The 230,686-nt window shown below is 64.4% G+C and carries 193 protein-coding genes, 1 tRNA gene and 3 pseudogenes (2 of these 197 running past the window's edge); 106 read left to right on the top strand and 91 right to left on the bottom strand.

All coding sequences use genetic code 11. From position 1 onward, the window contains the following. The 9 genes from GGD61_RS16320 to GGD61_RS16360 form a co-directional block, all read left to right on the top strand. Positions 1-550 carry the 3' end of a DUF3369 domain-containing protein gene (locus GGD61_RS16320; RefSeq protein WP_183230909.1) on the top strand. The gene continues 1,196 nt to the left of window position 1, outside the view, so only the last 550 of its 1,746 coding nucleotides appear in the window; its start codon lies off the left edge, out of view; its stop codon occupies positions 548-550. 10 nt (positions 551-560) lie between these two features. Then, positions 561-1,298: a response regulator gene (locus tag GGD61_RS16325; protein WP_018316843.1), complete on the top strand. Its 738-nt coding sequence runs from the start codon at positions 561-563 to the stop codon at positions 1,296-1,298. Positions 1,299-1,731: 433 nt separating this feature from the next. Beyond that, entirely contained in the window at positions 1,732-2,343 is a 612-nt protein-coding gene (locus GGD61_RS16330) for a sigma-70 family RNA polymerase sigma factor (RefSeq protein ID WP_018316842.1), read from the top strand. A 487-nt stretch (positions 2,344-2,830) separates the two neighbouring features. After that, entirely contained in the window at positions 2,831-3,529 is a 699-nt protein-coding gene (locus GGD61_RS16335; protein ID WP_092251655.1) for a cytochrome c biogenesis CcdA family protein, read from the top strand. A gap of 31 nt (positions 3,530-3,560) precedes the next feature. After that, positions 3,561-4,124, top strand: coding sequence for a thioredoxin family protein (locus tag GGD61_RS16340; protein WP_092251654.1), 564 nt, complete (start codon positions 3,561-3,563; stop codon positions 4,122-4,124). Positions 4,125-4,233: 109 nt separating this feature from the next. Next, a complete protein-coding gene (locus GGD61_RS16345; RefSeq protein ID WP_092251653.1) occupies positions 4,234-5,211 on the top strand; it encodes a hypothetical protein in 978 nt (325 codons plus the stop codon). Between the two features lie 90 nt (positions 5,212-5,301). After that, positions 5,302-6,276, top strand: coding sequence for a hypothetical protein (locus GGD61_RS16350; protein WP_177236860.1), 975 nt, complete (start codon positions 5,302-5,304; stop codon positions 6,274-6,276). A gap of 359 nt (positions 6,277-6,635) precedes the next feature. Further along, entirely contained in the window at positions 6,636-7,229 is a 594-nt protein-coding gene (locus tag GGD61_RS16355; protein WP_092251651.1) for a L,D-transpeptidase, read from the top strand. 87 nt (positions 7,230-7,316) lie between these two features. Continuing rightward, positions 7,317-8,354, top strand: coding sequence for an amino acid ABC transporter substrate-binding protein (locus GGD61_RS16360; RefSeq protein WP_092251959.1), 1,038 nt, complete (start codon positions 7,317-7,319; stop codon positions 8,352-8,354). Between the two features lie 207 nt (positions 8,355-8,561). Here the strand turns inward: GGD61_RS16360 and GGD61_RS16365 are convergent, their stop codons facing one another. Further along, complete coding sequence (locus tag GGD61_RS16365) at positions 8,562-9,701, bottom strand: acyl-CoA dehydrogenase family protein (RefSeq protein ID WP_183230910.1); 1,140 nt, start codon at positions 9,699-9,701, stop codon at positions 8,562-8,564. Positions 9,702-9,848: 147 nt separating this feature from the next. Then, positions 9,849-11,063, bottom strand: coding sequence for an acyl-CoA dehydrogenase family protein (locus tag GGD61_RS16370; protein ID WP_092251649.1), 1,215 nt, complete (start codon positions 11,061-11,063; stop codon positions 9,849-9,851). 137 nt (positions 11,064-11,200) lie between these two features. Between GGD61_RS16370 and GGD61_RS16375 the strand changes: the two genes are divergently transcribed. Both GGD61_RS16375 and GGD61_RS16380 read left to right on the top strand, forming a co-directional pair. Next, positions 11,201-11,746 (top strand): carboxymuconolactone decarboxylase family protein, encoded by a 546-nt coding sequence (locus GGD61_RS16375; protein WP_092251958.1) that lies wholly within the window; start codon positions 11,201-11,203, stop codon positions 11,744-11,746. A 109-nt stretch (positions 11,747-11,855) separates the two neighbouring features. Further along, the gene (locus GGD61_RS16380; protein WP_092251648.1) at positions 11,856-12,350 is read left to right on the top strand and encodes a VOC family protein; all 495 of its coding nucleotides are present in this window, start codon (positions 11,856-11,858) and stop codon (positions 12,348-12,350) included. Between the two features lie 91 nt (positions 12,351-12,441). Here the strand turns inward: GGD61_RS16380 and GGD61_RS16385 are convergent, their stop codons facing one another. Both GGD61_RS16385 and GGD61_RS16390 read right to left on the bottom strand, forming a co-directional pair. Then, the gene (locus GGD61_RS16385) at positions 12,442-13,677 is read right to left on the bottom strand and encodes an MFS transporter (RefSeq protein ID WP_183230911.1); all 1,236 of its coding nucleotides are present in this window, start codon (positions 13,675-13,677) and stop codon (positions 12,442-12,444) included. Positions 13,678-13,841: 164 nt separating this feature from the next. Continuing rightward, complete coding sequence (locus tag GGD61_RS16390; protein WP_183230912.1) at positions 13,842-15,089, bottom strand: MFS transporter; 1,248 nt, start codon at positions 15,087-15,089, stop codon at positions 13,842-13,844. 195 nt (positions 15,090-15,284) lie between these two features. Here GGD61_RS16390 and GGD61_RS16395 point away from each other — a divergent pair, with 195 nt between their 5' ends. Next, a complete protein-coding gene (locus tag GGD61_RS16395) occupies positions 15,285-17,351 on the top strand; it encodes a prolyl oligopeptidase family protein (RefSeq protein WP_183230913.1) in 2,067 nt (688 codons plus the stop codon). Positions 17,352-17,535: 184 nt separating this feature from the next. Here the strand turns inward: GGD61_RS16395 and GGD61_RS16400 are convergent, their stop codons facing one another. Further along, positions 17,536-18,210 carry a DUF938 domain-containing protein gene (locus tag GGD61_RS16400; RefSeq protein ID WP_183230914.1) on the bottom strand — a complete coding sequence of 225 codons (675 nt, stop codon included), beginning with the start codon at positions 18,208-18,210 and terminating at the stop codon, positions 17,536-17,538. Positions 18,211-18,477: 267 nt separating this feature from the next. Here GGD61_RS16400 and soxX point away from each other — a divergent pair, with 267 nt between their 5' ends. The 7 genes from soxX to GGD61_RS16435 are packed head-to-tail and all read left to right on the top strand — an operon-like array spanning position 18,478 to position 23,070. Then, positions 18,478-18,804, top strand: a complete 327-nt coding sequence (soxX, locus tag GGD61_RS16405; protein WP_177236886.1) for a sulfur oxidation c-type cytochrome SoxX — start codon at positions 18,478-18,480, stop codon at positions 18,802-18,804. A gap of 24 nt (positions 18,805-18,828) precedes the next feature. After that, complete coding sequence (soxY, locus tag GGD61_RS16410; RefSeq protein WP_183230915.1) at positions 18,829-19,320, top strand: thiosulfate oxidation carrier protein SoxY; 492 nt, start codon at positions 18,829-18,831, stop codon at positions 19,318-19,320. A gap of 13 nt (positions 19,321-19,333) precedes the next feature. Then, positions 19,334-19,645, top strand: coding sequence for a thiosulfate oxidation carrier complex protein SoxZ (soxZ, locus tag GGD61_RS16415; RefSeq protein WP_018316825.1), 312 nt, complete (start codon positions 19,334-19,336; stop codon positions 19,643-19,645). Next, positions 19,645-20,508: a sulfur oxidation c-type cytochrome SoxA gene (soxA, locus tag GGD61_RS16420; RefSeq protein WP_177236858.1), complete on the top strand. Its 864-nt coding sequence runs from the start codon at positions 19,645-19,647 to the stop codon at positions 20,506-20,508. The genes soxZ and soxA overlap by 1 nt, the downstream gene beginning before the upstream one ends. Next, on the top strand, positions 20,505-20,810 hold the full coding sequence (locus GGD61_RS16425) for a hypothetical protein (RefSeq protein WP_018316823.1): 306 nt from the start codon (positions 20,505-20,507) through the stop codon (positions 20,808-20,810). The genes soxA and GGD61_RS16425 overlap by 4 nt, the downstream gene beginning before the upstream one ends. 53 nt (positions 20,811-20,863) lie before the next feature. Further along, positions 20,864-22,615: a thiosulfohydrolase SoxB gene (gene soxB / locus GGD61_RS16430; RefSeq protein ID WP_092251642.1), complete on the top strand. Its 1,752-nt coding sequence runs from the start codon at positions 20,864-20,866 to the stop codon at positions 22,613-22,615. Further along, positions 22,612-23,070, top strand: coding sequence for a hypothetical protein (locus tag GGD61_RS16435; protein WP_092251641.1), 459 nt, complete (start codon positions 22,612-22,614; stop codon positions 23,068-23,070). Before soxB ends, GGD61_RS16435 begins: the two co-directional genes overlap by 4 nt. A gap of 198 nt (positions 23,071-23,268) precedes the next feature. Here GGD61_RS16435 and GGD61_RS16440 read toward each other — a convergent pair whose 3' ends face one another. Next, on the bottom strand, positions 23,269-25,518 hold the full coding sequence (locus GGD61_RS16440) for an ABC transporter substrate-binding protein (RefSeq protein WP_177236857.1): 2,250 nt from the start codon (positions 25,516-25,518) through the stop codon (positions 23,269-23,271). Positions 25,519-25,735: 217 nt separating this feature from the next. On the opposite strand from GGD61_RS16440, the pseudogene GGD61_RS16445 reads away from it, so the two are divergent. From GGD61_RS16445 to GGD61_RS16465, 5 genes and pseudogenes are all read left to right on the top strand, one after another. After that, positions 25,736-26,190: pseudogene (locus GGD61_RS16445) on the top strand (hypothetical protein); the annotation flags it as partial. 319 nt (positions 26,191-26,509) lie between these two features. After that, positions 26,510-27,547, top strand: a complete 1,038-nt coding sequence (locus GGD61_RS16450; protein ID WP_183230916.1) for an MBL fold metallo-hydrolase — start codon at positions 26,510-26,512, stop codon at positions 27,545-27,547. Between the two features lie 79 nt (positions 27,548-27,626). Then, a complete protein-coding gene (locus GGD61_RS16455) occupies positions 27,627-27,794 on the top strand; it encodes a hypothetical protein (protein ID WP_018316817.1) in 168 nt (55 codons plus the stop codon). A 294-nt stretch (positions 27,795-28,088) separates the two neighbouring features. Continuing rightward, positions 28,089-29,297, top strand: a complete 1,209-nt coding sequence (locus tag GGD61_RS16460) for an MFS transporter (RefSeq protein WP_092251639.1) — start codon at positions 28,089-28,091, stop codon at positions 29,295-29,297. 203 nt (positions 29,298-29,500) lie between these two features. Then, on the top strand, positions 29,501-31,219 hold the full coding sequence (locus tag GGD61_RS16465; protein ID WP_092251638.1) for an amidohydrolase family protein: 1,719 nt from the start codon (positions 29,501-29,503) through the stop codon (positions 31,217-31,219). A gap of 208 nt (positions 31,220-31,427) precedes the next feature. On the opposite strand, the gene GGD61_RS16470 is transcribed toward GGD61_RS16465, so the two are convergent. Continuing rightward, on the bottom strand, positions 31,428-32,762 hold the full coding sequence (locus tag GGD61_RS16470) for an MFS transporter (protein ID WP_092251637.1): 1,335 nt from the start codon (positions 32,760-32,762) through the stop codon (positions 31,428-31,430). Positions 32,763-32,908: 146 nt separating this feature from the next. Between GGD61_RS16470 and GGD61_RS16475 the strand changes: the two genes are divergently transcribed. The 4 genes from GGD61_RS16475 to GGD61_RS16490 are packed head-to-tail and all read left to right on the top strand — an operon-like array spanning position 32,909 to position 37,507. Then, positions 32,909-33,562 carry an ABC transporter ATP-binding protein gene (locus tag GGD61_RS16475; RefSeq protein WP_092251952.1) on the top strand — a complete coding sequence of 218 codons (654 nt, stop codon included), beginning with the start codon at positions 32,909-32,911 and terminating at the stop codon, positions 33,560-33,562. Continuing rightward, positions 33,559-36,021: an FtsX-like permease family protein gene (locus GGD61_RS16480; protein ID WP_183230917.1), complete on the top strand. Its 2,463-nt coding sequence runs from the start codon at positions 33,559-33,561 to the stop codon at positions 36,019-36,021. The genes GGD61_RS16475 and GGD61_RS16480 overlap by 4 nt, the downstream gene beginning before the upstream one ends. Next, complete coding sequence (locus GGD61_RS16485; RefSeq protein ID WP_092251635.1) at positions 36,011-37,093, top strand: lipocalin-like domain-containing protein; 1,083 nt, start codon at positions 36,011-36,013, stop codon at positions 37,091-37,093. The genes GGD61_RS16480 and GGD61_RS16485 overlap by 11 nt, the downstream gene beginning before the upstream one ends. A 27-nt stretch (positions 37,094-37,120) precedes the next feature. Next, a complete protein-coding gene (locus GGD61_RS16490) occupies positions 37,121-37,507 on the top strand; it encodes an MAPEG family protein (RefSeq protein WP_092251634.1) in 387 nt (128 codons plus the stop codon). Between the two features lie 247 nt (positions 37,508-37,754). Here the strand turns inward: GGD61_RS16490 and GGD61_RS16495 are convergent, their stop codons facing one another. The 3 genes from GGD61_RS16495 to GGD61_RS16505 form a co-directional block, all read right to left on the bottom strand. Next, a complete protein-coding gene (locus GGD61_RS16495; RefSeq protein ID WP_092251633.1) occupies positions 37,755-38,948 on the bottom strand; it encodes an ABC transporter substrate-binding protein in 1,194 nt (397 codons plus the stop codon). Between the two features lie 335 nt (positions 38,949-39,283). Beyond that, positions 39,284-42,454, bottom strand: a complete 3,171-nt coding sequence (locus GGD61_RS16500; protein WP_183230918.1) for an efflux RND transporter permease subunit — start codon at positions 42,452-42,454, stop codon at positions 39,284-39,286. Beyond that, positions 42,451-43,656: an efflux RND transporter periplasmic adaptor subunit gene (locus GGD61_RS16505; protein WP_177236856.1), complete on the bottom strand. Its 1,206-nt coding sequence runs from the start codon at positions 43,654-43,656 to the stop codon at positions 42,451-42,453. Before GGD61_RS16505 ends, GGD61_RS16500 begins: the two co-directional genes overlap by 4 nt. Before the next feature lie 584 nt (positions 43,657-44,240). Here GGD61_RS16505 and GGD61_RS16510 point away from each other — a divergent pair. The 7 genes from GGD61_RS16510 to GGD61_RS16540 all read left to right on the top strand — a co-directional run bounded on the left by GGD61_RS16510 (position 44,241) and on the right by GGD61_RS16540 (position 52,751). After that, the gene (locus GGD61_RS16510; RefSeq protein ID WP_092251631.1) at positions 44,241-45,395 is read left to right on the top strand and encodes an iron-containing alcohol dehydrogenase; all 1,155 of its coding nucleotides are present in this window, start codon (positions 44,241-44,243) and stop codon (positions 45,393-45,395) included. An 18-nt stretch (positions 45,396-45,413) separates the two neighbouring features. Further along, positions 45,414-46,964: an AMP-binding protein gene (locus tag GGD61_RS16515; RefSeq protein ID WP_092251630.1), complete on the top strand. Its 1,551-nt coding sequence runs from the start codon at positions 45,414-45,416 to the stop codon at positions 46,962-46,964. A 226-nt stretch (positions 46,965-47,190) separates the two neighbouring features. After that, entirely contained in the window at positions 47,191-48,789 is a 1,599-nt protein-coding gene (locus GGD61_RS16520) for an ABC transporter substrate-binding protein (protein WP_092251629.1), read from the top strand. A gap of 106 nt (positions 48,790-48,895) precedes the next feature. Beyond that, a complete protein-coding gene (locus tag GGD61_RS16525) occupies positions 48,896-49,843 on the top strand; it encodes an ABC transporter permease (RefSeq protein WP_018316803.1) in 948 nt (315 codons plus the stop codon). Between the two features lie 9 nt (positions 49,844-49,852). Next, positions 49,853-50,746, top strand: coding sequence for an ABC transporter permease (locus GGD61_RS16530; protein ID WP_092251628.1), 894 nt, complete (start codon positions 49,853-49,855; stop codon positions 50,744-50,746). Further along, entirely contained in the window at positions 50,746-51,753 is a 1,008-nt protein-coding gene (locus GGD61_RS16535) for an ABC transporter ATP-binding protein (protein WP_092251627.1), read from the top strand. Before GGD61_RS16530 ends, GGD61_RS16535 begins: the two co-directional genes overlap by 1 nt. After that, positions 51,750-52,751 (top strand): ABC transporter ATP-binding protein, encoded by a 1,002-nt coding sequence (locus tag GGD61_RS16540; protein WP_092251626.1) that lies wholly within the window; start codon positions 51,750-51,752, stop codon positions 52,749-52,751. The genes GGD61_RS16535 and GGD61_RS16540 overlap by 4 nt, the downstream gene beginning before the upstream one ends. Here the strand turns inward: GGD61_RS16540 and GGD61_RS16545 are convergent. The 8 genes from GGD61_RS16545 to GGD61_RS16580 form a co-directional block, all read right to left on the bottom strand. Beyond that, the gene (locus GGD61_RS16545) at positions 52,708-53,520 is read right to left on the bottom strand and encodes a hypothetical protein (protein WP_183230919.1); all 813 of its coding nucleotides are present in this window, start codon (positions 53,518-53,520) and stop codon (positions 52,708-52,710) included. The two genes, GGD61_RS16540 and GGD61_RS16545, sit on opposite strands and share 44 nt — an antisense overlap. A gap of 244 nt (positions 53,521-53,764) precedes the next feature. After that, positions 53,765-55,741, bottom strand: a complete 1,977-nt coding sequence (locus GGD61_RS16550) for an acetyl-CoA carboxylase biotin carboxylase subunit (RefSeq protein WP_092251625.1) — start codon at positions 55,739-55,741, stop codon at positions 53,765-53,767. Further along, the gene (locus tag GGD61_RS16555; RefSeq protein WP_092251624.1) at positions 55,738-57,354 is read right to left on the bottom strand and encodes an acyl-CoA carboxylase subunit beta; all 1,617 of its coding nucleotides are present in this window, start codon (positions 57,352-57,354) and stop codon (positions 55,738-55,740) included. The genes GGD61_RS16550 and GGD61_RS16555 overlap by 4 nt, the downstream gene beginning before the upstream one ends. Positions 57,355-57,467: 113 nt before the next feature. After that, positions 57,468-58,334, bottom strand: a complete 867-nt coding sequence (locus GGD61_RS16560; RefSeq protein WP_092251623.1) for a 3-keto-5-aminohexanoate cleavage protein — start codon at positions 58,332-58,334, stop codon at positions 57,468-57,470. A gap of 200 nt (positions 58,335-58,534) precedes the next feature. Further along, the gene (locus GGD61_RS16565; RefSeq protein ID WP_092251622.1) at positions 58,535-59,335 is read right to left on the bottom strand and encodes an AraC family transcriptional regulator; all 801 of its coding nucleotides are present in this window, start codon (positions 59,333-59,335) and stop codon (positions 58,535-58,537) included. A gap of 235 nt (positions 59,336-59,570) precedes the next feature. Further along, positions 59,571-60,227 carry a glutathione S-transferase family protein gene (locus tag GGD61_RS16570; protein ID WP_092251621.1) on the bottom strand — a complete coding sequence of 219 codons (657 nt, stop codon included), beginning with the start codon at positions 60,225-60,227 and terminating at the stop codon, positions 59,571-59,573. Further along, entirely contained in the window at positions 60,227-61,390 is a 1,164-nt protein-coding gene (locus GGD61_RS16575) for an acyl-CoA dehydrogenase family protein (RefSeq protein WP_092251620.1), read from the bottom strand. Before GGD61_RS16575 ends, GGD61_RS16570 begins: the two co-directional genes overlap by 1 nt. Before the next feature lie 122 nt (positions 61,391-61,512). Next, positions 61,513-62,649 (bottom strand): acyl-CoA dehydrogenase family protein, encoded by a 1,137-nt coding sequence (locus GGD61_RS16580; RefSeq protein WP_092251619.1) that lies wholly within the window; start codon positions 62,647-62,649, stop codon positions 61,513-61,515. Positions 62,650-62,913: 264 nt separating this feature from the next. Between GGD61_RS16580 and GGD61_RS16585 the strand changes: the two genes are divergently transcribed. Together GGD61_RS16585 and GGD61_RS16590 are read left to right on the top strand one after the other, a co-directional pair. Continuing rightward, positions 62,914-64,464, top strand: coding sequence for a long-chain fatty acid--CoA ligase (locus tag GGD61_RS16585; RefSeq protein ID WP_092251618.1), 1,551 nt, complete (start codon positions 62,914-62,916; stop codon positions 64,462-64,464). 77 nt (positions 64,465-64,541) lie between these two features. Further along, complete coding sequence (locus tag GGD61_RS16590; RefSeq protein WP_092251617.1) at positions 64,542-65,765, top strand: ABC transporter substrate-binding protein; 1,224 nt, start codon at positions 64,542-64,544, stop codon at positions 65,763-65,765. On the opposite strand, the gene GGD61_RS16595 is transcribed toward GGD61_RS16590, so the two are convergent. After that, positions 65,762-67,252: a glycosyltransferase family 2 protein gene (locus GGD61_RS16595; protein WP_183230920.1), complete on the bottom strand. Its 1,491-nt coding sequence runs from the start codon at positions 67,250-67,252 to the stop codon at positions 65,762-65,764. The genes GGD61_RS16590 and GGD61_RS16595 overlap by 4 nt on opposite strands. 48 nt (positions 67,253-67,300) lie before the next feature. Next, positions 67,301-68,071, bottom strand: a complete 771-nt coding sequence (locus GGD61_RS16600) for a helix-turn-helix transcriptional regulator (protein ID WP_092251615.1) — start codon at positions 68,069-68,071, stop codon at positions 67,301-67,303. A gap of 186 nt (positions 68,072-68,257) precedes the next feature. Here GGD61_RS16600 and GGD61_RS16605 point away from each other — a divergent pair, with 186 nt between their 5' ends. The 3 genes from GGD61_RS16605 to GGD61_RS16615 all read left to right on the top strand — a co-directional run bounded on the left by GGD61_RS16605 (position 68,258) and on the right by GGD61_RS16615 (position 72,361). Continuing rightward, complete coding sequence (locus GGD61_RS16605; protein ID WP_183230921.1) at positions 68,258-70,519, top strand: marine proteobacterial sortase target protein; 2,262 nt, start codon at positions 68,258-68,260, stop codon at positions 70,517-70,519. 116 nt (positions 70,520-70,635) lie between these two features. Beyond that, positions 70,636-71,205 carry a class GN sortase gene (locus GGD61_RS16610; protein WP_092251613.1) on the top strand — a complete coding sequence of 190 codons (570 nt, stop codon included), beginning with the start codon at positions 70,636-70,638 and terminating at the stop codon, positions 71,203-71,205. A 163-nt stretch (positions 71,206-71,368) separates the two neighbouring features. Beyond that, complete coding sequence (locus GGD61_RS16615; protein ID WP_092251612.1) at positions 71,369-72,361, top strand: glycosyltransferase; 993 nt, start codon at positions 71,369-71,371, stop codon at positions 72,359-72,361. Between the two features lie 11 nt (positions 72,362-72,372). Here the strand turns inward: GGD61_RS16615 and GGD61_RS40505 are convergent, their stop codons facing one another. Next, complete coding sequence (locus GGD61_RS40505; RefSeq protein ID WP_246785943.1) at positions 72,373-72,777, bottom strand: DUF7024 domain-containing protein; 405 nt, start codon at positions 72,775-72,777, stop codon at positions 72,373-72,375. 15 nt (positions 72,778-72,792) lie between these two features. After that, on the bottom strand, positions 72,793-74,019 hold the full coding sequence (locus GGD61_RS16620; protein ID WP_246785944.1) for a glycosyltransferase: 1,227 nt from the start codon (positions 74,017-74,019) through the stop codon (positions 72,793-72,795). 200 nt (positions 74,020-74,219) lie between these two features. Here GGD61_RS16620 and GGD61_RS16625 point away from each other — a divergent pair. Beyond that, positions 74,220-76,438, top strand: a pseudogene (locus GGD61_RS16625) (acetate--CoA ligase family protein). A gap of 144 nt (positions 76,439-76,582) precedes the next feature. Then, complete coding sequence (locus tag GGD61_RS16630) at positions 76,583-77,413, top strand: MlaD family protein (RefSeq protein WP_092251609.1); 831 nt, start codon at positions 76,583-76,585, stop codon at positions 77,411-77,413. A gap of 40 nt (positions 77,414-77,453) precedes the next feature. Here GGD61_RS16630 and GGD61_RS16635 read toward each other — a convergent pair whose 3' ends face one another. The 9 genes from GGD61_RS16635 to urtA all read right to left on the bottom strand — a co-directional run bounded on the left by GGD61_RS16635 (position 77,454) and on the right by urtA (position 88,758). Next, complete coding sequence (locus GGD61_RS16635) at positions 77,454-80,414, bottom strand: autotransporter domain-containing protein (protein ID WP_092251608.1); 2,961 nt, start codon at positions 80,412-80,414, stop codon at positions 77,454-77,456. Between the two features lie 354 nt (positions 80,415-80,768). Next, the gene (locus tag GGD61_RS16640) at positions 80,769-81,809 is read right to left on the bottom strand and encodes an aliphatic amidase (protein ID WP_092251607.1); all 1,041 of its coding nucleotides are present in this window, start codon (positions 81,807-81,809) and stop codon (positions 80,769-80,771) included. Between the two features lie 36 nt (positions 81,810-81,845). Then, on the bottom strand, positions 81,846-82,223 hold the full coding sequence (locus tag GGD61_RS16645) for a zinc ribbon domain-containing protein (protein ID WP_092251606.1): 378 nt from the start codon (positions 82,221-82,223) through the stop codon (positions 81,846-81,848). Between the two features lie 114 nt (positions 82,224-82,337). Beyond that, positions 82,338-83,567, bottom strand: a complete 1,230-nt coding sequence (gene fmdA / locus GGD61_RS16650) for a formamidase (protein WP_092251605.1) — start codon at positions 83,565-83,567, stop codon at positions 82,338-82,340. 27 nt (positions 83,568-83,594) lie between these two features. Then, a complete protein-coding gene (gene urtE / locus GGD61_RS16655) occupies positions 83,595-84,284 on the bottom strand; it encodes an urea ABC transporter ATP-binding subunit UrtE (RefSeq protein ID WP_092251604.1) in 690 nt (229 codons plus the stop codon). A gap of 228 nt (positions 84,285-84,512) precedes the next feature. Beyond that, positions 84,513-85,268 (bottom strand): urea ABC transporter ATP-binding protein UrtD, encoded by a 756-nt coding sequence (urtD, locus tag GGD61_RS16660; RefSeq protein WP_091964397.1) that lies wholly within the window; start codon positions 85,266-85,268, stop codon positions 84,513-84,515. A 10-nt stretch (positions 85,269-85,278) separates the two neighbouring features. Beyond that, positions 85,279-86,421: an urea ABC transporter permease subunit UrtC gene (urtC, locus tag GGD61_RS16665; protein ID WP_038949523.1), complete on the bottom strand. Its 1,143-nt coding sequence runs from the start codon at positions 86,419-86,421 to the stop codon at positions 85,279-85,281. Between the two features lie 17 nt (positions 86,422-86,438). Further along, positions 86,439-87,365 (bottom strand): urea ABC transporter permease subunit UrtB, encoded by a 927-nt coding sequence (gene urtB, locus GGD61_RS16670; RefSeq protein WP_018316774.1) that lies wholly within the window; start codon positions 87,363-87,365, stop codon positions 86,439-86,441. Between the two features lie 133 nt (positions 87,366-87,498). After that, positions 87,499-88,758 (bottom strand): urea ABC transporter substrate-binding protein, encoded by a 1,260-nt coding sequence (gene urtA / locus GGD61_RS16675; RefSeq protein ID WP_026201734.1) that lies wholly within the window; start codon positions 88,756-88,758, stop codon positions 87,499-87,501. Positions 88,759-88,928: 170 nt separating this feature from the next. Here urtA and GGD61_RS16680 point away from each other — a divergent pair, with 170 nt between their 5' ends. Both GGD61_RS16680 and GGD61_RS16685 read left to right on the top strand, forming a co-directional pair. Next, positions 88,929-92,300 (top strand): ATP-binding protein, encoded by a 3,372-nt coding sequence (locus GGD61_RS16680; RefSeq protein WP_183230922.1) that lies wholly within the window; start codon positions 88,929-88,931, stop codon positions 92,298-92,300. Then, complete coding sequence (locus tag GGD61_RS16685) at positions 92,284-93,210, top strand: response regulator (RefSeq protein ID WP_177236855.1); 927 nt, start codon at positions 92,284-92,286, stop codon at positions 93,208-93,210. Before GGD61_RS16680 ends, GGD61_RS16685 begins: the two co-directional genes overlap by 17 nt. A 213-nt stretch (positions 93,211-93,423) precedes the next feature. On the opposite strand, the gene GGD61_RS16690 is transcribed toward GGD61_RS16685, so the two are convergent. Beyond that, complete coding sequence (locus GGD61_RS16690; RefSeq protein WP_092251602.1) at positions 93,424-94,926, bottom strand: NAD(P)/FAD-dependent oxidoreductase; 1,503 nt, start codon at positions 94,924-94,926, stop codon at positions 93,424-93,426. A 124-nt stretch (positions 94,927-95,050) separates the two neighbouring features. After that, a pseudogene (locus GGD61_RS16695) lies at positions 95,051-95,798 on the bottom strand (S1 family peptidase). 101 nt (positions 95,799-95,899) lie between these two features. Between GGD61_RS16695 and GGD61_RS16700 the strand changes: the two are divergent. Next, positions 95,900-96,535, top strand: a complete 636-nt coding sequence (locus tag GGD61_RS16700) for an HAD-IA family hydrolase (protein ID WP_177236853.1) — start codon at positions 95,900-95,902, stop codon at positions 96,533-96,535. Between the two features lie 113 nt (positions 96,536-96,648). On the opposite strand, the gene mtnA is transcribed toward GGD61_RS16700, so the two are convergent. From mtnA to GGD61_RS16715, 3 genes are all read right to left on the bottom strand, one after another. Beyond that, on the bottom strand, positions 96,649-97,755 hold the full coding sequence (gene mtnA, locus GGD61_RS16705; protein ID WP_092251600.1) for an S-methyl-5-thioribose-1-phosphate isomerase: 1,107 nt from the start codon (positions 97,753-97,755) through the stop codon (positions 96,649-96,651). A 15-nt stretch (positions 97,756-97,770) separates the two neighbouring features. Next, positions 97,771-98,646, bottom strand: coding sequence for an S-methyl-5'-thioadenosine phosphorylase (locus GGD61_RS16710; protein ID WP_092251599.1), 876 nt, complete (start codon positions 98,644-98,646; stop codon positions 97,771-97,773). Between the two features lie 283 nt (positions 98,647-98,929). After that, entirely contained in the window at positions 98,930-99,202 is a 273-nt protein-coding gene (locus GGD61_RS16715) for a phosphopantetheine-binding protein (protein WP_092251598.1), read from the bottom strand. Between the two features lie 357 nt (positions 99,203-99,559). Between GGD61_RS16715 and GGD61_RS16720 the strand changes: the two genes are divergently transcribed. From GGD61_RS16720 to GGD61_RS16750, 7 genes are all read left to right on the top strand, one after another. Continuing rightward, positions 99,560-100,777 (top strand): acyl-CoA dehydrogenase family protein, encoded by a 1,218-nt coding sequence (locus GGD61_RS16720; protein ID WP_092251597.1) that lies wholly within the window; start codon positions 99,560-99,562, stop codon positions 100,775-100,777. Between the two features lie 39 nt (positions 100,778-100,816). After that, complete coding sequence (locus tag GGD61_RS16725) at positions 100,817-101,797, top strand: amino acid--[acyl-carrier-protein] ligase (RefSeq protein WP_092251596.1); 981 nt, start codon at positions 100,817-100,819, stop codon at positions 101,795-101,797. A gap of 117 nt (positions 101,798-101,914) precedes the next feature. Continuing rightward, on the top strand, positions 101,915-102,790 hold the full coding sequence (locus GGD61_RS16730) for a hypothetical protein (protein WP_018316762.1): 876 nt from the start codon (positions 101,915-101,917) through the stop codon (positions 102,788-102,790). A 352-nt stretch (positions 102,791-103,142) separates the two neighbouring features. Continuing rightward, positions 103,143-106,010, top strand: coding sequence for a PAS-domain containing protein (locus tag GGD61_RS16735; RefSeq protein WP_183230923.1), 2,868 nt, complete (start codon positions 103,143-103,145; stop codon positions 106,008-106,010). Positions 106,011-106,218: 208 nt separating this feature from the next. Beyond that, on the top strand, positions 106,219-107,196 hold the full coding sequence (locus GGD61_RS16740) for a tripartite tricarboxylate transporter substrate binding protein (RefSeq protein ID WP_018316760.1): 978 nt from the start codon (positions 106,219-106,221) through the stop codon (positions 107,194-107,196). A 147-nt stretch (positions 107,197-107,343) separates the two neighbouring features. Then, positions 107,344-107,829, top strand: coding sequence for a tripartite tricarboxylate transporter TctB family protein (locus GGD61_RS16745; protein WP_092251594.1), 486 nt, complete (start codon positions 107,344-107,346; stop codon positions 107,827-107,829). Positions 107,830-107,833: 4 nt separating this feature from the next. Next, positions 107,834-109,342 carry a tripartite tricarboxylate transporter permease gene (locus GGD61_RS16750; RefSeq protein ID WP_092251593.1) on the top strand — a complete coding sequence of 503 codons (1,509 nt, stop codon included), beginning with the start codon at positions 107,834-107,836 and terminating at the stop codon, positions 109,340-109,342. Positions 109,343-109,477: 135 nt separating this feature from the next. On the opposite strand, the gene GGD61_RS16755 is transcribed toward GGD61_RS16750, so the two are convergent. Continuing rightward, positions 109,478-111,172, bottom strand: a complete 1,695-nt coding sequence (locus tag GGD61_RS16755; RefSeq protein ID WP_092251592.1) for a bifunctional diguanylate cyclase/phosphodiesterase — start codon at positions 111,170-111,172, stop codon at positions 109,478-109,480. Positions 111,173-111,395: 223 nt separating this feature from the next. Here GGD61_RS16755 and GGD61_RS16760 point away from each other — a divergent pair, with 223 nt between their 5' ends. Next, positions 111,396-111,656 (top strand): hypothetical protein, encoded by a 261-nt coding sequence (locus GGD61_RS16760; protein WP_018316756.1) that lies wholly within the window; start codon positions 111,396-111,398, stop codon positions 111,654-111,656. A 6-nt stretch (positions 111,657-111,662) separates the two neighbouring features. On the opposite strand, the gene GGD61_RS16765 is transcribed toward GGD61_RS16760, so the two are convergent. The 3 genes from GGD61_RS16765 to mtgA all read right to left on the bottom strand — a co-directional run bounded on the left by GGD61_RS16765 (position 111,663) and on the right by mtgA (position 113,479). Continuing rightward, complete coding sequence (locus tag GGD61_RS16765) at positions 111,663-112,310, bottom strand: hypothetical protein (RefSeq protein ID WP_177236852.1); 648 nt, start codon at positions 112,308-112,310, stop codon at positions 111,663-111,665. A gap of 143 nt (positions 112,311-112,453) precedes the next feature. Beyond that, entirely contained in the window at positions 112,454-112,636 is a 183-nt protein-coding gene (gene rpmF, locus GGD61_RS16770) for a 50S ribosomal protein L32 (protein WP_007598106.1), read from the bottom strand. Between the two features lie 168 nt (positions 112,637-112,804). Continuing rightward, positions 112,805-113,479 (bottom strand): monofunctional biosynthetic peptidoglycan transglycosylase, encoded by a 675-nt coding sequence (gene mtgA / locus GGD61_RS16775; protein WP_092251590.1) that lies wholly within the window; start codon positions 113,477-113,479, stop codon positions 112,805-112,807. Between the two features lie 160 nt (positions 113,480-113,639). Here mtgA and GGD61_RS16780 point away from each other — a divergent pair, with 160 nt between their 5' ends. Together GGD61_RS16780 and GGD61_RS16785 are read left to right on the top strand one after the other, a co-directional pair. Continuing rightward, positions 113,640-114,563: a polyprenyl synthetase family protein gene (locus GGD61_RS16780; protein WP_092251589.1), complete on the top strand. Its 924-nt coding sequence runs from the start codon at positions 113,640-113,642 to the stop codon at positions 114,561-114,563. Positions 114,564-114,572: 9 nt separating this feature from the next. Further along, the gene (locus tag GGD61_RS16785; RefSeq protein ID WP_092251588.1) at positions 114,573-115,265 is read left to right on the top strand and encodes a DUF1345 domain-containing protein; all 693 of its coding nucleotides are present in this window, start codon (positions 114,573-114,575) and stop codon (positions 115,263-115,265) included. Between the two features lie 44 nt (positions 115,266-115,309). Here the strand turns inward: GGD61_RS16785 and GGD61_RS16790 are convergent, their stop codons facing one another. Together GGD61_RS16790 and GGD61_RS16795 are read right to left on the bottom strand one after the other, a co-directional pair. After that, on the bottom strand, positions 115,310-117,124 hold the full coding sequence (locus GGD61_RS16790; RefSeq protein ID WP_092251587.1) for a caspase family protein: 1,815 nt from the start codon (positions 117,122-117,124) through the stop codon (positions 115,310-115,312). A 183-nt stretch (positions 117,125-117,307) separates the two neighbouring features. Next, the gene (locus tag GGD61_RS16795) at positions 117,308-117,736 is read right to left on the bottom strand and encodes a GFA family protein (protein WP_183230924.1); all 429 of its coding nucleotides are present in this window, start codon (positions 117,734-117,736) and stop codon (positions 117,308-117,310) included. 95 nt (positions 117,737-117,831) lie between these two features. Between GGD61_RS16795 and GGD61_RS16800 the strand changes: the two genes are divergently transcribed. The 3 genes from GGD61_RS16800 to GGD61_RS16810 all read left to right on the top strand — a co-directional run bounded on the left by GGD61_RS16800 (position 117,832) and on the right by GGD61_RS16810 (position 120,884). Beyond that, the gene (locus GGD61_RS16800) at positions 117,832-118,206 is read left to right on the top strand and encodes a nuclear transport factor 2 family protein (RefSeq protein ID WP_018316749.1); all 375 of its coding nucleotides are present in this window, start codon (positions 117,832-117,834) and stop codon (positions 118,204-118,206) included. A gap of 164 nt (positions 118,207-118,370) precedes the next feature. Further along, complete coding sequence (gene bla, locus GGD61_RS16805; protein WP_092251585.1) at positions 118,371-119,228, top strand: class A beta-lactamase; 858 nt, start codon at positions 118,371-118,373, stop codon at positions 119,226-119,228. Between the two features lie 48 nt (positions 119,229-119,276). Then, entirely contained in the window at positions 119,277-120,884 is a 1,608-nt protein-coding gene (locus GGD61_RS16810; RefSeq protein ID WP_018316747.1) for a Na+/H+ antiporter, read from the top strand. Between the two features lie 138 nt (positions 120,885-121,022). Here the strand turns inward: GGD61_RS16810 and GGD61_RS16815 are convergent, their stop codons facing one another. From GGD61_RS16815 to GGD61_RS16825, 3 genes are all read right to left on the bottom strand, one after another. Beyond that, complete coding sequence (locus GGD61_RS16815) at positions 121,023-121,838, bottom strand: N-acetylmuramoyl-L-alanine amidase (protein ID WP_183230925.1); 816 nt, start codon at positions 121,836-121,838, stop codon at positions 121,023-121,025. Positions 121,839-121,841: 3 nt separating this feature from the next. Then, the gene (locus GGD61_RS16820) at positions 121,842-123,179 is read right to left on the bottom strand and encodes a Rieske 2Fe-2S domain-containing protein (protein ID WP_092251584.1); all 1,338 of its coding nucleotides are present in this window, start codon (positions 123,177-123,179) and stop codon (positions 121,842-121,844) included. Positions 123,180-123,351: 172 nt separating this feature from the next. Then, positions 123,352-124,248, bottom strand: a complete 897-nt coding sequence (locus tag GGD61_RS16825) for a TauD/TfdA family dioxygenase (protein WP_092251583.1) — start codon at positions 124,246-124,248, stop codon at positions 123,352-123,354. A 194-nt stretch (positions 124,249-124,442) separates the two neighbouring features. Here GGD61_RS16825 and GGD61_RS16830 point away from each other — a divergent pair, with 194 nt between their 5' ends. After that, complete coding sequence (locus tag GGD61_RS16830) at positions 124,443-124,772, top strand: hypothetical protein (protein WP_244550564.1); 330 nt, start codon at positions 124,443-124,445, stop codon at positions 124,770-124,772. Beyond that, complete coding sequence (locus tag GGD61_RS16835; protein ID WP_018316742.1) at positions 124,765-125,187, top strand: type II toxin-antitoxin system VapC family toxin; 423 nt, start codon at positions 124,765-124,767, stop codon at positions 125,185-125,187. The genes GGD61_RS16830 and GGD61_RS16835 overlap by 8 nt, the downstream gene beginning before the upstream one ends. A gap of 9 nt (positions 125,188-125,196) precedes the next feature. Here GGD61_RS16835 and ispG read toward each other — a convergent pair whose 3' ends face one another. The 3 genes from ispG to GGD61_RS16850 are packed head-to-tail and all read right to left on the bottom strand — an operon-like array spanning position 125,197 to position 127,976. Then, positions 125,197-126,480 carry a flavodoxin-dependent (E)-4-hydroxy-3-methylbut-2-enyl-diphosphate synthase gene (gene ispG / locus GGD61_RS16840; RefSeq protein ID WP_092251581.1) on the bottom strand — a complete coding sequence of 428 codons (1,284 nt, stop codon included), beginning with the start codon at positions 126,478-126,480 and terminating at the stop codon, positions 125,197-125,199. A gap of 12 nt (positions 126,481-126,492) precedes the next feature. After that, positions 126,493-127,446, bottom strand: coding sequence for a DMT family transporter (locus GGD61_RS16845; protein WP_092251580.1), 954 nt, complete (start codon positions 127,444-127,446; stop codon positions 126,493-126,495). A gap of 35 nt (positions 127,447-127,481) precedes the next feature. Continuing rightward, complete coding sequence (locus tag GGD61_RS16850; protein ID WP_092251579.1) at positions 127,482-127,976, bottom strand: Fur family transcriptional regulator; 495 nt, start codon at positions 127,974-127,976, stop codon at positions 127,482-127,484. 155 nt (positions 127,977-128,131) lie between these two features. Here GGD61_RS16850 and GGD61_RS16855 point away from each other — a divergent pair, with 155 nt between their 5' ends. From GGD61_RS16855 to GGD61_RS16865, 3 genes are read left to right on the top strand one after another with little or no spacing between them, the layout of a single operon-like run. Then, positions 128,132-128,614 (top strand): MarR family winged helix-turn-helix transcriptional regulator, encoded by a 483-nt coding sequence (locus GGD61_RS16855; protein ID WP_092251942.1) that lies wholly within the window; start codon positions 128,132-128,134, stop codon positions 128,612-128,614. Further along, positions 128,607-129,770 (top strand): HlyD family secretion protein, encoded by a 1,164-nt coding sequence (locus tag GGD61_RS16860; protein ID WP_092251578.1) that lies wholly within the window; start codon positions 128,607-128,609, stop codon positions 129,768-129,770. The genes GGD61_RS16855 and GGD61_RS16860 overlap by 8 nt, the downstream gene beginning before the upstream one ends. Positions 129,771-129,787: 17 nt before the next feature. Beyond that, positions 129,788-131,344 carry an MDR family MFS transporter gene (locus tag GGD61_RS16865; RefSeq protein WP_092251577.1) on the top strand — a complete coding sequence of 519 codons (1,557 nt, stop codon included), beginning with the start codon at positions 129,788-129,790 and terminating at the stop codon, positions 131,342-131,344. A 214-nt stretch (positions 131,345-131,558) separates the two neighbouring features. Here GGD61_RS16865 and GGD61_RS16870 read toward each other — a convergent pair whose 3' ends face one another. The 6 genes from GGD61_RS16870 to pcaF all read right to left on the bottom strand — a co-directional run bounded on the left by GGD61_RS16870 (position 131,559) and on the right by pcaF (position 138,352). Continuing rightward, the gene (locus GGD61_RS16870) at positions 131,559-132,650 is read right to left on the bottom strand and encodes a phosphotransferase (RefSeq protein ID WP_092251576.1); all 1,092 of its coding nucleotides are present in this window, start codon (positions 132,648-132,650) and stop codon (positions 131,559-131,561) included. A gap of 48 nt (positions 132,651-132,698) precedes the next feature. Beyond that, positions 132,699-134,387, bottom strand: coding sequence for a methyl-accepting chemotaxis protein (locus tag GGD61_RS16875; protein WP_092251575.1), 1,689 nt, complete (start codon positions 134,385-134,387; stop codon positions 132,699-132,701). 257 nt (positions 134,388-134,644) lie between these two features. Beyond that, positions 134,645-135,247, bottom strand: coding sequence for a protocatechuate 3,4-dioxygenase subunit alpha (gene pcaG, locus GGD61_RS16880; RefSeq protein WP_183230926.1), 603 nt, complete (start codon positions 135,245-135,247; stop codon positions 134,645-134,647). Then, positions 135,248-135,949, bottom strand: a complete 702-nt coding sequence (pcaH, locus tag GGD61_RS16885; protein WP_026201729.1) for a protocatechuate 3,4-dioxygenase subunit beta — start codon at positions 135,947-135,949, stop codon at positions 135,248-135,250. It lies immediately after the preceding gene. Between the two features lie 93 nt (positions 135,950-136,042). Then, complete coding sequence (locus tag GGD61_RS16890) at positions 136,043-136,936, bottom strand: dioxygenase (protein WP_092251572.1); 894 nt, start codon at positions 136,934-136,936, stop codon at positions 136,043-136,045. A gap of 207 nt (positions 136,937-137,143) precedes the next feature. After that, a complete protein-coding gene (gene pcaF / locus GGD61_RS16895; RefSeq protein WP_092251571.1) occupies positions 137,144-138,352 on the bottom strand; it encodes a 3-oxoadipyl-CoA thiolase in 1,209 nt (402 codons plus the stop codon). Between the two features lie 216 nt (positions 138,353-138,568). On the opposite strand from pcaF, the gene mutS reads away from it, so the two are divergent. Continuing rightward, a complete protein-coding gene (gene mutS, locus GGD61_RS16900; RefSeq protein ID WP_092251570.1) occupies positions 138,569-141,307 on the top strand; it encodes a DNA mismatch repair protein MutS in 2,739 nt (912 codons plus the stop codon). A gap of 157 nt (positions 141,308-141,464) precedes the next feature. Here the strand turns inward: mutS and GGD61_RS16905 are convergent, their stop codons facing one another. The 6 genes from GGD61_RS16905 to GGD61_RS16930 form a co-directional block, all read right to left on the bottom strand. Then, positions 141,465-143,141, bottom strand: a complete 1,677-nt coding sequence (locus GGD61_RS16905; RefSeq protein WP_092251569.1) for a PAS domain-containing methyl-accepting chemotaxis protein — start codon at positions 143,139-143,141, stop codon at positions 141,465-141,467. A 379-nt stretch (positions 143,142-143,520) separates the two neighbouring features. Next, complete coding sequence (locus GGD61_RS16910) at positions 143,521-144,330, bottom strand: hypothetical protein (protein ID WP_092251568.1); 810 nt, start codon at positions 144,328-144,330, stop codon at positions 143,521-143,523. Positions 144,331-144,507: 177 nt separating this feature from the next. Then, positions 144,508-145,017 (bottom strand): OsmC family protein, encoded by a 510-nt coding sequence (locus GGD61_RS16915; protein WP_028139616.1) that lies wholly within the window; start codon positions 145,015-145,017, stop codon positions 144,508-144,510. A 54-nt stretch (positions 145,018-145,071) separates the two neighbouring features. Continuing rightward, a complete protein-coding gene (locus GGD61_RS16920) occupies positions 145,072-145,857 on the bottom strand; it encodes an ABC transporter ATP-binding protein (RefSeq protein ID WP_018319533.1) in 786 nt (261 codons plus the stop codon). Positions 145,858-145,861: 4 nt separating this feature from the next. Further along, positions 145,862-146,707 carry an ABC transporter permease gene (locus tag GGD61_RS16925; RefSeq protein WP_183230936.1) on the bottom strand — a complete coding sequence of 282 codons (846 nt, stop codon included), beginning with the start codon at positions 146,705-146,707 and terminating at the stop codon, positions 145,862-145,864. A 208-nt stretch (positions 146,708-146,915) separates the two neighbouring features. Then, on the bottom strand, positions 146,916-147,887 hold the full coding sequence (locus GGD61_RS16930) for an aliphatic sulfonate ABC transporter substrate-binding protein (RefSeq protein WP_177236850.1): 972 nt from the start codon (positions 147,885-147,887) through the stop codon (positions 146,916-146,918). A 188-nt stretch (positions 147,888-148,075) separates the two neighbouring features. Here GGD61_RS16930 and GGD61_RS16935 point away from each other — a divergent pair, with 188 nt between their 5' ends. Further along, a complete protein-coding gene (locus GGD61_RS16935) occupies positions 148,076-150,865 on the top strand; it encodes a [protein-PII] uridylyltransferase (protein ID WP_018319530.1) in 2,790 nt (929 codons plus the stop codon). A 146-nt stretch (positions 150,866-151,011) separates the two neighbouring features. Here GGD61_RS16935 and GGD61_RS16940 read toward each other — a convergent pair whose 3' ends face one another. Next, positions 151,012-151,542, bottom strand: a complete 531-nt coding sequence (locus tag GGD61_RS16940; RefSeq protein WP_092251938.1) for a methylated-DNA--[protein]-cysteine S-methyltransferase — start codon at positions 151,540-151,542, stop codon at positions 151,012-151,014. A 39-nt stretch (positions 151,543-151,581) separates the two neighbouring features. Between GGD61_RS16940 and GGD61_RS16945 the strand changes: the two genes are divergently transcribed. The 3 genes from GGD61_RS16945 (at position 151,582) to GGD61_RS16955 (ending at position 154,806) form a co-directional block, all read left to right on the top strand. Then, a complete protein-coding gene (locus GGD61_RS16945; RefSeq protein ID WP_018319526.1) occupies positions 151,582-151,995 on the top strand; it encodes a DUF1304 domain-containing protein in 414 nt (137 codons plus the stop codon). 155 nt (positions 151,996-152,150) lie between these two features. Next, positions 152,151-153,392 carry an ABC transporter substrate-binding protein gene (locus tag GGD61_RS16950; protein WP_038970676.1) on the top strand — a complete coding sequence of 414 codons (1,242 nt, stop codon included), beginning with the start codon at positions 152,151-152,153 and terminating at the stop codon, positions 153,390-153,392. Between the two features lie 187 nt (positions 153,393-153,579). After that, on the top strand, positions 153,580-154,806 hold the full coding sequence (locus GGD61_RS16955) for an ABC transporter substrate-binding protein (protein WP_092251566.1): 1,227 nt from the start codon (positions 153,580-153,582) through the stop codon (positions 154,804-154,806). A 135-nt stretch (positions 154,807-154,941) separates the two neighbouring features. Here GGD61_RS16955 and GGD61_RS16960 read toward each other — a convergent pair whose 3' ends face one another. Next, positions 154,942-155,367, bottom strand: coding sequence for a DUF1330 domain-containing protein (locus GGD61_RS16960; RefSeq protein WP_092251565.1), 426 nt, complete (start codon positions 155,365-155,367; stop codon positions 154,942-154,944). Between the two features lie 167 nt (positions 155,368-155,534). Here GGD61_RS16960 and GGD61_RS16965 point away from each other — a divergent pair, with 167 nt between their 5' ends. Continuing rightward, positions 155,535-157,748 carry a transglycosylase domain-containing protein gene (locus GGD61_RS16965; protein WP_092251564.1) on the top strand — a complete coding sequence of 738 codons (2,214 nt, stop codon included), beginning with the start codon at positions 155,535-155,537 and terminating at the stop codon, positions 157,746-157,748. A gap of 352 nt (positions 157,749-158,100) precedes the next feature. Here the strand turns inward: GGD61_RS16965 and GGD61_RS16970 are convergent, their stop codons facing one another. The 4 genes from GGD61_RS16970 to GGD61_RS16985 all read right to left on the bottom strand — a co-directional run bounded on the left by GGD61_RS16970 (position 158,101) and on the right by GGD61_RS16985 (position 162,342). After that, positions 158,101-158,940 (bottom strand): M48 family metallopeptidase, encoded by an 840-nt coding sequence (locus GGD61_RS16970; protein ID WP_092251563.1) that lies wholly within the window; start codon positions 158,938-158,940, stop codon positions 158,101-158,103. Positions 158,941-159,157: 217 nt separating this feature from the next. After that, positions 159,158-160,486 carry a polyhydroxyalkanoate depolymerase gene (locus GGD61_RS16975; protein ID WP_092251562.1) on the bottom strand — a complete coding sequence of 443 codons (1,329 nt, stop codon included), beginning with the start codon at positions 160,484-160,486 and terminating at the stop codon, positions 159,158-159,160. A 121-nt stretch (positions 160,487-160,607) separates the two neighbouring features. Beyond that, positions 160,608-161,426: an ABC transporter permease gene (locus GGD61_RS16980; RefSeq protein WP_092251561.1), complete on the bottom strand. Its 819-nt coding sequence runs from the start codon at positions 161,424-161,426 to the stop codon at positions 160,608-160,610. Positions 161,427-161,538: 112 nt separating this feature from the next. Then, positions 161,539-162,342, bottom strand: coding sequence for an ABC transporter ATP-binding protein (locus GGD61_RS16985; RefSeq protein WP_092251560.1), 804 nt, complete (start codon positions 162,340-162,342; stop codon positions 161,539-161,541). 104 nt (positions 162,343-162,446) lie between these two features. Here GGD61_RS16985 and GGD61_RS16990 point away from each other — a divergent pair, with 104 nt between their 5' ends. Continuing rightward, positions 162,447-163,769, top strand: a complete 1,323-nt coding sequence (locus GGD61_RS16990) for an ActS/PrrB/RegB family redox-sensitive histidine kinase (RefSeq protein WP_092251936.1) — start codon at positions 162,447-162,449, stop codon at positions 163,767-163,769. A gap of 103 nt (positions 163,770-163,872) precedes the next feature. Beyond that, the gene (locus tag GGD61_RS16995) at positions 163,873-164,427 is read left to right on the top strand and encodes an ActR/PrrA/RegA family redox response regulator transcription factor (protein ID WP_008141807.1); all 555 of its coding nucleotides are present in this window, start codon (positions 163,873-163,875) and stop codon (positions 164,425-164,427) included. A 221-nt stretch (positions 164,428-164,648) separates the two neighbouring features. On the opposite strand, the gene GGD61_RS17000 is transcribed toward GGD61_RS16995, so the two are convergent. Further along, positions 164,649-165,140, bottom strand: coding sequence for an MmcB family DNA repair protein (locus GGD61_RS17000; protein WP_092251559.1), 492 nt, complete (start codon positions 165,138-165,140; stop codon positions 164,649-164,651). Positions 165,141-165,313: 173 nt separating this feature from the next. On the opposite strand from GGD61_RS17000, the gene GGD61_RS17005 reads away from it, so the two are divergent. Continuing rightward, complete coding sequence (locus GGD61_RS17005) at positions 165,314-167,014, top strand: alpha-amylase family protein (protein WP_092251558.1); 1,701 nt, start codon at positions 165,314-165,316, stop codon at positions 167,012-167,014. A 179-nt stretch (positions 167,015-167,193) separates the two neighbouring features. Here the strand turns inward: GGD61_RS17005 and GGD61_RS17010 are convergent, their stop codons facing one another. Continuing rightward, complete coding sequence (locus GGD61_RS17010; protein ID WP_092251557.1) at positions 167,194-168,792, bottom strand: alpha-amylase family glycosyl hydrolase; 1,599 nt, start codon at positions 168,790-168,792, stop codon at positions 167,194-167,196. A 162-nt stretch (positions 168,793-168,954) separates the two neighbouring features. Between GGD61_RS17010 and GGD61_RS17015 the strand changes: the two genes are divergently transcribed. Beyond that, positions 168,955-169,635 (top strand): MBL fold metallo-hydrolase, encoded by a 681-nt coding sequence (locus GGD61_RS17015; protein WP_018319513.1) that lies wholly within the window; start codon positions 168,955-168,957, stop codon positions 169,633-169,635. 3 nt (positions 169,636-169,638) lie between these two features. Here GGD61_RS17015 and GGD61_RS17020 read toward each other — a convergent pair whose 3' ends face one another. Continuing rightward, positions 169,639-170,007: a helix-turn-helix domain-containing protein gene (locus GGD61_RS17020; protein ID WP_092251556.1), complete on the bottom strand. Its 369-nt coding sequence runs from the start codon at positions 170,005-170,007 to the stop codon at positions 169,639-169,641. Between the two features lie 137 nt (positions 170,008-170,144). On the opposite strand from GGD61_RS17020, the gene GGD61_RS17025 reads away from it, so the two are divergent. Then, positions 170,145-170,447 (top strand): hypothetical protein, encoded by a 303-nt coding sequence (locus GGD61_RS17025; RefSeq protein ID WP_244550563.1) that lies wholly within the window; start codon positions 170,145-170,147, stop codon positions 170,445-170,447. 1 nt (position 170,448) lies between these two features. On the opposite strand, the gene GGD61_RS17030 is transcribed toward GGD61_RS17025, so the two are convergent. Beyond that, positions 170,449-171,642 (bottom strand): PHB depolymerase family esterase, encoded by a 1,194-nt coding sequence (locus tag GGD61_RS17030; protein ID WP_092251934.1) that lies wholly within the window; start codon positions 171,640-171,642, stop codon positions 170,449-170,451. Between the two features lie 146 nt (positions 171,643-171,788). Further along, positions 171,789-173,195, bottom strand: a complete 1,407-nt coding sequence (locus GGD61_RS17035) for an MFS transporter (RefSeq protein ID WP_092251554.1) — start codon at positions 173,193-173,195, stop codon at positions 171,789-171,791. 361 nt (positions 173,196-173,556) lie between these two features. Here GGD61_RS17035 and GGD61_RS17040 point away from each other — a divergent pair, with 361 nt between their 5' ends. Together GGD61_RS17040 and GGD61_RS17045 are read left to right on the top strand one after the other, a co-directional pair. Then, a complete protein-coding gene (locus GGD61_RS17040) occupies positions 173,557-174,792 on the top strand; it encodes an LLM class flavin-dependent oxidoreductase (RefSeq protein WP_092251553.1) in 1,236 nt (411 codons plus the stop codon). Positions 174,793-174,940: 148 nt separating this feature from the next. After that, a complete protein-coding gene (locus GGD61_RS17045) occupies positions 174,941-176,317 on the top strand; it encodes a cytochrome P450 (protein ID WP_092251552.1) in 1,377 nt (458 codons plus the stop codon). Positions 176,318-176,587: 270 nt separating this feature from the next. On the opposite strand, the gene GGD61_RS17050 is transcribed toward GGD61_RS17045, so the two are convergent. Continuing rightward, the gene (locus GGD61_RS17050; RefSeq protein WP_018319506.1) at positions 176,588-177,427 is read right to left on the bottom strand and encodes an SDR family NAD(P)-dependent oxidoreductase; all 840 of its coding nucleotides are present in this window, start codon (positions 177,425-177,427) and stop codon (positions 176,588-176,590) included. A 179-nt stretch (positions 177,428-177,606) separates the two neighbouring features. Between GGD61_RS17050 and GGD61_RS17055 the strand changes: the two genes are divergently transcribed. From GGD61_RS17055 to GGD61_RS17115, 13 genes are all read left to right on the top strand, one after another. Further along, a complete protein-coding gene (locus tag GGD61_RS17055) occupies positions 177,607-178,572 on the top strand; it encodes a sensor histidine kinase (protein WP_092251551.1) in 966 nt (321 codons plus the stop codon). 222 nt (positions 178,573-178,794) lie between these two features. Next, positions 178,795-180,531, top strand: coding sequence for a bifunctional diguanylate cyclase/phosphodiesterase (locus GGD61_RS17060; protein ID WP_177236885.1), 1,737 nt, complete (start codon positions 178,795-178,797; stop codon positions 180,529-180,531). A gap of 260 nt (positions 180,532-180,791) precedes the next feature. Next, complete coding sequence (locus tag GGD61_RS17065; RefSeq protein ID WP_092251549.1) at positions 180,792-182,234, top strand: sigma-54-dependent Fis family transcriptional regulator; 1,443 nt, start codon at positions 180,792-180,794, stop codon at positions 182,232-182,234. A gap of 199 nt (positions 182,235-182,433) precedes the next feature. Next, positions 182,434-183,744, top strand: a complete 1,311-nt coding sequence (locus GGD61_RS17070; RefSeq protein ID WP_177236849.1) for an MFS transporter — start codon at positions 182,434-182,436, stop codon at positions 183,742-183,744. A 122-nt stretch (positions 183,745-183,866) separates the two neighbouring features. Next, a complete protein-coding gene (locus tag GGD61_RS17075; RefSeq protein ID WP_183230927.1) occupies positions 183,867-185,894 on the top strand; it encodes an acyl CoA:acetate/3-ketoacid CoA transferase in 2,028 nt (675 codons plus the stop codon). A gap of 106 nt (positions 185,895-186,000) precedes the next feature. Next, complete coding sequence (locus GGD61_RS17080) at positions 186,001-187,185, top strand: substrate-binding domain-containing protein (RefSeq protein ID WP_177236848.1); 1,185 nt, start codon at positions 186,001-186,003, stop codon at positions 187,183-187,185. Positions 187,186-187,350: 165 nt separating this feature from the next. Next, on the top strand, positions 187,351-188,127 hold the full coding sequence (locus GGD61_RS17085) for an ABC transporter ATP-binding protein (protein ID WP_092251546.1): 777 nt from the start codon (positions 187,351-187,353) through the stop codon (positions 188,125-188,127). Further along, on the top strand, positions 188,124-188,846 hold the full coding sequence (locus GGD61_RS17090; protein ID WP_092251545.1) for an ABC transporter ATP-binding protein: 723 nt from the start codon (positions 188,124-188,126) through the stop codon (positions 188,844-188,846). The genes GGD61_RS17085 and GGD61_RS17090 overlap by 4 nt, the downstream gene beginning before the upstream one ends. After that, positions 188,843-189,853 (top strand): branched-chain amino acid ABC transporter permease, encoded by a 1,011-nt coding sequence (locus GGD61_RS17095; RefSeq protein WP_018319497.1) that lies wholly within the window; start codon positions 188,843-188,845, stop codon positions 189,851-189,853. Before GGD61_RS17090 ends, GGD61_RS17095 begins: the two co-directional genes overlap by 4 nt. Further along, entirely contained in the window at positions 189,850-190,935 is a 1,086-nt protein-coding gene (locus tag GGD61_RS17100) for a branched-chain amino acid ABC transporter permease (RefSeq protein WP_177236847.1), read from the top strand. The genes GGD61_RS17095 and GGD61_RS17100 overlap by 4 nt, the downstream gene beginning before the upstream one ends. A gap of 174 nt (positions 190,936-191,109) precedes the next feature. Further along, positions 191,110-194,232, top strand: a complete 3,123-nt coding sequence (locus GGD61_RS17105; RefSeq protein WP_177236846.1) for an EAL domain-containing protein — start codon at positions 191,110-191,112, stop codon at positions 194,230-194,232. A 113-nt stretch (positions 194,233-194,345) separates the two neighbouring features. Further along, complete coding sequence (locus GGD61_RS17110; protein WP_244550574.1) at positions 194,346-195,335, top strand: diguanylate cyclase; 990 nt, start codon at positions 194,346-194,348, stop codon at positions 195,333-195,335. Between the two features lie 60 nt (positions 195,336-195,395). Further along, a tRNA-Arg gene (locus GGD61_RS17115) sits at positions 195,396-195,472 on the top strand. Here GGD61_RS17115 and GGD61_RS17120 read toward each other — a convergent pair. From GGD61_RS17120 to GGD61_RS17135, 4 genes are all read right to left on the bottom strand, one after another. Further along, positions 195,443-195,625, bottom strand: coding sequence for a hypothetical protein (locus GGD61_RS17120; RefSeq protein ID WP_092251542.1), 183 nt, complete (start codon positions 195,623-195,625; stop codon positions 195,443-195,445). The two genes, GGD61_RS17115 and GGD61_RS17120, sit on opposite strands and share 30 nt — an antisense overlap. Next, positions 195,622-198,099, bottom strand: coding sequence for a hypothetical protein (locus GGD61_RS17125; RefSeq protein ID WP_244550562.1), 2,478 nt, complete (start codon positions 198,097-198,099; stop codon positions 195,622-195,624). The genes GGD61_RS17120 and GGD61_RS17125 overlap by 4 nt, the downstream gene beginning before the upstream one ends. A 488-nt stretch (positions 198,100-198,587) precedes the next feature. Further along, positions 198,588-198,797, bottom strand: a complete 210-nt coding sequence (locus GGD61_RS17130) for a hypothetical protein (RefSeq protein ID WP_038949391.1) — start codon at positions 198,795-198,797, stop codon at positions 198,588-198,590. Between the two features lie 94 nt (positions 198,798-198,891). Beyond that, positions 198,892-199,335, bottom strand: coding sequence for a TspO/MBR family protein (locus GGD61_RS17135; protein ID WP_092251540.1), 444 nt, complete (start codon positions 199,333-199,335; stop codon positions 198,892-198,894). A 43-nt stretch (positions 199,336-199,378) separates the two neighbouring features. Between GGD61_RS17135 and dinB the strand changes: the two genes are divergently transcribed. Together dinB and GGD61_RS17145 are read left to right on the top strand one after the other, a co-directional pair. Beyond that, positions 199,379-200,479, top strand: a complete 1,101-nt coding sequence (gene dinB, locus GGD61_RS17140) for a DNA polymerase IV (RefSeq protein ID WP_092251539.1) — start codon at positions 199,379-199,381, stop codon at positions 200,477-200,479. A 104-nt stretch (positions 200,480-200,583) separates the two neighbouring features. After that, complete coding sequence (locus GGD61_RS17145) at positions 200,584-201,996, top strand: sensor histidine kinase (protein WP_092251538.1); 1,413 nt, start codon at positions 200,584-200,586, stop codon at positions 201,994-201,996. 99 nt (positions 201,997-202,095) lie between these two features. Here GGD61_RS17145 and GGD61_RS17150 read toward each other — a convergent pair whose 3' ends face one another. Both GGD61_RS17150 and GGD61_RS17155 read right to left on the bottom strand, forming a co-directional pair. After that, positions 202,096-202,389: a hypothetical protein gene (locus GGD61_RS17150; RefSeq protein ID WP_018319488.1), complete on the bottom strand. Its 294-nt coding sequence runs from the start codon at positions 202,387-202,389 to the stop codon at positions 202,096-202,098. Positions 202,390-202,589: 200 nt separating this feature from the next. Then, positions 202,590-203,276 (bottom strand): DNA-3-methyladenine glycosylase I, encoded by a 687-nt coding sequence (locus GGD61_RS17155; RefSeq protein WP_183230928.1) that lies wholly within the window; start codon positions 203,274-203,276, stop codon positions 202,590-202,592. 202 nt (positions 203,277-203,478) lie between these two features. Between GGD61_RS17155 and GGD61_RS17160 the strand changes: the two genes are divergently transcribed. Further along, positions 203,479-204,306, top strand: coding sequence for a metallophosphoesterase (locus GGD61_RS17160; RefSeq protein WP_092251536.1), 828 nt, complete (start codon positions 203,479-203,481; stop codon positions 204,304-204,306). Here GGD61_RS17160 and GGD61_RS17165 read toward each other — a convergent pair. The 5 genes from GGD61_RS17165 to GGD61_RS17185 form a co-directional block, all read right to left on the bottom strand. Continuing rightward, positions 204,245-204,730 (bottom strand): Crp/Fnr family transcriptional regulator, encoded by a 486-nt coding sequence (locus tag GGD61_RS17165; RefSeq protein WP_018319486.1) that lies wholly within the window; start codon positions 204,728-204,730, stop codon positions 204,245-204,247. The two genes, GGD61_RS17160 and GGD61_RS17165, sit on opposite strands and share 62 nt — an antisense overlap. Positions 204,731-204,809: 79 nt before the next feature. Continuing rightward, the gene (locus GGD61_RS17170; protein ID WP_018319485.1) at positions 204,810-205,346 is read right to left on the bottom strand and encodes a GNAT family N-acetyltransferase; all 537 of its coding nucleotides are present in this window, start codon (positions 205,344-205,346) and stop codon (positions 204,810-204,812) included. 122 nt (positions 205,347-205,468) lie between these two features. Continuing rightward, the gene (locus GGD61_RS17175; RefSeq protein WP_092251535.1) at positions 205,469-206,209 is read right to left on the bottom strand and encodes a di-trans,poly-cis-decaprenylcistransferase; all 741 of its coding nucleotides are present in this window, start codon (positions 206,207-206,209) and stop codon (positions 205,469-205,471) included. Positions 206,210-206,238: 29 nt separating this feature from the next. Beyond that, entirely contained in the window at positions 206,239-206,613 is a 375-nt protein-coding gene (locus tag GGD61_RS17180; RefSeq protein WP_026202187.1) for a transcriptional regulator, read from the bottom strand. Continuing rightward, complete coding sequence (locus GGD61_RS17185) at positions 206,600-207,217, bottom strand: hypothetical protein (RefSeq protein ID WP_092251534.1); 618 nt, start codon at positions 207,215-207,217, stop codon at positions 206,600-206,602. The genes GGD61_RS17180 and GGD61_RS17185 overlap by 14 nt, the downstream gene beginning before the upstream one ends. Before the next feature lie 194 nt (positions 207,218-207,411). On the opposite strand from GGD61_RS17185, the gene GGD61_RS17190 reads away from it, so the two are divergent. After that, a complete protein-coding gene (locus GGD61_RS17190; protein ID WP_092251533.1) occupies positions 207,412-208,659 on the top strand; it encodes a S1C family serine protease in 1,248 nt (415 codons plus the stop codon). Between the two features lie 12 nt (positions 208,660-208,671). On the opposite strand, the gene GGD61_RS17195 is transcribed toward GGD61_RS17190, so the two are convergent. Together GGD61_RS17195 and GGD61_RS17200 are read right to left on the bottom strand one after the other, a co-directional pair. Continuing rightward, a complete protein-coding gene (locus tag GGD61_RS17195; RefSeq protein WP_018319480.1) occupies positions 208,672-208,950 on the bottom strand; it encodes a DUF3551 domain-containing protein in 279 nt (92 codons plus the stop codon). A gap of 149 nt (positions 208,951-209,099) precedes the next feature. Further along, complete coding sequence (locus tag GGD61_RS17200) at positions 209,100-210,074, bottom strand: tripartite tricarboxylate transporter substrate binding protein (protein ID WP_018319479.1); 975 nt, start codon at positions 210,072-210,074, stop codon at positions 209,100-209,102. Positions 210,075-210,199: 125 nt separating this feature from the next. Here GGD61_RS17200 and GGD61_RS17205 point away from each other — a divergent pair, with 125 nt between their 5' ends. After that, positions 210,200-210,610, top strand: a complete 411-nt coding sequence (locus GGD61_RS17205) for a VOC family protein (RefSeq protein ID WP_092251532.1) — start codon at positions 210,200-210,202, stop codon at positions 210,608-210,610. A 131-nt stretch (positions 210,611-210,741) separates the two neighbouring features. After that, positions 210,742-212,322, top strand: coding sequence for an AMP-binding protein (locus tag GGD61_RS17210; RefSeq protein ID WP_092251928.1), 1,581 nt, complete (start codon positions 210,742-210,744; stop codon positions 212,320-212,322). A gap of 134 nt (positions 212,323-212,456) precedes the next feature. Here the strand turns inward: GGD61_RS17210 and GGD61_RS17215 are convergent, their stop codons facing one another. The 3 genes from GGD61_RS17215 to GGD61_RS17225 form a co-directional block, all read right to left on the bottom strand. After that, complete coding sequence (locus GGD61_RS17215) at positions 212,457-213,551, bottom strand: HD-GYP domain-containing protein (protein ID WP_092251531.1); 1,095 nt, start codon at positions 213,549-213,551, stop codon at positions 212,457-212,459. 464 nt (positions 213,552-214,015) lie between these two features. After that, a complete protein-coding gene (locus GGD61_RS17220) occupies positions 214,016-216,310 on the bottom strand; it encodes a molybdopterin cofactor-binding domain-containing protein (RefSeq protein ID WP_183230929.1) in 2,295 nt (764 codons plus the stop codon). Next, positions 216,307-216,798: a (2Fe-2S)-binding protein gene (locus GGD61_RS17225; protein ID WP_018319474.1), complete on the bottom strand. Its 492-nt coding sequence runs from the start codon at positions 216,796-216,798 to the stop codon at positions 216,307-216,309. The genes GGD61_RS17220 and GGD61_RS17225 overlap by 4 nt, the downstream gene beginning before the upstream one ends. Positions 216,799-217,162: 364 nt before the next feature. On the opposite strand from GGD61_RS17225, the gene GGD61_RS17230 reads away from it, so the two are divergent. From GGD61_RS17230 to GGD61_RS17245, 4 genes are all read left to right on the top strand, one after another. Then, on the top strand, positions 217,163-217,927 hold the full coding sequence (locus GGD61_RS17230) for an alpha/beta fold hydrolase (RefSeq protein WP_092251529.1): 765 nt from the start codon (positions 217,163-217,165) through the stop codon (positions 217,925-217,927). A gap of 23 nt (positions 217,928-217,950) precedes the next feature. Further along, positions 217,951-218,289 (top strand): hypothetical protein, encoded by a 339-nt coding sequence (locus GGD61_RS17235; protein ID WP_179732796.1) that lies wholly within the window; start codon positions 217,951-217,953, stop codon positions 218,287-218,289. A gap of 166 nt (positions 218,290-218,455) precedes the next feature. Then, complete coding sequence (locus tag GGD61_RS17240) at positions 218,456-219,127, top strand: dienelactone hydrolase family protein (protein WP_092251528.1); 672 nt, start codon at positions 218,456-218,458, stop codon at positions 219,125-219,127. Positions 219,128-219,250: 123 nt separating this feature from the next. Then, complete coding sequence (locus tag GGD61_RS17245; protein WP_092251527.1) at positions 219,251-219,733, top strand: hypothetical protein; 483 nt, start codon at positions 219,251-219,253, stop codon at positions 219,731-219,733. A 1-nt stretch (position 219,734) separates the two neighbouring features. Here GGD61_RS17245 and GGD61_RS17250 read toward each other — a convergent pair whose 3' ends face one another. From GGD61_RS17250 to GGD61_RS17260, 3 genes are all read right to left on the bottom strand, one after another. Continuing rightward, positions 219,735-220,478: a polysaccharide biosynthesis/export family protein gene (locus tag GGD61_RS17250; protein WP_018319469.1), complete on the bottom strand. Its 744-nt coding sequence runs from the start codon at positions 220,476-220,478 to the stop codon at positions 219,735-219,737. Between the two features lie 266 nt (positions 220,479-220,744). Next, positions 220,745-221,401 carry a peptide-methionine (S)-S-oxide reductase MsrA gene (msrA, locus tag GGD61_RS17255; RefSeq protein ID WP_091962113.1) on the bottom strand — a complete coding sequence of 219 codons (657 nt, stop codon included), beginning with the start codon at positions 221,399-221,401 and terminating at the stop codon, positions 220,745-220,747. Positions 221,402-221,576: 175 nt separating this feature from the next. Further along, positions 221,577-221,894, bottom strand: a complete 318-nt coding sequence (locus tag GGD61_RS17260) for a hypothetical protein (RefSeq protein ID WP_018319467.1) — start codon at positions 221,892-221,894, stop codon at positions 221,577-221,579. 378 nt (positions 221,895-222,272) lie between these two features. Here GGD61_RS17260 and rpsT point away from each other — a divergent pair, with 378 nt between their 5' ends. The 7 genes from rpsT to GGD61_RS17295 all read left to right on the top strand — a co-directional run. After that, positions 222,273-222,539, top strand: a complete 267-nt coding sequence (gene rpsT / locus GGD61_RS17265) for a 30S ribosomal protein S20 (RefSeq protein ID WP_018319466.1) — start codon at positions 222,273-222,275, stop codon at positions 222,537-222,539. Between the two features lie 1,241 nt (positions 222,540-223,780). After that, entirely contained in the window at positions 223,781-225,190 is a 1,410-nt protein-coding gene (dnaA, locus tag GGD61_RS17270; protein ID WP_026202184.1) for a chromosomal replication initiator protein DnaA, read from the top strand. 259 nt (positions 225,191-225,449) lie between these two features. Next, complete coding sequence (dnaN, locus tag GGD61_RS17275; protein WP_018319464.1) at positions 225,450-226,568, top strand: DNA polymerase III subunit beta; 1,119 nt, start codon at positions 225,450-225,452, stop codon at positions 226,566-226,568. Positions 226,569-226,778: 210 nt separating this feature from the next. Further along, positions 226,779-227,144, top strand: coding sequence for an endonuclease domain-containing protein (locus GGD61_RS17280; protein ID WP_018319463.1), 366 nt, complete (start codon positions 226,779-226,781; stop codon positions 227,142-227,144). Between the two features lie 89 nt (positions 227,145-227,233). Further along, positions 227,234-228,370: a DNA replication/repair protein RecF gene (recF, locus tag GGD61_RS17285; RefSeq protein WP_018319462.1), complete on the top strand. Its 1,137-nt coding sequence runs from the start codon at positions 227,234-227,236 to the stop codon at positions 228,368-228,370. A gap of 119 nt (positions 228,371-228,489) precedes the next feature. Next, on the top strand, positions 228,490-229,233 hold the full coding sequence (locus GGD61_RS17290; RefSeq protein ID WP_092251526.1) for a hypothetical protein: 744 nt from the start codon (positions 228,490-228,492) through the stop codon (positions 229,231-229,233). 157 nt (positions 229,234-229,390) lie between these two features. Beyond that, positions 229,391-230,686 carry the 5' portion of a hypothetical protein gene (locus GGD61_RS17295; protein ID WP_092251525.1) on the top strand. It continues 861 nt past the right edge of the window, so only the first 1,296 of its 2,157 coding nucleotides appear in the window; it begins with the start codon at positions 229,391-229,393; its stop codon lies beyond the right edge, outside the window.

Below are 230,686 nucleotides of genomic sequence, written 5' to 3' on the forward strand. Positions count from 1 at the left end.
CGACGCCACCAAGCGCCTGACCACGATGGTCGACCATCTGATCTCGGATGCGATGGCTGACGCCTTCGACATCACCATCCGCCGCGAGCCGGTCGACGTCGCCGCCCTGGTCAAGGAGGTCGCCGAGGCCAACCAGCCGCTCGCCGTCAACAAGCAGCAGGCGATCAGCGTCGCCGCGCCGGCCAACATCGTCACCATGTGCGACACCGACCGCGTCCGCGAAGCCATCGACAATCTCATCAGCAACGCCATCAAATACTCGCCAATCGGCGGCAGGATCGACGTGGTCGTCAGCCACGAGGGCAGCGACACCGTCGTCCGCGTCAGCGACGAGGGCGCCGGCCTGTCGCCGGAAGATCTCGGCCGCCTGTTCGGCCGGTTCCAGCGGCTGTCGGCCAAGCCGACCGCAGGCGAGAGCTCGACGGGGCTTGGGCTCTCCATCGTCAAGCGTATTGTCGACATGCATGGCGGCGAGGTGACCGCCGACAGCGAAGGGCCCGGCAAAGGCTCGACCTTCACCATCACCCTCCCCGCGACCGAAATGCCGTGATCTCAAGACCATGACCCAAAGCCAGCACATCATGATCGTCGACGATGAAGCCCCGGCCCGGGAGATGGTCGGCGATTATCTCAAGATGCACGGCTTCACCGTGACGCTGTGCGACGGCGGCAAGTCCTTGCGCGCCGCGATCCAGGGCAGCATGCCTGATCTCGTCGTGCTCGACCTCAACATGCCCGAGGAAGACGGTCTCTCGATCATCCGCGACCTCAAGAGCCGCATCAACGTGCCCGTCATCATGCTGACGGCAACCGCGAGCCCGATCGACCGCGTGGTGGGGCTCGAGCTCGGCGCCGACGATTACGTAGCCAAGCCCTGCGAGCTGCGCGAGCTGATGGCGCGCATCCGCTCGGTGCTGCGGCGGAGCGGGCCGGCCAAGGCCGCCGCGCCTGATGCGGCGGCGGCGAAATCCGACAAGGAGCAGCTGGTACGGTTCGGGACAAAGTGGCTCGACCTCGAAGCCCAGGCCTTGCGCGACGACGAGGGCAACGAGCATCCGCTGACCGCCTCCGAGTTCGGATTGCTGAAAGTGTTCGCGGCCAATCCGAAGCGCGTGCTATCGCGCGAGCGCCTGCTGGAATTGGCCAACGCGCGCGACGCCGAAGCCTTCGACCGCGCCGTTGATCTCCGCATCATGCGCATCCGCCGCAAGATCGAGCCCGATCCGGCAAAACCCGCCGTGATCCGCACCATCCGCGGCGGCGGCTATCTGTTCTCGCCGGCGGGCGAGAAGGCGTAAGTCGCGCGGGCGGCAGCCGCGGTGCCGTAGGGTGGGCAAAGCGAAGCGTGCCCACGCGTCTGTCGCCATATCGGAAAGATCGTGGGCACGGCGCGCAAACGCGCGCCTTTGCCCACCCTACGAGATCACCGTCCCGGCTGCCTGTGCCGGCCCCGGGACGACGGCAGTGGGTCTGGCGCGACCGAACGCAAGTCACCGAGATTCGTTCCGTGGCGCCTCCGTCCGGCTCAAAACCCTACCCCCGTATTTTCCGTACATTGAAATTCCACGCTTTTTCGTCCCGAATGTTTCGTCATCCCTTCTCCGACGAAACAATTTGGCGGCGCACGAAACCATTTTCCGCTTTTCGTGCAGACGTCCCGAAACGTTGGCTCATTAACACTTTGGTCCAAGGAAACGCCGCTCGGTCGCGGCGCTACGGGGAGCCAAGTCAATGCGGAACGTCATCGCCATCAACGCCCAGGCCAGCCAGAGCATCATCGCCGCTCAGGCGACTTCGGACGACATGCTTCTCGAAAGCATTGCCGACGGCAACCGGACGTCGATGCACATCCTTTATTGCCGGCACAGCGTGCGGGTGTACCGCTTCATCCTGCGCATCGTGCGTGACGCCACCGCGGCGGAAGACCTCGTCAGCCAGGTGTTCCTGGACGTGTGGCGGACCGCCGGCCAATTCCAAGGCCGCTCGCAGGTTTCGACCTGGCTGCTCTCGATCGCCCGCTTCAAGGCGCTGACCGCGATGCGCCAGCGCCGCTTCGAGGACATCGACCAGGAAGACGTGCGCCAGATCCCCGACGATTCCGACACGCCGGAGACCTCGCTCGACCGCAGCGACACCAGCGCCATCCTGCGCGCCTGCGTGCAGAAGCTGTCGCCCGCGCATCGCGAGATCATCACCCTCGTCTACTACCACGAGAAGTCGGTGGAGGAGGTCGGGCAGATCATCGGCATCCCCCAGAGCACCGTGAAGACGCGGATGTTCTACGCCCGCAAGCAGCTGGCCGAATTGCTTAAGGGCTGCGGCGTCGAGCGCTTCGCCGCCTAAGCTAAATGAATTCAAAGGGATAGGGCCGCCGATCTGGCCCCTCTCCCGGGACACGGAAGTGTTACCGCCGACGAAACAATTGAAACAAAGCACAACATCAGGCGGAAAAATTTCCCTCCTATAAAGCTCACATACGGTTTTGCTTAAACCTCCCAAGGACCTCTACGACCCGGACGGGATGCCCCCCTCCGGGTCGTTTTGTGTTTGGGCTTGAAGTGGCAGCCGCGGGCTCCGGCCTCTCCCGCCTGCGGGAGAGGCCGACGCGCCCCGGGCGATGCGAAGCGTCCCGCGCGCGGCGGGTGAGGGTTCTTTCCTCTGGGGGGATGTCCCGTCGCGGAGAGACCCCCACCCCAGCCCTCCCCCGCAAGCGGGAGAGGGAGCGCATCGGCCGTGCGATTGGCAGCTCCCCGTCACGAAGCCGTGACGCTCCGTAACGACCGCTCCATGCCGCCCGAACCATCCTCGTGACCTCCTTCACGAGTGCCCCATGCTCGAACTTGTCTTCGCCGTCCTTGCCGGCATCCTCACCATCGCCGCGCCCTGCACGCTGCCGATGCTGCCGATCCTGCTTGGCGCCTCGATCGGGCGCGCGGGGCACTTACGTCCCCTCATGATCGCGCTCGGCTTCGTCGTTTCCTTCTCGGCGGTCGCGCTGCTGCTCGGCGCGCTGACGCGGCTGTTCGATTTCGATCCCAATGTGCTGCGCGAGGCCGCGTCGGTCCTGCTGATCGGTTTCGGCCTGTTGATGCTGTGGCCGGCGCCGTTCGAATGGCTGTCGAGCCGGCTCAATGGCTGGCTCGATCTCGGCAACACCGGCGCTACCCAGCGCGAGGGTGCGCTCGGCGGGCTCATCCTCGGCACCACACTGGGCCTGGTGTGGACGCCCTGTGCCGGCCCGGTGCTCGGCTCGATCCTGACGCTGGTTGCGACCTCCAAGAACCTCAGCTGGGCCGGCACGCTGCTGATCGCCTATGCGATCGGCGCCGCGATCCCGATGCTTGGGATCGCCTATGGCGGGCAGGCCGCGACCACGCGGGTGCGCAGCCTGGCGCGGATCTCGCCGCGGCTGCAGCAGGGCTTTGGCATCGTCGTGATCGGCTTCGCGGTCGCCGCCTATTTCCAATACGACACGCTGATCGTGGCGTGGCTCACCGGCTTCTATCCCACCGGCCAGATCGGCCTGTGATCATCCCTCATCTTCACCGGAGGACGCTTCCATGACTTTCAAGCTGCTCGCCGTCTCGGCCGCCCTGATCGGCTTCACCGTTACCGGCGCTGTCATCCCCGGCATCTGCGAGGAGGCCGCGCGCGCCGCGCCAATCGTCACCGCCGCCGCAGGCCAGCAGACCGCGCCCGACTTCGCCGGCATCAACAATTGGTTCAACTCGAAACCACTGAGCATGGCCGACCTCCGCGGCAAGGTCGTGCTGGTCGACTTCTGGACCTATGGCTGCGTCAACTGCGTCAACACGCTGCCGCACGTCACCGAACTCTACGCCAAATACAGGGACAAGGGCCTGGTCGTGGTCGGCGTGCACACGCCGGAATTCCCGTTCGAGCGCTCGGCCTCGAACGTGCAGGCCGCGCTGAAGCGCCACGGCATCACCTATCCGGTGGCGCAGGATAACGATTCGAAGACCTGGAACGCCTACCGCAACCAATATTGGCCGGCGCAATACATCATCGACCAGCACGGCAAGATCGTGTTCCAGCACGCCGGCGAAGGCCGCTACGACGAGATCGACCGCACCGTGGCGAAGCTGCTCAACGCCAGCAGCTGAGCACGACGGCCAATCCTGAGGTTGCGGCAGGGACCAGACACTCTTCTTGCTTGACTCCCCCGGGCCGTTCGCGGAGCTTCCGCCGCGACGGGGGAGTTTGACGCACGCAATGACCGACGTAACGACCGGAAGCGAAGTTCGTCTCCGCAAGAATACATCTTCCGAAGGTCGCCTTGTTGGGGCTGGCTTGGCGGCCTTCGTATTGTTTATTTCTGTTTGCAACCTCGCGACCTGGAACGGATACGCAGAAATCGTTGCAGCGTTGGTCGGCCTGGTGATCGGCGTTGCGACGCTCTACGAAGCAGCCTTCGGCGCCGATGAGCTTTGGACCATCGCCCTAGACATGATCGTCGTCGAAAAGACGCGACCATTCGGCCAGCCTAACACCCGATTCATCCGGAGAGAGGAGATATCTGGAATTCGGATCAATCGCGACAAGGCCGACCCAACGTGCTTCCGCCTCGCTTTGCAGCTGACGTCAGGTGAGCGCCTGATCTCGCCGCAGCTTCCGGAGGTCACGCACGTCCGTGAGACCACAGCGCGGATCGCCGAACAGCTAAGCTTCGTCGATATCGACCCTCCGGTGAACCCGCTTGACGCCACCAATTTGGAGATGCGGATCGGCGAACCTGTCCGAAAGGCCGCCGGCACGGAGCGGCGAATCGTCGCCCTGATCATCGCGGGCCTCTGCGCCATTCGCTATGCGTACAGATTCTGGAACGGCGCGCCTCTCACGACTGCCGAAATCATATTCGGGGTGGCCGTCGCCGTCATTGCCCTCCTCTCTTTTCGATATGCGCACACGTCCGCCGGCGCATTCTGGATTGTCGACCACGGCGAACTGCGCGTCGAACGGCTGACACGTGACGGCAAGCCAATTGTTGATACGATCACAGGCAGCGACGTTGCTACGATTGGGCTGGCGCCCGACAGCAGGGCCGAGGGGGAGCTCTACGTCGTCAGGATCGACCTTTTGAGTGGGCAGAAGTTCCTCAGCCAGAGCATCGGAACGAAGGAAGAGACGCAGGCGGTGAGCGACGAGATTGCCCGACGGCTGGGGATCGCTCCTGAAGGGGTGTGCCGCTGAGTCACATGACCGGCGCGAGTCTCGCCCTTGTTGCTTGACTCCACGGACCCGTCCGTGGAGTTTCCAACGCGACGGAATCAGCCGCCCGCGATGGACGATACAACGACCGCTCCCGACATCCGCCTTCGTGAAGGCTCTTCGATCGCGCAGCGGCTGGTGATGTCCGCTTTTGCGGCGGCCGTTGCGCTGTGCTTCACGCCCGGCCTGTTCACGCGCGACACGCTGGAGATCATCATCTCGGTGGTCGCGCTGCTGGTGGGAGCCGGGTTCGTCGTCGGCATCATGATGGCGCCGGCAGTGGTGTGGATCATCACGCCTGGCGAGATCCTGATCGGGCGGCAAAGTCCGTTCGGCAAGCTGCGCACGCGGATCGTCGCGAAAGACGACATCACGGCGTTGCAGGTTCCCGGCAGCAAGCGGGTGAAGGCCCGCTTTCAGCTCGTCTTCACGCTGAGTTCGGGAGAGCGCCTGACGTCCCCGCCGATCTCCGACGTCACCCATGTTCGCGATACCGTGGCCCGGATCGCGACGCAGTTCGAGGTTCCCAATGTCGAGGAGCCCGTCAACCCGCTCGATGCCAGCAATCCCGAGATGCATCTCGGCGAGCCGCTCGAGGCATTTTCCGCGCGGGACATCCGCATCGTGTCCCTGATCGCCGTCGCATTGTCCGCCCTGCCCTATGCCTACAAGCTGTGGCGCGGGTGGCCGCCCACCCATGTCGATATCCTGCTGCTTCCGCTTGGCGTGATCGCGGCGTTCGCCGTGCATCGCTATGCCAACCTCGTCACCGGCGCGTTCTGGATCATTCGCGAGGACGACATCCGCGTCGAACGCCTGTGGGGCGACGGCACGCCGCGCGCCGACCAGATCGAGGGGCGCGACGTGAAGACGATCACCGTCGAGCGCCGCGGCCGGTCCGAGGACGAGCACTGCATCGTCACGATCCGGTTGCACTCGGGGCGAAGGTTTCGCAGCCCCCGCATCGGCTCGCGGGTGGAGGCGCGCGCGGTGGGGACGGAGATCGTGCGGCGGCTCGGGATCGCGGCGGAGAGCAACAAGATCTGACATCGATGCCTGTTGGCTCAGGTGATCTAGCTGCGGGCTCGCTGCAACCTCTCCCGCTTGCGGGGGAGGTCGGCGCGTAGCGCCGGGTGGGGGCTCTCTCCTCTGGGGGAGTCTCCCTAGAGGAGACACCCTCTCCCCAACCCTCCCCCGCAAGCGGGGGAGGGAGCGCACCCCCGCCCAGCCGCAGCATCCTAGGCTTTTCGCGCCATCCCCTGTTTGTGGCATTGCCGGGCGGGCGTCAAAAAACCAAAGCATTCTCGTGACATATCAGGGTGGCGCGCCATCAACTTGCCATGAACATGCCCCTCAGGTTTGATGGTTCCGAATGATTTGCGCCGTGGCAGTGGGGAGAGCTTGAAATGACGGATTTTCGTCGCCTGACCGGGATGTTCGTGGCCGCGATCGGCCTGATCCTGTCCGCACCGCCGGCCATCGCGCAACAGCCCGACCGCGGCGACGAGCCGGGTCTGGTCGCCGACGACGGCTACCAGCTCGAGCCGGAATGGCAAAAGCAGGTCGTCTACTTCCGCACCACCGAAGCACCGGGCACCATCATCGTCTCGACCGCCGAACGGCACCTCTATCTGGTGCAGCCGGGCGGGCGTGCGATCCGCTACGGCATCGGCGTCGGCCGCGACGGCTTCCAGTGGCAAGGCCTCGTGACCATCACCAACAAGAAGGAATGGCCGGACTGGACGCCGCCGCCGGAAATGATCCAGCGCCAGCCCTATCTCCCGCGCTTCATGGCCGGCGGCCCCGGCAATCCTCTCGGGGCCCGCGCCATGTATCTCGGCACCACGGTCTATCGCATCCACGGCACCAACCGCCCCGACACGATCGGCACCAAGGTGTCCTCGGGCTGTTTCCGTCTCGTCAACAACGACGTCGCCGATCTCTATGAGCGCGTCCCCGTCGGCACCAAAGTGGTGATCCGGCAGAAGCCCGAGCTCTGAGGTTTTTGATCCGGGCATGGTCCTCCGGACCATGCTCGTCGCCTTCCCTCCTGATTCCTTTTCCCGATTTTTCGAGAGAGCAACATGATGCGCACTTTTCGAGGCGGCCTGCTGATCGGGCTCGCGGTCGCCGTGCTGGTCGCCGTTCTGGCCATCATCTATGAATTCTACGACACCCGTACGCTGAAGCGCACCGTGCGCCGCGGCGAGGTGCTGTGCGGCGTCAACAAGGGCCTGCCGGGCTTCTCGTACTCCGAGGACAACAAGAACTGGACCGGCTTCGACGTCGATTTCTGCCGCGCCGTGGCCGCGGCGATCTTCAACGACCCGGGCAAGGCGAAGTTCATCCCGCTCGATGCCGGCGAGCGCTTCAAGGAATTGCAGAGCCGGAAGGTGGACATCCTCTCGCGCAACTCGACCTGGAGCATGGCGCGCGAGCTCGACTACGACCTCTATTTCCCCGCGGTTGCCTATTACGACGGCGCGGGCTTCATGCTGCCGCGTTCGCGCAACAAGGAGACCTCGCTGGACCTGACCGGCAGCAAGGTCTGCGTCCAGGCCGGCACCACGACGGCACTCAACGTCACCGATTACTTCCGTGCCAACAACATGAAGTATGACGAGGTGAAGTTCGACAAGCTCGACGAGGTCGTGAAGGCCTACGACACCGGCAAGTGCGACACCCTCTCCGCCGACGTTTCCCAGCTCTACGCGCTGCGGATCAACCTGGCGAAGCCCGGCGACCACATGATCCTGCCGGACATGATCTCCAAGGAGCCGCTCGCCCCCGTGGTGCGCCAGCGCGACGACGACTGGATGATGATCGTGAAGTGGACGCTCTATGCGATGATCAACGCCGAAGAGCTCGGCGTCACCTCGGAGAACATCGACGAGGCCCTGAAGTCGAAGAAGCCGGAAGTGATGCGCCTCGTCGGCACCGAAGGCAATTACGGCGAGCAGCTCGGCCTCACCAAGGACTGGGCCGTCCGCATCATCCGCCACGTCGGCAATTACGGCGAGATGTACGAGCGCAACATCGGCGAGAAGTCGAAGCTGAAGATCCCGCGCGGCATGAACCAGCTGTGGAACGCGGGTGGCGTGCAGTACGCGCCGCCGATGAGGTAAGGAAGAGGCAGCTCTCTCCGCTGTCGTCCCGGCGAACGCCGGGACCCGTACCGCGCTGATCTATCGATAAGCACAGGTAACAGTACCGCGGAAAGACTCTTTAAACTCCGAGCCTTCGTCAAAGTACTTCCTGGGGTTATGGGTCCCGGCGTTCGCCGGGACGACAGCGAGGGGTGAGGCGCGCGCTCGCGTCTCACGTCTATCGCCTCAATACCCCCGCGCCCGCGCCAGCTGCTCGGTGTGGTAATTGGCGTCGCCGAACAATTCCTCGCACACCCGCGCGCGCTTCATGAAGAAGCCGATGTCGAACTGGTCGGTCATGCCCATGCCGCCATGCATCTGCACGCCTTCCTGCACTGCGCGGGTGGCGGTGGTGCCGGCGCGCGCCTTTGCCACGGCGACGGCTGAGGCGGCCTTCGCGACATCGCCGTCCAGCGCCTGCAGTGCCTTCATGGTGGCGGCGCGGGTGATCTCGATGTCGACATAGAGCTCGGCGGCGCGATGCTGCAGCGCCTGGAATTCGCCGATCAGCTTGCCGAACTGCTTTCTGTTTTTGAGGTACTCGACAGTGCGGTTGAAGACTTCTTCGCTGAGGCCGACCATTTCGGCGGCGACCGCGCCACGGCCGATGTCGAGCACGCCGTCGAGCAGCGCGGCGCCCTGATCGATCTCGCCGAGCACGCTGTCGGCATTGACCTCCACATTGGTGAGCTCGATCCGCGCCGCGTTGTGCGAATCGACCATGATCGTGCGCTCGATCGCGACGCCCTTGGCCTTGGGGTTGACCAGGAACAGCGTCAGGCCGTCGCGCTCGCCGGCGGAACCGGCAGTGCGCGCTGCCATGATAAGCAAATCAGCAACATGGCCATCGACGACCAGCGCCTTGGCGCCGGAGAGCTTGAAGCCGTTGCCGGCGCGCACGGCCTGCAGACTGGTCTGCAGCGGGCGATGCTTGGGGCCTTCGTCGATCGCCAGTGTCGCAAGCAGCGAGCCGCTCGCGATCTTCGGCAGATATTCCGACTTCTGCGCAGCATTGCCGCCGCGGTTCAGCGCCGAGGCCGCGACCACTGAGGTGGCGAGAAACGGCGACGGCATCAAGGTGCGGCCGATCTCCTCCATCACGACACCGGCCTCGACATAGCCGAGCCCGCTGCCGCCGAACTCTTCCGGCACCAAAAGGCCGGCGAAGCCCATTTCGGCGAAGGAATGCCAAAACTCCTTGGAGAAGCCGGTGGGGTCTTTGCTGTCGCGCAAATGGCGCAGGTGCGACACCGGCGCCTTGTCGCTGATCAGCCCGCGCGCGCTATCGCGGAGCATTGATTGTTCTTCGGTGAGGACGAGGGCCATGGTGTGTTTCCGATTCGAAATCTATTTGGTTCGTCATTCCGGGATGACCCGAAGGGCCAGGCCCGGAATCCATAACCACGATCGAGAGTATGGATTCCGGGCTCGCGCCGCGCGCGCCCGGAATGACGGGTGGTGAGAACTTGCGCCCTACGCCCCCGGCAAATCCAGGATGCGCTTGGCGACGATGCCGAGCATCACCTCGGTGGTGCCGCCCTCGATCGAGTTGGCCTTGGTGCGCAGCCAGGCGCGCGGGCGGGCGCCCTGCTTGGACCGCTCGCTCTCCCATTCCAGTGCATCGACGCCGCCGGCCGACATCAGGATCTCGTAGCGGCGCTTGTTGAGCTCGGTGCCGTAATATTTCATCGCGGAGGAGAACGCCGGATGCGCCTGTCCCGCCTTGGCGAGATCGACCGCGCGCTCGGCGCAGGCCGCAAGCGCGGCTTCATCGACGTCGAAGCTGGCGATCTTGCCGCGCAGCATGGAATCATCGAGCCGCCCCTGCGCATCGGTACCTACGGAATCGGCCGCGATCTGGCCGAGCGGACGGCCGACGCCGCGCTCGCCCATGCCGGAGATCATCGCGCGCTCGTGCTGCAGCAGATATTTCGCGACGTCCCAGCCGCGGTTGACGGTGCCGACCACATGCGATTTCGGCACGCGGACGCCATCGAAGAAGGTCTCGCAGAACGGCGAATAGCCGGAGATCAAGAGGATCGGCTTGGTCGTCACGCCCTTCGAGGTCATGTCGAACAGGATGAAGCTGATGCCGTCATGTTTCTTCGCGGCGGGATCGGTGCGGACGAGGCAGAAGATCCAATCGGCGTAATTGGCGTAGGAGGTCCAGATCTTCGATCCCGTGATGACGAAATCGTCGCCGTCGCTCTCGGCGCGGGTCTGCAGTGAAGCAAGATCGGAGCCGGCGTTCGGCTCGGAATAGCCCTGACACCAGCGGATCTCGCCGGCGGCGATCTTGGGCAGATGCTCCTTCTTCTGGGCCTCATTGCCGTATTTGAGCAGCGCCGGCCCGAGCATCCAGATGCCGAAGCTCGACAGCGGCGGGCGCGCGCCGATCCGCGCCATCTCGGCGCGCAGCACCTTGTGCTCGGCAGCGCTGAGGCCACCACCGCCATATTCCCTAGGCCAATCCGGCACGGTCCAGCCCTTGTCGCGCATGCGCTCGAACCAGATGCGCTGCGGCTCGGACGAGAACTTTGCGTTACGTCCGCCCCAGAACACGTCGGCATCCGACGTTGCGGGCCTGCGCATCTCCGGCGGGCAATTGGCTTCCAGCCAGGCGCGCGTCTCGTTGCGGAATGATTCGAGATCGGCGGTCTCAGATTCGCTGGTTTTGAAGTCAGTCATTGGTCGTTTCCATCAATCAATCGACTTGTTGGGCGCGACTCTGGGCCAAGCTCCCGCGGAATTCAACCACTTCCGCGAGCCCGCATTCCGCTATAGTCGCGACCAAGACGGTGCTTGAAAACAAAGAGGAAACGACGATGCGCCTGAAACTTCTTTCGCCTGGCGAAATGAACGAGAGCCAGCGGCAGACCTACGACGAGTCGATCGCCGGCAAGCGCGGCAAGCCGCCGGCGCCGATGATGGCCTGGCTCAACAGCCCCGACATGGCCCGTCACGCCACGCGGCTCGGCGAGGTGCTGCGTTACGATACCATCTTCCCGGCAAAGCTCTCGGAGATCGCGATCCTGGTGACGGCGCGGCACTGGACCGCGCATTACGAATGGTACGCGCATAAGCGGCTGGCACTGGCGGGCGGCATGAAGCCTGAGATCATCAACGCGATCCGCGATCGCCGCACGCCCGAGTTCGACGATCCCAAGGGCAAAATGATCTACGACGTGGCGAAATCGTTGCACGAGGGCCACGGCGTCGAGAAGGGTCTGTATGATGAGGCGGTGAAGCTTCTCGGTGAGCGCGGCGTGGTCGAGGTGATCGGACTGTGCGGCTACTACACGCTGGTGTCGATGACGCTGAACACGTTCGAGTTCGAGCTACCCGAGGGTGAGGTGCCGGAACTGGCTTAGTTTCTGCTTCCGATGCGCAATTGCGCATCAGGAAACGCTGGGTTTCGGGATCGGCCGTAGCACAGCCCCGGAGCCCGCCCTATGTGCATGCTTTCAACGGAGCATTCCCATGTCGCAAAGCCCAGCCGTCGCCGCCGGCACCAGGATCGGCCACGTTCACCTCAAGGTCGCCGATCTCGATCGCGCGCTCGGCTTCTATTGCGGCGTGCTCGGCTTCGAGCTGATGCAGCGGATGGGCTCGGGCGCCGCCTTCATCTCGGCCGGCGGCTATCATCACCACATCGGGCTCAACACCTGGGAAAGCAAGGGCGGCTCGCCGCCGCCGCCGGGTACCACCGGGCTCTATCACACCGCGATCCTCTATCCGACGCGCGCAGCTCTCGCCGATGCGCTGCACCGCGTGCGCTCGGCCGGCATTGCGCTGGATGGCGCCAGCGACCACGGCGTCAGCGAGGCGCTGTATTTGCGCGATCCCGACGAGAATGGCGTCGAGCTGTACTGGGACAAGCCGAGGGAACAATGGCCGTTCGAGCCGGATGGCAAGCTCGCGATGTTCACCAAACGGCTGGATGTGGAGGGACTGCTGAGGGACCGGCAAGGATAGTCTCGTAGGGTGGGCAAAGCGAAGCGTGCCCACGAAACCCTGCTGACTCATCGAAAAATCGTGGGCACGGCGCTTTGCGCCTTTGCCCACCCTACGGGAGCTTCGTCCGCGGCGTCCCGCGCACCATGATCAGTGCGGCGGCCGCCACTTCCAGCGCGATGCAGAGATAGAACGGCAACGCGTATCCGCCGGACCAATCGCGCAAGGCCCCGACGACACCGGGGCCGAAAGCATACGTCACCTGGTTGATCGCGGTGTTGAGGCTGATCAGAACGCCGAACGAGGCCGAATCGAACTCCCGCTGCACGATCAGCGACGGCAGCGTGATGAGGTTGCCGACGGAGAAGCCGAACACCGCACAAGCCGCGATCAGCACGTAGTCGTTGTGCAGGTTGATGACGACCAGAAGCGCCGCGGCCTGGCTGAGGAACGACAGCGCGGAGGCCAGCCGCTGGTTGAGACGATCGATCACCAGCGAGAACAGCACGCGGCCGATCACCGCCATCGCAGTCAGCACCGCGACGGCGACCGCCGCGCGCTCGCGGCCGATCACGGGATCGAGGAACGAGATCAGATGCACGATGAAGCCGACTTGGGCGAACAGTACCAGCGCAAACGCAATCGTCACCGTGAGGAAGCCGACGTCGCGCAGCGCCCATGCGCGAATCTGCGTCGATGATTGCGGCTTCGCCTTCGCCGCCGCGTGCCAGCCATGGTGATCGGGCGGCCGGCCGACGAGAACAAGGATTACCGGCAGCAGCAGCACCAGCATGGCGCCGGCGGCAGCGTACATCGCGCTGGCGAAGCCGACATGGCCGATCAACGTCACCAGCAGCGGCACGCCGACGATGCCGCCGAAGCTGGCGCCATTGAGCGCCAGGCTGATCGCCATGCCGCGCTTGTGGTCGAACCACAGGCTGATCGTGTTGGTGATCATGGCGAGACTGGTGCCGGCCCAGCCGAAGGCGAGCACGGCGTTGGCGAGATAAAGCTGCCAGGGCTCGCGCACCGCGCCGATCGCGACCGCGGCTGCCGCCATCGCCAGCGTGCCGGCGATCAGGCAGAGGCGCGGGCCGTATCTCCTCACGGCTTCGCCGACGAACACGACGAGCAGCGCGCCGAACAGATAGAAGAACGTTGTGCCTGACGAGATCAGCGTGGTCGGCCAGCCCCGCGCGCGCTGCAGCTCGGCGACATAGACGCTCTGGCCGTAGAAGCCGAGCCCCCAGCCGAAGGTCGCGAGCAGGAAGCAGACCGCGACGATGCGCCAGCCTTCGTAGCGAAGGGAGGATTCGTCCAGCGCTGGGGTCTGAGGATTGTCGAGCATCGCCGCTTACTCCGTCATGCCCGGGCATCCACGTTGTTCGATCCGAGCACCTAAGACGTGGATGGCCGGGACAAGCCCGGCCACGACGACATCTAAATGGCCCTTACCTTAAAATCACTTCGACCTGGATCGAAGTATCAAGGTTGCTGACAGCCTCCTGCCAGTCAGATCGCATCCGGGAACTCGCCCATCGCCGCCTCCAGCCGCGCCTTGCGGCGGCGGGCCCAGGAGACCAGCGAGAGCACGGCAAGGCCCAGCACCACCGGCGGGAACACCACCAGGTTCACCGCCGACCAGCCGTAGCTGGCGAGCAATTGCCCGGAGGAGAACGAGCCGATCGCCATCATGCCGAACACCAGGAAATCGTTGAAGGCCTGCACCTTGTTGCGCTCCTGCGGGCGGTGCGTCTCCAGCACCAGGGCGGAGGCGCCGATGAAGGAGAAATTCCAGCCGACGCCGAGCACGATCAGCGTGGCCCAGAAATGCATCGCGGTGAGACCGGAGAGGCCGATGCCGGCAGCGCCGGCTTCCAGCAGCAGGCCGGCGGCCACGACTTTCGGTGCGCCGAAGCGGGCGATCAGCGTGCCCGTGAAGAAGCTCGGCCCGTACATCGCGACGATGTGCCATTGAATGCCGAAATTGGAATCGGACACGGACAGGCCGCACATCTTCATGGCGAGCGGCGCCGAGGTCATGACGAGGTTCATCATGGGATAGGAGATGATGCCGCACAGCGCCGCGGCGATGAAGCGCGGCTGGCTCACGATGGTGAGCAGCGGCCGGCCACCATGCAGATCGGCCGGTGCGGGCTTGGGCATATCGACGCCGGCGACGATGCCCATCGCGATCAGCGCCACGGCGGCCTGCACCAGGAAGCTGAAGGCGAACAGATAAGGCTGCCAGACGTCCATGGTCCATTGCACGAGCTGCGGACCGAGCACACCGGCGAACACGCCGCCCGCCATCACCCAGGACACAGCTTTCGGCCGGTAGGCCGCGCTGGCGCCGTCAGCGGCCGCGAAGCGATAGGATTGCGCCACGGAGCCGTAGAGGCCGCCGAGGAAGGTCGCGATGCAGAACAGCGCGAACGAGCCGTGCAGGATCGCGAACGAGCCGAGCACGCCGGTGAGCGTGCCGAGAGCGGTGCCGATGACGAAGGCCGCGCGGCGGCCGAAGCGGTGCGAGATCGCGCCGGTCGGCAGCGTTCCGGCGGCGAGTCCGACCACATACATCGAGATCGGCACCGTCGCGAACGACATGTCGGGCGCGAGCGTGGAGCCGACGATCGCGCCGGTAGCGAAGATCACCGCCGAATTGGCACCGGTCAGCGCCTGGGCTGCAGCCAGGCGCACCACATTGGCGCGCACGCGGGCGTCGTCGGCGATTGCATGGGCAGAAGTCACGTCAAGCATCGGCTTTTTCTGCCCGAACGGGCTCAAGGGCTTGTTGATTCCCGGCACTATGGAGGGACGCGAGTGGCCGGACAACCGGCGCAAACGGGCGCTGGCCATGCCTCTGACGCAATCGGTGCGATCATAGCGGGCCGCGCACTTGACGGCTTGCGCTCGATCAAATCCTATCCGCCGCTATTTTTCGGAGTTTCGTTCATGACCGTCGACGACAGGCCCACGCTCAGCGCTCCCGACGACGATCCCTGGCTCTGGCTTGAGGAGATCGAGGGCACGCAAGCGCTCGATTTCGTCGAGCGGCAGAATGAGCTGACGCTCGCGGCGTTCGGCGGCAAAGCCTTCGGGCATGACCGCGACATCCTCGCAGCGATCTATGATCGCCCCGACAACATTCCCTATGTCAGCCGGCGCGGCAGCGACCTGCACAATCTCTGGAAGGACGCTGCCAACCCGCGCGGCCTGTGGCGGCGGACCACGCTGACGGAGTTTCGCAAGAGCAATCCTGCGTGGGAGACCATGCTGGATATTGACCAGCTCGCAGCGCGCGAAGGCGAGGATTGGCTGCTGAGCGGGATCGCCACGACGCCGGGAAGCTCGCGCGCCATTTTGAGCCTGTCGCGCGGTGGCAGCGACGCCGTGACCTTGCGGGAATTCGACCTCGTTGCGAAGAGCTTCGTGGCGGACGGCTTTATACTGCCGGAAGCCAAGGGCGGCGCGGACTGGCTCGATGCCGATACGCTGCTGCTGTCGAGTGCCCATGGCGAGGGTATGGTGACCGACTCCGGATACTCGCGGACAGTTCGCCTGTGGCGGCGCGGCCAGCCGGTCGATCAGGCCGAGATGATCGCCGAGACCACCGCCGATCACATGATGATCTATGGCGGCGCCGACGACACCGGACCTGAGCCGCGGGTCTGGATCGTCGAGCAGATCGACTTCTTCAATCACGCGGTCTGGCTGCGCGATGCCGCCGGTCGCATGACCAAGCTCGATCTGCCGACCGGCATCTGGCTGCAGGCCCATGGCGACTGGTTCGCGATGAAGCTGCGCAAGGACTGGACGGCCGGCGGGCGGACCTACGCCACCGACACCGTGCTCGGCATCTCACTGTCGGCGTTCCTGAACGGCAGCCGCGATTTTGCGGTGCTGTTCGAGCCGGCGCCGCGGCGCGCTTTGCAAGGCCTGTTCTGGGCGGCGGGCAAGCTCGTGCTGTCGATCCTCGACGAGCTGCGTCCGCGCTTTGAGATCTGCACGCCATCCGCCACCGGCTGGAGCCGCGAGACGCTTGCCGGCCTGCCGCAAATCGGCGTCGTCGACGTCTGGCCGCTCGATCGTCATCCCAGCGAGAGCAACGGCGATCTGCTCGCCAATGTGCAGGATCCACTCACCCCGCCGTCACTGCTGTTGATCGAGCGCGACGTCGCCAGCCCGATCGTCCTGAAGCAGGCGCCGAAGACGTTCACCGCCGACGGGCTCGTGGTGACGCAGCACGAGGCGGTCTCTGTTGACGGCGAGCGCATTCCCTATGTCCAGACCGGGCCGGCAGGCGAGACCGGCGACGCGCCGGTCTATATGAGCGCCTATGGCGGCTTCGCCCATTCGGTGAAGCCGTACTACAATTCCTCGCTCGGCAAGCTGTGGCTGGAGCGCGGCGGCACCATTGTGCAGGCGAACTTGCGCGGCGGCGGCGAGTTCGGCACGCGCTGGCACGACGCCGGCCGCCTCGCCGGCAAGAAACTCTCGCACGACGATTTCGCCGCGGTTGCGGCCGATCTCGTCCGCCGCTGCGTGACGCAGCCGAAGCGCATTGCGGCACAGGGCGGCTCGAACGGCGGCATCCTCATCACCAACATGCTGGTGCGCTACCCCGAGCACTTCGGCGCGCTGTTCTGCACCATCCCGCTGATCGACATGCGCCGCTACACGAAACTGCTCGCGGGCGCGAGCTGGATCGCGGAATACGGCGACCCCGACAAGTCCGAGGAATGGGAGTGGCTGAAGACCTACTCGGCCTATCACAACGTGAAAACCGGCCAGACCTATCCGCCGATCCTGATCGCCACCACAAGGCGCGATGACCGCGTTCATCCCGGCCACGCCCGCAAGATGACGGCCAAGCTGCAGGCCATGGGCTATGAGGCCTGGTTCTACGAGCCGGAAGCCGGCGGCCACGGCTACGGCAAGGACAACAGGGAACGCGCCGGCTTCGAGGTGCTCGGCTTCCGGTTCTTGAAGGAGAAGATCGGGTGGAGGGAAGAAGGGTGATGGGACTCGTTTGGTCGGTGCAGACCAAGGCCGGCTCTTACCTCTCCCGCTTGCGGGAGAGGTCGACGCGCTCGAAGAGCGTGGCGGGTGAGGGTTTTCTCCTCTGGGGGATGTCCCGTTGCGGAGACACCCTCTCCCCAACCCTCCCCCGCAGGCGGGGGAGGGAGCACACCTTCCGAGTCGCTTACCGCTCGAACACCAGCGTCAGATTGTTCGCGGGCATGTCGATCGTATCGACGAGGCGAAGGCCCGCGCCGCGCGCGAGGAGCTCGACATCGCTGATGTCGCGCACGCCCCATTCGGGATTGCCTTCACGCAAGGAGGTGTCGAACACCGCATTGCTGAGCGCGGTGTGCTTGCCGTCGCGCTTGAACGGGCCATAGAGAAACAGCTTGCCGCCGTCGGGGCGCAAGTAGCGGCCGGCGCCGGCGAACAGGCCCTCGGCCACGGCCCAGGGCGCGATGTGAATGACATTGGCGCAGAACACCGCCGCAAGGCTCGTCGGCGCCTGTCCGCTTTTCATCTCCTCGCACCAGTCGGGATCGGTGAGATCGATCCGCAGGGGGCTGCGGATGTTCGCGAGGCCTGTATGGACGCGCCAGGCCTCGATGCTCTTGAGGTGGCGCTGGTTGAGGTCGCTCGGCCACCAGATCAGGCCGGGCGTGTGGCGGGCGAAATAGACCACGTGCTGGCCGGTTCCGCTGCCGAGCTCGACCACGTTGCCGGTCAGGCCGGTGAGGTGCTTTTCCAGCGCCGCCCAGATCGGCACATGGTTGCGATGGAACGCCGGTGCATCGAGCCGTCCATCGGGCTCGACCCGTCCGCCATCCCTGCCAAATTCGACGACATATTCAGCCAAGTCAGTCCCCAATGAATGCGAAACAGAAAAGACGGCCCGTAAGGGCCAAACGCCCTAGAATAATTTGCTAGCGCCAACCAGTTAGGATGAACAAACCATCTCATCGGTTGCAATGCGCGGGATATTAACTCCATTTTGCCGCGTGCATAGTCTTGATTGTCAGGCGATGCCCTTTGTGCTTTGGAACGCTTACATTTCCGCAAACGAGATCATCGACATAACGCCTGGGACGATGCCTTGACCGCCTTTCCTTGCAAGCTTGCCGTCCTGGTGGCGCTGGTGCTCTCCACCGGCGCGGCTGTGGCTCCGGCGCGGGCACAATCCGCTGTCGCCGACGGCCAGAAGCTCGCCTTCGATCGCGGCAAGGGCAATTGCCTGACCTGCCACGTCATCAAAGGCGGCGACCTGCCGGGAACAATCGGGCCGGAACTGAAGGACCTCAAGGCCAAATACCCTGATCGCAACGAGCTCACCGCGATCATCTTCGACGAGACCAAGCGCAATCCGCAGACCATGATGCCGCCGTTCGGCCGGAACCGGATTTTGACCGAACAGGAGATCAGCGCGATCGTTGATTTCCTGCAGACGCTGTAACGGCCGGCTGCCAGGAGATTTGAGATGACCACGACCACCGGCCCGCTTGCGACAAGGCGCCTGATCCTTCAGGGCGCTGCCTCTGTCGCCCTGCTCGGCCTTGGCAATCTGCCGTTCGGGGCCACGCCCGCGCGCGCCGCGGCCAACGACAAATATCCGGAAGAGGCCTTCAGGCAGAAGAACGAGGCCGACGCGATCAAGGCGCTCTATGGCAAAACCGCCGAGCCCTCCGACAAGGTCAAGCTGGATGCGCCCGAGATCGCCGAGAACGGCGGCGTCGTGCCGGTCTCGGTGACGACGACGCTCGACAAGGTGAGTTCGATCTCGTTCCTCGTGACCGAGAACCCGTACGCGCTCGCAGCGTCCTACAAGGTCGCCGACGGCACCGTTCCGGGCGTCGCCAACCGGCTGAAAATGGCCAAGACCACCAAACTGGTCGCCATCGTCGAGGCTGACGGCAAGCTCTACAGCGCGACCAAGGAAGTGAAGGTCACCGTCGGCGGCTGCGGCGGCTAGGAGGATCGGTCCGATGGCATCAAGCATTCGCGTGCGCGCAACATCCAACGGCGACATCACTGAGGTGCAGGCGCTGATCCAGCACCCCATGGATACCGGCCTGGTCAAGGATCCCAAGGGGGAGCTGATCCCCGCGCACTACATCCAGCAGCTGAAATTCGAATGTAACGGCAAGGACGTCTTCGTCGCCGATTGGGGCACTGCGGTCTCCAAGGACCCCTATGTGAAGTTCAGCTTCAAGGGCGCCAAGAAGGGCGACGACCTCAAGATCTCCTGGACCGACAACAAGGGTGCGTCGGATACGACCACCGCGAAGATCGCGTGATGAAGACCCGGTCTGCATTGCTGCTTGGCTCGCTCAGCGCCGCACTCGTTGCGTTCGCCCTCACCTCTCCGCGCGTCGTCGCGGCCGACAAGGTCGATCCCGTTGCCGACGCCAAGGCGTTCCAGAACTTCTTCTTCCAGAAGTTTCCCGACGTAAAGCACGAGGACTTCGTCAACGGTCCGTATTCCATGAACGCGGACATGAAGCGGCAGTGGCAGGAGAAGGAAGAATTCCCGCCTTACGAGTTCGCGCTCGACGCCGGCAAGGAGATGTTCGCCACCCCGTTCAAGAACGGCAAGACCTATGCCGATTGCTTCCCCAATGGGGGCGTCGGCATCCGCCAGAACTATCCCTACTTCGACGAGAAGGAAGGCAAGGTCGTCACGCTGGAGCTCGCGCTCAACCGCTGCCGCGAGGCCAATGGCGAGGCGCCCTACTCCTACGTCAAGGACGAGATGGCCTCGCTCACCGCCTACATGGCCTTCACCTCGCGCGGCAAGCCGATGGACATCAAGATTCCCGACGATCCCCGTGCGCTCGCGGCATTCGAGAACGGCAAGCGCTACTTCTATACGCGGCGCGGCCAGATGAATTTCTCCTGCGCCAGCTGCCATGTGCAGAGCCCGGGCGAGCGCATCCGCGCCGAGGTCCTGGCGCCGGCGCTCGGCATTTTGAACGCGATGCCGATCTACCGCTCCGAATGGAGCGGCATGGGCACCACCAGCCGCCGCTTCGTCACCTGCAACAGCCAGACCCGCGCGGTTCCGCTGGAGCCGCAATCGGACGAATATCGCGACGTCGAATATTTCCTGTCCTATGTCGCCAACGGCCTGCCGATATCAGGACCGGGAGCGCGGCCATGAAGCGGTCACTTCCCCTCGCCATGCTGCTGGCGTTCGGCCTCGCGACCGCGGCGCGCGCGGCAAATGAAGCGGACTACAAGGCGGCCTATGCCACCGCGGAAGCCGCATCGAAGGAGGCTGCCGGCTTGCGCAACCAGTGGACCGTGACCGTCTCGACCCTGGCCGCGGCCAAGAAAGCGGCGGATGGCGGCGATTTCGACCGCGCCACCGCCGCGGCCAGGGAGGCCGAGGCGCTGGCAAAGGCGTCGATCTTCCAGGCGGCGTCCGAAAAAGAAGCCTGGAAGGCGATGGAAATCCGCTAGACTGGCCTGAACTGAAACAGTCTTGCGACATTGAGGGCGCGGAGAATTTTGGTATGGCGATCCGCCGCCGCGATTTCCTGAAGAGCGCAGGCCTTGCCGCTGCATCGCTCAGTCTGCCGCGGCTTGCGCGGGGCACTGAGTCCGCGAGCATTTACGACCTTGAGCGCTTCGGCAACGCGCGCATCCTGCACATCACCGACACGCATGCGCAGCTCAACCCGGTTTATTTCCGCGAGCCCAGCATCAATATCGGCGTCGGCGAGATGGCCGGGCGGCCACCGCATCTGGTCGGCCGCGCCTTTCTCGATCGTTTCGGCATCCGTCCCGACAGCGCCGATGCCTATGCCTTCACCTGCGTCGAGTTCGAGAAGTCGGCAGGCCGCTTCGGCAAGCTCGGCGGCTTTGCCCATCTGAAGACGCTGGTCGATCGCTTGCGTGGCGATGTCGGCGAGAAGCGTTCGCTGCTGGTCGACGGCGGCGATCTCTGGCAGGGCACCGGGCTTGCCAACGTCATGCAGGGCCGCGACATGGTCGAGGTCGCCAATCTGCTCGGCATCGAAGCGATGACCGGGCATTGGGAATTCACCTATGGCGAGCAGACGCTGCGCGACAATCTCGAGCGCTTCAAGGGCGAGTTCCTGGCGCAGAACGTGTTCCTGACCGAGGAAGCCGCGTTCAACGACGCTCCCGCCTTCGACAAGGCCACGGGACGCGTGTTCAAGCCTTCGATGATCAAGGAGATCGGCGGTCACCGGGTCGCGATCGTCGGCCAGGCCTTCCCCTACGTGCCGATCGCGCACCCCAAGCGGTTCACGCCGGACTGGACCTTCGGCATCCGCGAGGAGGAGTTGCAGAAGCATGTCGATGCCTTGCGCGGCACCGACAAGGTCGACGCCGTCATCCTGCTGTCGCACAACGGCATGGATGTCGACCTCAAGCTCGCAAGCCGCGTCACGGGCATCGACGTCATTCTCGGCGGCCATACCCATGACGCCGTACCGCAGCCGATTGCCGTGAAGAACGCCGGCGGGACCACGCTCGTCACCAATGCCGGCTCCAACGGAAAATTCCTGGCCGTGCTCGATCTTGCGATCGACAAGGGCAAGGTCAGCGACATTCATTATCATCTGCTTCCTGTTTATTCCGAGCTGCTGAAGCCCGACCCCGGAATGGCCGAGCTGATCGGCCGGCTGCGCGCGCCGCACGTGACCGACTGGTCGGCAAAGATCGCAACGCCTGACCGCCTGCTCTATCGGCGCGGCAATTTCTCCGGGCCCGTCGACGAGCTGATCTGCACGGCGCTGCGCACCGAGCTCGATGCCGAGATCGCGCTGTCGCCGGGGTTCCGCTGGGGCGTCACCGCGCTGTCGGGCCAGGCGCTGACCATGGAGGATCTGCTCACGGAGACGGCGATCACCTATCCCGAGACCTATGTGCAGGAGATGACAGGCGCCCAGATCAAGGACGTGCTGGAAGACGTCTGCGACAATCTCTTCAACGCCGATCCCTATTATCAGCAGGGCGGCGACATGGTGCGTGCCGGCGGGCTCAGCTACACCTGCACGCCGACCGCCGCGATCGGCGGCCGCATCTCGGAAGTGAAGCTCCATGGCGGCAAAGCGCTCAGCGCCAGCCACCGCTACAAGGTCGCAGGCTGGGCTTCGGTCAACGGCCAGCAAGGCGCGCCGGTGTGGGACGTCGTCGGCAAATATCTGCGCTCGGGCCGGATGTTCCAGGAGCGGCTCGGCTCCGGCGTGACGCTGAAGGGCGTCGAGGACAATCCGGGCATTGCGGGACAAGGATGATGCGGGCGCAAATGTTTCGCGCGATGCTACTGACGCTGCTGGTCCAGGCCGCGATCCTGCCAGCCTTGGCGCAGCAGGTGCAGCTTCAGGACAAGCCGTTCGCCGAGCACAAGATCGTGCTGCAGCTTTCCGACGGTGATGCGAAGAAGCAGGCGCTGGTGCTCAGCGTCGCCAATAATCTCCTGAAGGCCTACGACCCCGACAAGATCGCGATCGAGGTCGTCGCGTTCGGTCCCGGCGTCGATCTCCTGCTGTCCGGCAGCGAGCGCCGCAAGCAGGTCGAAAGCCTGATCGCGCAAGGCGTGCGCTTCGACATCTGCCTCAACACGGTGGATACGATCGAGCGCGAGACCGGCAAGCGGCCGGAGTTCATCCAGGCGGCGACGCCGGTGCAGGTGGGCGTCGGGCAGATCCTCTTCCTGGCGGAGAATGGCTACACGCTGGTGCGGCCGTAGGGGGGGCGTCCCGCCGAACACTCCCCTGTCGTCCCTGTCTAGGGCGTGTACCCAATCCGCCCGGCGGACGACGTCCGCATGACCGTCGGAAACAGACAAAGGAGGCGCGCTTGGTCATGTCGGCCAAGGACCAGATCCGGACTCATGCTGCGAATTTCAAGAAGGTGTGGCGGACCCGGCGAGGTATCCACGCTTGCCTCACACGGCATAACGCCGGTAGAGCACAACGATTACAGCGAGTACCGTCCCGGCATAAATGATCCGCGCTGCGTGATCCAAAACAATAGCGGCGCGCTTTCGGCCGGCGTCTCGAAGTTTTTCATGTTTGTAGCCCGCCAATATCGTCATCAGGCATAGTATGAAGAAAATGTAGAACATCTCTTCGACGACCACCGTGTATCCGACATCGCCGACCTGGCTGGCGACCGTCACGAGCAGCACCGCGCTCGCCAGGATCGAGGTCACTGGAATCGTCACGCGTTCACGAAACATGGTTTCGGGAAAGAACAGGGTCGCGAACACGACGAGCACGAGCAGAAACAGCGGCAATAGGTTCTTCAGCATGTAGATGGCGGAGCTGCGGCGCAGCATGATGGTCGCATCGAAGCCTGCGAATTCCGTCATTGCCTCGGCACCAAACGAGGACGCCTTTCCGAGCGTCGATCCGCTGGACTGAGATTCGACGAAATAGTTCAGTCCGAGAAATCGCCAGAGCTGAAGTCCGGAATAGGCCCCATCCTCGGCCCGCGAGCTTCCGTCGCCGGCGAGGCGCAAGCCGAACCGATCGATGACATAGGTGATGAGTTCCCGCCGCTGCTCCGTGTTCTGGAAACGTAGACGCAATTCCTGCGTGTCGAACGGATAATCATGGAGATCGAAACGGGCTTTGAAATCGCCGTTGATTCGATAGAGCCGATAGCTCAGGCCGTCTTCCTGTCCAATCTGAATCGGCCGAGCCGGATCGAACGCCCCGCGATCCAACAGGGCCGGGAATTCGACGTGCGTCTGCGCCTCATCGTCTCCGGCGAACCGCATCCAGAGATAGAAGTCGACGTTGAACGAATTTTGCTTCACGTCGACCCGGCTGACGCGAATGATGTCGATGCCGGTATAAACGACGCGCTGAATCCAGTAGTGTCGGTCGCCGAACGTGACGACATGGCCCTTCTCTCGTTCCGCGGCGAGATCGATTCCTTTGGGCTGATCGATGCGCACGAGTTGCAGCGGCGCAGTGACGAACAAACCGTAACGGAAGAAACCCAGTCGAATCGGGCGCGGAATGTCGCGGTTCGCGTTGAAATAGAGCCGCCCAGTCAGCCCGACGACCGCCGATTTCGGATCGTTGATCGCGGCGAGCGCGACGCGCACACGGTCGCGATCTGCGACCTTGCTGTCGGATCGTTTCTGAATTCCCTGCCCCATAAACCGGGGATGTACGGCAGCTCGTTTTAGCGCATCGATCATCAGGCGCGCAGCGTCATACGAGCCGCCGGCAACCCAGCTTGGCAAGGTTCCCGCTTTCGCTTTGTAGTCGGCGGCAAAGACCTGCGCTGCCACGCCGGCACTGTCGAACATCAGCGAGGAAGCAGCATACAGATTCTCGCTGAAGAAACCCGGCTGCGCTTTTTCCTCGGGCTCATTGGCGAAATTCTGCAAATAGCTTTCGCGGGCTGCGGCTTGGGATGCAATGATCATTCCCTTGATACCGCGGCGGCGGAGCGCCTTGACGATGTCTGCGCTAAAATCGGTTGCCGCGCCGACGACAATAACACCGGGCCCGGGCTCCTGCGCGGCAGCGTCCAGCGCCTCATCCGTCGATCCGATCTCACCGGCTGCGACGTCCAGTCCGAACACACGCAACTGCTCCGCCGGATAGGCCGTCGCAAATCCATGCTCAAAACTCTTGCCGTAGGAATCGCGCGTGTGAACGAGACGGACTTTTGGCTCCCTCATCACGGCGCGCAGATGTTCCGCGATCGAGCGCGCCTGTACGGAGACCGGCGACAGCGCACGAAAATAATATTCACTGTTGTTTGTCAGATCGTCGGCAGCCGAGCTTCCCGTGAGTGCCGGTATCCGCGCATCCTTGTATATCGGCGCCGCCGCGAGCGACGCGGAGCTAAGATAATGTCCGAGCACAGCGACGCACGGGCTGTCGGCAATCGCCTGCGCATTCGCGCGCGCCACAGCTGGATTGCTTGCGTCGTCGAACAGAACGAGCTCAATCAGCCGTCCGTTGACACCCCCCTTGGCGTTCACCTCGTCGATTGCAAGCTGCGTAGCGACCAGGCTTTCCGCCCCGATCGGGGCGGACGGGCCAGAGAGCGAATTGGCGAACGCGATGCGAATAGGCTCTGGGCGCGTCCAGAGGATGGCGGCCCAGGCGACAGCAAGCACCAGGACCACGCCTGCAACAACGGCAAGCCACACTATCGGCCGCTGCTTCATCGTCGATCCTCGCATCGGTCGGCATAAGCCGAGATTCGTCAGATCGAAGCCTCAATCAGGCCGAGATTGCCGCCGCTAACAGCGTTTTTCAAGCCCGCCCCATCGCCACCGGCCGTCCGCTCACGTCCGGTCCACCCTGATAAGCCGACGAGAAGCGGCTTGGCCCCGGTGTCACGCTGAAGGGCGTCGAGGACAATCCAGGCATTGCGGGACAGGGATGATTCGGGGTCCGATCTTTTGCGCGCTGATGCTGGCGCTGCTGGTCCGGGTCGCGATCCCAACGGCCTCAGCGCAGCAGGTACCGCTGCAGGACAAGCCGTTCGCCGAGCACAAGATCGTGCTGCAACTCTCCGACGGCGACGCCAGGAAGCAGGCGCTGGTGCTCAGCGTCGCCAATAATCTCCTGAAGGCGTACGACCCCGACAAGATCGCGATCGAAGTGGTGGCGTTCGGCCCGGCATCGATCTCCTGTTGTCCAGCAGCGAGCGTCGCAAGCAGGTCGAAAGCCTGATCGCGCAAGGCGTGCGCTTCGACATCTGCCTCAACACGGTGGATACGATCGAGCGCGAGACCGGCAAGCGGCCGGAGTTCATCCAGGCCGCGACCCCGGTGCAGGTGGGCGTCGGGCAGATCCTGTTCCTGGCGGAGAATGGATATACGGTGGTGAGGCCCCTGAGGGGGCGCTGCGCTCCCGCGTCGCACTCAGCTCTCGTCCCTGCGAACGCAGGGACCCATACCGCGTGATCTCTCGATCGCGGCGGCAGGCGCACCGAACGGCTGGTCTTCGCCAAACTCCACCCTAGGGTTATGGGTCCCTGCATTCGCAGGGACGACACTGAACTTGTGGGACGGCCATCGCGTCCAATCGGAGATTCGATCTTGCAAAGCAAAATCTTCCAAAACTTGCGATCCGCCCAGTGAATTACTTCTCTTTCCGGCCCGAAACGTAGTAGAATCCTCGAAGCCAGTTCCACCGCCGGACTTTCCCGCCATGATCTTCCGCCAGCTCTTCGACAGCGTTTCAGGCACTTATAGCTACGTCCTCGCCAGCCGCCCCGGCGGCGAGGCGCTGATCCTCGATCCCGTGCTTGAGAAAGTCGACCGCTACTGCCAATTGCTGCGCGAGCTCGACCTCAAGCTGGTCAAGGCGGTCGACACTCATCTGCATGCCGACCACGTCACCGGCCTCGGCGAGCTGCGCGACCGCACCCATTGCATGACCGTGATGGGCGACCAGACCAAGGCCGACATGGTGGCGATGCGGGTCGCCGACGGCGACAAGGTGACGATCGAGGGCCTGTCGCTCGACGTGATGTACACGCCCGGCCACACCGACGATTCCTATTCCTATTTGATGGGCGATCGCGTCTTCACCGGCGATACGCTGCTGATCCGCGGCACCGGCCGCACCGATTTCCAGAACGGCTCATCGCGCGCGCAATACGAATCGATCTTCAACCGCCTGCTCAAGCTGCCGGACGAGACGATGGTATTCCCGGCGCACGACTACAAGGGCGACACCGTCTCCACCATCGGCGAGGAGAAGCGCTACAACCCGCGGCTCCAGGTGCGCTCGGTCGACGAATATATCGAGCTGATGGCCAATCTGAAGCTGCCCAATCCGAAGATGATGGACGTGGCGGTGCCCGCCAACATGCATGTCGGCCTGCATCAGGAGGAGCTGGAGAAGGAAGGCCGCGCGCTCAGCGCGGTCGAGGCGATCCGCATTCTCGGCCGGCCCGACATGCTGCTGGTCGATCTGCGCGAGACCAACGAGCGGATGAAGCACGGCATGCTCGAAGGCGCGCTGCATACGCCCTATCCGTCCGTCGAGGAGAGCCTCAAGCCCGGCGGCATGCTGCGCGAGGTCGCCGCCGCCACCGGCCGCCGCATCGTGTTCTTCTGCGCCTTCGGCGAGCGCTCGGCGATGGCGGTGGCCGCCGCCAAGGCGGCCGGCCTTTCCAACACCGCCCATATCGCCGGCGGCGTGGATGCCTGGAAGAAGGCGGGCGGGCCGCTGGTGCACTGACGGCCCGCTTGCGATAGGTCAGAAACTACACATATGTTCCGTATAGGATCGGATGCAGCATCACCATCCGGGAACAGCCATGGCCAAGATCGGCAAGCCAAGCGAGCCGCCCAAAATCGCTGACAAAAAGCGGGCGGAAGACAAGGTGAAGATACCGCCGCCTCCTCTCGATGACGACGACTACGAGGACGGCGACATCGCGACGCCCAAACGCGACCGCTACGGTCCGGATGACGACCCGTTGTGAGGGCGGCCCCAAACTCCGCTGTCGTCCCTGCCTAGTGCGCAATTGCGCACGGGGCGCAGGGACCCGTAGCCACAAGGAGGAGTTTTGCGGAGATCGTCGTTCGGCACTTCAACCGATCACAATCGAGACATCACGCGGTATGGGGGTCCCTGCTTTCGCAGGGACGACGGCGTGGAGGCACCTCAACGCGCTCTTCTACCACCCGCACTACCTGCCATGCGCCTGCGTTCATGGACAAATAACCGCTCTCCCCGATAGTTTGCGCGCCTTCCAGGGAGTGAAACCGGAATTGCAATGGTCGACGTTCTCGCCGCACCGCAGCAAGGCAAGGCGGACAGCGCGCTACGCACGCTGACCGGAATCTCGATCGCGCATTGGGTCAGCCATTTCCATCTGCTGGTCCTGCCGATGCTGTTCCCTTTCCTCAAGGCGCAGCTCGGCGTCGGCTATATCGAGCTCGGCTTCGCGCTCACCGTGTTCGCGGTGGTGTCCGGACTGACGCAGGCGCCGACCGGCTATCTCGTCGACCATTTTGGCGCGCGGCGAATCCTGCTGGCCGGCCTCACGCTCGGCGGCTTCGCGCTGATCCTGCTTGGTCTGCACCTCAGCTACGCCTCACTGATCGCCTGCGCCGTGCTGCTGGGCCTCGCCAACAGCGTCTACCACCCCGCCGACTACGCGATCCTGGCCGAGCACATGGACGAGGCACGGATGGGCCGCGCCTTCTCGATCCACACCTTTGCCGGGTTTCTCGGCGGCGCGGTGGCGCCCGCGATCGTGGCTGCACTCGTCACCCTGTCCGGCGGCGTCGGCGCGCTGATCGCCTCGGGTGCGATCGGCATTGCGGTGGCGATGCTGCTGCTCGTCATGAACATTCCCGACGCCGGCGCCAGCAAGAAGAAACCGGGCACGGAGAACGCACCGAAGCAGGCTGTCATCACGCCGGCGCTGATCGTGCTGACGGCGCTGTTCATGCTGCTCAGCCTCTCGGTCGCCGGTATCAACAATTTCGGCGTTGTCGCGCTGATGAGCGGCTATGGCACGTCCTATTCGGCCGCCAACGTCATGCTGACGGCATTCCTTGGCGCCAGCGCCGCCGGCGTGCTGGCCGGCGGTTTTCTCGCCGACCACACCGAACGCCACGGCTATGTCGCCGCGGCCTGCTTTGCCGTGAACGCGGCAATCGTGCTGCTGATCGCGCTCGTGACGCTGCCGGGTTGGGCGCTGACTGCCGCGATGACGCTCGCAGGCTTCCTCTCCGGCGTGATCGCCCCCTCGCGCGACATGCTGGTGCGCAACGCAGCACCTCCCGGCGCCGCGGGGCGCGCCTTCGGCATCGTCTCCACCGGCTTCAATCTCGGCGGCATTATCAGCCCGCTACTGTTCGGCTGGATCATGGATCAGAGCGCACCGCACTGGGTGTTCGGCGCGTCGGTGATCTTCATGGTCGCGACGGTGGCGCTGTCGCCGTTCACGGAGCGGAAGCGGGCCAAGGCAAATTGAGTCGCCGGTATCGCCACAAATTGAGCTGTCGTCCCCGCGAACGCGGGGACCCATAACCACAGGGAGAATTTGCGGCAGGAGGTGGTCACTCCGAGTCGTCGCAAAACATCTCCCCGTGGTTATGGGGCCCGGATCTGCGCGCGCTTAGGGCGCGCTTGTCCGGGACGACGACAAGAAACAAGAAACAAAACGGGAAGAAACACATGAACAATCCTGATCTGGTGATCCGCGGCGGCACCGTCGCGGACGGTCGCGGCGGCGAGCTGTTCGAGGCTGATGTCGCCATCACCGGCGGGAAGGTCAGCGAGGTCGGCAAGGTCTCTGGCAAAGGTGCCGAGGAAATCGACGCACGCGGAAAGCTGGTGACGCCGGGTTTCGTCGACGTGCACACCCATTACGACGGCCAGGTCACCTGGAGCCAGGACATCACGCCGTCCTCGCAGAACGGCGTCACCACCGCGATCATGGGCAATTGCGGCGTCGGCTTCGCGCCGTGCAAGCCCGCCGACCACACCCGCCTGATCCAGCTGATGGAAGGCGTCGAGGACATTCCCGAGCCTGTCCTGAGCGCCGGCATTCCCTGGGCGTGGGAGAGCTTTCCGGACTACATGAACTGGCTCTCCAAGCGCGATTTCGACATCGATGTCGGCGCGCAGCTGCCGCATGCGGCGCTACGGGTCTATGTCATGGGCGAGCGCGGCGCACGCCGCGATCCCTCGACCGCCGAAGACAATGCCGCAATGGCCAAGCTCGCGGGCGAAGCGGTGCGTTCCGGCGCGCTCGGCTTCTCGACCTCGCGCACACTCAACCACCGCACCTCGACCGGCGACTTCACGCCGACCTTGAAGGCCGGCGAGGACGAGCTCACCGCGATCGCCGGGGCGATGCACAGCCAGGGCCGTAGCGTGCTGCAATTCGTGCTCGATCTCTCCACCATCCACGAAGATTTGCCGATGATGCTGCGGGTGGCCGATGCCACAAAGTGCCCGATCTCGTTCTCGATCACGCAGAACGACAGATCGCCAAACCGCTGGCGCCAGACGCTGGACGAGATCAATGCGGCGGCGAAGCGCGGTCTCTCCATCACCGCCCAGATCGCGGCGCGCCCGGTCGGCCTGCTGCTCGGGCTCGAGCTGTCGCGCAATCCGTTCCAGACCCATCCGAGCTACAGGGCGATCGCGCATCTTCCCTTGAAGGAGCGGCTGGCACGGCTGCATCAGAGCGATGTGCGCAAGGCAATCCTGAGCGAGACGGCAACCGCCACCGACGATCCACTGTTCTTCCGGCCCAACTACGACAAGATGTTTCTGCTCGGCGATCCCCCCGATTACGAGCAGCCGCCGGAGAACGCACTGGGGCCGCAGGCGCGCAAGCAGGGCCGTCAGCCGGAAGAGCTCGCCTATGATGCGATGCTGTCGGACGAGGGCCGCGGCATGCTCTACGTGCCGTTCCTCAACTATGCCGACGGCAATCTCGACGCGACCCGCGAGATGCTGATCGACCCGCAATCGGTGCCGGGCCTGTCCGACGGCGGCGCGCATTGCGGCATCATCTGCGATGCGAGCTTCCCGACCTATCTGCTGACGCACTGGACGCGCGACCGCACGCGCGGCGAGAAACTGTCGATCCCGTTCGTGGTCGCGGCGCAGTCGCGCAAGACCGCACTCTCGGTCGGCCTCACCGATCGCGGCCTGATTGCGCCCGGCTACAAGGCCGACGTCAACGTGATCGACTATGACCGCCTGCATCTGCATCCGCCGAAGGTGCACTACGATCTGCCGGTCGGCGGGCGGCGGCTGTTGCAGGACGTCGACGGCTATGAGGCGACGATCGTCTCAGGCGTGGTGACGCGGCGACACGGCGAGGCCACGGGCAGGCGGCCGGGGAAGTTGATTCGTGGGGCGCAGGGGCTCGCGAGCTAGCGGCGTTGTTGCTTACCCTCCCCTGGAAGGTCCGGGACGAGCGTAGCTCGCCCGTAGGTCGGCTCACATGGAGCGCAGCGAAATGTGAGACGGGTGGGGTGACAGTCTCTTCCCAACCAACGGTGCCCGAGCGGAGAGATCACCCCACCCCGCTCGCGCTTCGCGCGATCGACCCTCCCCCTCCAGGGGAGGGTAAAAGAGCAGCCCCTTACGTCGGCGACACCACGCCCTTCAGCGCAGCTGGCTGCGGGGCGGCACCGCGCGTCAGCCTGGCCTTTTCCGAGTTCGGCCACAGCAGCAGCAGGCCGAGCAGGCCGGAGCCGACCATGATCACGGCGTTGATGGTGAAGCCGGCCATGTAGCCATCGACCGTGCTGCCGGCACGCTGGATCATCGCCCCCATCACGGCCGGCGCGATGATGCCGGCCAGCGTGTAGAGCGCACCGTAGATCGCGAGGATCGCGCCGCGCTGCGACGTCGGCGTGAACTCGCCGAGCATCGGCGGGCAGACCACATAGATCGCCCCGCACAGGCCAGAGCCGACCACGAGCAGTGCGATCTGGAGGCCCGCGCCCTGAACGTGCGGCATCGTCGCCAGAATCAACCCGCCGATCACCAGCGGCACCGAACCGAGCACGCCGCGCGCCACGCGGGTGTTGTAGCCGCGCGCCATCATCACCTGCGAGATCCACCCGGTGAGAATGACGATGGTGGCGCCGAACACCCAGGGCAGGATCGAGATGAAGCCGGCCTGGCTCTGCGAGAAGCCGAGCCCCTTGACGATGAACGGCGTGAACCAGGTCAGGCCGAGCGAGAGCGCCCAATAAGCCCCGAAGGTCGCGGCGACGCAGCCGATGAAGGTGCGAGAGGTGAGAAGCTGCAAGTAAGGGATCTTCTGCTCGGTCGCGGCCAGGACCTGCGTGTCCTCCAGCGGGCCTTCCTTGCCGAGCGCAAGCCAGGCACACACCCAGATCAGGCCGACGACGCCGAGCGCGCCGAAGGCGTAGTGCCAGGAATGGTTGACGATGATCCAGTTCAGCGCCGGCACCGCGAGGATCACGCCGAAGGCCGAGCCCTGCGACAGGATCGCGGTCGGCAGCGTGCGCTTCTCGTCGGGGAACCATTTGTAGATGGCGTGCGCGGCGACCGAGAAGGCCGGGCCTTCGCCGGCACCCAGCACGATGCGGCAGATCAGTAGCGTGGTGAAGGAGACGGTGCCAACCATCGGAAACTGCGCCAGCGCCCAGATCACTGCGAGCACGAGCAGCACCCAGCGCGTCGGCACCTTGTTGACGATGAAGCCGACCACGATGGCGGCGATCGAGAACAGGAAGAAGAACGAGGAGCCGAGCAGGCCGAACTGCTCCGGGGTGAGCTTCAGATCGGTCATGATCGGCACGCCGGCGAGACCGACGACGATCTTGTCGGCGAAGTTCACGACCATGAAGAGGAAGAGGAGAAACGTGACGGTCCAGGCGCCCTTTGGCGTTCCCTTGGTCCCGATCGCCTTGCCGGCTACCTCCGTCGTTCCCTCAACGCTCATGATTCTCCCCCGTCGATGTCTTTTGGCACTTTTTTGATTTGGCTGTCTTGGGAGCTAACAACGGCTTCGAGACCAACGCAACCCGGCATTTCCGCAGCAAGTGTGCTACGCAGCGATTCCGCTCATTCCGCCCGGCGCCATTCATCGTGTTGAGCATCAAGAATCTCTCCAAGACCTTCTCCTCGGCCGGCGAGCCGGTCCATGTGCTGCGCGGCGTCGATCTCGACCTCAGGGCCGGCGAACGCGTCGCGCTGACGGGTGAGTCCGGCAGCGGCAAGAGCACATTGTTGCACCTGATCGCGGGACTCGACGCCGCCGATGGCGGCACGATCCGGCTGGAGGACAAAGAGGTCACCGCGCTGTCCGACGCAGGGCGCGCCAGCTTGCGGCGCGACCGGATCGGTCTGGTTTTTCAGCAATTCAACCTGATCCCGAGCCTGTCGGTCGCGGACAATCTGGCCTTTCAGGCGCGGATCGCCGACCGTCACGATGCAGCCTGGACCAAGGAGCTGGTCGAACGGCTCGGGCTCGGCGCTCTCCTGAAGCGCTATCCCGAGCAATTGTCCGGCGGCCAGCAGCAACGGGTCGCGATCGGCCGGGCGCTGGCGACAAGGCCGTCGCTACTGCTGGCGGATGAGCCGACCGGCAATCTCGATGAGGCCACCGCCGAGAACGTGCTGGCGCTGACGCGCGACCTGGTCGCGCGCACCGGCTGCGGCTTCCTGATGGTGACCCATAGCCTGCATCTGGCCGGCACGCTCGACCGCCATCTCACCCTGCATGCGGGGCGGATCGCATGAGACGCGCGCTCTGGGTCCTCGCGGTGCTGCTCAGCCATTGGCGGCGTCACAAGATGCAGTTCGCGACGCTGCTGGTCGGGCTGATCGCGGCGACCGCGCTGTGGAGCGGCGTGCAGGCCATCAACCAGCAGGCCCGCAACGCCTATGACCGCGCGGCGGCGACGTTCGGCGGCGTGCGCACCGCGATGCTGGTGGCGCCCCAGGCAGCGACCTTTCCGCAGGAATTGTTCATCAAGCTCCGCCGCGCCGGCTGGCCGGTGTCGCCGGCGCTGGAGGGCCGGGTCCAGATCAACGAACGCTCGGTGCGGCTGCTCGGGATCGAGCCGGTGACGCTGCCGCTCGAAATCGGCAACGCACCGCGTCTCGGTGCTGCGGATTTAGGCAGCTTTGTTGCACCGCCGGGCCAGACATTGGTGGCACGGGAGACGTTGAGCGACTTGCAGGAAGCAGAAGGCGCGGCGCCCCCGATCAGCAACGGCACAAGATTGCCGCCGCTACGCGTGCTGCCGCAGCTCGCGCCCGGGGTGCTGGTGGTCGATATCGGCGTGGCGCAGCGTCTGCTGAACAAGCCGGATCAGTTGTCGCGGCTTCTGATCGGCAAGCCGAAGAGCAAGCCTGCGCCGCTGGCCAGCGTGGTCGGCGACCGGTTGCAGCTGGTCGAGCCGAACGCGGAGACCGAGCTGGAACGCCTCACCGACAGCTTTCACCTCAATCTCACGGCGTTCGGCTTGTTGTCGTTCTTCGTCGGCCTGTTCATCGTCAACTCGGCTGTCGGCCTCGCCTTCGAGCAGCGGCTGCCGATGTTGCGAACGCTGCGCGCCTGCGGCGCCTCGGCGCGGCTGGTCAACGCCGTGCTGGTGGTCGAGCTCGTGGCGCTGGCGCTGATCGCCGGCCTGATCGGGCTCGTCTGCGGCTATTTCATCGCGGCAGTGCTGCTGCCCGACGTCGCGGCGTCACTACGCGGGCTCTATGGCGCACAGATCCCGGGGCAACTGACCTTACAGCCTGAATGGTGGCTCGCCGGCATCGGCATCAGCATTGCGGGCGCGCTTGTTGCGGCGGCGACCAGCCTGATCAAGGCGATCAGGATGCCTGTGCTGGCGACCGCGCAGCCGCACGCCTGGCAGCAGAGGCAGCGCCGCTGGCTGGTCCTGCAGAGCTGCGCGGCCTGCGCCGTGTTCGCGGTCGCGCTGCTGTTGCTTCAATACGGGCAATCGCTGATCGCGGGCTTTGGCGTGCTGGCGGCGCTGATGTTCGGCGCGGCGCTGATCCTGCCGGCGCTGCTCGAGATCATCCTGCTCGCGGGTCAGCGCGCCGCGAGAAAGCCGCTTGCGCTGTGGTTCTGGGCGGACAGCCGGCAGCAGCTTTCTGGATTGTCGCTCGCGCTGATGGCGCTGCTGCTCGCGCTCGCCGTCAATGTCGGGGTGTCCACCATGGTGGAAACCTTCAGCCGCACCTTCCTCGGCTGGCTGAACGGACGGCTCGCAGCCGACGTCTACATCAGCGCCTCCGACAATGCGCAAGGCGTTGACATCCGCAACTGGCTGCGCGAGCGCAGCGACGTGCAGGCGATCCTGTCGGGCGGCCGCGCCGAGGCGCAGGTTCAGGGCCAACCGGTGGAATTGCTCGGCCTGCCCGACCACGCGCTCTATCGCGAGCGCTGGCCGCTGCTGGAAACTGCGCCGCGCGGCTGGAGCCGGCTCGTGCCGGGCAATGCCGCCTTCATCAGCGAGCAGCTCAGCCGCCGCCTCAACGTCCGCATCGGCGACGTCGTCGAGGTGCCGGCACCTAGCGGGACATGGGAACTCGACATCGTCGGTATCTATGCCGATTACGGCAATCCCAGGGGGCAACTCACCGTCAACGTCGCGGCGCTGATCCGGCAGTTTCCGCAGACGCCACAGACGCGGATCGGCCTGATCGTCGCGAAGGAGAACATTCCCGGCCTGATCGCGGCCTTGCAGAAGCAATTCGCGCTCGACGACCGCAGTGTGGCCGACCAGGCGACGGTGAAGGCGGAATCGATCCGCATTTTCAACCGCACCTTTGCAGTGACCTCGGCGCTGAATGCGTTCACGCTCGGTGTCGCCGGGATCGCGCTGTTCACGAGTCTGCTCACGCTGGCGAACTCCCGCCTGCCGCACCTCGCGCCACTGTGGGCGATCGGCATCACCCGGCCGCGCCTTGCCGCGATCGAATTGACCAAGACGCTGTCGGTGGCGCTGTTCACGGCGCTGCTCGCCGTGCCGCTCGGCCTCCTGGTGGCGTGGTGCCTGATCGCGATCGTGAACGTGAAGGCGTTCGGCTGGCGGCTGCCTTTCCACGTATTCCCGCTGCAGCTGGTTGAGCTGGTCGCGGTCGCGCTGCTCGCGTCGCTGCTTGCGGCGCTGTTGCCGGTGGCACGGCTGGCGCGGATGCAGCCGGAAAATCTCGTCAAGGTGTTTGCCAATGAGCGCTGATCGCATGTCGCGCCGCGCCTTCGCCGGCGGCATCGCCGCGCTGGCCCTCGCACGCCGCGCCAGCGCGCAGGGCTATGCCGGGCTCGGTGAGAAAGCGGATGGCTTTGGGAAGGTGACGCCGGGAAAGCTGTTTGCCTTTCCTGGCGATCACGGGCCGCATCCGGAGTTTCGTATCGAATGGTGGTATCTGACGGCAAACCTCGTCGACGGCAGCGGCGCGGCGTGCGGCCTGCAATGGACGCTGTTCCGTCAGGCGGCGCAGCCGGGCCCGCAAGGCGAAGGCTGGGCCAATCAGCAGGTGTGGATGGCGCACGCCGCGGTGACGCGCGCCGACACCCACCGCTTCAACGAAGTCTTTTCACGCGGCGGCGTGGGGCAGGCCGGCGTCACGGCAAAGCCGTTCGATGCCTGGATCGATGATTGGGAGATGAAGGGTTTTGAGCGCACCGACGATCGCACTTTGGCGCCGGTGGCGCTGAAGGCGTCCAGCACCGATTTCAGCTACGCGCTGACGCTGGAGGCCGACCGGCCGGTCGTCTTACAGGGCGATCGCGGCTACAGCCGCAAGTCGGAGCGTGGGCAGGCGTCCTATTATTACAGCCAGCCGTTCTACCGCGCCCGCGGCACGCTCACCATCGACGACAAACCGGTGGACGTGACGGGCCAGGCCTGGATGGACCGCGAATGGAGCAGCCAGCCGCTCGACGCCGACCAGACCGGCTGGGACTGGCTGTCGCTGCATCTGTCGTCAGGCGACAAGCTGATGCTGTACCGGCTGCGACAGAAGGACGGCAAAGACTATCCGTTCGGCAACTGGATCAACGCTGCCGGCGAAACGCAGATGATCGCGGGCGACGACATTCAGATGATCCCGAAGGCGACGGCGGAGGTTGCGGGACGCAAGCTGCCCGTGGAATGGCAGATCGTGATCCCGTCGCGATCGTTCTCGATCCACTGCAAGCCGCTCAATCCCAGGGCCTGGATGGGGACCGGCTTCTCCTATTGGGAGGGGCCGATCAGCTTTGCCGGGACGCATGATGGCGTTGGCTATCTCGAGCTGACCGGGTATTGAAGCGCGGTCTGTTTGAAGGAACCAGCGATGTATCATTTCACCGCCCTCGTCACGCTGCTGGCGATCGCGTTTTATTTCTTCACCGCCATCAACGTGTCGCGCTCGCGCACCAAGACCGGCGTCAAGGTGCCGGCGATGTCCGGCCATCCGGATTTCGAACGCGCCTTCCGCATCCAGATGAACACGCTGGAATGGATGCCGATTGTCCTGCCGGCGCTCTGGCTGTTCGCGATCTATATCGGCGACGGCACCGCGGCAGCGATCGGCGCGGTCTGGATCATCGGCCGCATCGTCTACTTCATCGGCTATACGAAGGCGGCAGCCAAGCGCGGCACCGGCTTTGCGATCCAGGCGCTCGCCGCCATGGCGCTGTGGGCGGGGGCGCTTGGAGCGGTGGTGTTGCGGATGGTGTGAGGGATGATCTGCAGCCCCACGTTTCGCTGTCGTCCCGGACAAGCGTAGCGAAGCGGAGCGCTGATCCGGGACCCATACTCACAGGGAGAGGTTTGGCGAAGACTCGAAGTTATCAGCCCGCGCGACAACTTCCCCCTGGGGTTATGGGTCCCCGCCTTCGCGGGGACGACAGAGTGTGGCACGAGCGTGGGTCCCGGCTCTGCGCAGCAGCGTTTCACGCTGCAGCGCGTCCGGGACACGAGAGCCGTCACTTCGTCAGCGGGCAGCCGCTTTCCTTGGCGGTGAAGAAGGCCTTGTCCCCGGGGACGGTGGCGAGCAGCTTGTAATAGTCCCAGGGCTTCTTCGATTCCGAGGGTTTCTTGACCTCGAACAGATACATGTCGTGGACCATGCGGCCGTTCTCGAGCACCTTGCCGCCCTGCGCGAAGTCATCGTTGACCGGGAGTTCCTTCAGCTTCTTGGCGACGGCTTCCGGATCCTTGGTGCCGGCGGCCTTGACCGCCTTGAGATAGCTCAGCGTCGCGGAGTAGGTGCCGGCGTGGATCATGCTCGGCATCCGGCCGGTGCGCTTGAGGAAGCGTTCGCCGAGATTGCGGGTCTTGTCATTGAGATCCCAGTAATAGCCCTCGGTCAGCACCAGGCCTTGCGCGGCCTGCAGGCCGAGGCCGTTCACTTCGGCAAGCGTCATCAAGAGGCCGGCAAGCTTCTGCCCGCTGGCGACGATGCCGAACTCGGACGCCTGCTTGATCGAGTTGGTGGTGTCGAGGCCGGCATTGGCGAGACCGACGATCTTCGCCTTCGAGCTCTGCGCCTGCAGCAGGAAGGAGGAGAAGTCCGACGAGTTGAGCGGCACGCGCACCGAGCCGACCACCTTGCCGCCATTGGCGGTGACAATCTCGCTGGTGTCCTTCTCCAGCGCGTAGCCGAAGGCGTAGTCCGCGGTGAGGAAGAACCAGGTGTCGCCGCCGGCCTTGGTCAGCGCACCACCGGTGCCGACGCCGAGCGCGCGGGTGTCGTAAGCCCAGTGGAAGCCGTAGGGCTGGCACGCATCGCCGGTGAGTCGCGAGGTCGCCGCGCCGACGACGATGTCGATCTTCTTCTTTTCCTTGGAGAGCTCGTGGATCGCGAGCGCGACCGAGGAGGTCGTCAGCTCCGTGATCATGTCGACGTTCTCGACGTCGTACCAGCGCCGCGCGATCGAGCTCGCGAGGTCAGGCTTGTTCTGGTGGTCGGCGGTGACGAGCTCGATCTTCTGGCCGAGCACCTCGCCGCCAAAATCCTCGATCGCCATCCTGGCCGCCTCGACCGACCATTTGCCGCCGTAATCGGCATAGACGCCGGATTGGTCGTTGAGGATGCCGATCTTGACGCCTTGCGCGGAGGCCGGCGCCGCCAGCACCAGAGCAGAGGTTGCGACGGCGGCCAAAAGTCCTGATTTCATCTGTTAGCTCCCAGCAGTTTTCTGTTTTGAAATCGCGCGGATACTAGTGAAGAACCCCGCGCCTGCCCATCCATTTCAAGTTGGTCGTTAGTATGGGCGTGTGCCAATTGGCATCGCGGGTGGCGCGACAAAATGAGCTGTCGTCCCGGACGAGCGAAGCGAAGATCCGGGATCCCGGCGCGAGCGCTTGCGCTCGTCGCCATAACCACAGGGAGAGGTTTGGGGCGAACCTCGCAGCTCCGAGTCTTCGCCAAACTGCTCCCTGTGGCTATGGATCCCCGCTTTCGCGGGGACGACACTGGGAGTGAGGGGACGCAAGTGGCCGCCACCGACAACTAGGGGCACGCCACCTGCGGCTTCTTCCCCTCATTCCGCCCTTCCGCCAGGTTCCGCACCACCACGTAGAAGATCGGCGTGAACAACAGGCCGAACAGGGTGACGCCGATCATGCCGAAGAACACGGCGACGCCGACGGCCTGCCGCATCTCCGAGCCGGAGCCGCTCGATATCACCAATGGCAGCACGCCGAGGATGAAGGCGAAGGACGTCATCAGGATCGGTCGCAGGCGCAAGCGGCAGGCGTCGATCACCGCCTCCAGCCGCGGCTTGCCCTCGTTCTCGATGTCGCGCGCGAACTCGACGATCAGAATCGCGTTCTTGGCCGCCAGCCCCACCAGCACGACGAAGCCGATCTGGGTGAGGATGTTGACGTCCTGGCCCATGATGCGCACGCCGATGGTGGCAGCGAGCAGGCACATCGGCACGATCAAAATCACCGCGAACGGCAGGGTCCAGCTGCCATATTGCGCAGCGAGCACGAGGTAGACGAACAGCACGCAGATCGGGAACACGTAGAAGCCGGCATTGCCGCCGGTGATCTGCTGATAGGACAGATCGGTCCATTCGAAGGTGAAACCGCTCGGCAAGGTGTCGTCCGCCAGCTTCTTGATGGTGTTGAGCGCCGTGGTCGAGCTGGTGCCCGGTGCCGGCTCGCCTTGGAGCTCGGACGCCGCATAGAGATTGTAGCGCGCGACGCGGTCGGGACCCGAGACGTCCCTGAACTCGACCACGCTGCCGAGCATCACCATGTCGCCGGCGGCGTTGCGCGTGCGCAGGCGTGCGAGGTCGCTGGGCTCTTTCCGGAACGGGAAGTCGGCCTGCGCGGTGACGTGATAGGTGCGGCCGAACAGGTTGAAGTCGTTGACATAGGTCGATCCGAAATAGCTCTGGATCGTGTCGTTGATATTGGAGATGGGAACGCCGAGCTTCTGCGCCTTGGTGCGGTCGATGTCGACGAAGAGCTGCGGCGTGTTGGCCGAGAACGGCGAGAACACCGTGGGGCCGAGCAGCGACGGCGATTTGCGCGCCGCGGCGACCAGCTCGTCGGTGGCCGCGGCGAGCAACTCAGGCCCGCGGCCCTGACGGTCCTGGATGCGGATGGTAAAGCCGCCGCCGGTGCCGATGCCAGGCACGGCCGGCGGCGGAATCACGATGATGAAGGCGCCCTGGATCGCCTGCAGCCGCTTGCGCAGCTCGCCGGTGATGGCGTTGGCCGTCAATCCTTTCTTGATCCGCGCCTCCGGTTCATCGAACACCGGGAACAGCGCCGCGGCATTACCCGCCTGCGTGCGCGTCGCGCCGGAAAAGCCGGCAAAGGCCGCGACGCGGACGATGCCAGGCGTGTCCAGCGCGATCCGCTCGATCTCGCGCACGACCTCGGTGGTGCGGGCCAGCGATGCCGCTCCGGGCAATTGCACGGAGACGATGACATAACCGCGGTCCTGCGCGGGGATGAAGCCCTGCGGGGTCGTCACGATCAGCCAGCCGGCGCTGCCGATCAGCGCGACGTAGATCAGGATCATCACCACCGCATGGCGGATGACGAAATCGGCGAGGCCGGCATAGCCATGCGCCAGCCGGTCGAACACACGGTTGAAGACCGCGGTGAAGGCGCCCCACGCCCGCGCGATGACATTCCAGCTTGCCGGCGGCCGCTTCTCCTCGTGCGGCACCAGGATCTGCGAGGCCAGCGCCGGCGACAGCGTCAGCGAGCAGAAGCAGGAGATCGCCGTCGCGACCGCAATGGTGACGGCGAATTGCTGGAAGAACTGCCCGGAAATACCGCCCAGAAACGCGGTCGGGACGAACACCGCGCAGAGCACCAGCGCGATCGAGACCAGCGCGCCGCCGACCTCCTCCATGGTCTTGAGCGCGGCGTCGCGCCGGCTCATGCCGTGCTCGAGATGGCGCTCGACGTTCTCGACCACCACGATGGCATCGTCGACCACGATGCCGACCGCGAGGACGAGACCGAACAAAGTGAGATTGTTGATCGAGAAGCCCAGCGCCGCCATCACCGCGAAGGTGCCGACCAGCGACACCGGGATCGCGATGATCGGAATGATCGCGGGCCGCCAGCCCTGCAGGAACACCAGCACGACGATGACCACGAGCAGCATCGCCTCGTAGATGGTCTTGATCAGCTCGTGGACGGACTGGGCGATGAACTCGGTCGGGTTATAGCCGATATTGTAGTCGAGGCCTTTCGGGAAGCTCTCCTTGAGCCTCGTCATGGTATCGGAGATGTTCTTTGCCGTCGCGAGCGCGTTCGATCCCGGTCGCTGCGTCACCAGCATGGCGACCGCGGATTTGCGCAGCAGGAAGCTGTTGGTGCTGTAGGCGAGCGCACCGAGCTCGATGCGGGCGACGTCACGCAACCGCACCACGCGGCCGTCGGAGCCGGCCTTGATCAGGATGTCCTCGAACTGCTTCTGGTCCTTCAGGCGCCCGGTGAAGGTGAGGTTCGGCTGGAAGGCGCGATCGGCGATCGGCGGCTCGGCGATCTGGCCGCCCGCAATCTGCACATTCTGGGCGCGGATCGCGGCCAGAACCTCGGCCGAGGTCAGGCCGAGATTGGCAATTCTATCGGGGTCGAGCCACAGCCGCATCGAATAGTCGCGCGCGCCGAAGATCTGGATGTCGCCGACGCCGTCGAGGCGCAAGAGCTGGTCGCGGACCTGGAGCAGCGCGTAGTTGGAGATGTAGAGCTGGTCGAAGGTGTCGTCCGGCGACAGCATGAACACGACCATCAGGATGTCGGGCGAGTTCTTGCGGGTGGTGACGCCGTTGCGCTGGACCTCCTCGGGCAGGCGTGGCTGCGCGATCGCGACGCGGTTCTGCACCAGCACCTGGGCCTTGTCGAGATCGGTGCCGAGCTTGAAGGTGACGGTGATGGTGAGCTGGCCGTTCGAGGTTGCCTGGCTGTAGAGATACAGCATGTCCTCGACGCCGTTGATCTCCTGCTCGATCGGAGCTGCGACCGTGTCGGAAACGGTCTGCGCGGAAGCGCCGGGATATTGCGTGGTGACGACGACGGTCGGCGGCACCACTTGCGGATATTCGGAGACCGGCAGCGTGGTGTAGGCGATCGCGCCGACGATCAGGAGAACGATCGACAGCACCATCGCCAGGATGGGCTGGTTGATGGAGAGACGGCCGAGATTCATGACTTGCCACCGGCCGGGGCTTGCGCAGTCTGCGGGGCAACCTTGGCGCCGACTCGGGCACGCTGGATGCCGTTGACGATGACGCGGTCCTCGGCCTTCAATCCTTCGCGGATCACGCGCAGGCCGTCATCGAGCGGCCCGAGCACCACGGGACGCGCCTCGACGGTGTCGTCGGGTTTCACCACGAACACGATCTTGCGGGACTGGTCGGTCGCGACGGCAGCATCCGGAATAAGCAACGCCTCATAGGGCGCGCTGCCGATCAGCCTGACACGCCCGAACTGGCCCGGCAGGATCGACAGATCGGTATTCTTGACCACGGCGCGGCTGCGTAGCGTGCCGGTCGAGACGTCGAGCCGGTTGTCGAGGAAGTTGATGGTGCCTTCATGCGACGGCTTGGTTTCGCCGGCCAGCGTCACCTGCACCGGGTTCGCCGTATCGCGCGAGCTCGGACGCCGCCCCTCGAACCACAGCTTGCTGTATTTGATGAAAGTCGCCTCATCCATGTCGAAATAGACGTAGATCGGGTCGAGCGTGACGATCGAGGTCAGGAGGGTCGAAGAGCCATTGTCGCTGCCCTGCACGAGATTGCCGGGGCTGACGAGATGGCGGCTAACGCGGCCGGTCAACGGCGCCGCCACATGGGTGAATTCGATGTTCAATCTGGCGGCTTTCAGCGCGCCTTCAGCCTGCACCTCCGCCGCATGCGCAGCTTGCAGGGCCTGGCGGCGCTGGTCGACGACCTGCTCGGAGACGGCGCTGGTCTGCACCAGGCTGAGGCCGCGGTCGAGCTCGCGCTTGGCAAGCTCCACCTTGGCGCGGGCATCCGACAGCTGCCCTTCCGCCTGCGTGGCCACCGCCTCGAACGGACGCGGGTCGATCACGTAGAGCAGGTCGCCCTGACGCACGATGGCGCCGTCCTGGAATTCGACCGAGTTGACGAAGCCGCCGACGCGCGGGCGCACCTGCACTTCCTCCACCGCCTCAAAGCGGCCGGTGAACTCGTCCCAATCGGTAACGGTGCGCTTGACCGGCTGGGCGACCGTCACGGGCGCCGGCGGCGGGGCAGCGCCTTGCGAGGCGGGCTGCCCGCAACCAGTGAGCGCGAATGAAGCGACGAGGAGACCCGCTAGTGCGCAATGCCGCGGCTGGACGAATTCGTGCTTTTTGACAAGTCGCTCGCTTCCATCCGGTCCAGCCATCCCAGGTCCTCGCATCGTCCGCATGTCAAAAGCCGCGGAAAAAGCAGGGTAGGCATTTACCCGCGGGCGTCCCAAGATGGGTGGAGTTGATGACCACTTCAAGACCAAAGCGCGTGCAGGGCTTCCGAGCGCGCCCTGACCGGATGGCGGGTTGACAGGGGGTGAGTGGAGCTCTCTCGCGCGATACGAGACCGGTGACGAAGGCACGACGCCACCCTCCCCTGGGTAGGGCTATCGCGTATGGATTTCGTGAGGGCCGCGGGCTTGCTCCGCCTCTCCCGCTTGCGGGAGAGGCCGACGCGCTCGCAGAGCGCGGCGGGTGAGGGTTGTCACCACTCGGGGACATCGTCCGCAATTCTCAACAATCCCAATGCGGAGACAGCCCCCACCCCAGCCCTCCCCCGCAAGCGGGAGAGGGAGCCGACTGCCAATGCCGCCGCATCGTGCACACCATATGCGATCGCCCTACTCTCCTGGAGGGAGGGTAAGAGAGAGAGAGAGCCAGCGCCTTCGCACATGACGAACGCCATCCGCTCGGCTAGATTGCCCTTACAAAACAAGACGAATTGTCCGGGAGGACAGGCGTGCACCAGGGACGTGTCGTTTTCGGCGCGATCGAGGAGGTCGTGTTCGGCCATGCTGCAACTGAGGCCATCGTCGCGCAGATGGACCGGCTGGGAACGCGCCGCGCCTTCCTGATGGTTTCGGGCACGCTGAACCGGCAGACCGACGAAATCAGCAAGATCAAGGAAGCTCTGGGACCACGCTGCGCCGGCCTGTTCGATGCCATGCCGGCGCACACGCCGCGCGAGGCGGTGATCGCGGCAACCAACGCGGCGCGCGAGGCCGGCGCCGATTTGATCGTCACCGTCGGCGGCGGCTCGATCACCGACGGCGCCAAGGCGGTGCAGCTTTGTCTCGCCAATGGCATCAACGACATCGCCGACATCGATCGCATCCGCGTGCACAAGGGCGTCGCACCGGAGATGACGGCGCCGACGGTGCGCCAGGTCAGCGTGCCCACCACGATCGCCGGCGGCGAGTTCAGCTCAATCGCGGGGGTTACCGACCTCAGCACCCATGTGAAGCAGATGCTGCGGCATCCGCTCAGCGTTCCGCGTGCGACCATTCTCGACCCCGCCATCACCGTGCACACGCCGGAATGGCTGTTTCTGTCGACCGGCATCCGCGCCATCGACCATTGCGTCGAAGCGATCTGCTCGCGCGAGACGCATCCCTATGCCGACGCGCAAGCGGTGAAGGGCCTCGCCATGCTCGCCGACGCGCTGCCGCGGGTGAAAGCCGACCCCGCCGATCTCGACGCGCGGATGGATGCGCAGATCGGCACCTGGCTGTCGATGGGCGCGCTCGCGGCCGGCGTTCCCATGGGCGCGAGCCACGGCATCGGCTACGTGCTGGGCGCGGCCTTCGACGTGCCGCACGGCTACACGTCCTGCATCATGCTGCCGGCGGTGATGCGCTGGAACGCGAGGGACAACGCCGAGCGCCAGATGATTGTCGCCGCTGCCATGGGCTATCCCGGCCACAACGCCGCCGACGTGCTCGATGCCTTCATCCGCTCGCTCGGCATGCCGCGCAGCCTCGCGGAGGTGCGTGTATCGCCCGAGCATTTCGAGACAATCGCCGAGCAGGCGATGCGCACCAACTGGATCCCGCGCAACCCGCGCAAGATCGAAGGCCCGGCGCAGGTGCGCGAAATCCTGCTTCTCGCCGCATAATCCAAAGCCGGAGGATAGATGTACCCAGGTCAGCATGCCCGCCTACGCCCGCTGCAGCCCGCCTTCATCATGGCGGCCACAGGCGAGGCCGTCACCTATCGCGAGCTCGATGCGCGCAGCAACCGGCTGGCCCATCTGTTCCGCCAGCACGGCTTGAAGCGGCTCGACCATTACTCGATCTTCATGGAGAACAATTCGCGCTATCTGGAGGCCTGCGGCGCCGGCGAACGCTCCGGGCTGTACTACACCTGCATCAACTCCTTCCTGACGCCAGGCGAGCTCGCTTATTTGCTCGTCAACAGCCAGTCGAAGATCCTGATCACCTCGGTGGCGAAGCTCGACATCGCCCGCGAGGCGATCAAGGCCTGCCCCGATATCAAGCTCTGCATCGTCGCCGACGGCCCGGGCGAGAGCGAGCGCATCGTCGGACTTGCGGACGTGACCGCGGATATGCCGGCGACACCGATCGCGGACGAGTGGCTCGGCACGGCCATGCTCTATTCGTCCGGCACGACGGGACGGCCGAAAGGCATTCTGCGGCCGCTGCCGGAGGAGCCGCCGAAGCATAATCTGCCGCTGTTCGATTTCCTGACCAAGCTCTGGCACTACCGCGAGGGCATGGTTTACCTCTCGCCGGCCCCGCTCTATCACTCGGCGCCGCAGGCGGCCGTGAACCTCACGATCCGCATGGGCGGCACCGTGATCATCATGGAGAGCTTCGATCCCGAGCGTTACCTCGAGCTCGTCCAGCGGTGGGGTATCACCCACACCCAGCTGGTGCCGACCATGTTCTCGCGCATGCTGAAGTTGCCGGAGAAGGTGCGCAAGCGCTACGACCTGTCCTCGCTGGAGATCGCGATCCACGCCGCCGCGCCCTGCCCCGCTCTGGTCAAGGACGACATCATCAAATGGTGGGGCCCGATCATCCACGAATATTACGGCGCCACCGAAGGCCTCGGCTTTACCGCCTGCAACAGCGAGGAATGGCTTAGCCATCGCGGCACCGTCGGCAAGGTGCTGCTCGGCGACCTCCACATCCTCGACGAGAACATGCGGGAATGCCCGACCGGAACCCCGGGCCAGGTCTGGTTCAAGACCGCCTCGCCGTTCGAATATTTCAACGATCCGGAGAAGACCAAGGAGGCGCGTTCGGCCGACGGCAGCATGAGCACGGTCGGCGATGTCGGCTATGTCGACGCCGACCGGTTTCTCTACCTCACCGATCGCGCCACCTTCATGATCATCTCCGGTGGCGTGAACATCTACCCGCAGGAATGCGAGAATTTGCTGATCACCCATCCCAAGGTCGCCGATGCCGCGGTGTTCGGCGTCCCCAATCCCGATCTCGGCGAAGAAGTGAAGGCGGTGGTGCAGCCGATGCCTGATGTCGTGCCGGACGAGGCCCTCGCCGAAGAGCTGATCGCATTCTGCGCAAAATCGCTGTCACGGCAGAAGGTGCCGCGCTCGGTCGATTTCGAGAAGGAATTGCCGCGGCTGCCGACCGGGAAGTTGTACAAGCGGCTGCTGCGGGACCGGTATTGGGGGAACAAGGCGTCGCGGATCGTGTGAGGGCGCGGCGGCGAGCTTGTTGATACGATTGCGCGCAACGCCAGCACCGGAACCATCTCTTCGCACCTGCACTCTCATATCGTGAGCATGAAGACCTGCGGCCTTCGGTCATCCGAATTGTCGAGGCGGCATGCGGCCTTACCGGTTGCCTCCCTCGACTCGCGTGCTATCGTCGCGACAAACAGGCCGCAAAGGCCAAAAAGACTGATGTCCAGGGAGGATGAGCATGCGGAGCGTGTGGGCGCTCGCCGCAATGGCGGCGCTATCTGTGCTGACGGCCTCAACCACCACGCTCGCCGGCGAGCCCAAGCAGGGCGGGACCTTGCGGATGTATCACCGCGACAGTCCGGCAAACGCGTCGATCCTCGAGGGCGCGACCTATTCGGTCAACGTGCCGTTCATGGGCGTCTTCAATAACCTCGTCATTTATGACCAGCACATCGCGCAGAACAGTCCTGAGACCCTCCGGCCCGAACTGGCTGAAAGCTGGTCCTGGGGCAACGACAACAAGAAGCTGACGTTCAAGCTGCGCCAGGGTGTCAAATGGCATGACGGCAAGCCTTTCACATCGGCCGACGTCAAATGCACATTCGATCTCCTGATGGGCAAATCGCAGCAGAAGCTTCGGCAGAATCCGCGCAAAGCCTGGTACAACGAAGTCAACGAGATCACGACGAGCGGCGATTTCGAGGTCTCCTTCGACCTGAAGCGGCCGCAACCCTCGCTGCTCGCGATGCTGGCGTCCGGCTATACGCCGATCTATCCCTGCCACGTCTCGCCCGCGGACATGCGCACCCATCCGGTCGGAACCGGACCGTTCAAGTTCGTCGAGTTCAAGGCCAATGAATCGATCAAGCTGACGCGAAATCCGGACTATTGGAAAAAGGGCCTGCCCTATCTCGACGGCATCGAATACACGATCATCACGAACCGCTCGACCGCGATTCTCGCTTTCGTCGCCGGCAAGTTCGACATGACCTTCCCGACGCACATCACGATCCCGCTCCTGAAGGACATCAAGTCGCAGGCGCCGAACGCGACCTGCGTCGTCGAGCCGACCAACGTTTCGACCAACATCATCGTCAATTCGACGTCCGCGCCGTTCGACAACATCGATATTCGCCGGGCGGTGGCACTTGCGCTCGATCGCAAGGCCTTCGTCGACATCCTGTTCGAAGGCCAGGCCGATATCGGCGGCACCATGCTGCCACCGCCTCAGGGCATCTGGGGCATGCCCAAGGACAAGCTCGAGACCATTCCGGGCTACGGCCGGGACGTGAACGCGAATCGGGAAGAGGCAAAGAAGCTGATGCAGAAGGCGGGCTACGGTCCTGACAAGCATCTCGCGGTGAAGGTCTCGACGCGCAATCTGGCGGAATATCGCGACCCCGCCGTCATCCTGATCGACCAGCTCAAGAGCATCTATATCGACGGCGAGCTCGACGTCGTGGAAACCGCGAACTGGTTCCCGAAAGTCGCGCGCAAGGATTACATGCTGGGCCTCAACCTGACCGGCAACTCCGTCGACGACCCCGATCAGTCCTTTTACGAAAACTATTCCTGCGGGTCGGAGCGGAACTACACCAATTACTGCAACAAGGAGATCGAGAAGCTGTTCGACGTGCAGTCGCAGGAGACCGACGCCAGCAAGCGCAAGCCGCTGGTGTGGGACATCGACAAGAAGCTGCAGGAGGACGTTGCCCGTCCGATCATCTTCCACGCACGGGCCGGCACCTGCTGGCAGCCCTACGTCAAGGGCATCACGATCATGTCGAACAGCTCCTATAACGGCTTTCGCTACGAGGACGCGTGGCTCGACAAGTAGCGCGGCAGGCTGAAGGCTTCGGGATTTTGGTTTTGAGCATGATCTTGTCGGAAAACCGCTGCGCACCTTTCCGGATCATGCTCTAGCGGCTCGCGGAGGGCGAAGGATGTTTGCCTATCTGGTGCGACGCCTGTTCCTGATGCTCGTGACCCTGTTTGGGATCTCGGTCGTCATCTTCGTCCTGCTGCGCATCGTGCCCGGTAACATCGTCGACATCCTGTTCGCAGCCGCCGGCTATGTCGATCCCGCCGACAAGGCCAATCTGGAGAAGGAGCTCGGCATCGACCAGCCGCTGATCGTGCAATATTGGCATTGGATCAGCGGTTTTCTGCACGGCGACTTCGGCTACTCCTACGTCTCCGAAAAGCCCGCGCTGCAGGAGATATTGCCGCGGATTCCGATCACGGCAAAGCTAGCCGGCCTCGCGCTGCTATTCTCGGCCTCGATCGGTATTCCGCTCGGCGTCATCAGCGCGGTGAAGCAGGGCACACGGCTGGATTACGCATTGCGTGTCGTCAGCTTGAGCGGCTTGTCGCTGCCCTCGTTCTGGCTCGGCCTGCTCATCCTGACTGCGTCGGTGGCGATGTTCGGCCAGATGCCGATCTTCAATCCAAACCCGAAGACCTGGCTTGAGGCGTTCGCCACCTACGCCGTGCCGGCCGCCGCGGTCGGTTTCCGCAGCGCCGCGCTGACCATGCGCATCACGCGATCCTCGATGCTGGAGGTGCTGCGGCAGGACTACATCCGCACCGCGCGCGCCAAGGGCGCCTCCGATGCCGCCGTGAACTATCACCACGCGCTGAAGAACGCGATCCTTCCGGTGATCACCGTGATCGGCATCGAGGCTGCGTTCCTGATCGGCGGCCTCATCGTCACCGAGACGGTGTTCAACATCCCCGGCGTCGCCCGCTTCCTGGTCGAGGCGATCCGCTGGCGCGACTATCCGATCGTGCAGAACCTCGTGATGCTGATCGCCGTCGTGGTGGTGAGCGCGAATTTCATCGTCGACATGCTCTACGCCGTGTTCGATCCGCGCATCAGGTACACGGATTAGGAGATCAATTTGGCCACGATCGACTTCGACGTTGAACTGAGGCGGGCCGGCGCGCATGCGACCGGGGGCTGGCGCCGCGTACTGTTTTTGGCACAGCGGCATGTGCTGGGCGCCGCGGGCCTCGTCATCATGACCGTGTTCGTATTCACGGCCGTCTTCGCCGATTTCATCGCGCGCTACGATCCCCTGTCGATTGATTCGGCCCGCGCTCTCGCCCGCCCGAGCCTGGCGCACTGGATGGGAACGGACTCCTTCGGCCGTGACGTGTTCAGCCGCATCATCCACGGCGCGCGGATCTCGCTGGCGGTTGGGATCGGCTCGACCGCGCTTGGCGGCACGATCGGCGTCATCGTCGGCCTCACCTCCGGCTATCTCTCCGGCTGGGTCGATCTCGTGTTCCAGCGCGTCTCCGACGTCCTCCAGGCGCTGCCGCTGCTGGTCCTGGCGCTGGTGATGACGGCGGCACTGGGCCCATCGCTGCCGAACGTGATCATTGCGATTGCCATTCCGCTGATCCCGACGGTCGCGCGTGTCATCCGCGCCAACACGCTGGCGCTGCGCGAACTCCCCTTTATCGAAGCCGCCAAGTCGATCGGCATGAGCGAAGTGCGCATCGCGCTCCGCCACGTGCTGCCGAACACGCTGGCGCCGCTGATCGTACTCGCGACCGCCCAGCTCGGCTCGACCATCCTCACCGAGGCCTCGCTCTCCTTCCTCGGCCTCGGCATTCCCGAGCCTTATCCATCCTGGGGCCGCATGCTCTCGGAGTCGGCCGCCGAATATGTCCGCACCGCGCCGTGGCTGGTGATCTTCCCGGGCATCGCGATCAGCCTCGCCGTGTTCGGCGCCAATTTGTTCGGCGACGCCTTGCGCGACATTCTTGATCCGAGGCAACGCGGCTGATGGCTGACAAACCCGACCTCGTGCTCGATGTGAAGAACCTGAAAACGGTATTCTTCACCAATTCCGGCCTGTTCAAAGCGGTCGACGACGTCTCCTTTACCGTGAAGCGCGGCGAGACGCTGGCGATCGTCGGCGAATCCGGCTGCGGCAAGAGCGTCACCGCGCTGTCGCTGATGCGGCTGGTGCCCGACCCGCCCGGCCGCATCGTCGGCGGCTCCGTCTCGCTCGAAGGCACCGACCTGCTGGCGCTGGACGAGGCGGAGATGCGTGCCATCAGGGGCAACCGCATCTCGATGATCTTCCAGGAGCCGATGACCTCGCTCAATCCGGTGATGCGGATCGGCGACCAGATCGTCGAGGCGGTGCGGCTGCACCGGAACATCCCGGCCAAAGAGGCCCAGAATATCGCCGTCGAGATGCTGCGCCTGGTCCGCATTCCCGAGCCGGCGCGACGCGCGAAGGAATATCCGCATCAACTCTCCGGCGGCATGCGCCAGCGCGCGATGATCGCGATGGCGCTGGCCTGCCGACCGGCGCTGCTGATCGCTGACGAGCCAACCACGGCGCTCGACGTCACCATCCAGGCGCAGATTCTGGCGCTGATCCTCGATCTGCAGAAGGAGCTCGGCACCGGACTCGTGCTGATCACGCATGATCTTGGCGTGGTCGCGCAGACGGCGCAGCGCGTGATCGTGATGTATGCGGGCCGCAAGGTCGAGGAAGCCAGCGTCGAAGCGCTGTTCGCCGCACCAAAACATCCCTACACGCGCGGGCTCATGGCTTCGATCCCGGCCGTGCCGGCCGCCGGCGTCGCGGCGCAGGCGCGGCTGAACGAAATTCCCGGCACCGTGCCGTCGCTGGTGCGGCTGCCGAAGGGTTGCGCCTTCGCGCCGCGCTGCAAGCTGGCGATCAAGCGCTGCGAGGCTGAATATCCGCCGCTGGCGGATTGGGGCGGCGGACATCTTGCCGCCTGCTGGCGTGCTGAAGAAGTCGCGGAGGTGGCATGAGCGACGTTCTGCTCGAAGTCACCAACCTCAAGAAGCACTATCCTGTGCGCGCCGGCGTGCTGCGCCGGCAGGTCGGCACCGTGCACTCGGTCGACGGCGTCTCGTTCTCGCTGCATGCCGGCGAGACACTCGGGCTCGTCGGCGAGTCCGGTTGCGGCAAGTCGACGGTGGCGCGCAGCGTGTTGCGGCTGGTCGAGCCGACCTCGGGCCAGATTCACCTCGACGGCGAGGATATCACCCATCTGTCTAAGGCAGCACTGCGCCCGCACCGGCGCTCGATGCAGATCGTCTTCCAGGACCCGTTCGCCTCGCTCAATCCGCGCATGACCGCCGGCGACATCGTTGGCGAGCCGCTTGCGGTGCACGGGCTCGCCAGCGGCAAGGAACTGGAGGCGCGGGTCGCAACGCTGTTCGAGCAGGTGGGCTTGCGAGCCGACCAGATGGACAACTTCCCGCATCAATTCTCCGGCGGCCAGCGCCAGCGCATCTGCATCGCGCGCGCACTGGCGCTGGAGCCGCGCCTGATCGTCTGCGACGAGCCGGTCTCCGCGCTCGACGTCTCGATCCAGGCGCAGGTGATCAACCTGCTGATCGACCTGCAGCGCCAGCACGGCTTCTCCTATCTGTTCATCGCGCACGACCTCGCCGTGGTCGCGCACATCAGCCACCGCGTCGCCGTGATGTATCTCGGCCGCATCGTCGAGATCGCGGGCAAGGACGATCTGTTCCGCAATCCGCGCCATCCCTACACGCAGGCCCTGCTCGCCTCAGTTCCGGTCGCAAATCCGCTCGCGAAGAAGCTCGCGCCGCTGGTCGACGGCGATGTGCCGAGCCCGGTCAATCCACCCTCAGGCTGCGCGTTTCACACCCGCTGCCGATTTGCGATGGAGCGTTGCAAGGCGGAGCGGCCGGCGCTGCTGGACGCGGGCGACGGGCATCAGGTGGCGTGTCTGCTCAATGAGGGCACGGGGCGGAGCCAGCTGGCGCCAACGACCTGATCACCGGCCACGCCGCCAAGGCAGCAGCGACATGCTTGAGCGTGTGGCCCGAGACGATATGCCCTGTCGCTTCGAAAATGAGCGCGTCACCGAGTTCGAAAAGCTTCGCCAGCACATAAAAGAAGATCACGCCGCCCAGCTGCACGCCGAGCGCGCCAGGCCGCGGCCGCGTCAACGCCAGTCCCACGGCAAGTGCCATGCCGCCGAACTGCACAACCACCCATGGCGTGAGATTCTCGCGTGCCACCCAGGCAGCAAGCAAGCCCGCAACCATCATCAGCACCAACACCGCCTCGCCGGCACGCACGCTAATGCGCTCACTGGCCGCGATGCCCAGAAAGCCCGCGAATGCCACGGCCATGCCGAGACGATCAGCCACGAGCCGTTGCGGCATGTCGGGGTCCAGATGATAGAACCCTGAGCCCAGGCAGGTGAGGATCAAGCCGACGAAAAACCAGCTTGCACCCACGGGCGCATCATGGCGGGCGCGGATCCGCTCCGAGCCCCAGACGCCCATCGCGAGAAAGGCGAGATTGCTCAGCACATCGCCTGCGTTGGGCACGCCGAGCCAGGTGCGACTGTCGACGAAGTGCGGGATGTGCCAAGCGGCGGCGGGCAGCGCGGGGGCGAGGAGCGCCGACAGCGTCAGAACGCAGAGGGCCCCAATCAGGTATCTCTCGCGGAGTTGTGGGGCGGCGAACGAGAAGCGGCGGGATACCGACGGGAGCGTCGGATTGGTCGCTTGGGCGGGATCATTGACGCGCAACATGCCGGCTCCAAAATTGAACAAGGTTCATTATTTGTAGCTGGAAAATGAACGACGTTCAAATTGAATTTCCCCCTTGCGCCAATACGCAATTAAGCAACTGAATTAATAAGGGAATTTTTATCGCACGCGAGATGCCGTAGGGTGGGCAAAGCGGAGCGTGCCCACGACTTTTCTGCGATTAGCGCGAGATGGTGGGCACGGCGCTTTGCGCCTTTGCCCACCCTACGATATCGCGTTCGTTGCGCTAACCTGCCCCGATCTCCGCAACGATCCTGCCCGTCGTCACCTGCTCGCCTTCGGCGACGTCGATAGCCGCCACCACGCCGTCGACGCCGGCCTTGTGGACGTGCTCCATCTTCATCGCTTCAAGCGTCAGAACCGGTTGGCCAGCGGTGACGCGGTCACCCGGCTTGACCAGGACAGCGACGACGCGGCCGTTCATGGCGGCGCGCACCTTGCCGTCGCCGCCATTGGCAGCAGTGGCCTTCGGCGCTGCGAGCGTGAGATCGCCGACCGCGAGCGGGATGCCGCGGTGTTGAAGGTAGAGCCGATCACCGTCGCGGAGGAATTTTGCACTATCCATCAAGCCATCGTGGCGGAAGCGGACGGCGTCGACGTCGAGTTGATCAATTTCGAATGTGTTTCGCCGGCCGTCGATGGCAACGGTGTAGCTACCATCGCGCTCGCGCGTGACTTCGAGTTCGTATGTCTGACCGGCGATCTCGATCTTCGCTGGCAGGGGAAAGGTGGCAGCGAGGCTCCGCCCGCCCTGCCATGACGGTGTGCGCGGGTTGGTGATATAGAGCAGCAGGCCCGCCAGCGCCAAGTCAAATGCCGCGTTCGCGCGCGGTGCCAGCAGTTCGTCGCGGTGTGCGCCGATGAAGGCCGTCGTCGCCTCGCCCCTGGCAAAGCCGGGATGACGCAGGCAGGACATCAGGAACGACTGGTTGGTGGTCACGCCGAACGCGGTGAGCTGCTCGAGGCCGACGATCAGCCGCCCCCTTGCCTCCTCGCGCGTGGCGCCATGGCTGATCACCTTGGCGATCATGGAATCGTAGAATGGCGGAATCTCAGAGCCCGATCGCAGCGCGTGCTCGACGCGGATGCCGTCAGGCACCTGCCAGCGCGCCATGCGGCCCGACTGCGGCATGAAGTCGTGCGCGGCATCTTCCGAGCACAGCCGCACCTCGATGGCATGGCCGGAGAACTTCACGTCCTGCTGCTTCACCGGCAGCGGCTCGCCGCGCGCGACACGCAGCTGCAACTCGACCAGATCGAGCCCGGTGATCGCCTCGGTCACGGGATGCTCGACCTGGAGACGCGTGTTCATCTCCATGAAGTAGAATTCGCCGCCGGCATCGAGCAGGAATTCCAGCGTGCCGGCGCCTTCGTAACGCAGCGCCTTCACCGCGGCGACCGCGACTTCGCCCATCTTCGCGCGCAACACCGGCGTCACCGCAGGCGACGGCGCCTCCTCAATCAGCTTCTGGTGCCGCCGCTGCACCGAGCAGTCACGCTCGCCGAGATGGATGGCGTTGCCATGGCTGTCGCCGAACACCTGGATCTCGATATGGCGCGGGTTCTGAATGGCGCGTTCGAGAATGACGGTGGGGTCGCCGAACGCCGCCTTCGCCTCCGACCGCGCACTGCGCAGCGCATCCGGGAAGGACGCCGCGTCCGTCACGAGCCGCATGCCACGACCGCCGCCGCCGGCGACCGCCTTGATCATCACGGGAAAGCCGATCTTCCTGGCCTCCGCCAGCATGACTTCATCGCCTTGATCGGCACCCTGATAGCCGGGCACGCAGGGCACGCCGGCCTTCCTCATGATCTCCTTGGCCCCGGCCTTGTTGCCCATCGCCTCGATCGCCTGTGGCGACGGGCCGATGAAGACCAGGCCCGCATCCTTGCAGGCGCGCGCAAAATCCTCGTTCTCGGCGAGGAAGCCGTAGCCGGGATGAACCGCATCTGCGCCGCTCGCTTTCGCTGCGGCGATGATCGCGGGGATGTTGAGATAGGATTGCGCCGGCAAGGCTTCGCCGATGCGCACGGCCTGATCCGCCCGCTGCACGTGGAGCGCATCGCGATCCGCATCCGAATAGACCGCGACGACGCCAAGGCCGAGCTGCCGGGCGCTGCGCATCACGCGCAATGCGATCTCGCCGCGATTGGCGACCAGGACCTTGAAGAACGGCCGGTGCTGCACTGATCCGTTCCTCATGGGCGGGCCACCGAGAACTGCATGCGCTGCGGCGTCCGTGCGTCGCCTTCGCGGCAGATCGCGAGCACTTCGGACAGCACCGCGCGGGTGTCGCGCGGATCGATCACCCCGTCGTCGAGCACGCGCGCGCTGGTCGAGAATACATCCATCTGGCCCTCGAACACGCCGATGATCTGCGCCTTCATGGCATCGAGCTTGTCCTTTTCGACCGGCTTCCCGCGCCTCGCGGCGGCCGCTTCCGTCACGATAGCCATGGTCTCGGCGGCCTGCTCGCCGCCCATCACCGCGGTCTTGGCGTTCGGCCAGGAGAAGCAGAAGCGCGGATGGAAGCCGCGGCCGCACATGCCGTAATTGCCGGCGCCGAACGAGGCGCCGCAATAGATGGTGATCTGCGGCACCGTCGCCGAGGTCACCGCCTGGATCATCTTCGAGCCGTGCTTGATCATGCCAGCTTCTTCATAGGCCTTGCCGACCATGTAGCCGGTGGTGTTGTTGAGATAGAGGATTGGCGTGCGGGTCTGGCAGCAGGCCTGGATGAAATGCGTCGCCTTGTTGGCGCCGGCGGGATCGAGCGGCCCGTTGTTGGTGATGATGCCGATCGCCTGTCCTTCGATGCGGGCGTGGCCGCAGACGGTGGCGGGGCCGTAATTCGGCGCCATCTCGGTGAAATCGGAATCGTCGACGATACGTGCGATCACCTGCTTCATGTCGACGGAGCGCTTGTGGTCCATCGGCATGATGCCGAGCAGCTCGTCCTGGTCATAGCGCGGCGGCTTGAATTCCGACGCCGTCCTGCCCGGCCGTTCCCATTGCAGCGCCGCCATGATCTCGCGCGCGATGCGAAGGGCATCGCGGTCGTCCTCGGCGAGGTAGTCGCCGAGACCGGACACTTGCGTGTGCATCTCGGCGCCACCGAGCTCTTCTTCCGTAGCGATCTCGCCGGTCGCGGCCTTCAGCAGCGGCGGCCCCGCGAGGAAGGCGCGCGTGCGGCCGCGCACCATGACGATGTAGTCGGAGAGGCCCGTCTGATAGGCGCCGCCGGCAGTCGAGGAGCCGTGCGTGACGGTGACGACGGGCAGGCCTGCCGCAGAGAGCCGCGCCAGATTGCGAAAAATGTTGCCGCCGCGGACAAAGTCCTCGACGCGGTAGCGCAACAGGTTGGCGCCGGCGCTTTCGACCAGTTGCACATAGGGCAGCTTGTTCTCCAACGCGAGCTCCTGCACCCGCAGCGTCTTGTCGAGGCCGTAAGGCTGCAGCGCGCCGGCATCGATACCGGAATCGCTGGCGCTGACCATGCAGCGGATGCCCGAGACGAAGCCGATGCCCGCGATGACGCCGCCGCCGGGCACGCTCTTGGTCGCGTCCGGTACATCGAACATGTAGCCGGCGAGCGTCGACAGCTCGATGAAAGGCGCACCGGGATCTAGCACCAGCGCGACGCGCTCGCGCGGCAGCAGTTGGCCGCGCTTGTGAAAGCGATCCTTCGCCGCCGCCGACGCCGCGCGGGTGCGCTCTTCCAGCGCGCGCATGCGGTCGATGAGGCCGAGCATGCCGTCGCGGTTGGCGTGGTAGGCGGCGCCGCCGGGGGAGATGGTGTTTTCGAGAATGGACATGACTCTATCCTACCCGTCATTGCGAGGAGCGAAGCGACGAAGCAATCCAGTCTGTTTCCGCGGATGCACTCTGGATTGCTTCGCTTCGCTGGCAATGACGGCTGGGGCTACATTCAGCGATTCGTCCCAAAGATCTTCCGCGCCTCGGCGGGGCTTGCGATCTCGCGGCCGGCACGGCGGGCACAGGCGGCGACGGCCTCGATCAGCTGGCCGTTCGACGTCACCTTCTTGCCGTCGGCGAGATAGAAGGTGTCCTCGAGACCGGTGCGCAGGTGGCCACCGAGCTCGGCGCAGCGCTGGTGCAGCGGCCAGATCTCCTCGCGGCCGATCGCGGTGACCTGAAAATGCGCCTCGGGACGTTTCAGCTTGATCAGGATCGGCAGCAGCTCCGGATCCGAAGGCATTCCAGAAGCGACGCCCATCACAAAATTATACTCGAGCGGTCCCTTGTACATGCCGACCTGGGTGTACATACCGACGCAGCGGACGATGCCGACGTCGAAACATTCGAACTCGGGGATGGTGCCAACCGCGTTCATGACGTCGAGATAGTCCTTCACCTTCTCGACCGCGTTGTCGAACATCATCGGTGGCCAGGCCCAAGTGTTGTCGGCCTTCACCTTCAGATAATTCAGCGAGCCAGCGTTGCAGGCGGCGATCTCCGGCCTGGTCTCACGGATGCAGTCGAGCGCGCCGGAGTAGTTCGGCCCTGACACTCCCGAGGTGTGATTGATGATCACGCCGGGACAGGCTTCACGGATCGCCTGCTGGATCTCCTTGCTGACGGCGACCTCCCAGGACGGCAGATGTCCCTTGCCCGGCGCCTGCTGGCGCAGGTGGATGTGCATGACGGACGCACCGGCGTCGAACGCAGCCTTGGCCTCGCGCGCCATCTGCTCGGGCGTCACGGGCACATTGTGCTGCTTGGGGTCGGTGAGCACGCCGTTCAGCGCGCAGGTGATGACGGCCTTGTCGCTCATGCCTTGGATATCTCGCACGTTGAGAATTCAACGCTTGCGATCATGGGATGGGTGGCATGCGGCTTCTTGCGCGGAGAAGCTGGAAAACACGACGAATTCGTAGGGTGGGCAAAGCGAAGCGTGCCCCACCATCTTTGCCAGTTGCCGAGAGGTGGTGGGCACGGCGCAAGAGCGCCTTTGCCCACCCTACGAGAGCGAGCCTAACTCGCCTCCGCGAGCCTCACCGTCTCGGTGCTGCGATAGATCGCAAGGTCGCGCGAGCCGACGAAGATCGCGCGCGGCTTCAATCCGTAGAAGCGGCGGATCGAATGGCTGAAATGCGTGGAGTCGGGATAGCCGATGTCCTGCGCGAGATGGGCGAGGTTGAGGTCCTGGTTGGCGAAGTGCAGCAGATGCCGTGCGCGCTTCCAGGCGCGGAAGGAGCGGAACGAGATGCCGGTCTCCTCCTTGAACAGATGCAGGAAGCGCGAAGCCGAGAGCCCTGCTTCCGCCGCACAGGTGTCGGCCGTCACCGGCTCGCCCGAGAAACGCTCGATGCGGGCGACGGCGCGGGTCACGCGCGGATCGAGCTCGCGGCGGGCGAGCGCCTCGCCAAAGCACATCTCGTCAAACTCGGCGGTGGTGATGTCGCCGTAGCGGCGCTGGCGGAGCAGCGCGTAGGCGGCGAGGATCTTGCGGGCATAGAGAGCCTTGTCCGGCCCGCGCAGCCGCTCGGCCAAGGCCTCGATCACGCCATCCGGCATGCTTTCCGGCTCGAGGGTCACGCTGATTGCAGTGCGGTAGTCGCTGGCGATGGAATGCCGCTGGTTCGGCAGGGTCACGATCAATTCGTCCGACGTGTGGACGTCGTCGATCGTCAGATGCAAGCTGCCCTTCACCGCGACGTAGATATGGCAGCAGCCGGGGGTCCGCTTGCGAGGGCGGCCGAGCAGGCCGGCATAGAAGACCCGCTCCGGCGTGATCAGCATCAGATGGTCGGATTCGCGACCTTTATCTTCCATTGGGATCCTCCTCGCGCGGCTCTCTGGCCGCTGCGGACGGAGGTCACCTTAGCGGAAATTTGGGCGCTGTCACGACGGGATAGCGCTGTCAAAAGACACGCGCCGTCGTTCCGGGGCGGTCCGTAGGACCGAACCTCAGGTGCGCAATTGGGCACCGGGAACCTCGAGATTCCCAGCTGCGCAAGGGCGCACCATAGTCGATGCTGCGCATCGCCCCGGAATGACGACCTAAAACTTACGCCCTCACGCGCGGTGCAACATTCTGCTCGGCGCCAGCCTTCTGTTCCGCAGCAACCGCACGCTTGAAACCGTCCCGCTGCTGCAGGCGGGCCCAATAGGCTGCGACATTTGGCCCAAAATCCTTGGCAAGCCCGATGTTGTCGGCCAGCCGAAGCGCATAACCGATGACAATGTCAGCGGCGGTGAAGCGGCCGGCGCACAATGTTTCGGCATTGGCCGTCGCGGCCTCGACGGCGCGCAACCGGCCCAGGAACCATTTTGCATAGTCGCCGGCGACCTGCGGATTGCGCCGCTCCTCCGGCTCGAGCTGGGTGTATCGGAGCACCAGCGTCTGCGGGAAGGTTAACGTGGCGTCGCTGAAATACATCCAGTTCAGGAACGCGCCATAGGCGGGATCTTCCGGCCCGACCATCAGCGGCGTCGGGCCATGCTCGATGCCGAGATAGTGGCAGATGCCGGAGGATTCGGTCATCTTCGTCTCGCCGTCGACCATGAAGGGAATCGTGCCGAGCGGATTGAGCGCGAGATATTCCTTGGCGAAGACCCGCGGCGGGAATGGCAGCATCTTCAGCTCATACGGCAGCCCCATCTCCTCCAGCATCCAGAGCGGGCGGAACGAGCGCGCGGCGTCGCAGTGATAGAGCGTGATCATCAGGCGTTTCCTTTGCTGCCGGGCAGCGTGCCCATCATCTTGCACAGGACCATCAGCATGACCTCGTCGGCACCGCCGCCGATCGAGGTCAGGCGGCTGTCGCGATAGGCGCGGCTGACCGGCGTCTCGTTGGTAAAGCCCATTCCGCCCCAATATTGCAAGCAGGCGTCGGTGAGCTCGCGGCCGAGCCGGCCAGCCTTGAGCTTGGCCATGGTGGCGAGCTTCGTCACGTCCTCGCCGGCCACCAGCTGCTCGGCGGCTCGATAGATCAGCGCGCGCAGCAGCTCGACCTCGGTCTGCATCTCCGCCAGCTTGAAGTGCACCACCTGGTTGTCGAGGATCGACTTCCCGAAGGCCTTGCGGTTGCGGGTATATTCGATGGTCTGATCGATGATGTATTCATGCGCCTTCAGGCAGGCCGCCGCACCCCAGAGCCGCTCCTCCTGGAACTGGATCATCTGGTAGGTAAAGCCCTTGCCCTCCTCGCCGATCCGGTTGCGCTTAGGCACGCGGACATTGTCGAAGAAGATCTGCGCGGTGTCGGAGGAGCGCATGCCCATCTTGTCGAGCTTGCGGGCGACGGTGACGCCCTTGCTCTTCATGGGCACGCAGATCAGCGACTTGTTGCGGTGAACGGGCCCGTCGCCGGTGTTGGCGAGCAGGCAGATCCAGTCGGCCTGGGTGCCGTTGGTGATCCACATCTTGCCGCCGGTGATGACGTAATCGTCGCCGTCGGAGCGCGCCTGGGTCTTGATCGAGGCGACATCGGAGCCTGCGCCGGGCTCGGAGACGCCGATGCAGGCGACGAAATCGCCCGAGATCGAGGGCGCCAGAAATTCGCGCCGCACCTCGTCGGAGCCGAATCGCGCCAGCGCAGGCGTCGCCATGTCGGTCTGCACACCGATCGCCATCGGCACGCCGCCGCAATTGATGGCGCCCAGCTCCTCCGCCATCATCAGCGCATAGGAGTAGTCGAGGCCGGAGCCGCCGAACTCCACGGGCTTGTTCAGGCCGAGGAAGCCGAGGCTGCCCATCTTCTTGAACAGCTCATGCGCCGGGAAGATGTCGGCCTTCTCCCATTCATCGACATGAGGATTGATCTCGTTGGCGATGAACTTTTGTAAGCTACGGCGAATGTCGTCGTGGTCGGCGGTGAATAGCATTTTGTCCTCTCGTCATTCCGGGGCGCGCGCAGCGCGAACCCGGAATCCATTCCTCTGCAGAGTCTGGAGCCCGATGGATTCCGGGCTCGTGCGCGTTGCGCACGCCCCGGAATGACAGAGGGTCACAACCCCATCTGCCGGCTGGCCAGATCCTTCATGATCTCCTCGGTGCCGCCGCCGATGGCGTTGACCTTGACCTCGCGGTAGATGCGCTCGGCCTTGATGCCGCGCATGAAGCCGGCGCCGCCGAAGATCTGCACGGCTTCCGAGGCGCAGAACGCCATGGTCTGCGTCGCCTGGTTCTTCATCATGCAGATTTCGGCGACCGGGCTCTCGCCCTGCTCGAGCCGCCAGGCCAGCATCTCCAGCATCGCCTGTGACGCCGCCACCTTCTGCGCCATGTCGACGATCTTGTGCCTGATGACCTGGTGCTGCGCCAGCGGCTTTCCAAAAGTCTTGCGCTCCCTGGCGTAAGCGATCGCCTCGTCCAGGCAAACCCGCGCGAAGGCGGTGCAGCCGGCCGCCATGCCCATGCGCTCGCTGTTGAAATTCTGCATGATGATCTTGAAGCCCTGGCCTTCCTCGCCGATCAGGTTTTCGGCCGGGACGCGGCATTGGTCGAAATGCAGCGTCGCGGTGTCGGAGGCCCACCAGCCCATCTTCTTCAGCTTGGTCCTGGACAGGCCGGGCGTGTCGCCCTCGATCAGGAGCAGGCTGACCCCGCCGGCACCTTCGCCGCCCGTGCGCACCGCAACGGTCAGATAATCGGCGCGGACGCCTGAGGTGATGAAGGTCTTCTCACCGCTCACGACGTAGTGATCGCCGTCGCGCCGCGCCCTTGTGGCGAGGTTCGCGACATCGGAGCCGCCGCCCGGCTCGGTGATCGCGAGCGCGGAGATCTTGTCGCCTGACAGCACCTGCGGCAACACGCGTGCCTTTACCTCCGGCCGTGCCGCCCGCGCAATCGGTGGCGAGCCGATGGTGTGACTCATCAGGCTGGCACTGACGCCGCCGGCGCCCGCGCGCGCCAGTTCCTGACTGGCCACGATCTTCATGAACTGGTCGGCAGCAATCCCGCCATATTCCTCGGGGAATCCCAGCCCCAACAGGCCGATCTCGGCCGCCTTGCGATAGAGCGCGCGCGGGAATTCGCCAGCCTCGTCCCACTCATGGGCGAACGGGGAGATCTCCTTCTCGACGAAGCGGCGCATCATTTCGCGGAAGGCATCGTGCTCGGCGGTATAGAACGGGCTCTTCATCGCAGTCTCGCCTCGCGGACGGATTCGTCTCGTTCACCATGGCCGGAACATCGGCTGCTCACTTGCGCAGAGTGGCTGACCAAAGAACCACTGCGGCGCAGGCCATGGCCTAGCAACTCAACGCAAGACGATTTTGACCCCTCGCGCGCCAACTCCAAGTCAAAAAACGTCGATGCACCAACTCCGGCTGGTCCCCAGGGCCACGCCGGGCATGGTGCACGGCAATAGGGATGCTGGCGGCAAAGGCCGCCGAGGGAGGAATTCTTGGCCGTTCGTTACTACGACTGGATCGTTCACCATGGCCGCCGCACGCCTGACAAGGTCGCGCTGGTCGATCTTGCGAGCGAGCGCCGCTTCACCTATTCGCAGCTGGATGCCCGCGTCTCGCGCCTCGCCTCATTCCTGCGCCATACGCTGAACGTCTCACGCGGCGACCGCGTCGCGGTGCTGGCCCTGAACACGACCGATACGCTGGAGGTGCAGTTCGCCTGCGGCCGCCTGGGCGCGATCTTCGTGCCGCTGAACACCCGGCTCACCGTTCCCGAGCTTCAGTTCATCACCGGCGATTGCGCGCCGAAGGTGATGATCCACGACGCCGATCTCACCGAGACCGCGCTCAGCGTCGCAAAGCTGTGCGGCATTGCGACCAGCCTGCTGCTCGGGCCCCGCGGGGCCTATGAGGCCGGCATCGCCGGCGCAAAGCCGCTCGAGGCGATCGAGCAGGTCACGCTCGATGACGTCTCGACCATCATGTACACGTCGGGCACGACGGGACATCCGAAGGGCGCGACCATCACCCATGGCATGACCTTCTGGAATTGCGTCAATCTCGGCGGCCCCGCCTGTATCGGGCCGTCCTCGGTGCTGCTCACCGTGCTGCCGCTGTTCCACACCGGCGGGCTGAATTGCTACACCAATCCGGTGCTGCATGCCGGCGGCACCGTGATGATCATGCGCGCGTTCGATCCCGGCACCGCGCTCGGCCTGATCAACGATCCCGCGCAGGGCATCAACGTGTTCTTCGGCGTGCCCGCGATCTACCAGTTCATGGCGCAGCACCCCGCCTTCGCGACGACCGATCTCGGCCGGCTGATCGTCGGCGGCGTCGGCGGCGCGCCGATGCCGGTGCCGCTGTTGAAAGTGTGGGAGGCGCGCGGAGTCGCGCTCCAGCAGGGCTACGGCATGACCGAGACCTCGCCGGCCGTGCTGGTGCTCGACCGCGAGGATGCGGCGCGAAAGGCCGGCTCCGCCGGCAAGCCCGTGCTGCACACCGAAGTGCGCATCGTGCGCCCTGACGGCAGCGATGCCGATGTCGGCGAGCTCGGTGAGCTCTGGGTCAAGGGGCCGAACATCACGCCGGGCTACTGGAACAGGCCGGAGGCGAACAAGACCTCCTTCACCGACGGCTGGCTGCACACCGGTGACGCGACGCGCGTCGACGAGGAGGGCTTCTACTACATCGTCGACCGCTGGAAGGACATGTACATCTCCGGCGGCGAGAACGTCTATCCGGCCGAGGTCGAGAACGTCCTGCATCAGCTCGCGGCCGTTGCCGAAGCTGCCGTGATCGGCATTTCCGATCCCCAATGGGGCGAAGTGGGCCTTGCTATCGTCGCGGTCAAGCCGGGCCAAAAGCTGACCGAGGTCGATGTCCTCGCGCATTGCGCGGCCAATCTGGCGCGCTTCAAATGTCCGCGCCAGATCCGCTTCGTCGAGGCCCTGCCGCGCAACGCCACGGGCAAGATCCACAAGCCGACCTTGCGCAAGGAGTTCTCGGTGGCCTCCGAAGTCGACAAGAAAGTCGCCAACGCCTGATCCAGGCGCCCCTCGCGGGCGCTTTTTTCTTTTTTGAAGTGCCTGCTCGACTCAACAAGAAACCCCAAGGAATTTCCATGAAGAACAAGAAACTCGTCCTGCTCGCCGCGGCAACTGCTCTGACGCTACTCTCCACCCAGGGCGCTTTCGCGCAGAAGAAATACGACACCGGCGCCAGCGACACCGAGATCAAGATCGGCAACGTCGAGGCCTATTCCGGTCCGGCCTCCGCCTACGGCATCATCGGCAAGACCGAGGAAGCCTATTTCAAGATGGTCAACGACCAGGGCGGCATCAACGGCCGCAAGATCAACTGGATCTCCTACGATGACGGCTATTCGCCGCCCAAGACCGTGGAGCAGGTCCGCAAGCTGATCGAGAGCGACGAAGTATTCCTGATCTTCAACGCGCTGGGCACCCCGACCCAGACCGCCGTGCAGAAATATCACAATGCCAAGAAGGTGCCGCAGCTGTTCCTCGCCACCGGCGCCAGCAAGTGGAACGACCCGAAGAATTTTCCCTGGACCATGGGCTTCCAGCCCAGCTACCGGGTCGAGGCGCGGATCTTCGCCAAATACATCCTGCAGGCCAAGCCAGATGCCAAGGTTGCGATCTTCTATGCCAATGACGATTTCGGCAAGGACTACGTCGCCGGCATCAAGGAGATCTTCGGCGACAAGGCCTCCTCGCTGGTCGTCGCGGAGGAGAGCTACGAGACCACCGAGCCGTCGATCGATTCCCACATCGTCAAGCTGAAGGGAACCGGCGCCAACGTCTTCGTCAACATCTCGACGCCGAAATTCGCGGCACAGGCGATCAAGAAGATCGCCGAGCTCGAATGGAAGCCGATGCATGTGATGACCGACGTCTCGATCTCGATCGGCGCCGTGATGAAACCCGCGGGCCTCGACGCGTCGGAAGGCGTGCTGTCGGCGACCTATCTGAAGGACGCGTCGGATCCGCAATGGAAGGACGACGAAGGCATGAAGAAGTTTCTCGCCTTCATCGACAAATACATGCCGGGCGCCAACGTCTCCGACACCAACCTCGTCTACGGCTATGCCGCCGCGCAGACCCTGGCACAGACGCTGAAGCAGTGCGGAGACAATCTGACGCGAGAGAACGTGATGAAGCAGGCCGCCAGCCTGAAGGACTTTACGCCCGATACGCTGATCCCCGGCATCAAGATCAACACCGGCGCCAACGATTTCGCGCCGATCGAGCAGCTCAAGATGATCCGCTTCAAGGCCGGCCAGTGGGAGCTGTTCGGCGATATCATCAGCGCCGAAACGGGCGGTTAGTTGCACATGATGGCCGTGGGCGATGGCGCGCAGCTCGCGCCTTCGCCCGCCGCCATGCGGATCTCCGCCACCGGCAGACCCAGCCGGCGATCGTCGCCGGCGGCCGCAAAGCGCGGACATGTCCATGCCAGTATCGCCGTGCCTGATGACGGTCGATCGAGTTGCAGGACGAAAGCACCGGCGTCGATCGCGATCGCTGCATCGGCGACCCGCATGCCGTCGAGATAAAATCTTACCCCGATCCGATCCAAAGGCTCGCGAATCTCGGGCGATACGATGCGGATGATGCTGCGTCCGGGCGACACCTTGATCCGCAAGGCAGCTTCCGGCTCACTCCAGCGAAAGCTGTGGCCCTGCCAGACCTCGCACGCGTGGAAGCCGGCTTGCGCCATCACCTCATCCCCGAGACGCGACAGCTTCGTGCCAGCGGGCTCGCTGCCGCCCTGAATGCAATCGAGGCGCTGAAAGTGAATCAGTGAGGCGATATAGCGCTTCAGCCAACGCGCGATGCTGTCGGGAGAGCCGCCCATGGTGAGCATGGTCAGCACACAGCGGGCATAGACTGCGGAGAGGCGCGCTGAACTGCGCGCAGAGCGGCCGCCGACCAACGCGATCACGCCCCAGCGCCCGAGCGCCTGCACGCTTTCGCCGTTCACTCGAGCGGATCGCATCCGTGCGCCGAGGGCACTCCGCGCAAGCGCGGTGTCGAAATCGTCGCGCTTGCTCCACTCGGTGGGCACTTCCAGCAGCTCGCTACCGGGATCACGGTGCGCCTCGCCGAGATAGCGGATCTCGCCCCGAACGAAATCGAGCGTGAACGTCTTCAGCTCGCCGAGCTTGCCTATGTAATAGTGATGGAAGCGCGCCTCTTGCAGATAACCAATGGCATGGCCTCTCGCGTGATATGCCGCAGCCAGCACCCATTCTGCGAAATGGCCGAGCTCCTCGCGCAGGCCGCCGCATTCCCAATAAACGTCGCGCCGCGTCACGAAGCACTGATCAAGCACTTTGCGCCAGGGATGCCGCTTCATGCCGAACTCGATGTCGGCCTGGTACATCGCAGCCTCCGCCACGGACAATCGATTGTGGCAGATCGGAACCGAATGGCAGGAAAAGCCGGCCCACTCGGGATGAGCCTCGATGGCGCGGATGCACAGCTCGATCACATCGGGCGCGGGCCAGCAGTGCGATTCGGTGAAGAACAGATAGCTGCCGCGGGCTTTGGTTGCGCCGAATGCGCACAGCCCGATATCGTGTTCGGAATCAGTGAACTCGAGGCGAGCCTCGTCGCCGGCCAGCGCCTTCAACGCCTCGCGCGTCTTGAAATCCGGTGGCACGACCAGGATGATTTCGTAAAGCGACTTGTCCGCGGTCTGCGATGTCCAGCCGAGCCAGGACTGCTCCCATTGCCCGCGATGATATTCGAGCGGGATGATGATGGAGAACAGCGGAGATTCGCCGAGGCATGGGGCGCGCGCGTTCTGCATACCCCCTTATAGACGCAGGCAACGCCATTCCGGATTCTTTCTTGCGGACTATACCGACAGAAACAGTGCGAAGGATTCTTCCACCGTGCGGCGCAGATGCTTTCCGTACAACGCATGGTTGGCGTCGCCGGGCCCGACCCTCCCCAGCGACGGCTTCGGGACGTTCCGGAGCGGTACGTAGGCGATCGGCGCTGCGATCGGCGTGAGCTGTGAACCAGGCCCGGCGCGGAGCGTCGAGATGATGCCGTACATCTCGCCGGCGACCGTCGGCCGCGACACCGTGATCACGCGATGCTGGCCGTGCTTGATGATGACGAGGTAGATGAAGCCTGACTGATGCGGGACGGCGACCTCGCCGGTATGCTCGTAGGCGGTATCGGTGCGATCGCCCTCCCGAAAGACCAGCGAAGACACCTTCGGCTCCCAGACGATCTCGGTGCGGTACGCGAAGATCGCGTCCTTGTCGCCGAACGACGGCCGCAGCGTGATGTAGACGTCCTCGAGCCAGGTCACGGCGCGATGCGCATAGGAGCCAAGACTGTCGGGAGCGACATCGTTGGCGGCCTGAGGCGCCGCCACGACGGGACTCTTGCGCAAGGAGACGCCCAGCGCCTGCTCCAGCCGGACCGTCGTCGCCAGCGTAAACGGCCGTCGGCCGCCGAGCACCTTCTCCAGCGTCGACAGGCTGAGCTTGGCCTGCTCGGCCAGCGCCTGCCGGGAGATCCGGCGTCTGGCGAGCTCCTCGCGAATGGTCTCGGCGATCTCGCGGCTCTGCTCGTCCGAAAGCTGCTTGTCGGCGGATTTGTCCTGAATCTGCATCGCTAACCCTGCTCCAGCACGGCCATTCTAGCAGGGCGGACAAACCAGCACAAAACCGCACATGGGCGCCCCACGGCGGCCTGCGCGGGCCGGCCGCGGCGGAACATGACCGATCATTCTGCTCGCGAAATCGATCCCTCCCAGCGAATGCTCAGAGCCAGCAAACGTCCTTTCGGGAGCAGGCCAATGGACACCTACGACACAGCCGACAACGACGAGCACCCCATGCTGAAGGGGCTGATCAAGCTCGGATTGTTTCTTCTCGCGCAGGGCATCGCGGTGATGCTGATGGCCTTCGTGGCCCTGCTCGTCAGCTTCGGGACCAGTTGGTCGGCCACGACAGATCAGGCCAGCCTGCTCCAGCCAGGCGACGCCAAGGCCGGCTCCCTCTTCCTCAAGGAGGATGGCGCCACCACCGAAGCGATCCGCCTCGGCACCGACATCGACATCACCGTCTCGGGCCCGACGCTGCGCGCGCGCGTCACCCAAATCTTCCGCAACCCGACCAAGGACTGGGTCGAAGCAACCTATGTCTATCCGCTCGCGACCAGCGGCGCCGTCGATACGCTGAAGATGGTGGTCGGCGACCGCGTCATCGTCGGAGACATCAAGGAGCGGCAGCAGGCCCGCGTGATCTACGAAGAGGCGCGCCGCACCGGTCAGCGAGCCGCGCTCACCGAGCAGGAGCGGCCGAACATCTTCACCAATTCGGTTGCCAATATCGGCCCCGGCGAGACCGTGCTGGTGCAGATCGAATATCAGGAACCCGTGCATCAATCCGGCAACGAATATTCGCTGCGCCTGCCGCTGGTGGTCGGACCGCGCTACAATCCGGCACCGATCGTCCAGAGCGTCGACTTCCGCAAGGACGGATCGGGCTGGGGCGCGACGACCTCGGACCCGGTCCCGGACCGTGACCGCATCTCGCCGCCTGTGCTGGATCCCGCCAGGAATGCACCGGTCAATCCGACCAGCATCACGGTGCGCCTGAAGGCCGGCTTCGCGCTCGGCGAGGTCAAGAGCCACCACCATAAGGTCAAGATCGAAAGTCCGGACAACACGGATCGCGTCATTACGCTCGCCGACGGTGCGGTCCCCGCCGACCGCGACTTCGAGCTGACCTGGAAGCCCGCCGCCGAGAAGGCGCCGTCGGTCGGCCTGTTCCGCGAACATGTCGGTGATGCCGACTACCTGCTCGCCTTCGTCACTCCGCCCAGCGCAGAACAGACGACACAAAAGCCATTGCCGCGTGAGGTCGTGTTCGTGATCGACAATTCGGGGTCGATGGGCGGCACGTCGATCGTCCAGGCCAAGGCGAGCCTCGCCTACGCTCTGTCTCGCCTCCAGCCGACCGACCGTTTCAACGTCATCCGCTTCGACGATACCATGGATGTGCTGTTTCCCGCCTCCGTGCCGGCAGACGCGGCCCATGTCGGTGATGCCACCTCGTTCGTGAGCGCGTTGCAGGCACGCGGCGGCACCGAGATGGTGCCGGCGATGCGCGCCGCGCTGGCCGACAAGCTCGGCGACACCGGCATGGTTCGCCAGGTCGTCTTCCTGACCGACGGCGCAATTGGCAACGAACAGCAATTGTTCGAAGCCATCACGGCGATGCGCGGCCGCTCGCGCGTCTTCATGGTCGGCATCGGGTCGGCGCCCAACACCTATCTCATGACGCGCGCCGCCGAGCTCGGCCGTGGCGCCTTCACCCATATCGGTTCCGTCGAGCAGGTGGAGGAGCGCATGCGCGGCTTGTTCGCCAAGCTGGAAAACCCGGCCGTAACCGGCCTTACCGCGAAATTCTCCGGGGCCAACGCCGACATCACCCCGGCGATCATCCCCGACGTCTATCGCGACGAGCCGCTGGTGCTGGCGGCAAAGCTCGACAAGCTCGCGGGCTCGCTCGAGATCAAGGGGCGGGTCGGCGATCGTCCATGGTCGGTAACCCTGCCGCTGCAAAATGCCGCCGAAGGCAACGGCCTGTCGAAACTCTGGGCCAGGCGCAAGATCGGTGACGCCGAAGTGGCGCGCGCCATGCGGGAGCTCGCGCCCGAGGAAGCCGACAAGGCGATCCTGGCGCTGGCGCTCGACCATCAGATCGTCACGCGCCTGACCAGCCTTGTCGCCGTCGACAAGACGCCGAGCCGGCCCGAAGGCGCGCCGCTCAAGCTCAGCGAATTGCCGATCAACCTGCCGGCCGGCTGGGATTTCGAGAAGATGTTCGGCGAACGGCCGCAGATCCCCTCGCAGTTGCGTGAACGCCACGCCGATGCGCTCACCTCACCCGCCGCGCGGCGTCCGACACCCGCAGCACCTGACGCGATCCGTCTGCCCAAGACAGCAACTTCGGCCGAGCTGAAGATGATCGCAGGCCTGGTCCTGATCGTGCTCGCCCTGATCCTGTTCGTGTTCAACCGGCGTCGGCTCTTGCTCACCGACGCCGCTTGAGAGAGGAGCCTCCCCGAGCTCCTCTGTTAGCGCGCGCGGCTGCCCGTCCCATACCAACGGCCGCGCGCGCCTTTTTCTCTGTCATTGTGACGAGCGAAGTGACGAGAGTAGATGTCATGCTCCGCCTCTTATCTCCCCTGGTTCTGGCACTGATCGGACTCATCCTGTTCGGCGACGGCGCCTACATCCATGCCAAGGCGTGGCTGGCGCAGGTGCTGCTGGAGCGCGCGTTCGACAAGAGCCTTGCGACGGGCGAGGCGATCAAACCATGGGCATGGGCCGATACCTGGCCGGTCGCGCGGATCGAGGTGAAACGGATAGGCGCCAGCGCGATCGTGCTGGAAGGTACGAGCGGCCAGGCGCTCGCCTTCGGGCCGGGCCACATCCATCAAACGGTTGATGCCGGCGAGCGTGGAGTTGCCGTATACGCAGCGCATCGTGACACCCATTTCCGCTTCTTGCGGAATGTTGCCGTCGGAGACGTCGTTGAGGTCACCCGCCGCGACGGCAAGCATTTTCGCTATCGGGCGGATTCTTCGGCCGTTGTCCGTTTCGACGCGTCGGGCATCGCCCCCTCGACGCAGGGCGTGGAACTCGTGCTCGCGACCTGCTGGCCGTTCGACGCCGTTACGTCCGGCCCGGAGCGCTACGTCCTGCATGCCACCTTGATCGAAACGCGTGAATAGCGGTTCGCAATCGACCCATCCGGGAACGATCGAGCCTTCTCAAACCGCGCCGGACACGCCGGGTCCATCGCGTTTGACGCGACCGTGAACTGGCGCCGCCGACCAGAGACCTGTAAGAAGGTTCCATTGTTTTTGGACGTCGTAATTTGCGAAAGCTCGATAGATGGACGACGAGTTCAGGCAGCGCCTCGAACAGCGATTGGAGCAGCTCGAAAATCGCGTCGCGCTGCTCGAAAGGAATCAGGATCTCATCGCCGCCGGACAAAGAAGATCTTCGCTCCGGAGCCTCTGGCGGCGTCCGCCGATGTGGACCTTCGAGCAATATCCACCGCGCCTGCTCAACCTGAGGGCTTTCCCGCCAGCCCCCTCGATCCATGAGAATGCACCGCGGATCGCGATGGTCACGCCGAGCTACAACCACGCGCAATATCTCGACGCCACGATCGACAGCATCGTGAGCCAGAACTATCCGAACCTGTATTACCACGTGCAGGACGGCGCCTCGATCGACGGCACGGCTGATCTCCTGAAGGGCCGCGGCGAGAGCATCAGCTGGAAGAGCGAACCTGACAGCGGGCAATCGAACGCCATCAATCTCGGCTTCGCCGGCGTCGACAGCGAGATCATGGCCTATCTCAACAGCGACGACATGCTGCTGCCGGGGACGCTGGCCTATGTCGCCAACTACTTCACGTCGCATCCGCATGTCGACATCGTCTATGGCCATCGCGTCTTCGTCGATCGCGAGGGACTCGAGGTTGGCCGTGCCGTGCTGCCGCCCCATGACGGGCGCGCGCTGCAATATGCCGACTATATCCCGCAGGAGACGATGTTCTGGCGCAGGCGCGTGTGGGACAGAGTCGGTCCGATCGACGAGAGCTTCCACTACGCGATGGATTGGGACTTCATCCTGCGGGCGCAGGCCGCGGGATTCAAATTCGTGCGCCTGCCGCGATTTCTCGCCTGCTTCCGAATCCATGATGCCCAGAAGACGGCATCGACCTACGCGATCGGCGTCCGGGAGATGGGCATACTGCGGCGCCGCGCTCTCGGCTTCGATCCGACACAGATTCAGATTCGCCGCGCCATCGCCCCCTATCTCGCGAGGCAGGTCATCTTTCACTACGCCCACAAGCTGAGCCTGCTAGGATACTGAGCGGGCGGCGATCACCCACCTCGTGCCGCATGGTCATCGTGATCGAGCCAGATCCGCTCGAGCCCGATGCCGAGAGGTCGCGCGTCGGGGCTCAGTCCGAGATCCGCGGGCGAGCGTGGATCGGATAGCGACAGGCTGATGGTCAGCGTCCCGTCGGCGGCAATCGCGGCGGGATCGAGCATCAACCTGCGCAAGCCCGCGAACGCCTCTCTCGAGAATGTCAGTTGCTGCGGCGCTCCATTGCCGACGCGGCATGCCGCCTGCAATTGCGGATTCCTCTCGGAAATGAAGGCCCGGCACGCCAGCACAAGCTCAACCGGCCGTGACGGAATGGGATGGACCTCGAACCGGAGCACGCAATTCCTGGCAATGGACCAGGTGCCCCATTGCTCCGGCTCGCTCCATCCCTCGATCAACGCGGCGACGCCCGCTCAGCCATGCGCGAATTCGAGCTGCTTTGCGCCGAGGACCGGCGCGGACACGGGAGCCTTCAGAGCGGCCGGATCGAACGGCCCCTGATCCGGAACGAACTGCGCGATCACGCGCACTGCATCCGCAATCGAATTGAGCCCAAGCGCAGAACCATCCAGCTCGTAAGCCACACGGTTCGGTCCGGTCACGCGAACACCCCGGCCGGGTGGCGGCCGGTCCGCATGGCGGGCAGGAATGATGATGTCGGCGACGTCGAAGCCATGCGTGCGCGCGAGTTCGCTGATGGTCTGCACGGTCCGATCATACAGGGGCGGCCGATGGTTGATGTCGGTCGCGAGCGCCTGCGCCAGCGCCTTGAAGTCGAGCCGCACCTCGTCGTGATCCGCCAGCAGCAGACGCTTGAGGACAAGCATGTCCTTGGCGATGAAGAGCTGGAGCGCGTTGAGATCGGGAAGTTGGGGATCCTCGTCAATAGGTCCGAAATCGCGCGCTCCTCGCGGCGTCTCGAGCAGATCAGTGGTCTCGAAGAACAGCGCGTGACCGGTGCTGTGCTGCGAGAATCCGGCCATGCTCAGCGGCCGCGACAGACGGATGAAACTGTCGGTCAGCGCAGCGTTGGCGATGCCGGACGCCACATCGGGCGATAGACCGATGAAATAGCGGCCGCCGATCGCACGCATTCGATCGATGACGCTGCGGCGGACGAACGAATTGTAGATCATCGGCAGATGCGCATAGTTCGCCTGGAAACCGAAGATGCGCCTCAGTTCGTCGCGCGACGAAACTCGCTGTGCGGACGAGGTGAGGTCGATCTCGGCGAGCAGCCGGTTGCGGAAGGCTGGATGGTAGTAGCTCGGCCAGTGATAGGTGTAGGCGCTCCAGCTCAGGAGATCGATGTTTCGGCCGGAGAGCATCTCCGATGCCGCGGCGCATGCATAGGGCATCAGCCCGTCGTCGTCGCCGATGAAGGCGACGTACTCGCCCGAGGCGTGGCCGAGCGCCGTCTCCCAATTGTCCGTCATGGTCAGAACGACCTCGCTGGCAAAATGCCTGAAGCGATCGTCCCTGAGGTCTGCGACGATCTTCTCAATCTCGGGATTGCCGCCATTGTTCTGAACGATGAACTCGCAATCTGCATGCGCAGGCTGGCACGCCATGGTCGCGAGCGCGTGGCGAAGCGTGTCGGGACGATCGAGGGTCGGCACCACGATGGACAGCAGCGGCATGATCACCATTTTGAAAGAATGAGGGTCACGGTTTCCTAGCATCTTGCCGGACCGTTCGCACTTTCGCCAAAAGTCTCGTGATGCTAGCCTTATCGTCAGATCCTGCCCATTCCGTCTCGCGGCATGGAGCGGCCACGATCAGCCCCCGAAGCCGGCGCGCGGGCGCGCGTTGCAACAAGAACAAGAAGTGAGGGAAGCGCATGGAAGCTCAAGTGCCCGCCGCATCGGTTTCTCCGCGCCTATGGTCTCCATCGCCCGATGCCGGAGAGATCGTCAAGGGCATCCACGCCATGCTGCACCCGCACAACATCGTGCTGGTGGGCGCGACCGACAAGCCCGGCAATTATGCCGAACGCATCTGGAATAACCTGATCAAGTACGGTTACGAGGGCGGCCTCTATCCGGTCAACGCCAAGCGGGAAACCATCTGGGGCGTCCCCTGCTACAAGGATTTTGCGAGCCTCCCGGAAAAGCCGGATCACGTTCTGGTGCTGGTGCCGGCGCGCTTTGCCGTACAGGTGATCCGCGATGCCGCGGCCGCCGGCGCACGGTCGGCCACCATCGTCACCTCGGGCTTCAGCGAGTTGCAGGATGACGAGAGCCAGAAGCTCGCCGCCGAATTGCAGCGGCGATACGCGAGACGGGCCTTGCGGTCACCGGACCGAACTGCCTCGGCAATCTGAGCGCCGGCGAGAAGCTTTTCACCAACATCGACGACCGCATCGTCACCATGGAACAGGGCGCGGTGGCGATCGCAGGACAGTCCGGTGCGATCGTCATGGCGATCCGCCAAGCGCTGGAGGATCGGGGTGTCGGCGTCGGCTACATGGTGACATCAGGCAATGAGGCCGGGCTCGAGACGCCGGACCTGATGCGCTATTTCGCCGAGGATCCGAGCATCAAGGTGATCGTCGTCTACCTCGAAGGCGTGCGCAACACCAAGGCCTTTCGCGAGGCCTGCAAGGCAGCGCGCGCTGCCAGCAAACCCGTGATCGCACTCAAGCTCGGCGCGTCCGAGGGTGGCCGCGCCGCGGCGATGGCACATACGGGTGCGCTTGCAGGCTCGATCGAGACGTTCGACGCCATTGCAACGCGCGAAGGCGTCATCCGCGTCGGCGGCCTCGACGAGCTGATCGAGACCACCGAATGCTTCGTTCATTGTGGCGTGCCCAAAGGCGACCGGCTCGCGGCGGTCACGCTGTCCGGCGGCAAGCGCGGCATGCTGCTGGACGCCTTCTATGCCGAGGGCCTGAACTTTGCGCCGCTCAGCCCGCACGTCGGCTCCGAGCTTGCAAGGATGCTCGGCCCGGGGTCGATTGTCGGCAATCCGCTCGATGCCGGCTTTGCCGCAGTGGTCGATCCCTCCGTCTACATGAAGTCGATCAAGCTGATGATCGACGACCCCGATATCGACATCGTCATCGTCGATGCCGAGCTGCCGAAAGCCCCGCACGAGCTTCGCGAGCGCAATTTGCGTATCGTCGACGACATGGCGCGCCAGGGCGGCAAGCCCGTGATCTATATCAGCGCGATGTCGATCGGCTTCACCGAGTTCACCAAGACCTTGCGCAAATCGCTGCCGCATCTCGCGGTCATGCAGGGCATGGACCGGGCGGTGACCGCGATCAAGTCGCTGCTCGACTACGCCAGGCTGCGCAAGGAGGTGCCCGATATCGTCCCGAGCTCGAAACCTGCCGCGCGCGCCGTGCTGGAGAAGGCGCTGAAGTCAGCGAACGGTGCCGCGCTCGACGAGGTCGCCTCGAAGAAGCTCCTGAAGGCCTATGGCATTCCGATCTCGAAGGAGGCGATCGCACAGACCGCGGCCGAGGCGGTGAAGATCGCCAAGCAGATCGGCTTTCCGGTCGTGGCAAAACTCGTCAGCGCCGAGATCCTGCACAAATCCGACATCGGCGGCGTGGTGTTGAACTTGAACAGTCCGGCCGAGGTGAAGACGGCGTTCGCCGACATCACCGCACGGGTCGCAAAGCTGAAGGGCAAGCCGAAGCTGGACGGCATTTTGATCGCGCAGCAGGTCAAGGCCGAGCTCGAGCTCGTCGTCGGCGCCTCGCTCGATGCCGAGATGGGACCTGTCGTGCTGTTCGGCACCGGCGGCATCGACATCGAGCTGATGAAAGACGTCGCGCTTGCCGGCGCGCCGCTGGACGAAGCCGAGGCGCGGCTCCTGATCGGCCGCACCAAGGCCGGCATCAAGCTGCGCGGCTATCGCGGCAAGCCGGCCCTGCACGAGACCTCCGCGGTGAAGGCGCTGGTCGGCCTGTCCAATTTGATCGCGGATGCCGGCGACCGGATCGCCTCGATCGACATCAACCCGTTCCTGATCAACACCAGGACGGGCGTAGCGGTCGACGCCCTGATCGTGCTGAACAATACTGCTGCCAGGCGAGTTGCCGGGCATTGAAGCCGTAGGGCGGATTAGCGCCAGCGTAATCCGCCAAACTATACGACTGCTGAGGCGAAAACGGCGGGTTACGCTTCGCTAACCCGCCCTACGTACCATTGGGGGCTTCTTCCAACTTCCCCGCTTTGGCCGTAGAATCGCCTGATGGCACGCGCGAGTAATCTGGTGATCGGAACGGCAACGCTGGCGGTGATTGCCGTGGCGTTCGGCGGCCTGCTCGGCGTGCAGAAATGGCGCACCATCCAGAGCCGCAGCCAGTTGCGCGTTGTATTCGAAGGCGGGTCCGCCAGCGGCCTGCGCCGCGGCGGACCGGTCAATTTCGACGGCGTGCCCGCCGGCCAGATCCTGTCGATCAAGCTGGACAATCCGCGCAGGATCGTGGCGCTGGTGATGCTCGACAACACCGCGCCGATCCGCAAGGACACCGTGGCGGGCATCGAGTTCCAGGGCCTCACCGGCGTCGCCGCGATCTCGCTGATCGGGGGCGCGCCCTCCGCGCCGCCGGTGCCGCTGGACTCGGACGGCATCCCCGTGCTGACCGCCGATCTCAGCGACGCCGAGTCCATCGTCGACACCCTGCACAGTGTCGACCGCACCATCGTCAGCAACGCCCCCGCGATCAAGGAGGGCCTGCGCACGTTCGAGGACTACACCGCCGACCTCCGGAGCAAGGGTGGCGAAATCGACTCCGTCATGGCCAAGGTCGACACCGCCTTCGCGGGCTTCGACAAGGCGGTCACGAAGCTCGAGGGCGTGGTGCCCGGCTTCGTCGACGGCAAGGCCGACGAGCTGTTCGAGAAGATACAGGGGCTGCACGAGCTCGCCGACACCATGAGGAAAAAATCGGCCGGCTACCTCGAGGACATCCGTCGCTCGCTGCTCGACGTCAGCGAGGCCGCCAACAAGATGAGCGGGACGCCGGCCCCCACTGCCGCCCCGCGCCCGCCGCGCAAGCCGCCGCAGAAGAAGCAGTGACGCCTCCCCTATCCTCCCTCTCAAGGGAGGCGACGATGCCTCACCACGCGTAGCGCACGACGCCCTTGCCGGCGTAGGAGCGGGTGAGGTTCGAGAACTCTCCCTCGAACGTCGCCGATGCAGACCAGCCGTTCATCCAGTTCATCTGCGCTGATGCCGTGGTCAGCGCCGCATCGCGCGCCTGGGCGGCACCGTTCACGACGAAAGCCGAACCCGGCAGGGTCTGGAACACCGCGCCGACAGTGCGGTCCGGATTGTAGTCATGCGCCCAGGCGAGGCGGCCGCGCAGGGTCATGAGGCCACCGGCCGCGGCAAACGATCTGTCCGCGCGCAGGCCGAGTTCGGTGCGCGTGCTGGTGACGTCCTTGGCGGCATAGTTGAGCGCGAAGACGTTGCTGCCGACCACGGCAGCCTCTGCATAGGTCGGAAGGCTGAACAAGGTGGCCTGGAGCGCCGCATACGGCGTGACGCCAGCCCACTGCATGGCATAGCGATAGCCGCCCTCGATGCGGCCCGAGATCGCGTTGGCGTTGAACTGCGCACGCAGCTGGTCATAACCGGCAGCCGTTGCGACGCGGTTGGTCGTGACGTCCTGCCAGCCATAGGCGAGCGCCGCTGTGATGTAGGCCGGTCCGGCCGTATGACGCACGAAGGCGCCGGCCTGAAATAGATCGGAGCGCCCCCAACCGAGCCCGTTGACGTTGAAGGCGGTGCCGCCCCCTGCGAGAGCAAAGCCCGCAATCGTCGACGGCGAGAAGCGGTAATCGAGGCCCACGGCAGTGCCGTAGACACTGCTGCTCGTGTTGTTCGAGCCGAGGCCGGAATTGCCGTCCGTGGTCTGCGAGCCGCCATAGCCGGCCGTCCACACATCCCAGCGCTGCTCGAAGGTTGCTGCCGGTGCCTTGCGGTAAATCGAGGCGAAGGCGTCGCGCGCGCTCTTGTCGCGCGCATTCGCGTCCGCGGCAAATGACGAGGCGCCAGCCGTGCCGCTGCGTCCAGAGCTGAAGACGTCGGTCAACAGGCTCATGAACAGGTTCATCGCATTGAACGTCGTCTGCTGCGATCCCGTTGCGGATTCACCCGAGGCCTGCGTCAGGCCCCCGGGACCAAGACCCGCGAGTTCGGCCTGCAGGAAGCCGTTGGTGTTGAAGAATTTCTGAAGCGTCGTGGCAACGTTCTGCTGGTTGACGTTGAGCGCGTATTTCGCGCCGTAGTTCAGCGTGAAATCGAGGAAGACCTCGTTCGATCCGACGCTCGTCGTGCCGATGAGGCCACCCGGCGCGGCAACGCCCGAAAAATTCCCGCCGGAGGTGCCGAAGAAGTTCATGATCGAATAGTGCTTCATCACCGCGGCGCCCGGATACAGCGCGACGCCGACAGTGCCGTCCAGCGCGACATTGCCGGTGACGAGCGCGTGGCTCGTGCTGGATCCGCTACCGACCTGCACCACATAGACCGAGCCGGACTGAAGGGTGAGATCGCCCTGAACCTGCATGCTCGAGCCCGGGCCGCCGTCGCCGGGCGCATAGATGCCGCCGTTGGCGATGAGGGTATTGCCAACGATTCCGGCGCCGAACAAGGCACCACCGGCATTCACGGTGGTCAGGCTCGACTGCGAGATGTCACCATCGACCCGCAGGATGCCGCCGTTCACCGTGGTCGTGCCGGTGTAGGTATTCGCGCCCGAGAGGATCAACGTGCCGCTGCCGACCTTTTCCAGCGAGCCGGGGCCGACGGGACCGCAACCGCAGGTATCACCGATGACGCCGCTGACCTCGGTCGAGAGGTTGTTACCGCCGACGACGAGGGTATTGCCGCCGCCGATGTAGTAGAAGCCGCTGCCTTCGATCGATCCTGCGGTGATGCGACCATCGCCGGCCGGACCGGTGCCTCCACCGAAATCGACGACGCCGGTCCCGGTGGTGATGAAGCGTGCGTTGCCGCCGGTGGAGTTGTCGAAGAATTCGGTCCTGCCGCCGTCCTTGGTGATGATTGTGGCATTGCCGGCCGTGGTGAACGCGCCGAAATCGGTGAGACCATCAGCTTCATTGATGATGGTTGCATTGCCGGCGGTCGCCGTGTCGGAGCCGGCGAACGTCCCGAACACGGTCCCGCCAAAATCCTTGTTCACGATCGTCGCCGAGCCCGCCGAAGATTGCTCGATGAATATCGTGCCGCCGCCATTCTGGTTGGTGATGTTGGCCGCGCCTGCATTAGTCCGTCCGAAGAAGCCGATCAGGCCGCTGTCATTGATGATGGTGGCCCGACCGGCCGTCGCGGTGTCGGCTCCACCCCCGAGCGGATCGCCGAAATAGACCTGGCCGTTGTTGGTGATCACGATCGAGCTGGCGGAGCTTGCGTTGAGGAACATCGTCGTGCCGGAGAAGGCGTTCAGGATCGACGTGATTCCCGACGTGTCGGCATTGACGATGCTGAAGAGGCCCTCGTTGGTGACGGCGCCGACCATGCTCGCAGTGTGGGTCGCGTCACCGAGCTGCAGGGATCCGCAATTGCAGATGAAGGTGCCGCCGGTATAGGAGTTCGCGCCGAACAGCGCCAGGGTACCTGGTCCCTGAACATTGATGCCGTCGCTGCCGACGATACGCGAAACGATCGCGGCCGAGGGATCGCTGGTGCCGGTCACATCGTTGGTGACGAACGTGGTGCCGCCCGCAGCCAGCCTGAGGTCGCCGCCCTGAATGGTATAGATCGAGCCGTCGGCGGTGAGGTCGAAGCCCACGAGGCTGGTGAGTTGCACGCCGCCCGGCGTAACCGTCACCGTGCCGCCCGTCGCCGGCGTCGAGGGAGCGCTACTTCCGAACAGCGTGCCGGCTGACGCGGGATCATAGGCGGTGCTGGTCGCGCCAAAGACGTCGGTCCAGTTGGTCGTCGTGTTGTCCCAGACGCCGCCCCCGCCGTTGACGGTGCCGTTCGGTGTGGTCTGTGATCCGTTGAAAACCTGCTGGGCCCCGACCGGGCTCGCCACAGCGATCGCGGTCACGACGAGGCCGGCCCCGAATGCCGCGCGCTTTGCCGCAGCACTCCGGCGCGGGCAACTCCCCCCGCTCGATCGCAACCAAGCCCCCACGCTCGTTCCCCACCCCGCGGCGCTCCCCAGCGGCGCCGCGGGGAACTTAGGCGAAGAGGATGGGCGGTAGAACTACGGGGCATCGAGAATCCGCCCAAATGGACCCCAACTCGGGCAGATTCAACAGTCCATGTTGTAACCGCGCCACGGTTTTGCCGAGCGCCATTCCCATTCCGCGCACATACGGACGCATCAGAACGTTCGCGCACTTGTGGACCGCCGTTCACATCAAGGGGTGACCGTCCAACTCATGGTGCCGGCAGGGGCTCAGTAATTGCTCGGCGACGACCCATTCGGGATGCCGTCGATCGGACATTCGTCGGTGCCGGGGGTCGAGCGGGTCATCGCCTCGACCATGTCACGCGTGCCTTCGGGATCCTTGATCCAGTTCTTGTAGAAGTCATAGGGGCACGCCGCGACGCCGCGCGGGCTTTCGCCGGAATTGATCATGCCGGTGTAGCCGCGGTGGACCAGCTTGTAGAGATGGTTCTGTGACTGGCCGTTGCGGCGCGCGTCACGGATCAGATGTTTCGACAGCTGGGCGTACTGGATGCCGTAATCCTCCTCGCCGCACTCGCCGAGCGTACGGCCATCGAAGCCGATGATCGCGGAGTGGCCGAAATAGGAGTAGACGCCGTCGAAACCGGCGGCATTGGCGACCGCGACATAGACGTTGTTGGCCCACGCCATCGCCTTGGAAATAAGGACCTGCTGCTCCTTGGCCGGATACATGTAGCCCTGGCAGCGCACGATCAACTCGGCGCCCTTCATGGCACAATCACGCCAGATCTCCGGAAAGTTGCCGTCGTCGCAGATGATCAGGCTGACCTTCATCCCCTTCGGGCCGTCGGAGACATAGGTGCAATTGCCGGGATACCAGCCCTCGATCGGCACCCATGGCATGATCTTGCGATACTTCTGCACGATCTCGCCCTTGTCGTTCATCAGGATCAGGGTGTTGTAGGGTGCCTTGTGCGGATGCTCCTCATGTCGCTCGCCGGTCAGCGAGAACACGCCCCACACTTTTGCCTTGCGGCAGGCCCCGGCGAAGATCGCGGTCTCCTCGCCGGGCACGGCGCACGCCGTCTCGTACATCTCCTTGGAGTCGTACATGATGCCTTGCGTGGAATATTCGGGAAAGATCACGAGGTCCATGCCGGGCAGGCCGGCCTTCATGCCCACCAACATGTCGGCGATCTTGCGGGCATTGTCGAGCACCTCGGCCTTGGTGTGCAGGCGGGGCATCTTGTAGTTCACCACGGCGACGCCCACCGTGTCGTTGCTGCTGGAAATGTCACCGTGAAGCATGTTGGGCGCTCCTGTCGTTTATTGGTTTGAGGTGCGTTAGTGGCTGATCATCCACGGCCGCGCAGTCGGAAAGCCCTTGGCGCCGCTCTTCGTCTTGGTCACCAGCCGCGCCGGCTTCTTCTTGTCGATCGCGTTCTTGTCCTTCACGGTCTTGCCCGAAGAGCAGCAGCCGCAGCCGGGACCGTGCGAGGCCTTGTATTGCGCGAGCGTCTGCGGCGCGTGCGAGCTGCGCTCGTTGATGGCGTGTGCCTTGCGCTTGTCTGATGGCATGCAGAAGAAATTCGGCGCGGTCAGAATGACGCGCGGCGCCATGGTCTCGCAATGCGGGCAGCTTTGTGGATCGTCGCACTCGGCCATCGGGCGCAGGTCCTTGAACGGACCGCAATCGTCACAGAGATATTCATAGACCGGCATCGCATCATCCCTACGCTCTTGCCTGTTCAACGGAGCTCGCTTGCACCGTTCGTGCAGAGATAGCCCCTCACCTCAACCCTCTCCCCGTAAGGACGGGGAGAGGGAGCGCACCGACTACTTGTCCGGCGAGATCGGCATCTGGATATCGCCGGTGATGTGCTTGATGGGACCTGCCGCCGACGGCATCACGTCGAAGTCGAAGATCTCGGTCGGCAGCCACAGCGTGGCGCAGGCGTTGGGCACGTCGACCACGCCGGAGATGTGGCCCTGACATGGCGCGGTGCCGAGGATCGAATAGGCCTGTGCGCCGGAGTAGCCGAACTTCTTCAGGTATTCGATGGCGTTGAGACAGGCCTGGCGATAGGCGATGTGAACATCGAGATAGTGCTGCTTGCCGGCTTCATCCACCGAGATGCCTTCGAAGATCAGATAGTCCTTGTAGTTCGGCGTGATCGGGGACGGCTTGAAGATCGGGTTCTTGATGCCGTATTTCGACATGCCGTCCTTGATCACCTCGACCTTCAGATGCAGCCATCCCGCCATCTCGATGGCGCCGCAGAAGGTGATCTCGCCGTCACCCTGGCTGAAGTGCAAATCGCCCATCGAAAGACCTGCCCCCGGCACATAGACCGGGAAGTAGATCTTCGAGCCGCGCGAGAGATCCTTGATGTCGCAATTGCCGCCATGCTCGCGCGGCGGCACCGTGCGCGCACCTTCCGCGCCGATCTTGGCTTTCACGTCGCCCTTGGCACGGCCGCCATGGGCGGTCGGCGCGAACGGCGGATTGGCAAGGCCCGGCACGCGGGTCGGATTGGTCGAGATCAACTCGGACTCGCGCTTGTTCCAGGTCTCCAGCATCTTTGGATCGGGCAGACAGCCGATCAGGCCGGGATGGATCAGGCCGGCGAAATTTACGCCGGGCACGTGTCGGGACGAGGTGTAGAGGCCCTTGATGTCCCAGATCGATTTCTGCGCCAGCGGGAAATGGTCGGTGAGAAAGCCGCCGCCATTCTGCTTGGAGAAGAAGCCGTTGAAGCCCCACAGGCTCTCTTTCATCGGGCCGACGTCGAGCAGATCGACGACGAGGAGATCGCCGGGCTCGGCGCCCTTGACGCCGATCGGACCCGACAGAAAGTGCACGATCGACAAGTCGATGTCGCGCACGTCATCGGCGGAATCGTTGTTCTTGATGAAGCCGCCGGTCCAGTCATAGGTCTCGATGATGAAATCGTCGCCGGGATTGACCCAGGCCACGATCGGGATGTCGGGGTGCCAGCGGTTGTGTACCATGTCATTTTCGTAAGCCGATTTGGTCAGATCGACCTTGATCAGTGTCTCTGGCATCGAGATGCTCCCCTTTTACACGGTTGGTTAGACGGACAGATATTTCGAGACCTGTGCGGCATCGACGGCGTGGCGCGGATCGTCGCGCACGATCTCGCCGTTCTCGATCACCAGCACGCGGTCGGCAATGTCGAGCGCGAAGCTCAGGACCTGCTCGGACACGACGATCGAGAGCCCCTTCTCGTCGCGGATGCGTTTCAGGGTCCGCGCCATCTCCTTGATGATGGAAGGCTGGATGCCTTCGGTCGGCTCATCCAGCAGCAGGACTTTTGGCTTGGTTGCGAGCGCACGCGCGATCGCGAGCTGCTGCTGCTGGCCGCCGGAGAGATTGCCGCCGCGGCGGCCCTTCATCTCGAGCAGGACCGGAAACAATTCGTAGATGTCGCCGGGCACCTCGGATTCGCCCGCAACGACGAGGCCGGTCTCGATGTTCTCCTTCACCGTCATGGTGGAGAAGATCATGCGGCCCTGCGGCACATAGGCGAGGCCCTTGGCGACGCGCTCGTAGCTCTTGAGGTTACCGAGCTCGGCGCCGTCCATGGTCACCGAGCCGCTCCTGGCCGGCAGGATGCCCATCAGCGACTTCATCAACGTGGTCTTGCCCATGCCGTTGCGGCCCATGATCGCCACGATCTCGTTGGGCGCGACCTTGACGTTGAGCCCGTGCAGCACCTCGCTCTGGCCGTAGGCGACGTGGAGATCGGAAATTGCCAGCATCAGCGTGCTCCTAGGCTCGGTACGTCTTCCTTCTCCCCTTGTGGGAGAAGGTGGCGCGGGCGGAGCCCGCGACGGATGAGGGGTATGCATCAGCGGATCCGAGCGGCAGCTTGATCTGCGGAGAGATACCCCTCACCCGGATCGCATCTGACGATGCGATCCGACCTCTCCCACAAGGGGAGAGGTGCACCGTCGATGCCTCGACGGACTCATTGGTTTTCACCATCGTCAGTGCCCCAGATACACTTCAATGACCTTGGGATCGTTCTTCACCTTCTCCATGGTCCCCTCGGAGAGGATCTGGCCCTGGTGCAGCACGGTGACCTTGTGGGCGATGTCCTCGACAAACTTCATGTCGTGCTCGATCACCAGCACCGAGCGGTTCTTGATGATGCGGTTGAGGAGCTCGGCGGTCTTGGCGCGCTCGGACACGCTCATTCCGGCGACCGGCTCATCCAGCATCAGCAAATCAGGGTCCTGGATCAGCAGCATGCCGATCTCGAGCCATTGCTTCTGGCCATGGCTGAGCTCGTCGGCATAAGTGTTGAGCTTGTCCTTGAGGAAGATCATCTCCGCGACCTCCTCGACCCGGTCCTTCACCAGTTGGTCGCGCTGAAAGGTCAGCGAGCCGAACACGGTGCGGCCGCGCGGAAACGAGATCTCGAGGTTCTCGAACACGGTGAGATCCTCGAACACGGACGGCGTCTGGAATTTGCGCCCGACGCCGGTCTGCACGATCTCGTTTTCCTTCATCTTCGTGAGCTCCTTGCCACGAAACTGGATCGAGCCCGAGGTCGCCTTGGTCTTGCCGCAGATCAGATCGAGCACCGTGGTCTTGCCGGCGCCGTTGGGACCGATGATGACGCGGATCTCGTTCTCCTCGACGTAAAAGGAGAGATCATTGACCGCCTTGAACCCGTCGAACGAGACGGTCAGTCCGGAGACAGCGAGCAGGAATTCCTTGGGCTGGTGTCCAACGAGCATGATGGCTTCCTCACTCTGCCGGTGCGCCGTCGGCGACCGAATTGTCGTTCCAGCCCGGCTTCCGCTTGCGAGAGGCGAACAGTCGGTCGATGCGCGGCTGCACGTAATCGGCCCAGAGCCCGGACAAACCGTTCGGGAAGGCGAGCACGACTGCGATGAACAGCGCGCCGAGGCCGAACAGCCAGAGTTGCGGGAAGGATTCCGACAGGCTGGTCTTGGCGAAATTCACCAGGATGGCGCCCCAGATCGCGCCGAAGATCGACATGCGTCCGCCGACCGCGGTGTAGATCACCATCTCGATCGACGGCACGATGCCGACAAAGGACGGCGACATGAAACCGACATTGAGTGCGAACATGGCGCCGCCGATCGCGGCGAAGACCGCGGCCATGCAGAAGGCAAAGATCTTGAAGTTGGCGACGCTGTAGCCGGAGAAGCGGACGCGATCCTCCTGTTCGCGCATCGCCACCAGGATGCGGCCGAGCTTGGTCAGGCGGATGAACTGCGCGATGCCGATGCAGGCGAACAGCAGCACCACCTCGACGAAGTACAGGATGACCTTGGCGTGGTCGGGCCGGATGTCCCAGCCCTTGAGGGTGCGCAGGTCGGTCATGCCGTTGATGCCGCCGGTGTAGCCCTGCTGTCCGACGATCAGGATGGTGAGGATGGCGGCGACGGCCTGGGTGATGATCGCGAAATAGGTGCCGCCGACACGGCGCTTGAACATCGCGGTGCCGATGATCAGCGCGAACAGGCCGGGGACCAGGATGATGGCGAGGATGGTGAAGGTGAGGCTGTGGAATGGTTGCCAGAACAGCGGCAGCGAAGTGATCTGATTCCAGTCCATGAAATCGGGGATGCCGGGCGTCGACTGGATCTTCGTGTTCTCGACGCTGGAAGCCTCCAGCTTGAGAAACATCGCCATGCAGTAGCCGCCGAGACCGAAGAACACGCCCTGGCCGAGGCTCAAGATGCCGCCATAGCCCCAGCACAGCACGAGGCCGAGCGCGACAAAGGCGTAGGTGAGGTATTTCGCAACCAGGTTGAGGCGGAACACATCCAGCGACAGCGGCAGAATCACGAACAGCACGGCGGCCAGAACAATGAAGCCGATGAGCTCGGAGCGATTGAAGAAGCGTGAGTTGATGATCATGACTTGCCTGCTTCTCCTTACTTGCGGACTTTGAGGGCGAAGAGACCCTGCGGCCGCAGCATCAGGATGCCGACGACAGCGAGCAGCGTCAGGACCTTGGCCATCGAGCCCGACATGAAGAATTCGAGCGTCGATTGCGTCTGCGAGATCGAGAACGCGGAGGCGATGGTGCCGAGCAGGCTGGCCGCGCCGCCGAATACGACGACCAGGAACGTATCGACGATGTAGAGCTGTCCGGAGGTCGGCCCGGTCGAGCCGATCATGGTGAAGGCGCTTCCGGCGATACCGGCGATGCCGCAACCAAGCCCGAAGGTGTAGCGGTCGACCTTCTCGGTGTTGATGCCGACCGCTCCGGCCATGATGCGGTTCTGCACCACCGCACGGACCTGGCGGCCCCAGCGCGACATGTACATGACGTACGCGACCGAGAGAGTGATCAACACTGTGAGACACATCACGAAGACGCCGTTGATCGGCACTTCGATGCTGTCGGTGACGTGCAGCGAGCCCAGCATCCATTGCGGCAGCTCGACCCCGACCTCACGCGCGCCGAACACGGAGCGATAGGCCTGCTGCAGCATCAGGCTGAGCCCCCAGGTGGCAAGCAGCGTATCCAGCGGGCGCTTGTAGAGATGCCGTATCAGCACCCACTCCACCAGCATCCCCAATGCGCCGGATGCGACAAAGGCCAGGATCATCGCAAGGAAGAAATAGCCGCTGAACAAGCCCGGCAAATAGGACTGGAAGACGTTCGAGGTCATCCAGGTGACGTAGGCGCCGAGGATCATGAACTCGCCATGGGCCATGTTGATGACGCCCATCTGGCCGAAGATGATGGCAAGCCCGAGCGCCATCAGGACGTAGACCGAGAACAGGATCAGTCCTGCAAAGCCCTGCATGACGAAGATGGAGCCAAGGTCACCAAGCGAGTAGTCGCCGAACATCGATGTCCTCCGTCGGGGATAAGGGTCCCGCGTCGCGATGCAGGTTCGCGACGCGGGGGTCTTGGGCGTGGATTTGCTGTCCACGCCAGGGAGAGGCTTGGTATTTGGACGAAAGCGCGACTGGGAGCGCTTCTTACTGGTAGCCCTTCGGGAACGGATCCGGCTCGACGAGATCGGCGGTCTCATAGATCAGCTCGAACTGGCCATCGAGCTTGGCGCGCCCCACCCGGGTCTTCGACCAGAGATGATGGTTCTCGTGGATGCGCACATAGCCTTCCGGCGCGCCCTTGAACTCGACGCCGGGCGAGGCCGCCGCGATCTTGTCGACGTCGAAGGAGCCCGCCTTCTCCACCGTCAACTTCCACAGCCACGGGCCGAGATAGGCAGCCTGGGTGACGTCTCCGATCACTGTCTTCTCGCCCCACGCCTTCTTGAACGCCGGCACGAACGCCTTGTTGTTCGGATTGTCGAGCGATTGGAAGTACTTCATGCAGGCATAGGCGCCCGCGATGTTCTCGCCGCCGATGCCGTCGATCTCGTCTTCGGTCACCGAGATCGTCAGCAGCGCCTGCTTGGAGAGGTCGATGCCGGCGGCCTTGAGCTGCTTGTAGAAGGCGACGTTGGAGCCGCCCACGACGTCGGTGAAGATCACGTCGGGCTTGGTCAGCTTGATCTTGTTGATGACCGAGTTGAACTGGGTGTTGCCGAGCGGATAGTACTCCTCGCCGACCACCTTGCCCTTCAGCACGTTCTCGACGTGCTTGCGCGCGATCTTGTTCGAGGTGCGCGGCCAGATGTAGTCGGAGCCGATGAAGAAGAACGACTTGGCGCCCTTTTCCTTGGCGATCCAGTTCAGGCCGGCGAGAATCTGCTGGGTCGCTTCCTGACCGGTGTAGATGACGTTCTTGGACTGCTCGAGGCCTTCGTAGAAGGTCGGGTAATAGAGCATGCCGTTATACTGCTCCATGACCGGCAGCACCGCCTTGCGCGAGGCCGAGGTCCAGCAGCCCATGATCGCCGCGACCTTGTCGTTGACCAGCAGCTTCTTGGCCTTTTCCGCAAAGGTCGGCCAGTCGCTGGCGCCGTCTTCCTGGATGAACTTGATCTTGCGGCCGAGCACGCCGCCGGCGGCATTGATCTGCTCGATGGCGAGCTTTTCGGCCTCGATCGACCCGGTCTCGGAGATGGCCATGGTGCCGGTCGCCGAGTGCAGGATGCCGACCGTGACCTCGGTGTCGGTGACCGCAAGGCCGGTGGTGTTGACCGCCGAGGTCGCGGGAGCCTGCGCAAAGGACGCCCGCGGGAGCATCGTGATGGCGGGCACGGCGGCCATTCCCATCAATAGTTTGCGCCGGAGCGGCGACAAAAGGCCCTTGTTTGGTTCGTCTGACATGAGCACCCCACTTTTGTTCGAGGACACGCGATTGGTGCCGTGAGGATGGCTCGGATTGATGGAGCGCCAGCATACGCAAGATCGCGTATACTGCACCGCAAAATGCCGACGTAGGCTTTTGGTACGGAATTTGCGAGGGCTCCGGGTCCGTATCAGGAGTGGGGTAGAGCGTGGCAGGGCGGCAGCGAATCGACCGCGTCAGGCGCCAGTACAACCAATGGGTCGCCAACCAGACGCTGGAGGACTATGCGCTGCGCTTCACGGCGAAGAGCGCGCGCCGCTGGTCCGCCGCCCGGGTCGCCAATACGGCGCTGGGCGCGATCTCGTTCCTGGCGATGGAGGCGATCGGCGGCACCATCACGCTGAACTATGGCGTCACCAACGCGGCCGCCGCCATCCTCGTGGTCTCGACCATTATCTTCTGCTGTGGCGTACCAATCGCCTATTATGCCGCCAAATGCGGCATCGACATCGACCTTCTCACGCGCGGCGCCGGCTTCGGCTATATCGGGTCCACCGTCACCTCGCTGATCTACGCGTCCTTCACCTTCATCTTCTTTGCGATCGAAGCCGTGATCCTCGCGTCCGCGCTCGAGATGTGCTTCGGGATTCCGCGGCCGATCGGCTATCTCATCAGCGCCGTCGTCATCATCCCGCTGGTGGCCTACGGCATCACGCTGATCAGCCGCTTCCAATTGTGGACGCAGCCGCTGTGGATCGTGCTCCACATCATTCCGTTCGCGGCGATCGCCTGGCACAACCCGCATTCCTTCACGGAGTGGCGAAAGTTCTCGGGCGAGCACGGCGACCTCAACGGGCATTTCGACTTGCTGCTGTTCGGGGTCGCGGCCTCGGTGGTGTTTTCGCTGGTGGCGCAGATCGGCGAGCAGGTCGACTTCCTGCGATTTTTGCCGCGCGACCGCCGCGCGTCCAAAACCTCCTGGTGGGTGGCGCTGATGAGCGCAGGACCGGGCTGGATCGTGCTGGGCGCGCTGAAGCTCCTCGCGGGTTCGTTCCTCGCCTTCTTCGCGCTCAGCCACGGGGTGCCGCCCGAGGAGGCCGCCGAGCCCGCCCATATGTATCTCGAAGCGTTCCGCTATGTGCTGTCGCAGCCTGACCTCGCGCTGGCGTTGACCGGCACGTTCGTGATCCTGTCCCAGGTGAAGATCAACGTCACCAACGCCTATGCCGGCTCGATCGCCTGGTCGAACTTCTTCTCGCGCCTGACCCACAGCCATCCCGGCCGCGTCGTCTGGCTGGTCTTCAACGTCATCGTGGCGCTGCTGTTGATGGAGATCGGCGTCTACAAGGCGCTGGAGCAGACGCTCGCGCTCTATTCGAACGTCGCGATCGCCTGGGTCGGTGCGCTGGTCGCGGATCTCATCGTCAACAAGCCGCTTGGATTGCGGCCACAGCAGATCGAATTCAAACGCGCGCATCTCTACGACGTCAATCCGGTCGGCGTGGGTGCGATGACGATCGCGACCATTGTCTCGATCAGTGCCTTTTACGGCCTGTTCGGGCCGACCGCGAAGGCGCTGTCGGCCTTCATAGCGCTGGCGGTTGCCTTCCTCACCGCACCGTTGATTGCCTGGACCACGGACGGCAAATACTACATCGCGCGCAAGCCGAAACGGAGCTGGCAGGACATCGAGGCGATCCAGTGCTGCATCTGCGAGCACGCGTTCGAGCCGGAGGACATGGCCTCGTGCCCCGCTTATGCCGGCCCGATCTGCTCTCTGTGCTGCTCGCTGGATGCCCGCTGCCACGATCTCTGCAAGCCGCACGCGCGGATCCAGGCGCAGGTATCGGAGACGCTGGGCAAGCTGATGCCGCAGCCGATCTACGCGCGCATCAACTCGCAACTCGGCCACTATGTCGGCGTGTTCGTGGTCTCCGCCGGCCTCGTCGCGCTGGTGCTGGGCCTGATCTATCTGCAGACCTCGGCGAGCGTGCATGGCGAGAACGCGCTCGTCTCCGACGTGCTCTGGAAGGTGTTCTTCTCCCTCAGCATCATCATCGGCGTGGTGGCGTGGCTGTTCGTCCTGGCGCAGCAGAGCCGCCGCGCGGCGGAAGCCGAGACGCGACGGCAGACCGCGCTGCTGATCCAGGAGATCGACGCGCACAAGCGCACCGACGCCGAGCTGCAGCGCGCCAAGGAAGTCGCCGAATCCGCCAACCTCGCCAAGAGCCGCTACGTGGTGGGCCTGAGCCACGAGCTGCGTTCACCGCTGAACGCGATCAGCGGCTATGCCCAGCTCCTGGAGCAGGACACGACGCTCAACACCAAGCCGCGCGACCAGGTCCGCGTCGTCCGTCGTAGCGCCGACCACCTCTCCGGCCTGATCGACGGCATTCTGGACATCTCCAAGATCGAGGCGGGACGGCTGTATCTGTCGCGCGACGAGGTGCGCTTCAGCGAGTTCCTCGATCAGGTGGTCGGCATGTTCCGCCTTCAGGCCGCTGCCAAGGGCATCGATTTCGTGTTCAGGCGGCCGGCGTATTTACCGCTGGTGGTCTATGCCGACGAGAAGCGGCTGCGCCAAGTGTTGATCAATTTGCTCTCGAACGCCATCAAGTTCACCCAGACCGGCAGCGTGCAGTTCGTGGTGCACTATCGCAGCCCCGTTGCCGAGTTCGAAGTGATCGACACCGGTCCCGGCATCCAGGGCGACGATCTCGAACGCATCTTCGCGCCGTTCGAGCGCGGTGCGCTCGGCGTCTCGCAGCCGCAAACCGGCACCGGCCTCGGCCTGACCATCAGCCGTCTGCTCGCCGGCGTAATGGGCGGCGATATCAAGGTCATGAGCACGGTCGGCACCGGCTCAACGTTCAAGGTCAAGATCCTGCTCTCGGAGGTCACCAATCCGCAGCTCATCGCGCCGGTGGAGGCCCCGGTCTCCGGCTATCACGGCGCGCGCAAGACCATCCTCATCACCGACGACGACCCCGTGCATCGCGACCTCCTGCGCGAGGTGCTGACCCCGCTCGGCTTCATCCTGCTCAGCGCGCCGGATGGCCCCGGCTGCCTCGCATTGGCGCAGCATTGCCGGCCCGATCTGTTCCTGCTCGACATCTCGATGCCCGCCATGGACGGCTGGGCCGTCGCGGAGGCCTTGCGCGCGAGCGGCCATCACCAGGCCCGCATCCTGATGGTGTCGGCCAGCGCGATCGAGGCCCACGGGGCGCCGCTGGCGCAGCCCTTCCATGACGGCTATTTGATGAAGCCGATCGACATCCCGAGGCTCCTGGAGACGATCCGCCAGCTCCTCAAGATCGAATGGCAATACGGCTCGGACGAGATCGCGGTGCCGTTCTGGCGCCTCGAAAGCGGATCGAGGCCGCCGGCGCGGCACATCGAGGCGCTGATCGGGCTCGGCCAGATCGGCTACGTCAAGGGCATCCAATTGAAGCTGGACGAGATCGGCAGCGAGCATCCGGAGCACACCGACTTCGTCGCACAGATGCGGTCGCTGGTCGACCGCTTCGATCTCGAGCAGTACATGGCCACATTGAAGACGTTGCATGCGCATGAACATTGAGTCGAAAAAGCGTGACGTCGCGCTCGTCGTGGATGACTCTCCCGAGACGCTGCGGCTGCTCACCGACGCGCTGGACGGCGCCGGCATGACGGTGATGGTGGCGCTCGACGGCGCGGCCGCGATACGCATCATCGACCAGATCACGCCCGATATCGTTCTGCTCGATGCCGTGATGCCCGGCATCGACGGCTTCGAGACCTGCCGTCGGCTCAAGCGCGATGCGGGTCTTGCCAATGTCCCCGTGATCTTCATGACGGGCCTCGCCGAAACCGAGCATATCGTGCGCGGGCTCGAGGCCGGCGGCGTCGATTACGTGACAAAGCCGATCGTGATCGAGGAGATGCTGGCGCGCATCCGCGTCCATCTCGGCAATGCCCGGCTGACCCAGAGTGCGCGCGCCGCGCTCGACGTCTCCGGCCGCTTCCTGTTCGCGGTCGACCGCCATGGCAATCTGCTGTGGGCAACGCCGCAGGCGCAGAAGCTGCTGTCCGATCATCACGGCGCACAGGCTGACGACTTCGTCCTGCCGCCATCGCTGCTGCAATGGCTGGAGCAGGCCAGGGCCAAGGGCAGCTCGAAATCCCAGGCGGCTTGCTTGCCCGACAATCCCCAGCTTCGGCTCTATTACATGGGCGAAACCGCGCCGAACGAGTTCCTGCTGCGGCTCTCCAGGGAGTCCGGCACCGCGCTGCCGCCAGAATTCACCAGCGAGCTCGGCCTCACCACCCGCGAGGGCGAGGTGCTGGCCTGGCTCAGCAAGGGCAAGACCAATCGCGACATCGCGCAAATCCTGGGCCTCAGCCCGCGCACGGTCGACAAGCATCTCGAGCAGATCTACGCAAAACTCGGCGTGGAGAACCGGACGGCGGCGGCGGCGATTGCGGCGAATGCGACGCGAAAGAACTCGTGAGCGCAGTGCGGATGAGTTGGTGCGCTACTGATCCCACGCGTCCCGGACAAGCGAAGCGCAGATCCGGGACCCGTAGCCACAGCCGATGTTTGGCGAAGGCTCGGAGTTAGCAGCGCTCCATAACTACTCCCTGTGGTTATGGGCCCCCGCCTTCGCGGGGACGACAGTGGAGGATGTGGCAATCGTTACCGCCCCTTACACCCCCGGACGCCCTCACCCGTACACAAACGCCTTGTCATCCAGATCCGTCTTCGGGATCTCGTCCTTCTCCGTCCAGTAATCCTGGCTGTGCTGCCATTCCGGCTTGTCGCCGCGCTTGGGCAACAGATCCATGTTGCGCATCATGTAGCCGGGGTTGAAGTTTTCCGGATCGATCCAGGGCAGGATCGGCATGTTGTGGTCTTCGGCACGCAAGCGCACCTCGACCTTCTTGGCGCCCTTGGTCTTCATATGGCCGAGCAGCCGGCAGACGAAGTCGGCGACGAGATCGACGCGCAACGTCCAGCTGGCGCGGAAATAGCCGAACACCCAGACCATGTTCGGAACGCCCGTGAACATCATGCCGCGATAGGTGACGGTATCGCCGAAGGCGAGCGGCTTGCCGTCGACCTCGAAGGCGATGTCGCCGAGCGCCGCGAGATTGAAGCCAGTCGCGGTGACGATGACATCGGCTTCCAGCAGCTTGCCGGACTTGAGCTGAATGCCGTTCTCGACGAAGCATTCGATCTCGTCGGTTACGACGGAGGCCTTGCCGCTGGCGATGCCCTTGAACAGATCGGCATCGGGCACGAAGGCAATGCGCTGCCGCCACGGCCGGTAAGTCGGCGTGAAATGCGTCCCGACGTCGTAGTCGGGACCGAGCACCGCGCTGATCTGGCCGATCAGGTCCTTCTTGACCTGTTCTGGCTTGGACACGCAGAGTTTCGTGAAGGCATCCTGCTCGAACAGGATCTTGCGCCGAACGATCTCGTGGATCCAGGCCTCATCGACCTGAAGCCGGCGCAGTTCCTCCGCGATCTCGATGGCGTTGCGGCCGAGGCGAAAATAAGTCGGCGAACGCTGCAGCATGGTGACATGCGCACATTGGTCAGCGATGTTCGGCACCAGCGTCGCCGCTGTGGCGCCCGAGCCGATCACAACGACCTTCTTGTTCGTGAGGTCGACGTCATCGGGCCATGTCTGCGGATGGACGATGCGGCCTTTGAAGCGATCGGTGCCCTTCCATTCCGGCGTGTAGCCTTCCGAATGACGGTAATAGCCCTGGCACATCCAGAGGAAGTTCGCCGTGAACGTCCTCGGCTCGCCGGTGTCGGTCGTCACCGCCTCAATAGTCCAGAGATTCTGCTCGCTCGACCAGCTGGCGGAATTGATCTTGTGCTTGTAGCGGATGTGCTTGGCGATACCGTTGTCGTCGATCACCTCTTTCATATAGGTGAGGATTTCTTCGGCGGTCGCGATCGGCGGCCCGACCCAGGGCTTGAAGCTATAGCCGAACGTATGGAGATCACTGTCCGAGCGGATGCCGGGATAACGATGCGTGCTCCAGGTGCCGCCGAACGTCGCCTGCGTCTCCAGGATGACATAGCTCGTGCCCGGAAGCTGCTTCTCGATGTGATAGGCGCTGCCGATGCCGGAGATGCCGGCGCCGACGATCAGCACGTCGAAATGTTCAGAAGCCTGTTTGGCGGTGGCGTGACTGCGAACAGCGACATTCATTGTTGCTTCTATGCCTTGCTTGTTTTTGTGGCCGCCCTTGACGGACGACGCGTTTCCTCCGCGGCCGGCATAATCACCCGCCGCGCTTCCGCTTCAAAATGACATAGATCAAGCCGCGGTCAAATCACAGCGCCGCACCCCAGCTCCGCGCGGTCTGCAAGATCCAGTCGCGGTAGAGCGTGAGCGGTGTGACGGCCGGTCAATCCGCCACAGCCATCGCCGGCGTTCGGTCCCGTCGCCCAGCTGATGACACCGACAAGCACGGCGCCGTTCGGCTTGTCCTCGAACACAGGACCACCGGAATCGCCGGTACAAGCGCCAATTCCGTCGCGAACACCGTTGGTTACGGGATCGACCAGGCGGATCTGAAGCGTGCCGGGCTGGCCCGTGACGACAAGGCCCGCGACGCGCGTGGCCCCGCCGCTCCTGCCATCACCGCGCACGGTGACACCGGTACCGGCAATGACGAAACGGCTACCGACCTGGATTGGAATATTCGGCGCGCCGACCGGCACCGTGGATTTTCCCTTGAGTGGAATTTCCAGTTGCAGCAGCGCCACGTCTGCGCCGGCGCGATGCACCTGCGCTTTGTAGCCCGGATGGATCGCGATGGTGCGCACGTTCAGCAATTGCGGTTCGCCACCGCTGCGATCGACGATCTTGTAGTCCGCGCCCGGCGGCACGCAGTGAGCGCCGGTCAACACGATCTTCGGCGCGATCAGAGTTCCGGTGCAGGAATTGCCGCGCGAGCCGACGATGGTGACGACGGCGCGCGCGACGCCATCGGCCTGCGGCGCGCCGCCGCCGACGATGGCATGGGCGGGTGTGGCGAGCAGCAGCGCAGTCGTGATGAACGTGGCAAGCTTCTTCATGGGAACACGCTTCGGTATTGGCGGCGGCAGATTGCTTCGGACTGGTCCTTGCCGATAGCGCATGCTAGCCCTCTTGGAAAGGAATTGACGAGGGCAGGATAGTGGCGATCGAGGCGGTGATCTTTGATTTTGGCGGCGTGCTGACGAGTTCGCCGTTCGAGGCATTCGCGCGGTTCGAGACCGAGCGCGGCCTGCCCGTGGACATCATACGGCGGACCAACGCCGCCAATCACCTGGAGAATGCCTGGGCCAAGTTCGAGCGGGCCGAGGTCGATATCGACGCCTTCGACGAATTGTTCGCCACGGAATCGCTCGCACTCGGCGCGGAGGTGCGCGGCCGCGACGTGCTGCCGCTGCTGCAGGGCGATCTGCGCCTCGAGATGGTCGAGGCATTGAAGCGCATCAAGGCGCAATTCAAGACCGGCTGCATCACCAACAATCTGCCTGCCAATGCCATCGGCAGCATGACCGGGCGCTCCCTCTACATCGCCGAAGTCATGGTGTTGTTCGACCACGTGATCGAATCCGCCAAGATCGGCCTGCGCAAGCCTGATCCGCGAATCTACAGGCTGATGGTCGAGACGCTGAAGGTCGATCCGAACAATTGCGTCTATCTCGACGATCTCGGCGTCAATCTGAAGCCCGCGCGCGAGATGGGCATGACTACGATCAAGGTGACGAGCGGAGCGCAGGCGATCGCCGAGCTCGAGAAAGCAACTGGGCTGAAGCTGACCTAATTCGCAAATGCCGTAGGGTGGGCAAAGCGGAGCGTGCCCACCACAAGCAGATGGTGGGCACGGCGCTTTCGCGCCTTTGCCCACCCTACGGGAGCTCGCAATGACGGCGGAGCCTACTTTGCCGCCGCCGCGATTCGCTCCGGAAACGCCGCCGCCAGCTCGTCGCGATCCGGCTTCAGCACGCCGCGCTCGGTGATGAGGCCGGTCACGAGCCGCGCCGGCGTCACGTCGAAAGCGTAATTCGCGACCGGCGATCCCTCCGGCACGATGCGCACCGTCTCCAGCCTTCCATCGGCGGTGCGGCCGGTCATGTCGGTGACCTCAACGCCGCTGCGCTGCTCGATCGGAATGTCGCGGATGCCGTCATGGACGGCAAAATCGATCGTCGGCGACGGCAGCGCGACATAGAACGGCACGCCGTTGTCGTGGGCGGCGAGCGCCTTCAGATAGGTGCCGATCTTGTTGCAGACATCGCCATTGGCGGCGACGCGGTCGGTACCGACGATGGCGAGGTCGACCATGCCGTGCTGCATCAGGTGCCCGCCGGTGTTGTCGGGGATCACCGTGTGCGGAACGCCGTGATGACCGAGTTCCCAGGCCGTGAGCGAGGCGCCCTGGTTGCGCGGACGTGTCTCGTCGACCCAGACATGGATCTTGATGCCGCGTTCATGCGCAAGATAGATCGGCGCCGTCGCCGTGCCCCAGTCGACGGTGGCGAGCCAACCGGCGTTGCAATGGGTCAAGACGTTGACGGTCTCGCCCCGCTTCTTCGATGCGATTGCCTCGATCAGCTTCAAGCCGTTGCCGGCGATGCCGCGGTTGATCTCGACGTCCTGCTCGACGATCTCGTCGGCACGCGCATAGGCTGCCTCGGCGCGCTCCAGCGGATCGATCGGCGCGAGCGCCGTGCGCATCTCGTCCAGCGCCCATTTCAGATTGATCGCCGTCGGCCGCGCCACCACGAGCGTGTCGTAAGCGCGCTTCAGGCCGGCGTCGGAAGCGTCCTCGCGCATGGCGAGCGCCATGCCGTAGGCAGCGGTGGCACCGATCAGGGGCGCGCCTCGCACCAGCATGTCGCGGATGGCGACGGCTGCGTCTTCGCAGGATGTGAGTTTCGCGACGACGAACTCATGCGGCAGCCGGCGCTGGTCGATCGCGCCGATTGACCAGCCGTCATGCTCGCGCCAGATGCTGCGAAAATGCTTGCCGTCAACCTTCATGGCATTCTGCCTTTCTCATACTCGCAGGATGCGCCCGGCCACCGCATCGAGCTTCTTCAGAAGCTCGGGATCGCGCGCCTCGGGCGCCGTGATCAGCGCGGTGTCGAGCGCGCGGTCCGAACCGATCGGACACGACTCATGCTCGCGCGGAAAATCCTTTGCCAGCCGCGCCACCAGCGCCTTCGCCTTGTCGGCGTTCGAGGTCAGCACGCGGATGATGTCCTGCACGGTGACGGCATCGTGATCGGGATGCCAGCAGTCGAAATCCGTCACCATCGCCACCGTGGCGTAACAGATTTCCGCCTCACGCGCGAGCTTCGCCTCCGGCATGTTGGTCATGCCGATCACGGAATAGCCCAGCGTCTTGTAGGTCATGCTCTCCGCATAGGTGGAGAATTGCGGCCCCTCCATGCAGACGTAAGTGCCGCCACGCGCGATCGCGATGCTCTCGGCTTCAGCGGCCGCGGCAAGATGGATACGCAAACGTGGAGAGACCGGATGCGCCATCGACACATGCGCGACACAGCCCCGGCCGAAGAACGAGCTTTCGCGTTTGTGGGTGCGGTCGACGAACTGATCGACGAGAACGAAGGTGCCCGGCGGCAGCTCCTCCCTGAAGGAACCGCAGGCCGACAGCGAGATCAGATCGGTGACGCCGGCCCGCTTCAAGACGTCGATATTGGCGCGGTAGTTGATGTCGGAGGGCGACAGCCGGTGCCCCTTGTCGTGCCGCGGCAGGAATACGATCGGCAACCCTGCGATGGTGCCGCGGCGCACGGGCGCCGACGGCTCGCCCCAGGGGCTCTCGATCGCCTCTTCGCGCGCACCCTCAAGGCCCGGCAAATCATAGATGCCCGAGCCGCCGATGATGCCCAATACCGCCTGCGTCATGCCTGCTCCACCCTGTTCGCCACGTGCGACATGGTTAAGCTATGCCAGTTTTGCGGCGGATTTGGAACGGGGTGGTGGGGCGATGTCGGTGGTGTGAGAGGCGCGGAATGGCGCGTCAAATCCGGTGTCGTCCCTGCGTACGCAGGGACCCATAACCACAGGCCGTGGTTTGGCGAAGACTCGTAGTTCAGTACTGGACCGCCAGATCGAGGGATTCCGCGGTATGGGTCCCTGCGCCCCGTGCGCAATTGCGCACTAGGCAGGGACGACAGTCGTGGTGGGCTTAAGCCGCGTTCGCCAGCTGCAGTTGGGTCGCCACCATCCGCTCCAGCGTCTCGACGGACTGGAAATTCTCCGGCGTGATCTCGGCTTGCGGGATGGTGAAGTCGAACTCGGCTTCGACGCCGAGCATCAGATTGACCATGTCCATCGAGGTCAGGCCGACGTCGACCAGCTTTGCAGACGACGTGACATCGGCCATGAGCGAATTCTGCTCGAGGATGCCCTTCACCAGCTTGATGATGCGATTGCGTACGTCGGTATCAAAGGATTGCATCGGCAAATTCCCGTCTGTCTGTCAAAGGTCGAACCGGCTTGCCGCTACGATGGGCACGGCCTGCCGGTCCCGCAATGGGCGACACCAATACTTCGCGTTTCTTAGTAAACGATGACTCAGATTGTCTGAAATTCAGGCTTCTTCCAGAGTCCTAACGCGATGCTGGAAAAACGGGTGATGCAAACAACCGGACCTTAACTGTTCGTTCGGAATTGGGCTTTGTTTACCCTCTATTTCATCGACGAATTTGAATTAAATCCGTAGCCTCGTCTCACAAGCAAAGATGGCCGGAGGATCGCTTACGCGCATCGCGAATGATGCCGGCGATCTCGAACGGCAAACCGGAGGCGGACGAGTATGAACGTGCGTGAAGCAGTCCTCACTGTCGACGAAACGCAGACGGGCTTCCTCGAGCAGGGTCCCTCCCTGACCGAGCGCGCCGCCCGGACCGCCGCAGCTGCCGCGGCCGACGCCGACGGGGTCGATCGCGACGCCCGTTTCCCGCACAAGGCTTTCGAGGTCGCGCGCGAGCAGAAGCTGCTCGGCGTCATGATCCCGGTCGAATTCGGCGGCTTCGGTGCCTCCATCTACGACGTCACCGACATCTGCTACACGCTCGGACGCGCCTGCGCCTCGACCGCGATGATCTATGCGATGCACCAGACCAAGGTTGCGTGCGTCATCAGGCACGGCCACGGCATCCCCTGGATGGAAACCATGATGCGCCGGGTCGCCCGCGACCAGTGGCTGCTCGCCTCCTCCACCACCGAAGGCCAGAACGGCGGCAACATCCGCGCCAGCGCCGCTGCCGTCGATCACGCCGGCGACACCGTTTCGCTGGTGCGCGACGCCACCGTGATCTCCTACGGCGCCGAAGCCGACGGCCTCGTCACCATCGCCCGCCGCGCTACCGAGGCCGCCGCCTCCGACCAGGTGCTGCTGGCGCTCGCCAGGGACGATTATTCGCTGAAGCGGACGCTGGGCTGGGAAACGCTCGGCATGCGCGGCACCTGCTCGACCGGCTTCGAGCTGAAGGTCGATTGTCCCGCCGACCGCGTCTTCCCGGAATCCTATGACAAGATCCACGCCCAGACCATGACGCCGTTCGCGCATCTGTGCTGGTCGTCGGCCTGGGCCGGCATCGCCGCCGCAGCGGTGACCCGCGCGCAGGCCTTCATCCGCAAGGCGGCCCGCACCTCCGGCGGCCAGATGCCGCCGGCCGCGGCGCATTTCACCGCCGCCAAGATGTCGCTGGCGAAGCTGCGCGCGCTGCTGTCGGCCAATATCGATGCCTTTGCCCGCGCCGAGCATGACGAGCGCGCCCTCGGCTCGCTCGACTTCCAGTCCTCGATCACGCTGCTGAAGGTGCAGGCCTCCGAGCTCGCGGTCGAGACCGTGATGCATGCGATGCGCACAGCCGGCCTCTCCGGCTACCGCAACGACGGCGAGTTCACTATGGGCCGGCACCTCCGCGACGTGCTGTCGTCCCCGATCATGATCAACAACGACCGTATTCTGGCCAATGCCGCGACATCGACGCTGATGAGCGGCGTGCCGACAAGCCTTCACGACTGAATCAACAACAACAATTTTGAGATAGCAGGACATCGCGCCATGAACATTGCCATCCTCCCCGACTCGCCCGCGACCGCGCCGCAGATGATCGATCCGCTCGATCATCTCGCCGACAAGCTGTTCCACCGCATGGGCGCTGATGGCGTCTACGCCCGCACCGCGCTCTATGAAGGCGTCGTCGAGAAGCTCGCCGCGCTGATCACCAGCCATCGCGAGAGCGGCACCGAGGTGATGCGTTTCCCGCCGGTGATGAGCCGGGCCCAGCTGGAAAAATCCGGCTATCTCAAGAGCTTTCCGAACCTGCTCGGCTGCGTTTGCGGTCTGCACGGGACCGAGCGCGAGATCAACGCCGCGGTGAGCCGCTTCGATGCCGGCGGCGACTGGACCACCTCACTGTCTCCCGCCGATCTCGTGCTGTCGCCCGCCGCCTGCTATCCGGTCTATCCGATCGCGGCGAGCCGCGGCCCCTTGCCGAAGGGCGGCCTGCGCTTCGACGTTGCCGCTGATTGCTTCCGCCGCGAGCCGTCGAAGCATCTCGACCGGCTGCAATCGTTCCGGATGCGCGAATATGTCTGCATCGGCAGCCCCGACGACGTCGCCGATTTCCGCGAGCGCTGGATGGTGCGCGCGCAGAAGATCGCGACCGACCTCGGCCTCACCTTCCGCGTCGACTACGCCAGCGATCCCTTCTTCGGCCGCGTTGGCCAGATGAAGGCGGTGAGCCAGAAGCAGCAGCAGCTCAAGTTCGAGCTGCTCATTCCGCTGCGCTCGGAAGAGCAGCCGACGGCCTGCATGAGCTTCAACTATCACCGCGAGCATTTCGGCACGACCTGGGGAATTCAGGATGCCGGCGGCGAGCCAGCCCACACCGGCTGCGTCGCCTTCGGCATGGACCGGCTGGCGGTCGCCATGTTCCACACCCACGGCACGGACCTTTCCGCCTGGCCCGCCAAGGTGCAGGACGTCCTGGGCCTGCAGCCGCGGGTCACGGCCGATGCCCATGTCGAAGGCTGGCGCTAGCAGCATGATCCGGATCCGAAGGACCGCGTCAGCGAAAAGTGCAAAGCGGTCTTCCGACAATATCATGCTGAAACAATAGACCAAACGAGGCCTGTCATTTCCACGGGTAAGACGAGCGTGATTCACACCAAGGTGCGATGCCGCGAGATCACCGAGTCCGACGCCGAAGCGGTCGCGGACCTGCTGACGCGCGGCTTCGTCGGCCGCTCGCGGAACTATTGGATCCAGGGTCTGCGCCGGCAGGCCTTCCGGTCCGTGCCGGAGGGCTATCCGCGCTTCGGCTACATGCTCGAGAGTGACGGCACGCCGGTCGGCGTGCTGCTGCTGATCTACACGGCGCGGAAGAACGGCGAAGAGACCGCCATCCAGTGCAATCTGTCGAGCTGGTATGTCGATCCGGCCTACCGCAACTATGCCCCGCTGCTGACCAAGATCGCGCAGCGGCACAAGGATGTGACCTATTTCAACATCAGCCCGGCGCCGTGGACCTGGCCGATCATCGAGACGCAGGGCTTTCGCGCCTATTGCCGCGGCATATTCTTCTCGGTTCCCGCCCTGGCACGGCCCCCGCGCTGGAGCGAGATCGAGGTCATCTCGCCTCACGCCAAGACGATCGAGGGGCTGTCCGAAGCCGAAACCGAGCTCTTGACGCGGCATGCCCGCTACAATTGCCTCAGCTTGGTCTGCCGCACGCCGAAGGGAACATTCCCCTTCATCTTGCAACCGGTGCGCATCCGCCGCGGCTTCATCGCGCCTCCTGCGATGAAGCTGATCTATTGCCGTAGCGCCGCGGAATACGCCGCCTGCGCAGGCCGTATCGGCCGGCTGCTGCTTCGGCTCGGCAAGATCGCGGTGGCGATCGATTCCAATGGACCGCTTCCCGGCCTGGTCGGTATTTATACCGAGCGGCGCGGTCGCAAATACTTCAAGGGCCCGGATCGGCCGCAGCTCGGCGACCTCACCGATACGGAACTGGTGTTGTACGGGCCGTAGGGAAGGCTGTCGGACCAGACCACCGCTGTCGTCCCTGCGAACGCAGGGACCCATACCGCGTGATCTGTCTCTAAGCCGCAATGCTGGTACCACGGGAAGGCCCCTTCACTTCCAATCTTCGTCAAACCTTTCCCTGTGGTTATGGGTCCCAGCTTTCGCAGGGACGACACTTCATTTGACGCGCCCTCCCGCCCAACTCTCGCGCGCACCTCCGCATTTCCGACGCGCTCTCCATCGCCAGTCACCCTCCGTAAACTACTGCGCTTAAGGGAATTTTCCGGCCTCTTCGCTACCCTCGGCGGCTGAATTAGGTTGCGTTAAGTCTATTGCTCGCCGAGATCCCGCCGATCCCATGACGTCGACCCGCGACAACGAGCTTGGTGCACGCCGCGAGCAGGGCCCGGAGGCCCTGGTCGCGCTGAGCCAGCTTGCGCTCGACCACATGGAACAGGGCGTCTGCGTCTACGATGCCGACAACCGGATCGTGCTGGTCAACCAGCGTTACTTGTCGCTGTTCGACATGTCGGCCGACATCGTGCGCGTGGGCACGAGCTACCGCGAGGTACTTGCGCATAGTGCGATGCGCGGCAACTTTCCCCAGGACCAGCTCGACACGCTGTATTCGGCGCGGATCGCGCAGATCGCTGGGGGAAAGCCGTTCCGGACCGAGCAGCAGCTGGCGAGCGGCCTCGTCATGTCGCTCGAGTTGAAGCCGCTTCCCGGCGGCGGCTGGATGACGATCTGCGACGATGTCACCCGCCTCGCCCGGCTCGAGGCGGAATTGCGCGTGCAGACCGAGCGCAGCCAGCACGCGCTCGCCAACATGTCGCACGGCCTCATCATGTATGATGCCGACAGTTGCGTCGTCGTCTGCAACGAACGTTTCCTGAACCTCTACAACCTCGATCCCAGCATCGTAAGGCCGGGCGCCTCGCATCGCGAGGTGCTCGATCATTGGGTATCGCGCGGCAATTTGCCGGGCATGCCGACAGACGAATTCCATAAATCCAGGCTGGAGGACGTGCGCACCAGAAAGGCGAAGTCCCTGCTGGTGATGCGTTATGACGGACGCATGGTGCAGACGGTCTCGCGCTTCCTGCCCGACGGCGGCTGGGTGACCGTGCATGAGGACGTCACGGAACGGCTGCAATATGAAGAGACGCTGCGGCAACAGAATTTTATTCTCGATGCCGCGATGGAGAACATGGCGCACGGGCTCGCCTTCTATGACAGCGACATGCGCCTTCGCGTCTGCAACACCACCTACCGCAAGATCTACCTGCTGTCGCCGGAGGAGACCAGGCCCGGCACGCATCTCGCCGAGCTGATCGAGCGCTCGATGGCGAACGGCGCGTTCTCGTCCGAGTACAGCCCCCGGCAGCTCTTGGAAGCCGCCAGCGCCAGGATCGCGAACCGCGATTCCTCGCCGATGCGCCGGCGCATGTCGAACGATACAGTGATCTCGGTGCGCTATTGCGCGCTGCCCGAGGGCGGCTTCGTCGCCACTTACGAGGACATCACCGAACGCGAGCACGCGATCGAGGAGCTGAGCGAGCAGTATCGCCGCTTCGACGCGGCGCTGAACAACATGAGCCAGGGCCTGTGCATGCTCGACGCGAGCCTGCGCGTCATCGTGTGCAATCGCCGCTACATCGAGATGTACGGCCTGTCGCCTGACATTGTGAAGCCCGGCGTCTCGATGCGCGAGATCATGGAGCACAGCTGCGAGCTCGGCATCCATCAGAACACCACAGCCGCGCGGCTCTATGCCGATTATGTCGAGCGGCTGCGCGAGGGCGAGCATACGCTGCATCGCCATTTGAGCGACGGCCGCATCATCAAGCTCAATCACAAGCGGATGGAGCATGGCGGCTGGGTCGTCACCTACGAGGACGTCACCGAGCGCCACAAGGCCCAGGCGCGCGTCGCGCACATGGCGCGGCACGATTCGTTGACCGACCTGCCCAACCGCACGCTGTTCCGCGAAAAGATGGGCGAGGGACTGAACCAGGTCGCGATCGCCGGCGGCGCCATGGCCGTGCTGTGCTTCGACCTCGACAATTTCAAGACCGTCAACGACCGCCTCGGCCACGCCGCCGGCGACCGGCTGCTGCGCTGGGTCGCGGCGCGGCTGAAGGAGAATGTCGGCGAGCACGATACCGTCGCACGGCTCGGCGGCGACGAGTTCGCCGTGCTCCAGCGCGGACCGCAGCCGCAAGCGGCGGAAAAGCTGGCCCGGCGTCTGGTCGAGGTTCTCGGTCATCCGCCGCCACTGGAAAACCAGTCGATCCATGTCGGCGCCTCCGTCGGCATCGCGATCGCACCAGACCACGGGCTCGATGCCGACGAACTGATGAAATGCGCAGATCTCGCGCTGTACCAGGCCAAGGCCAAGGGGCGCGGCGCCTATCAGCTGTTCGAGCCCGAGATGGAGGAAGAGGCGCGCAGCCGGCACGCGCTGGAGCACGATCTGCGCGGCGCGCTCGAGGCGCGTCAATTCCATCTGGTATTCCAGCCGCAGCTGCGGCTCGATTCGTCCGAGCTCACCGGGTTCGAGGCACTCCTGCGCTGGAAACATCCCTCGCGCGGCTTCGTCTCGCCGGCCGAGTTCATTCCGATCGCTGAAGAGACCGGGCTGATCGTTCCGATCGGCGAATGGGTGCTGCGCAGCGCCTGTGCGACCGCCGCGTCCTGGCCCGATGTCACCGTCGCGGTAAATCTGTCGCCGGTGCAGTTCCGTTCGCGCGGGCTGGTGGCGATGGTCACGAGCGCACTTGCCGAAGCCGGCCTGCCGCCGCAACGGCTCGAGCTCGAGGTCACCGAGACGGCGCTGCTCGACGACAGCGAGGCGACGATCGAGATCCTGCACCAGCTTCGCGCGTTAGGCGTGCGCGTCAGCCTCGACGATTTCGGCGTCGGCTATTCCTCGCTGAGCTATTTACGCAAGTTTCCGTTCGATCGCATCAAGATCGATCGTTCCTTCGTCGGCACGCTCGGCGAAAGTCCGGAGAGCGTTGCCATCGTCCGCACCATCGCAAGCCTCGGTTCCGTGCTCGGCGTCGAGACGACGGCGGAGGGTGTGGAGACCGAGGAGCAACTCGACTTCGTCCGCGAATGCGGCTGCACCGCCGTACAGGGCTATTATTTCGGCAGGCCGTGCCCCGCATCGGAGGTCGGCCGCGCCATCGAGACGCTGAACACGGTCCGGCGCGTGGCGTAGCGGCTTTCTGCTCCCTCAAATTCCGTCTCTCGGCACACGACCAAACGACGAATTGTCGCATGTGCCGCCTCGACCGGGATTGCCGCACCGCCCGGCGCCCGCGGTCCGCGCAATGCGCTTTTCTTCTCCCTCGATTTCAGGAACAATCGCCGCGCAAGAACGAGAAACGGCGACCCGCAAAGAGGCCGCCGCGAGGGGAGGAGTTTCGATGCCGCGATACGGGCTGAAGACGATCGCATTTGCCGCGATGCATGCTGTCATGGGCGCATTGCTCTCGACTGCCGCAAGCGCGCAGGACTATCCCAGCAAGCCGATCACGCTGATCGTGCCATGGCCGGCCGGCGGATCGACCGATATCTCGATGCGCGCCATCGCCGACAGCGCCTCGAAGGTGCTGGGGCAGCCGATCGTGATCGACAACAAGGCCGGCGGCGGCGGCACGGTGGGCCCCGCGACCATGGCAGCGGCCGCGAAGCCGGACGGCTACACCATCTCGCAGATTCCGATCACAGTGTTCCGCCTGCCCTTGATGCAGGAAGTGTCGTGGGATCCGGCCAAGGACTTCACCTACATCATCCATCTCACCGGCTACACCTTCGGTGTGACCACCAGCGCGGAGTCGCAGTTCAAGAGCTGGAAGGACGTCGTGGAGTTCGCCAAGGCGAATCCGGGCAAGGTGACCTATGCCACGCCCGGCGCCGGCACCTCGCTGCATATCGGCATGGAGCAGATCGCCGGAATGTCCGGTATCAAGCTGACGCAAGTTCCTTTCAAGGGCGGCGCGGAGACCAACGCCGCGGTGCTGGGGCAGCACACGATGCTTCAGGCGGACTCCACGGGATGGCGGCCGCTGGTCGACGCCGGCAAGCTGCGGCTGCTGATGGTGTGGACCGGCGCACGCTCGCCGAACTATCCCGACGCGCCGACGCTGAAGGAGCTCGGCTATCCCATGGTTTATGATTCCCCCTTCGGCATCGCCGGCCCGAAAGGCATGGATCCAAAGATCGTCGCCAAGCTGCACGATGCCTTCAAGAAGGCGGTCGAGGATCCAGCGGTGGTCGCGACGCTCGCCAAATACGACATGGTGCCGAACTACAAGAACACCGAGGACTACAAGAAGTTCGTCGTCGAGGTCACGGAGTCCGAGCGCAAGGTGATCGATACGCTCGGGCTCGCGAAGAAGTAGCTTGTCCCACCACACATGCTGACGTCATCCTGAGGTGCGAGCCGCGCTTGCGGCTCGCCTCGAAGGATGGATCGGGGCACCGTCGCCCTTCGAGGGCTACGCTGCGCTCCGCCACCTTAGGACGACGGTGATCTCAAGGCGCTTCACATGAACAACGACACCAACGTCAAACTCCGCCTCAGCAATTCCGAGCTCTGGGGCGGGCTGATCGGGCTCGCGCTCGGCGGATTCGTGATCTGGTCCGGCATGAAGCTCAAGCTCGGCACCATCAACGATCCCGGCTCCGGCTACGTGCTGTTCTACACGGGCATCCTGATGTGCGTGTTCGCAGGCGCCATCATCGTCTCGGCGGTCACCGAGGGCGCGCCGACGCTGGCCTCGCGCTGGGAGAATGTGCGCTGGAGCAAGCCGCTCCTGCTGATTGCCTGTCTCGTGGCATTCTCCATTGCGCTGGAACCACTCGGCTTCCTGCTGTCGTCGATCCCCCTGGTGCTGCTGCTGTTGCGGCTGATCGATCCCGTCCGCTGGACGCTGGCGATCCCGATCGCCGTCCTGGTGCCATCAGGCATGTGGTGGGTGCTCAAGCGGCTGCTGCTGATCCAGCTGCCCTCGGGCCTGTTCGGGATCGGCTGACCCTATGGATACGCTTGTCAATGTCGCGCATGGGTTCGGCGTCGCGCTGCTGCCAGTCAACCTGCTCTACTGCTTCATCGGCGTCTTCATCGGCACGCTGGTCGGCGTGCTGCCGGGCATCGGGCCGATCTCGGCGATGTCGCTCCTGCTGCCCGTGACGCTGTCGGGCACGCCGGAATCCGGCATCATCATGATGGCCGGGATCTATTACGGCTCGATGTATGGCGGCTCGACCACCTCGATCCTGGTCAACATCCCCGGCGAGGCGGCCTCCGTCGTCACCTGCATCGACGGCCACCAGATGGCGAAGCAGGGACGCGCTGGCCCTGCACTCGGCATTTCCGCCTTCGGCTCCTTCATTGCCGGCACATTCGCGCTGATCGCCTTGATGCTGGTCGCGCCGAAGCTGGCCAGCGTTGCCATCGCGTTCGGCCCGGCCGAATATTTCAGCCTGATGGTGCTTGGCCTCGTGGTGCTCACCTTCCTGACCCAGGGCTCGATGCCGAAGGCATTGCTGATGGCGTGCATCGGCGTCGTGCTCGGACTGATCGGGCTCGACAGCATCACGGCGCAGCCGCGTCTGACCTTCGGCCGCATGGAGCTGATCGACGGCATCGGGCTGGTGCCCGTCGTGATGGGCCTGTTCGGCGTTGCGGAGGTGCTGCTCAACACCGAGCAGGCGATCAAGCGCGACATCATCAACACCAAGATCACCCATCTGCTGCCCACCAGGGAGGACTGGAAGGCGAGCGCAGGTCCGGTCGGCCGCGGCACCATCCTCGGCTTCTTCCTCGGCATCCTGCCGGGCGGCGGCGCGGTGGTGGCGTCCTTTGCCTCCTACGCGCTGGAGAAGCGGCTGTCGAAGACGCCGGAGCGCTTCGGCCATGGCGCGATCGAAGGCGTTGCCGGACCGGAATCGGCGAACAACGCCGCGGCGGGCGGCGCCTTCATTCCGCTGATGACGCTCGGCATTCCGCCGAACGTGGTGATGGCGCTGCTGCTCGGCGCCTTCGTCATCCACGGCCTGCAGCCGGGACCGCTGCTGATCACGCAGAACCCCGGCCTGTTCTGGGGCATCGTCGCCAGCATGTATATCGGCAACGTCATGCTGCTGATCCTGAACCTGCCGATGATCGGCATGTGGGTGCAGCTGCTCAAGCTGCCGTACAACATCCTGTTCCCCCTGATCATCCTGTTCACGATCCTGGGCGTCTACTGCTCCAGCAACAACGTGTTCGACGTCTATGTGATGATCGCGTTCGGGATCATCGGCTATTTCATGCGCAAGCTCGGCTACGAGCCAGCGCCGCTTGTGCTGGCTTTCGTGCTGGGACCGATGATGGAGAACAATCTGCGCAAGTCACTGATCCTGTCGCAGGGCGATCTCTGGACCTTCGTACAGCGGCCGATCTCGGGGGTCTGTCTCGTGTTTGCCCTGGTGCTGCTGATCGCGCCGCTATTGCCGTCGCTGCGCAAGAAGCGCGAGCTGGTGGCGCTGGATGAGGGGGCGTGAAGTTTCGCAGGGTGGGCAAAGCGACTTGTCCGCCGTAGCTCGAAGAGCGAAGGCGGAAGCGTACCCACGATCTGTATCCATCACGGAGGAATGGTGGGCACGGCGCAAGTGCGCCTTTGCCCGCCCTACGAGACCTCAGCATGCAGCAGGAAGCGCACTATCCGTTGAAGTCCCCCACGGACGCTCGCCAGACGCAAGCCCGATCAGGCGGCCCTGGATGTAGTCGCAGCCCCAATCGCGCAGCATGCTTGCGGCTTCCTCGTCCTGCACCCATTCGGCGACGGTCTTGATGTCGAGGCGGCGGGCGAGATCGATCAGGGTCTGCACGAAGGCGCGGTCGTCGGCGGAATGAGTGATGTTCTGCACGAACGCGCCATCGATCTTCACGATATCCACGCCGAGCTTGCGCAAGTTTCGGAACGAGGTGTAGCCGGCGCCGAAATCGTCGATGGCGATGCGGCTGCCGAAATGCTTGAGGCGGCCAACGAAGGCGCGGACATCATCGATGTCCTGGATCGCGACCGTCTCGGTGATCTCGACGATCAGCCGCTCGGCAACGCCGGGATGGGCCTGCATCAGCGATTCGATGCCCGCCCACCAGTCCGGATCCATCGTCGTATCAGGCGAGATGTTGAGGCTGAGGCAGATGTCGGGCGCGGCGGCGAGCTCGGCGACCACGAGCTCGAGCACGCGGTGATCGACCAGGCGGATCAGGCCGAGCCGTTCGGCGACCGGCACGATGTCGGGCGCGAGCAGCACCTGGCCGTCGCCCTGGTCCATCCGCACCAGGCATTCATGGAATGCGCGCTCGCGGGAGACGGCCGAGACCACCGGCTCATAGGCGAGCTTGATGCGGCGCTCGTTCAGCGCGGTGACGATCTCGTCGGTAACGCGGATGTTGACGCGGCGCTGCGCGTCGCGTGTGGCGTCCGGACGCCATGCCGCGAACGAGCCGACGCGGCGGCGCTTGGCGGCATCCAGCGTCTCATGAGCGCGGTTGACGGCCTCGTCGGTGTTGCGGGCATAGCGCGGTACGCTGACCGCGCCGATCGAGGCGGTGACCGAGACCGGACCGGATTTGGTCGGCACTACCTCGTCGCGAATGCCGGCGAGGAAGCGCTCGGCGGCGACATTCATGTCGTCGACGGTGCAGTTCTTCAGGATCAGGCCGAACTTGTTGCCGGAAAAGCGGCCGAGCACGTCGCCGCCACGCAGGCGCGAGCGGATGCGCTTGGCGATGTCGAGGATCACGGCGTCGGCAACGTCGAAGCCGAAGGCGTCGTTGACGCGGGCAAGATGGTCGATACCGACCAGCATGAAGGCCGCGGTCGAGCGGAAGCGGGTCGTCTCCTCGATCGCCTCGGCCAGCGCGGCAATCAGATGAGAGCGGTTGAGCTCGCCGGTCAGCGGATCGAGCCGGGCCAGCTTGGTCAGCTCCTCGTCGCGGGCGTGGCGTTCATTGTTGATTCGGACCGAGCCGATCGCGCGCACCGGGCGGCCGTCGGGGCCGGCGAACCAGCGGCCGGTCTCCTCGATCCAGATCACGGGATCGGCAGCGCTCATGCGCACGCCGTACTCGACCCGGTAGGGCGTGCCGTCGGCACCATGCACGGCATAGGCTTGCGCCAGCGCGGCGGTCCGCAGCGTTGGCGAGGGCTCGATCAGCTTGGCGAATTCGGCCCCCGTCGCCAGCCGCTCGGCGGGAATGCCGGGAAAGACGCTGCCGACCTGGTCACCCCAGACGATCGCATCACTGCCAATGTCCCAGGCAAACACGGCCTGGCCGAGGGCGGCCAGGATATCGGAGGCTTGCGGTAATGCGGGGATCAAAATCGCCTCGTTTCGGGACAGCGGGAAAGTCCTGAGCTGACACAGGATAGAGCTAGATTCGCCCCCAAACCTAGGCAAAGTTGATAAACAATTTGGAAACCACGTTTCTACAAGCCGGGGGAACCAAACCGGCCCGTCCGGCATAGGCCTTGCGAGTACTGACACGCACCCGGCACCAGCGTCCCGAAACGCGACAGGCTCTGCCGGATCAACGGTGATAGCGATGTTGAGTACCGATCGATCGGACGCGGCGGATAGCGGCACAGGCACGGCCCTGGTGCCGGTACTGCCGATTTTGCAATGGGTCCACAAGACGCCGTTGCCGCGCCCCGATCCGAGCTTCGTCGCCCAGCTGATCGCCAATGCCGAACATCTGCCCCAGGCGAGCCGGCTGCGCCGCGCCTCTTCCGAAGATGCGCAGACGGCCTATGGCGACAAGCGCCCGCTGCAAAGCGTCAGCGCGCGCACGCGGCAGGTGGCTTGAGATCGGTCAGCGCGGCGGCGTGTCGGGGGACGGAGACGTGCCGTCGCCCGGCTGCAAATGCGGCGAGGGGACTTCCGGCGAGGGCGTGCTCTGCACCGGCTTGGGTGCGGGAGGATCCATCAGCACGGATTCGGCGACCGACTGTGCCGAGGGCGCGGGCGGTGCCGCCGGTGCTGCGATCGGCGCGGAAACCGGTTCGAACTTGGGCTCGGCCACGGCATCCGGAGCTTCCACCTGGCGCTTGGCCTTGCGTGACGCCGGCACCGTTGTCTCGGCGACATAAGTGACGCGGCGGCGCGTGCGCTGGGCAATACCGCCGAGGAAATCGGCCATCGCGAGCAGCACCAGCAGGAAATAGGTCGAGTTGCCGAATTTGGGCCACATCACGAATTCGGCAGCGGCAGCACCAAACAGGATCAGTGACAGCAGATGATCCATCAGGAATTTCGAGCCCGGCCGCGCGCCCTTCACCACTTCGAGCAGCAGCAGCACGATACCGAGCGCCAGCATCACATCGGCGAGCGTGACCGGCCAGGTCTCGCCTGAGACCATCGGCACCTTGAACAGCACGTCCGTGAAGGACACGGTCGGCATCAGGAAGGCGATGATGTTGTAGACCGCGAGCGGAATCAGAAGCAGCGGGAAACCGACCATCGGCGAAATGCCTTCTCGATCAAGATATCCAGACAGGACAATGCGGCGGCGAAGCATTAGCTCCGCCGCCGCCACTGTCATATCTCATGGGTTGGCCGAAATCAGGCAGGCGCAATCATCCCGCCTGGAGAAAGGTCCTTAACTCAGGACTCTTTCTTCTTCAGGACCTGGCGGCCCTTGTACATGCCGGTCTTGAGGTCGAGATGGTGCGGACGACGCAGCTCGCCGGAGTCCTTGTCTTCCACATAGGTCGGCTTCTTGATGGCGTCTGCCGAGCGGCGCATGCCACGGCGCGACGGCGAGGTTTTTCTTCTCGGAACGGCCATTTCAATATCCTCTAGGGATTGGTGTTATCAGGGCATCGTCCGCGAGGGACGGCTCAGCACCCGCAATCCGAGGCGAGCTGAATGCCGATCAAGGTCGCGCTTATAGAGGAAGGCTGGCTGCAAAGCTAGGCTCTTGGGCCGGAAAATGCGCCCGAAAAGGGCCCAAAATCAGCGATTTTCCCGCCAGCAGGTCGCAAGCGAAGAGGCCTGCGCCCTTGCCACATAGGTCCCTGCCAGCCGCCGGACGCCCGGACCGGGGGTTTTGGCGCTGCGTTTGACCGGATTCGGCAGGATCGAGGCTAGAAGGGCCGCCTCACGCGGAGAGAGGGCGGCGGCCGATTTGCCGAAGGCATAGGCGCTGGCCGCCCCTACCCCGAACTGGCCCTGCGGGCCGAGCTCGGCGATGTTGAGGTAAATCTCCAGGATCCGCGGCTTGGGCAGGACAAGATCGATCCAGAGCGCCAGCGGGAATTCGAGCGCCTTGCGGACGAAATCCCGCCCCTGCCAGAGGAACAGGTTTTTTGCGACCTGCTGGGTAATGGTGGAGGCGCCCCGGAACGGCGTGCCGTCCTCTTGCGCGTCATCGATCGCCTCGCGCAGCGCCCCCCAATCGATGCCGTGATGCTTGCAGAAATGTGCGTCCTCAGCCGCCACCACCGCGCGCGGCAGATAGGGCGACATCGCCGCCAGATCGATCCATTCCCGCTGCATTGGCGCGCCGCGAAGCGAACGCCACGCCATCAGTGTCGAAACCGGATGGCCGGTTCGGTAGAACGGCGCGATCACATAGGGCGCGAGAATGACGACCGCGAGCGCTACCAGCAGGATTTTGACGATGCGCAAATCGACCTTTCCGGCATGGAACGAAACGCGGCCACGGCTCTCCCCATTAAGTCTGTGATAATTCGGGCCTTTTCCAGCACTTTTTAGGCCTTCCAAACGATTGACTGGGGCGGGCGCATAAAGGATTGTCCGCCGAATTTTAGTTCTGGAGCCCTTCTTGATGACCGGCACGTCCCCGTCCGATTTCGCCAAGCGTCTGGACAAGACCGCTGATGACACCGAGGCCCTGCTCGGGCGCCTGTTGTCGGACGACATCCTGCACGATGAGATCGCCCGGCCCAAGCGACTGATGGACGCAATGCGCTACTCGAGCCTGAACGGCGGCAAGCGTCTGCGCCCGTTCCTGGTGGTCGAGAGCGCGGCCGTGTTCGGTGTTCCCCGTGAAGCCGCGTTGCTGGTCGGCGCCGCGCTCGAATGCATCCACTGCTATTCGCTGATCCACGACGATCTGCCCGCCATGGACAATTCGGACCTGCGCCGCGGCCGCCCCACCCTGCACAAGCAGACCGATGACGCGACCGCGATCCTCGCCGGCGACGGTCTGCTGACGCTGGCCTTCGACATCGTCACCCGTGACGAAATCCATCGCGACGCCAATGTGCGGCTGCTGCTGACGCGCGCGCTGGCGCGCTGCGCCGGCATCGGCGGCATGGTCGGCGGCCAGATCCTCGACCTCGCCGGCGAAGGCCGCTTTGGCGGCAACGAGCCGATCGATGTCGCCCGCATTCAGCAGATGAAGACCGGCGCGCTCTTGCGTTACGGCTGCATCGCCGGCGCGATCCTCGGCCAGGCCTCGCAGAAAGAATATCAGGCACTCGACGATTACGGCCGCGCGCTCGGCGAAGCCTTCCAGATCGCCGACGATCTGCTCGATGTCGAGGGCGATGCGGCGGCCCTCGGCAAGCCGGCCGGCGCCGATGCCGCGCTCGGCAAGACCACCTTCGTCACCCAGCTCGGCATCGAAGGCGCCAAGCAGCGCGTGCGCGACCTGCTCGCCCGGGCCGACAGCGCGGTCTCGATCTTCGGTGAGCGCGCCGCCGTGCTGCAGGCAGCCGCGCGGTTTGTCGCCGAGCGGAAGAGCTGACACGCATCGATGGCGGCCGAGGGCAAAGAAGATCCCGTCCTCGTCCGCTTCCGCCAGATGTCGCGGCCGATGCGGCTGCTTTACGCGCGGCCGCGGACCTTCATCGCGCTCGCGGCTGGCGTCCTGGTCTGTCTGCTGCTGCCGGGCTCGCACCGGCTGGTGACACGGCTCCTGTTCGGCTGGGATGCGCTGATCGCGGTCTATCTCGTGCTGGTCTACGCAATGATGCTTTGCAACGACCATCACCATATCCGGCGCGCCGCCGCGATGCAGGACGACGGCCGTTTCGTGATCCTGCTGGTGACGGCGACCGGCGCCTTCGCCAGCATCGCCGCGATCGTCTCAGAACTCGGCACACCGCATCGGGGCGTGTTGGAGCTGACCATCGCAATCAGCACCATCGCCCTGTCATGGGCCGCCGTGCACACGACCTTCGCGCTGCACTACGCGCATGATTATTATCGGAATGCCAAGCCGGGCGGCCTTCAGTTCCCGAGCGGCGACAAAGAAGACCACGCCGACTACTGGGACTTCGTCTATTTCTCGTTCGTGATCGGCATGACCGCGCAGGTCTCCGACGTCGGCATCACCGACAAGACGATCCGCCGCACGGCCACGGCGCACGGGATCGTATCGTTCATCTACAACACGGCCTTGCTGGCACTGACGGTCAACATCGCGGCGAGCGCGATTGCGACCTGACGTCGTCCCGGGCTTTCGGGACGACGACCTGGATCATGCATGCCCTAACGACACACCTCGGCATTGGCATCGTTGCCGGGGCCGCCGCCGCCGCGATATTCGAGGTGGCAACCGCGGCTGACCGGACGGCAGCCAGTGCTATTGCAGATGACTTGCCCGCCACCTGCGGCGCGACCGGCGCCGGCAGCGGCCGCAATGCCGGCCGCGGCACCATAGCCGCCCGCCGCGCCGCCGGCCTGAGGACGCTGCCGGGCGGGACGTTCATCACCGTCATCGCGCTTCGCCGTTGCAGGCTTGGCCGGCTTGGCGGCGCGCTTCTTCTCGCACTCATTGTCGTCGTTGACCGCATAGCCCTCACGGCAGACGATCTTGGTGCACTTGTCGCCATCGGCCTTGAAGCCGTGCTCGCAGACCAGCGGGCAGACGCGTGACGGCTTGGCCTTGACCGCATCCAGCGCGTCCGTGCTCGCCACCTTCACGTCGAGCTTGGTGCCGGCATAGCGGTTGAACTGCGACAGCGAGCGCTGCGAGGATGTGCTCCAATTGCCGTCGGCAGTGCCCGAGAAGCAGCCGACGCGGCCGAGCTCGGTCTGCACCGAACGGCTGAGATCGGCCGGCGCGGTCGCCGGCGTCAGAGAGGCAACGTTGGTGCCGGCGGGGCTCGCGGTGCTGGCCGGCGCAGCGCTCGGCGCCGCAGCGGCGAGATTGACGCGCTGCTGCTCGGCGGCAGCTGCCTGCTGTTGCGCCTGCTCCTTGGCCTTCTGCGCAGCGAGCTGCGCCTGCTCGGCGGCCTTCGCATCGGCCGCGGCTTTGGCCTGCGCATCCTTCTGCGCGCCGAGCGCGGCGAGACGATCGCGTTCTGCCTCGGCCTGTTTCGCCTTCTCGGTGGCAGCCGCATGGGCTTGCTCGGCACCAATTTTCTCGACCTGAAGCTTGGCGAGGCTCGCATAGAAGCCATCGGGATGCTGGGCGAGGAAAGCGGCCCACGCCGCCTTGTTGCCGACCTGGAGCGCGAGCTCGTAGTCGCGGCGGATATCGGCCTGCGGGTTCGGCGCGGGCGCAACCGTTGCTGCGGCCGTCACCTTGACCGGAACCAGCGGCACGTCCTCGCCACCGAGCGAGCCGTAGACGAACGGCTCCTGCTTGTTGCCGGTCGACTTGAGCACGTCGTCGCGCACGAAGCCGAAGGCACGGCGGACGTCGAGGCCCGGCGTCGTCAGATGCTTCGACAGCGCGACCGTAAAGGGGCTGTTGGCGCCGTCGCCGTCCTGAGCGGTGAAGCCGGCCTTCGCCGAATAGGCGATCAGCGTATTGGGGCTGGTCGGCTCGACCTGGGCGAGGCCCCGGCCGATACTGCGCGCGGCCACCGTGCGCTTCATGGTCTTGCCGAACGGATTGTCGCGGCAGGCATCCAGGATCACCAGCCGAAGCTGTTTTGCCGGTTCGACGGCGACCAGAACGCGGTCGAGCGAGAGCGCCTCGTCATAGACGTCGGTGTCGCGCTCGAGCTTGGCGTCGACGGGGATCAGATAATTCGACCCCTCGACCTCGATGCCGTGGCCGGCATAGTAGACCACGGCGATGTCGGCATTGCGGGTCGCATCGGCAAAATCGCGCAGCACGCGCCGGGTATCCAGGGCCGACAGGTCGTGCCGGAAATCGACGCTGTTGAAACCGGCCTCTTTCAGCGTCTTCGCCATCACCGCACCGTCATTGACGGGATTGGCGAGCGACGGCGCGTGCTGATAGGCCGAGTTGGCGATCACCAGCGCGACGCGGTTGCCGGCAAGAGCGGGATCCATGCCGAACAACAGCACGGCGGCGAGGAGAAGCGGGCAGAGTCTGAGCAGATTGCGCATGACACGACTTCCGAAGTTCGGGACGTTTCGGTCCCCCTTGGGACCGCTTTAGCAGGATCCGGTGCCGGCGCTTGTGATGGAGGTCACCAAGGCCGCGCCGGCGACAGCCCGAAGGACCCCCTATGTTTGTCGCGCCAGCGCGGTCGCGGTTCGCTGCCAAACAGGCAAGCAGACCGAATTCCCCTAGGCATCGCCGATATGCCCCCGATATTGCGGCAGATTGTCCGTAATTTCGTGCCAGGGCGCCTTCGAGGCCACGAAGATGTGGGCGCTCGGCCGGATCGAGGGGGCATCAACCAGGGTTCCCATGGCGACATGGACCCATTGTCCTTCACGTACCCGGGAATAAAGCAGCGAGCCGCACCGGGAGCAATGGGCGTCATGGGTGGAGTCGTCGCCGAAAATCATCCGCTGGTCCCCTCCCCGGACAATGCGGAGCTTATCCTGCGCGATGCCGGCGAAGGGCTTGAAGGCGGAGCCGGTGGTGCGACGGCAGTTCGAACAGTGGCAGTTCATCGCATAGGAGAACGCGTCGGTCACCTCAAACCGCACGGCGCGGCAGTAGCATTCGCCGATCAGGATACGAGCGTTCGAAGTTTCTGATCCGGTCATTCCAGCGTCCTTGCGCGATTGGCAAGAGACACCCATAGCGCATTTCGATGTGTACGACTAAGTTCCGCCCAAGCCATCATGCAAAAGGATGACCTATGAACCAGAACCGTTCGAGTGTCGAAGCCGTCGTGCAATCCTATTTCGACGGGCTTTACGAGGGCGACGCCGAGAAGCTCGGCACCATCTTCCATCCCTCCGCTGACTTGCGCTGGGTCGAGAAGGGCGAGCTTCAGGTCCTGACCGTGCCCGACTGGCTCGACCGCGTCCGCAAGCGCGCCTCCGCCAAGGCCGAGGGCAAGCCGCGCGAGGATTTCATCGTCACCATCGACCGTTCGGACGACAAGACCGCCTTCATCAAGGTCCGTTGCCAGCTGCCGCCGCGTTTCTTCACCGATTATCTGGTGGCGATGAAGCTCGCCGACGGCTGGCAGATCGTGTCGAAATCGTATCGGTATGACCTGAGGGAGTGAGGACGGCCTGACGTCCCGCTTCCTGAATTCGGACGCGCTCGCCCTCCATTCTGCACCATTGCAAGCACAACTCTCGCCGCGCGAGGAGCTCGAGCGCAGCGAAGCAATGACGGCGCGGATGACGCGTGCGTAATCTCTTCCATCTCTTCTCATGAAAGCTCCCCATGCCGCTCGATCGCCGTTCCCTGCTCGCCTCTCTCTGCTGGATCGCCGCCTCTCCTGCGTTGGCCGCTGAGGCACCGCCTGAGCTCGAAACCTATGAACGTGAGAGCGGAGGACGGATCGGGGTCTATGCAGAGAACCTTGCGACCGGCAAAAAGCTCGCCTGGCGCGCCGACGAGCGCTTCGTCATGTGCTCGACCTTCAAGGCCTCGCTTGCGGCTTGCATGCTGGCCCGGGTCGACCGCGGCGAGGACCAGCTTGCGGCCATGATCGCTTACGGCAAGCCCGACCTCTTGGACTACGCGCCGGTCGCCAAACAGAATCTTGCGGCCGGCGCGATGTCGGTCAGCGACATGTGCAAGGCGATCGTCGAGCTCAGCGACAATACCTGCGCCAATCTGCTGCTGGCGCGGATCGGCGGACCCGCCGCCCTCACCGCCTTCTGGCGATCGCTCGGCGACACCACCTCCCGGCTCGACCACAACGAGCCAGAACTCAACCGCTCGCCGCCGGGCAATCCCCACGACACCACGACGCCGGCAGCAATGGCGGGAAATTTGCAGCGCCTGGTGGTGGGCGAAGCGCTGTCGCCGGCCTCGCGGGCCCTGCTCACCGACTGGATGGTGAACTGCAAGACTGGCGCGAACCGGCTGCGCGGCGGCCTGCCTGCAAGCTGGACCATCGGCGACAAGACCGGCAACAACGGCAAGGACGCTTCGGGTGATATCGCGGTCGCCTGGCCCAAGCCCGGGACGCCGATCCTGATCGCGGTCTATACCCAGGGCGGCACGCCGAATCCGGCGCAGATCGAAGCCGCCTTTGCACGCATCGGACGGATGGCGGCCGAGCGGCTGGCGTAAGCCGCGCACATTGACGTAGCCGTCGCTTCCGGGTCAAGACAGACCATCATGGAAGCGAAGTTTCAGACCTTTCTCATCCTGCTCGCCGTGCTGGCAGGCGTGGCGCTGGCCGCACGCCGCTTCAACGTCGCCCCCGCCATCCTGCTGATGCTGGCCGGCGTCGGCCTCGCCTTCGTGCCTGGCATGCCTCCGGTGGAATTGCCTCCCGAGCTGGTGCTGCTGATGGTACTGCCGCCGCTGATCTACTCGGCGAGCGTCGCCATGAGCTGGCGTGAGTTCAAGAACAATTTGCGCCCGATCGTGCTGCTCGCGGTTGGCGCGGTGATCTTCACCGCAGCGATGGTGGCGGCCGCCACGCACTACATGATCGGCCTGCCCTGGACCATCGGCTTCCTGCTCGGCGCCATCGTCGCGCCGCCCGACGTGGTGGCACCGCTCGCGATCGCGCGCCGGCTCAACATGCCGCGGCGGCTCCTCGTCATCCTCGAGGGTGAAGGGCTCGCCAATGATGCCACCGCGCTGATCCTCTACCGCTTCGCGCTGGCCGCCATCATGGTCGGACATTTCTCGCTGCCGCTCGCCGCCGGCGAATTCCTCCTCATTGTCGCCAGCGAGATCGCCTTCGGCATCGGCGTCGGTTGGCTCTCCCTTCGCTTCCGCAAATGGTCCGGAGATCCGCAGGTCGAGCTGACGCTGTCGCTGATCACCCCCTACGTCTCCTACTGGCTGCCCGAGCATATCGGTGGCTCCGGGGTGATCGCGACGGTGGCCTGCGGCCTCTATGTGAGCTGGAACGGCCCGCTGCTGATCTCGTCGGCAACGCGCCTGCAGGGCATCTTCTTCTGGGACCTCGTGATCTACCTGATCGAGGGCGTGCTGTTCCTGCTCACCGGATTCCAGATGCGCGCGCTCTACGAGAAATCGAAGGCGTTCCCGCTCGACGACATCCTGATCGCAACTGCCGTGGTCCTGGTGATCGTCGTGGTCGCGCGCTTCGCCTGGCTCTATCCTGCAACCTACCTGCCGCGCATGCTCAGCAAATCGCTGCGCCAGCGCGATCCGTCGCCACCCTGGCAATGGCCGTTCGTGCTCGCCTTCACCGGCGTGCGCGGCGCGGTGTCGCTGGCGGCCGCGCTGGCACTGCCGTTCACGCTGCCGGATGGCGATGCATTTCCGTATCGCGACCTGATCCTGTTCGTGGCCTTCGGCGTCATCTTCGTCACGCTGATCGGCGTCGGGCTGACGCTGCCGCCGGTGGTGAGATGGCTCGGCGTCGCCGAGGCCGGCCGTAACGAGCATGCCGCCGAGCACGAAGCCGAGATCGCCGCGCGCCGTCAGGCGCTGGATGCAGCGCTGAAATCGCTCGACGCGCTGACCGAGGAGAAGGAGGTGTCCGACGAAGTGATGCGGCTCCTGCGTGCCCGCCATGACATCCGCGTCAACCAACTGCCTGATTCACTCGATCCCACCCACCACGACGTCTCTGCCGCCGGTACCGCGCTGACCCGCGACCTGATCGCCGCCGAACGCAAATTCATTCACAACCTGCTGCGCGACGGCCAGATCACCGACGAGACGCGGCGGCGAATCGAGCGCGACCTGGATCTGGAGGAAGCGAGCCTGGCGAACCGGGAGTATCGGCGGACGCCGCTGTAGCCTCCCGTCATTGCGAGGAGCCGTTGCGACGAAGCAATCCAGACCGCCTCCACGGAAAGACTCTGGATTGCTTCGCGGAGCCTGTCCTCGGGTCGCGCTAGGCGCGGACCCGTTGGCTCGCAATGACGGCGGGAGCAATTACCGCCTTGCGCAAAACTCCGCTATGGCGGACGCCACGGCCGCCGCAATCGTTTCATGCCGCTCGGGTGCGTTCATCGCCATTTCCTCGTCGCGGTTGATGATGGAGCCGGCCTCGAGCAGCACTGCGGCACTGCTGGTCCGCGACAGGACGACGAGCCCGTCATAGCGGTAGACGCCGACGTCCTTGTCGAGCAACTGGCGCCGGTAACGGCCCATCAGCGGCAAAGTGTATTGGCTGGCATAGTGCAGGCCTTGCTCCTTCAACTGCCTGCCGATCATCCGTGCCAGCATCAGGCTGGTGGCGAAGTGCGAATTCCGCTGCGACACGAACAGCGAGTGGCCCGAAAAGCGATCGCTGAAAAAGCTCTTCGCGCCATCGAATTCCCAGGTCTCGAGCAGCCTGTCCGGCACCGAATCATGATGGATCGACAGGAAGAGATCGGCGTGCGACCCATTGGCGTTGCCGACACGTTTAAACAGGCTGGGCCGCGCCTTGCCGTCCGTGACGAGCAGGCGTGTTGCGGCAAAGCCTTCGGACTTGAGTTTCGCCGTGATGAGTCTTGCGAGACGGAAGTTGAAGCCGAACTCCGGATCGTTGCGCGCGCTCAATGCGCCGTAGGAGTCCGGCGTATGCCCGACATCCACGACGATCCGGAATTTCGGCATCTCACATTTGGCCGGCGCGGGCGAAGGCTTGGGCCTTGCTTTCGCGACCTTTCGGGCCGGGGCAGCCTGCCCCGCATCGATGGACGGAAGCAATAACGCGACCAGCGACACCAGGAGAATTGCGACGATGTCCCGCCCTGACGACAAATCCTACTCCGCTGCCGCGATGCGTGGCCGGCCGACGAAGCCCGCGACATCGCCGAATCGTTCGAGCATGACCGCGGACAGATCCTTCGACTTGCTGGTGACGCAGGCGCCGGAGCGCACCGCATAGCGATCCTGATGCGTCGCCTGCGGCGGGGCCTCGCCCTGCTGCAGCGCCCGCGCCAGATCCATCACCAATTTACGAAAATGCATGATGCCGAGATCGGTCGGCCCGAGATGCTCGCGGGTGCGGTCGGCGATCGGCCCCTGGCTGTCCTGCACGGCGGCGTCCTGCTCGGAGACACCCTTGATGCCGGTGTAGCTCCTGGTCTTCTGCAGCTTGCGATCGATCAGATAGTCGTTGCCCTTATGGCGCAGCGGCACGTAATTGTCGTCGACCTCCGCGATCACGCCGTTGCCGCGGTCGTAGGCGTCGCGCTCCGCTTGCGACAACGGCCGCTCCGGATTCCAGGCATAGGTGTAGATCCAGCAATTGGTGTCGGTCACAGGCACGAAGGTCTGGCCAAAAATGCTCTCGCCCGGCATCGCGCTCGGCGCGTAGGCGTGGAATGGCATCAGGAATTGCGCGATGCGCCAGTAGATGCTGTCGCTGCCGGTGAGCCGGCCACCGGCAATGGTCAGTCCGGCCTCGTGCGGGCTGATCTTGATCACCGGCCGCGGGTCTTCCGCGATCCAGCGCATGTGATCGCTCGACATCCGCGCGATCGGATTCACAAAGTGCTTCTTGATGTCCAGGATCTCGTTCTCCTCCTTGTCGAAGGAGAGATGGGCAAAGGTGAAATGCGCGGTGTCGATCGAGCCTTCCAGCGCCTGCACCCAGTTGCAGTCCTGCCATTTCTTGCTGACGTAGCGGTGCGAGGCCGGCAGCAGCGCCATTTCGAGATCGGGCAGCTCGGGCATGGCCTCGATCGGACCCATATAGGCCCAGATCATCTCGCCCCATTCGCGCACCGGATAGGACTTGATGCGGATCAGGTCCTTGGCGTTGAGATCGGGATAGGAGGTCGGCATGTCCAGGCAGCGGCCGTCGGTGTTGAACTTCCAGCCGTGATAGACGCAGCGGATGCCGCATTCCTCGTTTCGCCCCAGCCAGAGATTGGCGCCGCGATGCGGGCAATATTGGTCGATGACGCCGACGACGCCGCGCGTGTCGCGGAAGGCAAGCAGTTCCTCGCCGAGCACGGTGATCTTCTTCGGCTCGCCGTCTGGTTCGGGGAGTTCTTCGGACAGCAGGACGGGAATCCAGAAGCGGCGCAGCAATTCGCCCATGCCTGTTCCAGGGCCGGCCTCGGTCAGGAATTTGTTGTCCTCGGCGCGGAGCATGGCTGATCCTCCCGAATATTTTCGGGAAGATTGGCGCGGACGCGGGAAGACGTCAACGCAAGAACGGCTCTCGTAGGGTGGGCAAAGCGAAGCGTGCCCACGTCCTGCCTATTTGATGAGAAGACGTGGGCACGGCGCTGACGCGCCTTTGCCCACCCTACCGCACTGTCTCCTAAACCGGCCGCTCGCCTTTCACCGTCACCCGCGTGCCCGAGCGCGTGTGGGGCCAGTAGTCCCACATCGCGCGGTGCTGGGTGCAGCGGTTGTCCCAGAACGCGATGGCGTTCTCGGTCCAGCGGAAGCGGCACTGGAACAGTGGGTTTTCGGCGTGCTGGTAGAGATAGGCGAGCATCGCATCGCTCTCGTCGCGCGGGATGCCGTTGATGTGGCGGGTGAAGCCGCGGTTGACGTAGAGCGCCTTTCTGCCGGTGACCGGATGCGTGCGCACAACGGGATGCTCGGCGCTCGGATAGGACGGACGGTCGGCAACGCCGTAGTTCGCATAGAGCCCGCGATAGATCGGCTCGCCATCATGCAGCGCGGTGAGGCCATCGAGATAGGTCTTCATGCGATCGGACAGCGCCTCATAGGCGGCGTACATGTTGGCGAACAACGTGTCGCCGCCGCGCGGCGGGCACTGCTTGATGTAGAGGATCGAGCCCATCGGCGGTTCGAGATCGCAGGACACGTCGGAGTGCCAGCCCTCACCGTTGGCACGCGGCGAGTTCTTGTCGGCGTAGATCTTCATCAGCGCCGGGTCTTCGTCCTCATGCGGCGCGGCGGGATGGAAATGCAGCTCGCCGAACTTGCGGCCGAAGGCGAGATGCTGCTGCGGCGTGATCTGCTGGTCGCGGAAGAAGATGACGAGGTTTTCGGCGAGCGCGCGGTGGATCTCGTCCATCTGCTGATTTGAACGCGCGTCGTCGGAGACGAGCCCGCCGATGTCCACGCCCGATATTTCCGCGCCGATGATGGGGGTGAGCTTTTCGACCGCGATGGTCTCGTAGAGCGCGCCGTCGTCAGCCGTGTGGCGATAGCGCGGGCCCTGCTTGCCGGCGAGTGAGCTCATGGCGTGTCTCCCGATCTGTTGTTCGTTGCTTGCTATCCTAGGCCTCGGGAGCGCAGACGCAAAGATAGCAACCCGCGAATCTTGACACACTTATAAAGCTTTAATAGTGTGTAGAAGGAAAAGAGGCTTCCACGATGGGTAAATATGAGCGACTTGGCGCGTTCCTGAAGTCCCAACGGGCCAAAGAGGTCCCTATGACCTTTGCCGAAATCGAGCGAGTCATTGGAAGCAAGCTCCCTCCTAACTCTCCTCAATACCCGGCCTGGTGGAGCAATAATCCGACCAACAATGTGATGACCAAGGTCTGGCTGGCCGCCGGCTTTCGTACCGAGCAGGTCGACACGAAGGCTCGCAAGGTCGTGTTTCGCCGGGTCGAATTGAGTTCCGCAGAACCGGCGCCGTCGCGCGTCAAGAAGCTCGGCCGCCCTCCGCTGTTCGGCGCCCTCAAAGGATTGGCACACATCCCACCCGGCGTTGATTTGACACAGCCGGCCGATCCCGATTGGGGCCAAGTGTATGAGTGATCCTGCGCCTCTTTTGCTCGATACGCATGCCGCGATCTGGATTGCAGAAGACAAACCTATTGCCACCGAGGCGAGCGAGGCGATTGAAGCCGCCTATCGCGCAGGATCTGCCATCTTCGTCTCTGCAATCACCGCATGGGAAATCGGCTTGCTCGTTGCACGCAACAGGCTGGGCCTCTCCACGAGACCAGAACTCTGGTTTCAACGGCTGCTTGCCGTCGAAGGAGTGCGGCTCGCCGAACTCACGCCCAATATTTTGATCGCGTCTTCATTCTTGCCCGGCGCCCCGCCGCGTGACCCTGCGGATCGAATCATCATTGCAACTGCTCGCGACCTTGGCGCGAGCGTGATTACCCGGGACGGATTGATGCTGAGATATGGCGAGACAGGCCAGGTCAGCACGATTACATGCTGACCTGAACGCCTACTCCGCCGCGGTCACCGGCACCTTGGCGCCCTGGCCGTAACGCTGCTCGATGTAGTCGATCACCAGCGCCTTGAAGTCGGCGGAGATGGTCGGGCCGCGCAGCGTGCGGAACTTCTTGCCGTCGACGAACACGGGTGCGGCCGGCGCTTCACCGGTGCCGGGCAGCGAGATGCCGATATTGGCGTGCTTGGATTCGCCGGGGCCGTTGACGATGCAGCCCATCACCGCGACGTTGAGTTCCTCGACACCAGGATATTTCGTCTTCCAGGTCGGCATCTCGTCGCGGATGAAATCCTGGATCGAGCGCGCCAGTTCCTGGAACGTGGTCGAGGTGGTGCGGCCGCAGCCGGGGCATGCAGCGACCAGCGGCACGAAGGTGCGGAAGCCCATGGTCTGCAGCAACTCCTGACCGACCTGCACCTCACGGGTGCGGTCACCGCCAGGCTCCGGCGTCAGCGAGATGCGGATGGTGTCGCCGATGCCCTGCTGCAGCAGGATGCCGAGCGCGGCGGACGACGCCACGATGCCCTTGGTGCCCATGCCGGCCTCGGTCAGGCCGAGATGGATGGCGTAGTCGGAACGAGAAGCGAGATCCTGATAGACCGCGATCAGATCCTGCACCGCCGAGACCTTTGCGGAGAGGATGATGCGGTTCTTGGGCATGCCGAGCTCTTCGGCGCGCGCGGCCGAGAGCAGCGCGGACTGCACCATGGCCTCGCGCGTCACCGCGCGCACGTCGCGCGGATTGGCGGAAGCGGCGTTCTCGTCCATCAGCTTGGTCAGCAGCTCCTGGTCGAGCGAGCCCCAATTGGCGCCGATGCGCACCGGCTTGTTGTTCTTGTTGGCGATCTCGATGATGTCGGCGAACTGGGTGTCGCGCTTGTCCTTGAAGCCGACATTGCCGGGATTGATGCGGTACTTGGCGAGCGCCTCGGCGCAGGCCGGATAGGCCGCGAGCAGCTTGTGGCCGATATAGTGGAAGTCGCCGATCAGCGGCGTGGTGATACCGCGCTTGGCGAGGCCGTCGCGAATGTGCGGCACGGCGGCCGCGGCTTCCTCGCGGTCCACAGTGATGCGGACCATTTCGGAGCCGGCGCGCGCGAGCGCTGCGACCTGGGCGATGGTACCGTCGATGTCGGCGGTATCGGTGTTGGTCATCGACTGCACGACGATCGGCGCACCGCCGCCGACGGCGACGTCGCCGACCTTGACCTGGGTGGTATGGTAACGCGGCGCTGGCCCCGCGATGTCGGAATCGATGGTGGTTTCGGGCTTGTTCATGGGGTCCAAATATCAGGTTTTGGTGACGTTCAGCAATGCATCGCGCGGCGCCGCAGCGACTTGGCTCGGACGGTTAACGAGAAAAAGCCCAGCAATTACAAGGACAGCTGCCGCCCCGAACGCCAAGCTTAGGGTGTCGTGCATGATGAAATAGCTACCGACGACGCCAAACAAAGGGGTGATGAAGGTAAAAGCCGACAATTTGCTGGCCGAATAGGCCTTCACCAGCGCGAACCAAAGCGTGAACGTGGTTCCAACCACCCAGATCGCCTGGAAGGCCATCAGGCCGAGCGACAGCGGCGCCGGGGTATGCGTGATGGTCTCGCCGAACAGCCCGGCCGCCAGTCCCAGGATCGGGATCGAGATCGCAACCTGATAGCCCAGCGCCTTCTCCGGCGCGGCAAACCGCAGCCGCGTGCCCTTGGCAACCAGCGTGGTCGCCGCCCAAAGCGCGGCGCCGCCGACGATCATGAGGTCGCCGAGCAGGACATGCGAATCGACATTGGGCTGCGGCACGCCGATGGCGAGCGCGACGCCGGCAAAGCTGATGGCAAGACCCAGCCATTGCGAGGCGCCAAGCCGTTCGCCGAGCACTTGGTAGGAGCCGAGCGCAACGAAGAACGGCGCGGTGTAGAGGAACACCACCGCGCGCGAGGCCGACGTGAGGCGCAGCCCCTGGAAGATCAGCACGAATTCGATGCCGAACATCAGCCCGGCAATCAGGCCCGGCTTCCACGTGCCGTCATTCTCGAAGAATTTGACGCCGCGAAGCGTGCCGATGAGGAGCAGCACCGGCAGCGCGCCCGCCGACCGGATCGTGGCCTGCAGCATCGGCGGAATGTCCGGCAGCACCAGCTTCACCGCGATCTGGTTGAACCCCCAGGTCAGGCACAGCATGAGCATCAGGGCGATGGCGCCGGCACTGAGGGGACGTGCGGCGGAATGTAAGGCTTGTGGTGAGGACATCTCTTCCCGATTACCGGCTTTGCGCCGTTGTTGCTCTATGCAGCTTTCTGACAATGGGTGCAGACGCCCGTGATCTCCACCACGGACAATTTAGGCGCAAAGCCCGAGCTGCGCGCGGCGGCATTGAGGTCCCGGGCAAAGGACGCCGACGGGATCTCGCCGACCAGGCCGCAGCGCTCGCAGATCAGGAACGCCACCGCCGAGGTCGCGTCGTGGTCGTGGGCGGCGCAGGCGAGATAGGCATTGCGGCTCTCGATGCGATGCACAAGGCCATTGGCCATCAGGAAATCAAGCGCGCGATAGACCGTGATCGGCGCCGGCCGCGACATGGACTTGGCGAGCTCGTCGATCACCTCATAGGCTCCGAGCGGGCGATGGCTGGAGAGCAAGGCCCCCAGCACCTGACGGCGTATGGGCGTGAATTTCTGTGCGCGCTGCTTGCAGACCTCTTCGGCATGCGCCAGCGCATCCGCGGTGCAGCGGCCGTGATCGTGGTCGGGCGCGGGAAATGCCGGTTTTGCGAGGGTCATGCGGGCACGTTCTAGCATTTGGGCCCGGGAACCCAAAGCACGACCCTGCGACCGGCTGCCAGCCATGCTCGCGCTGCGGGACAGCATCGTGATATCCGCCGTGGAATAATCATAAGCTTGCTTATTATATCCCAAGCTTATTGGAGACCAAGCTCATGACCCGCGGGTCTGTCGACCAGAACTTCCTGTTCACGCTCGGTGAGCTCTACCGCCTGTTGCGCGTCTATGCCGACAAGGAGGCCTTGCGGTTCGGCATCACCCGGGCGCAATGGGCGGTGCTGGCCAAGGTTGAGCGCAGCGAGGGCATGAAGCAGTCGGAACTCGCCGAGCTGCTCGAGATGCAGCCGATCACGCTGACCCGCCTGATCGACAAGCTCTGCGATAATGACTGGATCGAGCGCCGCAGCGACGCTTCGGACCGCCGCGTCAAGCGCCTGTATCTGAGGAAGGCCGGCCGGCAATTGCTGGGCCGGATGAGCGGGCTGAAGTCCGAGCTCACGGCCAACGCGCTCGACGGCATCACGCCGGCGGACGCCCATCGCCTCCTGACCCAGCTCGAAACCATCAAGGAAAACGTGCGTACCGCGATCCAGACCAGCGGCGCGGAACAGGCGCGTAAGGAGCAGCGCTATGGCTGACCAAGTCCTCAAGTTCCAGCCCGAGCAGAAGACCGACAGCGGCAAGCCCACCAAGAAAGCCGGCACCGACCCGCGCCGCCGCCTGGTCGCGGGCCTGCGGCGTTACCGCCGCTTCCTGCTCCTGGTCGTGCTGCCCGTGATCGCCGCCATCGGCGGCATCACTTTCTACCTGCATGGCGGCCGCTATGTCGGCACCGACGACGCCTATGTCGGCGCGCAGAAGGTGCTGGTGACGCCCGACATCTCCGGCAAGATCCAGAAGGTCGTCGTGAAGGAAGGCCAGTCCGTCAAGCAGGACGACGAGCTGTTCGAGATCGACCCCGCTCCGTTTCGCCACGCGGTGGTCGAAGCCAAGGCGCAGCTCGCGCAGGCCCGCACGACCTACGACAACCTCGTCGCCAACATCAAGATCTATGGCGACATGCTGGGCCTCGCCCAGCAAGGCATCGATTTGAAGCAGCGCGACGTCGAGCGCAAGCAGGCGCTGGTGAAGAACAATTACGGCTCGCAGCTCGATCTCGACAATGCCTCGAATGCGCTGGTCACCGCCGGCGCGCAGGCGCAATACATCAAGCAACAGCTCTCCAACGCCAGGACGCAGCTGCTCGGCGACCCCGAATTGCCACTGGAGCAATTCCCGCCTTACGCACAGGCCAAGGCCAAGCTGGACGATGCCCAGCGCAACCTCGACCACACCGTGCTGCGCGCGCCGATGGACGGCGTGGCGACGCAGGTCGAGCAGATCCAGCTCGGCCGCTATGTCGCCGCCGGCACGCCGGTGTTTTCCATCATCGACGTCGCCCACCCCTGGGTCGACGCCAATCCGAAGGAGAGCGACCTCACCCACGTCACCGAAGGACAGCCCGTCACGCTCGAGGTCGACGCGTTCCCGAACCACGTCTTCAAGGGCAAGATCGGCTCGCTCTCGCCCGGCACCGGCGCGCAATTCGCGATCCTGCCGCCGCAGAATGCCACCGGCAATTTCGTCAAGGTGGTGCAGCGCGTGCCGATCCGCATCTATTTCGACGAGACCGACAAATATGTCCGGAAGCTGAAGGCTGGCATGAGCGTCTACGCCACCATCGACACCGGCCATCAGCGCTCGCTCGCCGGCCTGCTAGGCCTGTCGGCGACCGCGAGCCAGGATAAAGACTGAACGCAAGGACTGATCCGATGTCCGGTCCCAATGCCAGCCTGATGGTCCCCGGCCTGCGCCGGAACATGGTGACGATCTGCGCCATGACCGCGACCATCATGCAGGCGCTGGACACCACCATCGCCAACGTCGCCCTGCCCTACATGCAGGGCACGCTGTCGGCCTCGCAGGACCAGATCAACTGGGTGCTGACCTCCTACATCGTAGCCGCCGCGATCATGACGGCGCCGGTGGGCTGGATCGCCAACCGCTTCGGCCGCAAGCGCATCTTCATCATCTGCTCGGCCGGCTTCACCATGGCCTCGGTGCTGTGCGGCCTCGCCCAGGACATCAACCAGATGGTGCTGTTCCGCCTGCTGCAAGGCGTGTTCGGCGCCGCCCTGGTGCCCCTGTCGCAATCGGTGATGCTCGATTATTACACGCTCCAGGAACGTGCCAAGGCGATGTCGATCTGGGGCATGGGCGTGATGATGGGTCCGATCATGGGGCCCTCGCTGGGCGCCTGGCTGACCGAGACCTATTCCTGGCACTGGGTGTTCTTCGTCAACCTGCCATTCGGCTTCATCACCGTGCTCGGGCTGATCGTCTTCATGGACGAGACCGACAAGAATCTCAGCCTCAAATTCGACTGGTTCGGCTTCGCCGCGCTGGCGGTTGCGATCGGCTCGCTTCAGCTCGCCCTCGACCGCGGCGAGCAGCTGGGCTGGCTGGAATCCAATGAGATCCTCGCGGAGTTCATCGTCTCGGCGGTCGCCTTCTACTTCTTCCTCGCGCACTCCTTCACGACCTCGACCCCGTTCATTCGGTTCGCGCTGTTTCGGGATCGCAACTTCGTCACCGGCTGCGTGTTCATGATCGTGATGGGGCTCGTGCTGTTCTCGACCATGGCGCTGGCCTCGCCCTATATGCAGAACGTGATCGGCTATCCCATCATCACCGCCGGCCTGCTGCTGGCGAGCCGCGGCTTCGGCACCTTCTTCGCGATGATGCTGGTCGGCCGGATGATGCGCTATTTCGAGGCGCGCACGCTGATCATCGCCGGCCTGACACTGACCGCAGGCTCGCTGTTCCAGATGACCGGCTGGACCGATCTGACCCAGGTGCCGGAGATCGTCACCGTCAGCGTCATTCAAGGCTTCGGCTTCGGCCTTGTCTTCGTGCCGCTATCGACCGTGGCCTTCCTGACACTGTCGAACGACCTCCGTACCGACGGCACCGCGATGCTGACCCTGATGCGCAACGTCGCGAGCTCGGTCGGCATTTCCGTCGTCATCGCCCAATTGACGCAGGGGACGCGGCGGACCTATGCGATCCTGTCCGAGCACATCAACCCGTTCAACCATGCACTGCAGATGCCCGACGTCAGGGGCCTGATCAACCTGTCCACCGACGCCGGCCGCGCCATGGCCGACAGGATGGTCAGCGTCCAGGCGCAGATCATCGCCTTCGCCTACGACTATCAGCTGGTGATGTTCTTCATCCTCTGCACTATCCCGCTCGCCTTGCTGATCGGCTCGACCAAGGCCACGCTGCGCAAGCAGGCGGCGGGACCGGAGCATGCGGTGATGGAGTAACGCACGCTCGATCTCCCAATCTCCACTGTCATCCCGGACAAGCGCGGCGAAGCGGAGCGCAGATCCGGGATCTCAGCGCGAGCGCTTGCGCTCGTCGCGATAATCACAGGGAGTAGTTTGGCGAAGACTGTGAATTACCAGTCTCGCGCCAAACTACTCCCTGTGATTATGGGTCCCTGCGTTCGCAGGGACGACACCGAAATTGCGGCGCGCCCTACAACAACTCCTCGCAGCCCAAATCATCCACCGCCGCAAACACCCGCTCCAGATTATTCCACCAGATCAGCGGCGGGAGATTGACACTCCATTGCCAGACCGGCTTGGTGATGTGCCAGAGCACCGACCGGCGATAATCCTGGTCAAGTGCGCCGCGCGTGTAGCCGCTGACGCCGTGCGAGATCAGGGTCTCATGATAGCGGTTGAGCAGCAGGCGCTCGAGCGTCTGGCGGCGCTCCGGATACCATTGCGTCGCCATCATGTAGGCGAGATCGTGGGTCGGCACGTTGATGCGCCACTGGTCGAAGTCGAAAATCCGCACGGTGTCGGCGATGTCCGCGCGCGGCAGCAGGAAATTCCAGGTATGGGCATCGCCGTGGGCAATAGAGAGATGTCGATGGGAATGATAGCGCTCAAGCAAACGATCCGACTGCTCAATGAACCGACGATAGAGGATGCGTCGTTCTTCGCTCAGACGGTCGCCGAGAAGATCGGCAAAACGATCATAATGGCCAGCAAAGGTCTCCATCAACCTTGACGTATCATCGGCGCTCATCCAACTGCCAATGGTGTCGCCGAGACTTGGGTGGTCCCACCATGCCGCGTGCCAGCCCGCGAGCGTCGTGACGATCGCCATCGCCTGTTCGCGAGACGGCGGCAAGGGCCACGGGGCCGCGACCTCATGGCTGTCGGTGAGGTCCTCGAGCAGCAGATGCCAACTGACATTTTCCTCATCGAACTGTCCGTCAAAGCAACGCGGCACCAGCCCCGGCGGCATATTCGGTGCAAGTTTCGCATAGAAGGCCACTTCGTGCCGGCCACCATGCGCAAGCGTCTTGGCAAAATCGGCATGCGGCGTCTTCAGGATCAGTGTCTGCGGCGCGCCGCCGGATTCACCCACATAGCGCAGACCGAGACGGACGATGTGCGACACGACGGTGTCGCGCTGATGCAGTACCTTCACCTCGCGGACCGCGCCTGCGTCGAGCACGCCGCCTCTGCGCAGTGCCGCCGTCAGTCGGGCGGGCTCAACGACATCAGGCAGTTGTGGAGGTGTCATGAAATTCACGATGCCCCTGTCCCGCGCCATATTGCACGATCATGACCCCACGCACCAGCGGCCGAACCGATGCCGCGCTCAAGCCGCCTCGGTCGAGGCGCGCACGGTCCGCACCACGACCGACCGGAGCTGTTCGAGATTGGCGGCCATGCCGGCGATCGCCTGCCTGACCTCGGCGGCGCGCTCGTTCACGGAAGCGGCGTCGCGGCTGACATTGCCGATCTTGGCCGAGACCTCCTTGGCCGCGGAAGCCGATTCGGAAATCGACCGCGTGATCTCCCGCGTCGCGGCGTCCTGCTCTTCCATCGCGGCGGCAACCGAGGTTGCCACGCCGTCGATTTCGACGATGCGCCCTCCCATCGTCTCGACGGCATCGACCGCGGCCTGCGTCGAGGCCTGAATCTCGGTGATCAGCCGCGTGATCTCCTCGGTGGATTTGGCGGTCTGGTCTGACAGGGACTTCACTTCGGCGGCGACCACGGCGAAGCCGCGGCCGGCCTCGCCGGCACGGGCGGCCTCGATCGTGGCGTTGAGCGCCAGGAGGTTGGTCTGGCCGGCGATGCCGCCGATGAGGTCGGAGACCTCGGCGATCTTCTTCACCGATCCGGCCAGTGCCTGGATGGTCGAACGCGCCTGCTCGCGGCCGGCGACCGCCGATTTTGTGACAGTGCTGGTCCGCACGACCTGGCTTGCGATCTCGCGGATCGAGGCGCTCAGCTGTTCGGCCGCGGCCGAGACGGTCTGCGAACTGCCGAGGGCCTGGGTGGAGGCCGCCGCGACCGCCTGCGACTGTGCGGAGAGCGACCTCGCGATATCGGACAGGCTGGACGCCGCCCGCTCGACGCCTTGCGTCGCTGCGCCGGCGGTGTCGACCGATCGGCCGGTCTCGCGCTCGACGGTCTCGGCCATCTGGTGCAGGGCGGAGCGCTTGGCGAGCGCCGCCTCCTGCTCCTGCCGCAACTGCTCCTCGCGCAGGCGGGAATTCTCGACCGCCGCCTGCTTGAACACCACAAGCGCCCCCGCCATCGAGCCGACCTCGTCCTTTCGGTCAGCGAAAGGAATGTCGGCGGCGAGATCGCCGGTCGCGAGCTTCTGCATCGTGCCCGTCATGCGCACGATCGGCCGCACCACGCCGAGTGCGACGCCGAGCAGGCCCGCAGCAACGAAAGCCAGGACCGCGGCGGAGACGCCGAGGAGGATATAAAGCATCGAGCTGTCGCGGTCCGCGGCCAGCTTTTCCATGGCTGCATTCTGCTTGTTGGCGTTCTCGACGATGCTGTCGATCACGGCGCGATGCGCGGTGTAGGCGTCCTTCACCTGCGCATAGATGCGCTCGGACGCAGCGGCGTCCTTGGCCTTGAGGGCCGGCAGGAGCTGGTCGGACGCCTTCCAGAACTTCTGCACCTCAGCATCGGATTTCGACACCAGCACCGTCTTCAGGTCGGCCGAGAGGCTGGAGGTGACCCAGAACGCCTTGCGCTCGTCGTAATCCTTGCGGAGCTGGACCAGGCGTTCGCCGTGGGCCGCCAGCTGGTCCGGCTCGCGCATGGCCAGGGTCGCCTCGAGATAGGCCTCGATGACATATTCCGGCGGCGGCAGAATGTCCGCGATGAGGTCGTTGCCGAGCTTGATGTCGGAATAGAGCGGACCGCCGACCTTGAGCTCTTTCAAGGCGTACAGGCTGGTCGAAACCACGGCGGCAAAACCGATGGCGAGAACGATGCCGAACGCAATGATCGCAGATGACAACGACAGACGAAATTTCATGAAAACAATCCAGGGCGGTGTCAAAACTGCAGCCACCCTAGACGAATACGGTAAATACGGGATTGCTTCGCGCCGAAATTGTATCGCGCGAACCCCGTCTAACTACGGGAATTCGACGTCAAGCCATCGGTATTTGAGTCAGCGAGGCTGACGCACACACGTGCGGGAGAATCGTTTCGGCCGGAGGCAGCCTCGGCCTCGATGCGCCAGATGAGACATGCGCGCCGAAGAGCAAGCCTCCCCCGGCACGCGTTGCCTCACACGTCGAAGAACACCGTCTCGTTGTCGCCCTGCAGCCGCAGGTCGAGCCGGTAGACCGGCTTGCCGGCCTCGCGCGCCGCGGTCAGCGTGGCGCGGCGCTCGGTGGGCACCAGCGCCAGCACGGGGTCGGCGGCGTTGCCGGCCTCGTCGCCGAAATAGATCCGGGTGTAGAGATGCCTGAGCATGCCGCGGCCAAACACCGCAAGGAGGATGTGCGGCGCCTGCGGCTTGCCATCGGGATCCGGCACCGTGCCCGGCTTGATGGTCTCGAACGCGTAATTGCCGTCCTTGTCGGTGCCGCAACGGGCGAAGCCGCGGAAGCTTGCATTTGGCAGCGCACGCTTGTCCTGCGGGTCGGCGAAGCGGCCTTGCGCGTCCGCCTGCCAGATCTCCAGCATGCAATCCGGCACGGCAACGCCGTCACTGTCGAATACGCGACCCTCGATGCGGATGCGCTCGCCGGTGACATCTGGCGTCAGCGTCGAGTTGGTGAACGCGTCGTTCCAGGCGTACTCGCCGCTCGGCGTCAGGCCGTATTTGAAGAACGGGCCGACCGTCTGCGATGGGGTGATCCCGTCGGGCGTCACAGAATCCTGCACTTAGTGATTCTCCATGGGGGTGGCGTTCTTGCCGCGCAACACGATGTCAAAGCGGTAGCACAGCGCCCATTCGGGCTGGGTGTTCTCGAGATCGAACGAGGAGACCATCCGCGCCCGCGCCTTCTCGTCCGGCACCGAGTTGAAGATCGGATCGAACGGGAACAGCGGATCGTTCGGAAAATACATCTGCGTCACGAGGCGCGTGACGAAGGAATGGCCGAACACCGACAGATGGATGTGCGCGGGACGCCAGGCATTGTGGTGATTGCCCCAGGGATAAGCACCCGGCTTGACGGTGACGAAGCGATAATAGCCGGAGGCATCGCTTTGGGCGCGGCCGGCCCCCGTGAAATTCGGATCGAGCGGCGCCGGATGCTGGTCGCGGACATGGACGTAGCGGCCGCAGGCATTGGCCTGCCAGATCTCGACCAGCGAGTTCGGCACGCCGCGGCCGTCCTCGTCGCGCACATGGCCGTGCACGATGATGCGCTCGCCGATCGGCTCGCCCTTGTGCTGGGTGGTGAGGTCGTTGTCGCCCTCGCGCACGGTCTCGTGGCCGTAGACCGGGCCGGTGAGCTCCGACAACGTATGGCGCATCGGGATCAAGGGCTTGTTCGGCGCACGCTTGATCGAGCTCTTGTAGTCGGGCGACAGCGGCAGCGGATGCGCCTTGTTGCTGTCAGTGGGATAGATGAATGTCATGGGCGGACTCCTCCCCGGCCATGTGGTCCGGCCGGACAACGCTTCAGCCAATCATTATAGGATATAACTAATTGGGGGAAGCGGGTTTGAGCCCTATTTGATCGGCGGACGCGGCAGTAAGGCTTCCCCGACTTCGAGCCGGTAGACATGGTCGAGCGAATACCAGGGCGTCGCGACCTCGCGTTCGGTCGGATGTGGCGCGTCATGGCGCAGGAACTTGCCGATCAGCGCCTGCGTCACGCCGAACTGCACGTCGCTGTCGATATGGGGATCGTTGGGATCGTAGACCTGCGAGATCAGGACCTTGAAGCCCGGCTTGAAGATCAGGGCATGCAGATGCGCGGGGCGATAGGGATGGCGGCTCTGCGCCTCCAGCAGGCGGCCGACCACGCCGTCCGTCGGAATGGGATAGCCGACCATCATCACCGAACGGAAGGAGAAGCGCCCATCCTGGTCGGTCGTGAACTTGCCACGCAGGTTCATGTCGGCCTGGTCAGGATCCTGGTTCTCGTAGAGGCCGACCGGAGAGGCGTGCCAGACATCGACCTCGGCGCCGACGACCGGACGACCGTCCTTGTCCACGACGCGGCCGTTCACGAACAGTGGCGCGCCCGGGGTCTCGGAGCGGACGATCGATCCGCCATTCTCGACCCGCGGCGAGTTCAACCGCCAGAACGGCCCGAGCAGTGACTGATCGGTTTCGGTATTGCCCTGGTCGCCGTTGTTGAGCAGGCAGACCAGCGGCGAGACGCCGAGCGAGCCCGCCATCAGCACCACTTCGTTGTGCGTGTCGGTGGTCAGCTTGCCGAGCTCGGCGATGACAGCGGTGGCATCGCGAAACTCCTTCTCGGTCAGGCGGACGTCGCGCACGAAGCCGTGCAAATGCTTGACCAGGGAGATCATGATCTGGCGCATGCGCGGATCGGAAGTCCGCTCCATCACCGCCAGTGCCGCGGCCGTGACGTCCTGCTCGCGCTCGATGATCATGCTGGCTTTTTCTCCCTGTCATTCCGGGACGCGAGAGAAACGAGCGAACCCGGACTCTTCGCCTCTTCCCGCTTGCGGGGAGAGGCCGGCGCGCGAAGCGCGGCGGGTGAGGGGGACTCTCCGCGAGTCCAACTATCACCGTCCTTGCGGAGACTCCCCCTCACCTCAACCCTCTCCCCGCAAGCGGGGAGAGGGGGAGGAGAGAGTTCAGTTCAGCTTCTCGATCGCGACCGCGACGCCCTGGCCGACGCCGACGCACATGGTGGCGAGCGCCAGCTTGCCGCCGCGCTTCTCCATGCCGTGGACGGCGGTGAGCGCGAGGCGCGCGCCGCTCATGCCGAGGGGATGGCCGAGCGCGATTGCGCCGCCATGCGGATTGACGAAATCCGCATCGTCGGCGACGCCGAGCTGGCGCATGCAGGCGATGCCTTGCGAGGCGAAGGCTTCGTTCAGCTCGATCAGGTCGAAATCGCTGATCTTCTTGCCGAGCCGTTCCATCAGCTTGCGGGTCGCCGGCACGGGACCAATGCCCATGATGCGCGGCGGCACGCCGGCCGAGGCAAGGCCGAGGATGCGCGCGCGGGGCGTGAGACGATGCTTCTTCACCGCAGCTTCCGAGGCCAGGATCATCGCGGCGGCGCCGTCATTGACGCCGGAAGCATTGCCGGCGGTCACCGTGCCGGGATTGCGCACGATCGGCTTCAGTTTTGCCAGACCTTCGAGCGTGGTTTCGGGACGCGGATGCTCGTCCTTGTCGACGGTGATGGGACCCGCCTTGCCGCCAGGAATGGTGATCGGGACGATTTCCTCGGCGAAATAGCCCGCCGCGATCGCCTTGCCGGCGCGCTGCTGCGAGCGGATGGCGAAGGCGTCCTGGTCGGCGCGCGAGACCTGGAATTCCTCGGCGACGTTCTCGCCGGTCTCCGGCATGGCGTCGACGCCGTACTGCGCCTTGAGCAGCGGATTGATGAAACGCCAGCCGATCGTGGTGTCGAAGATTTCGGCCGAACGCGAGAAGGCCTCCTGCGCCTTGCCCATCACGAACGGCGCACGGGTCATGGATTCGACGCCGCCGGCAATGGCGAGCTCGATCTCACCGGAGCGGATGGCGCGGCCGGCGGCACCGACCGCATCGAGGCCCGAGGCGCAGAGCCGGTTGAGCGTCTGGCCGGGAACCGAGTCCGGCAGACCTGCGAGCAGCAGCGCCATGCGGGCGACGTTGCGGTTGTCCTCGCCGGCCTGGTTGGCACAGCCGAAGAAGACTTCGTCCACCTGCGCCCAGTCGAGATTGGGGTGCTTGGCCATCAGTGCCTTGATCGGGGCTGCGGCGAGATCGTCGGCACGCACCTTGGCGAGCGAGCCGCCGAAGCGGCCGATCGGGGTCCGCACGGCATCGCAGATAAAGACGTCACGCATCGTTGTTCTCCCTGAATGCCGCGGTTCGGCCCAAATTCTTCAATGACGCCGGAGTTTTAGGAGGGCGCCCGCAGCAGGTCAATTGACTGATACACGCGTGTTCCGAGGGGGCCGCACGCCGGCCACGCATGCCGCAATGCGGACAACGTGGAAAACCCGCTCCTTCCGGCCAAAGCGATAGGAGCAGGGGGCGAAATTTTGTAGGTTGCGCCGCCCATGACCATGCAACAGCCGATACAAGTACCGCCCCCCGACGAAGCGCCCGCTTCGCCAACGGAAGCCGTCGCGCGCGTCACGCCGATGATGGAACAGTACCTGGAGATCAAGGCGGCGCATCAGGGCCTGCTGCTGTTCTACCGGATGGGCGATTTCTACGAATTGTTCTTCGAGGATGCCGAGATCGCCTCCAGGACGCTCGGCATCGTCTTGACCAAGCGCGGCAAGCACCAGGGCGCCGACATCCCGATGTGCGGCGTGCCGGTCGAGCGTTCCGAGGACTATCTGCACCGCCTGATCTCGGCCGGCCACCGCGTCGCGGTGTGCGAGCAGACCGAAGATCCTGCTGCCGCCAAGGCACGCGGCAACAAGAGCGTGGTTCGCCGCGGCGTGGTGCGGCTGGTCACGCCGGGCACGCTGACCGAGGACACGCTGCTCGATGCGCGTGCCAACAATTATCTGCTCGCGATCGCGCGCGCCCGCGCCTCCGGCGGTGGCGACCGCTTCGGCCTCGCCTGGATCGACATCTCGACCGCCGAGTTCACCGTGATGGAATGCTCGGGCGGCGAGCTCGCCGCGACGCTGGCGCGCATCAACCCGAACGAGGCCATCGTCACCGACGCGCTCTATAACGACAGCGAGCTCGGACAGACCTTGCGCGAGCTGCCGGCCGTGACGCCGCTGACGCGCGACGTCTTCGACGGTGCCACTGCCGAGAAGCGCCTTTGCGATTATTTCGCCGTCGCGACCATGGACGGGCTGGCGCAGCTGACGCGGCTGGAGGCCACGGCAGCAGCAGCCGCCGTCACCTATGTCGACCGCACCCAGGTCGGCAAGCATCCGCCGTTGTCGCCGCCCGCGCGCGAAGCCTCGGGCGCGACCATGGCGATCGATCCGGCCACACGCGCCAATCTCGAGCTGACGCGGACGCTTGCAGGCGAACGTCGCGGCTCGCTGCTCGATGCGATCGACTGCACGGTGACCTCGGCGGGCTCGCGCCTGCTTGCCCAACGCCTGGCCGCGCCGCTGACGGATGCGCCGGCGATCGCGCGCCGGCTCGATGCGGTGAGCGTCTTCGTCGCCGATTCTGCCGCGCGCGAGGACATCCGCAGCATGCTGCGCGGCGCGCCCGACATGTCGCGCGCGCTGGCGCGCCTGTCAGTCGGCCGCGGCGGCCCGCGCGACCTCGCAGGTCTGCGCGACGGCATCATCGCCGCCGACCAGGTGCTGGCGCGGCTTGGCGAGCTCGATCAGCCGCCACAGGAAATCGCCGCGGTGAGGGCGGCCTTGCAGCGTCCCTCGCGCGAGATCGCGGCGGAGTTCGCCAGCGCGCTCGACGAGCAGCTGCCGCTGATCAAGCGCGACGGCGGCTTCGTTCGACAGGGCTATGAGCCCGCGCTCGACGAAGCCCGAAACCTGCGCGATGCCTCGCGTCTCGTCGTCGCCTCGATGCAGGCGCGCTATGCCGACACGACATCCGTGAAAGGCCTGAAGATCCGGCACAACAACGTGCTCGGCTATTTCGTCGAGGTCACCGCGCAGCACGGCGACAAGCTGATGTCGGCGCCGCTGAACGCGACTTTCATCCATCGCCAGACGCTGGCGGGGCAGGTGCGCTTCACCACCTCCGAGTTGGGCGAGATCGAAGCCAAGATCGCCAATGCCGGCGATCGCGCGCTCGGCCTCGAGCTCGAGATTTTCGAGCGGCTGTCAGCCAAGGCCATGGCGATCAGCGACGATCTGCGCGCCGCCGCGCACGCCTTCGCCTTGCTCGACGTTGCGACATCACTGGCAAAGCTCGCGGTCGACGACAATTATGTGCGGCCGGACGTGGACGGCTCCCTCGGCTTTGCGATCGAGGCCGGCCGCCATCCCGTGGTGGAGCAGGCGCTGAAGCGCAATGGCGAGCCGTTCATCGCCAATGCCTGCGACCTGTCGCCAAGCCCGGCGCAAAAGTCCGGCCAGCTCTGGCTGCTCACCGGTCCCAACATGGCCGGCAAATCGACCTTCCTGCGTCAGAACGCGCTGATTGCCCTTCTTGCCCAGATCGGCAGCTTCGTGCCGGCCACGCGCGCGCGGATCGGCATCATCGACCGGCTGTTCTCGCGCGTCGGCGCCGCCGACGATCTCGCCCGCGGCCGCTCCACCTTCATGGTCGAAATGGTCGAGACGGCTGCGATCCTGAACCAGGCCGGCGAACGCTCGCTCGTGATCCTCGACGAGATCGGCCGCGGCACCGCGACCTTCGATGGTCTCTCGATCGCATGGGCCGCGATCGAGCATCTGCACGAAAGCAATCGCTGCCGCACGCTATTCGCCACGCATTATCACGAGCTGACCGCGCTCTCCGCAAAACTGCCGCGGATGTTCAACGCCACGGTGCGGGTGAAGGAGTGGCAGGGCAACGTCGTGTTCCTGCACGAGGTGCTGCCGGGCTCGGCCGATCGTTCCTACGGCATCCAGGTGGCCAAGCTCGCCGGCCTGCCGCCGGCCGTGATCACGCGCGCAAAATCCGTGCTGTCCAAGCTGGAGGCGCAGGACCGCGGCCAGACCGCGCGCGCGCTGGTGGACGATCTGCCTCTGTTCGCCGTGCCCTCACGCGCGGCGGCCGAAGCCGCGCCGCCGAGCGAGGCCGAACTGCTGATGGAGGCCGTGAAGGCGCTGCATCCGGACGAGATGTCACCACGCGAGGCGCTGGATGCGTTGTATGCGTTGAAGGCGAAGCTGCCGAAGCAGTAGCGGTGCCGTAGGGTGGGCAAAGCGACTTGTCCGCCATAGCTCGAAGAGCGACGGCGGAAGCGTGCCCACCGCGTTTTGGACGAGATCGGGAAGAGATGGTGGGCATGGCGCGCGAAGTGCGCGCCTTTGCCCACCCTACGATTCCGTGCGCTGAGCGCTACGCCCTTGCCGCGATCGCAGCCGCCTCCGCAGCCGCGCGCTGCATGCTGGTCGACATCTCGTTCGTCACCGTGCTCTGCTCCTCGACGGCAGCGGCGGTCGAGGTGACATATTCGCTGACATTGTTGATCGCCTGCTTGATCGAGCCGAGCGCGCTGACGACGTCGCCGGAGATGCCGTTGAGGCTGCCGATCTCCTGGCCGATCTTGTCGGTGGCCTGCTTGGCCTGATTGGCGAGGCTCTTCACTTCGGAGGCGACCACCGCAAAGCCGCGGCCGGCTTCGCCGGCCCGTGCGGATTCGATCGTGGCGTTGAGCGCGAGCAGGTTGATCTGTCCGGTGATGCTGTTGATCATCTCGACGATGCCGCTCATCGACTGCGCCGCCTCGGTGAGGCGCTGGGCCTGAGCATCGGCGGAGGCGACCTGCTCCACCGCGCTCATCGCCGTCTCGCGGGACTTGGTCATCGCCTCGGAGATCTCCCGCACCGAAGCGTTCAGCTCTTCCGAACCGGCGGCGACCGATTCCATCATGCCGCGCACGCGCTCGTTGCCCATGCGGACCAGCACCTGACGCGTGGTGTCGGTGGCATATTTCACGACCTTGAACGGCTTGCCGTTGAGATCGAGGATCGGGTTGTAGGAGGCCTGGATGTAGACCTCCTTGCCGCCCTTGCCAATGCGCTTGTATTCGGCCGCCTGGTACTGACCGCGGTTGAGGGCGGCCCAGAACTCGCGATAGGCCGCGCCGTCGCGCTCCGTGGGCTCGACAAACATGCTGTGGTGCTTGCCCTTGATCTCGGCCAGCGAGTAGCCGAGCGCGCCGAGGAAGTTGGCGTTGGCGGCGATGATCGTGCCGTCCATGTTGAATTCGATCACGGCCTGGGCCTTGTCGATCGCCGCGATCTGGCCGGCGAGATCGGCGTTCTTCAGCTTCTCCGCGGTGACGTCCGTTGCGAATTTGACGACGCCGTAAGGTTTGCCGTTCTCGTCAAGCAGCGGGTTGTAGGAGGCGAGGATCCACACTTCGCGGCCGCCCTTGCCGATGCGCTTGAACTCGCCGGCCTGGTATTCACCGCGGTTGAGTGCAGCCCAGAACTCGCGATAGGCCGCGCCGTCGCGGTCGGCCTGCGGCATGAACAGGCTGTGATGCTTGCCCTCGATCTCGGCCAGCGAATAGCCGAGCGTCTTGCAGAATTTCTCGTTGGCGCTGACGATGGTGCCGTCGAGCTTGAATTCGATGACGGCCTGGGCGCGGCTGATCGCGGCGATCTTCGACGCATCCGTCATGCTCCGGATCTTCTTCGCCGTGATGTCGGTCGCGATCTTGGCGACCATCACCGTCTTGCCGTTGCCGTCGAGCACCGGATTGTAGGATGCTTCGATCCAGACCTCGCGGCCACCCTTCGCGATCCGCTTGAACTCGCGCGCCTGATACTCGCCACGGTTCAATGCAGCCCAGAACGCCTTGTACTCGGCGGTATCGCGCTGGTCGGCCGGCACGAACATGGAGTGATGCTTGCCCTGAATCTCGTCAAGCCGATAGCCGAGGGCGTCGAGAAAATTCTGGTTGGCCGTGACGATCGAGCCATCGAGATTGAATTCGATCATGGCCTGCGAACGGCCTATGGCGTCGAGCCGCCCTTGTGCATCGCTGTGGGACTTGCGACCGAACATCAAACAATCTCCATCTCGAAGTAACGTGGACAGCCCGTAGGGGAAGTGACCGCTGCGGCAACACAGCCGTATTCAAATCGACAATTCCCGCGAGTCCCTGCACTCGGATGCAGCTCGGACGAGTTCACGCCGACGACGGCGGAAGCGGGTACGTGAAATTATTCGTACGGAAAAAGCTCGAACAAAGTTCTAATAGAATTGTCGGAAACCAGCAGAACAGGGAACGATCCGGCGGGCGTCGAGAGCCGCCACCCGCGCCCCTGCGACTTGAAATGACATTTCTCATTCAATAGCTTGGGAAGATGCCGCGTTGCCCGTCGGCATGAGTTGCCATCTCCGACATGTCTTTCGCGACGCGGTGTCGCGCGTGTCCGTAGTCTCACGGTCCTTGCCGCGCCTTGTGCATCGTTCGCCGGCCGATTCCCCACAGCGTCAGATTCCAGGCGATGCAGGTGCCGAGCGCGAGACACAGACCGACGGCCGAGCCGAACGACACGACCGCAACGTGCAAGACGGCAATCGCCGTGCCGAATCCGAGCAGGCCCCAGGCGGAGTTGGCGAGCACGGCCGCGGTCGGCGGGCCGCCGATGCGCGGATGCAGGATCACCATGATGCTGGAGAACACCACGGGATACAGCGCGATGATGCCGCTGATGCGGGGGCCGACCCAGCCTGAAGTCGAGACCACGATGGCGACCAGGGTCGCGACCAGCGCAGCCCGCATCGGCACGTCGTACCAGCGACGCGTGACCAGCGGCATCTTCACATGGCGATAGCCCGCCAGAAGCGGAATGCAGATGCCGAAGGCGATCAGATTAGCGGCGAGCCCGGCGGTGAGCGACCAGTCGAACTGGCGGATGATCGAGGCCAGCACGATCCAGACGGCAACCGCGATTCCACAACTCACCGCGAAACCATGCCGCTGCGCCAGCACGACATAAGCGAGGCACATGAAGATCGTCGCCGCATTGATCGGAAGGCTCGCCAGCGAACCCTGCGCGATGAACGCGGCATCGTGGTCGAGCGCGAGGAAGACGTAGGAGGGACCGGCCGAGATCGGCAGGGTTGCGACCAGCGCGCCGATCACCGGACCCGCGCGCTCAGTGATGATCGAGGCCGTCACGACGAACGCCGCCGCGATCGCCATGCGCAGGAGAAGGAAGAGGAAGAAGTGGAGATCGGGGGACATTTTTGGCTTCTTACCCTCCCCTGGAGGGGGAGGGTCGGCTCATATTGGGCGCAGCGAAATATGAGACGGGGTGGGGTGACAGTCTCTCAACGGCGACGGTGCCCGAGTGGAGAAATCACCCCACCCCGCTCGCGCTATGCGCGATCGACCCTCCCCCTCCAGGGGAGGGTAAGAGACTCACATCCGCTGCATCGACACCGACACCTTCGGGCCGTTCTTGATGGTCTGATAGACCACGCAATAGCGCTCGGTCAGCTTGAGCAGGAGATCGAGCTTGTCCTGCGGCGCCGATGTGTCGACCTCGAAGCGCAGACGGATCTCGGCGAAGCCGACCGGGGTCTCCTTGTCGACGCCCAGCGTGCCGCGGAAATCGAGATCGCCCTCGGCATAGACGTTGCCGGTCTTGAGCGGCACCTCGATCGCAGTCGCGACCGACTTCAACGTGACCCCGGCACAGGCGACGAGCGCCTCGAGCAACATGTCTCCGGAGCAAAGCTCGAGGCCGGAACCGCCGGTCGCCGGATGCAGGCCGGCAAGCGCGATGGCGCGGCCGGTTTCGACCTTGCAGGCGATGCCTTCGCTGTCGGTAGAGCCCTTGGCCTTCAGCGTGATCAGTGCGGTCTTGGGATCGGTCTTGTAGCGCTCCTTGATCGGAGCCTGCATCTGGCGCAGCTCTGCAGCGTCCATTTTCGTTCTCTCCCGGAAAATTGCCCCTCGATGTACCGGTTCAGAGCGAAATTGTCACCACCACATGGCCTGACCGGGACCCTGGGTTGCGTCACGGTCGGGCACGTTGCGGTCAAGCGAACGGTCGAGTGACGTCAGCACACTTCGCTTGAAATTCTCGAACAGCGGCGAATTGCGGTCGCGCGGCCGGCCGAGATTGATCTCGATCTGGTCGAACAACCGGCCCGGCCGCGGCCGCATCACCAGCACGCGGTCGGCCAGCACCACGGCCTCGTCGACGTCGTGTGTGACGAGGATGAGGGTCGGCCGCGTGTCCGCCCAGAGGTCGAGCAGATGATCCTGGAGATCCCTGCGGGTGAAGGCATCGAGCGCGGAGAACGGCTCGTCGAGCAGCAGCACCTCCGGCTGCGGCACCAGCGCGCGTGCGATCGCAACCCGCTGCGCCTGTCCGCCGGAGAGCTCGCGCGGCCAGGCCTGCGCCTTTTCCGCCAGCCCGACGCGTTCGAGCGCACGCGCGACCTTCTCGCGGCGCTCGGCCGCGGGCAGATCGGCGAGTCCAAAACCGATATTGTCGGCGACGCTGAGCCAGGGCAGCAGCCGCGGCTCCTGGAAGATGATGCCGATCTTGGCATGCGGCGAGACGATCGCCTCGTTGTCGAGCGTCACCGTGCCAGCGCTGGCGCGATCGAGGCCGGCGATGGCACGCAGCAGCGTGGACTTGCCACAGCCGGAGCCGCCGATGATGGCGATGATCTCGCCCAGCCTGATTTCAGCGGAGAAGCGTGAAAGCGCCTGCACGCCGTTGGGATAGGTCTTGCTGACCCGGTCGAGCGCAAGCATCGCCTCAAGCTCCCTTCGCGCGCCCGAAGGCATCCTGCCAGCGCAGGAAAGGCGCGGCCGCGACCTCGATCAACCAGTCCGTGAGCTTGCCGAGGATGGCGAAGATCACGATGGCGGCGAGGATCTGCGCGGGCTTACCGAGCTGCTGGCCGTCGAGCAGGAGATAGCCGAGGCCTTCGGAGGCGCCGATCAGCTCGGCTGCGACCACGAACATCCAGCCGAGGCCGAGACCGACGCGCAGGGAAACCACATAGGCCGGCAGCACCACCGGCAGCAGGATGCGGCGAATCATGGCGAAGCCGGAGAGGCGAAAGGTCCGGCCGACCTCGACGATCTTGCGATCCACCGAGAGGATCGCGCCCATCACGCCGAGATAGACCGGAAAGAACACGCCGACCGCGATCAGCGCGACCTTCGAGGTCTCGAAGATGCCGAGCCAGAGGATGAACAGGGGCACCCAGGCGAGCGAGGGAATCGCCCGCAGCGCCTGCACGGTCGGATCCAGCAGCCGGCGCGCCAGCGACCAGTAGCCGGAGACGGCCCCCAACAACGTGCCCGCGACCACGCCGAAGGCGAAGCCGAGCCCGACGCGCCACAGCGTCGCTATGACGTGGCGGACCAGTTCGCCGGAGCGGGCAAGTTCGGCGATGGTGGCAAAGACGCGCGAAGGCGGCGGCACCAGCCGGCCGTTGGACCAGCCGAGCCACACCACGAGCTCCCAGCCAAGCGCGAGCGCGAGCGGCAGCAGCAGCCCCAGCATCGGCCGCGCATAGCGCGCCATGCGCGAGGGCGCGGCGGCGCTTTCGGCGGGTTCCGAGGATTGTTGCAAGGCTGGCGCGTCGGAGATCATGGCCATTAGCAAGCGCGTCCGGTCGGGGAATGCAAGGGTGCCTCTTACCCTCCCCTGGAGGGGGAGGGTCGTGGGCATGCAGCGAAGCGAAATGCACAGCGGGGCGGGGTGACCTCTCCTCACGGGACTGCCCGAGAGGAGAGATCATCCCGCCCCGCTCGCGCTACGCGCGATCGACCCTCCCCCTCCAGGGGAGGGTAAGAGAAGATCAATTCGTCGGCAGCGGGACCTGATCGTCGATCAACGCATCCAGCGTCGCCTTCACGTCGACCTTGGCATCGACGACACCGGCTTGCTGGAGGGCGAGGCCGGCGGCGAGGATCGATTCGCGCTGGGGCGCGCCGATGCGGCTGTGGGTGAGCTCGGTGCGCTCCTTGAGCTGCTTGTCGACGACGGCCTCGGGGAGTTTTGTGACCGCGATGAAGGTCTTCTTCAGCTCGTCGTAATTGGCCAGCGAATATTTGCGCGCCTCTTCGTACACGGCGAGGACGCGGCGGGCAGCGTCGGGATAGTCCTTCAAAAACTGCTCGCGCACATTGAGGATGCCCCAGGTGTTGGCTTCGGCCTTGCGGTAGAACAGCTTTGCGCTCTCTTCGACCTCGGCCTGCGCCATCATCGGATCGAGGCCGGCCCAGGCATCGACGTCGCCGCGGATCAGCGCGGTCTTGCCGTCGGCGTGCTGGAGCAGCACCGGGGTGATGTCCTTTTCGGTGAGCCCCGCTCCCAACAGCGCGCGCACCAGGAAGATGTGCGGATCGGTGCCGCGCGTCACCGCGACGCGCTTGCCCTTGAGGTCTGCGACGCCGGCAATCTTGGAATCCTTCGATGTCACCAGCGCCGTCCACTCAGGGCGCGAATAGACATAGATCGACTTGATCGGGTTGCCGTTGATGCGGGCGACCAGCGCCGCCGAACCCGCGGTCGAGCCGAAATCGATCGAGCCGGCATTGAGGAATTCGAGCGCCTTGTTGGAGCCGGCCGACTGCACCCAGGTGACGGTGATGCCGTCCTTGGCGAACTCCTTCTCAAGGAGCCCCTTCTGCTTCAGAACCATCGACACCGGATTGTAAGTTGCCCAGTCGATGCGGATTTCCTTGAGCGGATCGGCCGCCTTGGCCGCGGGGGTCACGGCGAGCGCAACCGCTCCCGCCAACAGAATGCGTCGTGTAATTCCGGTCATGCCCAGCCTCCTCCAAAACTTCATTGTTTTTCAATGAGTTATATCTAGAGGTCAACGAGAAAATCCGCCCCTCGAAAGCGCGCCGGCCGAGAACAGATTTGCCCAAAGCCGCGCCTTTCCAGCATGGAACGACTATTGCCAGAGAATGGCGGGTGACAGCGCCTGTCACCTCTTATATCCGGTGGGACATGGACAGCGTCGCGACTGAGCACAAGGCCGAGGTGGATGATCGTTTCGACACTGCGCGGATCACCGCCGCGGTCGATGCGCTTGCCGAAAAGCACCAGGGACGCGAGGACGCGTTCCGCACGGCCATGGCGCAATTGCTCAAGGCCGAGCTGATCGCGGCACGCGCCGCGGCACAGGAAATCCTTCTGAAGGACCGCCACGGCCGTCGCTGCGCCGAGCGGCTCTGTCATGTGCAGGACGAGATCATCCGCATCCTGTATTCGGCGGCGACCCGCCATCTCTATCGCTCGCCGATCCCGAGTGGCGCGGAGCGCATGGCGGTGGTCGCGACCGGCGGCTACGGCCGCGGCCTGATGGCGCCCGAATCCGACATCGACCTGTTGTTCATCCTGCCCTACAAGCAGACCGCCTGGGGCGAGCAGGTCGCCGAAGCTATCCTCTATTGCCTCTGGGACATGGGGCTGAAGGTCGGCCACGCCACGCGATCAGTGGACGAGTCGATCCGGCAGGCGCGCGGCGACATGACCATCCGCACCGCGATCCTGGAGACGCGCTTCCTCACCGGCGACAAGCCGCTCTATGAGGAGCTGGTCGCGCGCTTCGACAAGGAGGTCGTGCAGGGCACCGCCTCGGAATTCGTCACAGCCAAGCTCGCCGAGCGCGAAGAGCGGCACCGCCGCGGCGGCCAGTCGCGCTATCTGGTCGAGCCCAACGTCAAGGACGGCAAGGGCGCCTTGCGCGACCTGCACACGCTGTTCTGGATCGCCAAATACGTCTACCGCGTCCGCGACACCGGCGAGCTGGTCGAGCGCGGCGTGTTCGATGCGCAGGAATACCGCAGCTTCCGCCGCTGCGCCGATTTCCTCTGGTCGGTGCGCTGCAATCTGCATTTCTACTCCGGCCGCGCCGAAGAGCGTCTCTCCTTCGACCTCCAGCGCGAGATCGCTGTGCGGCTCGGCTACACCTCGCATCCCGGCATGCAGGATGTCGAGCGCTTCATGAAGCACTACTTCCTGGTCGCCAAGGAAGTCGGCAACCTCACCGCCATCCTCTGCGCCAAGCTCGAGGACCAGCAGGCCAAGCCCGCGCCGGTCTTGAGCCGGATGATGGCGCGGCTGCGGCCGACCGCGGCGAAGCGGCGCGTCCCCGACAGCGACGACTTCATCGTCGACAACAACCGCATCAACGTTGCCGCACCCGACGTGTTCAAGCACGACCCGGTCAATCTGATCCGCATCTTCCGCCTCGCGCAGAAGAACAACCTCGCCTTCCATCCGGATGCGATGCGCGACGTGACGCGATCGCTCGGCCTGATCAACGCGCAGATGCGCGAGAATCCCGAGGCCAACCGGCTGTTCATGGAGATCCTGACCTCCGACAACGCCGAGATCGTGCTGCGGCGCATGAACGAGACCGGCGTGCTCGGCCAATTCATCCGTGCCTTCGGCAAGATCGTCTCGATGATGCAGTTCAACATGTATCATCACTACACCGTCGACGAGCACCTGATCCGCTGCATCGGCTTCCTCCAGGACATCGAGCGCGGCGGCATCGAGGAATTCGCTTTGGCCAGCGACCTGATGCGCAAGTCCCGGCCCGAGCACCGGTCGGTGATCTACATCGCAACGCTGCTGCACGACGTCGCCAAGGGCCGGCCGGAGGACCACTCGATCGCCGGCGCCAAGGTGGCGCGGCGGCTGTGCCCGCGGCTTGGGTTCAGCCCGGCCGACACCGAGCTCATCGCCTGGCTGATCGAGGAGCATCTGACGATGTCCACGGTCGCGCAGTCGCGCGACCTCTCGGATCGCAAGACCATCGAGAATTTCGCCGCCGTGGTGCAGTCGGTCGAGCAGATGAAGTTGCTGACGATCCTGACCACCGCCGACATCCGCGGCGTCGGTCCCGGGGTGTGGAACGGCTGGAAGGCGCAGCTCTTGCGCTCGCTGTACTACGAGACCGAGCCGGTGCTGACCGGCGGCTTCTCGGAGGTCGACCGCGGCAAGCGCCTCACCGCCGCCTACGCTGAATTCCGAAATGCCTTCGCCGAATGGCCGGCGGAGGAGCTCGATGCCTATATCGGCCGGCACTATCCGGCCTACTGGCTCAAGGTCGAGCTGCCACGAAAAATTCGCCACGCCCGCTTCGTCCGCTCCAGCGAGCAGGCCGGCCACAAGCTCGCGATCAATGTCGGCTTTGACGAGGTCCGCGGCGTCACCGAGCTGACGATCTTCGCGGCCGACCATCCGTGGCTGCTCTCGATCATCGCCGGCGCCTGCGCCTCGGCCGGCGCCAACATCGTCGATGCCCAGATCTATACCACGACCGACGGGCGCGCGCTCGACACCATCTCGATCTCGCGCGAATACGACCGCGACGAGGACGAGGGACGGCGCGCCACACGCATCGGCGAGATGATCGAGGACGTGCTGGAAGGCAAGCTGCGCCTGCCTGAAGTGGTGGCGCGGCGCACGGTGCGCAGCAAGGCACGGCCCTTCGTGATCGAGCCTGAGGTGACCATCAACAACCAATGGTCCGACCGCTACACCGTGATCGAGGTCTCCGGCCTCGACCGGCCCGGCCTGCTCTACGAGCTGACCACCGCGATCTCGAAGCTCAACCTCAACATCGCCTCCGCCCATGTCGCGACCTTCGGCGAGCGCGCCCGCGACGTGTTCTACGTCACCGACCTCCTGGGTGCGCAGATCAGCGCGCCGACCCGCCAGGCCGCGATCAAGAGCGCGCTGACCCATGTGATGGCCGGCGACAAGGCGGTCCAGCCGGCGGCGTGATATAGTCTGTCATTCCGGGGAGCGCGTAGTGCGAACCCGGAATCCATTCATCCGCGGAGTCGGTGGCAGGATGGATTCTCAGGTGCGCAATTGCGCACCATAGCTCGCCGCTTGCGCGGCGCCCCCGGAATGACGAGGAGAGAGACCTAAACCTGCACTCCCTCATGCCGCAGCAGCCAGCGCTTGCGCTCGAGCCCGCCGCCGTATTTCACCAGCGAACCGTCGGCGCCGATCAAGCGGTGGCAGGGCAGCACCACGCTGATCGGATTGGAGCCGTTGGCATGACCGACGGCACGAATGGCTTTTGGCACATCGATCTTTGCGGCCAGCGCGCTGTAGCTCATCGTGGTGCCGGCGGGGATGTGAGCCAGCGCGTTCCAGACCTTCTGCTGAAACGGCGTGCCGGCGATACGCCATGCGATGGCCGAGAGCTGACCGAGATCGCCTTCGAAGTAACCCGATAACGCCGTTCGCATGGATGCAGGCGCAGGCCGGTCGCTGAGATCGACCGCACCGTAGTGCAAGCGCAAGAGCTCGCGCATGCGATGCTCATAGTCTTCCCAGTCCAGTGCGCGTAGCGCACCCTCGGCATCGGTGACGAGCAGAGCAATCCCGATCGGCGTCGTCAGGCGATCGAGGCCGAAGCTTGCAGACGGTTTGGTTGATCGCCCGGGCATGGTGGCACCATAGCATCGAAACATGCCATCGCACTTGCCATGCCGGCCGTGCTATCGTCCACCCGAAAGCTGACGCTGGGGGAGCTCAACTTGATCCTGATCGCCAATATCCTGGTGGCGCTGGTCGCCGCGCTGCACGTCTTTTTCCTGATCCTGGAGATGTTCCTCTGGGACAAGCCGCAGGGCCTGAAGGTGTTTCGCAATACGCCGGAGAAGGCCGAGATCACGAAGGTGCTGGCCGCCAATCAGGGCCTCTATAACGGCTTCCTCGCCGCCGGCCTGATCTGGGGTCTGGTCCACGGCAACCCGGCCTTCGCATTCCAGATCAAGGCGTTCTTCCTGCTTTGCGTGATCGTGGCCGGCGCCTATGGCGCCGCGACCGTCAGCAGCCGCATCCTGATGGTGCAGGCGCTGCCGGCGGCGGTCGCGCTGGTCGCGTTGTTCCTGGCCTGAGACGCCTGCCCCCTCGGCCTGAGACGCTACGGCGCAGCGCCGCGATCCTTGCGCGGCGGCGAACCTTCCTCCACAATCTTCGGCAGCGATGGCGACCGTTGCAATCGACGGGAAAAGACCATCGGCCGAAAATTCCGTCAGGAGGAACAACCAACATGACCAATCGCAGAGCCTTCTTAGCTGCCACGACAGCGCTCGCCTTCGCGTTCTCCGCGAACCAAGCCTTCGTAAGCCAAGCCTTCGCCCAGAAGAAATACGACACCGGGGCGACCGACACCGAGATCAAGATCGGCCAGACCGTGCCGTTCTCCGGCGCCTACTCCGTCTACGCCAATATCGGCAAGACCCAGGCCGCCTACTTCAAGATGATCAACGATCAGGGCGGCATCAACGGCCGCAAGATCAATCTGATCCAGTATGATGACGCCTATTCGCCGCCGAAGACGGTAGAGCAGGTGCGCAAGCTCGTCGAGGGCGACGAGGTGCTGTTCACCTTCCAGCTGATCGGCACCGCGGCCAACGCCGCCGTGCAAAAATATCTCAACGGCAAGAAGGTGCCGCAGTTGCTGGCCTCGACCGGCGCGGCCCGCTTCAACGATCCGCAGAACTATCCCTGGACCATCGCCTACAATCCCAACTACGTGTCCGAGGGACGCATCTACGCCAAATACATTCTCAAGGAGCATCCGAACGCCAAGATCGGCGTGCTCTACCAGAACGACGACATGGGCCGCGACTATCTCGCGGGCCTCAAGAGCGGCCTCGGCGACAAGGCCGCAAGCATGATCGTCGGCGAGGTCTCCTACGAGGTCACCGACCCGACGGTCGATTCCCAGGTGGTCAAGCTGAAGTCGATGGGCGTCGACGTGTTCTTCGATGCCTCGACGCCGAAATTCGCGGCACAGGCGATCAAGAAGCTCGCCGACCTCGGCTGGACGCCGGTGCACATCCTCGACATCAATGCGAGCCCGATCTCGGCAACGCTGAAGCCGGCCGGCCTCGACATCTCCAAGGGCATCATCTCGACCCAATATGGCAAGGAGCCCAGCGATCCCCAGTGGAAGGACGATCCCGGCGTGAAGGCCTTCTTCGCTTTCATGGACAAGTATTTCCCGGAAGGCGACAAGCTCAACACCGTCAACACCTACGCCTATTCCGTGGCGGAGCTGCTGGTGCAGGTCCTGAAGCAATGCGGCGACGATCTGACCCGTGAGAACATCATGAAGCAGGTCGCCAACATCAAGGACTTCACGCCGAGCTTCGCGCTGCCCGGCATCAAGATCAATACCGGGCCGAACGACTTCCGCGTCAACAAGCAGATGCAGATGATGAAGTTCAACGGCGAACGCTGGGAGCTGTTCGGACCGATCATCGAGGACACGGGACCGTCGGGCTAGTCCCGATCTCGTAGGGCGGGTTGCGCCCAGCGGACTGCACTTCGCGCAGCCCGCAAGGCTAACCCACCCTACGAACGCCCACCTTGCGTCGCAACAATCGTTCCTCCACACTCGCCCTCAGCGATGGCATCGGATGCGCAAGCGCGCGCCGAGAGATCATCGGCAATAACAACTGAGGGAATTGCGAATGAGGAATGGAATGCTGCATCTGGCCGCGGCCACGGCGCTTGCTCTGGCGCTGTCAATTTCAGCGGCCAATGCCCAGAAGAAATATGATCCGGGCGCCAGCGACACCGAGATCAAGGTCGGACAGACTGTGCCGTTCTCGGGGCCGGCATCAGCCTATGCCACGATCGGCAAGACGCAGGCCGCCTATTTCAAGATGATCAACGACCAGGGCGGCGTCAACGGTCGCAAGATCAACCTGATTCAGTATGACGACGCCTATTCGCCGCCGAAGGCGGTGGAGCAGGTGCGCAAGCTCGTCGAGAGCGACGAGGTGCTGCTGACCTTCCAGATCGTCGGCACGCCGTCGAACGCAGCCGTGCAGAAATATCTCAACTCCAAGAAGGTGCCGCAGCTGTTCGCCGCCACCGGCGCCTCGAAGTTCACCGATCCCAAGAACTTCCCTTGGACCATGGGCTACAACCCGAACTATTTCGTCGAGGGCCGCATCTACGGCCAGTACGTCCTGAAGGAGCATCCGAACGCCAAGATCGGCGTGCTTTATCAGAACGACGATCTCGGCAAGGACTATCTGAACGGCATCAAGGCCGGCCTCGGCGACAAGGCTGGCAAGATGATCGTGACGGAAGCGTCCTACGAGGTCTCCGATCCGACCGTCGACTCGCAGATTCTCAAGATCAAGGATGCCGGCGCCGACCTGTTCTTCAGCGCGACCACGCCGAAGCAGGCCGCGCAGGCGATCAAGAAGATCGCGGAGATGGGCTGGCATCCGGTGCAGATCGTCGACATCAACGCCACTTCGGTCGGTGCGGTGATGAAGCCGGCGGGCCTGGAGGCATCCAAGGGCGTGATCAGCGTCAACTACGGCAAGGATCCGCTCGATCCGGCCTGGAAGGACGATGCCGGCATGAAGAAATATTTCGACTTCATGGCGAAGTACTATCCTGACGGCGACAAGGATTCGAGCTTCAACACCTATGGCTACGGCACCGCCCAGCTGCTGGTGCACGTGCTGAAGCAGTGCGGCGACAACCTGACGCGCGAGAATGTCATGAAGCAGGCCGCCTCGCTGAAGGACTTCATCGGCGACACCGCGCTGCCCGGCATCAAGGCCAACACCTCGGCGACCGACTACCGCGTCAACAAGCAGCTTCAGATGATGAAGTTCAACGGCGAGCGCTGGGAGCTGTTCGGCCCGATCCTGGAGGATGCGGGTCCGGCGGGTTAGCTTCGCACGCACTTCGTAGGGTGGGCAAAGGCGCGCAAGCGCCGTGCCCACCATCTCTCCACAATCGCGACGAAAGTCGTGGGCACGCCCCGGGATGCGCATTCGCGCACCCCGGGGCTTTACCCACCCTACGAGCTACTCCGGTATCTCTCCAAAATTCTTCCCGATCGGCAGCACGGCGTGCCGAATCAGCCGCGAGTCCTCCACTGCGGCCTGGCGATGCTTGACCGCCTCGCGGTAGACGGGATCGCGGATCATCTCGACGAAGGCTCCGACATCAGGATATTCGGCGATGAAGCAATGGTCCCAGCGCTCGTCCTGCGGGCCGATCAGCATCAGCTCGAATCTGCCCTGCCAGATGATGCGGCCGCCGAGGCGTTCGAACACCGGGCCGCTCTCGCGGCCATAGGCCGCGTAGGCTTCGGCGCCGCTTGCCTTGCGGCCATCCGGATAGGCCGCCTCCTTGCGCAGACGCACCAGGTTGAGCATGTGGATCGGCCCGGGACGGTCGTTCTCCCGGAATTGCGCGAAAATCTCCTTGGTCGGATCGATATGGCCCATGAGCACTCCCTCTTTTTGTGCCGCTGATCCTAGCTCCGGCGCCAAAACAGCGGAACTGCGGGGTGCGAATGCCTCACCTCCTAATCACGCGTTAACGCCGGGGTAACCGGGCCTTAAACAGCGACCGCTAGCGTGCGGCGGGGCGGGCTGACCGGGCGTTTTTGCGTATGGCGTGGGGAAAGAAAAAGGGTGGGCGGAAGGAGCCGCTGTTCGGCTTGCCCGCGGCGCTCGCCGATCTGCGCCTGACCCCTGCGGACCGCATTCCCGGCGGCGACGACAAGCCGAAGAAATCAACGAAATCATCCGCCAAGCGCAAAAACGAGGATTCCGGCGACGAGCCGCCGCGCGAACGGAAGGCGCCGGCCAGCCGCAGCGGTGCCAAGCGGCGCACCAAATCGCGCATCGGCGCCAGCATCGGCCGCCTGGTCTATTGGGGCGCGGTGCTCGGCCTGTGGGGCGCGATCGCCGTGATCGGCGTCGTCATCTATGTCGGCGCCCATCTGCCGCCGATCCAGTCGCTGGAGATCCCCAAGCGGCCGCCGACGATCCAGATCGTCGGCATCGACGGCAGCATGCTGGCGCAACGCGGCGAGATGGCCGGCGCCAATGTCTCGCTGAAGGACCTGCCGCCTTACCTGCCCAAGGCATTCATCGCCATCGAGGACCGCCGCTTCTATTCGCATTTCGGCATCGACCCGATCGGCATCCTGCGCGCCCTCGTCACCAACGTCATGCATCGCGGCGTCTCGCAAGGCGGCTCGACGCTGACGCAGCAGCTCGCCAAGAACCTGTTCCTGACCCAGGAGCGCACCATGCAGCGCAAGCTGCAGGAGGTGGAGCTCGCGATCTGGCTCGAACGCAAGCATTCCAAGAACGAGATCCTGGAGCTCTATCTCAACCGCGTCTATTTTGGCTCCGGCGCCTATGGCGTCGAAGCCGCCGCGCAGAAATATTTCGGCAAGTCGGCGAAGAACGTCACGGTTGCCGAGGCCGCGATGCTAGCCGGTCTTGTCAAATCGCCCTCGCGCCTCGCGCCGAACCGCAACCCCGAAGGCGCCGAAGCCCGCGCGCAAATCGTGCTCGCGGCGATGGCGGACGCGAAGTTCATCACCGATGCACAAGCGCAGGCCTCGATCGGCCATCCCTCCTACAATGTGAAACCGGTCGGCGCCGGGACGGTCAATTACGTCGCCGACTGGATCGGCGAGGTGCTGGACGATCTGGTCGGCCAGATCGACGAGAGCATCAAGGTCGAGACCACGATCGATCCGAAACTGCAGAGCGTGGCGGAAGCCGCCATCATCGACGAGCTCGCGGCCAAGAGCGTGAAGTTCAATGTCAGCCAGGGAGCGCTGGTGGCGATGACGCCGGATGGTGCGGTGCGCGCCATGGTGGGCGGGCGGAACTATTCCGAGAGCCAGTACAACCGCGCTGTGACGGCAAAGCGCCAGCCGGGCTCCTCGTTCAAGCCGTTCGTCTATCTGACCGCGCTCGAGCAGGGCCTGACGCCTGATACGATGCGCCAGGACGCGCCAATCGAGGTCAAGGGCTGGCGACCCGAGAACTACACTCATGAATATTTCGGCGCGGTGACGCTGACGCAGGCGCTGGCGATGTCGCTCAACACCGTCGCCATTCGCCTCGGCCTCGAGGTCGGACCGAAGAATGTGGTGCGCACCGCTCACCGGCTCGGCATCTCCTCCAAGCTCGAGCCCAACGCCTCGATCGCGCTCGGCACGTCGGAAGTCTCGGTGGTCGAGCTGGTCGGCGCCTATGCGCCTTTCGCCAATGGCGGTCTCGCGGTGACGCCGCACGTCGTCACGCGGATCAAGACGCTGGGCGGCAAGCTGCTCTACATGCGCCAGCCTGAGGAGCGCAATCAGGTCATCGACCCCCGCTATGTCGGCATGATGAACGCGATGATGCGCGAGACGCTGATATCAGGCACCGCCAAGAAGGCCGAGATCCCGGGCTGGCCCGCGGCCGGCAAGACCGGCACCAGCCAGGATTACCGCGACGCCTGGTTCATCGGCTACACCGCAAGCCTCGTCACCGGCGTCTGGCTCGGCAATGACGACAATTCGCCGACCAAGAAGGCGACCGGCGGCGGCCTGCCGGTGGAAGTCTGGTCGCGCTTCATGCGCACCGCGCACGAGGGTGTGCCGGTGGCGGCATTGCCGAGCACACAAGGTGGCTGGGGCCTGTCGAACCTCGCGCAGGCGGCTTCGCAGGTGTCGCCGCCGACAGTGGCAGCGCCCGGGCCGGCACCCGCAAGCAATGGCGGCTATCGCCCACCGCCGACGCGCGCCAATGCGCGGCCGGAGGCTGCGGCAGGGCTCGATGGCTGGCTGATGGACCGGCTGTTTGGCGGAAACCGTTAGGCGCGGCCTGAGGTCCGCGTGGCCTCAAGACAAAAACTGCGAAAACAACCCCATGCACAGTAGCCCGCGCTAACGATATCAACGGCTTGCGCGGGCCGCACAGACGCCTGAACTGCGCCTCGAGTCAGCTCCACCACTTCGACAAATCCTGCCAATCACGGCAGGATCAACCGAGGTGAGCTACTCCCCAAAAGCAAAAACACCAGCCGCTCCACTCTCCGCTGTCATTCCCCGCGAAAGCGGGGAATCCAGCACGCCGCGGCTTCTCGATTCAATCAGCGCCGTCTCGGCCTAATGGATCGCCCGGTCAAAGCCGGGCGATGACACCTTTCAAGACGTTTGCAGCGCGTCCCTAATCCTCGACCCCATACCGGTGCAGATCGTTGCCGTAGGTATCGAGCCACTTCTTGGCGCGCTCCATCGACGGGCAGACTTTTCCGCACACGCGCCAGAACCGCGCCGAGTGGTTCATCTCGACGAGATGAGCGACCTCGTGCGCGGCGAGGTAGTCGAGCACGAAGGGCGGCGCCAGGATCAGGCGCCAGGAGAACGACAGCGATCCGGCCGAGGTGCAGGAACCCCAGCGGCTGGACTGATCGCGGATCGAGAGGCGCTTGACCCTGACACCGAGCTCGGCGGCGTAAGCCTCCGCCGATCGCTGAAGGTCGCGGCGCGCCTCGCGCTTGAGGAAGTCACTGACGCGGCGATCGACATGCTCGAGCCCGCCGGCGACGCAGAGAATGCGCTCACCGCTGTCGCGCATCTCGGTCCACACGGTGCCGCGCGTGCCGGCGCGATGAACGATGCGATGCGGGGTGCCACGGAGCGGTATCACCGTGCCCGGCTGGAACGGCGCAGCCTTCGGCAAGCGACCGAGGCGCGCCGCGATCCACGCACCGTGGCGCTGCGCGAAGTCTTTCGCCTCGGCCAGCGTGCCGCGCGGCGGCATGGTGAGGATGGCTTCGCGATCGCTGGGGTGAATTCTCAGCGTGTAGCGGCGCGCACGGCGGTGCCGGCGCAATCGGATGGCAAAAAATTGCGATCCATGGGTGATCAGGACGGTCTTGGGTTCGTGGGGCCGCCGATAGAGGAGAGCGCGAGTGGCCATGTCTGTCAGTCCGGGGGGCAGGAGGGCGCCCGGATTCTGCCATAACCGCCGCCAGGGAAAGCACTCGGCGCAAAAACAAATCATTTGCCCAATATACAGCGGTCTGACGTCCGGGAGACCCTACAGACTGGGGTTGGAACCGGCTTTTTTCGCCCCCGCTGGACGCATGCGGCACCCCCAAGGGGTGAGGGAAGACTCACTCCTATAAAGCTACCTAAATACCGCGAATCTGAAGAGAACCAGGCCCGGCCGGAGCCTCCGGCGGGGCCTGAATTTTCGACGGGAAAGCCGAAAACGAAGGTTATTCGGCCGCGAGAGCCTGCAATGAGCTCGGATTCGCAGCTGAGACCATGAAGTCATGGATCCGCGGAACGATTTCCGACTTGAAGCGCGAACCGTTGAACACGCCGTAATGTCCGACGCCCTTCTGGACGTAATGGACGCGGCGATGATCGGGGATCGAGCTGCACAATGTGTGCGTCGCTTCGGTCTGACCGAGACCCGAGATGTCGTCGTTCTCGCCTTCGACCGTCATCAACGCCACGCGCGTGACCTTGGAGGGGTCGACGCGTGTTCCGCGATGCGTCATCTCGCCCTTCGGCAGCGAATGTTTCACGAAAACGGTGTCGACCGTCTGCAGGTAATACTCGGCGGAGAGGTCCATCACCGCGAGATATTCGTCATAGAACTCGCGATGCTTGTCGACGAGGTCGCCGTCGCCCTTCACCAGATGGGCAAAGAGCTGCTTGTGGGCGTCCATGTGCCGGTCGAGATTCATGCTGATGAAGCCGTTGAGCTGCAGGAATCCCGGATAGACGTCGCGCATCATGCCGGGATGCGGGAACGGCACCTTGGTGATGACGTGGTTGCGGAACCAGTCGATACCGCGCTCCTGGGCGAGATTGTTCACCGACGTCGGATTGCGACGGGTGTCGATCGGGCCGCCCATCAGCGTCATCGAGGTCGGCACGAAGGGATCGCGCCGCGCTTCCATGATCGAAACGGCGGCGACCACCGGCACGGAGGGCTGGCACACCGCCATGACGTGGGTGTTGCCGCCGAGGACGTGCAGCATCTCGATGACGTAGTCGATGTAATCGTCGAGATCGAAGCGGCCATCGCTGAGCGGCACCATGCGGGCATCGGCCCAATCGGTAATGTAGACCTCATGTGCGGGCAGGAAGGCTTCGACCGTCCCGCGGAGCAGCGTCGCATAATGCCCGGACATCGGCGCCACGATCAGCACGCGCGGCTGCGGGCTGCGCAGGGGACGAGCGAACTTGCGATCGAAGTAGAGCAGCCGGCAGAACGGCTTTTCCCAGACCGAGCGGATCTCGACGGGGACGCGGATGCCATTGACCTCGGTGTCGTTGAGGCCCCATTCCGGCTTGCCGTAGCGGCGCGTGGTGCGCTCGAACAATTCGCAGGCCGCGGCAACCGACTTGCCGACCTCGGTGCGCGCCCAGGGGTTGAGAGGATTCTGAAACAGCAGCTTGGTCGCGTCAGTGACCGCACGTGCCGGATTGAGAGAGGCGTGCGCCATCTCGTACATCCAGTACATCGGCGTCGTCAGGACCGGACTGCCTTCTGCAGCCAGGGGCGGTGCGCCGCCGAACTCACCAATAGGCATCGCTATATCCCTCTTCGCATCGCAGCATACTGCCGAATGCGCAATATTGCGTCAATGCATGGTTCCGTACATCTACGTGGCGGAGACGGGTAAATCGGCCTGAATCCACGGGAAAGTGACGTTATTCACCGCCCGACAGCAGCGAGCCGTGCCGTTTGGCGCTGCGCAAAAGGGCAAGGAATGATGCAAAAGATGCAACCAGAAAGACGGCGTTGATGGCCAGCGCCTCCAGCATCAGATCGGCGCGGAAGGTGTTTTCGATCAGCAGCGCGCGCATCCCCTCGAAGGCATAGGTCGGCGGCAACGCCCAAGCGACGTATTGCAGCCAGACCGGCAACACGCTGACGGGATAGTAGACGCAGGCGAGCGGCAGGATCGCGAACATCAGGGTCCAGACGATGCTCTCGGCGCCGAGGCCGTTTCGCAGCACGAGACCCGACACGAAGATGCCGACCGACCAGCTCGTGAAGATCAGATTGCAGAAGAATGCGATCAGCGGCAGGCCCAGGGCATAGACATTGAATTGAAACATGAACAGCGCGAGCAAGGTCATCGGAATGATCCCGATCGCAAGCCGGATCAGGCTCATGACCATCAGCGACAGCAGAAACTCGATCGGCCGCAAGGGGCTCATCATGAGGTTGCCGATGTTGCGCGCCCACATCTCCTCCAGGAACGAGATGGAGAAGCCGAGCTGCCCGCGAAACAGGATGTCCCAGAGGATGACGGCGCCGATCAGCGTGCCGCCGGCGCGCGCGAAGAAATTGGAATTCTCGGCGATGTAATACTGGATGAAGCCCCAGGTGATGACCTGCAGCGCCGGCCAGTACAGCAATTCGAGCAGCCGCGGCCAGGACGACAGCAGGAGGTACCAGTAGCGCAGGATCATCGCGCCGATGCGATGGACGGAGATGCCGCGGTGGACGGCGAGGCCGGTCATGGCACGCTCCCGTAGCCCGGATGGAGCGCAGCGCAATCCGGGAATCGTGCCACATGCGACAGGGGTCCCGGATTACGCTTCGCTTTATCCGGGCTACGAAGACGGCTCCCGCTCACCTTGCTGCCTCCTTCGCGCCGTTCACCCGGCCGCGCGCAACGTCCAGAAACACCTCCTCCAGCGTGGTGCGGTTGTAGCGCGCCATGATCGCCTCCGGCGTGTCGTCGTCCTCGATGCGACCGCGCTTCATGATGATGACGCGATCGCACAGCCGCTCGACCTCGAGCATGTTGTGCGAGGCCAGAAGGATGGTGGCGTTGTTGTCCTTGCGATAACGCTCCAGATGCGCCCGCACCCAGTCGGCGGTATCCGGATCGAGCGAGGCGGTCGGCTCGTCCAGCAGCAGCAGCTCGGGCCGGTTGATCAGCGCCTTGGCGAGCGCGACGCGGGTCTTCTGCCCGGCGGACAGCTTGCCGTTGGCGCGGTCGATGAAATCGGTGAGATCGAGATCGTCCGCGAGCTCGGCAATGCGGCCGGCGAGGTTCTTCACCGCATAGAGCTTGCCGAACACGGTGAGATTCTGCCGCACCGTGAGCCGCATCGGCATATCGACATAGGGGCTCTCGAAATTCATCCGCCCCAGCACGGCAGCGCTCTCCTCCGGCATCCGATGTCCGAGCACCTGCACGCGGCCGGAGGTCGGCAGCACCAGGCCCATGATCATCGCGATGGTCGTGGTCTTGCCGGCGCCGTTGCCGCCCAGAAGCCCGGTGATGCTGCCGCGCGTCAGCGAAAAGGAGATATCGTCGACCGCGCGGGTCTGCTTGTAGATCTTGACGAGGTGCTCGACCGCGATCGCCGCGGACGAGCTGCGCTCCGCGACAGTGGGCCGACTTGAAGCCTTGTCATTCTCGGTCATGCTGGTCGTTCTTCTGCTATTGCAGCGGATAGCGCAAGGCTTGTAAATCCGGTGGTTCCGCGAGCCCAGCGTTTGTGATCTGGAAGGCACCCCCATTGGCCGATCTGACTGAAATTGCTGCTTCCGACTTTCGCCACGCGCAGCGGCATATCCGCCTGGACACGATCCTACGGCTGCGCTGGCTGGCGGTGCTGGGCCAGCTCGCCGCGATCTTCATCGTGGCGCAGGGGTTGGAATTCAACGTCGAGATCGTCCCCTGCGTCAGCATCATCGCCTTGTCGGCAGCACTGAATCTGGCGCTCCAGACCGCGGCCAATCCGATGCAGCGGCTGGAGCCGATGCAGGCGGCCGGACTGCTCGCGCTGAACATCGTGGAACTGGCCGGTCTGTTGTACTTCACCGGCGGACTGCAGAACCCGTTCTCGTTCCTGTTCTTGGCGCCGGTGCTGATCTCGGCCACGGCACTGCCGGCGCGCTTCACGTTCGGCCTCGGCGTGCTTGCGGTGGCCTGCGCCTCGGTGCTGTTCTTCTTCCATTTGCCGCTGCCCTGGGATTCCGATGATCCCCTGGTGCTGCCGCCGATCTATCTCGTCGGCGTCTGGCTCTCGATCGTGCTCGCGATCGGCGTCACTAGCCTCTACTCTTTCCAAGTGACCGAGGAGGCGCGCAAGCTTGCGGACGCGCTGGCCGCGACCGAGCTGGTGCTGACGCGTGAGCAACACCTGACCCAGCTCGACGGGCTCGCAGCCGCGGCCGCGCACGAGCTCGGCACGCCGCTCGCGACGATCTTCCTGATCTCGCGCGAGCTGGAGAAGACGGTGAAGGACGCCAGCTTTGCCGCCGACCTGAAGACGTTGCGCGAGCAGACCCAGCGTTGCCGCGACATATTGAGCAAGATCACCCAGCTCTCCTCCACCGGCGCGCCGTTCGACCGCATGAAGCTGTCGGAGCTGATCGAGGAGGTGGTGGCCCCGCACCGCGATTTCGGCGTCGAGATCAAGGTGCGGATCGCGGTCGCCGCCGTGTCCGAGCCGGTCGGCTCGCGCAATCCGGCAATCCTGTACGGCGTCGGCAACATCGTCGAGAACGCGGTCGATTTCGCCCATACCACCGTCGAGGTGAACGCGTGGTGGAACAAGGACACGATCGAGCTTCTGATCTCCGACGACGGCCCCGGCATTCCGCCCGATATCCTGAACCGGATCGGCGAGCCCTATCTGTCGCGGCGGCGAACCACGGATGACGGCGGCGGTGAGCGACGCGGTCTCGGATTGGGCGTGTTCATCGCGCGCACCTTGCTGGAACGCACCGGCGCCAAGGTCTTGTTTACCAACCGGATCTTTCCGGAACACGGCGCGGTGGTGCAGATCACTTGGCCGCGACAGCGTTTTGAGGCTATCGAGAGCCTCGAAGAAACAATAGGATAGGCCGCGACCTTGCGTCGCACAACAGGGCCGATCGACTATCGGCGGCCTTGGCACCGCTCGATTGCGAGGCCATATGTAGTCGCGTTGGAGAGAGGACAAAACCTTGAACGCCATCGCCGAACTGAACGAACAGACCGACCGCTCGCTGCTCATCGTGGAGGACGACAAGCCGTTCCTGGAGCGGTTGTCGCGCGCCATGGAAACGCGCGGCTTTGCGGTGACGTCATGCGACACCGTCTCGGATGGTCTTGCGCAGATCGGCAAGGCAGCGCCGGCATTCGCCGTAGTAGATTTGCGGCTCGGCGACGGCAACGGCCTCGACGTGGTCTCGGCGCTGAAGAAGAAGCGCCCGGATGCGCGCGCGATCGTGCTGACCGGCTACGGCAACATCGCCACCGCCGTCACCGCGGTGAAGATGGGCGCGATCGATTATCTCTCCAAGCCAGCGGATGCCGACGACGTCGTCGCGGCGCTGCTGTCGACCAGCGCGGAGAAATCCGAGCTGCCGACCAACCCGATGTCCGCCGACCGCGTGCGCTGGGAGCACATCCAGCGCATCTACGAGATGTGCAACCGCAACGTTTCGGAAACGGCGCGGCGGCTCAACATGCACCGCAGGACGTTGCAGCGCATTTTGGCCAAACGCGCGCCGCGGTAATTTACGGCAATCAGCAACCTATCCCCGTCACCCTGAGGTGGCCGCTCCTTCAACGGCCCTCGAAGGGCAACGGCCAGGCCACATCGCGGGATGACGGAACGACAGGTCTCGTAGGGTGGGCAAAGGCGCGAAGCGCCGTGCCCACGATCTGTAAGAGCTGGATAGAGATCGTGGGCACGCTTCGCTTTGCCCACCCTACGGCACCGATGTTTGCGGCGCCGCTACTCCCAAAACTCCGCATGCCCCTGCGGATCGACCAGGCGGTTGATGCGTAAGGCTGCCGCCATTCCAAACCGCACCGTCATCTGCTTCCTCGTCGCGGCAGCCAGCTTGTGCTCGGGCGCTTCGCATTGCAGGTGCGCGCCATAGGCGTCGGCGATGATCAGGCCGGTGCCTTCCGGAAAGATCTCGCACGGCAGGTCCTGCGTGAAGGCGAAGAACAGCCGGTCGCAATGGGCACGGTATTCATGCCATTTCTGATCGGCGCGCAGATCCTCCACCGACGATTTGATCTCGACGATCCAGATCTCGCCGCGCTCGTTCAGCGCCACCAGGTCGGCGCGCCGGCCCGAGGGCAGCGGCAATTCGCTGATGCAGGTAAAGCCGAGCGAACGTAAGAGCCGCGCGGTGCCGCGCGCGACCGCGAGCGCCGTTTCCGACTGGCGGCGATCGGGTGGCGGCACCAGGGCGATGTTACGGGCGGGATTGTCCATGGAGGGAGGATAGCCGATTCCGTTTGGGGCGGACACTCTCTCCGCCCGTCGGGTCCCGGGCTCGCGCCAAGTGGCGGCCCCGGGACGACAGTGTGTGGGACGCGGAACCTCCCCTCCCCCACGAACTTATCACGCAGCCGCCGCACCTCGGCGGAACCACCGAGGCTGCGCGGATGATCGACGATCTCTGGTACAAGAACGGGGTAATCTACTGCCTTTCCGTCGGCTCCTATATGGACGCCAACGGCGACGGCGTCGGCGACTTCAAGGGCCTGCTCCGCCGGCTCGATTATCTGCACGGCCTCGGCATCACCACGATCTGGCTGATGCCGTTCCAGACCTCGCCCGGCCGCGACGACGGCTACGACATCGCCGACTATTACAGCGTCGATGCCCGTTACGGCACGCTCGGCGATTTCGTCGAGTTCGCCCATGGCTGCAAGCAGCGCGGCATCCGCATCATCATCGATCTCGTCGTCAACCACACCTCGGATCAGCATCACTGGTTCAAGGAGGCGCGGCGCGACAAGAACTCGCCGTATCGCGACTGGTATGTGTGGTCCGACAAGAAGCCGGCCGGTGCCGACAAGGGCATGGTGTTTCCCGGCGTGCAGAAAACGACCTGGACGCGCGACAAGGAAGCGGGCGCGTATTACTTCCACCGCTTCTACGATTTCCAGCCCGACCTCAACACCTCGAACCCGCATGTGCAGGCCGAGATCCTGAAGATCATGGGGTTCTGGATCCAGCTCGGCGTCTCCGGCTTCCGCATGGATGCCGTGCCCTTCGTGATCGCGACGAAGGGCGCGAAGGTGAAGAAGCCGGTCGAGCAGTACGACATGCTGCGCGCGTTCCGCGAATTCCTGCAATGGCGGCAGGGCGACGCCATCATCCTCGCCGAAGCCAATGTGCTGCCGAAGACGGACATGGAATATTTCGGCCGCGATGCCGACCGCATGCACATGATGTTCAACTTCCACGTCAACCAGCACCTGTTCTATGCGCTGGCATCCGCAGATTCGCGGCCGTTGGCGAAGGCGTTGAAGGCGACCAAGCCGCGGCCGGCGACCGCGCAATGGGGCCTGTTCCTGCGCAATCACGACGAGCTCGATCTGGGACGGCTGACCAAGGCGCAGCGCGACACCGTGTTCAGGAATTTCGGTCCCGACAAGGATATGCAGCTGTACGACCGCGGCATCAGGCGGCGACTCGCGCCGATGCTCGGCGGCGACCGCCGACGGCTCGAGCTCGCCTACAGCCTGATGTGCACGCTGCCGGGAACACCCGTGATCCGCTATGGCGACGAGATCGCGATGGGCGACGATCTCTCACTGCCGGAACGCAATTGCGCGCGCACGCCGATGCAATGGTCGACCGAACCGCATGGCGGCTTCACCAAGAGCAACAAGCCGGCCTGCCCCGTGATCGACAAGGGGCCTTACGGCTACCCGCACGTCAACGTCGCCAAGCAGCGGCGCGACCCCAACTCGATGCTGAACTGGACCGAGCGCATCGTCCGCATGCGGAAAGAAGTGCCGGAGGTCGGCTGGGGCGACTTCGCCATCATTCCGGTGCGCGATCCCGCCGTGTTCATCATGCGCTACGACTGGCGCAACAATTCGGTGCTGTTCGTGCATAATCTCGACGAGAAGCCGCGCGAGATCGCGTTCTCAGCCGGGCTGCCGGACGAGGCCGGCGCGCACCTGATCAATCTGCTCGCGGAGGACCACAGCCACGCCGACAAGCGCGGCCAGCACCGGATCGTGCTCGAGCCGTATGGGTATCGCTGGTACCGCGTCGGCGGGCTGGATTATCTGTTGAAGCGGAGCGATATCGACGGGGATACGGTGCGGGGGAAGAAGCATCCGGGGTAAGAGTATCTACGCATCGCTATACTCCATCGCAGCCATACCCTCCGCTGTCGTCCCCGCGAAAGCGGGGACCTATAATCACAGGGAGAAGTGTGGGGCGCGCTGGTCACTCCGAGTCTTCGCAAAGCAACTCCCTGTGGTGATGGGTCCCGGATCTGCGCTGCGCTTGTCCGGGACGACAGCTAGGGTGGGGCGACAATCACCCCCTCATTGCCACGCAGATCCAACACGCCTTCAATGCGCTCGCCGTCGCGATCCAGAAACGTCGACAGCAAGATCTCGCTGCCGAAACGGATCGCGCTGGTGGTCACCGCGACCGGATCGGGGCCGAGATTGAGCGCCACGATCACCGCCTGCCCTTCGGCTTCGCGGCGATAGATCAGGAGATCGCCTTGTGCCGCGATCGGATGATAATCGCCGGCGACCAGCGGCGGACCGCTCTTCCGCAGGGTGATCAGGCGCTTGTAGAGGTTGAGGATCGAGCGCGCATCGGCTTCGAGATTGACGACATTGTCGCGCACATAGTGCTCCGGCAGCGGCAGCCACGGCCGCGCCGCCGAGAAGCCGGCGAATTCGGTCGCATCCCACTGCATCGGCGTGCGGCAGCCGTCGCGGCCGACACCGATGCCGGGCACGTTCTTCTCGAAGGGGTCGCGGACGTCCTCCGGCGCGATCGCCACCTGGTGCATGCCGATCTCGTCGCCGTAATAGAGCGTCGGCGTGCCGCGCAGCGTCAGCAGCAGCATGGCGGCGACGCGGGCCTGCTCGGACCCGACGCGGCTTGCGACCCGCGGGCGGTCGTGATTGCCGAGCACCCAGTTCGGCCAGGCGCCGCGCGGCAGCGCCTTCTCGTAATCCTCGATGATCGTCTCGATCGAGCGCGCGCTCCAGAAGGTCGAGAGCAGCGCGAAATTGAACGGCATCTGCGCGCCGGTGAGATCGTTGCCGTAATAGGCCATGAGACGGTGCAGCGGCAGATAGATCTCGCCGATCAGCACGCGGGCTCCGAATTCATTGGTGACACGCCGCATCTGCGAGATCACGTCATGCACCTCCGGCTGGTCGGTGGAGTATTGCGTCATGATCCTTTCATTCGGTGGCCGTCCCTCGACGTAACGCGGATTGGGCGGGTTGTCGCGGAATTCGGCATCCTTGATCAGGTGCCAGATCACGTCGACGCGAAAGCCGTCGACGCCCTTCTCAAGCCAAAACCGCATCACGTCGTAGATCGCGGCGCGGACGTCGGGATTGCGCCAGTTCAGGTCCGGCTGCTGGGCGAGGAAGGCGTGGTAATAATATTGCCCCGTGGTCTCGTCGAACTGCCACGCGCTGCCGCCGAACTCGGACAGCCAGTTGTTCGGCACTCCGCCGTCGGGTGCCGGATCGCGCCAGATGTACCAGTCGCGCTTGGGATTGTCGCGCGAGGCGCGGCTCTCGACGAACCAGGGATGCTGGTCCGAGGTGTGGTTCGGCACGAGGTCGAGGATCAGCTTCAGGCCGTTGTCGTGGGCGGCCGCGATCAGCGCATCGAAATCTTCCATCGTGCCGAACAGCGGCTCGATGCCGGTATAGTCGGCGATGTCATAGCCGAAATCTTCCATCGGTGAGGGGAAGATCGGTGACAGCCAGATCGCATCGACGCCGAGCGATTTGACGTAAGGCAGCCGCTGCAAAATGCCGGCGAGATCGCCGACGCCGTCGCCGTTCGAGTCCTGAAAGGAGCGCGGGTAGATCTGATAGAAGATGCCGTCGCGCCACCAGTTTTCGTTGCTCTGAGCCATGCGGGAAGACCACCCATAATCTGCGTCTTGCGCGGGAGAACGCGACAACACCGCCCCGGTTCGAATTGGCAGGCCAATTGGGACGGCCGTGTGACGATTGTTCCCGGGCGCGGCGGCGAATCTTTTGCTTGGCGGCCTGGCAAAAATCGGCATTGTGGCGCCATGACCGAGCAAAATAACAGCCAAGACTCTTCGCAAGCCAAGGCCGGCGCGATCATCGTTCCCGTGACGCTGTTCGAGCAGAACTGCACCATCATCTGGGACGAGCCCAGCAAGAAGGCCGTGGTGATCGATCCCGGCGGGGACGTGCCGAAGATCCTGGACGCGATCAAGCAGACCGGCGTCACCGTGGAGAAGATCTGGCTGACCCACGGCCATATCGACCATGTCGGCGGCGCGGCCGATCTGCGCGATGCGCTGAAGGTGCCGATCGAGGGGCCGCATGAAGCGGACAAGTTCCTGCTCGACAATGTGGTCGAGAGCGGCGCACGCTTCGGCATGACCGGCGTGCGCAATTTCGCGCCGGACCGCTGGCTCGCCGAAGGCGACAGCGTGTCGATCGGCAGCTTGCAATTCGATATTTTCCACTGCCCCGGCCACTCGCCCGGCAGCGTGGTGTTCTTCAACAAGGAGCTGCGCTTCGCTCATGTCGGCGACGTCCTGTTCGCCGGCTCGGTCGGGCGCACCGATTTGCCCGGCGGCAGTCACGCCACGCTGATCAACTCGATTTTGACAAAACTGCTGCCGCTCGGCGACGACGTCGGCTTCATCTGCGGCCACGGCGCCGGCTCCAGCATCGGCCAGGAGCGGATGACCAATCCGTTCATCACCGGCGAGATGTGAGGTTTATTCCGCTGCGTCCACAAGCGTGGCGGTCTCACTGAGGTGACGATCGCCCCATTCGCGGATCGCCGCGACTACGGGCACGAAGCTCTTGCCCTTGCGGGTCAGGCGATACTCGACCTTCGGCGGCACCTCGCCGAAATCCTTGCGATCGATCAGGCCGCTCGCGGTCAGGGCCTTCAATTCACGACTGAGCACGCGCGGGGTGATCTCGGCGCTGCCTTCCGCGCCGCGCAAAAGGCCGCTGCGGATCTCGCCATAGCGGCGCGGGCCGTCCTTGAGATCCCAGACGATGCGCAGCTTGTACTTGCCGCTGATCATCTTCTGAAAGGCCGCGACCGGACAGGTGCGCGCCGGGTTCGCCTTCGCCATGTCGTCTCCTCCACGCGTTAGCCACACCTCAGGATAGGAGCGACGTCGAAAAAGTCCATACTATCAATTTTGTCCATACTTGCAGGATCGCTTGCAAGCCGCAGATGATGACGCACACGACGAACAGGGAGCGTCACATGAAGCACTTCATGATCAAGTATGAATTCAGGAACGGTACGACGGAGGCCTGGCACCAGGAGGTCGGCCGCTTCATCAAGGCGATCGACGGCGATCCGGAGTTGACGGGCCGGATCGGCTATCGTGTCCTGAAGAACCGCGACGACGGCAGCTATTTCCATCTCGCCAGCGTCGCTGACGATGCCGCGCAAAAAGCGCTGCAATCGCGCGACTTCTTCAAAGCCTATCAGGAGATGACGCGGAAGGTCGCCGGCGGCGAGGTGACGGTGACGCCGATCGAATGGATCGGTCAGACGGCCTGAACTACTTCATCAGCCCCGCGGCGGTCAGTGCGCGCGTGATGATCTGGCCGAGATCGAAGCCGCGAGCCTCCTCGCGCGTCGGCTCGGCCGGCTGTTCGGCGACCGCGGCGCGGATCGAGCGGGCGAGATGCGGCGCGGGCGTCAAGGCCGGCTGCGCGGCAGGCTTGCTTGTAGACTTGCTTGTAGGCTTGGCCTCCGCCTTTGCAGCATCTGCAATCCAGCCAGTGAGGCCGAAGAACTTTGCGATGTGATAGGACGAGGAAATACCGGCCTCGATCAGGAATGCGCCTTCCACGCCGTACCGCTGGTCGTTGTCGGCAAGCCCGAGCGGCGTGCCGTGCGCCATGTCGGTGATGGCGTAGGACTCGACCAGCGTCTCGCCGTCCTTGCCCCACCACGCCTGGCGCGGATAGCCGTCGACATTGGTCTCCGCCATCGGCGCTTCCGGCAGATCATGAAGATCGAGCCACTGCTTGACGATCTCGTTGGCATTGCCGGGATTGACGGTGCGATCCGCGCTGCCGTGCCACACCGAGATTTTCGGCCAGGGGCCGCGATAATCCGAGGCATTGCGCACGAGATCGCCGAGCTCGCGCGCGGGACGCACCGGGGAATGAAACATGCCGTCCAGCGCCTCGCGCAAATTCGAGGCGATGCCATAGGGCAGTCCGGCAATGACCGCACCGGCTGCGAAGACTTCCGGATGGGTCGCGAGCATCACCGACGTCATGCCGCCGCCGGCCGACAGGCCGGTGATGAAGATGCGCCTGGGATCGATGCGATGCGCCTCGACCATGTGCGCGATCATCTCGCGGATCGAATGCGCCTCGCCGCTGTCCCGCGCCGTATCTTCCGGATTGAACCAGTTGAAGCAGGTGTTGCCGTTGTTGATCCGCTGCTGCTCGGGCATCAGCAGCGCGAAGCCATAGTGCTGCGCGAGCGTCGACCAGCCCGCGCCGAGATCGTAACCGGCTGCCGTCTGCCCGCAGCCATGCAGCACGACGACCAGCGCGCGCGGCTTCTGCAACTGCGCAGGCACGAACGCGAACATGCGCAAGGCGCCCGGGTTGTCGCCAAAGCCGGTGACCTCTTCCAATGGACTGGACGCATCCGCGCTGCGGCCGAGCTCGGCAAAGCGCAGACCGTCCAGCCTCGGCAGACGTCTCAACAGATCAACATTTTTGGCTAACGACACGGCAACTTCCTGGTGGGCGACTTTCAACGTTCAGCCAAACCAGATAGTTGCTGCATTGCAAAATAAAAAGACCGTGCGCTGTCCATCCACGAAAATCACGGGAAATCCCGCCGAAATCCGCACGTATTAACCGCAATGCCTCAACTTCATGCAGATGCGCGATGCATCCACGACAGAAATGCGGCGCAGATCAGGATTAATGTCACAAACAGCGCAAGCGAGACCAGAAATCCTGCGCGCGCTGATTGCAAGGCATCGACGGCGAAGAATACCGCGCCGATTGCGGCCACTCCGGCCGCATTTCCGATCTGCGCCGTGGTGCCGTAGATGCCGGAGGCCGAGCCTGCGGCGACGGGCTTGACGGTCGAGAGCACCGCGCCGGAGAGCGGCGCCATCACCAGTCCCTGACCGTAGCCGAAGATGATCATGACGAGCGCGAGCAGAAGCGGCGATGGCGCATCGATACAGGCTGCAACAAGCGCGAGCGCGGCGAGGCCTGCGATCTGCAGCGCGCAGCCTTCGATCAACACCTTGGTGCCGCGATGGCGCGCCCGCACGCCGCTGTGGCGCGAGGCCACGACGAAGGCCAGCGCGAGCGGGATGAAGGCCATGCCGGCCGACAGCGGCGGGATCTTCAGGCCGCGCTGCATGAACAGCGTCATGACGAGGTAGAAGGAGAGATTGGCAAGGAAGAAAAAGAAGGCGGCGCCAAGCCCGCGCAAGAAAGCGGCATCCGCCAGCAGCGTGAGGTCGATCAACGGCATGCCGCCGGCACGCGCGACTGCGTGCTCGAGCTTCAGGAACGCTACGAGGACGGCGCCGCCGATCGCCATCACGGCCCACAGCCAGGGAGCCCAGCCGACATCGTGACCAAACAGCAGCGGACCGATCAGGCACAGCAGCCCCGCGAACAGGACCATGCTGCCCTTGATGTCGAGCCTCGTCCCTGATCGCCGCGGCACCGACGGCATGATGCGCCAGGCGGCAGCCACAATGACGAGGCCGCAGGGAACGTTGACGAAGAACACCGAACGCCAGCCGGTGCCAGCGAGATCAATCGTGACCAGCAGACCGCCGAGCAGGAAGCCTGCGGCACCGGCCAGCCCCAGCACGATGCCGTAGATCGCGAAGGCGCGGCTGCGCGATTCGTCCGTGAACAGGAGATGAAGCGTCGCCAGCACCTGGGGCACCATCAGCGCCGCGGTCGCGCCCTGCGCCAGGCGGGCGATGATCAGCTCCACGCCGGATTGCGCGAGCCCGCACCACAGCGAGGTCGCCGTAAAGCCGAGCACGCCGGCCAGGAAGATAGTCTTGGTGCCGTGGACGTCGCCAAGCCGGCCCCCGGTGACGACAAGCGTGGCGTAGGCGATCAGGTAGATCGCGATCACGGATTCGATCTGCGCCGGCGTAGCCTGCAGATCGACCGCAATGGTCGGAATGGCGACGTTCACGATGAAGGCATCGACGCCGAACATGAACTGGGCAGCCACCACGATGGCCAGCACCCACCAGCGGCGGGACGAATCGATTTGTTGTGTGACGATCTGATGCATCGGCGCGTGACCCTGGATTACCGTGCCGATGATTTCAGGTCTGACGCGGTGTCACGATTACCTCGGAGGTAGGATTCGTGTGCTTCGTTCGAGGCACGGCTGTTTCGCCTCTCCCCACTTGCGGGGAGAGGCGGGATTCAAACGCAGTTTGAATTCGGGGGAGCTTCCGCGAGTCCCAATGCCACCGAATTTGGCGAAGTGGCCCCTCACCCCAACCCTCTCCCCGTAAGAACGAGGGGGAAGACTCAACGCACGCATGCCTGCATTCCGCCGCGCGGGACACCGCGCGATTGCGTTCGCGCCTTCCGGCACGTAGCTTCACCGCCTCAACAAACAGAAAATCAAAGCCGGAGAGAACGCCATGGCGCGCCTGAAGTTCGGAGCCTTCCTTGCCCCGCATCACCCGATCGGGGAGCATCCGATGCTCCAGTTCCGGCGCGATCTCGACCTGGTCGAGCAGCTCGATGCGCTCGGCTATGACGAGTTCTGGTGCGGCGAGCATCATTCCTCGGGCTGGGAGATGATCGCCTCGCCCGAGATGTTCCTGGCCGCGGCCGGCGAGCGCACCAAGCGGATCAAGCTCGGCACCGGCGTGGTGTCGCTGCCCTATCATCATCCCTACAATGTCGCCCAGCGCATGGTGCAGCTCGACCACATGACCGGCGGCCGCGCCATCTTCGGCTCCGGCCCCGGCGCGCTTGCCTCCGACGCACACACGCTCGGCATCGACCCGATGACGCAGCGTGACCGCCAGGACGAGGCCATCGGAATCATCCGCCGCCTCTTCAACGGCGAGCGCGTCACGGCGAAGAGCGACTGGTTCACGATGAACGACGCCGCGCTGCAGATCCTGCCGTTGCAGGCGGAGATGCCGTTCGTCGTGGCCTCGCAGATCTCGCCCTCCGGCATGACGCTGGCCGGCAAATACGGCATCGGCATCATCTCGCTGGGCTCGATGACGACGCAGGGGCTGATGTCGCTGCAGCAGCAATGGCAGTTTGCGGAGGACGCCGCGAAGAAGCACGGCACCAAGGTCGACCGTGCCGACTGGCGCGTGCTGCTGACCTTCCACATCGCCGAGACCCGCGAGCAGGCGCGCAAGGAAGCCGGCGTCGGGCTGATGCGCTGGCACAACGAATATAATGTCGGTACGCTGCAGCGGCCGGGCCTCACTGCGTTCTCCTCGCCCGACGAAGCCGTGGACAAGACCGCCTTCGTCGAGGGCGCGGCCTCCACCATCGGCACGCCCGACGATCTCGTCAAAACCATCAAGAACGTGATGCAGGTCTCCGGCGGCGTCGGCGCCATCATCGGTTTCGTGCACGACTGGGCCAATCCGGAAGCGACGCGCCGGAGCTGGGACATGGTGGCGCGCTACGTCGTGCCGGAGATCAACGGCTATATCGATGGCCTGCGCAGGTCGCAAAAATTCGTGATCGAGAACCGCGCCATCTTCGAGCGTGCGGGCCAGGCCGTGATGGCCAAGATCATGGAGAACGAGAAGGCCGCCGAGGCGCTGAAGATGACCGGCCCCGGCCGCGTCGCCATCCCCGCCGTCAATGCGCCGGATCTGCAGAAGGAAGCGGCGAAGCGGTAGGACGCACTCCACTCGTCGTCCCGGGGGGCGCGTGGCGCGAACCCGGGACGACGGCGGTGGGTGTGACGATTTTGTGCGTAAGACGACCGCAGCTCATCGCGGCCGGATCGTGCTATGTTCGCGGCGCCTGCCAACCGGAGCAATCGTCATGTCGATGCAGAATGTGGCCGCACCGGCGCCCGACTATACCGCGCCCAAGCGCAACGCCCTGACGCACATTCCCGGCGACGAGGGATGGCCGATCATCGGCAAGACCTTCCAGGTGCTGGCCGATCCCAAGGGCCACATCGAGGCGAACGGCGCCAAATACGGCCCGGTCTACCGCACCCATGTGTTCGGCGAGACCAATGTCGTGCTGCTCGGGCCCGAGGCCAACGAGCTCGTGATGTTCGACCAGCAAAAGCTGTTCTCCTCGACCCACGGCTGGAACAAGGTGCTCGGCCTGTTGTTTCCGCGCGGATTGATGCTGCTCGATTTCGACGAGCACCGGCTGCACCGCAAGGCGCTGTCGGTCGCGTTCAAGTCCGGGCCGATGAAATCCTATCTCGCTGATCTCGACCGCGGCATCTCCGCGCGGGTCGCCCAGTGGAAGGCCAAGCCCGGCGAGATGCAGCTCTACCCCGCGATGAAGCAGCTCACGCTGGACCTCGCCGCAGCGTCCTTCCTCGGCGCCGATATCGGGCCGGAGGTCGACGAGATCAACCGCGCCTTCGTCGACATGGTCGCCGCCGCTGTCGCGCCGATCCGCCGCCCCCTTCCCGGCACCCAGATGGCCGCCGGCGTCAGGGGGCGCAAACGCATCGTCGCCTATTTTCGCGAGCAGATCCCGCTTCGCCGCGGCAATCATGGCGGCGATGATCTGTTCTCGCAGCTCTGCCGCGCCACCCATGAGGACGGCGCGCTGCTCTCCGAGCAGGACATCATCGACCATATGAGCTTCCTGATGATGGCGGCGCACGACACGCTGACCTCGTCGCTGACCTCCTTCATCGGCGAGCTCGCCGCCAATCCGGACTGGCAGGACAGGCTACGCGCGGAAGTTCTCGCGCTCGGGCTCGCGCCAGGCGCGCCCAGCAGCTTCGACGATCTCGAAAGAATGCCGCTGTCCGAGATGGCGTTCAAGGAAGCGCTGCGGATCAAGCCGCCGGTACCCTCGATGCCGCGCCGCGCCATGCGCGATTTCACCTTCAAGGGCTTTACGATTCCCGCCGGCACCGCAGTCGGCGTCAATCCGCTCTATACCCATCACATGAAGGACATCTGGCCGGAGCCGGATCGCTTCGATCCATTGCGCTTCACCGAAGAGGCGCAACGGGGTCGCCACCGCTTCGCCTGGGTCCCGTTCGGCGGCGGCGCGCATATGTGCCTCGGGCTGCACTTCGCCTACATGCAGGCAAAATGCTTCGCGCGGCACTTCTTGCAGAACATCGAGGTGTCGCTGGAGCCCGGTTACAAGCCGGACTGGCAGATGTGGCCGATCCCGAAGCCGCGGGACGGGTTGCGGGTGAGAGTGCGGGCGGTTTAGCCTCACGTGTCCCGGACGCGCGAAGCGCTAGCCGGGACCCAGAATGCTGCGATCGAGTAGGTGGAGAGATGGGCCCCGGCTCTGCAGCGCACCGCACCGGACGATGCTTCGCATCGCCGGGGGCGCTGCGCTGCGTCCGGGGCACGAGATCTCGTAGGGTGGGCAAAGGCGCAGAGCGCCGTGCCCACGATTTGCCGCTATGGAACGGGTTGGTGGGCACGGCGCGCGAAGAGCGCGCCTTTGCCCACCCTACGGCACCGTCTCCGTCGCTTACGCCCCCTGATCGAACGCCTTGCGCAAGGCCACATAGCCCTGCTGCTGCTGGCTCCAGTTGCGGCCGCCGGTCATGGCGCCATCCACGACGAGGTCGTGGCCGTTGATGAAGCTGGATTCGTCGCTGGCCAGGAACACCGCGGCCTGGGCGATGTCATCGGGAAGGCCCGCGCGCGGGATCGGCTGCGCGGTCTTGTAGACCTCGCGCATCACCGCCGGCGTCTTCTCCGCAGCATCGGTCGAGAGCCCGAGCGCCTTGCCGAAGATTCCGGTCGCGATCGCGCCCGGCGAGATCGCGTTGACGCGCACGTTGGACTCGCCGAGCTCCATCGCCACGCATTTGGTGAGATGGATCACCGCCGCCTTGGCCGCGCTATAGACCATCGAGGATGAGAAGCCGGCGAGGCGGCCTGCGATGCTGCCATTGTTGATGATGCTGCCTGAGCCCTGCCTCTTCATGTGGGGCGCGGCGTGCTTCATGCCGAGCATGACGCTGCGCACCAGCGTCGCCATCGCCGCATCGAAGCGCTCGACCTCAAGGCCTTCGATGCCGCCGGTCTGCGCCGGGCCGCCGGCATTGTTGAACAGGCAGTCGATCCGGCCGAACTTGTCCACGGCGAGCGCGATCAGCGCCTGCATCTGTGCTTCGACCGTCACGTCGGTCTGGCGGAAGATGCAGTTGGCGCCGAGCTGCTTGGCCAGAGCCTCGCCCTCCGGTAGACGCCGCCCCGCGATCACAATTTTGGCACCTTCGGCAACGAAGACTTCCGCAGTGCGCAATCCGATCCCGCTCGTCGCCCCCGTAATCACCGCAACCTTGCCGTCCAGCCTGCCCATGGAATGTTCCTGTTTTCGAACGATTTGATGCCAAATGGCGAACATCGGCCGCTGCCATTGCAGCGGTGGCCACTATCTCTGCCTGTCTGCGGCAAGGCAAGCTATGCTTGCGCGGACGGGATGCGTAACATCCTGATGGGCCGCTCGATTTTCGAACGCATATCGCAACTGGGCTGCGCATGGGGAAGCTGATCGAGGAATTCCGCAGGGGTTGGCAGGGTGCGGCGCCGCCATCGCTTGGTCTGAGCATTGCCTTTGCAGTGGCCTGCCTGCTGATTGCGACGCTGACGCGCTGGGCCCTCGCCCATGTGCGGCCCGACGTCTACTTCACCCCCTACTTTCCGGCCGTGTTCTTTGCCGCCGCGTTCGGGGGCTTCCGGATCGGAATCGTGACCGCGCTGGTCGGCGGCATGCTCGGCGTCGTCGTGAATTTCGGCGATGCCTTTGCCGATCGGGCGCGGTTTGCCCTGCTGGCACTGTATTGGGCGGTCTGTGCGCTCACCATCTGGGGTGTCGAGCACTATCGCACCATGCTGGCGGAGCAGCGCCGGATCTCCAAGCGCCTGATCGAGGAAGAAGAGTATCGCAAGCTGCTGGTCGACGAGCTCCAGCACCGGCTGAAGAACAAGCTATCGACGGTGCACGCCGTGCTGCACCAGGTGCTGCACGACCACCCCCAGGTCTGGGACCGGGTCGATCCGCGGTTGCGCTCGCTGGCCGCGACCGACGATCTGATCTCGCGGATCGACAAGGCCGGCTGTGACATCCGCGACCTCCTGATCTCGGAGCTCGGGCCCTATGGCCATGTCCGCTTCACCCTCAATGGCGACCGCCTATTCCTGCCGCCGAAGCTCGCGGTCACGCTGTCATTGATGTTTCACGAGCTGGCCACCAATGCGGGCAAGTACGGCGCGTTCTCCGCGCCGCGCGGTCTGCTGCAGGTGTCATGGACCGTCAGCGACGACCGCCTGATCATCACCTGGGACGAGACCGAGGGTCCGAGCGTGGACAAGGTCTCCGAGCCCGGCTTCGGCACCAAGCTGCTGAAATCGGCACTGTCGTCCTTCGATGGCAGGACCGAGATCTCTTACTTGAAGACCGGGCTGCATTGCATCATGCAGTGCCGCATCCCCCGAAGCGAATAGCATCGCGCGTCAAGCGAAAGCCGGCCCGCGCACCCCGCCCGCAGTTTCGCATGGGCTGTTGACCCTCTGTTAATGACGATTTTCTGCGCGCGTCGCATCGCCGCAAGTTTTCTCCAAAACACCCCCGTATTTCTCCGTACCCCTTAACCAAACCTAAGAGGGAACCGCGCAAGATCGCGCCCATTGCAAAGGCGCGCTGAAACAACAAGATTCATGACTTCTATGAACGACAACCAATATTCCGGCGCGACTGAAGCCGAGCTCGGTTTTCTCAAGGAAATCGTTAGAATGCTGCCGGCCGGCCTCACCGTGCAGGATGCGCATGGCGAGCTTCTGCTGGTTAACGATGCCGCCGCCGCGCAGCTCGGCATGGACGGCAGTCGCCCTTCACCCGATCTTGCGCAGCGCCGCGAAGCCTGCCGCCAGGCGCTGAGCGCCGGCCAGGCTGTCGTCACCGAGGAGGCGCTTCACGGCGGCGCCGCGCGCCAGGTGCTGCTCACGACCCACCGTCCCGTTCGCCTCGCCGGACGCGAGCTGCTGATCTCGGCGTCCTCCGACATCACCGAGCAGAAGAATTTCGAGGACCAGCTGTTCCGCTCGGCCTATTTCGACGAGCTGACGGGATTGCCCTCGCGGCGCGTGATCGAACATCACGCCAACAATCTGCTGGCGGAGAATGGCGGCGGCGAGCGTTTCGCGCTGGCCTTCCTCGACGTCGACAATTTCAAGCACATCAACGACTATTACGGCCACGCCGTCGGCGATGCGCTGCTGGTCGAGCTGTCGAAGCGGCTCGGGCGCGACTTGCGCGATTCCGACATGCTGTCGCGCATCTCCGGCGATGAATTCCTGCTGCTGCTCTCTCCGATCCAGAGCCAGGAGGAAGTCGCCGAATTCATGCAATCGACGCTGGAGCGGCTGACGGCGCCGTTCTTCATCGACCATTCGGAACTCTTTGCCTCCACCTCGGTCGGCATCAGCCTCTATCCCGATCACGGACGCAGCTTCGAGACGCTGCGCCAGAATGCCGACATCGCGATGTACCGCATCAAGAACGACGGCAAGGGATCGGCAGCCTTCTTCGATTCCAGCATGGAGCGCGAGGCGCTGGCGCGGATGAAGATCGAGCAGTCGCTGCGGCTCGCTATCCTGGAAAAGCGCTTCTGCTGCGCCTTCCAGTCCAAGGTCGACATCCGCACCCAGGCGGTGAAGGGCATCGAGGCCCTGGTCCGTTTGCGCGACGACGAAGGCGTGATCCAGGCGCCGGGATCCTTCATCAATCTTGCCAGCGAGCTCGGGCTGATCGACGAATTGACCCATCTCGTGCTCGCCGAAATCGTCAAATCGATCGACCTGATCAACGAGACGTTCGGCGCGGAAGCGACCATCAGCATCAACGTCGCGGCCAAGCAGGCCGGCAACCCCGAATTCATGCGCAGCTTCGCGCGGGCGCTGGACGACACCGGCTTTCCGCAGCGCTTCATGATCGAGGTGACCGAAGACGCCTTCGTCGCCAAGAATCATTTCCAGGACGAGATCCTGCCGATGTTCCGCAAGCTCGGCGTCGGCATCTCGATCGACGATTTCGGCACCGGCTATTCCTCGCTCTCGGCGCTGGCCGACATCACCGCCGACGAGATCAAGATCGACCGCTCCTTCATCACCGACATCCATAAGCGCCCGCGCAGCCAGGGCATCCTGCGCGCGATCGAGTCCTTGAGCGAAGCGCTCGGCATGACCGTGATCGCCGAAGGCCTCGAATCCTACGAGGAGCTCGCCTATCTCCAGGCCGCGACCAAGATCCGCTACGCCCAGGGCTATTACTTCTCGCGCCCGATCTTCCTGGAGGAGCTCAAGCTCGCGACGCCGGCCTCGAGCGAGTCGCGCGCCAGCGTCTTAAGCCGCCCGCACCAACAGAACCGCCAGGGCTATTCGCGGGCGAGCGGCTATCGAAGGTAGGGTGCAAGCGGGACAACATTACCGCTGTCGTCCCGGGGCGCGAAGCGAACCCGGGACCCATCACCCCAGGGCGTGGTTATGGAGTAAGCTGCCAACTCCGAATGTTCGCCAAACTATGCCATGTGGGTATGGGTCCCGGATCTACGCTTCGCTTGTCCGGGACGACGACTGAGTATGGGGCGCCTCGCGACCGACCAATTCCCCCTTTGAAATCGACGCCCTTTTGCTAATACACAGACAGACTTCCCCCGGGATATGTCATGTCCGCCTCTTCCGCCTCGATCAGCGATCCCGCCTATCTCCGCGCGCGCGCGATGGAGACGCTGTTCGAGCGGCTGGAGAAGCTCTGCGAGGGCGCGATCGCGATCGACCGCGGCGGGCGCGTCGTCTACGTCAATGAAAAATATCTCGCGGCGCTCGGCCTCAAGCGGACCAGTGAGGCAATCGGCCGGCCGATCGAGGAGGTCATCCCGAACAGCCTGATGCGCAAGGTGGCCGAGACCGGCGAACCGATCCTGCTCGACATCATGGAGCTCGGCGGCGAGCAGCTCGTGGTCACGCGCATGCCGATCGAGGACGAGAACGGCACCGTGATCGGCGCGATCGGCTTCGTGCTCTATGACCACCTCGAAAGCCTCAAACCCCTGCTTGCCCGCGTCGCCCAGCTCGAGAGCGATCTGCGGCTGGCGCGGCGGCAGTTGTCCAACGCCCGGGCGGCGCGCTTCACCTTCGCCGACTACGTCGGCACCACGCCTGGTATCGCGCAGGCCAAGCAGCTTGCAAGCCGCGCCGCCCGGCAAAGCGTCACCGTGCTGCTCACCGGCGAGACCGGAACGGGCAAGGAGATGCTGGCGCAGGCGATCCACAACGCCTCCTCGCGTGCGGAGAAGCCGTTCGTCAGCGTCAATGTCGCCGCGATTCCCGACACGCTGATCGAATCGGAGTTCTTCGGCACCGCGCCGGGCGCCTATACCGGCGCCGACCGCAGGGGACGCGAAGGAAAATTCCGGATCGCCGACGGCGGCACGCTGTTCCTCGACGAGATCGGCGAGATGCCGCTGCAATTGCAGGCCAAGCTGCTGCGCGTGCTGCAGGAGCGCGAGATCGAGCCGCTCGGCTCGGACAAGATCTCGAAAGTCGACGTGCGCGTGGTGGCGGCGACCAATGTGGATTTGCGCAAGCGCGTCAGCGACGGCGCGTTCCGGCCCGACCTCTATTATCGCCTGAACGTGCTCTCGATTGATTTGCCGCCGCTGCGGCAGTGCCTGGATGATCTCCCCGACATCTGCGCCCGGCTGCTCGAGGACATCAGCGCCTCCGGCGATTACGTCAAGGCGAAGATCACGCCGAGCGCGCTTTCCGCGCTGGCACGCTATGACTGGCCGGGCAACGTCCGCGAGCTCCGCAACATCCTGGAGCGGGCGCTGATCCTGAGCGATTCCGGCCGGCTGACAGGCGAGGACGTCGCCCGCATTCTTCCCGTCGGCTCCGACGTCAGGCCCTCAGCATCCGCGCGCCCGGCCGGACCCGTGGTGCCCTATGCCGAAGCCGAGGCCGAATTCGAGAAGCACACGCTCGAGCAGGCGCTCGCCGCCAGCAACGGCCAGATCTCCGAGGCCGCCAGGATGCTGCGGATCTCGCGCGCGACCTTCTACAAGAAACTCGCCAAGTTCGGCCTCGCCGCAGGGCCGGCCTCCGTCTGAGTTTCGAGACAATGGACTGTCCGGAGTCTCGGATTCCGGACAAGGCACCGAACGGCTCTGTCCGGGCACCAATGCGGAAATTGCCGGAATTTAAGCCGGTTTGCGCGAGCCAACAGCATCTGGCGCGGACCTTGCTCTTCGCTTTGCACAATGACGCATGCTGCACATGCGCATTTCGCAAATCAGGGAGGACGCAAGGATGAGTGAAGCGATCTCGGTCCATCAGCTTCAGGCGAAGCAGCCCTCGCATGTCACAGTCGCCACCGCGAGCCTGATCGGCACCGCCATCGAGTGGTATGACTTCTTCCTCTACGGCACCGCCGCGGCGCTGATCTTCAACAAGCTGTTCTTTCCGACCTTCGACCCCATGATGGGAACACTGCTGGCGTTCGCGACCTACGCGCTCGGCTTCGTCGCGCGCCCGCTCGGCGGCGTCGTGTTCGGGCATTACGGCGACAAGATCGGCCGCAAGACCATGCTCTATCTGACGCTGCTGATCATGGGCGTGGCGACCGCGGCGATCGGATTCCTGCCGACCTACGAGACCGCGGGCATCTGGGCCGCGGTCCTGCTCGTCACGTGCCGCCTGATCCAGGGCTTTGGCCTTGGCGGCGAATGGGGCGGTGCGGTGCTGATGGCGGTCGAGCATGCGCCCGAGGACAAGAAGGGCTTTTACGGCAGCTGGCCGCAGCTCGGCGCACCGCTCGGCCTCGTGCTCGGCACGCTGGTCTTTTCGGTGGTATCGGCGATGCTGACCGACGCGCAGCTGCTGGCGTGGGGCTGGCGCATCCCCTTCCTGTTCTCGATCGCGCTGGTGCTGGTCGGCCTGTGGATCCGCTTCACCATCGCCGAATCCCCGGAGTTCCAGAAGGTCAAGGATACCAAGCAGGAAGTGAAGATGCCGATCCTGGAGGCGATCAGGATGTATCCCAAGAACATCCTGCTCGCGATGGGCGCGCGCTTCGCCGAAAACGGCTTCTTCTACATCTACGCGACCTTCGTGCTCGCCTATGCCACGCAATCGCTCGGCATGAACAAGCAGGACATGCTCAATGGCGTGCTGATCGGCGCGGCGATCGAGACCTTCACCATCCCGGCCTTCGGTGCACTCTCCGACCGGCTCGGGCGGCGACCGATCTACATTTTCGGCGCGGTGTTCTCGGCGCTGATGTCGTTCCCGCTGTTCACGCTGCTGGCGACCAGGAACCCGCAATATGCCTGGATCGCGATCGTGCTCGGCCTCGCCATCGGTCATGCCGCGATGTACGGCCCGCAGGCGAGCTTCCTGTCGGAGCTGTTCGGCACCAAGGTGCGCTACAGCGGCGTCTCGCTCGGCTACAACCTGGCCTCGATCTTCGCCGGCGCGCTGTCGCCGCTGATCGCGACGGGACTGATGACGGCCTACGCGCCGGCGACCTGGCCGATCTCGCTCTACATGATCGCGCTGGCGCTGATCACCATCGTCTCGGTCTATTTCGCCACCGAAACACGCAAGGTCGCCCAGCCCTGAACGGGCTGAGTGCGGCCCCCGCGACGCCGGAGTGGCTGGTCGCCAGCCGCTCCGCGCGATACGAATAGAGGCAAACGAGAAGAGCCGGCATGCGGTCCGCAACAGACATGGGAGGGAATGCCATGAGCCAGCATCCTGCCTTGCCCTATTTGCGCAATTCCGAGAAGGGCAAAGTCGTCACCGCGGCGGAAGCCGTCATGCTGATCCGTGACGGCGACACGGTCGCGACCGGCGGCTTCGTCGGCATCGGCTTTGCCGAGGAGATCGCGATCGCACTGGAAGAGCTCTATCTCTCCCACGAGGGCGATGCCCCCTATACGCAGGGCAAGCCGCGCAATCTGACGCTGGTCTACGCGGCGGGCCAGGGCGACGGCAAGAATCGCGGCCTCAACCATTTCGCGCATGAAGGCTTGGTCCGCCGCGTGATCGGCGGACATTGGGGCCTTGCGCCGAAATTGCAGCAGCTTGCGATCGCGAGCCAGATCGAGGCCTATAATCTGCCGCAGGGCGTGATCACGCATCTGTTTCGCGACATCGCGGCGCACCGGCCCGGCCACATCACCCGCGTCGGCATGGGCACCTTCGTCGATCCGCGGCAGGGCGGCGGCAAGCTGAATGCGCGCACCACCGAAGAGCTTGTGGAACTGATCAAGATCGACGGCGAAGAATGCCTGCTCTACAAGACGTTTCCGATTCAAGTCGGGATCATCCGCGCCACGACGGGCGATCCCGACGGCAACCTTACCATGGAGAAGGAGGCGCTGACGCTGGAAGCGCTCGCCATCGCGATGGCAGCGCATAATTCCGGCGGCATCGTCATTGCCCAGGTCGAACGCGTGGCCGAGGCCGGCAGCCTCAACCCACGCCAAGTCAAGATTCCCGGCATCCTCGTCGACTGCGTCGTGGTGGCGAGGCCCGAGAATCACTGGCAGACCTTCGGCACGCAATACAATCCGGCCTTCTCCAGCGAGATCCGCGTCCGTGCCGCCTCGCTGCCGGTGATGCCGGTCAGCGAGCGCAAGATCATCGCCCGTCGCGCCGCCCTGGAGCTGAAGGCCAACAGCGTCGTCAATCTCGGCATCGGCATGCCCGAGGGGATCGCCTCCGTCGCCAATGAGGAGCGGATCATCGACCTCATCACGTTGACGGCCGAACCGGGCGTGATCGGCGGCATCCCCGCGAGCGGCATCGATTTCGGCGCGGCGATCAACACCCAGGCGGTGATCGACCAGCCTTATCAGTTCGACTTCTACGACGGCGGCGGCTTGGACGCCGCCTTCCTCGGGCTCGCCCAGATCGATCGCGCCGGCAACCTCAATGTCAGCAAGTTCGGGCCGAAGCTTGCCGGCGCCGGCGGCTTCATCAACATCAGCCAGAACGCCAAGGAGGTCATCTTCGTCGGCACCTTCGGCGCGGGCAAGCAGCGCATCGCCGTGAAGGACGGCAAGCTCGTCATTCTCGACGAGGCCACATCACGCAAGTTCGTCGACCGCGTCGAGCACGTCACCTTCAGCGGCCCGTTCGCGGCCGCGCGCAAGCAGCGCACGCTTTATGTCACCGAGCGCTGCGTGTTCGAGCTCAGGCCCGACGGGCTCGAGCTCACGGAAGTCGCGCCCGGCATCGACATCGAGCGCGACATTCTGCGCCTGATGGACTTCAAGCCGCTGATCCCGCGCGACCCGGCGCTGATGGACGATCGCATCTTCCGCGAAGGTCTGATGGATTTGCGCGAGCGCCTGCTCACCATCCCGCTCGACCAGCGCTTCACGCTGGACGAGCAGCAGAACCTGTTCTTCGTCAATCTCGAGCGCTATCCGCTACGCAGCAAGGCCGAGATCGACACCATCGCTGGTATCGTCGAAGCCAGGCTCGCTCCGCTTGGCCGCCGGGTCTACGCCATCGTCAATTATGACAATTTTTCCATCCTGCCGGAGTTGATGGACGATTATTCGGCGATGGTGCGCAGCCTGGTCGATCGCTTCTATTCCGGCGTGTCGCGCTACACCACGTCGGGCTTCCTGCGCATCAAGCTCGGCGAAGCCCTGGAGAAGCGCGGCGTCGCGCCGCACATTTTCGAAAGCGCTGATGAGGCGCAGTCGGATCGGCGTCAGGCCGAGGGAGCCGGCGATGCGCGGCCAGCCCAAAAATGATGCATGCTCGAAAGGCCGACGCGCTCGGCCGGAAGGTTCAATTGCAATGTTCGTAGTGTTATGCAAATCGCTGTTGCCGAGAAACGTTAAATCAGGAGGGACCATCGTGCGTCGATCACTCATCATAACAACAACCATTCTCGGACTCGCTGCGGGCACCTCCGTGCAGGCCGACGATCTCAAGGTCGCGCTGATCTACGGCAAGACCGGTCCGCTCGAGGCCTACGCCAAGCAGACCGAGACCGGCCTGAAGATGGGCTTCGAATACGCCACCAAGGGCACGATGACCCTCGATGGCCGCAAGATCGTCATCATCACCAAGGACGACCAGGGCAAGCCGGACCTCGCCAAGGCCGCGCTCGCCGAAGCCTATCAGGACGACAAGGCCGACATCGCGATCGGCACGACCTCGTCGGCTGCGGCGCTCGCCATTCTCCCGGTCGCCGAGGAGAACAAGAAGATCCTGATCGTCGAGCCCGCCGTCGCGGACCAGATTACCGGCGAGAAGTGGAATCGCTACATCTTTCGCACCGCGCGCAACTCCTCGCAGGACGCGATCTCCAATGCGGTCGCGATCGGCAAGCAGGGCGTCACCGTCGCAACGCTGGCGCAGGACTATGCGTTCGGCCGCGATGGCGTCGCCGCCTTCAAGGAGGCACTCGCCAAGACCGGCGCGACGCTCGCTGCCGAAGAATATGCCCCGACCTCGACCACCGACTTCACCGCGGTCGGCCAGCGCCTGTTCGACGCGCTGAAGGACAAGCCGGGCCGCAAGGTCATCTGGGTGATCTGGGCCGGCGCCGGCAATCCGCTGGCCAAGCTGCAAGACATGGACCCGAAGCGCTACGGCATCGAGCTCTCCACCGGCGGCAACATCCTGCCGGCGCTCGCCGCCTATAAGGGCCTGCCCGGCATGGAAGGCGCGACCTATTATTTCTACGAGATTCCGAAAAACCCTGTGAACGACTGGCTCGTCGCCGAGCACCAGAAGCGCTTCAACGCGCCGCCGGACTTCTTCACCGCGGGCGGCTTTGCCGCCGCGATGTCCGTCGTCGCCGCCGTCACCAAGGCGAAGTCGACCGACAGCGAGAAGCTGATCACGGCGATGGAAGGCCTGGAGTTCGACACGCCGAAGGGCAAGATGGTGTTCCGGAAGGAAGACCATCAGGCGCTGCAGAGCATGTACGCCTTCAAGGTCAAGGTCGATCCGAACGTCGCCTGGGCCGTGCTCGAGCCGGTGCGCGAGCTGAAGATCGAGGATATGGACGTTCCCGTTCGCAACAAGCGCTGACGTTTCTTACTTCACCTCCCCCGCTTGCGGGGGAGCCGGGAGAGGGCTCTCTCCCCTTGGGGGTTCTCGCGTGCGGAAATACCCTCTCCCCACCCCTCCCCCGCAAGCGGGGGAGGGAGCCCACTGTGATCGCGGATACTTCCTCATCTCATCATTTGCCAAACAATGACGCTCACCCTCGAAACTCGCGACCTCACCATCCGCTTCGGCGGCCATGTTGCGGTCAACAGCGTGACCTGCACGTTCCGTCCGGGCGAGCTTACCGCGATCGTCGGGCCGAACGGCGCCGGCAAGACCACCTATTTCAATCTGATCTCGGGCCAGCTACGCGCCTCGAACGGCAGCATCCTCTTCGACGGCACCGACATCACCCAGCACTCCGCGCCGATGCGGACGCGCGCCGGCCTCGGGCGCGCATTCCAACTGACAAACCTCTTTCCGAACCTCACCGTGGAAGAGAACGTCCGCCTCGCAGTGCAGGCGGCGAACGGCACCCATTACGACATGCTGCGGCCCTGGATGGTGCGCCGCGAGCTGATCGCCCACGCCGACGCCATCCTCGACCAGGTCGCGCTCGGCAGCCGCCGCGGCGTCGCCGCGACCGCGCTGTCGCATGGCGACCAGCGCAAGCTCGAGGTGGCGCTGATGATCGCGCTGGAGCCGAAAGTGTTCATGTTCGACGAGCCGACCGCCGGCATGAGCATCGACGAGGTGCCTGTGGTGCTCAACCTGATCGCGCAGCTCAAGCAGGACAGGAGCAAGATCATCCTTCTCGTCGAGCACAAGATGGACGTGGTGCGCTCGCTCGCCGACCGCATCATCGTGCTGCATAACGGCCAGCTCGTCGCCGACGGCCCGCCTGCCGAAGTGATCGCCTCGCCGATCGTGCAGGAAGCCTATCTCGGTGTCGCGCCCAAGACAGCTGCAGGGAGCGCGGCATGACCGATCTCCTGAAACTCTCCGGCGTCCACACACATATCGGCCGCTACCACATCCTCCAGGGCATCGACCTCGCCGTCCCGCAGGGGCAGACCACGATGCTGCTCGGCCGCAACGGCGCCGGCAAGACCACGACGCTGCGTACCATCATGGGGCTGTGGCAAGCTTCATCGGGCGAGATCAGCCTCTCCGGCGATCGTATCGAGGGCCGTGCCACGCCCGACATCGCAAGGCTCGGTGTCGGATACGTTCCGGAGAGCATGGCGGTGTTCTCCGATCTCACCGTGAAGGAAAACCTGGTGCTGGCGGCGCGCGACGGGCCGCTGGACGACAAGCAGCTCGACTGGATTTTTGGTTTCTTCCCGGCGCTGCGGCGGTTCTGGCTGTCGCGGGCGGGAAGCCTCTCGGGCGGGCAGAAACAGATGCTCTCGATCGCGCGCGCCATCATCGAGCCGCGCAAGCTCTTGCTGATCGACGAACCGACCAAGGGGCTCGCGCCGGCGATCGTGATGGCGCTGATCGAGTGCCTGAAGGAGATCAAGCGCAAGGGCGCAACCATCCTCCTGGTCGAGCAGAATTTCTTTGCCGCCCGCGAGCTCGGCGACAACGTGCTCGTGATGGACAACGGCACCATCGTCCATCGCGGCGAGATGGCGGCGCTCGCCGCCGACGTGCCGCTACAGGAGCGGCTGCTCGGCTTGAGCCTGGAGGCGCATCAGTGACTGACCTTGCCGCAACCGATCCGCTGCCGAAGCCGAAGCGCGACATCGCGCCGATCCTGCTGCCGGTCGCGCTCGCACTCGTGACCATCCCGCTGATCGGCTCGCCCAGCACCTGGCTGACGCTGACCGCCGCGAGCCTCGCCATGGGCATGATGATCTTCATCATGGCCTCGGGCCTGACGCTGGTGTTCGGCCTGATGGACGTGCTCAATTTCGGCCACGGCGCCTTCATCGCCGTCGGCGCCTATGTCGCGACCCTGGTGCTGGCGCCGTTCGCAGCCTCCATTCAGGCGGATTCGCTTTGGATGAACCTCGCCGTGCTGGCGCCGGCCGCTCTGCTCTCGATGGCGGTGTCGGGCGCCCTTGGCCTCGTCGTCGAGCGCGTGCTGATCCTGCCGGTCTACGGCCAGCACCTGAAGCAGATCCTGATGACCACCGGCGGCCTGATCGTCGCCGAGCAGACCCTCTATGCGCTGTGGGGGCCGCAGATCATCCCGATGCCGCTACCGGCCTCGCTGCGCGGCTCCTTCATCCTCGGCGACGTCGCGATCGCCAAATACCGCGTGCTGGCGATGCTGATCGGCCTTGCCGTCTTCATCGCGATCCAGCTCGTGCTCAACCGCACCAAGCTCGGGCTCCTGATCCGCGCCGGCGTGGAGAACCGCGAGATGGTGGAAGCGCTCGGCTATCGCATCCGCCGGCTGTTTCTTGGCGTGTTCATGACGGGATCGGCGCTGGCCGGCCTCGGCGGCGTGATGTGGGCGCTCTATCGCGAGCAGGTCCATGCCTCCATGAGCGACGACCTCACCGTCTTGATCTTCATCGTGGTCATCATCGGCGGCTTGGGGTCGATCGGCGGCTGCTTCATCGGTGCGATCCTCGTGGCCATGGTTGCCAATTACGGCGGCTTCCTGGTGCCGAAACTTGCCCTCGTCTCCAACATCCTGCTGATGGTCGCCATTCTGATGTGGCGGCCGCGCGGCCTCTATGCGGTGACCAGCCGATGATGATCCTGTCAGGCGATCCGCCGCGTAGCCGAATCCTCACCCTCGTTCTCGTCGTCATCATCCTGGCGCTGGCGGCGACGCCGTTCCTGTTTCCGGGTGCCAAGGCATTGAACGTCGCCGCCAAGATCTGCGTCTTCGCCGCGCTGGTCGCCTCCTACGACCTCCTGCTCGGCTATACCGGCTCGGTGTCGTTCGCCCACACCATGTTCTACGGCATCGGCAGCTACGCGATCGCCATCGCGCTGTACGGGATGGGCCCGAATTGGGCGGCGGTCGCCACCGGCATCGTCGTCGGCCTACCGCTCGCGGCCCTGCTCGCGCTCGCCATCGGGCTGTTTTCGCTGCGGGTCGCCGCGATCTTCTTTGCCATGATCACGCTCGCGGTCGCCTCCGCCTTCCAGGTGCTGGCTTCGCAGCTGTCCTGGCTGACCGGCGGCGAGGACGGGCGCAGCTTCCAGCTGCCCCAGTTGCTCCGCCCCGGCACGGTGCTGATCCCAAAGAGCCTGGTCGGCTTCGAGGTCAACGGCCGGATCCTGACCTACTACCTGGTGTTCGCCATCTCGGCCCTGATGATCCTCGCACTGCTGCGCGTCGTGAACTCGCCGTTCGGGCGTGTGCTGCAGGCAATCCGCGAGAATCGCTTTCGCGCCGAGGCACTCGGCTTCCGCACGGTGTTCCACCTGACCTATGCCAACTGCATCGCCGCGCTGGTCGCCGCCAGTGCCGGCATCCTGAATGCGCTGTGGCTGCGCTATGCCGGTCCCGACACCTCGCTCAGCTTCTCGATCATGCTGGACATCCTGCTGATGGTCGTGATCGGCGGCATGGGCACGATCTACGGCGCGATCATCGGCGCCACCATCTTCATCCTCGCCCAGAACTATTTGCAGTCGCTGATGGGCGTCGCCTCCACGGCGGCGTCGGAGGCCGGCTTGCCGCTGCTGCCGGGGCTGCTGCATCCCGACCGCTGGCTGCTGTGGCTCGGCCTGCTGTTCATCGCCAGCGTCTACTTCTTCCCGACCGGCGTGGTCGGGCGGCTGCGTAATCCCGCTGGCGGCAAGAGCGCCGGCAGTTCGCATTAAGGCGCGATTAATGATGCAGTGCGGCGATTGCTATACCCACCGCACAACCACGACGCGATTCCCGCTCTGCTGCATACGGGCGCGATTGCGCAACTGGATTAATGCTTAGGTAACTGGCTTTCCTAAGGTTTAGGCCATTTGTGCGGTGTATTCGTGTTCCTCCAGGGAGGGGGAATGCGCCAGGTCTTTTCCACGGTGGCAGCCGGAATGTCTCTAGCCGCAAGGAACGGCTGGGAGGCCTTGGCGCGACGTGGTCCTGTCCTGTGGCTGATCCTGTGCGGCGTGTTGCTGGTCGCGGGCATCTTCGGTGTGACGGCCGTGGCCGTCGGTGAATTTCGCGAGCGCACCCTGGCCAACCGCGAGCGCGAGCTGGAAAACACGGTCCAGCTGATCGCCCGGCATTTTGATCAGCAGTTCGAGGACTCCGACGTCGTCGCCGCCGATCTGATCAATCAGATGAGCCTGACGGAGATCACCTCGCCGGCGATGTTCCGCGAGCGCATGTCCGGGGCTGCGGCGAACCAGATGCTGCGCAGCAAGATCAGCTCCGTGTCTTACCTCGGCGATATCGCGATCTACGATGCCGACGGCGAGCTGATCAACTGGTCGCGGGCCCAGCCCCTGCCCAAGATCAACGTTTCGTCGCGGGCCTACTTTCAGACATTCAAGACCAATCCGCAGTCCGAACCGGTGCTGCTGGAATCAGTCCGCAGCTTCATCATCAACAAATGGACCACGATCGTGGCGCGCCGCTTGAACGGTGCGGACGGCACCTTCCTCGGCGCGATGGTCCGCCGGATCGATCCAGACAGCTACCAGCATTATTTCGCATCGGTCGCGCTTGCCGAGGGCACGGCCATCTCGCTGTTCGATCGCGAAGGCAAGATGCTGGCGCGTTATCCGCATCATGAGGAGCTGATCGGACGGAGCTTCAAGGATGCACCGCTGATGCGGAAGGTGCTGACCAAGGGCGGTCAGCAGACGCTCCGCGTCAGGAGCCCGCTCGACGGCGAGGAGCGGCTCGGCTCAGCGGCGTCGCTGACGCATTTTCCGCTGGTCATCGTCGCCACCAACACGACAGTCGCGGCCCTCGCGGACTGGCGGCAGCAGACCGGCTTCATGGTCACGACCGCCGCGCTTTCGGCTGCCGTGATCGCGCTGATCCTCTATCTGATCATCCGCCTGATCAACCGGCAGAACCGCGAAGCGCAGGAACGGCTGGAAGCGGAGCGACTGCGGCTCGACACCGCCTTGAACAACATGACGCAGGGGCTGATCCTCTACGACGCGAGCGGCACCATCGTCACCTGCAACCGACGCTACGCCGACATGTTCGGCCTCTCCCACGACGTCATCAAGCCCGGCTGTCACATCCGCGAGGCGATGTATCATCGTCAGGAGCGCGGCGCGTTTGACGGCGACGTCGAGGAATTTTGCGCTGACGTCATGAGGGTCGTCGCCGAAGGCACGGTCTCCACGCGAATTCATCAACTGGCCAATGGCCGCGCCTTCCAGGTCATCAACACCCCGCTCGCCCAGGGCGGCTGGGTCGCGACGATCGAAGACATCACCGATCGCCGCCATCTGGAACAGGAGCGCGATCGCAACCACACCTTCCTGCGCGAGATCATCGACCATATTCCTTCGCGGATCACCGTGAAGGATGCCCGAACGCGGCGCTACCTCCTGGCCAACCAGGTGGCCGAGCAACAGCTCGGCGAAACGCCGGAGACGATCGTCGGCAAGAGCGCGTTCGACCTTTACCCGACGGAAGACGCCGAGATCATCACCCGGGACGACGACAAGCTGCTGCAATCGCCGAACGGCCTGTTCCTGGATGAGCACATCTGGAATACCCCGGCCACCGGCCGGCGCTATATCACCTCGACCCGGATCGGCATCCGCGACAAGTCCGGCGAGCCGCGCTACATCATCAATGTCGTCGAGGACGTCACCGAGCGGCGGCGCGCCCACGAAAAGATCGCGCATATGGCGCATTACGATGCGCTGACCGACCTGCCGAACCGCACGCTGTTCCGCGAGCAGATCGAACGCGAGCTGGCGAAGGTCGCCGATGGCGCGCAGTTCGCGCTGCTCTACATCGACGTCGACGAATTCAAGGGCATCAACGATTCGCTCGGCCACCACGTTGGCGACGAGCTGTTGAAGGCGATCGCAGGCCGCCTCCGCGGCTGCCTCAAGCAGGACGACCTGATCGCGCGGCTCGGCGGCGACGAGTTCGCCGTGATCCAGACCGGCATCCAGTCCCCTGCCGACGTGCTGGCCTTCGTGACGCGGATCTACGAGGCGATCCGACAGCCCTATCACTGTCTCGGCCATCAGCTCTCCACCGACGCGAGCATCGGGATCGCGCTGGCGCCGCAGGACGGCACCGATCTCGACCAGCTCATCAAGAACGCCGATCTCGCGATGTACGGCGCCAAGGCCGAGGGGCGCCGCACCCACCGCTTCTTCGAGCCGGAGATGGATGCCTACGCCAAGGCGCGCCTGAGCATGGAGCAGGATCTGCGGCAGGCCCTGGTGAACGGCGGCTTCGAGATTCACTATCAGCCGCTGGTCGACCTGCGCACCAACGACGTGGCGGGCTGCGAGGCATTGCTGCGCTGGCGCCATCCCGAACGCGGCATGGTCTCGCCGGCCGAGTTCATTCCCGTCGCCGAGGACACCGGCCTGATCAACGAGCTCGGCGACTGGGTGCTGCGCATGGCCTGCAACGAGGCCGCGACCTGGCCGACGCATATCCGCGTCGCGGTCAACGTGTCGCCGGTGCAGCTCAAATGCGACACGCTGGCGCTGCGGATCGCGGGCGCACTCGCCGCCTCCGGGCTGGACCCGCGCCGGCTCGAGCTCGAGATCACCGAGGCCGTGCTGATCCGCGACGACGAAGCTGCGCTCTCGATCCTGCACCAGCTCCGCTCGATCGGCGTACGCATCGCGCTCGACGATTTCGGCACCGGCTACTCCTCGCTCAGCTATCTCAAGCGCTTCCCGTTCGACAAGATCAAGATCGATCGCTGCTTCGTCGCCGACATCGCGGAGACGAGCGGTGCACCCGTGATCGTGCAGGCGGTGGTGAACATCGCGGCCGCCAGCAGCATGACCACGGTCGCCGAGGGCGTCGAGACCGAGGCGCAGCGCGAGATGCTGCGCGCGCTCGGCTGCACGCAGATGCAGGGCTATCTGTTCAGCCCGCCGAAGCCGGCCAGCGAGGTGCGGAAACTGTTCGGCTCGGGCAATGGCTTGCCCGGAGCCTTGCCGGTGGCGGCGGTGGCCTGATGACGAAATCTGTGAAGTCGTCGAGCAAGACGTCGGCCAAGTCTTCGCGCAAGCCTTCGGCGAAGATTTCGGCCAAGACGGTCGACGTCGCGGATTCCTATGCCGTGCGGCTGATGCAGCATCTGGTGGTGCCGACCTTCGTGATCGATCCCAAGCGCCGCGTCGTGATCTGGAACAGGGCCTGCGAGCGGTTGACCGGCCTCGCCGCATCCGAGGTGATCGGCACCAACAAGCACTGGCAGGCCTTCTACGAGACGAGACGCCCCTGCCTTGCCGATCTCGTCGCGCTCGACCGGCCCGAGCGGCTTCCGGAGTTCTATTCGGAATACGCCGCGCGCGGCCATAACGGGCTCGGCTTTTCCGCGGAAAACTGGTGCACGATGCCGAAGCTCGGCAGCCAGCTTTATCTCGCCATCGACGCCGGCCCGATCCACGACGAGGCCGGCCATCTGATCGCCGTGGTGGAGACGCTGCGCGACCTCACCGACCAGAAGCGCGCCGAGATGGCGCTGAAGGAGCTCGCCACCAAGGACGGGTTGACCGGCCTGTCGAACCGCCGCTCGTTCGACCAGATGCTGATGACCGAATGGGCCCGCGCCCATCGCACGCAGAAGCCGCTTGCGCTGCTGTTCGTCGACGTCGATCATTTCAAGCTGTTCAACGACCACCACGGCCACCAGATCGGCGACGAATGCCTGCGCGCGGTCGCTTCGGTCGTCAGCCGGCATGCCGTGCGCCCGCTCGATCTCGCCAGCCGTTATGGCGGCGAGGAGTTCGCGCTGATCCTGCCGGACATGGATTGCGATACCGCCTGCGTCATCGCCGACGAGATCCGCTGCGCCGTCATCGCCTTGCGGATCGCCCATGGCGCCATCGGCGCCGGCGACCACGTCACCCTCAGCGTCGGGGTCGCCAGCCACATTCCCGGCGGCGCCGATGGCGGGCCCGACCGGCTGCTGGGCGCGGCCGACGAGGCGCTCTATGTGGCCAAACGCCTCGGCCGCAACCGCGTCATCTGCGCCGAAAGGGTGCTCGCCGAATTCGCAAGCCTCGGTAGGGAGGCCGCAGCGGTTCCAGGCCCTTTCCAGCGCAAAACCGCTTAAGCGCAATGTGGCGAGAACCGGTTGCCCGCCCCGCGCCAATCGGCTAAATGAGCGAGCACTGCACCCGTAGCTCAGCTGGATAGAGCGTTGCCCTCCGAAGGCAAAGGTCACACGTTCGAATCGTGTCGGGTGCGCCACGTCGGTACAAAACTGGTGATGTTAAGGACGCGCGCGGGCGTTTTCGCGGGCGCTGCGTCCTCGCCGGCGAGATGATTGGTCGTACCGTTCCCCGACACCCCGACATTGATCGCGCCGGACTTCGCCTTCGCGAGCGCGATCAGCTCGTTCACGTCCTCGCGGCGGCCTGCGGCGACGGAATGGGCGAACCGATCGGAGAGGCAACGTCGTCCGGTACCAGTCCTGGTCCCTGGATCAGCTCGACCACAGGCAGAACGGGATGACTTTCCTTACGCCTGAGGGCGAGCAGGGCGGCAGAGACAACGTAGAGGGCGACGCCCAACGCATATGTCGAGGCGATGCCGAACAGGATGGAAAGGGTCACGCCCAGCACCGAGGCTAGCATCGAGGTAATGCCGTTGGCGCTCCAAAGGAACGGAAGTATTTCCGAGTGGCGGCGCCAGATGCTTAAGCCGAGCGGGAACATCATGCCCATGCAGAACGCCGGCGGCGCTAACAAGGAGACGGAGATCAGTATCCGGATGTCGGTCGCTTCCGACCGCGCCCAGGTGCTCACCAGCGGTGTAAGGAAGCCCGCCACGGTGAGCGTGACGAGGAGAGCAGCCACCCGGCCGAGCACTACGCCGCGATGAGGGGTTAGCGCACCAACCGTCGCACTGCCGATACCGCTGAAGATGAGAATGGTGAAGAGAACGACGCTCAATCCGTAAACGGGATGTCCGAGAAAGACCATTAACCGCTGCATCTGCGAGACTTCGATCAGCATAAATCCGAGGCCGATCGCGCTGAAATAGACCACCGGCGGCGTCAGTCTCGATAGCGGCATCTGTCGTGCCAGACGCACAAACGGAACGACGATATAATATGCGCAAGCGCCGAGCGCGACACCGAGCACCAGCAAGATCATGCTGATGGCCACATTGTTGTTCGTGACGGTGGACGACGGTTTGGTGATGAAATTCGTAAAGCGCTGCGTGAAGAAGAAGAACGGACTATCGTCGGTCGAAGCGGTGATATTCTCCGGCAATGACGCCAAGAAAGCAGGGCCTGCGTTGCCGGAGAGCAATTTAGAAGTGATGGCGTCGAAAGCGACGTCGGGTGCCAGGATAATCTTGAAGCCCTGTGCAGCAAGTCTTACCCGCGCGCTTTGCCATTCGGCGTCCGTGACGGCGTCGGGGCGGGTGATGACGGTCACGATAGGACCAGCGTTGACGGCGATCACATGCCGCGCGAGTTCGCCCACGGGTACACCGTGCCGCTGTAGTGCGTTGGCGGCGATCGCCACAAGCCGGTAAAATTCTCCGCTATGATTCGTGGGATCGTACCAACGCGAGATCGACAGCAGCCCGCCGGGCTTCAAGGCACGGTAGAAGTCGCCCCAGGCCTCCACGGTATAGAGGCGATTTTCCGTCAGCGTCAGCCCGCCGGCGGCCGTGGCGGCCCAGGTGTCGATCAGCGAAATCTGGACGAGATCATACCGATCGGAAGAATGATTGATGTAGCTGCGTGCTTCGGCGTTCACCAGCTTCACACCCGGCTGACGATCAAGATGGCCGGAGAATTCGGCGAATTTGTCGGTCAGGACCTCGAAAATGGCGGGGTTGATCTCGATTCCGCGGATGCGCTTCGCGCCAAACAAAAGTGCAGAAAGGATGTCGCGCCCGCCGCCGACGCCGATGACAGCCACGTCTGTTGGCGGCTGAACTAGGTAGGCCGCATTGATAACGTCGTCTTTCAGATAGGACAGCTTGTCGAGATCGCCGTCGTGCCGGGTGATGACGGTAGCCGCGTCGGAGTCGATATCCAGATAGTTCTGGTCGATCTTTACCTTGGGATCGCGGGCAAAGCCCCAGCCGAACGGAACTGTCTCTCCGAGCGGCCTCACTCGTACACGGGAATATGTGTTCCAGCGCTCGAACAGTGTCCCGGTCTCCTCCCGCCCCTTGGCCCAGAACACTCCAAGGTGACTTTTGCCAGCAACATCAAGACCAGTATGCAGGGCGGCCGTAGTCGCCAGCGTCAGCGCGACCACACCGCTCAGTCGCCGGCTGCCGACATCGCCGCCGCTGCGGACCACCATCCAGCCCGCACCTGCGGCAAAGGCACCGAGCCACAACGTGGCGCTGACGGGATCGACGACGAGCAAAGCGAAGATGATGCCGAGGCATCCGAACGCGGCCCCGGTCAGATCCGCGGCATAGAGCCAGCCACCGGCATACGGAAGACGCGTGAGCAGCAGCGTGATGCAGATGCCGCTTTCGCTGAAGGGGATCACGAATGCCAGGGCCGCAAGCGCGAGAGCGCCCTGCGCGAGGACTGCAGGAATCACGAGAGGCACGCAGAGGAAGGCGACCATCGCGCCAACACCCGAGACTGCGAACCACGAGGCGTGGCGTGCGAACTCGGGGCCCACTGCCTCGGGCCCGTAACGCTCGGCGTTGTTGTAGACCTCCATCGCGCCGCGCGTCAGTCCGAGCATCGCAAGCGAAATGGCCGCGAACGCGAAGTGGTAGTATAGCATCACGCTAAAAAAGCGCGTGATCAGGATCTGGAAAGAAAGAGTAGCGCAGGCCAAGACAAAAATTGCAAAATAGTAGCGGCCTGGAATCCTGAGACTTGCCGGCACGGCATTCACCCTTAGTTGGTCATCGGCGAAAAATTGGATCCGTTCTGGCCAACACTGGACAGCGTTTCCTAACATCTGGTTGCCTGTTTGGGCGCCTTACAACTTTTAGGAGAATGTCTTCTTAACTTAACGGTCTCTAAAGGCTTGGCGAAAATCGTGCCGAGTTAACGGACTGTGCCGTGCGGCTTTTCAAACTAAGCGACCGTAACTCGGAAACAGGTCCGTGCCCTAAACATTCTTGACGAGCGGGGAAGATAGCGATGCCTCTTCTTGGCCCACCGCGCTGTTCCCGAGATTGATCGAAATGGCCGCAACCGCGAAATCGGGAGGACAACAGCCTATGAGGCGTAGCACAAGATCGCAGTCCGTCGCTGGTTATCGGGCGTGATCGCGTCGCCGGCCGCCGCGTCATAGCGCTACGGCGAAGCAATAGTGCCCATCTTCATCGGCCGTGGCGCGCCAGTCCTACGGCCGTTTCAGGCCGACGCTCACGTCAGCATCGCGACAATCGCCTGGAGCTGGTCGGAGGCGGACGAGACCAGCCCGTCATATGACGTCTGGCCATGTGCGGCGGCATTTAGGATGCATTCGGCCACAGCCGCTTTCAGGCCGAACACCGATTGATGGGCCGGTACGCTCGCCATCACGGTCTCCAGCGCTTGACGCATCGTGTGAATGAGCTCGGAGCTGTATTGCATTGGCTGTCCTCCGTGCGCTCATATTAGGTCGCGCGACCATGCTTGCCACTCACAAGCCTGAGATTGCTCTTTGAACTGGTCGAGACTGAACGCCTCAATTCAAACGCCAGATGGCCGCATTGAGCACGCCGGCAAACGCGACCCAGGCTGCGTAGGGCACGAACAATGCGGCGGCCAGCCTGTCTCGTGATGCCTCGAGACTGATATAGGTCACGATCGCGACGAACAGGCCGATGAGAATGACGAGCGCAGCGCCGATCTGGTGCATCGTGAACATGACCGGAGACCAGGCGAAGTTGAGCGCCAGTTGCGCAGCCCAGGCCGTCATCGCTTTGCCCCCGGCTTCACGGCGAAAGGTCCGCCAGCCCGCGATGGCGATCATGATGTAGAGCAGGGTCCAGGCCACCGGGAACGCCCAGTTCGGTGGCACGAACGCCGGTTTGGCGAGGCCGGCATACCAGTCTCCGGGGAGATTGGTTGCGCCGATCAGCCAGCCGGTGCCGACCACGCCCACCACGAACAACAACAGCTGCAGCATCCATCACCTCGCGCATTTCATCGCGCAATTGTATCATCCTTCCATGAGCGAATCCGACACGGTGACCGGCGAAGCCTCGCCCGTCCGCAAGATCATCCATATCGACATGGATGCCTTCTATGCGTCGGTGGAGCAGCGCGATAATCCGGAGCTGCGCGGCAGGCCGGTCGCGGTCGGAGGCTCCGCGGAACGCGGCGTCGTCGCGGCCGCCAGCTACGAGGCCCGCCAGTTCGGCGTTCGCTCCGCGATGCCATCGGTCACTGCGAAGCGGCAGTGTCCCGATCTGATCTTCGTCAAGCCGCGTTTCGAGGTCTACAAGGCGATCTCCAGGCAGATCCGCGACATCTTTGCCGAGCACACGCCCATCATCGAACCCTTGTCGCTCGACGAGGCCTATCTCGATGTGACAGAGAACCTGCAAGGAATCCCGCTGGCGCGCGACATCGCGCTGAAGATCCGCGGGAAGATCAAGGCCGAGACTGACCTCAACGCGTCGGCGGGCATCTCCTACAACAAGTTTCTGGCCAAGCTCGCCTCCGATCATCGCAAGCCCAACGGCCAGTTCGTGATCTCGCCTGAGATGGGGCCGGCTTTCGTCGAGACGCTGCCGGTCGGCAGGTTCCACGGCATAGGCCCGGCGACGGCTGCGAAGATGAACGCGCTCGGCCTGTTCACCGGTCTCGACATTCGCAACCAGACGCTGGAGTTCATGAATGCGAATTTCGGCAAGTCAGGTGCGTACTATTACTGGATCTCACGCGGCGTCGACGATCGGCCGGTCCGGGCCAACCGGATCCGCAAGTCCATCGGCGCGGAGACCACGTTCTCGACCGACCTTGCCGAATATGACGCGCTCGCCGCCGAGCTAAGACCTCTCGTCGACAAGGTCTGGCGGCATTGCGAGGCGACCGGCAATCGCGGCCGCACCGTCACGCTGAAGATCAAGTTTGCCGACTTCGAGATCATCACACGCAGCAGGTCTGTCGCAGCGGCGGTCGCGGGGCGGGACGATCTGGAGCGGCTGGCGTGCGGCCTGCTCGAAGTCGAGATGCCATTGCCCAAGCGCGTCAGGCTGCTGGGTGTCTCGCTGTCCGCGCTCCAGATCGGGGACGAGGCGGAGCCGCAGCTGACCTTGGGCATTTGAACGGGGCCGGCAGGCCCTCGGCGAACGCGACATCTTTATCCGCGACGCGGCTCAAAACCTGTCGTAGAGACACCAGAACACGGTTTTTCGCGATTGATGCTGGAATGCTTGCTCTATTGATACGCCTCGGTTTGCGCTTCGAAGACCGCATCGAGGAGCGCCGGTTTGTCGACCAATACGTCCGAGGCAGTCTCGGGTGGACGCAGATCGCGATGCTGCTCGGCGCCGCCACCTATGCCGGCTACACCCTCTGGGATTGGGTGCTCTATCCCGCAGTCGTTCCAACCACGCTGGCCATCCGTGGCGGCACCGCCCTGTTCGTGCTGCTCCCGCTGACCGCGTTACTGTCACGGCGATTGATGAAGCCATGGGCGGAGACGATTTTCCTCGTCTACTGCGTCATTCCCGGCTGCATCCTTCCGAGCATCTATCTCGTCCTGCCGTCGGGCTTCACCTTTGCCGCCCCCGGCATGATGATGATCATTCTGTTCGTCTCCACCATGCTGCCATTGCGGATCGGCTCGCTGGCGATTTTCTGCCTGTTGTCGTGGCTGGCGCTGCTGGTCGCCGAGACGTTCGCACCGACGATGCCGATCGGCCTGCGATTCATCAATCATTCTCTCGTCGGCAACGCCTACGCATTGTCGCTCTACGCCGTGGCCGCGCGCGAATACCGGGCGCGAAAGCAATTCCGAACGTCGGAGGCGCTGCAGCGGGAGAAGGAACGCTCGGAGAAATCGCTGCGAGATCTGCGCGCGACCCAGGAACATCTGGTGCAGGCAGAAAAACTCGCCTCGCTTGGTCGATTGGTGGCCGGTGTCGCTCACGAGGTCAGCACCCCGCTTGGCCTCGCCCTGACGACCTCGACCACCATGCAGACCGATCTGCAGACAATGGCCGACGCATTGGGCGGAGCGTCGGTGCGCCGATCCGATCTGACCAAGGGAATTGACAGGCTCAAGCAGGGGCTCGACCTGACCTTCGACAATCTGCATCGCGCATCCGAGATGGTGCACAGCTTCAGGCAGGTCGCAGTCCACCAGGCCGATGAAGACCGGCGCACGTTCGAGCTTAAGGATTGGCTGGCTGAGCTGATGTCCAAGCTTGGGCCGCTGCTATCGCATCATGCTCTGGCGGTCGACGTCCAATGCCCGGCGGGCATCAAGCTCAACAGCTACCCCGGAGCGCTCGCCCAGGTGATCAGCAATCTCGCCCTCAATACCGCAGGGCATGCGTACCCGGACAAGAGAGACGGCAGATTCGCAATCACCGTCAGCCAGCCGGACGCGAAACGGGTCCGGCTGGTCTGCGCCGACGACGGAGTTGGGATACCCGAGGAATTACAGGCGCGGATCTTCGATCCGTTCGTCACCACCGGTCGTGAGAGCGGACATGCCGGCCTCGGGCTGCACATCGCATTCAATTTGGTGGCCTCGTCGCTGAACGGGCGCCTGCGACTAGAGAGCAGGAAGGGTCCAGGGACTCAGATCGCGATCGAAATTCCGATCGAAGCATGATGCTGCGGCTCCTGGAGCCGCCTCACAAGGCGGCACGCGGCCGATGGTGACGGGATTTTCAGGCCCCGTCACCGATGGAATTCGACCCGCTCGGGGCAATCAATGCCTCACGTGCTCGAACACCACGATCACGCCGGTCGGCTCGGGCTCGTGCGCCATCAGGCGCGTCAGGTCGGAATCGCCCCAATCGGCGAGGCTGACGACTTCGCCGCTCTGGCGGTCGGCACCGAGCGATGGTGTGGGTTCGAGGACCTTGAGGCCCATTTCGTCGACGAAGAAGGTATGCTCGCCGAACATGCTGTTGAGTTGCGGCATGGCCGGGTGTTCGTCGGGCAGCACCTGAGCGCCGAGTTGGTTGACGGTCTGCTTCACCTGTTCGGATGTGAGCTTCATGAGCTGCTCCGTTTCTGTGTCCGGTTTCGTTGGCCAGGGCGGGAGCACGCGTTCCCTGCGCCTTTGTCCGCCTGGCTCGACTCCGAACAGGTGCTGCGCTCAAATGTTCCCGAGAAATGTATTTCGTGATCGGGCGCTGCATCTGCCGCGCTCGCGGCACGAGATCGCCACAAGATGCACACGATTTATCGGGGGACCTGCTACGCGCTGCGGCTTTCACCGACCGAGAGCGCGCAGATGCGTGACAGATATGTGTAGGGCAGGCCGGTCTCCTCGGCCCAGGCATTGAACTGCGCCTGCACCTTGGCGAGATCCCGCTTCGACTTGACCTCTTCGGCAATGTCGAGACCGGCATCGCGCAGGCAAGCCACCACGTCTGCGGAGGTCACAAAGCCGTCCCACCCGACGAAGCGCAGCAGCATCTGCCCGGTATTGCCGCCGAGCCGGCTGCCGCGCTTGGTCATGAGATCGAGCAGGCCGATCTCGTCGGACGACGGCCACTTCGCCAGAAACTTGCCGAAGCTGCCGTGCTCCTTCGCGATCTCCTGCACGAAGGCAGCGTTGTCGCGCACCGACATGATCTTGGCACCATTGCGCACGATGCGCGCATCGCGCAGCAGGCCTTCCCAATAATCCTCGGGCTGGAAGCTGAGCTTGGCCGGCTGGAAACGCAGGAAAGCGTCTTCAAATCCGTCCCATTTCGTCTCGATCACGCTCCAGGCAAAGCCGGCGCAGAACACACGCTTCGTCATCTCCGCCAGGATGCGATCGTCGCCGAGCTTCGCCAGACGCTTCAGGTCGGGCTTCGCCGGCATCAGCTTTTCCAGGGCCTTGGGTCCGCCCTTGCGTTTCTCGGCGCGGGCGCGAATGGTCTTGAAGGGGGGCATCTGACACGGGCAATTGAGGGCACGCCACGACATCAGAATTCGGCGATCCGGTCCAGCCCTGCGGCGCCGGGTCTCGGCGGCGCGCCGGCCGGCGCATGCCTTCGCCTGTTGCCTGGCCGGAAGGACGGGCCGAGCTGGCCTGCTTCTTGCTTCGTGATTTTTGGAATTTCCAGACATTTCAACCTGCTCCGAACGGATTTCGATGCGCTGCCTGGTCGTCGCCGACCTGCACTATTCGCTGCCCCAGTTCGACTGGCTGGTCAGCGCGGCGCCGCAATTCGACCTCGTGATCTTCGCCGGCGATGCGCTCGACATCGGCTCAACGGTGGATTTTCGCGCGCAGATCGTGGTCGTGAAGAGGTACCTCGCGCTGCTTGCCGCGAAGACGCGCGTGATCCTCTGCTCGGGCAATCACGACCTCGACGAGCGCAGTGCAGAAGGCGAGAAGATCTCGCGCTGGATCTCGGAGGTGCGGGAGCTGGGCATTGCCTGTGACGGCGACAGCTTCACCATCGGCGACACGCTGTTGACGGTTTGCCCGTGGTGGGACGGACCACAAATTAAGCAGCTCATCGCCACGCAGCTCGGAGACGCTGCGGCCCTCCGGCCGCGGCGTTGGATCTGGGCACATCACGCGCCACCGGCCGATTCACCGACCAGCTGGGGCGGCAAGCGGTTCTTCGGCGATGTCGAGCTGGCGCAATGGATCACGCAGTACCAGCCTTCGATGGTGATCTCGGGTCATGTGCATCAGTCGCCTTTCATCAAGGACGGCTCGTGGTTCGACCGGCTGGGCGAGACCTGGGTGTTCAACGCCGGACTGCAGCCGGGCCGGCCACCGACCTGCATCGTGCTGGACCTCGACGCAGACCAGGCGTTCTGGCTCGCGGCTGGCGAAGCCCAATGGATCGACCTCGGCGCGCCGCTGAAGCGGCCCGCTGCCCCTATCGAGGCGCCGGCCGACTGGCTCACATTCTTGGATCGGATTGCCGATCCGACCCTGGCGAGACCTCAAGCGGCGGCAAGTTGATCATGCTCTGGAGCACTTCGCCAACCATGGCCAGATGCGTGCCGTGACCGGCATATTGCCGCTTGAGATCGGCGAGATAGGTGTTGGCGACGTTGAGCCGCTGTGCCAGCATCCGCGCGATCAACAGCGCGACGCCCGGCTCCTGCCTGAGAACCGATGCTGCATCCTCGAATTCGTAGATGACCGCGTCGGTGCAGGCCCGCACCGTCGCGGTATGCGGCTGCTCGAGCAGCACGGACATTTCACCCAGCACCGCGCCTGGCTCGGCGACGGTGGCGACCACCATCTCGCCCTTAAGCACCTCGAGCCTGCCCTTCATCAGCACGTAGAGATGGCCGCTGGTGCCACCCTCGGTGACGATCAACGTGCCGGCCGCCACCTGCCGTTCCGTTCCGCCGCGGCAATAGTCCAAGACTGCGCGCATCGCTGAAAGCTCCGATCACGGGAGACAGTAGAGCACGATCGGCATCGCCTGCTTGCTCAAATTTTCGGCAAGACCCCCGCTAGCGCGACAGGCGCTTGGCTAGATGAACCGACTGCCAGTCTCCGAGCCCGGTATCGTTGAATCCCGCTTTCCTGGCGAGGCCGCGCATCTCAGCATTCGCCCGCGCGGTCTCGGCAGCGATCATCTCATGCCCGAGATCAATCGCGCGCGTTTCCATCGCCGTCATCATCTGAAGGCCGAGCCCCATGCGCTGGAAGGCATCGGCAACCGAGATCGCAAATTCGCCGTGCCGGGCCGTCGCATCGTACGCGTATAGCGCTTCGCCGATGATCCTGCCCCGTCCCTCCTCCCTGAGCTCGGCGAGCAAGGTGAAGTTGTCGAGACCGCCGCTCTTGGCGATGCATTCGGCCGCGACCACGCCGAGGTCGGAACGCGCACCACTGAAGCGCTTGTTGCGCGATGTCGTGGAAAGGCCGGTGAAATAGACCGACAGATTCTCCACGTCGGATGCGCTCGCGGTCCTGATGCAGACCATGCCGTTTGCGTCGGCCAGTTCGACCGGCTCGACGACGGCTCCCGGAAACAGCTGTGACATGCGTGATGCTCTCGGCAGGTTGCTGGGACTTGCAGACCTAGCCGAGGCCGCTCACCGTCCGCTTGGACGGAGCTGCCAATCATACGGATGAAAACGAACAGCTCGTTTTCATGTGCCGCGCGTCACACACGGGAGAGCGAAGGCACCTCCTCGGGCACGATCGCCTGAAGGCCGCCGAAGCGGCGCTCGCGGCCGTGGAAGGAGGCCAGGGCGGCGGCGAGATCGCTGGCGTCGAATTCAGGCCACATCCGCTCAGTGAAGTGCAGCTCGGCATAAGCGCCTTCCCAGAGCAGGAAGTCTGACAGTCGCTTCTCGCCCGAGGTGCGGATGATGAGATCGACGTCGCGCAGGCCGGCTTCGCCGGTGACGAGCTGCGAGAAGGCTTCGCGGGTGAGGCTCGTCAGCGCGGCCGCCTTCGCCGCGGCATTGAGGATGGCATCACGCGCGGAATAGTCGACGGCGATACGCAGGTGCAGCGTTGAGCCTTCAACTGTCGCGTCTTCGGCTCGCGTGATCGCATTGGCGATGCCGTCAGGCAAGCGGTCGCGGCGGCCGATCACGGTGAGGCGCACGCCGTTCTTGACCAGGCTCTGCACCTCGTTGGCGAGATAGAAGCGCAGCAGGGTCATCAGCGCCGCGACCTCGGCCTTTGGTCTCCGCCAATTGTCGGTCGAGAAGGCGTAGAGCGTCAGCGTGCCTATGCCCTGTTTCGGCGCGGCCTCGACGATGCGGCGGATGGTTTCGACGCCGGCCTCGTGGCCGCGCACGCGCGACAGGCCCCGCCGCGTCGCCCATCGTCCGTTGCCGTCCATGATGATGCCGACATGAAGCTTTTCGTTGCGGGACGCAAGGTCACTTTGCATTGCAAAGTCTCCGGTCAAAAAGGGGGGGATCAGGTCGAGACGATACCGAGGCGGCCGAGCGGCGGCGCCTCGCGGCCGGCGGCTTTCGCAGCGTCGCGCACCAGGCGTTCGAGCACGGCGAGATAGTCGAGGAAACGGCGGCGCCCGGCCTTGGTGAGGCGGCAGGTGGTGTGCGGGCGGTTGCCCTCGTAGCCCTTGGTCACCTCGACGAGGCCGGCCTCCTGCAGCACGCCGAGATGCCGGCTGAGATTGCCGTCGGTGAGGCCGCACAGCTGCTTGAGGTCGGCGAATGCCAACCCCTTGGGATGCGCCATCAACGAGGTCAGAAGCCCGAGCCTCGCCTTCTCGTGGATCACGCGGTCGAGCCCTTCATAGGAGAAAGGCGCGCTGTCAGCCTTCAACATCATGGTCTCCAGATGCGACATAGAGAATGCCCGCCATCACCGACTGCCCGATCACGAAGGGCAGGCCCATGGTCCATGGCGACAGCGTGTGCGTCTGGCTCGCGAGCACCACCACGGCGAAGCCGGACACGAAATACCACGCGCCGGCGAGCGCGACGGTGCGCGGCAGCGAGCGGACGGAAGCGAAGATGCCGAGCGACACCAGGATCTGCCACAGGCCCGGAAGCAGCCACAGCGTCTCGCCCGCGAACTTCCACATCACCACCGCGAGCAGCACACCGGCAACGCCCGCCGGCAGAAACTGCTCGACCGCCTGGTGGATCATGGCGTCGGCCAGACCCGAATGATGGCGGCGCGAACGCGCGCGCATCTCGATCCCGATGATCAGGCCGGACAGCGCGGCGGCAACGAACCAACCGAAGAAGAAGCCGAGCGGCTCGCTGTTGGGATCGCCCAGCAGCCAGAATTGCAGGATCGCGGTGAGCAGCGCGACAGCGCCGGTCGCCGCCATCGTCGCGGGGCCATAGCCGCGGAATGCCGTGCCGGCCGCAATCTGGCTGCGGATCGCCACGATGTCGGCCAGTGCCTTGTCGAGATCGCGCAACGCCAGAACCTCGCTCCGCCCGTGTTTCCGGGATTGCTCGTCCCGTTACTTTGTAATGCAAAGTATATGGCATTGCAAAGCAAACGCAAGCCTGAAAGTCGCCGCGAGAGGATTCCGCCGGCACAGACAACTGCCGGTTGCGCACGCCCCGCTCCCGTAGATAAGATGCGGTCCAAAAGCGTCCGGGGGCTGGTATGTGGCTCAAGTCATTTATTCTCGCATCTCTATTGCAAATAGGTATCGCCGGAGCCGCTAATGCGGCGGGACCGTTCGGCAGCGTCAATGTCGGCAACTGGATCGGCGGCGCCTTCAGCAACGACCAGACCGGCGCCTTCTCCCATTGCGCCGCGACGACGCCTTACCTCAACGGCGTTATCCTGGTTGTCGGCTACAACGCTGTCGGCACCTGGTCGCTGGCCTTTGCGAGCCCGAGCTACCGCTTCAAGCAAGGTGAGAACGCCGCGATCGACGTCATCTTCGACGGACAGGAGCAGGCGAGACTGTTCGCCACGGCCAATCAGCCGAACATGCTCACGGCGGTCATGCCCGCCAACGTGGTGCGTACGTTTCAAAAGGCAAGCCTGATGGTCGCAACCAGCGGCCGCACCGTGCTGAATTTCGACCTGACATCGACCGGGCCGGTGATCGCGGCATTGGCCAATTGCGTGAGCAAGGTGAAAGCCGACGGGCTCGACAAGGCCGGCGACTTCACCAAGGTTGCGGCGAAGCCCGCAGTGGCCGGCGACAAGCAAGGTGCGCCTCCCGCCAAACCGGGACGAACCGGAACCTTCACCGGCACTGGTTTTGTAGTCAGCCCCAACGGGCATGTCGTCACCAACAGTCACGTGATCGATAGCTGCACCGGAGATATCAAGGGCAATCTCGCCGGCGAGGCCGCGATGGTTCTGCGCGTCGTCTCCAGCGACGCGACAAACGATCTCGCGCTGCTGCAGGCGCCGGCGACGGCAGTATTCAAGGATTTTGCGAAGATCCGGGACCGCTCGATGCACTCCGGCGATTCAGTGGTGGCCATCGGCTTCCCGCTGCACGGCTATCTCTCCTCCGACCTGACCGTGACGACGGGAATCGTCAGCTCACTCAGCGGCTTCCGCAATCACACCGGACGCTTGCAGATCAGCGCGGCTGTTCAAGCGGGCAACAGTGGGGGCCCCTTGTTCGACTTGTCCGGCCAGGTCGCCGGCATCGTCGTTGCCAAGCTCAACGCGCTCAGGATGATCAAGGAGACCGGGCAGCTGACGGAGAATATCAACTTTGCCATCAAGACCGGCGCGTTGCGCGACTTCCTCGACAACTCCGTGGTGCCCTACCAGACCGCAGAGCCCAAGGGCGAACTGAAGACAGCCGACATCGCCGCCAACGCCCGCGCCTACACGATGCTGATCTCGTGTACCGGCACGGAGCAGGCGGACGCGAAGCGGTAAACCGCTCCGCCCTCAGTACGGAGCGACGGGCCGCACGCGCCGCGGCGGCCGCGGTTGCGCCGGCAGCACCTGGCCGTAGGCGAAGCGCGGATTGCGATCGCAGTACAAGAGCCGGCCGGACACGCTGGCCTGGCATTGTTCGTAGGTAGCGTAGGCGCATTCGCCGGGATAATCATAGTCACCGCCCTGGGCGCACCATGGATAGTCGCGCGCAGCCGCGGGCGTGACGGTGGCGAAACCCGCGAGGACCGCCGCGCTGAACGTCAGCAGCATCAATTGCTTCTTGCGCATGATCCAACTCCTCTCTAGCTGGCCCGAGATACGGCGCCATCTATTATCAGGTTTCGCAACGCGGTTTTATTCCAGATCAACGAAACGAGGCACGCAAGAAAAAAGCCCTGCCAAACGGCAGGGCTCCTATCCTCACGATCACAAGGCCGCTACTCGACCTTTAGGCCGGCGAACTCGACGACCTTCTTCCACTTCTCGGTCTCGGCCTTGATCTCCTCGCCAAACGCCTCGGGAGTCTGCACCCGCGGCTCGCCGCCGAGCTCGACCAGACGCTTGGCCATGTCGGGCTCCTTGATCACCGCGTTGACCTCGGCGTTGAGCTTGGCGATGATCTCCTTCGGCGTGTTCTTCGGCGCGCCCATGCCGAACAGTGCGCTGGCCTCATAGCCCTTGACGGTGTCGGCGATCGGCTGCACGTCAGGCAGCTGCGCCGAGCGTTCCGTGGTGGTGACCCCGATGGCGCGAAGCGAGCCGGAGCGGATGTGCTGGATGATCGAAGGCATGTTGTCGAAGATCACCTGCACCTGGCCGGCGAGCATGTCGGTGATCGCGGGCGCGGCGCCGCGATAAGGCACGTGCTGCATCTTGCAGCCGGTCATGGCCATGAACATCTCGCCGGACAGATGCACCGAGGTGCCGTTGCCGGACGAGGCCATGTTGACCTTGCCCGGATTGGCCTTCACGTATTCGATGAACTCGGCGACGTTCTTGGCCGGCACGTCCTTGTTGACGGTCATCACGTTCGGCACGCGTTGGAACGAGGCGACCGGCGCCATGTCGCGCACGAAGTTGAACTTCAGATTGGTGTAGAGCGAGGCGTTGATGTAGTTGGCCGGATTGACCAGCTGCAGCGTGTAGCCGTCGGGCTCGGCATTGATGACCGATTCGGTGGCGATGTTGTTGCCGGCACCCGGCTTGTTCTCGATCACGAATTGCTGGCCGAGCTTTTCCGACAGGCGCTGGCCGATCAGCCGCGCCAGGATGTCGGTGGCCCCGCCCGGCGGATAGCCGACCACCCATTTCACCGGGCGGGCCGGATAATCGGCTGCAAAGGCCTTCGACAGCGGGGTGGCTGCAAGCGGACTGGCGGCGAGCAGGCCCAGCGCGGTACGGCGAGTGATCATCTCAAGGGTTCTCCCAACGTGTTGTTCTTGAAGCCAGATTGCTTGAACCCGGCGTCGGTGGGGTTGTAACAAAGCTTGCGGAGCGCGGAAAGTGCACGGGGCGCATCACGACGAAAGGATAAGACATGCCTGTTAAAGTCGAGGCCCTCGATCATCTCGTAATCAACGTCGCCGATGTCGCGGCCAGCGCGGAGTGGTACCGCAGAATTCTCGGCATGGAAGTCAAGGTGTTCGATCCCGGCGGCGGCAAAGCGCCGCGGACTTCGCTTCACTTTGGTAACCAGAAGATCAACATCCGGCCGCGCGACGCCGACAAGGTGGAGTGGTTTACCGCCGACCAGGCGACCGCCGGCAGCGAGGACCTCTGCTTCCTCACCTCCGCCGCGCCCGACGAGGTGGTGGCGCATTTGCAGGCACACGGCATCGCGATCGAGGAAGGCCCGGTTCCCAAGCAGGGTGCGCGCGGCACGCTGCGCTCGGTCTATTGCCGGGATCCGGACGGCAGCCTGATCGAGATCTCGTCGTACGGGGATTGAGGAGAGAGTGCGCGCGTCTCACAAGGTACGATGCACTCATCCCGATTTGCGCCCGGCGCCGTCCGATGGCAGGAAGACGCAATCATCAGAAGACAGCCGCCATCAAGATGCAGGCTGCACGGGGAGGATCCATGCCACTTCAACAGACCGCAGCCGGGATCGTCGGCCCATTCGACGGGCTCGACGTGCCCTGGCTCTTGAGGATGCGCGCCGAGGTCCGGCGTGACCATCCGTTCCTGATCTGGGCGCCGTTCGATGCGCCGGCGCAGCGCTGGAGCTATGGCGAATTTCACGAGCGGGTCGGCGCGCTCGCGGCAGGGCTGGCACGGCGCGGCGTCAAGCCGGGCGAATATGTGCTCATTCATCTGGATAATTGCATCGAAGCGCTGCTCGCCTGGTTTGCCTGTGTCGAGTTAGGAGCCATTGCGGTCACCACCAACACCCGCTCGGCGCCGGCCGAGATCGCGTATTTTGCCGATCATTGCGGCGCGGTCGCCGCGATCACGCAGCCAGCCTATGCGGAGATTGTCGCGCAGAACTGCCGCAACATAAGCTGGATGGCAGTGACCTCGCATGATGCGGGCGCAGCGCCCGCGCACGGCGTCTCGCGCGGCGACAGTTTTGAATCCCTGTTCGCCGACAGTGCCGACCGCCCCAGGCGCGTGGCCGATCCGCTGGCGCCGTGCAGCGTGCAGTACACCTCGGGCACGACCTCGCGCCCCAAGGCCGTGCTGTGGACCCATGCCAACGCGCTGTGGGGCGCCAAGATCAACGCCGCGCACGAGGACCTGCACGCCAGCGACGTGCACCAGACCTATCTGCCGCTGTTCCACACCAATGCCCTCGCCTACTCCATGCTGGCAACGCTGTGGGTCGGCGCCACCTGCGTGATCCAGCCGCGCTTCTCCGCGAGCCGGTTCTGGGGCGTCGCGCGCGAGCACGGCGCGACCTGGACCTCGACGATTCCGTTCTGCATGAAGGCGCTGCTCGAGCAGGAGATCCCGAGAGATCACAAATTCCGCCTGTGGGGCACCGCGATCAACGAGCCGCCGGCCTTTGCCGCCTTCGGGATCAAGATGATCGGCTGGTGGGGCATGACCGAGACCATCACCCACGGCATCGTCGGCGAGGTCGACCAGCCCAACATACCGATGTCGATCGGCCGCGCGGCGCCGGAATATGAAATCCGCATCACCGACGACGAGGGACGGCCGACCGAGGTCGGCGACACCGGCAATCTCGCGATCAAGGGCATCCCCGGCCTGTCGCTGTTCGCCGAATATCTGCACAACGAGAAAGCGACGCGCGAGAGCTTTGACGCGCACGGCTTCTTCCTCACCGGCGACCGCGTCGAGCGACTCGCGAACGGCACCATCAAGTTCGGCGACCGCGCCAAGGACATGCTGAAGGTCGGCGGCGAGAACGTCGCGGCCTCCGAGATCGAGCAGGTGATTGCGCTGGTGCCGGGCGTGCGCGAGGCCGCCGTGGTGGCGAAGTCGCATCCGATGCTGGACGAGGTACCGGTCGTCTTCATCATCCCGCAAGGCGGCGTCGCCGGTGCTGCGCCAGATCTGCACGCGCGCGTCATGGAAGCCTGCCGCAAGGGCCTTGCCGACTTCAAGGTGCCGCGCGAGATCAGGCTCGTCGACGACATGCCGCGCTCGACGCTGGAGAAGGTGGCGAAGGCGGAGCTGCGGAAGATGGTGGGGTAGCGCACGGCCACACGGCGCGCTGCCGTAGGGTGGGCAAAGCGAAGCGTGCCCACCATTCAAAGTGTGATCGGAGAGAGCTCGTGGGCACGGCGCTTTGCGCCTTTGCCCACCCTACGGCAGCGGAGAACGTCGCGTTAGAACGACCCCAGCGCCACAGGCCTGAACGCCTGCAGCAGCTGCTGATCGAGCTTGCCGCCCATGCCTTCCATCATCCCGAACGCACGGGAATGCGTGAAGGGCATGCGGTAAGCGCGTTTCTCGACCAGCGCGGCATAAATGTCGACGATCGTCGTCAAACGGACGATGTCGCTGATCTGGTTCGACGACAGGCCGTTCGGATAGCCGGAGCCGTCGAGGAATTCGTGGTGATGCAGCACGACGTCGAGCATCTCCGGCGGGAAGCCGCCTTGCGCTGCGAGCGCGTCATAGCCGCGGCGCGGATGCTGGCGGACCTCGGCCATCTCCTCGTCGGTGAGCTTGCCGGGCTTGTCGAGCAGCGCGGAGGGAACGAAGGCCTTGCCGACATCGTGCAGCAGCGCAGCGCGGGTCAACCGGCGCTGGTCGTCCTCGCGCATGCCGAGGTGCTGCGCGAAGGAGACGGCGAAGCCGGTGACGAACAGGCAGTGCCGGTAGCTGCCGACATGGTGGCAGCCCACCGTGGTGAGCCATTCGCGCAGCGAGGAGTGCTTGATCGCCTTCAGGATCTTGCTCTCGGCGGCGATCACGTCGTCGAAGGTCAGGGGCACGCCGAGCGGCAGCTTCTCGAACATCTTCGCCAGCACCGCGTGCGCCGCCTCGACGCCGCGGTTGAGCGTCTTGCCGCGGTCGGTCGCGTCATAGGCGGCGGTGTCCGGGAAGGCAGCGCGGATACGCTGAAGGATGGCGTCCGCCTGGAGCGGCCGCGAGATCGTGTCGGTGGCGCCCAGCGCCCAGGCCTGCATGGTGCCGTGATGCAGGGCATCGGCAAGCACGAACAGCCGCGGCATCGAACGATAGGCATCGCCGCGCAGCTTGTTGCGCACCCGCTGCACGCTCTCGGGCGAGCGCAGGTTGATATCGACCACGAGGCCGGAGAGATCGCGTGAGGGCTGCTCGGGAATGCCCTGCGTCGTCACCGTCGAGACATCGCCGACCGCCTTCAGGATGCTGGCGAGCTCGGTGCTCTCGTCGCTCCGGTCGGAGGCGAGCAGAAGCCGGCGTTTGGCGGCGGTTTTGGCTGAGGCGTTCATGACTTCCCCAAAGCACGGGATTGGATTTGGCGTCAGCCTAAGCCGGATCAGGTTCTCCGGCCCTTAAGAGGCGTGCTCAATGGAACCTTCTGGAATTGGGTGCAATTTTACGGATTTCCGTTCCGGAAGGGGAACGGCAAAAATCGCGAAAACAACAACCCCCATGCACAGTAGAAGGGGCATTGAAAGATAAGGGGAATTTTGAGTGCGCTCCCCCACTGTCATCGCCCGGCTTGCCGCCTTCGCTGAAGCTTCGGCGCGCCGAGCACTCGTGTGAGCCTCGGCGGAGCCGGGACCGGGCGACCCAGTACGCCGAGGCGCTGCGGCCGGAACCGAGAAGCCGCGACGTACTGGATGCCCCGCCTTCGCGGGCATGACATCGAGATTGGGGAGACAGCCACCAAAACAAATCCGCCGGAGGTTGCCCTCCGGCGGATGATCTCATTCTGCAATCGCGCTCGGCCTTACGCCTTCATGCTCGCCTTCACGGCCTCCGCCGTGATCGACAGTGCCCGCACGCGGGCGCCTGAGGCGTTGAAGATGGCGTTGCCGATGGCGGGGGCGACCACGGTGACCGCGGGCTCGCCGACGCCGGTGGCCTTCTCGCCATTGGCGATCACGGTAACCGCGACCTCGGGCATCTGGCTCATGCGCAAGGGCGTGTAGCTATCGAAATTGGTCTGCTCGATGCCACCGTCCTTCAGCGTCGCCTTCTCGTACATCGCTAGCGACAGGCCCCACAGCGCCGCGCCCTCGACCTGGGCGCGGATGTTGTCGGGATGCACCTGCGTGCCGACGTCGGTTGCGACCGTGAGCTTCTTCACGGTGACCGCACCCGACGGCGCCACCGCGACATGGGCGACGCACGCCGTCCAGCTCGCAGTCGCGCGCTCCTGCGACGAGACGCAGGCGACCCCCATGCCCTCGCCTTTCGGCAATGGCCTGGTGCCGTAGCCCGACAGTCCCATCGCGGCGAGCAGTGTGTTGCGCAGCCGCTGCGCGCCGCCGTCGTTCTTGCCGGCGCCGTCGAGCAGCGAGATGCGGAACTGCGCGGGATCCTTGCCCGTGGCAGCCGCGATCTCGTCGATCATGCTTTCGACCGCCCAGAAGGTCCAGCCCGGCGCCACCGAGCGGAGCTGGCCGGACGGCGTGGCGTTGTGCGCGAGCTCGTTCTTGATCGCGCGCACATAATGGTTGGGCACGGTGTAGAAGAAGTCGGCGCCGTTGACCGTGAAGCTGTCGAGCGGACCCTTCTTGTCGACCGAGGGCGTCAGGAAATCGGGGATTCCCCAGCGCGCGGTCGGCCAGGCCGAGACCACGTCGTGGCTGAGCGCGACGAGCTTGCCGTCGCCGTCCACGCCGGCCTTGACCTTTTGGTAGGTGAGCGGACGCGAGAAATCCATCGTCATGTCGTTCTCGCGCGAGTAGATCACCTTGACCGGCTTGCCGACCGCCTTCGCCGCCTGCACCGCCGGAATCATCATGTCGGCATCGAGCCGGCGGCCAAAGCCGCCGCCGAGCCAATGCTGATGCATGACGACGAACTTCGGATCGATCCCGGCCGCACCCGCAGCGATCGCGCCGGAGCGCGTCGCGAACTGGTTGCCGGAATAGATGTGCAGGATGTCGCCCTTGAACTCCGCAGTGGCGTTCATCGGCTCCAGCGGCGCGTGGATGTTGATGCTGGTGGTGTACTCGGCTTCCACCACCTTGGCCGCCGAACCGAAGGCCGCGTTCGGATCGCCGTCCTTGACGAAGAACTGGCCGGAATCCTCCAGGCCCTGAAGCCGCTTGGCCTCGTCCAGCAGCGACTGGCTCGACAGTTTTGCGTTCGGACCGCCGTCATAGGCGATCTTCAGCGCATCCGCCGCCTTGCGCGCGTTGGCGTAGGTGCTGGCGACCGCGACGACCCAGCCGGAGGTGGTTCCAGTCTTGTCGTCGAGGATGACGGCCTTCATGAAGCCGGGCACCTTCTTGGCGTCGCTGTCGTCGACCGACTTCACGGTGGCGCCGAAGCGTACCGGCGGGGTCACCACCTTGCCGTAGGCCAGGCCCGGCAACATCACGTCGATGCCGTACTTGGCCGTGCCGTTGGTCTTGGAGGGGATGTCGAGCTGCGGCACCGACACGCCGATCATGGTGTATTGGTCCGGCGTCTTCAGCTTGATCGACTTCAACTCGTCCGGCGTGAAGGTTTTCGTCGCCTTGCCGCTCTTGACGATCTCGGCAAAGGTCATCTGCTTCTTCGACTTCGGATGCGAGATCACGGAGTCGCGGACCACGAGCTGGTCCTTGAAGTAGGGCGGCAGTCCCATGGCGGCGGCGGCGGCCTCCGTCAACGCGATGCGGCCGGCCGCACCCGCCCGGCTCATCGCCTCGAAGTTCATCATGGTCGACCAGCTGCCGCCGGTGATCTGCGCGCCGAGCACAGGATCGTTGAACTTCGGATCGTTGGAGGCGAGCTGCACGCGCATGTCGCTCCATTTCGCGCCCAACTCCTCGCAGACGATCTGGGCCATGGTGGAGGCGATGTGCTGGCCCATGTCGGCCTTGCCGCAGGTCACGGTGACGAGACCATCCGGCGCGATCGCGTACCAGACGCTCGGCTCGAAATTCGCGGGAGCCGCGGCCGAGGCTGAATCGATGCCGGGCACGCCGGCATAGCCGAGCACGAGGCCGCTTGCGGCGGTGCCGACGAGGAAGGAGCGGCGGCTGAGATCGGTCGTCGCGGGGGTGACGTTCTTGACGTGCCGATTCATGTGGGCCTCCGTTCGGTGGAGGTGGCGGATGCGGTGCGCATCTCGGATGCGGCGCGCATGATCGCCTTCTGGATCCGCGAATAGGTCATGCAGCGGCAGAGATTGCCGTCCATATGCGCGACGACCTCTTCCTTGGTCGGATTGGGATTCTTCGACAGCAGCGAGGCCGCCTGCATGATCTGCCCGGACTGGCAGTAGCCGCATTGCGGCACCTGCTCGGCAACCCACGCCTTCTGCAAGGGATGATCGCCCTTGGCGGAGAGGCCTTCGATGGTGGTGATCTTCTTGCCGGCGACATCACTGAGCATGGTCTGGCACGAGCGCACGGCTTCGCCGTTGACGTGCACGGTGCAAGCCCCGCACAACCCGGCACCGCAGCCGAACTTGGTGCCGGTCATCTGCAATTGCTCGCGGATTGCCCAGAGGAGCGGCGTGTCGTTCGCCGCATCCACGGACAGACTCCGCCCGTTGATGGTGAGAGTTGGCATAGGCGTCTTCCCCTGCCGGTGCATGAAGCCGCTTACGGCGGCAACTTGAATGGCGGACGCCCACCGGGCCGGCGTCAGCCTTGGCCGCGAGCATGATCGGGTTCGGGTGCCGTGGCAAATGCAATTTGGAACGAGTCGAAAAAACCGCTTCTAGACTTGCTCGTTGTGCGCCGCGCCAACGACGCCGACGCAGCGACTGGACACAATAGCGCGTGCGTCAGACATGCGTGCCATCGCGTTCAGGCAGTTTCTTCCAGGTAACTTGGCGACGTAGAATGCAGCCAACCACGAACCTTACCCTCCCCTCCAGGGGAGGATGAAACACTGAGATCACGGCTAAAACAAAAAGAAAGAGGCGGAAGCAATGCCAAAGATCAATCGGGACGGTGTCAACATCTATTACGAGGTCCACGGCAACGGTCCGCCATTGCTGCTCACCCACGGCTATTCCTCGACGTCGGCGATGTGGCATGGGCAGGTCGATGCGCTCGCGAAGGATCACACGCTGATCCTGTGGGACATGCGCGGCCACGGCCAGTCCGATTATCCCGATGATCCCAACGCCTACAGCGAAACTCTGACCGTCGACGACATGGCGGCGATCCTCGACGCGGTCGGCGCTGAGCGTGCCATCATCGGCGGCCTCTCGCTCGGCGGCTACATGTCGCTCGCGTTCTATCGCACCTATCCGCAAGCCGCCCGTGCGCTGCTGATCATCGATACCGGGCCCGGCTTCAAGAAGGACGACGCCCGCGAGGCCTGGAACGCGCGGGCGCTTGGCACGGCCGACAAGCTCGATCGCGAAGGTCTCGACATGCTGAAATCGGCGACGCGCGAACGCGCTACCGCCAGCCATCGCAACGCCAGGGGGTTGGCGCTCGCCGCACGCGGCATGCTGACCCAGCGGGATGCGCGCGTGATCGAGCTGCTGCCCGACATCAAGGTGCCCTGCCTGATCGTGGTCGGCGCCGACGACACGCCGTTCCTCGCCGCGTCCGATTACATGGCCGCAAAAATCCCGGGCGCACAAAAGGTCGTGATCCCCGCGGCCGGCCACGCCGTCAACATCGATCAGCCCAAGGCTTTTGTTGACGCGGTCGTGCCTTTCCTGAAGAACTTGCCGGCCTAGGCTAGGCAATGAGGACGGCGACCATGATGCGAGCGATCTTCGCGGCGGGCGCAATGGCGGCGCTGTTGTCGGCAGCGCAGGCCGAACCGTTCGGCACAGTGCCGCCGCGCCAGCCCTTCGTCACGACCTTGTCGAATAACACGCCGCTCGCCTTCGGCATGGATGCCGAGCAGACCGCGCGCGCCCTTGGGCAGCCGCTGCAATATGTGCGCGGGCGTCCCGGCAACGAGATCTATCTCGCGCTTCGCAACATCGGCGGCAGCGGCTTGATCCCCTACCGCCACCGCCTGTTCCTGCAATTCCGTCATGGACGGTTGGCAGGATGGAAGGAGGATTACGGCGAGAACTGGATGTGGGAATAGGTACCGCCCCTCATCCTGAGGAGCTTGCGCAGCAAGCGTCTCGAAGGATGAAAGGCCCCCCGCCGCTGCATCCCGGCCTTGCATCCTTCGAGACGCGCGCGAAGAGCGCGCTCCTCAGGATGAGGGAAGAGAGTGAATTCCGTGACAACCAAGAAGGACAACCCGCGTGGGACAAGACATCAAGCTGACGGCCTCCGACAATTTCCAGTTTGGCGCCTATCGCGCCGATCCCGATGGCACGCCGAAGGGCGCGGTGGTGGTGATCCAGGAGATCTTTGGCGTCAATCACCACATCCGCTCGGTCTGCGACCGCCTCGCCGGGGAAGGCTATGTCGCGATCGCGCCCTCGATCTTCGACCGGACCGCGCCGGGCTTCCAGTCGGGCTATTCGCCCGATGAGGTCGCCGAAGCGCGCAAGTTCGTCGCCAGCCCCGATTGGGCCGCGATGCTGCGCGACACCCAGGCCGCGATCGATGCGGTGAAGAGCGTGGGCCCGGTGGGCATCATCGGCTTTTGCTTGGGCGGCAGCATCGCCTTTGTCGCGGCGACGCGGCTGTCGGGACTGAAGGCTGCGATCGGCTATTACGGCGGCGCGGTCGTGCGCTTCGCCGACGAGACGCCGAAGGTGCCGACGCAAATGCATTTCGGCGAGAAGGATGCGGGCATCCCCTTGACCGACGTCGAGACCATCAAGTCGAAGCGGCCGGACGTGGAGGTGTTCGTCTATCCGGGCGCCCAGCACGGCTTCCATTGCGACGAGCGCGCGAGCTACGACAAGGCCAGCGCCGACATCGCCTGGCCGCGCAGCATGGACTTTTTCGCGAAGCATTTGAAATAGGGACGAACTCTCTCCACAAGGAGAGACAACCACGCTGCGTCCTCTCGCGGAAATCGGGTGGCCGGATCCTGCCGCCCGGCGATAGAGCTGGCCAATCAAGCCAGCTCACGCCGGGAGATTGCCATGCAGCAAGCCATCACGCACCTCGTCATCCGCAATCCGTTCGGAACCATGGATGTCCCCTCACCCGATGATTCCGAGGTGATGGATTATGCCGCGACGGCCAGGCTGGCTGGCGACGCCGCGGACGGCAATGCGGCGGCCTGGACAGCGATCGCGGCGCCATCCGATCCGCTCGAAGGCAGCTGGGCGAGCCGCTGGAATGGCGGCGCCGATCCGACCATCGCCGGCGACACCGCGGAGAAGTGGAAACAAGGGCGCGCGGAAGTGCGCATCACGGGCAGCCGGATCTATCTGCGCTTCGACTGGGACAATGGCCGCCGGCACGGTCTGATCGAGGCCGCGCGCGAGGGCGCGGATCGGCTGGTCGGAAAATATATCAACCTGACCACGCCGGCGATCACACGGCCATGGGTCGGGCGCGTGGTCGACGCTAACAGGATCGACGGATGCTTTCCGGAGGGGCGGCTGGATTTCAGGCGGTGAGCTAGAACCAGCGCTCGCCGACGAACACGGTGTCGCCGGGATTCAAGGGAGTGCCGAGCGGCACCACGGCGCGCATGGAGCCGCCGTTCTCGGTGTGCGTGATGGTGACCACGTCGCGTTTGGCGCGAGGCGAGAAGCCGCCGGCGATCGCGACCGCGCTCTCGACCGTCATGTTCGGCACGTACGGATATTGGCCGGGCGCGGTGACTTCGCCGAGAATGAAGAACGGGCGATAGGCCTCGATCTCGACCGCGACCGAGGGCTCGCGGATGTAACCATTGCGCAAGCGCGCGGCGATCTCGCCGGCAAGGCCCGCCGTGGTGCGGCCGCGGGCTGGCACCGCGCCGATCAGCGGCATGGTGATGGAGCCGCCCGCATCGATGGCGTAGCTGTTGGTGAGACCTTCCTGGCCGTAGACCACGACGCGGAGCTTGTCGCCGGCGTCGAGATGGTAGGAGGCGTCGTAGCGCACCGGCGCCATCGGCGCGGCGTAACCGACCGGCATGGGTGCGGGCGAAGAGGCAAAGGAATTGCGCAGCGCGCCGATGGCGCCGCCGCCGTCGGCGACGACAACCGGTTGCGGCGCATTGTAGGGCTGGCCATAGGCCATGGAATCGAGATCGGCGCGGGGCTGCATCACCGCGACGGGGCCGGCGGTCTGCATGCAGCCGCCAAGGGTCAGCGCGGCGGACGCTGCCAGGGACGCTGCCAAGATCGACCATCGAAACGCGCGTGCAACCGGCACCGGACCAATCCCTCGAAACGAGACGGCTTAAGTGATGCACCGGTTATGGTTAATAAAGCGTTGAGCGGGGCGGCTGTGACCGTCGCACCCTCCCCTGGAGGGGGAGGGTCGATCGCGCGCAGCGCGAGCGGGGTGGGGCGATCTCTCCACTGGCGCGCTGTTGGATGTGGAGAGACTGTCACCCCACCCCGCTACGCATTCCGCTTCGCTGCATGCGTAGCGACCCTCCCCCTCCAGGGGAGGGTAAGCAAGATGTGTCGTCTCGCTTACGCGCTCACACCGACGCCGATCGGGCAGGACACGCCGGTGCCCCCTAAGCCGCAATAGCCGGCGGGATTCTTCGCCAGATATTGCTGATGATAGTCCTCGGCGAAATAGAATTCGCCTGATGGCGCGATCTCGGTGGTGATGGCACCGAGGCCCTTGGCTGCGAGCGCCTTCTGATAGAGCGCCTTCGACTCATCGGCCGCCTTCTTCTGCGCATCGGAATAGGTATAGATCGCGCTACGATATTGCGTGCCGACATCGTTGCCCTGACGCATGCCCTGCGTCGGGTTGTGGCTCTCCCAGAACGTCTTCAGCAGCGTCTCGTAAGAAATCCTGTTCGGATCGAACACGACCAGCACCACTTCGGTGTGACCGGTGCGTCCCGAGCAGGTCTCTTCATAGGTCGGGTTCGGCGTGTGGCCGCCGGCATAGCCGACGGCGGTGGTGTAGATGCCATCGCCGAGCTGCCAGAACTTGCGCTCGGCGCCCCAGAAGCAGCCGAGCCCGAACACGGCCTGCTCGAGGCCGGCGGGATAAGGCGGCTTGAGCTTGCTGCCGTTGACGAAATGGAAGGTCGCGGTCGGAATGGCTTGCGCACGGCCGGGCAGCGCCTCGGCTGCGCTCGGCAACGCGGTGGTCTTGCGCATGAACAGCATGATTGGATCTCCGCAGACGAGCCGTCCGTCGCCCGAGCCAGATGTTCAGGCGGCGTGCTCGCGATCAGGTGGGAATATAGGGATCTACGCTGGCGTGGGCAGCCTTGTTACGCCGCGCGGCTGGCGAGCACTCAATCCCGGCGGGAATTGAGGATCAATCCCGGGGGATTGAAGATCAATCCCGGGAATAGCCGATCAGCGGTTTCCGCGGCCGGAACAGGATCATCAGCAGGATGCCGAGAATGCCGAGGACGGCGAACACCGGCTGATCCAGCAGCAGGCGGATCACCGAGGTCCAGAGCCAGGGCGCCTTGGCCTCGACCCAGGTGCGGAATGCCGCTTGGCTGGCCTGATTGATGTCGTTCCAGAACTGGCCGAACCGGGTGAATCTGAGGGTCTGGTCGGCCACCCAGCGGGCACCGTCATAGACCATGAAGATGAACCCGCCAGCGAGCAGCAACAGCCCAATCAGTCGGAAAAAACCGCGGATCATGCCTCACCTTATATGGTCGTCCGATCGGAGGAGCCGACAAAACGCCGCCAGCCAATAGCCGGGAGACGGCAGAAATTCAACCTCTTCAGGGCGTTACGACGCCCCTGGACGGCCCCGGAGGCCGCTTTTCCAGCCTGGAAAGCGTTGACGGTGCCGAAGACCCTCTCTATAAGGGCGCCAACTGGCGGCGGGCGCAATCCTGCCGCCGCTGTTCTTTGAGCAGTTGCAGGCTCCTTGAGCTTAGAGCTCTTTGCGGCCTCATGTTCCGGGGACAGCCCAGCAACCGAACACCCTAAATCCGAGCGTCGATTCCGCGGTCAAGCAAGCCGGCGCTACCCGACCAAGACGCGACCGGTACCCGCAAAGGATATTGAGACCATGGCCAATACCACTTCCGCCAAGAAAGCGACGCGCAAGATCGCCCGCCGCACCGCCGTCAACAAGTCGCGCCGCACGCAGATGCGCGGTGCCGTGCGTAACGTCGAAGAAGCCATCGCGACCGGCGACCGCGCCGCTGCCGTGAAGGCGCTGGCGAATGCCGAGCCCGCCTTGATGCGCGCCGCCCAGCGCAACATCATTCACAAGAACAACGCCAGCCGCAAAGTCTCGCGCCTCACCGCGCAGATCGCCAAGCTCGCCAAGTAACGAGCCAGGTAACGGCGAACCAATCGGTCGGCCGATCCGATCGAACATCGCATGCGTCAAACAGCCCGGCATCGCGCCGGGCTTTTTTGTTGCCCGTCATATTCACGCAACCGGTCACGCCACAGTCGATCTTCGATCGGAAGGTTTGCACCGCCTGCGCTATTCTTCGTTCCGTAGTTCTACCTGCCGGTAACTTGCAACAGTGGAAACTTTCACCGCGTTGCAAAAACCCCTGTGCTGCGGGGCTAAGATGAATTCGCGCGCGCAAGAAGTTCTGCACACCGTAGATTCACCGGAACGCGCACGGCTTGGAGTTACCCTGTGAAACGAGACTCAAAAAGCGATGTCTCGCTAATCACTTATCGACATAGCGACCGCAAGCATTTGAAAAATTCGCCGACACGTCCGGCGCGTGACGAATTTGTAAAAATTTTTTTAGCAGTGACGGAGAATTGTCACATGATGCCCGGCATTCTCGATTCTGTGCACGAATCCAAAAACTTGCTTCCGAGCCTGTGAACAACTCCCGCGCGGCGTTAACCGAGGTCAAGTTTTTTGACGCCTCAAGTGTGAATCAATTTCGTTGCGAGTCTTTCCGCATAGTGTATTCCTTAAGTCGTCAGCGGCGCCCACGATCTTCAGACCAGCGCGGTTTAGGAAACGGGGCGAGCGTGCAAATCGGCGGCGGTGTGCACGTAGGCGACGCTTCAAAAAGCGAATGTCGGATCAAAAACCCATAGCAATATGGGAATGGTATCTCTTTGTCTGAATGTCTCCTAGCGGGATCTTGCGTATCCCGATCTCGCGAGGCGCACGGACATCGCAAAGTTACCCCGACACGAGCGATGGCGAAGCCGAGCGGACGAGCAGTGCAGACGGGCAGGGGCATCAGCGATTTTCGTCGCGGGCGTCTTCAGAAGCAGGACCTTGTCGTGAGCGATCACGGCAGGACGGGGAGGTATCATGTCCTACGGATTCAACGCGGTATTGACACAAGTTCCATCGTTCAACGATGCCGTCTCCGATCCGTCCTGCGTTCAGCCTCCCACATGCGAGAGCGCGTCGAGTACGCGCTGACCTCGCGAACTCTCCATCTCCGACATCGCTGATCTGACCTGCGGCGTTTGCGCCGAACGGTCGAGCTATGCCTGACGATGGACTCGCTTGAGGTCGCGCCATGACAGGAAACCCTGCTTGGCGCTCACCACGCAACCTTATCTCTCAAGAGAAGTTTTCTGACGATGACAATGGAACAGGATCGCTGGTCACGCGTGAAGGGTCGGCTGCGCTCGAGCGTTGGCGAAGACGTTTACACGAGCTGGTTTGCGCGCATGGATCTGGAAGGCGTGCAGGAGGAGAGCGTGCGGCTCTCGGTGCCGACCCGGTTCCTGAAGAGCTGGATTCAGGCTCATTATGCCGAGCGCGTGCTGTCGTGCTGGCAGGCCGAGATGCCGGAAGTGCATCGCATCGACCTCACGGTGCGTTCGGCCGTGCGCCCGGTGATACAGCCGAAGGAAGCCCCCGCGCCGGTCGAGACGCGACGCACGCCCACGCCGGAGCTGCGCTCGACCGCGACCGCGCCGGTGTCGGCCAATCATGATGCGCTCGGCGGCTCGCCGCTCGATCCGCGCCTGACCTTCGCGAGCTTCGTCGTCGGCCGTTCCAACACGCTGGCGCATGCGGCCGCGCGCCAGGTCGCCGAAGGTCGCCGCGGCGACCCCGTGATGTTCAACCCGCTCTACATCCATGCCGGCGTCGGCCTCGGCAAGACGCACCTGCTCCAGGCGGTGACCTGGGCCGGCAATTCCGGCAACGAGCGCAAGGTGCTGTATCTCACCGCAGAGAAATTCATGTACGGCTTCGTCGCCGCGCTGAAGACGCAGACGGCGCTGGCCTTCAAGGAAGCGCTGCGCGGCATCGACGTGCTGGTGATCGACGATCTGCAGTTCCTGCAGGGCAAGTCGACCCAGGCCGAGTTCTGTCACACGCTGAACGCGCTGATCGATGCCGGCCGCCAGGTCGTGATCGCGGCCGACCGGCCGCCGTCCGATCTTGAAAGCCTCGACGACCGCGTCCGCTCGCGGCTCGCCGGCGGCCTCGTGGTCGAGATGGGCTCGCTCGGCGAAGAGCTGCGCCACGGCATCCTCAAGTCGCGCGTCGCCGCGGCCCGCGCCCATCATGCGACCTTCGAGGTGCCGGAGGAGGTGCTGCATTATCTGGCGCGCACCATCACCCATAATGGCCGCGACCTCGAAGGCGCGATCAACCGCCTGCTGGCGCACTCGAAGCTCAACAACCGGCCGGTGACGCTGGAGATGGCGGAGCACGAGGTGCGCGACCTGGTCCGGCCGCAGGAGCCGAAGCGGATCAAGATCGAGGACATCCAGCGCGTGGTGGCGCGGCAGTATAATGTCAGCCGCTCCGACCTGCTCTCCTCCCGCCGCACCGCCAATGTGGTGCGCCCGCGCCAGGTGGCGATGTATCTCGCCAAGACGCTGACCCTGCGCTCGCTCCCCGAGATCGGCCGCCGCTTCGGCGGGCGCGACCACACCACGGTGCTGCACGCCGTGCGCAAGATCGAGTCCCTGGTCTCCAAGGACACCGCACTGTCAGAGGAAGTGGAGTCGCTGAAGCGCCAGCTTCAGGAATAAACGCCTAAGGCGCTCCTGCCATTCTCCCGCCGCCCCGGCCATGCCTGGGCGGCGGCTTTCGTTTGGGCGGTAAATCGTGGGAATCGTGCGGAACTGGCTCCCGATCCCTTGAATCCGGGGGCCATCCGAGCCACCTTGCGCGACCCTGGCGGCTTTGGTCATATCGGTTGGATGGCCCTGACCTGCCGGGGTCATCGGTGCCGCGGCGGGGCTTTTCGACCGCCCGGCTTCTTCATTTGGGGATCGGGCGAGTAGTGCAATGAAGGTTACGGTCGAACGCGCGCAACTCCTGAAGTCACTGGGCCACGTCCACCGCGTGGTCGAGCGCCGCAACACGATTCCGATCCTCGGCAACGTGCTGGTCCGGGCCGAGAACGCCAAATTGTCGCTGAAAGCGACCGACCTCGACCTCGAGGTGACGGAGACGCTGCCGGCGGAAACCGCGACCGCGGGCTCCACCACCGTGCCGGCGCACATGTTCTACGACATCGTGCGCAAGCTGCCGGACGGCTCGCAGATCGTGCTGGAGGCCGACGGCGACCGCGCCGTGCTGGCGATCCGCGCCGGTCGCTCGCGCTTCACGCTGCAGACCCTGCCGGAGAATGATTTCCCGGATCTGGCCGCCGGCGACATGTCGCACTCGTTCTCGCTCGCCGCCAAGGACGTCAAGCGGCTGATCGACCGCACCCAGTTCGCGATCTCCACCGAGGAGACCCGTTATTATCTCAACGGCATCTACCTGCACGCCGCCGGCACGCCCAAGGCCGCGACCTTACGCGGCGTCGCCACCGATGGTCACCGCCTCGCCCAGCTCGATTTGGTGCAGCCCAAAGGCGCCGAGGGCATGCCCGGCGTGATCGTGCCGCGCAAGACCGTCGGCGAGGTGCAGCGCCTGATCGAGGACACCGACGCCGAGATGACGATCGAGCTGTCGCAGGCAAAAATCCGCTTTACGATCGGGAATGTCGTGCTGACCTCGAAACTGATCGACGGCACCTTCCCCGACTACGGCCGCGTCATCCCGCAGGGCAACGACAAGGAGCTCGTCGTCGACAAGAAGGATTTCGAGAACGCGGTCGACCGCGTCTCGACGATCTCGAGCGAGCGCGGCCGGGCGGTGAAGTTGTCGCTGTCACCGGGCAAGCTGGTGCTGTCGGTGACCAATCCGGATTCCGGCAGCGCCACCGAAGAGCTCGAAGTCGAATACGCCTCCGACGCCCTCGATATCGGCTTCAACTCGCGCTATTTGCTCGACATCGCCGCCCAGATCGAAGGCGACGTCGCAACACTCAGGCTCGCCGATCCCGGCTCCCCGACCCTGGTCCAAGACCGCGACGACAAGAGCGCGCTGTATGTGCTGATGCCGATGCGGGTGTGAGGGACGTGCTCCCCCTCTCGCGATACCTTGTACGCGGAGACAACCCCTCACCCGGCTTCGGTGCGCGAAGCCACCCTCTCCCACGAGGGAAGAGGGTGAAGCTACAGCCTTTCCTGTCGCCACAAGCGCGACGCACGTTGTTGTGCCCTCCCCCCTTGTGGGAGAGGGCAGCTCCGGTGGCGGATACACACTCAGTCGGGTGAGGGGTTCGTGCCGCAGGAGCCATCCCATCGGCCAGTCGCCAAGCGTCTCCGCCAATTCGCGAAGAACATGCGGCACGAACCAACCGATGCTGAAACCGCAATGTGGCGCTTGCTGAGGGATCGTCGGGTCTCCACTTTCAAGTTTCGCCGACAGGTACCATTCAAAAACTACATTCTCGATTTTGTCTGTTTCGAAAAGCGCCTTGTGATCGAGATCGACGGTAGCCAGCACGTAGAATCACAACGTGACGCGACGCGAGAGGCGACGCTTGCTGCCGAAGGGTTTTGGACATTGCGCTACTGGAACAACGACGTGCTACAGCAGCCCGCTTCTGTATTAGAGGATATCCTTGCAAAGCTTGCCGGGCGGTAAGATACCCCTCACCCGTCGCCTCACTGCGTGAGGCGCCACCCTCTCCCACAAGGGGAGAGGGGGAAGAATCGCGCCAGATCGAATAACTGATGACCCCCTCCCGCATTCATCGCCTGACGCTGACGCATTTTCGCAATTATCGGGCGGCGGGGCTCGAGACGGCGGCTGACATGGTGGCGCTGGTCGGGCCGAACGGGGCGGGCAAGACCAATTGCATCGAGGCGATCTCGTTTCTGTCGCCCGGACGCGGCTTGCGGAGGGCGACGCTGGAAGACGTCGCCGACAACCAGGGCGACGGATCCTGGGCCGTCTCGGCGCAGGTCGAGGGCGCGCTGGGGCTGGCCACGCTCGGCACCGGTATCGATGCGCCGCGCCCCGACAGCGCGGTGAGCCGGCGCTGCCGCATCGACCGCGAGCCGGTGGGGTCCGCGACGGCCTTCGGCGACCATATCCGCATGGTGTGGCTGACGCCGGCGATGGACGGGCTGTTCATGGGCGCGGGCTCGGAGCGGCGGCGTTTCTTCGACCGCCTGGTGCTGGCGATCGACAATGAGCATTCGAGCCGCATCAACGCGCTGGAGCGCTCGCTGCGCTCGCGCAACCGCCTGCTCGAAACCCGCAATTACGACGACCATTGGTGCGACGCCATCGAGCGCGAGACCGCGGAGCTTGCCGTCGCGGTCGCAGCGACGCGCGGCCAGACCGCAGCAAGGCTCACCGGCATGCTCAATGCGCGCGCGCAGGCCTCCGCCTTTCCCTCGGCGCAGATCGCGCTCGACGGCTGGATGGAGAACGCGCTGCTGACTGAGACGGCGACGTCGGTCGAGGATCGCTACCGCCAGATCCTGCGCGACAACCGGCCGCGCGATGCAATCGCCGGCCGCACCACCGACGGTCCGCATCTCACCGATCTCCAGGTGATCTATGCGCCGAAGAGCATGCCCGCGCGTGATGCGTCCACAGGCGAGCAGAAGGCGCTGCTGATCGGTCTCGTGCTGGCGCATGCGAGCCTGGTCGCCGAGATGACCGGAATCGTGCCGCTGCTGCTGCTCGACGAGGTCGTCGCCCATCTCGATCCTAGCAGGCGCGCCGCGCTGTTCGACGAGCTGCGCAAGCTCGGCGCGCAAGTGTGGCTGACCGGCGCGGACCCGGCGGCCTTCACCGAGATCGGCGCTGGAGGCGAAGTCTTCGACGTCGAGAGCGGACAGGTCTCGTCTCGACGTTAGGCCTCCGGGTTGAACCCGCCCTGTTCCATCAGCGACTAGCTGTCTGAAGCGGCGCCGACGGTGTCGCCGTTGTGCAATCGCGCAGTATTTCACACACACGCGATGCTTGGAGCATAGGCATGACGACGGTAAGGCATGGGGCGACAGCTCCAGCGCGATGGCAACTTCTTGCGTGCGGCCTCGCCCTGTTCGCGAGCTGCCTGCTCGCGGCAAGCGCCGGCGCCTGGGTATCGAATTTGTCGCCACTGTTCTCGGCCGCGCTCACGCCGGATCCCGATGCGCGGCTGCCCGCGCCGACCCGCTACCTCTATCGAGGGACCCACACCACCGTGATGCCCGGCGTCGAAGCCCCGCTCCGCACCAGGCTCGAAACCACCGTGCCCGCAGAGCTCGGCGACGTCCTCAGCTTCTATCGCACGGAGCTTGGAAAGCTTGGCTGGCAGGAACAGACCGATGGCGCGGTGATCGCAACCGATCACGCCCAGCTCGCCTTCGCCTCCCCGCTGGGGCCGGCCGCGCTGCAGCTCGCCCGCAAGGACAGCAGTACCTCGATCCATCTCGTGCAGAAGAACGCCGATGCGGCGACCCGGGCCAATATCATGCCCGAACCCGGCCAGGCGAAACTGGTGTTCAGCAACATCAGCGGGAGGGACGCGGCGCTCACGATCAACGCACGAACCGTCAAGCGCGCCGCCGGCGCCAATGCGGTATCGCTGGACCTGGCGCCCGGCAAGTATTCCTACGAACTGAGCGGGCCAGACCATTCAGCCACTACGAACGTCCTCACCCTTGCCGTCGGCGATGCCTGGGAGCTCACGATCGGACGCGACGGAGACGCCTGGCCGCCGCTCCAGCTGTATTGAGCCATGCCTGCCTGATCAGGCCCATGACGCCGCTCGTACGCCGTCCGTTGAACCTCTCCGGTTCCCATCGCGACTTCTCGTCTGAGGCCGCGCGCCGAGGTGTCGCAGCCTGCCCATGCGCAGGGCGACGGCCCGCGCAACACCCAGGAGTTTGACGATGCGGATGATCCCGCTTGGGGCGCAAGTCCCGGCAAGATGGCTGCTGCTTGCCTGCGGCGTTCTCGCGATGGCGAGCACGTCGTATCCCGCGGACGCGGCAGACGACAGCTTCGTCGACGTCCATACGCTGCCACGGCTGGACGGCGCGGTGGAGGATACTTCGCGCCCCGACACCTATCGCGTCATCTACACCGTCCCGACCGCCCTTGCCGCCACGTCCGACGCCACGAAGAAGCTGCTGAGCGCCGACGGCTGGGTGCCCTATGTGTATCCGCTGGACGAGAAGAGTGCCGCGCTGACCTTCAAGAAAGGACAGCAGGGGCTGCGCGTCTCCTTCACACAGGCACGCGGGCGCTCCGACCAATCCGCCGTGTTCTACACGCCGAACCGGATCTATGCGAACGTGCCGTTCCCGGACGGCGCGACCGATCTCGTGTTCGACGAGACCCGACCCTATCTCGGCTGCATCGCGCCCGGTGCGTTCGAGGCGACCTCCGAGTTCTTTGCCAAGGACATGGCGGCCATGGGATGGCGCAAGCTCACGCCTGAAACGTCCTCGCGCTGGCCGAACGCCGATCTTGACGGGACCGTCCCGAACGGCGTGCGCGTCTTTTACGACCACCCCGATCGCGACGCGACGCACATCTACCAGAAGCCGGTGATGCTGACCCTGACACGACGCGACGACGGCCGCACCAATGTCGACATCCGGGTGGCGCCGTTCGCGCTGCCCCAGGAGCTCGAGGCCGACGATGACATGGCGGGCTTGCCGCGGCCGAAGCCGACCAAATCGGCGAGAGGCCTCGGCAGCGCGAGCTCCAACAAGCGCGAGATGTCGGCCGCCGCGATGGCCGAGCTGCCCGCCGTGCTCGCGTTCTATCACCGCGAGTTCGCCGCGCGTGGCTGGCAGGAAGATGGCAATGCGCCGCTCGCGCCCGGCGACGACGTCGCGATCAAGATCTCCAACGCCGAGGAAACTGGCGTGCTGCGGCTCGGCCGCAAATATGATTTCACCATGATCAGCCTGACCGCGCAGGTGAAGGACTCCGCACTTGCGGCCCGCGCCAAGGCGAAGAAGGAGGCCGACGAGAGATTTCTCGGCGATGCCTTGGGGGCGGCCCAGCAGCTCATTGCCGCCGACGGGGCCAGGCGCAAGACACAGGCCGCCTCCCTGTCGGATGCGCCACTCACTGCGCTCGCGGGCAGCAACACGCCGGTGCCGCTGCCCGAAAACGCCGAAGGCGTGAAATTCGAGGGCGACGACGGCCATCTCGAATTCTCCTCCGCCTCGAGC

Source organism: Bradyrhizobium sp. SBR1B, assembly GCF_014198205.1.
Classification (GTDB): domain Bacteria; phylum Pseudomonadota; class Alphaproteobacteria; order Rhizobiales; family Xanthobacteraceae; genus Bradyrhizobium.

Excerpts from the sequence above, each read along its gene's own strand:
- GGD61_RS17235 (WP_179732796.1), top strand. The coding sequence starts at position 217,951 with ATGATGCGAGCGATCTTCGCGGCGGGCGCAATGGCGGCGCTGTTGTCG.
- GGD61_RS16950 (WP_038970676.1), top strand. The coding sequence starts at position 152,151 with ATGACCAATCGCAGAGCCTTCTTAGCTGCCACGACAGCGCTCGCCTTC.
- GGD61_RS16325 (WP_018316843.1), top strand. The coding sequence starts at position 561 with ATGACCCAAAGCCAGCACATCATGATCGTCGACGATGAAGCCCCGGCC.
- GGD61_RS17070 (WP_177236849.1), top strand. The coding sequence starts at position 182,434 with ATGAGTGAAGCGATCTCGGTCCATCAGCTTCAGGCGAAGCAGCCCTCG.
- GGD61_RS16450 (WP_183230916.1), top strand. The coding sequence starts at position 26,510 with ATGATCTTCCGCCAGCTCTTCGACAGCGTTTCAGGCACTTATAGCTAC.
- GGD61_RS16330 (WP_018316842.1), top strand. The coding sequence starts at position 1,732 with ATGCGGAACGTCATCGCCATCAACGCCCAGGCCAGCCAGAGCATCATC.
- GGD61_RS16985 (WP_092251560.1), bottom strand. The coding sequence starts at position 162,342 with ATGACCGAGAATGACAAGGCTTCAAGTCGGCCCACTGTCGCGGAGCGC.
- GGD61_RS17110 (WP_244550574.1), top strand. The coding sequence starts at position 194,346 with ATGCAGCATCTGGTGGTGCCGACCTTCGTGATCGATCCCAAGCGCCGC.
- soxZ (WP_018316825.1), top strand. The coding sequence starts at position 19,334 with ATGGCATCAAGCATTCGCGTGCGCGCAACATCCAACGGCGACATCACT.
- GGD61_RS16835 (WP_018316742.1), top strand. The coding sequence starts at position 124,765 with ATGAGTGATCCTGCGCCTCTTTTGCTCGATACGCATGCCGCGATCTGG.
- soxA (WP_177236858.1), top strand. The coding sequence starts at position 19,645 with ATGAAGACCCGGTCTGCATTGCTGCTTGGCTCGCTCAGCGCCGCACTC.
- GGD61_RS16945 (WP_018319526.1), top strand. The coding sequence starts at position 151,582 with ATGCCGGCCGTGCTATCGTCCACCCGAAAGCTGACGCTGGGGGAGCTC.
- GGD61_RS16940 (WP_092251938.1), bottom strand. The coding sequence starts at position 151,542 with ATGCCCGGGCGATCAACCAAACCGTCTGCAAGCTTCGGCCTCGATCGC.
- GGD61_RS17020 (WP_092251556.1), bottom strand. The coding sequence starts at position 170,007 with ATGGCGAAGGCGAACCCGGCGCGCACCTGTCCGGTCGCGGCCTTTCAG.
- GGD61_RS16630 (WP_092251609.1), top strand. The coding sequence starts at position 76,583 with ATGGCACGCGCGAGTAATCTGGTGATCGGAACGGCAACGCTGGCGGTG.
- fmdA (WP_092251605.1), bottom strand. The coding sequence starts at position 83,567 with ATGCCAGAGACACTGATCAAGGTCGATCTGACCAAATCGGCTTACGAA.
- GGD61_RS16935 (WP_018319530.1), top strand. The coding sequence starts at position 148,076 with ATGGACAGCGTCGCGACTGAGCACAAGGCCGAGGTGGATGATCGTTTC.
- GGD61_RS17090 (WP_092251545.1), top strand. The coding sequence starts at position 188,124 with ATGACCGATCTCCTGAAACTCTCCGGCGTCCACACACATATCGGCCGC.
- GGD61_RS17105 (WP_177236846.1), top strand. The coding sequence starts at position 191,110 with ATGCGCCAGGTCTTTTCCACGGTGGCAGCCGGAATGTCTCTAGCCGCA.
- GGD61_RS16490 (WP_092251634.1), top strand. The coding sequence starts at position 37,121 with ATGTATCATTTCACCGCCCTCGTCACGCTGCTGGCGATCGCGTTTTAT.
- GGD61_RS17155 (WP_183230928.1), bottom strand. The coding sequence starts at position 203,276 with ATGCCCCCCTTCAAGACCATTCGCGCCCGCGCCGAGAAACGCAAGGGC.
- GGD61_RS16540 (WP_092251626.1), top strand. The coding sequence starts at position 51,750 with ATGAGCGACGTTCTGCTCGAAGTCACCAACCTCAAGAAGCACTATCCT.
- pcaH (WP_026201729.1), bottom strand. The coding sequence starts at position 135,949 with ATGACATTCATCTATCCCACTGACAGCAACAAGGCGCATCCGCTGCCG.
- GGD61_RS17065 (WP_092251549.1), top strand. The coding sequence starts at position 180,792 with ATGTCCGCCTCTTCCGCCTCGATCAGCGATCCCGCCTATCTCCGCGCG.
- GGD61_RS17135 (WP_092251540.1), bottom strand. The coding sequence starts at position 199,335 with ATGCTGCAGCTGTTGTTGTTCGTGGTGGGCGTGGTCGGCACCGGCTGG.
- pcaF (WP_092251571.1), bottom strand. The coding sequence starts at position 138,352 with ATGCGTGACGTCTTTATCTGCGATGCCGTGCGGACCCCGATCGGCCGC.
- GGD61_RS16365 (WP_183230910.1), bottom strand. The coding sequence starts at position 9,701 with ATGGCCCTCGTCCTCACCGAAGAACAATCAATGCTCCGCGATAGCGCG.
- GGD61_RS17015 (WP_018319513.1), top strand. The coding sequence starts at position 168,955 with ATGACCGAGCAAAATAACAGCCAAGACTCTTCGCAAGCCAAGGCCGGC.
- soxY (WP_183230915.1), top strand. The coding sequence starts at position 18,829 with ATGACCACGACCACCGGCCCGCTTGCGACAAGGCGCCTGATCCTTCAG.
- GGD61_RS16460 (WP_092251639.1), top strand. The coding sequence starts at position 28,089 with ATGGTCGACGTTCTCGCCGCACCGCAGCAAGGCAAGGCGGACAGCGCG.
- GGD61_RS16385 (WP_183230911.1), bottom strand. The coding sequence starts at position 13,677 with ATGCTCGACAATCCTCAGACCCCAGCGCTGGACGAATCCTCCCTTCGC.
- GGD61_RS16855 (WP_092251942.1), top strand. The coding sequence starts at position 128,132 with ATGACCCGCGGGTCTGTCGACCAGAACTTCCTGTTCACGCTCGGTGAG.
- GGD61_RS16615 (WP_092251612.1), top strand. The coding sequence starts at position 71,369 with ATGGACGACGAGTTCAGGCAGCGCCTCGAACAGCGATTGGAGCAGCTC.
- GGD61_RS17215 (WP_092251531.1), bottom strand. The coding sequence starts at position 213,551 with ATGAACGCCTCAGCCAAAACCGCCGCCAAACGCCGGCTTCTGCTCGCC.
- urtA (WP_026201734.1), bottom strand. The coding sequence starts at position 88,758 with ATGTCAGACGAACCAAACAAGGGCCTTTTGTCGCCGCTCCGGCGCAAA.
- GGD61_RS17245 (WP_092251527.1), top strand. The coding sequence starts at position 219,251 with ATGCAGCAAGCCATCACGCACCTCGTCATCCGCAATCCGTTCGGAACC.
- GGD61_RS16355 (WP_092251651.1), top strand. The coding sequence starts at position 6,636 with ATGACGGATTTTCGTCGCCTGACCGGGATGTTCGTGGCCGCGATCGGC.
- GGD61_RS16570 (WP_092251621.1), bottom strand. The coding sequence starts at position 60,227 with ATGATCACGCTCTATCACTGCGACGCCGCGCGCTCGTTCCGCCCGCTC.
- msrA (WP_091962113.1), bottom strand. The coding sequence starts at position 221,401 with ATGCTGTTCATGCGCAAGACCACCGCGTTGCCGAGCGCAGCCGAGGCG.
- mutS (WP_092251570.1), top strand. The coding sequence starts at position 138,569 with ATGACCATGCAACAGCCGATACAAGTACCGCCCCCCGACGAAGCGCCC.
- dnaN (WP_018319464.1), top strand. The coding sequence starts at position 225,450 with ATGAAGGTTACGGTCGAACGCGCGCAACTCCTGAAGTCACTGGGCCAC.
- GGD61_RS17210 (WP_092251928.1), top strand. The coding sequence starts at position 210,742 with ATGCCACTTCAACAGACCGCAGCCGGGATCGTCGGCCCATTCGACGGG.
- GGD61_RS16745 (WP_092251594.1), top strand. The coding sequence starts at position 107,344 with ATGAACAACGACACCAACGTCAAACTCCGCCTCAGCAATTCCGAGCTC.
- GGD61_RS16860 (WP_092251578.1), top strand. The coding sequence starts at position 128,607 with ATGGCTGACCAAGTCCTCAAGTTCCAGCCCGAGCAGAAGACCGACAGC.
- GGD61_RS17035 (WP_092251554.1), bottom strand. The coding sequence starts at position 173,195 with ATGCATCAGATCGTCACACAACAAATCGATTCGTCCCGCCGCTGGTGG.
- GGD61_RS17130 (WP_038949391.1), bottom strand. The coding sequence starts at position 198,797 with ATGCAATACAGCTCCGAGCTCATTCACACGATGCGTCAAGCGCTGGAG.
- GGD61_RS17055 (WP_092251551.1), top strand. The coding sequence starts at position 177,607 with ATGGGGAAGCTGATCGAGGAATTCCGCAGGGGTTGGCAGGGTGCGGCG.
- GGD61_RS16765 (WP_177236852.1), bottom strand. The coding sequence starts at position 112,310 with ATGGTCGGTTTCCCGCTGCTTCTGATTCCGCTCGCGGTCTACAACATC.
- urtC (WP_038949523.1), bottom strand. The coding sequence starts at position 86,421 with ATGATCATCAACTCACGCTTCTTCAATCGCTCCGAGCTCATCGGCTTC.
- GGD61_RS16565 (WP_092251622.1), bottom strand. The coding sequence starts at position 59,335 with ATGGAAGATAAAGGTCGCGAATCCGACCATCTGATGCTGATCACGCCG.
- GGD61_RS17180 (WP_026202187.1), bottom strand. The coding sequence starts at position 206,613 with ATGTTGAAGGCTGACAGCGCGCCTTTCTCCTATGAAGGGCTCGACCGC.
- GGD61_RS16850 (WP_092251579.1), bottom strand. The coding sequence starts at position 127,976 with ATGACCCTCGCAAAACCGGCATTTCCCGCGCCCGACCACGATCACGGC.
- GGD61_RS16580 (WP_092251619.1), bottom strand. The coding sequence starts at position 62,649 with ATGAAGAGCCCGTTCTATACCGCCGAGCACGATGCCTTCCGCGAAATG.
- GGD61_RS16465 (WP_092251638.1), top strand. The coding sequence starts at position 29,501 with ATGAACAATCCTGATCTGGTGATCCGCGGCGGCACCGTCGCGGACGGT.
- GGD61_RS16440 (WP_177236857.1), bottom strand. The coding sequence starts at position 25,518 with ATGAAGCAGCGGCCGATAGTGTGGCTTGCCGTTGTTGCAGGCGTGGTC.
- GGD61_RS17160 (WP_092251536.1), top strand. The coding sequence starts at position 203,479 with ATGCGCTGCCTGGTCGTCGCCGACCTGCACTATTCGCTGCCCCAGTTC.
- GGD61_RS17205 (WP_092251532.1), top strand. The coding sequence starts at position 210,200 with ATGCCTGTTAAAGTCGAGGCCCTCGATCATCTCGTAATCAACGTCGCC.
- soxB (WP_092251642.1), top strand. The coding sequence starts at position 20,864 with ATGGCGATCCGCCGCCGCGATTTCCTGAAGAGCGCAGGCCTTGCCGCT.
- GGD61_RS17150 (WP_018319488.1), bottom strand. The coding sequence starts at position 202,389 with ATGAAGCTCACATCCGAACAGGTGAAGCAGACCGTCAACCAACTCGGC.
- dinB (WP_092251539.1), top strand. The coding sequence starts at position 199,379 with ATGAGCGAATCCGACACGGTGACCGGCGAAGCCTCGCCCGTCCGCAAG.
- GGD61_RS16375 (WP_092251958.1), top strand. The coding sequence starts at position 11,201 with ATGCGCCTGAAACTTCTTTCGCCTGGCGAAATGAACGAGAGCCAGCGG.
- GGD61_RS17085 (WP_092251546.1), top strand. The coding sequence starts at position 187,351 with ATGACGCTCACCCTCGAAACTCGCGACCTCACCATCCGCTTCGGCGGC.
- GGD61_RS17005 (WP_092251558.1), top strand. The coding sequence starts at position 165,314 with ATGATCGACGATCTCTGGTACAAGAACGGGGTAATCTACTGCCTTTCC.
- GGD61_RS16750 (WP_092251593.1), top strand. The coding sequence starts at position 107,834 with ATGGATACGCTTGTCAATGTCGCGCATGGGTTCGGCGTCGCGCTGCTG.
- GGD61_RS16395 (WP_183230913.1), top strand. The coding sequence starts at position 15,285 with ATGACCGTCGACGACAGGCCCACGCTCAGCGCTCCCGACGACGATCCC.
- GGD61_RS17195 (WP_018319480.1), bottom strand. The coding sequence starts at position 208,950 with ATGCGCAAGAAGCAATTGATGCTGCTGACGTTCAGCGCGGCGGTCCTC.
- GGD61_RS16520 (WP_092251629.1), top strand. The coding sequence starts at position 47,191 with ATGCGGAGCGTGTGGGCGCTCGCCGCAATGGCGGCGCTATCTGTGCTG.
- GGD61_RS16980 (WP_092251561.1), bottom strand. The coding sequence starts at position 161,426 with ATGACCGGCCTCGCCGTCCACCGCGGCATCTCCGTCCATCGCATCGGC.
- GGD61_RS16435 (WP_092251641.1), top strand. The coding sequence starts at position 22,612 with ATGATGCGGGCGCAAATGTTTCGCGCGATGCTACTGACGCTGCTGGTC.
- GGD61_RS16780 (WP_092251589.1), top strand. The coding sequence starts at position 113,640 with ATGACCGGCACGTCCCCGTCCGATTTCGCCAAGCGTCTGGACAAGACC.
- GGD61_RS16920 (WP_018319533.1), bottom strand. The coding sequence starts at position 145,857 with ATGCTTGCGCTCGACCGGGTCAGCAAGACCTATCCCAACGGCGTGCAG.
- ispG (WP_092251581.1), bottom strand. The coding sequence starts at position 126,480 with ATGAACAAGCCCGAAACCACCATCGATTCCGACATCGCGGGGCCAGCG.
- GGD61_RS17060 (WP_177236885.1), top strand. The coding sequence starts at position 178,795 with ATGAACGACAACCAATATTCCGGCGCGACTGAAGCCGAGCTCGGTTTT.
- GGD61_RS17075 (WP_183230927.1), top strand. The coding sequence starts at position 183,867 with ATGAGCCAGCATCCTGCCTTGCCCTATTTGCGCAATTCCGAGAAGGGC.
- GGD61_RS17225 (WP_018319474.1), bottom strand. The coding sequence starts at position 216,798 with ATGCCAACTCTCACCATCAACGGGCGGAGTCTGTCCGTGGATGCGGCG.
- GGD61_RS17165 (WP_018319486.1), bottom strand. The coding sequence starts at position 204,730 with ATGCGCGCAGTCTTGGACTATTGCCGCGGCGGAACGGAACGGCAGGTG.
- GGD61_RS16390 (WP_183230912.1), bottom strand. The coding sequence starts at position 15,089 with ATGCTTGACGTGACTTCTGCCCATGCAATCGCCGACGACGCCCGCGTG.
- GGD61_RS16525 (WP_018316803.1), top strand. The coding sequence starts at position 48,896 with ATGTTTGCCTATCTGGTGCGACGCCTGTTCCTGATGCTCGTGACCCTG.
- GGD61_RS17050 (WP_018319506.1), bottom strand. The coding sequence starts at position 177,427 with ATGGGCAGGCTGGACGGCAAGGTTGCGGTGATTACGGGGGCGACGAGC.
- GGD61_RS16735 (WP_183230923.1), top strand. The coding sequence starts at position 103,143 with ATGACGTCGACCCGCGACAACGAGCTTGGTGCACGCCGCGAGCAGGGC.
- GGD61_RS16470 (WP_092251637.1), bottom strand. The coding sequence starts at position 32,762 with ATGAGCGTTGAGGGAACGACGGAGGTAGCCGGCAAGGCGATCGGGACC.
- GGD61_RS16825 (WP_092251583.1), bottom strand. The coding sequence starts at position 124,248 with ATGAGCTCACTCGCCGGCAAGCAGGGCCCGCGCTATCGCCACACGGCT.
- bla (WP_092251585.1), top strand. The coding sequence starts at position 118,371 with ATGCCGCTCGATCGCCGTTCCCTGCTCGCCTCTCTCTGCTGGATCGCC.
- GGD61_RS16910 (WP_092251568.1), bottom strand. The coding sequence starts at position 144,330 with ATGTCCCCCGATCTCCACTTCTTCCTCTTCCTTCTCCTGCGCATGGCG.
- GGD61_RS16590 (WP_092251617.1), top strand. The coding sequence starts at position 64,542 with ATGAAGAACAAGAAACTCGTCCTGCTCGCCGCGGCAACTGCTCTGACG.
- GGD61_RS16495 (WP_092251633.1), bottom strand. The coding sequence starts at position 38,948 with ATGAAATCAGGACTTTTGGCCGCCGTCGCAACCTCTGCTCTGGTGCTG.
- GGD61_RS16865 (WP_092251577.1), top strand. The coding sequence starts at position 129,788 with ATGTCCGGTCCCAATGCCAGCCTGATGGTCCCCGGCCTGCGCCGGAAC.
- GGD61_RS16960 (WP_092251565.1), bottom strand. The coding sequence starts at position 155,367 with ATGGGCCATATCGATCCGACCAAGGAGATTTTCGCGCAATTCCGGGAG.
- rpsT (WP_018319466.1), top strand. The coding sequence starts at position 222,273 with ATGGCCAATACCACTTCCGCCAAGAAAGCGACGCGCAAGATCGCCCGC.
- GGD61_RS16785 (WP_092251588.1), top strand. The coding sequence starts at position 114,573 with ATGGCGGCCGAGGGCAAAGAAGATCCCGTCCTCGTCCGCTTCCGCCAG.
- GGD61_RS16485 (WP_092251635.1), top strand. The coding sequence starts at position 36,011 with ATGAGCGCTGATCGCATGTCGCGCCGCGCCTTCGCCGGCGGCATCGCC.
- GGD61_RS16620 (WP_246785944.1), bottom strand. The coding sequence starts at position 74,019 with ATGCCGCTGCTGTCCATCGTGGTGCCGACCCTCGATCGTCCCGACACG.
- GGD61_RS17260 (WP_018319467.1), bottom strand. The coding sequence starts at position 221,894 with ATGATCCGCGGTTTTTTCCGACTGATTGGGCTGTTGCTGCTCGCTGGC.
- GGD61_RS16600 (WP_092251615.1), bottom strand. The coding sequence starts at position 68,071 with ATGCAGATTCAGGACAAATCCGCCGACAAGCAGCTTTCGGACGAGCAG.
- GGD61_RS16955 (WP_092251566.1), top strand. The coding sequence starts at position 153,580 with ATGAGGAATGGAATGCTGCATCTGGCCGCGGCCACGGCGCTTGCTCTG.
- GGD61_RS16515 (WP_092251630.1), top strand. The coding sequence starts at position 45,414 with ATGTACCCAGGTCAGCATGCCCGCCTACGCCCGCTGCAGCCCGCCTTC.
- GGD61_RS16725 (WP_092251596.1), top strand. The coding sequence starts at position 100,817 with ATGAACATTGCCATCCTCCCCGACTCGCCCGCGACCGCGCCGCAGATG.
- GGD61_RS17220 (WP_183230929.1), bottom strand. The coding sequence starts at position 216,310 with ATGAATCGGCACGTCAAGAACGTCACCCCCGCGACGACCGATCTCAGC.
- GGD61_RS17145 (WP_092251538.1), top strand. The coding sequence starts at position 200,584 with ATGCTTGCTCTATTGATACGCCTCGGTTTGCGCTTCGAAGACCGCATC.
- GGD61_RS16970 (WP_092251563.1), bottom strand. The coding sequence starts at position 158,940 with ATGATTTGTTTTTGCGCCGAGTGCTTTCCCTGGCGGCGGTTATGGCAG.
- GGD61_RS16605 (WP_183230921.1), top strand. The coding sequence starts at position 68,258 with ATGGACACCTACGACACAGCCGACAACGACGAGCACCCCATGCTGAAG.
- GGD61_RS17230 (WP_092251529.1), top strand. The coding sequence starts at position 217,163 with ATGCCAAAGATCAATCGGGACGGTGTCAACATCTATTACGAGGTCCAC.
- GGD61_RS16845 (WP_092251580.1), bottom strand. The coding sequence starts at position 127,446 with ATGTCCTCACCACAAGCCTTACATTCCGCCGCACGTCCCCTCAGTGCC.
- rpmF (WP_007598106.1), bottom strand. The coding sequence starts at position 112,636 with ATGGCCGTTCCGAGAAGAAAAACCTCGCCGTCGCGCCGTGGCATGCGC.
- GGD61_RS16380 (WP_092251648.1), top strand. The coding sequence starts at position 11,856 with ATGTCGCAAAGCCCAGCCGTCGCCGCCGGCACCAGGATCGGCCACGTT.
- GGD61_RS16500 (WP_183230918.1), bottom strand. The coding sequence starts at position 42,454 with ATGAATCTCGGCCGTCTCTCCATCAACCAGCCCATCCTGGCGATGGTG.
- GGD61_RS17170 (WP_018319485.1), bottom strand. The coding sequence starts at position 205,346 with ATGTCACAGCTGTTTCCGGGAGCCGTCGTCGAGCCGGTCGAACTGGCC.
- GGD61_RS16710 (WP_092251599.1), bottom strand. The coding sequence starts at position 98,646 with ATGACGCAGGCGGTATTGGGCATCATCGGCGGCTCGGGCATCTATGAT.
- GGD61_RS17190 (WP_092251533.1), top strand. The coding sequence starts at position 207,412 with ATGTGGCTCAAGTCATTTATTCTCGCATCTCTATTGCAAATAGGTATC.
- GGD61_RS16925 (WP_183230936.1), bottom strand. The coding sequence starts at position 146,707 with ATGATCTCCGACGCGCCAGCCTTGCAACAATCCTCGGAACCCGCCGAA.
- GGD61_RS16335 (WP_092251655.1), top strand. The coding sequence starts at position 2,831 with ATGCTCGAACTTGTCTTCGCCGTCCTTGCCGGCATCCTCACCATCGCC.
- GGD61_RS16545 (WP_183230919.1), bottom strand. The coding sequence starts at position 53,520 with ATGTTGCGCGTCAATGATCCCGCCCAAGCGACCAATCCGACGCTCCCG.
- GGD61_RS16575 (WP_092251620.1), bottom strand. The coding sequence starts at position 61,390 with ATGCTATTCACCGCCGACCACGACGACATTCGCCGTAGCTTACAAAAG.
- GGD61_RS16370 (WP_092251649.1), bottom strand. The coding sequence starts at position 11,063 with ATGACTGACTTCAAAACCAGCGAATCTGAGACCGCCGATCTCGAATCA.
- GGD61_RS16455 (WP_018316817.1), top strand. The coding sequence starts at position 27,627 with ATGGCCAAGATCGGCAAGCCAAGCGAGCCGCCCAAAATCGCTGACAAA.
- mtnA (WP_092251600.1), bottom strand. The coding sequence starts at position 97,755 with ATGAAGGTTGACGGCAAGCATTTTCGCAGCATCTGGCGCGAGCATGAC.
- GGD61_RS16640 (WP_092251607.1), bottom strand. The coding sequence starts at position 81,809 with ATGCTTCACGGTGACATTTCCAGCAGCAACGACACGGTGGGCGTCGCC.
- GGD61_RS16610 (WP_092251613.1), top strand. The coding sequence starts at position 70,636 with ATGCTCCGCCTCTTATCTCCCCTGGTTCTGGCACTGATCGGACTCATC.
- GGD61_RS17045 (WP_092251552.1), top strand. The coding sequence starts at position 174,941 with ATGTCGATGCAGAATGTGGCCGCACCGGCGCCCGACTATACCGCGCCC.
- GGD61_RS16905 (WP_092251569.1), bottom strand. The coding sequence starts at position 143,141 with ATGTTCGGTCGCAAGTCCCACAGCGATGCACAAGGGCGGCTCGACGCC.
- urtD (WP_091964397.1), bottom strand. The coding sequence starts at position 85,268 with ATGCTCGTTGGACACCAGCCCAAGGAATTCCTGCTCGCTGTCTCCGGA.
- GGD61_RS16595 (WP_183230920.1), bottom strand. The coding sequence starts at position 67,252 with ATGCAGAACGCGCGCGCCCCATGCCTCGGCGAATCTCCGCTGTTCTCC.
- urtE (WP_092251604.1), bottom strand. The coding sequence starts at position 84,284 with ATGCTGGCAATTTCCGATCTCCACGTCGCCTACGGCCAGAGCGAGGTG.
- GGD61_RS16350 (WP_177236860.1), top strand. The coding sequence starts at position 5,302 with ATGGACGATACAACGACCGCTCCCGACATCCGCCTTCGTGAAGGCTCT.
- GGD61_RS16740 (WP_018316760.1), top strand. The coding sequence starts at position 106,219 with ATGCCGCGATACGGGCTGAAGACGATCGCATTTGCCGCGATGCATGCT.
- GGD61_RS17010 (WP_092251557.1), bottom strand. The coding sequence starts at position 168,792 with ATGGCTCAGAGCAACGAAAACTGGTGGCGCGACGGCATCTTCTATCAG.
- GGD61_RS16830 (WP_244550564.1), top strand. The coding sequence starts at position 124,443 with ATGACCTTTGCCGAAATCGAGCGAGTCATTGGAAGCAAGCTCCCTCCT.
- GGD61_RS17290 (WP_092251526.1), top strand. The coding sequence starts at position 228,490 with ATGACGACGGTAAGGCATGGGGCGACAGCTCCAGCGCGATGGCAACTT.
- GGD61_RS16715 (WP_092251598.1), bottom strand. The coding sequence starts at position 99,202 with ATGCAATCCTTTGATACCGACGTACGCAATCGCATCATCAAGCTGGTG.
- GGD61_RS16480 (WP_183230917.1), top strand. The coding sequence starts at position 33,559 with ATGAGACGCGCGCTCTGGGTCCTCGCGGTGCTGCTCAGCCATTGGCGG.
- GGD61_RS17040 (WP_092251553.1), top strand. The coding sequence starts at position 173,557 with ATGGCGCGCCTGAAGTTCGGAGCCTTCCTTGCCCCGCATCACCCGATC.
- GGD61_RS16790 (WP_092251587.1), bottom strand. The coding sequence starts at position 117,124 with ATGCGCAATCTGCTCAGACTCTGCCCGCTTCTCCTCGCCGCCGTGCTG.
- GGD61_RS16800 (WP_018316749.1), top strand. The coding sequence starts at position 117,832 with ATGAACCAGAACCGTTCGAGTGTCGAAGCCGTCGTGCAATCCTATTTC.
- GGD61_RS16915 (WP_028139616.1), bottom strand. The coding sequence starts at position 145,017 with ATGGACGCTGCAGAGCTGCGCCAGATGCAGGCTCCGATCAAGGAGCGC.
- urtB (WP_018316774.1), bottom strand. The coding sequence starts at position 87,365 with ATGTTCGGCGACTACTCGCTTGGTGACCTTGGCTCCATCTTCGTCATG.
- GGD61_RS16810 (WP_018316747.1), top strand. The coding sequence starts at position 119,277 with ATGGAAGCGAAGTTTCAGACCTTTCTCATCCTGCTCGCCGTGCTGGCA.
- GGD61_RS16340 (WP_092251654.1), top strand. The coding sequence starts at position 3,561 with ATGACTTTCAAGCTGCTCGCCGTCTCGGCCGCCCTGATCGGCTTCACC.
- GGD61_RS17100 (WP_177236847.1), top strand. The coding sequence starts at position 189,850 with ATGATGATCCTGTCAGGCGATCCGCCGCGTAGCCGAATCCTCACCCTC.
- GGD61_RS16760 (WP_018316756.1), top strand. The coding sequence starts at position 111,396 with ATGTTGAGTACCGATCGATCGGACGCGGCGGATAGCGGCACAGGCACG.
- GGD61_RS16690 (WP_092251602.1), bottom strand. The coding sequence starts at position 94,926 with ATGAATGTCGCTGTTCGCAGTCACGCCACCGCCAAACAGGCTTCTGAA.
- GGD61_RS16965 (WP_092251564.1), top strand. The coding sequence starts at position 155,535 with ATGGCGTGGGGAAAGAAAAAGGGTGGGCGGAAGGAGCCGCTGTTCGGC.
- GGD61_RS17000 (WP_092251559.1), bottom strand. The coding sequence starts at position 165,140 with ATGGACAATCCCGCCCGTAACATCGCCCTGGTGCCGCCACCCGATCGC.
- GGD61_RS16550 (WP_092251625.1), bottom strand. The coding sequence starts at position 55,741 with ATGAGGAACGGATCAGTGCAGCACCGGCCGTTCTTCAAGGTCCTGGTC.
- GGD61_RS16425 (WP_018316823.1), top strand. The coding sequence starts at position 20,505 with ATGAAGCGGTCACTTCCCCTCGCCATGCTGCTGGCGTTCGGCCTCGCG.
- GGD61_RS16345 (WP_092251653.1), top strand. The coding sequence starts at position 4,234 with ATGACCGACGTAACGACCGGAAGCGAAGTTCGTCTCCGCAAGAATACA.
- GGD61_RS16795 (WP_183230924.1), bottom strand. The coding sequence starts at position 117,736 with ATGACCGGATCAGAAACTTCGAACGCTCGTATCCTGATCGGCGAATGC.
- GGD61_RS16890 (WP_092251572.1), bottom strand. The coding sequence starts at position 136,936 with ATGATCATCGAGCGCGAGCAGGACGTCACGGCCGCGGCACTGGCGGTG.
- GGD61_RS16875 (WP_092251575.1), bottom strand. The coding sequence starts at position 134,387 with ATGAAATTTCGTCTGTCGTTGTCATCTGCGATCATTGCGTTCGGCATC.
- GGD61_RS16685 (WP_177236855.1), top strand. The coding sequence starts at position 92,284 with ATGCGCATGAACATTGAGTCGAAAAAGCGTGACGTCGCGCTCGTCGTG.
- GGD61_RS17025 (WP_244550563.1), top strand. The coding sequence starts at position 170,145 with ATGAAGCACTTCATGATCAAGTATGAATTCAGGAACGGTACGACGGAG.
- GGD61_RS16360 (WP_092251959.1), top strand. The coding sequence starts at position 7,317 with ATGCGCACTTTTCGAGGCGGCCTGCTGATCGGGCTCGCGGTCGCCGTG.
- GGD61_RS16560 (WP_092251623.1), bottom strand. The coding sequence starts at position 58,334 with ATGAGCGACAAGGCCGTCATCACCTGCGCGCTGAACGGCGTGCTCACC.
- GGD61_RS16555 (WP_092251624.1), bottom strand. The coding sequence starts at position 57,354 with ATGTCCATTCTCGAAAACACCATCTCCCCCGGCGGCGCCGCCTACCAC.
- GGD61_RS16645 (WP_092251606.1), bottom strand. The coding sequence starts at position 82,223 with ATGCCGGTCTATGAATATCTCTGTGACGATTGCGGTCCGTTCAAGGAC.
- GGD61_RS16720 (WP_092251597.1), top strand. The coding sequence starts at position 99,560 with ATGAACGTGCGTGAAGCAGTCCTCACTGTCGACGAAACGCAGACGGGC.
- GGD61_RS16535 (WP_092251627.1), top strand. The coding sequence starts at position 50,746 with ATGGCTGACAAACCCGACCTCGTGCTCGATGTGAAGAACCTGAAAACG.
- GGD61_RS16820 (WP_092251584.1), bottom strand. The coding sequence starts at position 123,179 with ATGCTCCGCGCCGAGGACAACAAATTCCTGACCGAGGCCGGCCCTGGA.
- dnaA (WP_026202184.1), top strand. The coding sequence starts at position 223,781 with ATGACAATGGAACAGGATCGCTGGTCACGCGTGAAGGGTCGGCTGCGC.
- GGD61_RS17200 (WP_018319479.1), bottom strand. The coding sequence starts at position 210,074 with ATGATCACTCGCCGTACCGCGCTGGGCCTGCTCGCCGCCAGTCCGCTT.
- GGD61_RS16975 (WP_092251562.1), bottom strand. The coding sequence starts at position 160,486 with ATGCCTATTGGTGAGTTCGGCGGCGCACCGCCCCTGGCTGCAGAAGGC.
- GGD61_RS16870 (WP_092251576.1), bottom strand. The coding sequence starts at position 132,650 with ATGGCGCGGGACAGGGGCATCGTGAATTTCATGACACCTCCACAACTG.
- GGD61_RS16930 (WP_177236850.1), bottom strand. The coding sequence starts at position 147,887 with ATGACCGGAATTACACGACGCATTCTGTTGGCGGGAGCGGTTGCGCTC.
- GGD61_RS16505 (WP_177236856.1), bottom strand. The coding sequence starts at position 43,656 with ATGGCTGGACCGGATGGAAGCGAGCGACTTGTCAAAAAGCACGAATTC.
- GGD61_RS17175 (WP_092251535.1), bottom strand. The coding sequence starts at position 206,209 with ATGCAAAGTGACCTTGCGTCCCGCAACGAAAAGCTTCATGTCGGCATC.
- recF (WP_018319462.1), top strand. The coding sequence starts at position 227,234 with ATGACCCCCTCCCGCATTCATCGCCTGACGCTGACGCATTTTCGCAAT.